The organism is Bacteroides sp. K03 (assembly GCF_019734355.1).
Taxonomy (GTDB): domain Bacteria; phylum Bacteroidota; class Bacteroidia; order Bacteroidales; family Bacteroidaceae; genus Bacteroides; species Bacteroides nordii.
This window is the reverse complement of the sequence record NZ_JAASHC010000003.1, coordinates 403,700-572,239: the sequence shown is the minus strand read 5'-3', so window position 1 is coordinate 572,239 and position 168,540 is coordinate 403,700. Positions and strand designations below refer to the sequence as shown.

Sequence of the window (168,540 nt, the reverse complement as noted above, 5' to 3'; positions counted from 1 at the left end):
ACTTGTTTTAACTACAAAGATAATATTTCAACCTCTATTTATTATGATGCAAATCTAAAGGATAAACGCAGATTTTCGCAAAGGGAAACAAATGTATGATAAAGAATTACAGTCTTTTAATCCGCGTTTTATCAGATAAATACCACTCTGTGGAACTCTGTGTTACTCTGTGGTGAAATACTATTTATTTTTTCCCCTTTGCGAAAATCTGCGTTTATCCGCGTTTCATCAAAGATCTAAAAAACTCTGTGTCCTCCGTGTCCTCCGTGGTGAAATACACTTGAAACTATTTCCACAGCCTGATATCCGCTTTTGCCTCTATGCTATCTTCCAGTTCATCGGGTAGCGGGGCAAAGAAGTCCATCCCCGTCAGCGTTTCGATGCTATCTACGCTTACGACGTAGGTGCCCAGAGGTTCTACCGAACGTTCATTGTCGAAAAGGAAGCCGATGGCCCGGGGATTGTCGACGAAAGGCGAGAGAATCACTTTGAAGAATTTCTGTGGCACAACCACCCGGTTTTTCCCTATTTTCTGTGCAGAATCCTCTACGATGGGGCCGCAGATGATAATGATGGCACTGTCGGCTATGGCCCAGTCGCGTATCTTTTCTTCGAGGTCTTTCCATTTCCGCCTGTTCAGTTCGGGGTGTTGCGGGCACATGTTGCTGAAGTAAAACGACTCCTTCATGGCCGTTACGCTCCATTTCATATCGGCAGCCGGGGCCATGTGCCCCTTGTCGTAGCCAGAGCGGGTGTAATCTGCATTGGTGGCGATGACCCCTTTCACCTGTGGGTCGGCAATGAAGCGGTCGGTTCTTTGGGCGTTGCCCTGCGTTTCCTGGTGGGTAAGTTCGTAAGCTACCCAGTTGGGCAGTCGCAGGTTTTCATTATAAGATACGGTATATCCGGTGTGACGGATGATCTGTCCCTTTCTGGGGGCGGTCATTACCGGGATTTCCAGTTCCTCGGCTGTGGGGATTTTCTGCTTCTGGCCGGTAGGAATTTCAGATTTCCGTCTGGTAAAGTCTTCCTGCTTTTTCAGGACGGGAATCGTTGTTTTTCCAACTGTCGGTGGCGGCGTGTTGCCCCCTCCATTGGGCGCTGTCTCTATCTGCTGTACGTAGAGATACAGCCCATAAAAAAGCGGTATCAAAATGATGAAGGCGATGATACAACCTATTCTGGAGCTGCTATGGGATTTGGTTTTCCTGGAAGATTTTTTTCGGCTCACAATATCTATGCACGGTTTAGGGTTATAAGAAATTGGTGAAAATTAAGAATTGAAAATTAACTGCACTATCACGCTGCATCGCCACTCCCCATTTCTCCATTTCCCCATTTCCACTTTCAATTTTCAACTTTCAACTTTCAACTCTCAAAGTCTCATCGTCCTCTCCACCACCTTCACCACGTTATAGAGTTCTGACACATCATTCAGGTTGATCGTGTAGTCGTTGAACAGCGGGTTTAGTGGGTGGCAAGTAATATTTCCGTACTCATCCTGGTCTACTATTTGTTTGATAGCGATTCCCTCTGTCCGGTGTACAATCACAAAATACCAGTCTTTATAGTGCAGTTTGGGCATCCACAAATCTCTTTTCACTTCCCTTGCCAGCACTTTGTCGCCGTCACAGATGGCAAGGCGGCTGTTGTCATCCATGCTATCGCCCTCGGCTTCAAAAAGCCGGTACTTGCCATGGTACGTTTTGTCGACGATAACCGGCATGGTGGGCAAACTATTGATATATTCCTCGTCTCCGTACCCGCAGAGGTATCCACATTGCGCGCGTACGTGTACTAATGGTACATTCATAAAACCTATGTTTTCTATTGTGTGTGCGTTGCTTGGATTGTGTGCTTCTAGAACTTCTATAAATGGATCTCCTTTTTCAGATAAAATCCACTCCATATTCCAATTCGGGAAAGCCTTTTTGATTTTCTCTATGGTTGGTTTTCTAAATGTATCACCTACTTTATCCAGATAGCCATTGCCTAATTCTGATTTTAGATAAAACTGATTAGGATTAAGTCCTTCTTTCTCAATGAGATAGAACATTCTTTCTTTTAGGGTCATATAGATATTCTAGTTTACAATGATAGAAAATCTAGCTAATTAATATTTATTAACTAGAAATTCTATGCTAGATATAGAACTTCTAGTATATTTGCATCATCAATCATTCAATGATGCAAAGAAACAAAGAATGTTTGAGTAAAGCAACAGTAATAGATAATTAAAACGCATGAAGTATGACAGATTGGGAGGCAAAACAGGAAGTGGCTGTGATAAACTCAATGAGTTTGGCAGCTGTGCAGGTGCTTTACAATGTAGACACCAGAGAAGAGGCCATTCGGGGTGTACTTGAATCTGTTGAGTTTGAATCTGGCTATGATTATACAGAAGCAGAGCTTGAGGAAGAGAGAAGATATCTATGTGCGTCGCAGGGGCTTTCGAGGTATTAGTTATTTACACTTAAATAGAGAGATGATTATGGAAAAGAAATTCAGACATGAAGTAATGATGATGGCGTATGAGATTTTCAGTTCGACAGGTGATAGTTGGTCGGTATGCCTGGCAAAGGCATGGCAGCTTTACAGATTGAAAGGGATGTTCAGGACGGGCGCTGTAAAATTTGCTTACGCAAAGACCGATGGCACACTCCGGAGGGCTACCGGCACATTGAAAGATGTACCCGCCGGACTGGTGAAAGGCACTGGTAAGAAGAATTTTAAGACAGTTTGCTACTTCGATGCAGATGCCGGAGCTTTCAGAAGTTTCAGGGTAGAAAGCCTGGTGACAATCTACTAAAAGCAAGCGCCCCAGGGCAGGCAGACGTAGTGAATATTCTGCTTGCTCACTAAAAAAAGAATCGCTCTTTGACGTATTGAAATTAATATTGAATTGTGAAATATCGCATAGCAGAGATGCCATGACTGCGATTGGGCACAATGAACGAATGAAATAGTCCGCAAAGAATCCTCTTCAGCAGTAAGCATACAGGTTAGGGGTCTGTACGCTATTCGTGTTATATAGCCCGTGGCAATGGCGAGAGGCTGCGTATCGGATACGCTCACGGGCGCTGAAATATTTTTGTGGTGAAATAAAAAAAAGAAAAATGCCTGCTCCAATGGTAGTCTTAGATCTACGCAACAGAGACCTACAACCCGGCCGGATGCAAGGCAAAACCGCGTAGGCGGGCGTTTTCTTTTTAAACTTAATTATTATAATCTTATGGCTAAAGAATCAGAAGAAAGAAAAAAGGTCAAGGAGCGGTTACAGAAAGGAGGTGACAAGGTGGCTTTCTCCCTTTCCACCTACCTGAAGGTGACCCGTATGCTTCACGACCTGAACCGGCTGGCAAAAATTGACGGTCTGGTAGAGAAAAACGATGTCCTCTACTCCGTGCAACAGGAAGGTGCACCGCACGGACGCTTCTATGTAGTAAGAAATTACTAACATGCATCACCCTTATTATTAAAACAATAACAATAGTAAATAATGAAAGATTTAAATAACTATGTGCCGGATGTGCCTCAGTTTGAGCTGCCGGAAAACATTCACTTCCCTGAAGTGATTTTTGCCGATTGTACCGATATGGAAGAAGTGAAAGCAAGGCTGGCCGAACACTTTATCACCGTTCAGCAGAAAGATGTGGTGGCAAACCACATTATGGACGACTTTGAGATATCCGCCCTACGGGCCAATTATGGCGAAATAGCCGAAGAGCAGTTGCCGGAACTCTACGAACAGATGGAGACGCTCAAAGCTGAATTCAGTGCAACGAAAAAGGAGTATGAAGCCCGGATTACGGCCCTCAATGTTCAGTTTAAAGACCTGGTGCACCTTACCAGAAAGGGTGTTAAAGATCATCCGCTCACCGTTGCCGATACTTTCCGTATCCCCGTGCAGGGGTATTACCTGTATTATTCGTGGCTGGGCGGGAGCTTCCGGCTGGCATTGGTACAAGAGATCCCAAAGCATGAATATGGCGATCTGTTCAATGCCGGTGGGTGCAACGAAGAGGCATTCCGTGCATTGGGCTATGAGCTTCCGGAAGTAGAAGATGTACGTATAAATGTACGTTTGATTCCGGATGTCGACGGAGGCCCAGAGACTGAGGTCTGGGAAGAGAACGGATGTGACGTCTGGTTAGAAAAACTGACAGAAGATGTGCTGGATGAAGATACGGGTGAAGTGATATCAACCGGGCGTTACGAGTGGTATAAAGTGCCCTTTGGCGAAAGCCCGTGGAGGAAAGACGATGGGCAGGCTGCAACACAAGCGGGGTAGGCCATCCAACTACCGGAAGCTGCTGAGCCACAACCCCTATTGGGAAGAGGTGAAGCGCGAGGTGCGTATTCGTGATGGACACTGCTGCCAGCAGTGTGGGAAAACGTACTGCCTGGAGATTCATCACAAGACGTATCGTGTGAATGGCGTGTCGATCGTGGGACGCGAACTCGACTTTCTGGATTGCCTGGTCACCCTTTGCGAAGATTGCCATGCCAGGGTGCATGGGAGAGGGTGAGAGGCCGTTTGGCTTCTCTCTCTCTTTCTTTTTTTTGATACGATAAACTTAAAGATATATGAACAACTATCAGCTTATTTCACGGTTGAGGAAAGTCAGGATCAACACATTTCTCACAGCTACGGATCAGGCACTTTACCACGAACTTGTTGCCATTTGTAATGCATGTGAGTGGGGAGCGGTTTTCAGTGCAACGAGCAAAGCCTTGTCGGGCTCTTTGAATACATCCGACAAAACGTTGCGAAAGTCAAGGGCCATTCTGGCAGAAGCCGGGCTTATCTCCTTCGAGTCGTGTAAAGATAAAAGAGTGGGGTGCTATTATTCTTTCACAAAGAAGCTCAGCAATGACAAGACAATGCCCTGCTTATCATCAGGAGATTTTCCTGATGATACTTCCCATGATCGCGATTTATCATCCGACTTATCATCTGGAAAATTTCCTGATGATACGCAATTTACACCTTATAAGGGAATTAAAACTATAAACAAAGGGAGTCTCGCGCCTACGCACGAGAGTACCCCCTCCTCCTCCGAGACGAATCGTGCTTCTTCCCGAAAAAGAGTGGGAGATGAAACGCCACTGTCGTATCCCTTCTCTTCGCCCCGTTTCATGTCGGCCTGGGAATCTCTGTGCCACACACCCAAGTGGAAGAAGAAACTCAACTATGCCCTCCAGCTCTCGCTCAACAAACTGGCCCGCTATGAAGAAGACTTTGCCATTGAGCAGATAGAACGCGCTATTGAATCCAACTGGACCGGAGTCGTCTTTCAGGGTACGGAAGGAAAATATCATGAATGGCTAAATTTGAAATATGAAAACAATCGGAAACTTAGTAAAACAGACAAAGCAAGAAGCCTGCTCGAAGAGTACCAGTCTATCACTTCGGGAGAGCAGCAAAGCCCTTCTGATGCAGAAGTACTCAACTTTTGAGCACCTTGCCGGGCGGTTTAATCCGGATGTACAAAGCCGGTTGCTGGGCAATGCAGATGTGGCGTATCTGTCTGACACACCCACCATCGGGCTGCTGGCAGAAGTGTATGGCTGGGACAATGCAGTGTTCTGGCTGAAAATGCAGATCGCATCTCTGGACCGCTACAACGGCAGTACGAAGGAGTGTGACCTGGCAGTGATTGGTGAAGTTGCCTTGCTGTTTGCCAGGCGGTATGCACGCGTTAAGCTCACGGAATTCATGCTATTCATAGGCCGTTTCAAGTTGGGCATCTACGGCAAATTTTATGGTGTTTTTGATCCCATATCGCTGGGAGAGGCTTTCAAACTTTTCCTGCGGCACCGTGAGAAGGAGATAGCGGAGATAGAGCGAACCCGCAATGAACCGGGAAGTACGTGGTTTATCCCCCCCGAAGGATATACCTCGCTGAGCTGGTATCAGGAAGTGAAACGCCGGGCAGCCGAAGGAGATGAAGAGGCGATGGCACTGCTCAGGCCACCAGGAAAACGGTTTTAGTTGAAAATTGAAAGTTGAAAATTGAAAATTGGCTGCGCTATCATGCTGCATAGTAATTTTCAATTTTCAACTTTCAATTTTCAACTCTCAACTAAACCGACGGGTCTTCTCCCTCTCCCTCGCCGCCACTTTCACCTTCGGACAGTAGATTCTGGGCCAGTTCGTTGATATGAACATACTCAACTCCCATGGTCAGTGCACGTGTGGTCGTAGTTCCATCCGGACGTTTATACTCCGGCGTGAAGCGGCAATTCAGCGTATTGATCTGGTTGGGGCTCACTTCCTTTTCCGTGGCCACGCCTTTGCCGTTGGCTTTGGCAATCATGGTAAACGTGCCCAGACCATCCAGACGCACCGTGCGGCTGTTGAGCAACTGCTCACGCATCACCTCCATGAGGTTGCGGATCACGTTGTGTACATCACCCGGAGTGAGCGACGCTTTGCGTGAAATCATCTCTCCAATGCGCTGTGTATCTACCACTTTAGGATATTTCACCAGGCGTGGGTAGAAAAGTTTCTCTCCTGTTTTTGTCTTCAATGAAGACTGATAAGCTTTGTAAATTAAAGGCATAATGTTGTTCCTTTCTTTGTTTTAAGTGAATAATAATAAAAATGATTACGTTGACAAAGGTACGAGCTTCCTCAAAATGCATGATACAAGAGATAATTCCATATTTCGATAGATGGTGATAAATAACAAAATGTGACAAAAACTAATAGCATATCAAACAAACAGCTATGAAAGAAGAGAAAGAAGAACATGCCTCCACCAGTGCTTGCAGCAAAAGCGAACTGGCACAGAGATACATGCCCAATGTGCAGCCGGCATCTGCCCGGCGGACCATGCGTAGCTGGATAGCCAGAAACCCTGCACTGAAAGCAGCACTCGAAGAAAGCGGATACACAGACAAAGCAGTCATTCTCACCCCGGCACAGATTCAGATTCATTATGACTTTTTGGGAGAACCGTGAGGGGAGGGGGAGGAAAAGAGATAGACTGAAAATGCTAAATATTCTTTCTGTTTTGAGAAATATGCGTGCACTTTTGTTATTAGTATCTTAATTTTATGTACATTTGATGCGATATATGAGAAATTTTCTCAAAAAAGAAAAAGTTGATATGGTAAATCTGATAGAGTTTACAGTAGGTAATTTCCTCTCATTTAATGAAAAAAAGACATTAAGCATGGAGGCTGCCAGCATTCGCGAACTGCCGGAAAATACTTTCGTAAAAGGCAATTGCAAGTTATTGAAATCTGCCGTTGTTTATGGAGCCAATTCCAGTGGAAAAAGCAACCTGATCAAGGCGCTGAAGTTTATGATAGAGACTATTCTAAACTCCTCTAAGTTCAATTCTAAAGATAAATTCAATGTATCTCCTTTTCTGCTGAATGAAGAAGCTGCCCAGTCTCCGTCTTATTTTGAAATATTATTCTATCATTTCGATGTTCGTTACAGATATGGGTTTGAGTTGGATGATGACCGGGTATATGCCGAATGGCTCTATACACTTCCTACCTCAGGTACGAAAAAAGAGCAATTGCTTTTTGCCCGCGATTTAGAGGGTATCGCTGTAAGTGAACTTTTTAATGGAGCTTCAGGATTGGAAGAACGTACCCGTGACAATGGGCTTTTCTTATCAGTCTGCGATCAGTTTAATGTGACATTGGCGGGCAGTCTGATTCGTGCAATAGATGATATCATTATTGTATCTGGCGTAGATCACAAAGATTTGGATTCGATGACTCGTGTATATATGAATACTGAAACACGACTCATAAAAGATTTCTTTAGAGAATTGCAATTGGGTTTTACTGATATCAGGACTAGTGGAGAAGATAAATGGTTGGATAAAGCTCTGACTACTCATAATGTATACGATGATCGAGGCAATGTGAAGGGGCAGCATCTTTTCAAAATCCTTGAAAGTGAATCTGCTGGAACTAATAAAATATATGACCTGGCAGGTTATCTGCTTTATGCACTGGAGTTTGGATTTACGATCGTTATCGACGAGCTGGATGCCAAACTTCATCCTTTGCTGACAAAAAAAATCATAGAAATGTTTCACTCTGAGGAAGTGAATCCCAAAGATGCGCAACTCATTTTCGCCACCCACGACACCAACCTGCTGGGATGCGATTGTTTCCGGCGTGACCAGATATGGTTTGCCGAAAAAAATAAAAAGGAGGAAACAGACCTCTACTCACTGGTAGAATTTCGCAACGCCGAAGGAACCAAAGTGCGGAACGACCGCAACTATGAGAAAGATTATATCGAAGGCCGTTACGGTGCCATTCCTTTTATTGGCAATTTTTCTAATCTGATGAAAGATGGCAAAGAAAAAAGAGATTAAGAGCTTTCAAAATCGCTTTGACCGCGACGAAACCAAACATCGCCGTGTAGTAGGGGCCCGCAACAAGCGCGTCTACTTCCTCATCGTGTGCGAAGGCACCAAGACCGAGCCTAACTATTTCTCTTCCTTTGAGCACAATCTGCCTCCCTATACACTGGACATAGAAACCCAGGGAAAAGGACTCGACCCTCTTGGCGTAGTAGAAGCTGCTATCGAACTGAAACGGCAGAGTAGTAAACCTTTGAGCAGAGTATGGGTGGTATTTGATAGAGACGACTTTCAGCCTGTCCGCTTTCACATGGCTATAGAAAAGGCTGAGGCGAACGGTATTCAGTGTGCATGGTCCAATGAAGCATTTGAGTTCTGGTATTTTCTCCACTTCCAGTATCGTGATGTTCCGATGTCCCGTGATGACTATCAGAAGTGCATCGAGAAGGAAATAAACAAGCGGATGCAGGAAAAGAACGGCAAATCCGGCAAAACAAAAAAATACACTTACCGCAAAAATGCCGAAGATATGCATTTTTTGTTGACTACTTATGGCAACGAAGAGCAGGCCATCCGCTGGGCTGAGAAACTAATAAACTTCCATGAAGGGAAAAAGCAGGTAGACTGCAATCCTTGTACCACCGTCCATCGTCTGGTGCAAGAGCTGAACCATCCGGAATGTTGTTGTGAAAGTCCTCGGAATTCATAATCCGATGGAACGCATACCAATGCGATTCGTATAGATGTAAAGAGTGGTTGTACACCTTCTTTTTACATCTTTTTTTTTGCGATAACCTGTGTTAATCTATATTTCTCAACTATATCTATCTTTTTTTTAATCTTTCCTGTCACTGGTACGTCTGCCCGATAAGCAACGACGTCCCCTGAAATTATCATATCTTTTTTTTATCCCTGAGATATGCCATTCTATTGCCTTACAAATCAAAAAAAACTCACCACCGAGTGACACCGGAGGCCTACCGGGAGTATTATTTATTGGATTTCCTGTAATGAAACTCTCTGCATTATCCTCTGAAACTTTGTAGTGAAATATATTCAATAACTTTTTTAAAATTATCATTATGAAAATTATTATTAATCAATCTTCAAATCTTGCAGAACTGCAAAACCAGTTCCGCTATTCAAATTGCGTTTATATCATCAAAGTAGAGCAGCAAACCTTTGGTACTGCCGATTCTCCTTTGGTGATACCAGAAAATTCAACTCTGATCTTTGACGGAGGAAAATTCACCGGTGGTCATGTTCGGTTAAACAATACCATACAAAATGATGTGTATTACACTGTTTGGGAGAATGTAGAAATCTCAGGTACTTTTGAACACTATGTGTGGAGAATATTTAAAAATGAGATGATACGGCCTGAATGGTTTGGAGCTGTTGGAGATGGAATAAATGATGATACCCAAGCTTTACAACAAGCTATTAAGATAGCCAGTGCTTGTGGTTCTGTTGTAAAACTGTCTGCAAGAAGATATCTTATTACAAAAACAGTTCACATATTCTCAGCTACACATATAGAAGGAACTTTACCAGGGAGTATAGACCGAAATATTCAAACCGGAACCTCTATTGAAGCTAAGCTTACGACCGATAATATCGCATTAGATGCAAATGCCAGTTATGAGAAGGATGGAGTAAAAGTAGATCCTTCGGGGTGTTATAAGTTTATTTTGAGAGATTTTAGCATTGTAAATGTAAATACCAACTCTGGTATAGGTCTTAGACTTTACAGTAAAGATGACACCTGCCCTCGTAACGGAGTTATTGAAAATGTATTTGTTTACAGTTTTGCTACAGGACTCGAACTAAACGCTTTCTCATATGTAAAAATGAGTTATATGTCTATAACTGATTGCCAAACAAGTATTCATATTGATCCAAAGGGAGGCTATGCTGAATTTATATGGTTTAGTAACATCTATATAAATACAAATGCACTTAATGCAGTTGGTATAAAAATAGAAAATGGTAATAATATCTATTTTAACGAAATCGATATAAATAGTTGTAAATATGGATTCTGGGCTAATGCTGTTAAAGCTATTTATAATTTGTTTGTGAATAAAATGAACGTAACCGGTTGCATTAATAGTGTTTGGTTTTATGCGAAAGACCAATATATTGCCCGTGTGAAAATGTCAGAAGTGAGTATTTATTCCTTCCCAAACAGTGAAGTCGGTATTTTATTTAGCAGAGTTGCTCCCTATTCTATTGAAGATAGTGTTTTTACAGATTTATTTGACTCTGTAACTACTGAAGCAGACTTTATAAGAATAGAAGATATAGGTATGAATTCGAGTGTTTTTGATGGAATAAGAACTAACAACAAGTTATCCGGCCTCTCACATGTAAGAAAAGTAGGTGTTTTGCCTATTCCTACTTGTGGTGAATTTATCGTTCCGGCAGGTACCATTGGGCAGTATAATCATATTGTATCTTCTTCATCACCATTTGATTATAATCCGGTAGTTACCGTTTCACCACAAAGAAATGTTGCTCTTAGTTCAACTTGTAGTAATGTTCAGATGGGAAATCTGACTATCAATGTATTGTTTGAAGAAGAGTTGCAACAAGATCTTCTTGTCCGTTACTCCTTCCCCCAATTCTGAAATAATTAGCATATACCGAATGTACAAGGAGTGTATATTCGGTATATAAATGAAGAAAATACGATATGAAATATGAAAAATGTTTATTCGTAGAATATGTAATTTTATTGTCTTTTTAAAAATTATCATTATGAAAATTATTATTAATCAATCTTCAAATTTTGCAGAACTGCAAAACCAGTTCCGCTATTCAAATTGCGTTTATATCATCAGAGTAGAGCAGCAAACCTTTGGTACTGCCGATTCTCCTTTGGTGATACCAGAAAATTCAACTCTGATCTTTGACGGAGGAAAATTCACCGGTGGTCATGTTCGGTTAAACAATACCATACAAAATGATGTGTACTACACTGTTTGGGAGAATGTAGAAATCTCAGGTACGCTCGAAAACCTTATCTGGAAAATATTCAGAAATGATACATTGCGTCCCGAGTGGTTCGGAGCAATTGGAAATGGAACACATGATGATACCCATGCTTTGCAACAATGTATAAAACTTGCCAGTGCAAATGGAGCTGTAGTGAAACTGTCGCCAAGAAGATATATAGCAACAGACACGATAAAAATCTTTTCTGGTACACACATTGAAGGTACACTTCCTGGGAGTAAAGATTATAATATAGTTGCTGTTCATAGAGGTTCTTCTATTGAAGCTCGTTTTAATTCGAGTAAAGTTTTGTTAGATGTAAATGCTGCTAATGATGACTCTGGATGTTATAATTTTATATTGAAGGATTTTGGATTATTGAAAGAAAATGATAAACAGACTGTTAGTGCGATAAGATTGTATAGCGAAGGATTTTTGTGTCCACGTAGCGGCCTTATAGAGAATCTTTTCATTTCAGGTTTTACAATCGGACTTGAGTTGAGAGCTTTCTCCTATGTGAAATTCTCAAGACTGAGTATTAATGATTGCAATATGAGTATTTATATTAATCAGAAAGGAGAATTTGTTGAATTTGCATGGTTCTATAATGTTTACTCTAATACAAATGTCAAGGATGCAATAGGTATTAAGATTGAAAATGGAAGTAATCTGCATTTCATTGAGACAGATATTAATGGGTGTAAATATGGATTTTGGATTAATGCGCTTGGTGCTATCTTTAATACCACTATTAGCAAAATGAATTTTGTAGGGTGCATGAGAAGTATTTGGTTTCATGCAGCAGAGCAATATATAACTCGTGTGAAGGTGTCCGAAATCACTATTTATGGATTTGAGGATTATTATGATTGTGACATATTATTCAGTGCCTCAAATCCTTACTGTATTGATGATTGTGTATTCACTGATCTGTTTGATTCGCTTCAATTTCCTTTGGGCAAAGAGAAAGATTTCATAAGAATTGAGGATATGAGTATGTGGTCATGTTCTTTTGATAGGATAAGAACTTACAATAAACTCTCTGGACTCTCACATGTGAAGAAAGCTGGTGTACTAGTTATCCCTAACCAGGGAGAATTCCTTGTTGACGGAAGTAAAGTGGTGAATAATTCTTTCACTTATCGTGTCTCAGATTCTTCTCCCTTCGATTACAATCCGACGGTGTTGGCTATGCCGCAAGATAATATTAAAATAACCTCTTCAACAACAAATACCCAGTTAGGAGATTTATTGATTAATATATATTTCCCCGAAGGCTTCGATACGGCTAAGAATCTTCTAGTCCGTTACTTCTTCCCCCAATTCTAATGAATGATGGTGTATTAATAAATAAGAGGAGAACTTGATTTTTTGAAACAAGTTCTCTGATTTTAGAATTAAATAATAATATAAATAATTATGAAACAAATTATAGATTTGTCGAGGCCTTCTTCTGTGATAAGGCAATCTGATTTTAATGTACCTAATGCTGTTTATAAGATCACACAAGATTTTGATTTAGAAGATAAAGTTATCTTGATACCCGAAGGGTGTGTGTTAAGTTTTGAAGGTGGAAGCTTAAATAATGGCAGTATAGAGGGAAATGATACCCTTATTAAAGATAACCAATTTAACGCTTTCTTTAAATCGGACCTTGAGTTGCTTGGTGATTTTTCTGTTATGAATATTGTGGCAAATTGGTTTGATGAGGTAGAAGATTGTAACATGTTTCAGCGGGCTTTTGATTTTGCACATACCATTTTTCAGGCAAAAAAGACGTATTATTCCGCTTCTTCTGTATCAGTGTCCTGTCTTTCTAAGTCATATACTATGTCCAAAGGTGTTTATATCCCTGTTGGAGTTTCATTTAATGGGAATAAAGCAAGTTTGTTTCCTGGGAAAAAATGGGATTCAAATGATTATATGTTCAAATTGAATATCCAGAGAGAAGAAGCCGATTGGGAAGTACCATACCCAGGAAATATCTATGATGAATTCTGCTTTGTGAATTTCTGTAATCCGGATCAGCTATTATGTCATTTTATTTTGGGAGCTGATTCCAGAAACATACATAATATACATGCTTTTCGTCCTGCCATATTTTATAAACAAGTATATCGATATGTTGATAATAAACATTTTCATGATATAATTATCTCTGGTAAGAATTCATCTTATCCATTTGATTTTTCTAATTCTGATACTTATAATATACAATGGTTTTTGGGAGATGGTTGTGAAATAAATCATATTTCAGATGATGCGACAATATATATAAGTGCTGGTGCGAATGCTGCTGTACGAAATGCTATTAACGTAACACTATGTAGCAATGGTTGTAGAAATATAAATCTCGAAAATTTTCATAATGAGTCCGGGAGTATTATAGTTTGTAACTCTTCTGTCATACTAAAGAATGCATATTTTTATGCCCATCAAGACGGTGATATAAAAATAGTTGGGCAGTATAATACAGGAAGTGAACTTTTTCTGGAAAATGTGTTTTTTGGAAATTTATTAGGTTTGAGTAACTTCAATCAGTATTATCCTATTGTCAACAATAGTCCTTTTGAGAATTCAAGAATCAGGATAAAAAATGTATATGGCTTGATTAATAATGGAGGTGGTGGGCATAATTCAGGAAATGCAATCTTGTTGAAGTATAAAAATAGCTATAATGGCAAGGTACATACCATAAATCCTAATGGTGAATTTATCAATACTGAACACGTAACAGATAGCCATAAATATTTTGATTCTAACTCAGTTTTTCCATTAGATTGGGTAGATGGTACCGGAAAGGAAAAAGCTTATATAAAAGTAATTTACATTGCAGATGAAGATAGAAAGTTGAAGTTATTAGGAGGTACGCTTACAGATGAAGAAGTTTGCGTGAATTCTGTAGACTCAACGCAGTCATATCGTGCTACAATGTATGATAGTGGATGTACTATACAGCAATTAACCAATCTGTTAATAAGAATATTTGTAGGACGTTCGAGTCATAATTATGACCGCTTTTATGATTTTGGAGTAGTAATGCAGAATAAAGAAACATTTCTTTTGATGGAAAATGGAGTTGATGGGTTGGTACATAAACAAACTGGTAATATTGATACTGATTATACTGCTTGTTCTGTTTACAAATCTGATAATTGCAATGTTTACGTAGAACTCTTAGACAATCAGTTACCCACTCAGGGAAATTGGAAATGTGGGGATACGATAATCTTGAATAATGGAGAGAAATATGTATACAATGGCAAACAGTGGGTATAACCTAAAAAATATTGAAACTTTTGGAATAATTAAATTCTGATAAAATCACTATACCAACACATGCCAGGTGCATACATCAGTATGCCCGAGCGTGTAAAAACAGAAAGACTACCGCGCTGATGTAAATCAACTTTGTATCGTAATCACAAATCATCCTAAAGTAAACGGTCTGATGAACTAACGATATCTGGCAGGAAGAAAAAGATTGTATTGTGTAACTTTTTATACCAGTTCCGGACTGGGTTTGTGATCTAAAAACAGAGGTCACGATTGCATCATTCAAATATTTCGCCTCTTCCTGTCAACTCTCTACTTTACAGTATGAATTTTTCAAAAACAAAGTTCATACTGTAAAGTAGAGAAAACAGATTCAAAAAAAATGCATAAAGATAGTATTAATTTAAAATAAGCAGATATGGAATGGATAATTAAAGAATTTTGGTTGGCAGTACTTGTGTATTGTATGTGCTTTTTACTTGTGTTTCTCGCTATTGTCGGAGACTTGATTTCTGGTGTGAGGAAGGCTGTAAAAGCAGGTAAAGATCGTATGAGCGTGGGTTATCGTCGGACGGTTGACAAGCTGTGTAAATACTATAACTCGCTATTCTCGGTAAGTATCGTTGACTGTTTCCTGATGATGATAGTATATATATTCCAAACAAAAGGCTGGCTCATAAGTTTTCCTGTTTTTCCTGTTACTACTGTTCTGATGGGAGCCTATTTAGCATTCGTAGAAGTGCGTAGTGTTTTTGAGAAGCTGGAAGATAAGGAGAAAGCGCGGGCTGAGAAAGATTTGTCGGTACTCATTAAAATACTCGATAAAGAGAATATAGATAAGGTAGTTACTATTTTAAAGGAGGTGAAGAAATGAATAAAATAGATTCTATCATTATTCACTGCTCGGCCACACGTGCCGGGCAGGACTTCCGTGCAAAAGACATTGACCGTATACACAAACAAAGAGGATTTGCCCAAATTGGATATAACTTCATAATTGATCTTGATGGTACTGTAGAGAACGGGCGTCCACTTTCTATTGACGGAGCTCATTGTAATACCAAAGGATTCTCCGAAGTATCATACAACAAACACAGTATTGGTATCTGTTATATCGGTGGACTGGATATAACAGGACAACCGGCGGATACCCGCACTGAAACACAAAAGAACGCCCTTCGTGATTTGATTGCAAAGTTATGCAAAGAGTATAACATCATTGAGCTACTCGGCCACCGGGATACATCTCTTGATCTTAATGGCAGTGGTGAGGTTGAACCGGCAGAGTATATCAAGGCTTGCCCGTGTTTCGATGTACGTAGTGAGTTTAGTAATTTCCTGCGTAATGCAGTAGTGAAACCATGAAGGACTTAGTTAATAAGATGTGTCTAATAGCTATAGTTAGCCTGTTGGCGGTGATAGTATGTTGCCTCATTACTTCTTGCCAGGCTTCTCGGAATATGGAGATTCAAAAGCAGATTGATTACTCCGGTGATTTTAATCAAATTCAAAGTGTTATTGAGTCAATGCGAGTGGATGTTAGTAGGCAAACGAAGATAACGAATGATCGGCTAAGTAATCTAAAGTTGGAAAACAAGACTGTTTATTTGTCTGCTCCGGATTCAACCGGTAAACAATATCCAGTTAAGGAAAGTACTACTACTACATCTAAACAGGAGCAGGAAAGAACAGAAGTGGATGAAACATTATCTGTTACTTTACAACAGCTTTCTAACAAGTTAGATACATTGAGTAACAAGGTTAATGCCATGTTGAATCAGAAGGAAAAAATAATAGAACTTTCGTGGTGGGATTTGCATAAAAGTGAGGTGTATTGCTGTATCTTTTGTTTGCTAATTATAGGCTGGCTGGTGTATAGATTGAGAAAAAATGATGTTTTTATTTTGTAAGTATAAATATAGGCCTCAGCTTTATAAAATGAGGCCTATACTTTTTTATATCAAGACAAGCATCTTAATTGAAATGATATTTACTCAAGTTTTTATTTTAATTTCATAATTGCGGAAAAGAATAATAGACTAAAAGGGGGCTTTCTAAGATGCCAGAGAAATCAATACCGATTGATAACTCTCCCATTTGTGTGTTATTACAAACGTAATTGAAATCAAAGCTTCTTTGTGTGGATATCATCAGTAATGGGGCATAATCTAACGGAGATAATGATGATACAACATATTTATAGTAGCCATTAGTTCCTTCAGGAATAACGAATGCGCCTGAATTGGGAATCCTAAGTAAGCCTACTTTTTTTACATTTGAAAATCCTGTTAGTTTATCATAGGTTCTAATTCCGTCAAAAGTACAGGTACTCATTCCTATCTCTTCAATTTTAATGAAGTTTTTATTATTAGATGAGGCATCGAATAAATCAGTAAAAACGCAGTCTTCAATATTATAAGGCATATTTCTACTAAATATAATACCGTCTTCATTATCAGGCATCCTATAAATGGCGACTTCTGATAATTTGATACGGGTTATATGTTGCGAATTGGCATGAACATGTATGCTATTTGTACAGTTTTCCATACTTAGTCTATTTGCGAATAAATTAAGAACCCCGCTTTTACTATTTATATATAAACCTTTTATACAGCCTGCTATATCAATTTCATCAAAATAAAGGTAACTACCATCCTCTATATTTATACCTATAGCATTAGGTGCATCTGTATTTATATATATATTGTCAAACCATATAAATTCAGTGTAAGTACCAGATTTTACTATATTAATGCCTATAGTGCAATGAGAGATATTAATTCTTTGTATTTTTACATATGAAAATGCATTTAAATCAAATCCTATATTAAAACCGTAAATAAAAACCCCTTCTATGAGTCCTTCTCGTGGGCATGAATCGGCAATACTATATAATCGTAATGCTGTAGTAGGAATATTGCTATTACCCATGACAATGCTGAAATTTCTTAAGATAAACTTATAACATCCAGAAATATCATTAGCCGAATTTATATCCAATGCAATATTATCAGTTGTTAGGTTTACCTCAATGGAAGTTCCAGTCTGGGTATATAGGTCAATACTTCCAGGTAAAGTACCCTCTATATGTGTGCCGGAAAAAATTTGAAGTGTTTCTGTTATAGTGTATCTTTTGGGAGATAATTTTACTATAGATCCGCAGGCACTGGCTAATTTGATGGATTGTTGGAGTGCTTTTGTATCATCATGTACACCATTTCCAATAGCTCCAAACCACTCAGGACGCAATGTATCATTCCTAAATATTTTCCACATATAATTGGGAGAGGTACCGGAAATTTCCACATTGTCCCAAACGGTATAAAACACATCATTCTGTACTGTGTCGTTTAACTGAACATACCCACCGATAAATTCTCCTCCGATAAATTCTAATGTTGAATTATCTGGTATCACCAGAGGAGAAGTAGCGGTACCGAAGGTTTGCTGTTCTATCCCTATAACATAAATGCAATTTGGAGAACTAAATTGACTTTGTAACTCAGTAAAATTTGAGGACTGACTAATAATAACTTTCATAATCTTAGTATTTAATATGTTAAACAATAAAGATGTGTATCAACAAAATGAGAGTAAGTTTATTCGTAAAAAGGAATTTTGCAATTTATAAAAAATATACCAGAATGTATTTAGGTAGCTAAATATATTTGTTATAAAAACATTTACCTCTATTGTTGGCCTCTTATTGCTTCATCTTAATATTAAGCTTCTGATATTACCAAAGTGCATTTCATGTAAATTTTATAATTCGTTATAACATTTTTCAATGGTAGTTGTTATAAACATGTAGAAGCTTATTTGTGGTGACAAGTGGCAGCTTCGGTTCTTCGGAATCGAGTTTTTTAATTTGATTATTTTAAAGAATGCTTTTTTAATATCCAAATAGTGATTATATTTGAAAACTGACAATATTATTCTTTATTGAACTATTGGATTTTAATTTATGGTTAAAATAAAAAGATATGTAAAATATTGGCTTGTTTGGGTAATTGTTATTTCTATATTGTTCATAATAGCTATTGTTTTTTTTTTTATTTTATTCAAACAGGTGGAAATTTTGAGGACAAAAAGACTAACTGGGGGGAGTTGGGAAGTTTATTAGGAGCGATTACCGGATTAATAGCTTTTGTTGGAGTTCTTTTTACGTTGAGACAGAATAAACAGCAATTTTTAAATAGTGAAGATAGGTCAGTTTTTTTTGAATTGCTTAGAATATTCATCTCATACCGGGATTCCTTAAGAGTGAGAAGACATAATTGGAAAATACGACGATAAACAATGTCAATGGAAGATGACTTCATGCAATGAAATTTGTACGAATGAAAAAACTTACTAGCAGATTTGTTTTGAGTTGCACCATACATTTTATGTGGAAATAAGAAGAGGGATTCCAAAGCATTTTTCCAAATATGAGTTCAAAAGGAGAATTGTTCCTCAAAGCATAACAATAGAACAATACCTATTGACGTATAGTAGTTTAGTTGTTGCTATCGATAATATTTATTCTGAATATAGTTGGAGCAAGCGTGGAGGAGCAAGCATTGTGAATCCAACACCTGCCAATGCTTATGATTACTTATGTCTGTGTACGATTAAAATTTATTTAGAACAGAGTAATCTCAAACCAATAGCTGAAGCCTGTACTAAAGCTGCCAATACTTGTTTTGCGCTATATAAAAATCAACTTGGTACATATTTTAGAAATGCTTACTACATCTTAGAAATGATATCGGAATTCAATTCACCTAAGAAGTATTCGGCGATCTTTCGGGCGCAACTGTCAAAACAGGAACTTATACTCTTGTTTTTCAATTCATTTAGTTCGCTATCAACTCCCAAGACACGAGAATTATACTTGAGTGCTGATCTATTCGATAACCTTGAATTAAAAGATGTGCGATTGCGGGAGGGGGTAAATGATGAGTCTGTATCCCGTATGGGGTATCTAAACTTTCCATCCATTTTGTCTCAAACTGTGGTTGAAAATGAATATGTTTCCTGTGACCTTCTAAAGAAACTATACAATTCGGTTCAGATAGAAAACAATTAGAATGTTATAAAGTAGATTTAAAGGGAGGACTGAACTTTCCCTTCATTATTACAAAAAATATGTCTCACACAGGCAATTTAATAGGGAAGTATAACAGAAGGTATTTTTTAGTTTATAAATGGTACATTGTGGATTGAGAATAAGATAATAGTAGAAGCTTACTTGTAGCGACAAGTGACATTCCCCGGTTCTTAATGGATCGGGGATTTTTATTATATTTGCCGGAAAATTAAAAATCATGGCACATAATTACGACCGCGAATCAGTACAAGAACTACTCTCTTGGGCAAAGAATATGCTTGAAAACAAGACATATCCTGAAGCTCCTTATCAGCTTAATAAATGTACAAAGATACTTGATTGTGCGCATTATCTCGATAGTGCAATAGCTACCATCTCGGCGCATTGGGAGAATCCCACTTTCCACCCATATATTGAATGTTTGTGGGAGTTTAAGGAAAAGATGGAAGGAAAGGCAGCCGAATAAGCTGCCTTTTTCTATAAATTTTGTTTTTGAAATCAGGTATTATCTGTAATTTTGCTCTACTTTTATTATCTTTTTGGAATGAAACTTTTGTGTAAATTTATATTATGGAGTGAATATGAAAATAATTAATTTTTTCTTTTTAAGTTTGTTATTCGTTTGGCTATACGCTTGTTCAAATGATCCATTGGCGGATTTGTCAGAAACTAATAGCGAAACCACGTGGTATAAAATATCAGAAGATCAACTCAACGGTTGGGACGAAGGTTACACTGATGATTCCGGCTTTTATATCACCTATGAAGCTGACTCGCTTCGTGGTTTGCAGTACGCTTATATTAATAAGAGTGGGAATACGGTAGAACAAGCCATTTGTTTTGTTTTTAACTGGGATTATGAGCCTTTGGCTGTACAGTTTGATTCGAAACTCTATTTGGTAGATACAGCATCCAAGAAACTCACGCTTGTCAAATCAACGAAAGAGAATACCCAGGAATGTTTACGTTTTTCTCTCAAACAAAATACGAAAGGGCGTGTAGTCGTTACTTCTCGTCCTAAACAAGTGGCAAGTGGTATAGGTACAGTGCTTTCGATACCTGATTTTCTTGATTTGGCACAAAATCTTGCTGAGCAAGATTTTGGTACTTTCTTTCAAAGTGTTGCGGCGATGGCTGTTGGCGCATTTGTTATTCCCGAGGAGATTAGTGCTGTGATCAGTATTGATGCTCTCAATGAACGTTTTTTCCTAATTCCATACTATATTGAATTGATTTATGGCGAAGCTTGTCCTGATGTCTATAAAATTACGCAAAATACTCACTCCAGTCAACACTGTACATTACAAGCTATGGTTGAAATATCCGGTATTGAGAGTATTCCGGATAACTATCTTGATGCTGGGAAGCACGATGTGTATGTAGGTGTGGTTGTGCTTGAAGGTCCACAGCTTCTACCTGAACCGCGCTTGGACTATTGTCACTATCGTGCGGATGAACGTCTCCTTCAAAAAGACTCGGAAGGTGGGTTTCAACAACAGTTTGAGAACTTTGATTTTCTTGTTAGTATAGGTAAATCATATTACTTCCGTCCTTATATTCGTTCCTCGCAAGTTGACAAGGAAGGACATTCGCTTCCGTTTATCCGATATGGAAAGACTTTGTATTACAGTACATTTAAATCAGGTATTACCGATTTTAAAGCCACTTCTGAAGGGTCTATGATCGATCTGGTTTATTTTCATGGTAATGTGACTGCGACAATGAGTAATTCGGAAGAAGTAAAAGAGTGGGGAGTGTATTGGATGGAAAACGGCTATCGTTCTTGTTACACAGCTCCGGAAGGTGCTTCTGCTTTCGTGCAGGAAATTTATGTAAAGTATGGGGTAAATGAAATGGATCTTTTCGACTGTACTAATCACATAGCTAAAAAACGTATACAGCTTGGTACATGGTTCCGCCGTAACATTATAGATGTGCAAAACGGATTGCCGGAGTATGAGTATAGCGCTCCGGAAGAATATGTGTTAGTATATGACCAACCTGTGTCAGTGAAGTTTGATAATTATGAAGTATTCCAAGGTCCTTATCCTGCTACGTCTTATGATCCTGAAACAGGTAAAAATGTTGTTGTTCCCGGTTCGGCGTGGTATGATTATTACCTTCACTTTACCATCACGGGTGCACCTTTTATAAATCAAGCTCTTTATCACATTGATCAATACGAATACGGACCGGTCGATAAGGGTTATGTCAATGGTTTGATATATTCTGGTGAGAGTCCGATGGTTATCAACGATGGTGATAATGTAATTGTGGTACGTCAACTCACTAGTACCATTCCTCGTGATGCTTATAGTGAAAGCTGGGAGTGGATTGTACTTGAAACGCAGTTTGGGAGAATCACAACTGATAGATCCTTACACTATTTCCATAATCGTGCTAAAGGGCTTAGTTTCACATCGAATATAGATGTGGAATAATGATATCTAAGCTATCAATTCAACGAAGAACGGGCAATGGTTGTAGCTTGTTCTTCGTTGTTTTTCTGTTTTTAGTAAATCAGATATCTCAGACTAAGATTAGGTGAGATATTTGATTTTGTTAAAATAAGGGTGGGGGAGGTTATCCTTTCATCATCATTATATCCGCCCTCATTTCTATGTAGTCCTTATATTTATCTGGATCGTTTACATAATCAATAACTCGGTTGATTGCTATTTCCGCCTGTTTTTGCTTGACTTTCGTGTAATACCTTATGATTCCTTTACTCTTGTCTGAATGTCCAAGGCAGTAATCTATCACACCGTCGGGAATTCCAAGTTCGGAAGCGAACTGAGCAAAAGTTTTGCGGGCTGAATAAAAACAAAGAGTTTGTTTAATTCCTAAATGCTCTTTTAACTCTCTCATGCAGAGGTTGATGTACTTCTGTAGGTTTGGGTAGGTGTAGGAATATCCTAAATCCAATACTCCTTTCTTACTTATATATTTTGTTATAATAGACTTCGCTTCCTCGTGTATCGGTATTGTAATATTTGATTTTCCGGTTTTTGCATGGATCGTCTTAGTTCTTTCAAAAGAGAGAATATTGCCTGATAGGTTTACTGATAGTAAGTCCTTCAAGTTTATACCACACAAATAAAAAGAGAGTAGTAGCATGTCTTTGCCTAATTGCATGCGCTTTCCTTCTACTACTGTATTTCGTATTTTCTGGAATTCTTCTATTGTCAGATCACACTCTTTAGGTTCGGCTGTTGGTATTTTAGTGTATGCAAATGGGTGCACATCTGTTTTCAGAACACCTGATTTGATTAGTTCGTTGATTCGGGCTTTCAAATGGGTAAGCCTTAATCCTATGTTACCATTAGCGTATCCTTTTTTTGTCATCCATTTCTTGAAGTGTTCAATTAACAAAGTATTGATTGCCTGAATGGGTATATCTCCTTCGGCGTTTGTAAACACCCGTACAGTCTCCTCATTCATCTTAGCATAACTTTCCCTGCCTTCCTCTCTGATCTCATTAATTCGCTTTCGCCAAAATTCCAGAAATGAAATGTGAGAAGGTTTTTCTTTGGAAGTGATAATTTGTTTGATCTGTAAAGCAGTGAGCCACTCTTTGTCTTCTATTGAATTATATTTTTCTTTATATTGTGAGAATACAAACTCTATCCGTTTGTTCATTATACTTGCATCTTTGCGATAAACGACTTTTCCGTTTTCGAATTCTGCAATATCATCTAACAGAAATTCTGTTTTGATGTAAGTACGATCTTTCTTTTGGGAGATGCAGACTAAGATTGGGAGCCTGCCATCATGTTCCTTAATGGAACTTAAAACTGTTAATCTGATTGTTGCCATAAGCTGAATAATCAAACACAATTCTACTATACAATTTTATGCAAATATATACGCAGATTTATGTTTTTTTTATTCAGAATTGAATTTTTAGAAAAGAAAAACGCTGATTAAATAGCTAATAATCAGCGTTTTATTTAAGAGCCGCTAGCCAGACTTGAACTGGCGACCTACGCGTTACGAATGCGTTGCTCTACCAACTGAGCTATAGCGGCAGGAATCGTTTACGGCGTGCAAAATTACAGCTTTATTTGAAAAAACAAAAAGAAAGCCAATCTTTTTTTGATAATAATTATTATAGTGTATTTGTAGTTACTATCAAAGTCTGGTTTCAGCGATTAGTTTTACATTTTCAATATTAATAAAATGTAGTCAGGTGGGAAGAAGCTAATGGAAAAATTTAGTATAAAGAGGACGATGTAGATAAAATAGAATTTACAATATTATGAAATATGGGAGAGCAATAAGACTAAATGTTAAATGTTAAAGAAAATATTTGTTTTGCTAACTCTGAAAAAAAAGCTGATATAAAAATAGCTTAAAGATAGTGATTATATGGAGGACTTGAGCTGTTTTATAGTTGTTTTGCTTTAATATAATATTGATTTTCTGTAGATTGATAGTTGGTAAAAAAGAATTTTTATCTTTGTGCACCGAGATATCATTATGTACTATTTTTGAACATATTTATTCGTTTTAGGTATTTTCTGAAACTTCGGAATGAAATAAATGTATATTATGAAAATAATGTATTATATTTGTGCCCGATTTAAGAAAGAAACTCAAAAAAGATTTATCAGAATATCTTATGCGTAGATTTATCACACTGTTCTTTTTGACGTTTACTTTGACTGGGGCAGTAATGGCACAAATGTCCGATGATCAAGTAATCCAGTATGTGAAAGATGGCCAGAAATCGGGAAAGAATCAAAAGCAGCTTATAACAGAATTGACTGCACGAGGCGTAACCAAACAACAGGCTGAGCGAATAAAAGAACGATACGAAGAGGGCCAAGGGGCCGATGTTGCCGTTGTAGATCAAAGTGTTGCATCACAACAAAGAGAAAGGAGGCAGGATGCTTCTAATGAAGTGACAGCCGGAACATTTGATGTTATCAGTACAGAAGTAAGTGACCCTACTACTAAAGGTACAGCTGCTGCAGCTCGTTTAGTCTTTGGTCGCAATATCTTTAATAGCCGGAATTTGACATTTGAACCTAATGTCAATATGGCTACTCCACCTAATTATCGTTTGGGTCCCGGTGATGAAGTTATTATAGATGTATGGGGAGCCAATGAAGCCAGTATGCGAAAGACCATTTCTCCGGAGGGAAATATAATGGTTAATCTGTTAGGTCCGGTTTATTTGAATGGCATGACCGTTGCAGAAGCAAACAGCTTTCTCAAAAAAGAATTCAGCAAGATTTATTCACAGGTATCAGGTACCAATCCGGAATCTGAAGTACGACTGACGTTAGGACAGATACGCTCCATTCAAATTAATGTAATGGGTGAAGTTGCTGTCCCGGGCACTTATATGCTATCCTCTTTATCTACGGTATTTCATGCGTTGTATCGTGCGGGAGGAGTCAACAATATCGGTAGTTTGCGTAGTATCAGAGTGATGCGTGGTAGTAACTGCATTGCCGACCTGGATGTATACGATTATATCTTAAGAGGAAAATTGTTAGATGATATTCGCTTGATGGAAGGGGATGTAATCATTGTTCCTCCTTATGAGAAGCTGGTTGATATATCGGGTAAGGTGAAACGTCCGATGTATTATGAAATGAAGAAGAACGAAACACTTGCTACTTTGATAAAGTATGCCGGTGGGTTCTCTGGTGATGCTTATACAAAAGGAGTCCGTCTGGTACGTCAGAGTGGACGTGAATACAAGCTGTTCAATATCGACGAAATGGATTATTCCGTATTCCATTTAGACGATGGCGACGCAGTGACTGTAGGTTCTATCCTGGATCGTTTTGAGAATCGTGTTGAAGTTCGCGGAGCTGTTTACCGTAGTGGTATGTATGAGTTAAGTGGCAATATGAATACGGTGAAACAGCTGATCCAGAAAGCAGAAGGTTTGAAAGGTGATGCCTTTTTGAATCGTGCACAATTATTCCGTGAGCATGAAGATTTGACATTAGAAGTTATACCTATTGATCTGAAAGGTATGATGAATGGTTCGGTGGCCGATATTCCTCTTATTAAGAATGATGTATTGGTAATCCCCAGTATCCATGAACTTCAGGAGCGTGGAGCATTTACGATTGGAGGACAGGTTGCACGTCCCGGTACATATCCTTATGCTGAAAATACCACATTAGAAGACCTTATCGTGCAAGCTGGTGGTTTGCTGGAAGCTGCATCTACTGTTAAAATAGATATCTCCCGTCGTTTGAAAGATCCCAAAGGTATGACGTCTACCAGCCGTTTGGGTGAGGTGTTTACTTTCTCTGTAAAAGATGGTTATGTTGTTGACGGAACTCCCGGATTTGTGTTGGAGCCTTATGACGAAGTTATAGTACGTCGTAGCCCTGCTTATCAGGTGCAGCGTAAAGTCAGCGTTTCGGGCGAAGTTGTTTTCGACGGTGGATATACCCTGTTGAAGAAGAGCGAACGTTTGTCTGATTTGGTTGCCCGTTCGGGTGGTTTGACCGCTGATGCGTATGCAAAAGGTGCCCGTCTTATCCGTCGGATGAATGATGAAGAGCGTGCTCTTCGTAGCGCTACTTTGCGTATGGCTATTCATAGTAGCGGTAAAGATTCTGTTGCTTTGGGAAGTCTTGCGTTGAGTGAACAATATACAGTGGGTATTGAACTGGATAAAGCATTACAGAATCCGGGTTCTGATTATGATATGGTACTACGTGAAGGAGATCAGTTGATCGTACCGGAATACTTGAGTACAGTTCGCATTAATGGTGAAGTGATGTATCCCAATACCGTATTATATAAGAAAGGAGCTAAGTTAGGACATTATATTGATCAGGCAGGTGGCTATGGAGCTCGTGCCAAGAAGAGTAAGGCTTATATTGTGTATATGAATGGTACAGTATCAAGGGTGAAACGTTTGCGTAAAGCGAAAATAGAGCCGGGGTGCGAAATCATTATTCCAACGAAGCGTGAGCGCAAGCGTGTGGATATTGCACAAATTATCGGTTTGACTACCTCGGCTGCTTCAATCGGTACAATGGCAGCTACGGTTGCAAATTTATTGAAGAAATAATATAAAAAAACCGTGGATAACATGAACGAAGAAACTGATAAAAATAAAATACCTCAGCCTGTTGAGGAGCAGGAAATAGATTTGATAGAGTTGGCCAAAAAGGTTTGGGCTAACCGTAAATTGGTTTTCAAAACTTGTGGGATTGCTGCAATAGTAGCACTTGTAGTTGCTTTTAGTATCCCTAAAGAGTATGCTACCAGTGTGACACTTGCTCCTGAGACAACAGGAAAATCAACAGGTGGGAGCATGGGAGCTTTGGCTGCTATGGCAGGTGTTAATTTAGGCAATTCCGGAGGAGATGATGCTCTTTTTCCTGATTTGTATCCGGATATTGTAAGTTCGACTCCTTTTCTGACGGAGTTGTTTGATGTAAAGGTAGAAGATCAAAAAGGTGAGTTAAAGACTCGGTTATACGACTATCTGGACGAACATCAAAGAAACCCGTGGTGGGGAACTATTATATCTGCACCATTTAAAGCTTTGGGATGGGTAGTTTCTTTATTTAAAGACGAACCTGTGGGACAGGGAGATGGTAAAGTTAATCCATTTATGCTAACTAAAGATGAGGCTGCTATTGCCGATGCTTTGAGTAAACGCATTTCTGTGTCTGTAGATAAAAAAACTGGGGTGACTACTTTGTCTGTTACTATGCAGGATCCATTGATATCAGCTGCATTGACTGATACTGTGATGCGTCGTTTGCAGAATTATATTACAGATTATCGTACCAATAAAGCCCGCCATGACCTGAAGTTTACTGAAAAATTATATGATGAAGCCAAGGCTAACTATTATGCAGCACAACAAAAGTATGCCCGGTATGCCGATGGTAATCAGAATATCGTTTTACACAGTGTCCGTACGGAACAAGAACGTTTGCAGAATGAGATGAGCCTTGCTTATGGGGTATACAATCAGGTTGCTCAGCAATTGCAGATGGCTAAGGCTAAAGTACAGGAGATTACTCCTGTATATACAGTAGTACAACCAGCGACGGTGCCTTTAAAGCCCGCTAAACCAAATAAAATCATGATTCTTATTGGCTTTGTATTTTTGGCAGGCGTTGGTAGTGTGGGATGGATTCTTTTTGTTAAAGACTTATTAAAGGGATGGAAACAACAAACAGAGAAATAGAAGGAAAAACTTCTTGCTGGTATGCTGTCTATACAGCTGGCAGAGCGGAAAAAAAAGTGAAAGAACGGCTCGATAAAGCTGGCATTGAAAGCTATTTGCCACTTCAGTCTGTAATTCGTTTGTGGAACAATCGTAAGAGAAAGGTAATGATTCCTGTTGTTCCGGGTTATATCTTTGTGCATCTGCCGGTGGGCGATGTTGCTAAGGTTAAAAGTGTAAAAGGGGGTTCTTTCCTGCTACGCGAAGAAGGGCGTTATGTCTCTATTCCGGAATGTCAGATGGAGGTCTTTCGTTCGATGGTAGAGAATGCCGGTGAATTTATTGAATTTGCTGAAGAACTGACTCCGGGAATAACAGTTCGGGTGACTCGGGGACAATTGGAAGGGGCGACCGGTGAGTTGCTTGATTGTCAGGGTAAGAATAAATTAATGCTTCGTATCGCGGGGTTGGGATGTGCATTGGTCACTGTTGCTTCGGATACTATTGAAAAAGTGAAGTAAGCGTTATGAAGTTAATTACTGAAGCTTTGCTGAACACGGTATCCGGACAGGCTAAGGAGAATCCGCGTCTGCGTATGAATTACAACTTCCATGAATCTATGGATGCACCGATTCATCGTATGTTGAATGCGTTGGAACCCGATACATATTTACCTCCGCATCGTCATAAGGATCCGGATAAAGAAGAAATATATCTTGTTCTCCGTGGTAGCCTGCTTGCTATTCTGTTTGATGAAGAAGGAAATGTGACAGAGAAGGTAAACCTGAATCCGGAAAAAGGTATGTATGGAATAGAGATTCCACCTTGTACATGGCACTGTATTGTAGTGCTTGAGCCTGGTACGGTGATATATGAAATAAAGCAGGGGCCTTATGCTCCGTTGACTCCTGAAAATATGGCTCCCTGGGCACCAGATGTGACCGATGGGGAAGGTATAAAAGCTTTTATGAAGCGGATGTCCGAGGGTTAATCCTCGAACATTCTGCTTCGTGCAAGCATGCAAGCTCCTACTATTCCGGCTTTGTCTTTCAGCTTTGAAGTGAGAATAACCGAATCTTTATTCACCAGGTTGAGAGAATATTTTCGAATCGCGGTTTTTATCGGTTGTGTGATATAATCTCCGGTAAGCGACAGAGTGCCTCCGATAATTACCAGTTCCGGATTGAAAATATTGATAAGTCCGGCAATCTGCTTTCCTAATTTTTGCCCGATTTCTTCCACTATTTCGATACAAAGAACATCTTCCTTATTGACAGCTGCAATGATCTCGTCCAGGGTGATAGGATCTTCTGACGAAATGCGGTCGGACAGGATGGAGTTTTCTCCGTTTTTAATACGCTCCAGTAATATGCGGTGCAGCGCCGAACCTGATGCTTCAGTCTCGATACATCCTTTTTTCCCACAGTGGCAAATGATTTCGTTTTCATAAGCACTTACGTGTCCGAACTCACCCGAGAATCCCGATTTTCCGGTGTATATTTTCCCGTCAATGATGATCCCTATACCCAGTCCCCAGCTGACATTGACGAATATAATATTCTTTTCTCCCTTTACGCATCCCTGCATATACTCTCCGTAAGTCATGGCGCGCGTATCATTGTCTATTGTTACTTTATAGCCAAGTTTTTCTGTCAAGACATCCGCCAGCGGGCGTTCTTCAAAATTGAACTGACTGAAACTATAACCCGATTCCGGATTTACCCGCCCTGATACATTTACATTGATATTTAATATTTTCTCTTTATTGATATTGAGTTTTTTTATAAAGTTTGCTATGAGTTTGCACAGTTCATTCAACCCTTCTATTGAATTTTCAAATTGATAGGGGATATTCATTTTGAGTTCCATCATATCTCCTTTAAAGTTGATAAGTCCGATATTGATGGCAAACTTCTTGATATCTACTCCGATGAAGTAGCCGGATTCCGGATTGAGTCCGTACAGATTGGGGTGTCGTCCACCACTTGTTTCCAGCTTACCATAGTCGTTGATATATCCGTCTTCACACATTTCATCTATGAATTTGGTAACGGTTGGCACACTCAAATCCATCTCTTTTGAGAGGTCGGTAATGGTTGAACTACCGTTGTATATATAATGTGTAATGATTCTTTTCTTTACAAGGGCATTTTTGGAGCCCATTTCTATTTCTTTAAGCAGATTATGTTTCATATATGCCATGTTAGTGATTAATGCTGAACAAATATACGGGTATTTTAAATATTTCGTTTCGTTTTAGCTCTTTAATTTATTAATATTCTTTCTTTATTGGTTTATATAAGAAGATATAATAAATAATATAACTTTTATATAGGTATAATAATAAAATAATTTAGAAATATACTTGCTGTTAATTAAGAAGTTTTTATATTTGCAACATGAATGTTTAAATAAATTGTTTGATATATGAAAACTGTATACTTATGGAAAAGATTATTGGATTGATTGATGCCCCTTTTACTCCTTTTTATGAGGATGGGGAAGTAAATTATGAGCCGATTGCAGCCTATGCCGTCATGTTAGCGAAGAATGGTTTGAAAGGTGTTTTTATCAACGGTTCTTCCGGCGAAGGCTATATGTTGACAGAAGAAGAGCGCATGAAGCTGGCCGAACGTTGGATCGAAGTAGCTCCCGAAGGTTTCAAAGTGATTGTTCATGTGGGCAGTACTTGTGTGAAGTCGAGCCGGCGTCTGGCAGAACATGCACAAAAGATAGGTGCATGGGGAATTGGTGCAATGGCTCCTCCTTTTCCTAAGGTAGGTCGCGTAGAAGAGTTGGTGAAATATTGTGAAGAGATTGCTTGTGGTGCACCCAATCTGCCTTTCTACTTTTATCATATTCCTGCTTTTAACGGCGCCTTTCTGTCTATGGTAGCTTTCCTTGAAGCGGTAGACGGACGTATCCCCAACTTTGCAGGTATTAAGTATACGTATGAAAGTTTGTATGAGTACAACCAATGTCGTCTTTACAAGAACGGCAAATTTGATATGTTGCATGGACAGGATGAAACGATTCTTCCTTGTCTGGCTATGGGAGGTGCTCAGGGAGGAATTGGTGGTACTACCAATTACAATGGTTGCAACCTGGTTGGTATTATCGACGCATGGAATGCAGGTGATTTGGAGAAAGCACGCGAACTTCAGAACTTCTCTCAGGAGGTTATCAATGTGATTTGTCACTATCGGGGCAATATTGTTGGTGGTAAAAGAATAATGAAATTGATAGGTCTGGATCTTGGCAAGAACCGTACTCCGTTCCAGAATATAACCGATGAAGAAGAAGCACGTTTGAAAGCTGAGTTAGAGGCCATTCACTTCTTTGAGCGTTGCAATAAATTTTAAATCTATTTTTATGAATGTAACCGAATACCTACAGACATGGTCGGCCTCGTACAAGGCTGACATGCTGGATAATATTATGCCTTTTTGGTTGAAGCATGGTCTGGACCGCCAGAATGGAGGTATATATACTTGTTTAAATCGTGACGGTTCGCTGATAGACACTACCAAATCCGTTTGGTTTCAGGGGCGTTTTGCTTTTACATGCAGTTATGCATACAATCATATTGAGCAGAACCCCGACTGGCTGGCTGCGGCAAAGAGCACACTTGATTTCATAGAACATCACTGTTTTGATTCGGATGGGCGTATGTTTTTTGAAGTTACAGCATCCGGAGAGCCTATTCGTAAACGCCGTTATGTATTCTCCGAAACCTTTGCAGCCATTGCGATGGCGGAGTATGCGATTGCTTCGGGCGAAAGGGCTTATGCAGAAAAGGCTTTAAACTTATTTAAAGACATTCAGCGCTTTCTCCAGACTCCCGGCATTTTGGAGCCAAAATACTGTGAAACGGTGCATACAAAGGGGCATTCGATTGTCATGATCCTTATAAATACAGCTTCGCGCATTCGGGCTGCCATAGCCGATCCCATACTCGACCAGCAAATTGATGACTCTATTGCTTTGCTGAAAAAGGACTTTATGCATCCGGAGTTTAAAGCATTACTGGAGACAGTGGGTGCTAATGGTGAATTTATTGATACCATAAATGGACGTATCATCAACCCGGGCCATTGTATTGAAACCTCCTGGTTTATCCTTGAAGAAGCCAAGTACCGTAACTGGGATAAACAGCTTACAGACATGGCTCTTACCATTCTCGACTGGTCTTGGGAGTGGGGATGGGATAAAGAACACGGTGGTATTATCAACTTCCGAGATTGTCGTAACCTGCCCCCACAGGATTATGCACATGATATGAAATTCTGGTGGCCGCAGACGGAAGCTATTATCGCTACACTCTACGCTTACCAGGCAACAAAAGATGAAAAATATCTTGCTATGCATCAGCAAATCAGTGATTGGACATACGCTCATTTTCCTGATAGTGATTTTGGCGAATGGTATGGATATCTTCATCGCAACGGAACAGTCTCACAACCGGCAAAAGGTAACATTTTCAAAGGTCCTTTCCACATCCCCCGGATGTTAACGAAGGGCTATGTACTTTGCCAGGAATTACTACCTTAAAACAACAATATATATATTTTGCCATACGAATTGTTTACGGTTTTTAATGGCATTGTCTATTAACATTATTAACGTAGATGTTAAAGATCGGATTCTTCCTTTGTAAAAGTACGTACTTTTGTAGCATGAAAGTGTACACTCTTGTATAGCAAAAGTGTACATTTAACACTCCATTAAATACGTACTTTTATAATATAAGGAATAGTACTTCTGAATGTGTTGACTATCAATAGATAAACTCACTGAATAGTGAGGTTTGAAAGAGAAAGTATATTCTTATATTTGCGGGTGATGAGAGAGATACTTGTTTTAGAGACAAGTATAAACCGTAGCAGGAAGTACGCAATAATAAATAAAAAGAACTGCATATTATGAAAAACTCAAGAATTTATCCATGGATTGTGGTAGCTCTTCTTTGGGGAGTGGCATTACTCAATTACATGGATCGTCAGATGCTCTCGACGATGAAAGACGCCATGCAACTGGATATTGCAGAGCTACAATCAGCTACTAATTTCGGCCGTTTGATGGCTGTGTTTCTTTGGATATACGGATTTATGAGCCCGGTAGCCGGTATGATTGCCGACAGGCTGAATAGAAAGTGGTTAATTGTAGGGAGTCTTTTCGTATGGTCTGTTGTCACTTTTGGCATGGGATATGCCGAAACGTTCAGTCAGGTATATTGGTTGCGCGCTTTGATGGGAGTTAGTGAAGCACTTTATATTCCCGCCGGGCTTTCACTGATTGCCGACTGGCATCAGGATAAATCCCGGTCATTGGCAGTAGGTATACACATGACGGGGCTTTACACAGGGCAGGCTATCGGTGGCTTCGGTGCTACGGTAGCAGCGGCATACTCCTGGCATACTGCTTTCCATTGGTTTGGTATTATCGGTATTATCTATGCTTTGATTCTGGTGTTGTTCTTACATGAGAATAAAGAGCATATTGAGATTGAACGTTTACGCAGAGAGGAGCCGAAGCAGAAATCATCTGTATTCAAAGGCCTTTCTTTGTTGTTCAGTAACATTGCATTTTGGGTAATATTGTTCTATTTTGCCGCACCGAGCCTTCCGGGATGGGCTACAAAGAACTGGCTGCCTACGCTGTTTGCCGAAAATTTGAATATTCCGATGGCCGAAGCGGGGCCAATGTCAACTATAACGATTGCCTTGTCTTCTTTCGTCGGTGTATTGCTTGGAGGTGTTCTTTCGGATAGATGGGTGTTGAAGAATATCCGTGGTAGAGTTTATACCAGTGCTATCGGATTGGGACTTACAATTCCGGCGCTGATGTTGTTGGGATTTGGCCACAATACAGCAGGCATCGTGGGAGCGGGGTTGTTGTTTGGTGTGGGCTATGGCATTTTCGATGCGAACAACATGCCTATTCTGTGCCAGTTTGTGTCAACTAAATATAGAGCCACGGCTTATGGTATAATGAATATGACTGGTGTATTTGCCGGAGCAGCGGTTACCAGTTTGTTGGGACGCTGGACCGATGGTGGCAATCTGGGATTGGGCTTTGCATGGCTTAGCGTTGTTGTTCTGATAGCATTGGCGTTGCAACTCTATTTTTTGCGGCCTAAAACTGATAATATGGAATAGACTTTATCTATGCTAAATAACTTAATTATCCTCCTATCCTGTAAAATGAAAAATAGTATCTTTGTCCTCAATAATATTCATACAATTTTAATCATTACCATGAAAAAGACCCCTCTTCTGTTTCTCCTTTTCTGCTTTTTATGTACCACACCTGTGCTTTATGCAGCAGATACTATATTCGTTAAGGAAGCGCGTATCCCTGTCTTGATCGAAAGACAAGACAACGTTCTGTTCTATCTGCGCCTGAATGCACAAGAGAGCAAAAAACTAAATAATGTGGTTTTGAAATTAGACAAAGGAACAAGGCTTTCAGATATTCAATCGGTGAAACTTTATTATAGCGGTACAGAGGCGTTGCAGAATAAGCATAAGAACCGTTTTGCACCAGTTGAATACATTTCCAGCCATGCTGTGGGAAATACGCTGGCTGCCAATCCGTCTTATTCAATCAAAAAAGCCGAAGTGAGTAATCCTAACGCCGAAGTTACATTGAAGGGCAGCCAAGATCTGTTTCCAGGTGTCAATTATTTCTGGGTCAGCTTGCAAATGAAGCCTTCCACTCCGCTGGCCGCTAAGGTTACGGCGAGTATCGCCTCTGTGACAGTGGATGGTAAACAAGCACTTATAGATATTGTATCTCCGAAAGAAACAGAACACCGCATGGGGGTAGGCGTGCGTCATGCCGGAGATGATCAGTCGGCCGCATTCCGTATTCCGGGATTGGTGACTACCAACAAAGGTACGCTGTTGGGAGTGTATGACGTGCGCTATAATAGCAGTGTTGATTTGCAGGAGCGCGTCGATGTAGGTTTAAGCCGGAGTACGGATGGTGGAAAGACATGGGAGAAAATGCGTTTGCCACTGGCATTTGGAGAGTATGGAGGACTGCCTGCTGCACAGAATGGGGTAGGAGATCCGTCTATTCTGGTAGATACAAAGACCAATACAATATGGATTGTTGCTGCATGGACGCACGGCATGGGCAATCAGCGGGCGTGGGTGAGTTCGCATCCGGGAATGGATATGAATCATACGGCGCAATTGATGATGACAAAGAGTACTGACGATGGAAAGACGTGGTCGGCTCCGATCAACATCACGGAGCAGGTGAAAGATCCTTCCTGGTATTTCCTGCTGCAAGGACCGGGGCGCGGTATCACCATGCAAGACGGTACGCTGGTGTTTCCTATTCAGTTTATTGATGCCACACGTATACCCAACGCCGGTATTATGTACAGTAAGGACCGGGGACAAACCTGGAAAATACATAACTATGCCCGTACCAATACCACCGAGGCACAAGTGGCGGAAGTAGAGCCTGGTGTATTGATGCTGAACATGCGCGATAACCGGGGTGGAAGTCGTGCAGTATCTATAACCAGGGATTTAGGCGAAACGTGGACAGAACATATTTCTTCGCGGAGTGCTTTGCGTGAGCCGGTGTGTATGGCAAGTCTGATAAAAGTAGAGGCAAAGGACAATGTGCTTGGCAGAGATCTTTTGTTCTTCTCCAATCCTGATACAACGAAGGGAAGAAACCATATCACTATAAAAGCCAGTCTGGATGGAGGCGTGACCTGGTTGCCTGAACATCAGTTGTTGATAGACGAGGCCGATGGTTGGGGATATTCCTGTCTTACGTTGGTGGACAATGAAACGATTGGCATTTTGTATGAGAGCAGTGTGGCGCATATGACATTTCAGCAGATTAAAATAAAAGATATAGTGAAATGAGGCACATTGTATATAGCGTTGCATTTCTCCTGTTGCTTTGTGCATTTCCTACAGTCCGGGCAGGTGAGATTCATTTCCTGCCAGAGCCGCAGCAAGTGAAACTGAGCGGTGAGCAGTTTGATATGAAGCGGGTGAGGCTCGTCTCTTCCGTACTTGTTCCGCAACTGGAAGCATGGGTGACCGAAGCGGGAGGGACTGCCGATGAGCGCGCCTCTTCTGTAATTGAAATCCGGTTGGTTGAGAAACTGGAGGGGATACCCTTGAATGAAAATGAAGCATATCGCCTGACGGTACATAGAAACAATATCAGGGTTGAGGCTATCACCGAACAAGGAGCTTATTGGGGATTACAAACATTGAACCAATTGTTGCAGCACCGGAGAGGAAAGACCTTTGTTCGGGGATGTGAGATTGTAGACTGGCCTGCTTTCCGGGTACGGGGATTCATGCAGGATGTAGGCAGAGGCTATATTTCTATGGACGAATTGAAACGGGAGATCGACATGCTTTCTCGTTATAAAATCAATGTGTTTCACTGGCATCTGACAGAGAACCAGGCATGGAGGCTTGAAAGTAAGCTCTTTCCGGTATTGAACGACAGTTGTAATGTGACGCGTATGCCGGGCAAGTTTTATACGCAGGAAGAAGCTAAAGAGTTGGTTCGGTACTGTAAACAGCGTCAGGTATTGCTGATACCGGAGTTTGATATGCCGGGGCATAGTGCCGCCTTTGTACGGGCCTTTCGGCACGATATGCAGAGCGAAGCGGGAATGAAAATTCTTAAACTGCTGATGGATGAGGTCTGTGAGGTTTTTGAGGTACCTTACCTGCATATCGGCACGGATGAGGTAGCCTTTACCAATCCGCAATTTGCGCCGGAGATGGTAGCCTATATCCGGGCAAAAGGCAAGAAAGTGATTTCCTGGAATCCGGGCTGGCACTACAAACCGGGAGAAATAGATATGACCCACCTCTGGAGCTACCGCGGAAAGGCGCAGGAAGGTATTCCTGCCATTGATTCAAGGTTCCACTACCTGAATCATTTTGACGTATTTGCCGATATAATAGCTTTGTATAATAGTCGCATTTACAATCAGCCTCAGGGTAGTGAGGATATAGCCGGGGCTATCATGGCAGTGTGGCAGGATAGGGTAGTAGTGCCCGAGGAGAATGTGATCAGGGAGAATGCCTTTTATCCTAACATGCTGGCTTTTGCCGAGCGTTCGTGGAGAGGGGGAGGCTCCGAATATTTTAACCGGAACGGTACGGTTCTTCCGGGTGAAGACTCGGAGGAGTTTAAGAGTTTTGCTGATTTTGAAGAAAGAATGTTGTGGCACAAAGAGCATCATTTCAAAGGATATCCCTTTGCTTATGTGAAGCAGACAAATGTGAAGTGGAACATTACGGATGCTTTTCCCAATGGAGGAAATCCGGAACAGGCATTTCCACCCGAAGCCGGACTCAAAGATCAGTATATATATGATGGCAAAGCGTATAATGTGCGGCAGGCTATCGGTGCGGGTATCTATCTGCGTCATGTATGGGGTACGCTGGTCCCCTCTTTCTATAAAGAGCCGGCAGAAAACCATACGGCATATGCCTATACATGGGTATATTCGCCCAAAGCACAGGATGTGGGGCTGTGGGCGGAGTTTCAGAACTACGGACGTTCGGAGAAAGACTTACCTCCTCCAGCCGGAAAGTGGGATTATAAAGGGAGCCGCATCTGGCTGAACGATAGTGAAATACTTCCTCCTGTGTGGACGGCTACCCACACAAAGCCGGATAATGAAACGCCTTTGGGTAATGAAAACTTTACAGCCCGCCCTCCTTTGAAGGTACACTTGAATAAGGGGTGGAATAAGGTGCTGCTGAAACTTCCGGTAGGGAAATTTACGACTCCTCAGGTTCGTCTGGTGAAGTGGATGTTTACAACTGTTTTTGTCACGCTTGATGGCGAACATGCAGTAGACGGGTTGATTTACTCGCCGGAGAAGAAACTAAAATGATTTTGTATCTATTGAATTCAGATAAAAAAGGATGACGATGAATAAAGAAATTGACTTGTCCGTATCATGCTACGGAAAAACGAGAGAGTTAGTTTATGATTTGGTACTGCTTCCCTGGGGAGCTACCGAACCGCACAATCTGCATCTGCCTTATTTGACAGATTGTATCCTGGCACACGCCATTGCCGTTGATGCGGCAGAGCGCAGTAAAGAATTGTATGGTGTGCGCTGTATGGTGATGCCTCCTGTAACTATGGGGTCACAAAATCCGGGACAGCGCGAGTTACCCTTCTGTATACATGCCCGGTATGAGACTCAGAGGGCAATCCTTACGGATATCGTGGCTTCACTCCATACACAGGGCATTCGCAAAATGGTGATTATCAATGGACATGGCGGGAATAATTTCAAGAATATGATTCGCGACTTATCTGTTGATTACCCGGACTTCCTGATAGCTTGCAGCGAGTGGTTTGCGGTGCTTCCGGCAAAGGAGTACTTCGATCGGCCAGGCGACCATGCCGACGAGGTGGAAACTTCTGTGATGATGCATTATCACCCGGAGTTAGTTAATCTGGAAGAAGCCGGTGAGGGTAAATACAAACCATTTGCCATAAGTTCACTGCAAGAAAAGGTTGCATGGATTCCGCGAAACTGGCAGAAAGTATCTGAGGATACAGGCATCGGAGATCCCCGGCTGGCTACGGCAGAAAAAGGTAAAAGATACGCCGGGGCTGTGGTAGAAAAGTATGCGCAGTTGTTGGGGGAATTGGCGAAAGGAGATATATACTGAGTTTCACCACAGAGTAGCACAGAGTTTTAAATCTTTATTGAAACGCGGATTAACGCGGATTAATGTAGATTAAAAGCCTGTAGTTCCTTATCATCTATTTGTTTCCCTTTGCGAAAATTTGCGTTTATCTGCGTTTCAATAAAGATTTAATTCAGTGTTACTCTGTGGTAAAATCTTCCATGATCTATATATTATGAAAAAGTCCTCTCTCATAGTCCTGTCACTGATCGCCACTGTAATCACGGGCGGTCTGCTCCCGGCATGTACCTCCTCTTCCGGGCAGAAGGCCGCCTCTTGTGCCATACGTATAGAGCATATCTCCGGTTTTCCGGATTATGAGCCCGGATACTCTCTGGGAGTGTCGGCATGCTATGCCGGTTTTATAAACGACGAACTAATCATTGCAGGCGGTTGTAATTTCCCTGGTATACCTGCTTCCGAGGGAGGTGAAAAACGTTTTTATAAAGGCATATATAGGGGCCTGCCCGCCAACGACTCTACATTGACATGGACCCAAATAGGTGAACTCCCCGTTGAGGCTGCCTATGGAGTAACGCTTTCACTGCCTCATAAACTAATCTTTGTAGGTGGCAATCATTCCGCAGGCGGGCTTTCTACCACCTACTCTTTGTCATTGAATGCCACAGGTGACGCTGCTATTCTTGACACATTGCCCGCGTTACCTTTTGCTTTAGATAATATGGCAGGCGCTGTTCTTGGGAATGTTCTTTATGTGTTCGGGGGTAACAAAGCAGGTGTTCCCTCTGCTTCTCTGTTCTCTTTGAGCATGGAGAATCCTGCTGAGGGCTGGAAGGAAGAGCCAGCCTTGCCCGGAGCTCCACGTGTGCAACCGGTTTGTACTGCTCAGGAGGATGCGCTCTACATTTGGGGAGGCTTTTCACCTTCCTTAGGAGAGAATCAGGAGGCCACGGTTGCTACGGATGGCTATCGGTATCTTCCGGCATCGAAAACATGGGAACCCGTATCGGCACCTGTGGTCCCGGCCACAGGCGAACTTCTTACTTTGACGGGAGGGGCCTCCATAGCCTGCTCGGACAGTCTTATTCTTTGTGTAGGCGGAGTGAACAAAGAGATTTTTCTGGATGCAATCAGCGGAAGTTATAGCCGGGTTACTAAAGAAAATTATCTGACGCAACCCGTAAGCTGGTATCGCTTTAACAACCGCTTGATGGTATATGATATCCACCGGAACGGCTGGGATGAATGGGGACAATCTTCCGGTCTGGCACGTGCCGGTGCTGCTTTGGCAGGAAGGCAACAAGAAGTCTTCGTTATAGGTGGTGAGACAAAGCCCGGCATTCGTACAGCACAAATTTGCAAGATCGTAATTGAATGAACATTAAGAAGGAATAATTTATGAAGAACAAGTGGATTTTTATTGTGCTATTGCTTGTATCTGTTGCAGGCAATGCCCAGGAGCGGAAGTACTCAACGTTTTATTATCAGCGGGCTACTTTGTTTGAAGAGTTACCCGTCACCTCGAAGGATATTATTTTTCTGGGAAACAGTATCACAAACGGAGCGGAGTGGGCCGAGTTGCTTGGCAATAAGCATGTCAAGAACAGAGGGATCAGCGGTGATGTCTGCATGGGAGTGTATGATCGCCTGGATGCGGTTCTGAAAGGGAAACCTGCGAAGATCTTTTTGCTGATCGGCATTAATGATGTAAGTCGGGGCACTCCGGCAGACACCATTGTACAGCGCATCGGCATGATTGCCTCTAAAATAAAGGCAGATTCGCCCCGAACGAAGTTATATCTGCAAAGTGTACTCCCGGTGACCGATCATTATGGACTGTTTAAGGGCCACACTTCCCGTTGGGAAGAAGTAGAGAAGATCAACAAAGGGATACTCCGGCTGGCTACGGAGAGGGGGCTTACGTATATCGACCTTTACGCTCATTTTGTCGATCCGGCAACGGGGAAAATGAATATGGATGATACGAATGACGGATTACACCTGTTGGGTAAAGGTTATCTGAAATGGGTGGAGATTGTTAAACCTTATGTTAACGGAAAATGAGAAAGATAGTACTGAGTTATTTGCTGGTTCTTTGTAGCCTGGTTGCTGTAGCGCAAACGCCGGTAAGGGTGGCTTGTGTGGGAAACAGCATTACGTATGGGGCCGGGATTGAAAACCGGGAACGGGATGCGTATCCTGCCCAACTGCAACGGATGTTGGGAGAGGGGTATGTGGTAGGAAATTTTGGTAAATCAGGGGCCACACTGCTGAATAAAGGGCATCGTCCCTATATCGGACAGAAGGAATTTCAGCGGGCATTGACCTTCGCGGGAGATGTTGTTGTGATTCATCTGGGTATCAATGATACCGATCCGCGCGACTGGCCCAATTATCGTGATTATTTCGTCAGAGACTATCTGGCGCTGATCGACTCTTTCCGTGTAGTCAATCCGAAGGTGCGTATCCTGGTGGCGCGAATGACTCCCATAACCAACCGCCACTCCCGTTTTGAGTCGGGCACGCGCGACTGGCACGAACAGATACAACATGCCATTGAAAGGGTGGCCGAGCTTGCCGGGGCACAACTGATAGACTTTCATACTCCCCTTTATCCTTATCCCTTTATGCTTCCGGATGCGGTACATCCCACTGCCGAAGGAGCAGGGATTCTGGCACAAACGGTTTGCTCGGCCATCACCGGTGATTATGGTGGCCTTCGTCTGCCGCAGGTATACAGTGATAACATGGTGTTACAGCGTGATTGTCCGTTGGAAGTGCGGGGTACTGCCAATGCCGGAGAAGAAGTAACGATAAGCATTGCCGGACAAAAGCAACGGGCTAAAACCGGATCGGACGGACAGTGGTGCGTGCGTCTGAAACCCATGCAGGCAGGAGGCCCTCATACACTTACTGTCTCTGCCGGAAAGACCCGGTTACACTTTTCCAACGTGTTGGTAGGAGAAGTATGGCTTTGTTCGGGGCAGTCCAATATGGAGTTTATGCTGAAAGAAGCCTCTACGGCCCGGATGGATATTCCTCAAAGTGGCAATAATAACATTCGTTTGCTGGATATGAAAGCCCGTTGGCGTACCAATCCTGTAGAGTGGGAGGTGTCCGTACTCGATTCTCTGAACCATTTGCAGTATTATAAAGATAGCCAATGGACGGTTTGTACGTCGGTCAGTGCTGCTGATTTTTCTGCTGTGGCATACTATTTCGGGAAGATGTTGCAGGATAGCCTGCATGTACCCGTTGGTTTGATTTGCAATGCGATTGGTGGTTCGCCCACAGAAGCATGGGTGAGCAGGCATGCATTGGAGTTTCACCTTCCTGTCATGTTTCGCAATTGGACGAAGAATGATCCGCAAAACTGGATACGCGCACGCGCTACATTGAATGTTAAGAAATCGACGAATAAGTTTCAGCGCCACCCCTATGAACCATGTTATCTGTATGAGTCCGGCATCCTCCCGTTGGATAAGTTTCCGGTGAAAGGAGTGATCTGGTATCAGGGAGAATCCAATGCTCCCGATTACGAGACGCACGAGAAGCTATTCCATCTGCTTGTAGATAGCTGGCGCAAGAATTGGGAAAATCCGGAACTTCCGTTTTACTACGTACAGCTCTCTTCCATGGACCGTCCTTCGTGGCCGTGGTTTCGCGATAGCCAGCGCAGGTTGCTGAAGGAGATACCTTATACGGGCATGGCTGTTTCGAGCGATCAGGGTGATTCGCTGGATGTACATCCTAAGAATAAGAAACCGGTGGGCGAGCGTCTGGCGCGTCAGGCATTGAACCGTACGTATGGCATGAAAGCGGTTGTACCTTCCGGACCCTTGTTCCGCAGTGCAGAGTTCCGCAAAGGGGCTGCTTATGTTTCGTTTGATTTTGCCGATGGAATGTCTTCTTCGGATGGCAAAGCGTTGCGGACTTTTGAAGTGGCAGAAACCGAAGGGCTCTTCTATCCGGCCAAAGCCGAGATCGTTGGCGACCAGATAAAAGTATATAGCAATCAGGTGAAGCATCCCCGTTATGTGCGTTATGGCTGGCAACCTTTCACCCGTGCCAATCTGGTGAATGCTCAGGGGTTGCCGGCTTCTACTTTCCGATCTTATTAAGAGCGAGCAAATACCTGCTGTATAACATCTCCGAATACCCTTTTACAGGCAACGCCTTGCCTGCATGTAGTCCACGCCTTTACTGCATGCAGGCAAGGCGTTGCCTATATGCAGCTCATATAGCGTCTTTTTGTTACTGATTTCATAGGCTCTGTTCCGTGACATTCCGGAAGCCGGAATAAAATTCATTGCTTCACGAACCCCTCTATCCTTTTTTTTGTTATAAATGTATATTGAAGATGTATATACCTTAAAAAAAGAGATAACATGAAGCAACACCACACTACACATTTGAGATTTTCTCTCCTATGCCTCTTTTCTCTGTTTCTTTTTTCGGATGTCGTGGCCCAGAAGTCCGGGCTAGTTCCGCTCGATTCTTTAATAACCGTAGGATATGCCACCGGAAGTATTAAAAATCTGTCCGGTTCCGTTGAGAAGATCACCGAGTTACAGATGAACCGGGATCAGATCACGAATCCTCTCGATGCAATCCGTGGCCGTGTGCCGGGGTTAACCATACAACGGGGAACAAACGGGCAGGCCGCCCTGGATGCCGTTCGCTTGCGGGGTACCACCTCCTTGACCAGTGGCAACGATCCGCTGATCATCGTCGACGGGGTATTTGGCGATTTGAATATGCTTGCCTCCATTTATCCCACTGACATCGAAAGTTTTACTATCCTGAAAGATGCCTCCGAAACTGCCCAGTACGGTTCTCGTGGGGCTTCCGGTGTCATAGAGGTGACTACCAAAAAGGGTATTAGCGGCAAAACCCGCGTCAGCTATAATGGTAGTTTCGGTATAACCTCCGTTTACAAGAATCTCAGCATGCTATCGGCAAACGGCTTTCGGCAGGTGGCCGGTGAGCGGGGACTTTCCATTCTGGATTTGGGAAACAATACCGATTTTCAGAAAGAAATAGAACAAACCGGATTTCAGCAGAATCATCATATCGCCTTTTATGGCGGTTCCGATGCCTCCAGCTACCGTGTCTCCCTGGGATATGTAGACCGGCAGGGGGTGATACAAAATCAGGATATGAAGAATTTTACATCCAACATGAATATGAGCCAGAACATTTTTGGCAACTTTATCCGTTGCGAGTTAGGCATGTTCGGCTCCGTGCAAAAGAACCATAACTTGTTCGATTACCAGAAGACATTTTACTCTGCGGCTACTTTCAATCCCACCTTTCCCAATCATAAGAATACGGAAACCGGTTCGTGGGATCAGATCACAAGTGCCAGCCAGATCACCAACCCGCTGGCATGGATGGAAGTGAAAGACCATGATGCTACTTCTCACATCAGCACACATGCCCGGCTGACGTTCAATCTGATGGATGATCTAAAGCTCGTCATGTTTGGTGCATACACCTACAATATTGTAGAGAACTCCCAGTATCTCCCCACATCGGTCTGGGCACACGGGCAGGCATACAAAGGGACGAAGAAGATGGAGTCTCTGCTTGGCAACCTGATGCTGAGCTATAAGAAGAACTGGCGGAAACACTTCTTTGATGTACTGGCACTTGCCGAACTTCAGAAGGAGACCTATACCGGATATTATACCACTGTCACAAATTTTAGTTCCGACCAGTTTGGATATGACAACCTTCAGGCAGGTGCAATCCGCCTTTGGGAAGGTACGAATTCTTATTATGAAGAGCCACATCTGGCTTCCTTCATGGGGCGCTTCAATTATACCTATGCCGACCGCTATATTCTTACCGTGAATGCCCGTACGGATGCTTCCTCCAAGTTCGGGAGCAATCATAAGTGGGGCTTTTTCCCTTCCGTATCCGCAGCATGGGCGGTGAGTGAAGAGGAGTTTATGAAACGTATCCCTCTGGTTGACAATCTGAAACTACGTGTAGGTTACGGATTGGCGGGAAATCAGAACGGGATAGATTCATACACCACCCTCGGTTTGGTGAGGCCCAACGGGGTAGTGCCTGTGGGCAATTCGGCAGTAGTTACCCTGGGAGAGATGCAGAATATAAACCCCGATTTGAAGTGGGAGGTGAAGCATACGTTTAATGCCGGGGCAGACTTAGGGATGTTTGGCAACCGCCTGCTACTCTCTGTCAATTACTACAACTCAAAGACCACCGATATGCTCTATCTTTATAACGTCAGTGTGCCTCCCTTTACCTACAACACGCTGCTGGCAAATATCGGTTCCATGCGTAACAGCGGTACCGAGATAGCCATTGGTATCACTCCACTCAAAACGCCGGATATGGAACTGAATATCAATGCCAATATTACCTTTCAGCGCAACAAACTACTCTCTTTGAGCGGTGTCTATAATGGCGAGAATATCTCGGCACCGGAGTATAAAAGCCTGGCAAGCCTTGACGGTGCAGGTTTTCATGGAGGATACAATCACATCGTCTATCAGATAGTGGGACAACCGCTCGGTGTTTTTTATCTTCCGCACAGCAACGGGCTTGTTTCCGATGGCGATGGCGGATATACCTATGGCATAGCCGATCTGAACGGAGGAGGCATCAGTCTTGAAGACGGTGAAGACCGCTATGTGGCAGGGCAGGCAGTGCCCAAAACTTTACTGGGGTCTAACATCAGTTTCCGTTACAAGCGTTTTGATATTTCGGTACAGATCAACGGAGCTTTCGGACACAAGGTCTACAACGGCACTTCGCTGACTTATATGAATATGAACATCTTCCCCGATTATAATGTGATGGAAGAGGCCCCCCGGCGAAATATAAAAGATCAGACCGCCACCGACTACTGGCTGGAAAAGGGAGATTACGTCAACTTCGATTATCTTACCATCGGCTGGAATGTCTCGTTAGCAAAGGCTCAGAAGTATATCCGGTCACTTCGTCTGGCATTTACGGTCAATAACCTGGCTACCATCAGCGGCTATTCCGGACTTTCTCCGATGATCAATAGTTCCACCGTCAACTCTACATTAGGAGTAGATGATAAACGTGGTTATCCGCTGGCGCGGACTTATACAGTAGGTTTGAGTATTAACTTTTAAAAAGGAGCTACGATGAAACGTTCATTTATATATATAGCATGTTTTCTGCTGTTATCACTGGCGCAACTATCCTGTGATGACTTTTTACGTGAGAAACCGAGAGACCGCATCTTTGAGGAAGAAGCATATAAAAACTTGTCCGACTTGTATCTCAATGCAGTCGCCTCATTGTACAACAATATTGGCGGATACAGTGACAGCCAGGGCTTGCAGGGCACCGGACGCGGTATCTACGATCTGAATACCTTCACTACCGATGAGGCTATAATGCCCACCCGGGGTGGCGACTGGTATGATGGTGGTTTCTGGCAGGGGCTTTATCTGCACAATTGGGGTGTCAATAATGATGCTATACAAGCCACCTGGGAATATTTGTATAAAGTGATAGGTTTAAGTAATAAATCGCTGGAAAGAATAGCGCAGTATGCCGGGACGCACAACGACAGGGAGTTAGTGGCCTATGAAGCAGAGGTGCGAGCATTACGTGCCCTGTATTACTATCATCTGGTAGATTTGTTTGGAAATGTTCCGTTGGTATTGTCTTCTTCTATGCCGGTGAAAGAAGTGAAACAGTCCACCCGACAGGAGGTTTATGATTTTGTTGTACGCGAGTTACAGCAGTCGGCTCCCGAACTGAACACTGCCCATAGCAATCTGCCCGGTACTTATTATGGACGCATTACCCGCCCCGTTGCCCATTTCCTGTTGGCTAAACTGGCTCTGAATGCAGAGGTATATACCGATAATGACTGGACGGACGGCATACGCCCGGATGGCAGAAACATCTATTTTAATGTAGGTGGCGAAGAGCTTAATGCCTGGCAGACCGTTGAGGCTTATTGTGATTCTGTCACGAAGTCCGGTTACCGGCTTGAAGAGGATTATACCACCAACTTTGCCGTATTCAACGAATCATCGGCCGAGAATATCTTTATTATACCGATGAATAAGAACCTGTACACCAACCAGATGCAATATCTTTTCCGTTCGCGTCACTACAACCATGCCAAGGCATATGGCTTGAGTGGAGAGAATGGTTCAAGTGCCACCATTGAGGTTCTGAAAACCTTTGCTTATGGCACTCCTCAGGTTGATCCCCGTTTTGACAAGTGCTACTTTGCCGGCATTGTTTATGACTTGAAAGGAAACGTCGTGAGGCTGGACGACGGTACGATACTTGAATACCTACCCTGGGAGGTGGCTTTGGATATATCCAATGAGCCTTATGAGAAGACAGCAGGAGCCCGTATGAAGAAGTACGAAGTAGATGATACGGGCACGAAAGACGGTAAACTGATGGAGAATGATATTGTGCTTTATCGCTATGCCGACGTGCTGCTGATGAAGAGTGAAGCAAAAGTCCGCAACGGAGAGAACGGTGATGAAGAGTTGAACCGGGTACGTTCCCGTGTGGCTGCTCCTTACCGGGAAGCTACCTTGAATACCCTTCTTGATGAGCGCCAACTGGAATTTGCCTGGGAAGGCTGGAGGCGACAGGATCTTGTGAGGTTTGGATTATTCACCCGTCCGTATAGCAGCCGGCCACAGTTGGCTGGCGAAGCGAGTGGGTATACTACGGTATTCCCCATACCAGATAAGGTGAGGCGTATGAATCCGAATCTGGTTCAGAATCCGGGGTATAAATAAGAGGGGGAGAGATACAAAAGAGGATGGCCAAAAGTAAAACTCACTATCGTTAAAACGCAGATTAACGCTAATTTGCGCAAAGATTAAATTAAATCTGCGATAATTAGCGTTAATCTGCGTTTATAAAGTTATGGATTGATAGCTTTCTCAGACTTTTGAGGCAATCTCTTAATCAAAGAAGCTCTTGAACTTCTTAAAGATCTTTTCCTTCACAGAAGTATTGGGCTTGAAATTATCAGAAGTATCCAGTTTTTCAAGTGTACTCTTTTCTTCTTTTGTTAATGCTTCGGGCACGTAGACACTTACATTTACCAGTAAATCTCCTGTACCATATCCATTAACACTTGGTAAGCCTTTGCCACGTAAACGAAGCACTTTACCCGGCTGTGTACCCGCATCAATCTTTACTTTTACCTTTCCGTCGATGGTAGGTATCTCAACAGCTCCTCCCAAGGCTGCTGCCGGGAAACTGAGAAGTAAGTTGTATACCAAATCATTTTCATCACGGAGCAGGCTTTCGTGTGGCTCTTCTTCAACCAGGATGAGTAAATCACCCGGTACACCGTTGTGTTTTCCGGCATTACCTTTTCCACTCATGGAGAGTTGCATGCCTTCTGCTACGCCGGCCGGAATCTTAACGGTTACCACTTCTTCTCCATATACGATACCGTCACCGCTACATTCCTTACACTTGTTCTTAATGATTTTACCTTCACCATTACAAGTGGGGCAGGTGGTGCGGGTCTGCATCGTACCCAAAATAGTCTGTTGGTTACGAATTACCGATCCGCTACCTTTACAGGTCGGACAAGTCTCAGAACCACCGTTACCTTCTGCACCCGTTCCATGACAGTGTGTACAAGGCACATACTTTTTCAGCTTGAACTTCTTTTCTACTCCGGTAGAGATTTCTTTCAGCGTCAGTTTTACTTTCACACGAAGATCAGAGCCACGATAGCGTCTCTGTTGCTGACTGCCTCCGCCTCCAAAACCACTGAAGCCTCCGAAACCGCCGCCTCCGCGACCTCCGAAGATATCGCCGAACATGGAGAAAATATCGTCCATAGACATACCTCCACCGAAGCCGCCAAACGGACCACCATTTCCGGCAGCACCACCCATACCTGCATGACCGAACTGATCATAACGGGCACGTTTGTCCTCGTTGCTCAGCACGTCATATGCTTCGGCTGCTTCTTTAAACTTTTCTTCCGCCTCCTTGTCGCCCGGGTTCTTGTCCGGGTGATACTGAATGGCTTTTTTACGATACGCTTTTTTTATTTCTTCTGCTGTTGCGGTTTTCGATACCTCCAGCACTTCATAGTAGTCTCTCTTTTCCATATATATATTTTATTCTCCAACTACCACTTTGGCGTGGCGCAGTACTTTATCGTTCAGTGTGTATCCGGTCTGTACACAATCCAGAATTTTTCCTTTCTGTTTTTCAGACGGTGCGGGAATCACTGCGATGGCTTCGTGGTAATCTGTATCCAGAGGCTTATCTTTGGTTTCGATTACTTTTACGCCATTTTGTCCTAATACAGAAATGAATTTGTTATAGATAAGTTCCACACCTTCTTTAACGGCTGCTACGTCTGTTGCTTTATCCATCATTTGGATAGCGCGTTCCAGATCGTCAACCACAGGCAGGATACTACTCAGGCTCTTTTCACCTCCATTCAAGATCAGTTCAGCTTTTTCTTTTACCGTACGTTTACGGTAATTGTCGAATTCGGCAGAGAGGCGCAGATATTTATCTTTCTGATCTTCAATGGTTGCATCAGCTTCTTTCAACTGCTTTTCCAGCTCTTCTTCTTTGGTCAGGGGAGCTGCTTCCTCCGTATTTTCTGTATCCTGCAACTGTTCGTCTGCAAGGTTTTCAGCGTTCAACTCTTGTTCTTTAGCTGTTTCTTTTTCTTTAGGATTCATATCTTTATCTTTTTTGTTCTTAATAAATGGATTCAATTTCATGTCAATAGGACGTTACAATGTAACTGCCTCCCAGCAAAAACTCTGCCAATCTGCTAAACATGTCAAAAAACGCTGCAAAGGTAATGCTTTTCTGTCAGATTGACACATGTTGCATAGCATGTAATTCATTAAAAATGTCTATCTTTGCAACCTGTTTGTGAATTACAGACATTTCAATCGTAAATTGTAAATAGTTAAAATCGTAAATATAAAAGATGATTACAGTTTCAAACGTTTCGGTACAGTTTGGTAAAAGAGTATTGTTTAATGATGTAAATTTGAAGTTTACAAGTGGGAATTGTTATGGTATTATTGGTGCCAATGGTGCAGGTAAGTCCACTTTCCTTCGCACAATTTATGGCGATCTTGATCCGACTACCGGAAATATAACATTAGGTCCGGGCGAACGTCTGTCAGTGTTGAGCCAGGACCACTTTAAGTGGGATGCTTTCACGGTAATGGATACTGTGATGATGGGACATACTGTGTTGTGGGACATCATGAAGCAACGTGAAGAGTTGTATGCCAAGGAAGACTTTACCGATGAAGACGGGTTGAAGGTTTCCGAACTGGAAGAGAAATTTGCTGAGCTTGACGGCTGGAATGCCGAGAGTGATGCTGCCATGTTGCTCAGTGGCCTGGGAGTTAAAGAAAACAAACATTATGTGTTGATGGGTGAGCTGAGTGGTAAAGAGAAGGTACGTGTGATGTTGGCGCAAGCACTTTACGGTAATCCGGACAACTTGCTACTGGACGAGCCTACCAATGACCTCGATATGGAGACAGTGACATGGCTTGAAGAATATCTGTCAAACTTTGAACATACCGTATTGGTGGTGAGTCATGACCGTCACTTCCTTGACTCAGTATGTACACACACGGTTGATATCGACTACGGAAAAATCAATATGTTTGCCGGTAACTATAGTTTCTGGTATGAATCCAGTCAGTTGGCTCTCCGTCAGCAACAGAACCAGAAAGCAAAGGCTGAGGAGAAGAAGAAAGAACTGGAAGAATTTATCCGCCGGTTTAGCGCCAATGTAGCTAAGAGCAAGCAGACTACCAGCCGTAAAAAGATGTTGGAGAAACTGAATGTAGAAGAGATTAAACCTTCTTCACGTAAGTATCCGGGTATCATCTTCACACCCGAACGTGAACCGGGCAATCAGATTCTTGAGGTTTCAGGTTTGAGTAAGAAGACCGAAGAGGGCGTAGTGCTGTTCAATGACGTGAACTTTAACGTTGAGAAGGGAGATAAGATCGTATTTATCTCACGTAATCCACGTGCTATGACGGCTTTCTTTGAAATAATCAATGGTAATATGAAGCCGGATGCCGGACACTTCAATTGGGGAGTGACGATTACTACCGCTTATTTGCCGTTGGATAATACGGATTTCTTTAACACTGACCTCAATCTGGTAGATTGGCTGGGGCAGTATGGTGAAGGGAATGAAGTATATATGAAAGGATTCCTGGGACGTATGCTTTTTTCTGGAGAAGAAGTTTTGAAAAAGGTAAGTGTACTTTCGGGTGGTGAAAAGATGCGTTGTATGATTGCGCGTATGCAGCTTCGCAATGCAAACTGTCTGATCTTAGATACGCCGACTAATCACCTCGATCTGGAATCGATTCAGGCATTCAACAACAACCTGAAAACATATAAAGGTAATATCCTGTTCTCTTCACATGACCACGAATTTATTCAGACTGTGGCAAATCGTGTGATCGAACTGACTCCGAACGGCATCATTGACAAGATGATGGAATATGATGAATATATTACTTCCGATCATATTAAAGAGTTGAGAGCTAAGATGTACGGCGATAAATAAAAAAAGATCCTTTTTATATTAGATGCAGGCAGTATAGGAGTTTATTTCTATACTGCCTTTTTTCATAATCATACCTTTCCTAAATTCTCGTTAATTCCCTCTTCTGTTTGCGAACTTTTCACAGAGGAGATACGTTCCTTGTATAAACAATACAAAAAGAGAATATTATGAATTTTATCTGGTATATTCTGATAGGAATTATTGCCGGCTATGTGGCTGGTAAAATAACAAGAGGAGGTGGCTTTGGGCTGCTGGTCAATCTTGTTTTAGGAATTATTGGCGGTGTACTCGGGGGCTGGGTCTTTGCTTTACTTGGATTGGCGGCAACGGGTATTATCGGTAGTTTGATAACTTCTGTTGTAGGTGCTGTTCTGTTTCTGTGGATTGCATCTTTGTTTAGTCATTCGCGACAGTAAGTTACCTTTGCAATGTATTTATTTTATTAACTAACATAAAATTATTTGATTATGGAATGTGGAAATGCTAAATTTCTGGTAGGTCTTGGATTAGGTTCTGCCATTGGTGCGTTGGTTTATCACTTTTCGCGCACAGCGAAAGCTAAGAAACTGAAAAATGATGTGTTTAATGCCCTTCATGAGATTGAGGCAGATGCCGAAGCTGCAATGGAAGATGCAAAAGTAAAAGCTGTGAAAACAGGTGCTAAGGTTGCAGGTAAAGTAGCGGATAAGGCCAATGAGGTAAAGGAAAAACTAAGTGAGGTAGGCCAATAAGCCTACCTTTTTATATATATGTTCTCCCCGGACACTGTTTTGTTCGGGGATTTTTTTTGTATATAAAAAACAAAATCCTGGCGAAATCACTTCGACAGGACACTGTTTCATTTTACTTAAATGTGGCTACGTAATAAAATTATGACTAATTAATTAAATTCTGATACTGCAAAGATAGGGTGTTTACCCCATAGCCACAATCCCTTAAATAAGGTATATTACGTAGTATTTCTCACTATATATAGTTACTTGACCTCTTTTTTCCATTCTTTGCTTGCCGGATCATAGCGTTTGATGATACGTGCAGGGCTTCCGGCACATATTGTATAAGCCGGAACAGAACGGCTTACAACGCTCCCGGCAGCTACAACACAATGTTTTCCAAGTGTCACTCCGGGTAGAATGACTGCATTGGCACCTACCCACACGTCGTCTTCTATTGTCACAGGGGCAGTACTTACTCCTTGTTCATCAATCGGCTTTTCGGCATTCGCATAATTGTGGTTTAATCCGGTTACAGTCACATTCTGTGCCAGGTTTACATGATTGCCTATCTGTACAGGACCTATGATCGTATTTCCTAATCCCACGCGGGTATAATCTCCGATAATCAAATCTCCCACGGCATTGTTGAGACACGAGAAATCTTCCACAACTGAGTATTTGCCGAGTGAAAAGCTACGGAACGGTGGAAGATCTTTGCGTACGCTACGATAAATAACCGAACCTTTCCCCCGTTTCAAATATGCAAAATAAAACAGACGTATCCACCAGTTGGGGCGTGTTTTTACCGGATGCATAATGAATCTGTGTACGGCATGTTTTAAGCCCGGGTGTTGCTTAATGTTATGTTTTAGCTTTCTGATGTCCATATATGTTTGTTGGGTTTGGGAGGTTACTTCTTTTTCTTCTTCTCTACCAGATAATCGGGGATAGCCAGGCAGAGAGTAAATAACAGGGCGAACAACAGGAACCACCAACTCAAAGAAGCTCTCCAGTCATAACAGGTAGCTATGATGCACCAGATGCTGCTGACAAGAAGAAGGATTCCCCATGAAGGCAAAAGCTGTCGGAATAATTTGTCTGCATAATCCCAGTTACCTTCCATTAGTACTACAGGAAGCTTTGAAACGGCCTTTTGCTTTGACATAGAATAGGGGCGGGGACGAGGAGTGTTACTATATACATGGATGTGGTCCATATATTCTATATAGATGTTCTGTTGTAATAATCTGCTTTCCAGATTGCTCTTCGGACTTCTCAGGTTTTGTTTCAGCCATTTGAAGTCTATGGCAATGTCCGTTTTTTCGAGTGCCGAAGAAAGTCCTGCCTGGACATGTCCTTGCCTGAATATTGAATTTCGGATTTCTTCACAAATTGCTTTCCAGCGGATTTTTCGGGTAGGACGGCATTCAATGACGTGGTGTAGTTGCATGGCCATTGTTCCCGATCCGTATGCATTATTGATTTCTTTCAGCAGGCACGGAGATACGTTGGTTGTTTCTCCCAAAATGATAGCTATGTCGTATAGCGACTCATCCAGTTCTTTTACACTCTGATACAGATTTTCGTAAGTGAGCAGGGTGTATAACTCTTCCGGATACTTTTGTTTACAGATTTCTGTTCCCGGAGGAACCAGAAGTATTAAACGATGCATATTTCCGGCAGCCGGATATTTCTCTGATCTTCTGAATAATGCTGCTAAAGCAAAAATAAACAGATAGATAGCAGCTATCGCTATGCAGAGAAAGAGTATACTGTCTGCTGTATAGAAAAGAGTGTTTGCCATATAAGCTGTATATATTATACGTTTTCTTTTTGTATAAATGCAGTAACAGTTTTCAGGATAATTCTCATGTCTATCCAAAAAGAGAATGTTTTGGCATATTTAATATCCAACTGTTTACGCTCATCTGCCGACATCTTTCCTGAGTCTCCCCGCTTTTCTACCTGCCAAAGTCCCGTCAATCCGGCCGGAGCCATAAAGCGGTCAATATATTCATCGCTGGTCAGTAGCTCTGCTTCGTATAAGGGCAAAGGGCGGTTACCTACTATTGACATGTCTCCTTTCAATATATTGATAAGCTGAGGTAATTCGTCAATACTGTATTTACGAATAAAACGTCCTACTCGTGTGATACGCGGATCGTTTTCGAGTTTGACAAATGCATTCTCCTGTTCGTGGCTTCTTTTGTTGATATACGCTTCTTCTGAAATGACAAAATCATCAGAGATTAGTACTATCCCGTCTTCATTTTCGCTAAGCTCGGGCATTTCTCCCCAGATGATATCTTCGGATGCCTCTTCTTCGGCTTGATATTGATTCAGAGAGTTGAAGTCCTTCAGATGTTTATCAGCATTCGTATACATAGAACGAAATTTCAGGAAATCAAATATTTCATAGTTGCTTCCTACGCGTTTTGATTTATAGATAATGGTTCCTTTGCTCTCCAGGCGGATAGCTATCGCGGTAATAATGAGTAAGGGAGACAAGCCCAGCAGCGCAGTACCCGAAAAAAGTATATCAAAACATCTTTTCCAGAGAGGAAGCCTGAATGTTTGTATATTCTCTCCTCTTTTTTGCAGGTCTTTTATCTTTTGTTGCTTTCTGCGTTTCTGAAAGCTTATCAGGCTGTCTATTGCATCCTGAGGGCTTTCAAACGGTATGGTATTGTTGATACCGGCTTTCAGATATTGCAGACTTTCTTGTTGTGTAAGTGAATCCATCACTAAAACCATATAGATGCCGGGATACTTTTTCCGCAAAGACTCAATATCTTTGATATCTGTCTGCATATTAGTCTGTTCGTATAATATGATTATATCAAACTTCTCCCGTATCTTATCTATTATTTTGATAGCCTTATCGCATGTAGCTACATTATAAAATTCCTCTTTGAGGAGTTTGGAAAAGCCTTTAATTGTCTTTTCGTATCTTCCAATATAGATAAGATGTAGCATAAAAGGCTTAGTCTATGATTTTTTTAATACGGATTTTGAGTTCAAGAGGATTGAACGGTTTTAGGATGTAATCGGCTGCTCCCTCTTCCAGAAGCCTGATTCTCTCTGTTGTGCTCTCTTCACTTGAAAGCATAATAATAGGTATGGATTTGAATAATTCGTTACGTTTCATGTAAAGCAAGAACTCATCTCCCATCATTTCAGGCATACGTATGTCCGAGATAATAAGATCAGGGACGTTCCCTTCATTCAGCCATTCAATGGCTTTAATAGGATTTTCATGATAGGTGAAATCGTAATCTTTTCCCAAATAAATGGAAACTACTTTTGCGATGGATGCCTTGTCATCAATGAGCAATATTTTTTTTCTCATGTCTATAATAAAACTTTTTACTTTGCTTGCTTTGTTGATACGCGATTGATGCCTTTCTTGTCTCAAACCGTGCAAATATATATAATATTTTTATAACTGTGTTCTTTTACGATAAAGTTATTTTCTGTTTTCAAATAAAGTCTGTTTCCCGTGTAAAATAAAAGCCGGATTCTCTTGTTTTCCGGCTTTTACTTTATTTTTAATTCTTATTGTTCTGGAAGGTGCCGTCGTTGTCGAAGGTGTTATACCATTTTCCGTTTTCTGTACCACCACTGGTTACCCAACCTTCAAATTCTTTGTATACATCTTTGATATTGCGATATTCCAGAGGCCATTTGAACGACTGCGGTATGATAATACCCCAGGCAAGATTCTCTTTGCTTATGTAGTACTTCGTGCCCGATGAACCATCATCATTTCCTCCGAACAGTTGAGTGTTGGCCAAATTGCTTGGCTGATGTCCCGGCATATGAATTTCTTTTCTCTGCTGAGCTCTGTCGGTGATGATGAAGAAATTCATGTTGTTGATGTTGAAGGCACTTTCTTCTATGCGATTGGTCAGGTTCACAGTGATTTCTATTTCGGGAAGATCACTGTTGCTTACATTATTGTCACTGCCTGACTGGGTATTGATGAACTCTCTTGTATTCTTTCCCATCAATTTGTGTGCATCGTCAAAGAGAGGTATCACAGCTTGGCTCTGACCTGCTTCAACTCCACTGTTTTGAAGATTGAATGTGGTAGGTTTATGGGCTTTGTATACAATGCTGCTTATACTGCTTGCCGGTACTTTGTCTAACATTACAGCGGCAGCGATAGCTTTGGTTGCTCCTACGGCACGAAGGGTAACAGTGAATGTTACTTTGCTCGTTTTGTTTTTACTGTCAAGTTCATACTTCAAACCTTTGAGCTGTATTACAATGTCATTCATGTCATAGTCACCGTAGAGAGGCCATTGGTCTTCAAATAGCAGCGTGTATTTATTGGCTGTTTCTACAATAATTGGGAATTCCGGTTCAGTCGGAGGAAGCGGATTGGTAACGGAACCTTCACTACATTCTGTTTTGGCGATTTCTACAGGATTGGTGGATTCACTTGCCCATTCGGCACCACCTGTCATTGTCCAGCGGGTATTCCACGGATCTCTCATTGCTTCGGGATGCTCGTTACATACAATCTGCATATTACCGGAATAGTGAATGATATCATTATTGTTGGGATTTGTAGCAATTGCTTTTTTTATTTTAAGAAGCGCTTTCTCGCTACCTGTACCCTTGAATCCTCTGGCAGTGGTATGATAATTGTATTCGGCCTGCTCTTCTACGACAAACATAGACTTGGCACCCAATTCTATTAATGTATTGTCCATATACAGGTTGCTGGTCTTAATAAATGCACCGGCGTCATTTATGATTTTAGCTTCGTGCAGATCTAATAACTGATTGACGATTAGTTTACATTTGTTGAGGCTATAATCATTCCAGCCTTCTATGTGCATGTTCGTGGTAGTCCATTCACCTTCATTTTCCCATGAGCCGTTTGTACAGTTGAGGTTAGTCAGTTGGGATACGGTTACTTTATTGATATTCTTTATATGACTATCACCTGTGATAGCTATATCGGTGGCAGTCGCTTCTCCTTCATTCAGCATGTTAGAGTTTCCGTTCGTGCCGGTCAGTTTACCGGAGATATTTATAATACCCTTTTCTCCATTATAGATGAAAGAACTGTTGGCATAAGTGACATTACGGGCGGTGAGAGTACCCTGGTTATACAACTTATAGTTACTATCCAGTTGCATATCGTTTTCTATCTTTAATGTTGCCCCTTTACCTACTGAAATCAGACAGTTGCTTTGGCCATTATTCTTTGATTGTGGCATTGTTACAGTCACATTGGGCAGTATGAATAGTTTGCAATTGGCAGCAAGGTATATTTCTTCGCTCAGCGTTATGTTTTCGGTAACATACAAACTAACCCCTGACGCCCAAATATTTATTTTGGTTGTCTTTGCAGTAACTTTATAACTGCCGTTGGCTTTAAAGTTGTTTTGATCGAATATTTCATTTGTGGGTGATGCTTCGGGGAATATACTTTTATCTTCACTGTCTGGTGCTGTCATTGTCGTGGATGCCCGTGTGCTCATGCTTCTGGTAGCTTGTGTAGTCACCGGAGTACTGAAATCACAATTAACGACACCGTTCTCTGTGCTGTACGCACGGATTGATGCCAATCCATCCGGAGCAGTCTGGCGAATGTAAAGCAGCGGAATCGAATTGGATACGGGCAATTCGGTAGTGAAGTCCTGACCCAATTTGGCAAATCCTTTGGTCAAGAGGGTTGCATCCGGAGATATTACAGGATTGTTGTCGAACACTTCTACTGTATAATGATATTGTCCGTTAAAAGTGTCGTTAACCTTCACATTGAGGTTTATCGAAGAGAATAATAACCAGTCAAAGCCATTAGGAGCACTTATGTTACCCATTGGATTTTGAGCACGGTAATTGGGATCATAGAAGTTCTTATCGCTATCTACACAACTGCTAAAAACAACTCCACTTACTATAAATGTAGCTGCCAGTGATTCCCGGAAGTTAATTTTCATACATTAAATATTGCTTATTTTGTCTACTGTAATTTACTATAACAACAAATAGCCTTTACTATTTATCACAAAGATATCTATTTATTGTATGATAACAACCTGTTAGGGGAGATAAAGTTTTGATTGTTAACATCTTTTTAGATATTATTGGATGGATATTGCAACTTTCTTTTGTTGCTCTTTCAATAACTTTTATTTCTCTGTTTATCAGTGGTATATGCTGTGCTTGTTTGTGTGTTGTAAAAGATGGTTGTAATAAAAGTTGTATATTCTGTTCATTGTTTATTATTGGATTTTCTTTACAAGCAGAGGAGTCATGGATTACAGTAACAGGTTATTGTTATCATGATGCTTATTTTGACTGTTTCTTCTTTCAATATATGATTGAGATGTCTGTATTTGGGGAGGATCAAGGTAAGTATATAGAAAAATATTTTTAGTTGATAATAGATATATTTATTGAATTTTTACTATTAAGAACTGTGTTTTCTCTGCTCCGGTTACTATTCAAGAAGATTAATGATTGTGTATTGGAACCCAACAGGATAAAAATATTCATCTGTAATCTATTATTTATTATTTAGGACTAATGCCTGATTTTTAGCTAAATACCGAAAATATTCCCTGGGACTCTATATCGGTTGATTGAAAACTTCGGAGTTAGGGAATATATTGTCTATTTCATTTTATCCTATTGACTTCGTTATTTCTCCCACCAGGCAAGAGTTCATTTTGTATCTGATTTCTTTGTTACTCAATCCGTGTCCAAGCAGGAACATCAGTTTGGTTACTGCACATTCCGGGGTGCTGTCATATCCACTGATCACACCTGCCTGCAATAGTTGTATTCCGGTTTCGTACCGTTCCATTTCTACCGCTCCCGAAGAGCATTGGGTAATGTTGACAATGATAATGCCTCGTTCTGTAGCCTCTTTTAGCTGTTGGATGAACCAGGGTTTCTGAGGGGCATTTCCCGAACCGAAAGTTTTCAATACCACCGCTTTCAATCCCTCCACGTGAAGCAGGGAGGTGACGATACTTTCCTGTATGCCGGGGAAAAGAGTTAATATCACCACATTGGAATCGAACAGATAATGTGGTTTCAGTGGTTTGGAGAAATCTGGTTTGCGGATTAAATTAGGTTCATATTTAATATGGATACCGACACGTGCCAATGCCGGATAGTTGAATGAGCGAAAGGCATTGAAGTTTTCGGCGTTGATTTTAGTGGTACGGTTGCCTCGCATCAGGTGATTTTCGAAGAAGATACATACTTCCGGTACTATAGCGGTACCGTCCGGATTTTTGGCTGCGGCTATTTCGATGGCGGTTATCAGATTTTCCTTTCCGTCTGTCCTCAGGGTTCCGATAGGAAGCTGTGAGCCGGTGAGGATGACTGGTTTGCTTAAATTCTCAAGCATGAAACTCAAAGCCGAAGCAGTATAGGCCATTGTGTCTGTGCCGTGCAAAATGACAAAGCCATCGAAGTTGTCATAATTATAGTTGATGATCTTTACGAGCTTTGCCCAGTAAAGAGGCTCCATATCAGAAGAGTCAATGGGAGGGTCGAATTGATAGGAGGAGATCCGGTAATTAAAACGTTTCAATTCGGGGACGTGTTTCAGCAGGTGGTCAAAGTTGAAATTTTCTAAGGCACCTGTTTCCGGGTTTTCTATCATTCCGATAGTTCCTCCAGTATATATTAACAAAACGGAAGGGCAATTTGCTATCATATCTGTGGCTCTTTTGTTAAATCGGCGACAAAGATATAAATTTATTATGATTTATGGATTATCGTTAGGTAAGTTTGTGAGTTGACAACTTGTCCCCCCTGTCAACTCACAAACTCATCAACTCATCAACTTACTCCCGAATTGCTTCCAGCAGTCGTAGGATTGCTTTTTCAGGATCTTTTTCTTCTTCCAGTAAAGTAACAAATCGACTGCCTATAATACCTCCCCGCGCATTGTCACAAGCTGCACGGAAGGTAGCTTTGTTCGAAATGCCAAAACCCACCATGCGCGGATTGCGCAGTTTCATTTCGTCTATCTTCTTGAAGTAAGCACGCTTTTGCACATCAAAATCCTGCTGGGCACCCGTAGTGGCAGCCGAAGATACCATATAAATAAACCCGTCTGTATGGGCATCTATTTCACGTATGCGTTCTTCGCTGGTTTCGGGAGTGATAAGCATAATTACTTTGATACCATAACGTTCGGCTATGGGGCGGTATTGTTCCTGATAGTCGCGAAAGGGAAGATCGGGAATAATAACCCCATCAATACCGCATTCAGTGCATTGGCGACAGAAGTTTTCAAACCCAAACTGCATGATAGGATTCAGATATCCCATAAATACAAGTGGAATTTTCACATCTTCACGGATGTCGTGAAGCTGTTCGAAAAGCCGTTTGAGCGACATGCCGTTGCGAAGTGCCCGTGTGGCTGCATTCTGAATCACAATGCCGTCTGCCATTGGATCACTGAACGGAATTCCGATTTCAATCATACTTACACCGTGCTTTTCGAGGGTGCGGATAACGTTGGCTGTTCCCTCCAATGTAGGAGTACCGGCACAAAAATAGATAGATAGCAGGTCTTTTTTATCGCTGCTGAAGAGTTGATTGATTCTATTCATGTTCTTATTCTTTCTTTATTGTTAGCGTAATTCGTTTAAAAACTGATGGATACGTTGCGCATCTTTTCTTCCCGGTTTTACTTCAAAGCGACTGTTGAGATCGTAGCCCACCAGTAGGGGATGCTGAAACTCTTTGAGTGCTTTGGCGCTATAAGGATTGATACCGCCACTCAGTATGAAGGGAGTACGTCCTTTATAGATATGCAGAATGCTCCAGTCGAATTGATTGCCCGATCCTCCGCGTTGTTCGCATTTTGTGTCAAAGAGAAAGTATTTGCAGAAATTGCTGTAATTGTGTACGTTTTGCAGATCCTTTCTGCTGGCTATAGGGAATGCCTTGATAAGTTTCAGCCCTGACAACTGGAGTGACCGGCAATATTCCGGCGATTCATTTCCGTGTAATTGAATGAAGTCCAGACTGAAACGGTCGGCAAACATTTCTATTGTCTGCTTATCTTCGTTAACAAAGACTCCGACACGGCGGGCATTGGCAGGCATATAATCGGGCATTTCGCATAAGTAACGTGGAGATTTGGGATAGAAGATGAACCCGATCATGTCGATGTCCGGTGATTCTACTTCACGGATATTTTCTCCTTCACACATGCCGCAAACTTTGATTAATTTGTTGTTTACCATTTTCTTGAGGGATTAAGAGTTATTATGTGGTTATTTTATCTATAAAATCTTTGAGTGTTTCACCCGGTTGCCCGGTTCGCATAAAGGTTTCGCCGATAAGAAAGCCTCTGAAACCGGCATCGCGTAACTGAGATACGGTTTCTGGTTGAGAAAGTCCGCTTTCGGATACGCGTATGATGTCTTCCGGCAAATGTTCTGCCAGACGGAAGGAGTTGGCAACATCTGTATGAAAGCTCCCGAGGTTACGGTTGTTGATACCTACCATATCTGTCTCCTTATTTATATAAGTAAGCTCGTCTGCACTATGAATTTCGAGCAGAACTTCAAGACCGAGTTCGTGAGCTTTGGCAGTCAGTGCATGGCATTCGTCCTGTTCGAGTGCAGCAGCAATAAGCAGCACTGCATCGGCGCCTACGATACGGGCCTGGTAGAGCTGATACTCGTCGATAATGAACTCTTTCCTCAGAATGGGCAGATCCACCAACGGGCGGGCGATACGGATATCACGTAATGTTCCGCCAAAGAATTTCTCATCTGTAAGGATAGATAGTGCAGAAGCACCAGCAGCGGCATAATCGGGAATGATCTCCTCCGGACTGGCTGTTTCCTTTATCCAGCCTTTGGAGGGAGAACGGCGTTTGAACTCGGCAATAATACCACTGGAAGAAGTAGCTAATGCCTGTTTCATAGAGCGGGTAGGAGGGGCGTCACTAACCCCTTCGTATAATTGTTCGATTGTAATGGATTGCTTCTGCAACTCCACCTCAATCCGCTTGTTAGCGATAATTTCTGATAATATATCGGGCATAGGAAAAATAGTGATTAATGATTAGTGATAAGTGATTAGTGATGAGCGATAAGTGATTAGTGGGCTGCGAGATCATCCGCATGGCACTAATCACTCATCACTAATCACTCACCACTATTTATAAATTTCTTAAGCGTATCCAGTGCCTTTCCGCTTTCCAGCGACTCGCGGGCAAGGGCAATACACTCTTCTATTGGCTTCTCCGGACAAATCACGTTGATGGCAAAGGCAGCATTGACAATTACTACATCTTTTTGTGCTTCGGTAGCTGTATTTGCCAGTACATTGTCGAATATCCTTGCGGCATCTTCCGGTGTGTTTCCACCATCCAGATCCATCTCTGTGTAACGAGAGAAACCGAGACTTTCGGGGGTGTAAATTTTTTCACTCTCGCTGGTAGCTACTTTGAATTCCTTTGTCAGGGATATTTCGTCATATCCGTCCAGGCTGTGGACTACTGCGAACTTAATATTGCTTGCCTGATAAGTGTAGCTATACAGACGAAGCAAAGGCAGATTGTAGACGCCCAACAGCTGGTAGCTCGGTAGTACCGGATTGACCAACGGACCAAGCATATTGAAGAACGTACGTACTGCCAGTGATTTGCGTACCGGAGCTACTGCTTTGAGTGCTGGGTTGAAGAGGGGAGCGTGCAGATAAGCGATGTTACACCTCTCCATAGAACGCCGTAACTTATCAACATCATTGGTGAATTTCACACCGTGTTGTTCCATTACATTGCTGGCACCACTAACGGAAGTTGCTCCGTAGTTTCCATGTTTCACAACCGGAAAACCGGCTCCGGCTACTGTGAAGCAGGCTGCTGTAGAAATATTGAAGGTGTTTTTTCCATCACCACCCGTACCTACAATGTCAATAGGAGAGAACTCACTCAGATCGACAGGGACCCGCATCTCGAGTAAAGCATCGCGGAAACCACATAATTCCTCTACGGAGATATTGCGCATCAGAAAAACGGTGATTAAAGATGCCACCTGTACATCATTGTATTTGCCCTGTGCTATGTTTTGCAGGATGATACGGGCTTCGTCCCGTCCCAGGTATTGGTGCTCGAAGAGCTTATATAAAATCTGTTTCATACATTTATGCATTTAAAAAGTTCTGAATGATAACTTTGCCCTGTGGTGTCAACACCGATTCGGGATGGAATTGAATGCCATGTACATCGTACATCCGATGGCGCAATGCCATGATTTGCCCTTCCTGGCTTTCGGCTGTAATTTCCAGACACTCCGGGAAGGCGTTGCGGCTTACTACCCATGAATGGTAGCGCCCTACAGGTATTTCGTGCTCCAGATTCTGAAACAAAATATCGTCTTTGATGACGTGAACCGGGGTTTGTACACCATGGTATACATCCGTAAGGTTTTCCAGTGTGGCACCGAATGCTTCGCCGATAGCCTGATGGCCCAGACAAACGCCGAGAATACTTTTGGTTGGGGCATATTGTTTGATGATGGGCAATAACAGACCGGCTTCTTCCGGTATACCGGGACCGGGTGAGAGGATGATCTTGTCAAAGCGTTCTATTTCACTGAGTGCAATCTGATCGTTGCGGAATACTTCTACATCTTTGATTCCCAATTCTTTCACTACATGCAGCAAATTATAAGTGAAAGAGTCGTAGTTATCTAAAAGTAATATCTTCATTGTCTTTAATTTTTAAGTGTTACTGCCAGGTCTATTGCTTTCTTCAATGCACCCAACTTGTTGTTTACTTCCTGCAATTCATATTCGTCCTGGCTACGGGCTACAATACCGCCTCCTGCCTGGAGCCACAGTTCATTGTTACGACTCACAAAGGTACGAATTGTAATGGCTTGGTTCAAGTCTCCGTTTAGTCCGATGAATCCGATGCAACCACCATAGGCGCCGCGGTTGTGCGGCTCTATCTCACTGATGAGTTGCATGGCGCGTACTTTGGGTGCACCGCTAAGAGTACCTGCCGGGAAAGTGTCGATAAACGTTTTCATGGAGCTGCTCTCTTGGTTGAGTACTCCGCTGACGCGGCTGACCAGATGGATCACATGACTGTAATACTGTGGTTCTTTGTAGAACACTACACGCACGTCATGGCAGTTGCGGCTGAGGTCATTTCGTGCCAGATCTACCAGCATGACATGCTCTGCATTCTCTTTCGGGTCTGCAAGCAGAGCCTCTGCGAGTTCTTTGTCTTTGATAGAGTCGCCTGTGCGGCGGGTAGTTCCTGCTATGGGATCAATACAGGCTTGTTTGCCTTCAATTTTGCAGTGTGTTTCGGGAGATGAACCGAAGATGCGGTAACCGCCAAAGTCGAAATAAAACAGATAAGGGGAAGGGTTAATGCTGCGCAGAGCACGGTATACTTTGAAATCATCACCGGCATAAGGCTGTACGAATCTTCTCGATAAAACAATCTGGAAAACATCGCCACGCAGACAGTGTGCGATACCTTTGCGAACATTTGCTTTGTGTTGCTCATCGGTGATGGGGCTTGTTACCGGACCGGTCACGGAGAAGTTATAAGATGCGTAATTACGGTTTTCGATGGTAGATTCCAGTTCCGGCAATCCGCTCTCTTCTCCTTCGCTGAGCATTTCTACAAGCGTAAGCTCGTTTTTGAAATGGTTGAAGATGATGATATACTTATATAAGATGTACAATATATCCGGTGCATCATTCATCTGGTCGTGGCTCTCTTTAATGGGGATATGTTCAAAGTATTTCACGGCATTGAAAGTGGTATAACCATAGAGTCCGCATACTTCCTTGTGTTCTCCCGATACATGGAAACAGTTAATGAAGCTGTTAATGGCATTTTCTACTGTGAAGGTTTCTGTCAGCGGCTTTTCTTCGCGGGTATTGTCCGGATAGGTAGTAGTGACAAGGTCGTTGTTGACACCTACGCTTGCCAGTGGGCAGAGAGCGATGTATGACATGGAATTCTCTCCGGCATGGAAGTCTGAGCTTTCCATGAGTACCGATTGCGGATACATATCGCGTACCTTAAGGTAGATACTTACCGGAGTATGCAGGTCGCCAAGTACCTGTTTGCTATTGGTCTTATAATTAAACATGGGGTTATTTACGATTAGACGATTTACAATTTACGATTTACAATTTACGATTGAAACTACTTTGATTTACGATTAGACAATTTACAATTTACTATTTACGATTGAAGTTACTTTATTTATGAATAAGGGCAATCCCAATCGTAAATAGTAAATCGTCAAATCGTAAATTCCAAATAGGTTTCAATATCCTTATCTCCTCTTCCCGACACTGTTAATACTACCACATCTTCCGGGTTGAACTTTAACTTTTTGAGGGCACCTAATGCATGGGCCGATTCGAGTGCCGGAATGATTCCTTCCAGTTTTGTCAGTTCGTAGGCGGCTTCTATGGCTTCGTCGTCATTTACGGCCAGTACTGTGGCGCGATGCTGCGATGCAAGGTTGGCATGTATCGGTCCGATGCCCGGATAGTCCAATCCGGCAGAGATCGAGTAGGGTTCTTCGATCTGCCCGTCCTCGTCTTGGATGACGAAGGTACGTGCTCCGTGAATGATACCCATTTTCCCGAGTTGGATAGTTGCTGCAGTCTGTCCGGTTTCTACGCCCTTTCCTCCGGCCTCTGCCAGAACGATGCGTACCCGTTCGTCATCCAGATAATGATAGATAGTACCTGCAGCATTACTTCCTCCACCTACACAGGCGATAAGATAATCGGGATAGTCGCGTCCCTCTTTTTCTGCAAGTTGTTTTTTTATCTCTTCACTGATCACCGACTGCAACCGTGCTACCATGTCCGGGTAAGGGTGAGGACCAACCGTAGAGCCGATGATGTAATACGTGTCTGCCGGATGACAACACCAATCGCGTATTGCTTCGTTGGTAGCATCTTTCAATGTCATATTTCCCGATGTTACCGGGATAACTGTTGCGCCGAGCATTTTCATCTTCTCTACGTTGATGTGCTGGCGTTCCACATCTGTCTTGCCCATGTAGACAATGCACTCCATATTCATCAGTGCACAAACGGTGGCTGTAGCTACCCCATGTTGTCCGGCACCTGTTTCGGCGATGATACGAGTCTTGCCCATTCGGCGAGCCAGCAATATCTGGCCGATGGTATTGTTTATTTTATGAGCACCGGTATGGTTGAGGTCTTCCCGTTTCAGGTACATCTTACATCCGTATTTCTCTGAAAGGCGGCGTGCCAGGTAGAGAGGGGAGGGACGTCCTACGTAGTCGCGCAGTAGTTGGTCGAACTCCTGTTTGAAACTCTCATCATTCAGTACGGTGAGGTATGTATTCTTTAATTCTTCTACACATTTGTGAAGTATTTCGGGGATATATGCTCCGCCAAATTCTCCATAATAACCATCTTTGTCAACTTGATAACTTTTCATATATTCTTCTTTTTATAATTAAACTCTGTTGTAATGCCGGCTGAGCCGGGTTCGATAAATGGGCGGAAATGAAAAGAGCCCTGTCGCAGGTTGCGACAGGGCTCTTTCAAATCTGTTATATCTTTAATGAGGTATATACATACGAGCACTGCTCCCTTACGACTGTCGGAGTTGTAACGGGCGCCACCACCAATATGTATTTACTAACATTGTTCTCATTGTCTTTTGATGTTTTACGGGGGCAAATATAAACACATTGTTTGAAACAGCAAACAAAATCTTTCTTTTTTTATTCTTTCCGTTTGAAGAAAGTACTAAATAAACATTTCCTTCTCTTGATTTGTTTAATTATACAATTAATATTTAAACAGAAACCAAATTATGAAACAAAGGAAAGTCCTTATTACAATCGCTGTCGTTATTTTAATCTTACTGTTATTATACTGGCTTTTTGTAGCCGAAGATATTAACGCATGGCTTCCGGTGAACTAATATGAATTGTTCGTTTTTGTATGGTATTTCACCACAGAGTAACACAGAGTTCCACGGAGCAGTATTTATCTGATAAAACGCGGATTAACACAGAATTCTAAGACCTGCACAAATATTTGCGCAGGTCTTAGAATTCTGTGTTTCAATAAAGATTTAAACTCTGTGTTACTCTGTGGTGAACTGCTTCATTCCTGTACAGTCTTGAATGAATCTCTTTTTATAAAAGATTCTTCCTATATCGCAGTAGGATTGTTATCTTTGCACTTATCATTATTAAAGAAGTAATAACCTATGAACAACTTTATTTTTCAGAATCCCGTCAAGCTCATTATGGGACGTGGGATGATTGCTCAATTGAGTAAGGAAATTCCGTCCGATAAACGAATTATGATAACTTTTGGTGGTGGAAGCGTTAAGAAAAACGGCGTGTACGACCAAGTGAAAGAAGCTCTCAAAGATTATTTTACAGTAGAATTCTGGGGCATTGAACCCAACCCTGCTATCGAAACGTTGCGTAAAGCCATTGCTCTTGGAAAAGAACATAAAGTTGACTATCTGTTGGCAGTAGGTGGTGGTTCCGTCATTGACGGAACAAAATTGATAGCCGCCGGATTACTTTATGATGGAGATGCCTGGGATCTTGTGGCTGCCGGACGTCCGGTGACAAATACCGTGCCTCTTTCTACCGTACTCACTTTGCCTGCCACAGGATCGGAAATGAATAACGGGGCTGTAATCTCCCGTCACGAAACAAAGGAGAAATATCCTTTTTATGCCAACTATCCGCTCTTTTCTATCCTTGATCCTGAGGTGACGTTTACTTTGCCTCCTCATCAGGTAGCCTGTGGTATTGCCGATACATTTGTGCACGTAGTAGAGCAATATATGACTACTCCCGGTCAAAGCCGCCTTATGGACCGTTGGGCAGAAGGTATTTTGCAAACCCTTGTAGAGATTGCTCCGCAGATTCGCGAGAACCAGCATGACTACCAGTTGATGGCAGATTTTATGCTTTCTGCTACCATGGGACTGAATGGTTTTATAGCCATGGGAGTATCGCAAGACTGGGCTACACATATGATTGGGCATGAACTGACAGCTCTTCACGGATTGACGCACGGGCATACATTGGCCATTGTTTATCCGGCTACCTTGCGCGTGCTTCGTCGGTTCAAAGGAGACAAGATCCTGCAATATGGTGAACGCGTGTGGGGAATAACGTCCGGTACGAGAGAAGAACGCATTGATGAGGCTATCCGCTGTACCGAAGAGTTTTTCCGTTCCTTGGGACTCACTACCCGTTTGAGTGAAGAGGGGATCGGCAAAGAAACGATTGAAGAAATAGAACGTCGTTTTAATGCCCGTGGAGTGAAGTATGGCGAGAACGGAAATGTAACAGGTGCAGTGGCAAAAGAGATATTGGAAAGTGCTATTTAAGAGGTAGTACTTATCAATGTTTTAAAACAATCGTTTTGTTATATAACAAAGTTACAACATAATAGGGCTTCATTGTTCGCAAGACAATGAAGCCCTATTATCTTAAATACGTACTTAGTACACTTTGTCATAACTTAGGGTGGCTCTTTAGTGTCTATAAATTTATTGTAGCAAAAGTACGGAAGCAGGATGTAAGAAAAGTTACATTTCTGCTATGAACTTATTACAAAACTGGTTTGTTGTTTTAATATGTAAACTGAAACACCTATATTCGCAAAAAAGATTGGGTTGTATCCCGTTAAAAATATATAGAAAAATATGAAAACAATGAATTATTCCCTTATCCGTACTGTCTGTGCATTGATTATTGGCCTGGTACTTGTTCTTTGGCCCGACGCTGCGGTACAGTATCTTGTTATTACTCTTGGTGTGTTATTCCTGATTCCCGGTTTTATTTCTATTATCAGTTATTTTGCAGCTAAACCAGAGGAAGGTGTTTCACGTCGTTTTCCGATTGAAGGAACGGGTAGTTTGCTTTTCGGTCTCTGGTTGGTGGTAATGCCGGGATTCTTTGCCGATGTATTGATGTTCCTGCTTGGCTTTATCCTTATATTAGGAGGTGTGCAGCAGATAGCTTCGCTTTCAATGGCTCGTCGCTGGACGGTAGTTCCCGGTGCGTTTTATGTGGTACCCTCTCTTATCCTGCTTGCAGGTATTGTGGCTCTTTTCAATCCGACAGGAGCACGCAATACAGCATTTATGATTATCGGAGTAAGTAGCCTTATATACGCGGTATCTGAATTGGTGAACTGGTTTAAGTTTACACGCAATAAACCCAGAAAACCGATATCAGATGATATTGAGGATGCGAAGATAATAGAGTAAAAAAAGAAGAGGCCTGCCTCACGGCAATCCTCCCCTGCAAACTTAAAACAACCAACAAAAGAAATATTTGAATAGTGATTAGTGGTTAGTGAATAGTGATTAATACTGTACTTATATGCCGCATGGCACTAATCACTCATCACTAATCACTCATCACTAATCACTCATCACTCATCGCTAAATCACTATTCACTATCTAATGAATAATAATTCTCGGTATTTGGGTAGCGTCCACATCTGGTTGTCAACGATGAGTTCCAGTTTGTCTATGTGGTAACGTATCTCTTCCAGGGCCGGTACTATGGTATCATGATAAGCGATGGCTTTTTCGCGTTCGCTTTCAATCTTGTTTGCCACTTTACGAGCTTCGATCATAGCATCTACATGCTCTTTTATGAAAGCTGTACGATCTGCTATTTCTTCGATAAGTTCCAGATTTTTAGCAGATAGTCTGGCGGCTTTCTCTTCCGGGAAGAGGGCGCGCATCTTATACACATTATCAATCAGATCCGTTTGATACTGCGTTGCAACCGGAATAATGTGGTTCATTGCCAGGTCACCCAAAACACGGGCTTCAATCTGGATTTTCTTGGTATAGGTTTCCCATTTCACTTCATTCCGGGCTTCCAGCTCTTTCTTTGTCATTACGCCTGTGGCTTCAAACATGGCAATGGTCTCCGGTTTCAGATAATTGTCGAAGATTAATGGAACGCTGGTTTCACAGTCCAATCCTCTTTTTTTAGCCTCTTCTTTCCACTCGTCACTATATCCGTTGCCGTCAAAGTGGATGGCTTTACACTCTTTGATGTATTTACGAATTACTTCCAGGATGGCCGAAACTTTGGGTTCACCTTTCTCTATCAGTGTATCTACATCTTTTTTGAACATCTTCAACTGAGCGGCAATAGCAGAGTTCAAGGCAATCATGGCACTGGCACAATTGGCTTCCGAGCCAACGGCACGAAACTCAAAACGGTTTCCGGTGAAGGCGAAAGGTGAGGTACGGTTACGGTCTGTATTGTCAATCAGTAATTCCGGGATCTGTGGAATGTCAAGTTTCATTCCTTGTTTGCCACTGAGGCTTACCAGATCATCTTTGGTACTCTCTTCAATGTGTTCCAGTACCTGAGACAATTGCTTGCCCAGGAAAGAAGAGATGATGGCAGGAGGTGCTTCGTTGGCTCCCAGTCGATGGGCATTTGTGGCACTTGAGATAGATGCTTTCAGTAAGCCGTTGTGGTGGTAAACAGCCATTAGTGTATTCACTACGAATGTCACAAAGCGCAGGTTGTCTTCCGGAGTCTTGCCCGGAGCCATTAACAGAATGCCCGTGTCTGTACCCAGTGACCAGTTGTTGTGTTTACCGCTACCATTTACTCCCTTGAATGGCTTTTCGTGTAATAATACCCGGAAACCGTGGCGGCGACTTATTTTGCGCATTAATGACATGATGAGCAGGTTGTGGTCATTTGCCAGATTGCATTCTTCAAAGATAGGAGCCAGTTCAAACTGGTTGGGTGCCACTTCGTTATGGCGTGTTTTTACGGGGATACCCAATTTAAGCGCTTCTATTTCGAGATCTTTCATAAAAGCCGCTACACGGGTAGGAATGGCACCGAAGTAGTGATCTTCCAGTTGCTGATTCTTAGCACTGTCATGCCCCATGAGTGTACGTCCTGTCATCAGCAAATCGGGGCGGGCGGCATAAAGACCTTCGTCTACCAGGAAATATTCCTGTTCCCATCCCAGATAGGCGATTACTTTCTTTACCTCCGGGTTGAAATAATGGCAAACGTCGACAGCTGCTTTATCTACGGCTCTCAGGGCTTTCAGCAGCGGAGCTTTATAGTCGAGTGCTTCGCCTGTATACGCTATGAATACAGTTGGGATGCACAATGTATCATCTACAATAAATGCAGGTGAGGAAGGATCCCAGGCTGAGTATCCACGGGCTTCGAAAGTATTACGGATTCCTCCGTTAGGGAAGGATGAGGCATCCGGCTCCTGCTGAACAAGTAACTTGCCGGAGAATTCTTCCATTACACCTCCTTTGCCATCGTGTTCAATAAAGGCATCATGTTTTTCGGCAGTACCTTCGTTCAGTGGAGCAAACCAGTGGGTATAGTGAGTGACTCCCATTTCGCTGGCCCACTTTTTCATTCCGGCAGCTACTTCATCGGCTATGCTGCGATCCAGTGGAGCACCATTGTCAATAACGTCAATCAATTTGTTGTATACCTTACTTGACAGGTATCTGAACATCTTTTCTTTGTTGAATACGTACTTTGCAAAGTACTCCGAAGGCCGTTCCGAAGGAGGAACCACTTCTACCGCTTTTTTCTTGAAAGCTGTTTCTACTACTCTGAATCTTAGTTTTGACATAATCTTTTGATTTATGATTGATGGAATTATGATAGATTAGTTATATGCTGATTCTCCGTGCTCGTAAATGTCGAGACCTTCTTCTTCGACACGTGCCGGAACACGTAATCCGTGAACTTTATCGAGCAGCTTGAAGATAACAAAACCCATGCCGGCTGCCCAGCAACCTACTATGACTGCTCCAAATACTTGTGCTCCAAAGAATCCGAAAGTACCTGTATAGAATACTCCTTCGCTTGTAGAGAACAATCCGGTGAGCAGTGTGCCTAAGAAACCACAAACACCATGTACGGAACTTGCACCTACGGGGTCGTCTATTTTCAGCACCTTGTCAATGAAGTCTACCGAGAATATCATTACAACCCCACAGATAGCACCAATCAGTACAGCCCCTGCTGCCGACACACAATCACATCCGGCTGTGATGCCTACCAATCCGGCAAGGATACCGTTCAATGTAAGTGATAAAGAGGGTTTTCCGTATTTCCACCAACTCACTACGAGGGCGAAGAAACCACCGGCACAAGCTGCCAGATTCGTAGTCAAAAATACATGGGAAATTGCTATCTGATCGGGGGTAGAAGCTGCTGCCAGTTGAGAACCGGGGTTAAAACCGAACCAACCGAACCACAGGACAAATACGCCCAATGCTGCAATCGTCAGGTTGTGTCCCGGAATGGCTTTTGATTTCCCGTCTTTTCCATATTTGCCAATACGTGGACCGAGAATAGCTGCACCTACCAATGCTATCCAGCCTCCGACAGAGTGAACTACGGTTGAACCGGCAAAATCGTGGAAGGTTGTACCGAACAGGTTCATCATAAATGAACCTTCTTCACCGTTCATGAGCCAGCCCCCTCCCCAGGTCCAGTGCCCTGAAATAGGGTAGACCAATACACTGATGCAGATGGTATAAACGATGTACATAGAGAATTTAGTACGCTCGGCCATAGCTCCTGAGACAATGGTGGCTGCTGTGGCACAAAATACAGTCTGGAATATCAGAAAGCCCTCTGAAGGGAGTCCGCCACCTTCATAGAACGACAAGTTGAAGAAGTGGGGCATACCGATGAATCCACCTGCGCCGAACATCAGTCCGAAACCGATGAACCAGTAGAGTAACGAACCGAACATGAAATCGACAAAGTTCTTCATTAGAATATTGGCGGTGTTCTTTACCCTTGTGAATCCGGCTTCTACCAGTGCAAACCCCGGTTGCATGAAGAATACCAGCATTGCCGCCAATAACATCCATACGGTGTTCAGTCCGTTAGCCAATTCTCCTATTGTATCCGGTGCAGTTTCCGTAACCGGAGTTTCTGTTGCCGTAGTGATTGTTTCCGTTACAGCAGTTGTTATTGTTGTAGCGTCTACAAGGGTTGTATCCTGAGCGAGTGTTTCTGTTGCGAAGCACAGTGCAAAAAGCATAGCACTGGCCAACCACAGCTTTGTAATGCTGTGCTTTCTATATGTATCCATAATTTTGATGTCTTTGAATTGTACTACTTTCTTTATTTTCTAATGGTCCGTATCAGGAATCCGGTCACGCCGTGCTATCGTTCCTGTTCGGCATTATAGAGAGCAATGTCGCCTCGCTCTCCTGTGCGGATGCGGATAGCATCTTCTATCGGAATAACAAAAATACGTCCGTCTCCGATCTCTCCGGTTTGTGCTGATCTGACAATCGCCTGAACGGTCTTTTCTGTATTCTTGTCACGTACTACAATCGAAATAAGAATTCGCTCAATAGAGCTTGTGTCATATACCACACCACGGTAAATACGTCCCTGGCGTGCTTTGCCTATACCTCTTACGTCATAGTAAGAGAACCACTCAATGTCTGCATCCAGAAGCGCATCTTTCACTTCCTCGAATTTGGTTTTACGGATAATAGCTTCAATCTTTTTCATATACCTTCTTGAATTAGTGTGTTTTGTATTTCTTTTAGAAACTCATGCCGAACACCAGATATGTCTTGTCCATAGCGGGTGATACGGTGGCCTGTACAAAGATTGGGATAGAAAAACTATCTGTTACTTTGATTGATCTGGCTGCCTTCAGCGAGATATCCGTGAGGCCGCTGATCTTCTCACCTGTGTATAAATAAGATTTAGTTGATACACCGATGGAGGGAGTCAATGTGATGTCTCCCGGACAGGTGATATCATACGAGGCATTGAAGTAAGTGGAGAAGTTCTGGTTGTCCTCCGGGTTCTTATCTGCTCCGGCAAACATGGTTGCTACGGACAGAGTCAGAGGGACTTTTTCTCCGAAATGGTAACTCAATGCACCTTCAAAATAATGGCTGTCTTTATAATAGCCATATTTACCGCTTTCGCCGGACCACCAGTAGTCTGTCACTGTAATACCCAATCCACCAATGCTGTAACCTAACGTGATGTCGAATTCTTTTGGTTCGAGATCTGTGATGCTGGTGCTTCCCCATGCCGACAGTGATACTCCTTTATAGGCCAGCCCTAAAGAAGGTTGAACAGAGGCACCGGAGCCTTGGTCGAAACCACGCCATACGTATTTGTTTACTACGTCGGCTCCCAGTGAAACCTCAAATTTGTCTTGTGCCATTGTGGTTGTTGGAATGAGCATTCCAACTATCGCTACTGCTACTCCCCCTAATTTTTTGTTAATCGTCGTTTTCATCGTCTTTTTACCTTTAAATTAGAAAAATTGTGGATGTACGGTCCAACTGTTATATAGTAGCGCGCTAATATTATCTTTGTAAATTAAAAATTATATATTGAAAATTAGAGTTACGGGGGTAGGGGATTGTTTTAATTTCTAATTTTCAATGACTTTACAGCCAGTTTTTTATTCTTCTCATAGCTTCGATACAATCATTGCGTTCACCAAATGCTGTGAGGCGGATATATCCTTCTCCGCTTGGGCCAAAACCTATACCCGGTGTACCTACTACGTTGGCTTCGTAGAGCAGCTGGTCGAAGAACTTCCACGAACTTGCTCCGTTCGGGGTTTTAACCCAAAGATAGGGAGCATTTACCCCTCCGTAAACTTTTAGTCCGGTGCTTTCAAGTCCCTCTTTCATGATATGGGCATTGGTCATATAATAATCTATGGTCTCTTGTATCTGCTTTTTTCCTTCCGGGGTGTAAATCGCTTCAGCAGCCCGTTGGGTGATATAAGAGGTACCGTTGAATTTTGTACATTGCCGGCGATTCCATAGGCGGTTCAGAGGGATGCGGTCTCCTCCGAGAGTGGCTGCCGTCAGTTCTTTGGGCACTACGGTATATCCGCAACGTACTCCGGTGAAGCCTGCCGTCTTTGAGAAGCTTCGGAATTCAATGGCGCATTTTTTGGCTCCTTTGATTTCGTAAATGGAGTGTGGGACGTCTGGTTCCCGGATATATGCTTCGTAGGCTGCATCAAACAATATCAGCGTATCATTGGCCAGTGCATAGTCCACCCATTTCTTCAGTTCTGCTTTGGTTAGCGTTGTCCCTGTCGGGTTGTTAGGGTAGCAGAGGTACACAATGTCGATACGTTTATCGGGTATCTCCGGGATGAAATTGTTTTCGCTTGTACAAGGCATGTACGTCACGTTACTCCATTTACCACTATCTTCTTCCAATACGCCTGCGCGTCCACACATCACATTGCTGTCTATGTATACCGGATAAATAGGGTCTGTAACTCCTACGCTGTTGTCATGGCGCAGAATATCCCCGATGTTTCCCGTATCACTTTTGGCTCCGTCACTGATGAATATTTCTGAGTTGGAAAAGTGAATTCCCCGGGATGCATAGTCATTTTTGATAACGGCTTCGATAAGGAAGTCGTATCCCTGTTCCGGACCATATCCATGGAAGGTTTCGGCATGAGCCAATTCTTCTACGGCTTTGTGCATTGCTTCGATACAGGCCGGAGGCAATGGACGGGTGACATCTCCGATACCCAGGCGGATAATGTCTTGCTTCGGGTGTGTGATCCTGAATGTATTTACCTTTTTCGCAATATCCGAGAATAAATAACTTCCCGGTAATTTCAGGAAATGTTCGTTTACAAGTGCCATATTGTTGTTGTTTTAAGTTTATCGTTTTATATACTCTCTCTCTTATTCTCTTTTATTCTTCTGTTTCTATTGTTCCGTCAAAAACCTTTGTTGCGGGACCAGTCATAAACACGTGATTCGTTTTCTCATCCCATTCGATGGTCAGCGTTCCGCCATCCATGATAATATCTGATTTTCGTCCGGCTTTACCTCTTATGACGGCAGCTACGGCAGTGGCACAAGCTCCTGTTCCACAGGCTTGGGTAATCCCCGAACCTCTTTCCCACACACGCATTCTTATTTTATGATCGTCTAATACCTGTGCAAATTCTACGTTGGTACGGTCGGGGAAAAGTGGGTTGTTTTCCAGCTCCGGACCAATCTTTTGGAGGTCTATTCCGTTAATATCCTCCACAAAAGTTACCAGATGCGGATTTCCCATAGATACTTTGGTAGAAACATATGAATATGTATCGCTGAAGTCAATGATTCCTGTCTCCGACGGTTCTCCCATATCTACTGTTACAGCCGTTACTGTTTCGTTTTCTACATTAAGTTTTAGTATTTTGATGCCTGAGAGCGTATCCAGAGTAATGGCCGTTCTGCTGGTCAATCCATATTCGAATAAGTATTTGCCTATACACCGGCTTGCATTGCCACACATCATTGCTTCCGAACCGTCTGCATTGAAAATGCGCATACTGAAATCTGCTTTATCAGAAGTGCCAATCAAAACAAGTCCGTCGCTTCCTATTCCCGTGTGGTATGCACTCCATTCAATGGCTTTCTTCTCCGGATTTGTGACCGGGTATCTGGTAGTATCTATATAGATATAATCATTGCCTGCTCCATGCATTTTAGTGAATTGAATTCTTTTTATCATTTTGCTCTTTATTTGTCAATTGATATATCCTTTTGTCTTAATACAATGCAAAGGTATGTCTTTTTGCTTTATATTTTGCTTAAATATATATCTAATATCTATTTATTTTATTGAGTCTTTCAATTTTGTTAAATAGGGGTGTTTATACTTGTAATTTGAAATATAAAAGAATGATATACTAATAAACTATTATAGAGGAGTTTTGTTTTGCATATTCTTCCGTTATATATGAGAGGTTTGAATACTTGATTTAGATCAATTGAGGTGTTTTGGGAACAAAAAGGGGTACTATGGAATTGACAAAATGAAAGGATATTACGCTGATTATTGTCTTAATGTGATTATAAATCGGGCTTATATTCGTTATAAAACCAGTTATAGTGAAACCTTTTCTTATTGCTTTTGTTAATGTGGGGTATAATTATAAAAAAACAATAAACAATGGATGATGTAACCAAACAATTAGAGGCAGCAGCTCAAACCAGTCACTTGGTTTTGATTTTCTTTTATGCCGACTGGGCTCCCCATTATAATTGGCTGGAACCGGCTATCAATGAGTATGAGAAAAGAGTAGTTGAACTTATTGAAGTAAATATTGAGACCGATAAAGCAGTGGCCGATTCTTATAATATAGGAACTGTGCCGGCATTCGTTTTACTGCATAGAGGTAAGGAGTTATGGAGGCAGATAGGCGAATTGACCGTTGATCAGCTCCGGCTGGTGTTATCGGAGTTCTGAGAAATAGGAGAAATTAGTGATTAGCGAAGGAGTGATTAGTGATTAGTGAAGGGTGATTAGTGATTAGTGAAGGGTGATTAGTGATTAGCGAAGGAGTGATTAGCGATTAGTGAAGGGTGATTAGTGATTAGTGAAGGAGTGATTAGCGATTAGTGAAGGGTGATTAGTGATTAGCGAAGGAGTGATTAGCGATTAGTGAAGGGTGATTAGTGATTAGCGAAGGAGTGATTAGCGATTAGTGAAGGAGTGATTAATGCAAATAATAGCGCAGCCCACTAATCACTAATCACTAATCACTAATTTCTCACCTTCTCCTGCAATAAAATCGGCTCGTTCGTAGTAATGAAATCTATATTCTTTTCGATGAGCCATTTCATATCTTTGGGTTTGTTTACTGTCCAGGCATTAACTTTCAGCCCCAGGTCATGACATTCTTTGATCCATTCGGGATGTCTCTGGAAAACACTCAGATGATAATCCGGTCCGGCACATCCCATTTCTTTTAATTCTTTCGGGGTTAATTTTCCATCCAGATAGAATACAGGCGTACCGGCAGGTGCCAACCGGATAAACTCTTTGGTGGCATGCAATGAAAAGGTAATGTACTCCATTCTCTTTTCCAATCCTAACTTCTTGACCATATTTACTATTTTTTCAACAGCCAGCGTTTCGCGTTCGGGTCTGCTATGCGCTTTTAGTTCGAGGATGAGTTGTGTTTTGGTTTTCTTGGCAGCTTTGAGATATTGTTCCAGTGTGGGGAGCTGTTCACCATTGTCCAGTTTGAGTGAGGTAAGTGTTGCAGCCGTGGAACGTTCCATGCTTTTTAGTTTGAAAATAGGATCATGATTCACCACCAGCTTATCATCAGCTGTGAGCCACACATCAAATTCGGAACCGTAGCAACCGATAGAATCAGCCTTCAGAAGGGCAGCGATACTGTTTTGTGCCGAACCATCTGTTTTCCAGTAACCACGATGGGCGATAACCTGGGTTTGAGCTATTGCACTGTAAGTTGAGAGAACCAGGGCGGAGGTAAGAAGGATTTTCTTTATTTTCATACTATATAATTCTGTGAGTTGGTAGAGTGAGACAAAGGTAAAGAAGATATTATGAATTGCAAGTTATGGATTGCGAATTTGTGTGAAAAGAGTGGATATAAATGGACTGATAGGGAGAATGGAATTACAGGAATATTACAATGCTCCTGAGGCATTTCCTATTCCGCATGGAAAGGTACGCCGTGTGATAGTTCATTGAAACGCAGATGAACGCAGATTTTCGCAAATGGAAAACAAGATGATAAAGAACTATAGTCTTTTAATCTGCGTTTATTTGCGCTAATCTGCGTTTCATCAGATAAATAGTACTCTGTGAAACTCTGTGGTGAGTTCAGTTCACTTCTGAATAACTTTGAACTGAATATCCAACTACTGATTCACATTATTAGTTAGTAAGCCTCTTCGTGCACATCTTTTACGGCTCGTCCGCTTGGTTCATTCTTGCCCTGGAAGGAAGCGTCCCATGCCAGTGCTTCTGCTGTGGAGCAAGCTACGCTTGGTACACTTGGTACACTTCTTGCCGCCGATGCACTGGGGAAGTGTTCTTCGAAGATGCTTCGGTAATAATATTCTTCTTTATTCTGCGGTGTGTTGACCGGGAAACGGTCTGCCGCCTTTGCCATTTGTTCATCACTTATAGCGGTGGCAGTGATTGCTTTCAATGTATCAATCCAACTGTAGCCTACTCCGTCACTGAACTGTTCTTTTTGTCTCCATGCTACACTTTCGGGCAACATATCTGCAAAGGCTTCACGCACAATTTTCTTTTCTATCACTTTGCCCGGAGCCATTTTAGCTTTCGGGTTGAGGCGCATGGCAACATCCAGAAACTCTTTATCGAGGAATGGAACGCGTCCTTCTACTCCCCAGGCCGACAAACTTTTGTTGGCACGCAGGCAATCATAAAGATACAGTTTGGAGAGTTTACGAACGGTTTCATCATGGAAGGCATGGGCGTCGGGTGCTTTGTGGAAGTAGAGATAACCGCCGAATATCTCATCTGCTCCTTCACCACTAAGTACCATTTTGATTCCCATTGATTTGATAACGCGTCCCAGCAGATACATTGGGGTAGAGGCACGAACGGTGGTAACGTCGTATGTTTCGATAAAGTAGATAACATCACGAAGTGCATCGAGACCTTCCTGAATGGTGTAATTTATTTCGTGATGTACGGTTCCGATATATTCGGCAACTTCGCGGGCTTTGATAAGATCGGGGGCTCCTTTCAGACCGATTGCAAAGGAGTGGAGCTGTGGCCACCAGGCATCACTGGCTCCATCGGTTTCGATACGTTTGGCAGCATATTTCTTGGCTATGGCTGAGATCACTGAAGAATCCAACCCTCCGCTCAGTAACACGCCATAAGGCACATCGCTCATTAATTGGCGGTGTACGGCTTCTTCAAGTGCATCGTGTAAGTCGGTTACAGAGGCAGGGTTGTTTTTTACTGCTTCATAGTCTGTCCAGTCGCGGGTGTACCATTGTTTCATTTTTCCCTCTTTACTATAAAAATAATGGCCGGGAAGGAATGGTTCGTATTCGTCACAGAAACCTTCAAGAGCTTTCAGTTCACTGGCTACGTAGATTGTTCCATCTGCATCATGTCCTATATAAAGAGGTATTACGCCGACAGGGTCACGGGCGATAAGGAATTCATCCCGTTCTTCATCGTAAAGAGCAAAAGCGAAGATGCCGTTCAACTCTTCGAGGAAATGAATGCCTTTGTCCTGGTAAAGTGCCAGAATGACTTCGCAGTCACTACCTGTCCGGAATTCATAGCATCCGGCATACCGGGTACGTATTTCACGGTGATTATAGATTTCGCCGTTAACGGCAAGAATTTGTTTACGATTGGGGGAGTAAAGGGGCTGTCCTCCACTTTGCGGATCTACAATGGAAAGGCGTTCGTGTGCAAGGATCGCACTGCCTCCGGTGTAAATACCACTCCAATCCGGACCACGATGACGAATTTTTTGTGCCATGCGTAACGCTTTGTTCCGCAACTCTTCTGATTGGCTCTTAATCTTGAATATACCTACTATTCCACACATAACTTTGATTTACGATTTTACGATTTACGATATACGATTGAAATTACTTTGATTTACGATTGGACGATTTACGATTGATGTTACTTTGATTTACGATTGATGATTTACGATTACTTGTAGTAACTTCAATCGTAAATCGTAAATTGTCCAATCGTAAATCAGATCGTTTTATCTATCTCAGCAGCAATTTTTCGTCCTCCCGCCATGGCACGTACAACAAGGCTTGCTCCGGTTGCTGCATCACCGGCGATGAATACATTCTTGGGGAATGTTGGCTGTTCCGGTTTGAGGAATCCCATTGCAAGCAATACTATATCGGCTTCGATAATCTCTTTCTTTCCGGTTGGTACCATCGTGGGGCGTCCTCCATCAGCAGAAGGTGTCCATTCCACTTGTTCAACTTCTACACCGGTTACTTTACCATTTTTGCCAATGAATTGGTTGGAAGTGAGCGACCAGCGGCGGATACAACCTTCTTCGTGTGAAGAAGTCGTTTTGAGTACTACCGGCCATTGCGGCCATGGAGTAGCGTCATTGTGCCCAACGGGTGGCTGTGGCATGATCTCTATCTGTGTCACACTGATAGCTCCCTGCCGTATACTGGTTCCGATACAGTCCGATCCGGTATCGCCACCACCGATAACAAGTACTTTTTTTCCTTTTGCACTTACCAGTTTGTCTTTAGAGAAAGTTTGTCCTTCCACAATCCGGTTCTGTTGCGAAAGCATTTCCAAGGCGAAATGTATACCTTTCAATTCACGACCCGGGATAAGAAGATCTCGTGGCGTCTCTGCTCCGGTACAGATGCAGTATGCGTCGAACCCTTCCGGCAGATGGGTGGGATCTATGGTTGTATTCATTTCAAAACGGATACCCTCTGCTTTAAGTAGTTTGATACGGCGGTCTATGATATTCTTGTTCAGTTTGAAGTTGGGGATACCGAAACGTAGCAGTCCTCCCGGAGCCTCTGCCTTGTCGAACAGAGTGACGGTGTACCCTTTCCGGTTTAGTTGGTTGGCTGCTGCCAGTCCGGCAGGGCCTGCACCAATCACAGCTACCTGTTTTCCATTGCGTTGTGGCATTACCGGCATGACATATCCTTCCCGGAAAGCAGCTTCTATGATAGCTGCCTCGTTCTCCCGGATAGTCACAGGTTCATCACAAGACAGTTTCAATACACAACTTTTCTCACAAAGTGCCGGACAGATACGCCCTGTAAACTCCGGAAAGTCACACGTGGCAGCCAGTATTTCATAAGCTTCCTTCCACTTTCCTTTGTAGAGGGCGTCTTGCCACTCAGGCTGTTTGTTACCCAGCGGGCATGCCCAGTGGCAGAAGGGTACACCACAGTCCATACAGCGTGATGCTTGTAGCTTACGGTCGTGGGTGTTAAGGGTTTGTTCTACTTCACTATAGTCAGTGATACGTTCATATACGGGGCGATATCCGGCCTCCTGACGGCGTATGGTTAAAAATGCTTTAGGATCTCCCATGATGATAATGAATTAGTGATTAGTGATAAGCGATAAGTGATTAGTGGTAAGTGATTAGCGATAAGTGGTAAGTGATTAGTGATAAGTGGCTGCGCTATTATACCGCATGGTACTAATCACTACTCACTAACCCACTTATCACTATTTAATAGTCTCTTTGCATATCCGCAATTTTCTGTTGTAGCTTTCGCATTTGTTCCTCCTGCAAAACCTTTTTGTATTCGATAGGTACTACTTGGATGAATTCGTCTGCATAGCGGTTCCAATCGTCGAGCATGATACGGGCTAATTTACTGCCGGTGTAGAGGTAGTGCTGGCGGATGAGTTCGTGTAATTCTTTGCGGTAGCTTGCTTCTTCGATAAGAGATAGTTCTACCATTTCCATGTTACAGAAGTAGTCAAAGTTACCCTCTTTGTTCCACACATAAGCCACACCGCCACTCATTCCGGCAGCAAAGTTCCGGCCCGTTTGTCCTAAAACTACCACACGTCCGCCTGTCATATATTCGCAACAATGATCGCCTACGCCTTCTACTACGGCTATGGCACCCGAGTTGCGGACAGCAAAGCGTTCTCCCACGCGGCCATTGATATAAACTTCTCCGCTGGTAGCTCCATATAATAAGGTGTTCCCGGCAATTGTATTCTTCTCTGCCTCGAAGTTACTTCGTACGGGCGGAAGCACAGCGATACGTCCGCCACTCAATCCTTTGCCAAGGTAATCATTTGCTTCGCCTTCCAGTTTAAAACTAACTCCTGGTGTAAGGAATGCGCCGAAAGATTGTCCGGCAGAACCTTTAAATTTAATGTTCAGTGTATGTTCCGGTAATCCTTTTGCACCATACCGTGAAGCAATGGCCCCCGAAAGCATAGCGCCCACCGCGCGATCTGTATTGGCAATGGTATACTCCAATGACACCTCTTTTTGATGTTCGATAGCCTCTTGTGCAGCACTCAAGATTGTTACGTCTTTTACGGCAGAGATACCATGATCCTGATCACTGACATGATGAATGGCTGCACTGCTCTCTATGCGTGTGAGCAGTTTGCTGAAATCAATGAGACGGTGCTTTTCGTTTCCGTTATCCGGTTTGCGTTCAATGAGGTCGGTGCGTCCAATGATATCATCGAGTCTTTCCACACCAATTTCTGCCAGATACTCTCGTACCTCTTGTGCCAGGAAGGTGAAGAAGTTGACCAGATATTCGCTTCGTCCGTGGAAGCGTTTGCGTAACTCTTCATTTTGTGTAGCAACTCCGACGGGACAGGTATTCATATGGCATTTGCGCATCATCACGCAGCCTAGTACAATCAGTGCGGAAGTTGCAAAACCAAACTCCTCTGCACCTAACATAGCCATTAGAACAATGTCACGTCCGGTTTTCAGTTGTCCGTCCACTTGCAGCATAACCTGTCCGCGAAGCCCGTTTAGCACCAGTGTCTGTTGCGTTTCGCTTAGTCCCAGTTCCGGAGAGATACCTGCATAACGAATAGATGAAGCAGGTGAAGCTCCTGTACCTCCTTCTGCACCAGAGATTACAATCAGGTCAGCCTTTGCCTTTGCTACCCCGGCAGCGATGGTTCCTACTCCGCTTTCGGCTACTAGTTTTACGCTGATTTTGGCTTTCGGGTTTACATTCTTCAAGTCGAAGATAAGCTGTGCCAGATCCTCGATGGAGTAGATGTCATGGTGAGGTGGGGGAGAGATTAGTGAGATGCCCGGTATGGAGTGGCGCGTTTTGGCAATTACCTGATCTACCTTGTAACCCGGCAATTGACCTCCTTCGCCCGGTTTAGCTCCCTGGGCTATCTTTATTTGTATTTCATCTGCGTTAACAAGATATTCGGCAGTTACACCAAAGCGTCCTGAAGCAACCTGTTTAATGGCACTACGCAAGTTGGTTCCATCCGGACGGGGAGTGAAACGTTCGGCATCTTCCCCGCCTTCGCCTGTGTTGCTTCGTCCGTGTATTTTGTTCATGGCTATAGCCATGGCTTCGTGTGCTTCGCGGCTGATGGAGCCATAACTCATAGCACCCGTTACGAATCGCCGCAGTATGTTTTCTACCGGTTCAACACGGTCTATACTGATCGGGTTACGTTTGAACGAAAGGAAGTCGCGAAGGAAGATGGGAGCTTCTTTTTCGTCCACCATGGTGGTAAACTCTTTGAATTTTTTATAGCTGCCCAGGCGTGTTGCCAATTGCAGGGTACTGATCGTTTCCGGGTTCCACGCATGTCTTTCTCCATCTTTGCGGAAAGTATAGATGCCACGATTCTTTAGTTGAGAGTTGCCAGTTGAGGGTTGAGAGTCGGCTGTACCACTATGCTGCATAGAACTTTCAGCTTTCAACTTTTCACTTTCAACTGCAATAGCATCCTGTGCTACTTCTTCCAGGCGGATACCGCCGATACGTGAACTTAACCCGCCAAAGTAGGCGTTGCTTAACTCTTCACTCAGACCTATGGCTTCAAATATTTTGGCTCCCCGATAAGAACGGATGGTACTGATACCCATTTTACTCATTACTTTGAACAATCCCTTGCAGATGGCTTTGATATAATTCTTCTCTGCTGTGGCATAGTCCAGTTGAATCTCTTTTTCCGCCACCAGTTTGTCGAGGATGGCAAATGCCATGTAGGGATTCAGTGCACTTGCTCCGAAACCAAGTAACAGAGCAGCATGCATCACTTCGCGTATTTCACCGCTCTCTACAATGAGGGCTGTCTGCACACGTTTTCCTACCGCTATAAGGTGATGGTGCACTGCACTCACTGCCAATAACGAGGGGATGGCTGCATGCGTCGCATTTACGTCACGGTCTGTCAGTACAATGTAGTTTACTCCGTTTGCCACTGACTCTTCCGCTTGTTTGCATAGATTGTTCAAGGCTTCCTGCAACCCCGCCTTACCACGTGATATTTCAAAAAGCATGGGCAGCTTTATTGTGTTGAAACCTTTGTAACGAATGTTGCACAGAATATCCAGTTGAGTATTATTCAAGATAGGGTGGTTCAGGCGTACCATTTTACAATGGCTTTCGCTTGGTGTTAGAATATTCATCCCTACTGCTCCGATATATTCAGTCAGCGACATTACCAGTTCTTCCCGGATAGGGTCGATGGGTGGATTGGTTACCTGGGCAAACTGTTGGCGGAAGTAGTTGTATAACAGTTGCGGCTTGTCCGAAAGGATAGCCAATGGAGTGTCATTACCCATTGAATGAATCGGTTCTGCCCCGGTGGTAGCCATCGGGCTGATAATCTTTTCTATATCCTCTTTCGAATAACCGAAAGTACGTAACATACAATCGTATCTCTCTATACTGTGAGGAACTTTGCGTCCGCTTTTCAGTTCATCCAGTTCAATGCGGTTGGCTGACAGCCAGTTCCGATAGGGTTTGGCATTTGCCAATTGTTGTTTCAGTTCGTCATCATAATATATTTCTCCCTTTTCGGTATCTACCAGTAAGATTTTACCAGGTTGCAGGCGTCCTTTTTCTTTGATATCTCCCGGTTCAAAGTCCATCACACCTACTTCGCTGGCTACTACCATCATATCGTTTTTAGTGATAAGATAGCGTGCCGGGCGCAACCCATTGCGGTCGAGCATTCCTCCTGCATAGCGTCCGTCACTAAAGAGTAGTGCGGCAGGGCCATCCCACGGTTCCATTAGAATGGAATGATATTCGTAGAAGGCTTTCAACTCCTCACTGATTGGATTCTTCTCGTTGAAAGATTCCGGTACGAGCATAGCCATGGCATGAGGCAGGCTGAGACCGGACATCACAAGAAACTCCAGCACATTATCCAGTGAGGCACTGTCACTCATCCCTGGCTGAATGATGGGACGTATCTCTTTAATATCCCCCAGGGTAGGAGATGAAAGAACACTTTCGCGTGCTTCCATCCACCCCCGATTACCACGGATCGTATTGATTTCACCATTGTGGGCAAGTAAGCGGAAAGGCTGTGCCAGTCCCCATGTTGGGAAAGTGTTTGTACTGAAACGTGAATGTACCAATGCCAATCCACTGGTGAAGTAGCTGTTTGTGAGGTCCGGGAAGTAGTTGCGTAGTTGCAGTGACGAAAGCATACCTTTGTAGATAATGCTTTTTGTTGATAGTGAAACGATATAGAAATCGTCCTTTGTGGCGATAGAAGAATTGCGTATCCTGTTTTCAATCTTCTTCCTTATTATATATAATTTGCGGTCGGCCGTTTCTGTTTCTGTAAACCCGGTGATAAAAATCTGTTTTATGTCCGGTTCTGCTGCCTGTGCGGCTTCTCCTAAAATTTCAGGACAGGTAGGCACATTGCGCAGGTGCATGAGTGTAAGCCCTTCCTTTTCAGTCTCTTCAATAATAATACTCAGAATGTCTGCCTGGTCTTTCGGCTCTTTTGGCAAAAAGATCAGTCCTGTACCGTAACGTCCTTTTTCGGGTACGGGAATACCTTGTAATAAAATGAATTCATGAGGAATCTGTAACATGATACCTGCACCATCTCCGGTTTTATTATCAGCTCCTTCAGCTCCGCGATGACGCATGTTTTCGAGTACTTTGAGTGCCGACTCTACAATGTCGTGCGATTTCTCTCCATGAATGTTTACCAGCATACCTACTCCGCAGGCATCGTGTTCGTTTGCTGCATCATACAAACCCTGTTGCTCAGGCTGTCGCTGGTAAGGCAGTTCTTTTGTTTCGTTGTTAAAAAGTTCTCTTTTCTTCATTCTATTTAGCTTTATTGTATGATAATACCTGTTTATGCTGTCTTTTTGTTCTGCAAAAGTATTAATTTAATTTCATTTTGATATATTTATTGGTGTTTATTGTGACATAAATTACATATACTTCATGTCGAAGTTATAAATTGGTAGTTCAGTGCCGGGTTTTTATATTAATGTGAAAGGTAGTGAAAGCCTTTTTATTAAGATTTGAAACTACTTTCTTTTTGAGAATAAAATAATAGAAAAATTAACGTTTTGACGTAAAAATAACTTTTTTCTATGCTTATGTCAAATATTTATAGTAAAAATAATCTTTATGTTATTATAATTGTATATCTTTGTACCCTGAAAACATAAAAATAGGATAATATGTGTGGAATTGTAGGCTACATTGGTAAAAAAGAAGCCTACCCCATCCTTGTCAAAGGGCTGAAACGGCTGGAGTATCGGGGATACGACAGCGCTGGGGTAGCACTAATCAGTAACAACCAACAGTTGAATGTGTATAAGACAAAAGGAAAAGTCTCCGAATTGGAAAATTTTGTCACACAGAAAGATATTTCCGGTAACATTGGTATTGCACATACACGTTGGGCTACTCACGGAGAACCTTGTTCAGTTAATGCCCATCCTCATTATTCCTCTTCCGAAACTCTCGCTCTCATCCATAACGGTATCATCGAAAATTACGCCGTTCTCAAAGAAAAACTCCAGGCCAAAGGCTATACATTCAAAAGCAGTACTGATACCGAGGTACTCGTACAATTAATAGAATATATGAAAGTGACTAATAACCTCGATTTGCTGACAGCCGTACAGCTGGCATTGCGTGAGGTGATTGGTGCGTATGCTATTGCCGTATTGGAGAAGGATCATCCCGATGAAATTATTGCAGCGCGTAAAAGTAGTCCGTTGGTGGTGGGCATTGGTGAAGATGAGTTTTTCCTGGCTTCGGATGCTACTCCTATTGTAGAATATACTGATAAGGTAGTATATCTGGAAGATGAAGAGATAGCAGTGATACACCGGGACAGGGAGTTGAAAGTGGTGAATCTGAACAATGTGGAGATGACTCCTGAAGTGACAAAGGTAGAGTTAAACTTAGGGCAACTGGAAAAGGGTGGTTATCCGCATTTTATGCTGAAAGAGATATTCGAACAGCCCGATTGCATCTATGATTGTATGCGTGGGCGTATCAATGTAGAGAGTAACAATGTTGTGCTTTCGGCCGTCATTGATTATAAGGAGAGACTTCTGAAAGCAAAGCGTTTTGTCATTGTAGCCTGCGGAACCTCCTGGCATGCCGGGTTGATAGGCAAACACTTAATTGAAAGTCTCTGCCGCATTCCGGTGGAGGTGGAATATGCATCCGAATTCCGTTACCGTGACCCGGTGATTGACGAAAGTGATGTTGTGATTGCTATCTCTCAGAGTGGTGAGACTGCCGATACACTGGCTGCCGTTGAGTTGGCAAAGAGCCGTGGTGCATTTATCTACGGCATTTGTAATGCTATCGGTTCGTCTATACCGCGTGCTACGCACACAGGTTCTTATATACATGTAGGTCCCGAAATAGGCGTAGCATCTACCAAGGCTTTCACCGGACAGGTTACGGTGCTCACTATGCTTGCACTGACATTGGCGCGGGAGAAGCAAACCATTGATGAGGCCCATTTCCTTAGTGTAGTACACGAATTGAGCCGCATCCCTGAAAAAATGAAAAAAGTACTGAAACTGAATGATAAAATCGCAGAATTATCTAAAATATTCACGTATGCGCATAATTTTATCTATCTTGGTCGCGGGTATTCGTATCCGGTAGCTCTGGAGGGAGCTTTGAAGCTGAAAGAAATCTCATATATTCATGCTGAAGGTTATCCGGCAGCAGAGATGAAGCATGGCCCTATTGCTTTGATTGATGCCGAAATGCCTGTGGTAGTTATTGCTACTCAAAATGGAATGTATGAAAAAGTACTCAGCAACATACAAGAGATAAAGGCCCGTAAGGGAAAAGTCATAGCTGTTGTCACCGAAGGAGACACAGTGATCAGCAAAGTAGCTGATTATTGTATCGAACTTCCCGAAACATTGGAGTGTCTTGATCCGCTTATTACCACAATGCCTTTACAATTGCTTGCCTATCATGTGGCGGTATGTAAAGGGATGGATGTGGATCAGCCAAGGAATCTGGCGAAGTCGGTAACGGTAGAATAAAGGGATTTACGATTAGACGATTTACTATTTACGATTGGGATTACTTCCCATTTATAGATTAAGGTAACTTCAATTGTAAATAGTAAATCGTCTAATTGTAAATCAAAATAGATTGTCAAATAGTAAATAAGTAAGGTGGAACAATTAAAGCATGAATGTGGCGTTGCCATGATACGCCTGCTCAAACCGTTGGAATATTACGAGAAGAAGTACGGAACGTGGATGTATGGATTGAATAAGCTCTACCTCCTGATGGAGAAGCAGCACAATCGTGGACAGGAAGGCGCCGGACTGGCTTGTGTGAAACTGGCAGCCAATCCGGGAGAAGAATATATGTTCCGTGAGCGTGCATTAGGATCGAGTGCCATTACTGAGATTTTTGAGACCGTACAAGGCAATTTTAAAGATCTGACCTCTGAACAGTTGCACGATGCTAATTTTGCCAAACGTACCTTGCCCTTTGCCGGTGAAGTGTATATGGGACATCTGCGATACTCTACCACCGGAAAATCCGGTATTTCCTATGTTCATCCGTTTCTGAGAAGGAACAACTGGCGTGCCAAGAACCTGGCCCTTTGCGGTAATTTCAATATGACGAATGTGGATGAGATTTTTACCCGCATTACAGCTATCGGACAGCATCCGCGCAAATATGCCGATACTTATATTATGCTCGAACAGGTAGGGCATCGTCTCGACCGGGAAGTAGAACGTCTCTTTAATCTTGCAGAAGCAGAAGGGCAGACGGGTATGGGTATCACCCGGTTTATTGAAGAGCATATCGATCTTGCCAATGTGCTGCGTTCTTCCAGTAAAGAGTGGGATGGGGGATATGTTATCTGCGGACTGACCGGAAGTGGTGAGTCTTTCGCTATTCGTGATCCGTGGGGGATCCGTCCTGCTTTCTGGTATCAGGATGATGAAATAGCTGTCCTGGCATCTGAACGTCCTGTGATTCAGACAGCACTCAATGTACCTGTTGAGGAAATTAAAGAATTGCAACCGGGACAAGCACTCTTTATCAACAAGACGGGGCAGATTCGTATTACTCAGATTAATAAACCCCGTGAGAAGAGAGCCTGTTCTTTTGAGCGTATTTATTTCTCTCGTGGTAGCGATGCAGACATTTATAAAGAGCGTAAGTTGTTGGGAGAGAAACTGATTCCCCGTATTCTGAAAGCGATAAACTCTGACCTTGATCATACGGTGTTCTCTTTTATTCCGAACACAGCCGAAGTAGCTTTCTACGGAATGCTCGAGGGATTGGACAATTATCTGAATGAAGAGAAAGTACAGCAGATAGCTGCTTTGGGACACAATCCTAATATGGAAGAACTTGAATGTATCCTTTCACGGCGCATTCGTAGTGAAAAAGTTGCTATCAAGGATATCAAGTTGCGTACTTTTATTGCCGAGGGCAATAGCCGTAACGACCTGGCTGCGCATGTATATGATATCACTTACGGCAGCCTCCGTGCCGGTATAGACAATCTGGTGATTATTGATGACAGTATTGTGCGCGGTACAACACTCCGGCAGAGCATTATCGGTATTCTCGATCGTCTGAATCCGAAGAAGATTGTTATTGTAAGCTCTTCGCCGCAAGTGCGTTATCCCGATTATTACGGCATTGACATGGCAAAGATGAGTGAGTTTATAGCCTTTAAAGCAGCTGTAGAACTCCTGAAAGAGCGTGATATGAAAGATGTGATTGCTGCTGCCTATCGTAAGTCGAAAGATCAGGTTGGCCTACCTAAAGAGCAGTTGGTGAATTACGTAAAGGACATCTATGCCCCATTCACCGATGAGGAGATTTCTGCCAAAATGGTGGAATTGCTCACTCCGAAAGGCACGAAGGCCAAAGTAGAGATTGTGTATCAACCGCTCAGTGGCTTACATGAGGCTTGTCCTCATCACACGGGTGACTGGTATTTCAGTGGCAACTATCCTACGCCGGGTGGTGTGAAGCTGCTCAATGAAGCGTTTATAAATTATATAGAACAAGTATACCAATTTTGAGATTTACGATTTTATGATTTACAATTTACGATTGAAGTTACTTTATTGGCAAATGGGAGTCATCCCAATCGTAAATTGTAAATCGTCTAATCGTCAATCTTTTCAATTGTCAAATAGTAAATAAATTGATGCGAAATGTAACTTTAATCCTTGACGACGGGAGCCGTTTCCATGGTAAGTCGTTTGGCTACGAGAAGCCGGTGGCGGGCGAAGTAGTATTCAATACCGCCATGACAGGCTATCCGGAGAGTCTGACCGATCCTTCATATGCCGGACAGTTGATGACGCTGACATACCCATTGGTGGGTAACTATGGTGTGCCTCCTTTCACTTTTGAATCTAATGGATTGGCTACTTTTATGGAAAGTGAGAGAATTCATGCCGAAGCTATCATTGTGAGTGACTATTCAGAAGAATACAGTCACTGGAATGCAGTGGAAAGCCTTGCCGACTGGCTGAAGCGTGAACAAGTGCCCGGTATTACAGGCATTGATACCCGTGAACTGACCAAAGTGTTGCGTGAACATGGGGTGATGATGGGTAAGATTGTATTTGACGGTGAGCAGTTGACAGTTGACAATGGACAGTGGACAATTGACAGTTATGAAAATATCAATTATGTCGATAGGGTTTCTTGCAAAGAGATTATCGTCTATGCGAACGGTGAAAGTCGCTCTTTTAGTATAGATCTCCCCATTGCGCAGCTCAACTGTCAATTGTCAACTGTCAATTGTCAACTAAAGCGGGTTGTTCTTGTAGATTGTGGAGTAAAAACAAACATCATCCGTTGTCTGCTCAGACGTAATGTTGAAGTCATTCGTGTCCCTTGGGATTATGATTTTAACGGATTACAGTTTGATGGTCTGTTTATATCCAATGGTCCGGGTGATCCTGATACCTGTGATGCTGCCGTACAGAATATCCGTAAAGCGATGCAGAATCCCCAACTTCCTATTTTTGGAATCTGTATGGGAAATCAGTTACTGTCAAAAGCGGGTGGTGCTAAGATATACAAGCTCAAATATGGTCATCGTAGCCACAACCAGCCGGTACGCATGGTGGGCACGGAACGTTGTTTCATTACCAGCCAGAATCATGGTTATGCCGTTGATAACAATACATTGGGTGCTGAGTGGGAGCCACTCTTCATTAATATGAATGATGGTTCTAATGAAGGTATTCGTCATAAAACAAACCCCTGGTTTTCGGCACAGTTCCATCCCGAAGCTGCCAGTGGCCCAACGGATACTGAATTCTTGTTTGACGAATTCGTAAAGCTATTGTAATTCAATATTTACCGCAGTGTAAGCGAGAGTACGGGAGAGGAGAGTCCCGTGTCCTCTGTGGTGCAACCAAAAATATGTAATCAATGAAAGAACAAAATATAAAGAAAGTATTGCTCCTCGGCTCCGGTGCTTTGAAAATCGGTGAAGCCGGAGAGTTTGACTATTCGGGTTCGCAAGCCCTGAAGGCTCTGAAAGAGGAAGGTATAGAAACCATTCTTATCAATCCCAACATTGCTACGGTGCAGACCAGTGAAGGGGTAGCCGATCAGATCTACTTCCTTCCTGTGACTCCTTACTTTGTAGAGAAAGTAATTCAGAAAGAAAAACCGGAAGGCATTATGCTTGCTTTCGGTGGGCAAACTGCGTTGAACTGTGGGGTGGCCCTTTACAGGGAAGGCACCCTTGAAAAATACAATGTAAAGGTACTCGGTACTCCCGTGCAGGCCATTATCGATACGGAAGATCGTGAGCTCTTTGTGGAGAAACTGAATCAGATTGATGTAAAGACCATCAAAAGTGAAGCCGTAGAAAATGCAGAAGATGCACGCCGAGCAGCCCGGGAGTTAGGTTATCCGGTGATTGTTCGTGCCGCTTATGCGCTTGGCGGACTTGGTTCCGGTTTTTGTGATAACGAAGAAGAACTGGATGTGCTTGTTGAGAAAGCCTTTGCTTTCTCTCCGCAGGTGCTTGTCGAAAAGTCACTAAGAGGATGGAAAGAAGTGGAGTATGAGGTAGTACGCGACCGCTTCGACAACTGTATCACCGTTTGTAACATGGAGAACTTCGATCCGCTGGGCATTCATACCGGGGAGTCTATTGTAATTGCTCCGTCACAAACATTGACCAATAAAGAATACCACAAACTGCGTGAACTCGCCATTCGTATCATTCGTCATATTGGCATCGTTGGTGAATGTAACGTGCAGTATGCCTTCGATCCTGAGTCGGAGGATTATCGCGTTATCGAGGTAAATGCCCGTCTTTCGCGTTCATCGGCATTGGCGTCCAAGGCAACCGGTTATCCGTTGGCTTTTGTTGCTGCCAAATTAGGACTCGGTTATGGTCTGTTCGATTTGAAGAACTCCGTCACTAAAACTACCAGTGCTTTTTTTGAACCTGCATTGGACTATGTGGTTTGTAAGATACCCCGTTGGGACTTAGGAAAATTCCATGGTGTAGACAAAGAGTTGGGTTCTTCTATGAAATCCGTAGGTGAGGTGATGGCTATCGGCCGTACCTTTGAAGAGGCTATCCAGAAAGGTCTCCGTATGATAGGCCAAGGCATGCACGGCTTTGTAGAAAACAAAGAACTCGTGATAGCCGATATTGATAAAGCCCTGCGTGAACCTACTGATAAACGTATCTTTGTCATTTCCAAAGCTTTCCGTGCCGGATATACGATTGACCAGGTACACGATCTGACCAAGATTGATAAATGGTTCCTTCAGAAACTGATGAATATCATGCGTACTTCCGAGGAGCTTAGGCAATTGACAGTAGACAGTGGACAATTGACAGTGAAAGATGCTGCTGCATTTTTTAATTCTCAATTGTCAAATCTCAGCCCACAACTGCTTCGCAAAGCGAAGGTACAGGGGTTCTCTGACTTCCAGATAGCTCGTGGTATCGGTTTTCAGGGGGATATGGAAGATGGTATCCTTTATGTGCGTAATTATCGGAAGAGTATAGGCATCCTGCCTGTAGTGAAGCAGATTGATACACTGGCGGCCGAATATCCTGCGCAGACCAATTATCTGTATCTCACTTACAGTGGTGTGGCCAATGATGTAACCTATCTGGGCGATCATAAATCCATTGTCGTACTTGGTTCCGGTGCTTATCGCATCGGGTCTTCCGTAGAGTTTGACTGGTGTGGTGTGCAGGCACTGAATACCATTCGTAAAGAGGGTTGGCGTAGCGTTATGATCAACTATAATCCGGAAACGGTATCTACAGACTATGACATGTGCGATCGTCTCTACTTTGACGAATTGACTTTTGAACGCGTAATGGATATTCTTGAACTGGAAAATCCGCATGGGGTCATTGTCTCCACCGGTGGTCAGATTCCGAATAACCTTGCTCTGCGTCTGGATGCACAGAAAGTCAATATCTTAGGTACTTCTGCCAAGAGCATAGATAATGCCGAAGACCGCGAGAAGTTCTCTGCCATGCTCGATCGTATTGGTGTAGATCAGCCTCGCTGGCGCGAGCTTACCTCTATGGACGATATTAATGAGTTTGTTGATGAGGTCGGTTTTCCGGTGCTTGTTCGCCCTTCCTATGTGCTTAGTGGTGCAGCCATGAACGTCTGTTCCAACCAGGAAGAGCTGGAACGTTTCCTTAAATTGGCAGCCAATGTTTCTAAAAAATATCCGGTAGTGGTAAGCCAGTTTATTGAACACGCCAAAGAGGTAGAAATGGATGCTGTGGCGCAGAATGGTGAGATCATCGCGTATGCTATCAGTGAGCATATCGAGTTTGCCGGTGTACATTCCGGAGATGCTACTATTCAGTTCCCTCCCCAGAAACTGTATGTAGAAACCGTCCGTCGTATCAAGCGTATCAGCCGTGAGATTGCGAAAGCATTGAATATCTCCGGTCCGTTCAATATCCAGTATCTTGCCCGTGAGAATGATATTAAGGTTATCGAGTGTAACCTGCGTGCTTCGCGTAGTTTTCCTTTCGTCAGCAAAGTGCTGAAGATTAACTTTATCGAGCTGGCAACTAAAGTAATGCTCGGCCTGCCTGTAGAAAAACCATCGAAGAATCTTTTTGAGCTTGATTATGTTGGTATTAAAGCATCACAGTTCTCCTTCAACCGTTTGCAGAAGGCCGATCCTGTGCTGGGCGTAGATATGGCTTCTACCGGTGAGGTTGGCTGTATTGGTTCTGATACCTCCTGTGCCATTCTGAAAGCCATGCTTTCTGTTGGCTATCGTATTCCTAAGAAGAACATTCTCCTTTCTACCGGTACACCCAAGCAAAAGATAGATATGATGGGGGCGGCCCGTATGCTGGTCAATAAGGGGTATAAACTGTATGCTACCGGTGGAACACACCGAACTCTTGCCGAGAATGGCATTGAGAGTACCCTGGTCTACTGGCCGAGTGAGTCAGACAAGCATCCGCAGGCGCTCGAAATGCTCCATAATAAAGAGATAGATATGGTAGTTAATATTCCGAAGAACCTCACTGCCGGTGAGCTCGACAACGGATATAAAATACGCCGTGCAGCTATCGATCTGAATGTACCTCTGATTACCAATGCCCGTTTGGCAAGTGCATTTATCAATGCCTTCTGTACAATGAGTGTTGATGATATTGCTATAAAGAGCTGGGAGGAATACAAGTAAAATAAAGACGTATAAAAAATGGTTCAAAGAAAAAGGCTGTAAAGGCTTCCCTTGGGATAGCGGTGATTCGATGGAATTGCCGCTATTCTTTTTTTTACTATAAATTACGAATATTAGAATTATATTTTGAATATCAGAATTCTATTTTTATCTTTGCTGCATGATAAATGAGTAACCATGAGAATATTCACTGAGCAATCACTGCAAGAATACGCAGATAGTCACCCTGATGCAAAGGTGGCTTTACAAGAGTGGACTACGATAGTAAAACAAAGCAAATGGACTTGTTTTGCTGATGTAAAGAATACGTTTAATAGTGTAGATAATGTGGGTAATCAGCGGTATGTTTTCAATATCAAAGGCAATAATTATCGCTTGGTTTATAAAGTTTACGATAAAGTTTATATATATTCGCTTTATAGGTACTCATAAAGAATATGATAGAATAGATTGTTCAACCATTTAAATATGAACTTATGACAAAGATAGAAAATCAAACTCAGTATGAATGGGCTGTGAAAAGAGTAGAGGAGCTTCTTCCATTGGTGGATGATAATACCTCATTGAGTGACCCTAATAGCATAGAGTTAGAGCTTCTTTCTAATCTCGTCGCTGATTATTCCGAAGAACATTTTTCTTTAGGAGTACCTTCACTTGTGGATGTTCTTAAGCTTCGTATGTATGAAATGGGGCTTAATCAGAAATCACTTTCACAGTTAATTGGAGTTAGCCCTTCACGGTTTAGTGACTATATTTCTGGAAAGTGTGAACCAACCTTGAAAGTTGCCCGTGAGATAAGCCGCAAGTTAAACATCGATGCTAATATAGTATTGGGGGTATAACTCTTTTTTATGAATTTAAGCCTTTAATAGTCTGATTTTAAACTTAGTATTTTAACATCGGCTTAAAATGCATATTAATAGTGTGTTAAGTACGTACTTTGGTATCCCAAAAATACGTACTTTTTTATTGCTTGATTTCCAGGTTTTTAAACCTGTTTTCTACTGTGAAGTCCTGAGTATTTTCAGGATATATTTTCCCGGTGCCTCAATCCTGCCCCAGTTTGTTTTTGCCAGTATTCTCCATATTTCCGTTCCCTTCCTGCCATAGTCCGACAATCTCAGTATCGCCTTAATCTCGGCTTTGTCCTTCACATTGTGCAGTCTCAGGCTCTCCAGCAGCCCGCTGTAATTGTGTGTTTTCTCATTGAGTGCGTATTCGGGTGGGGGAGGAAGCAAAGAAATATCCTCCTCTTCCTCCTTCTCCCCGTTGGGGGGATCAGAGGGGGGAAGTTCTTTACTCTTCTCTGCTTTACTTTGCTTTACTTTACTTTGTCTGAAATTGTCTGCATTTTCCAGGCTCAACTCCATTTGAGTCGGTAACTTGTCTACATTTTCTGTAGTTGAACTACCTGTTTTGCATACATTTTTTGAGTTCGCACCCTCTGTCAGCATGTAGGGCAGTTTGGTTAAGTCCTTCTTTCTCCGGCTTGTAGCCTCCAACCATACCTTTTGTATCTCCACAGAAGTCAGTACTCCATGTTTTTCATAGCTTTCTTTATCGAAAAATTCTTTTTCAATGAGTAGGTTTACGATCTCTTCCACTGTCTTTTTATCGTATTCCGGTCCTAACTTCCTTGCAAAAATCATACATTGGTCCTCTCCCCAATGAATGTAATACCCGTCAGTATATATCTTGCACAGTAACATGATCACCGCATGCGGCCCTTTCACTCCATGTATCGCCGTAATCAGTTCTATCGTATCGCAGTGAAAAAATCCCGTCAGTAGCGGGAAGTAGTTTATTCCATAGTATTCTGTAGCCATGTTTATTTAGTTGAAAATTGAAAATTGAAAGTTGAAAGTTGGCTGCGCTATGCGCTGCATAGTAACTTCTTATTTAATTGGAAGTTGAAAGTTGAAAATTGAAAATTACTATTCAGCATGATAGCGCAGCTAATTTTCAATTTTCAACTTTCAATTTTCCATTAAACAACCGGTCTCCATTCCATAAAGTTCTCCACCAGAAATGTCCTCCATCCCTGTTGCTCCACGTCCCAGTAAACGATGGCACCTTCCACTTTTGCGGGATCGTATGCTTTGTGAAACTCTGCTTCGTAATAGACCAGTGTCCCTTTCACAAACTTGAAATCTCCGTTCTGCTTGTGATAGACAATCATGGCATGTCCGTACAGCATGTGGTCCAACAATCTTTCCAGTCGTTCTGCCATCCATTGTGCGGTGCTCTCCGGGTAACTTTTTTCCATTACGATCCGTCTTTTCCATCTTGTTTTCATTGCTTCACTCTGTGACACCTGCCTCTTCAGCTTTTTCATACTATTAAATTTAAAATGATGAATAATTATTTTTTTTCAGGTTGATGCTGTATACAAAGAAAGTGCCGCATCCTGAGAAAGCGGCACTCCTACATCTTTCGCTTCAATCTGCTGCGAATATATGCTTATTATTCTAAAATGAATTTACAAAATAGGTGTCCTGTAATTTCCCTATCTCCTCATAACCGGATTAGTGTTATTCCTCTTCATTCCATATTTGGGATATGTAGGTTTTTATAGTGCTGTATTTTAGTTGTTTGTATTCCCCGTTGACTATATGAATGAGTGTGTTTCTTTCAAAAATAAATCGTGCTAAACTGGCTTGACATGTCTTTAAATCTTCTCCCATTGCTCCTTTTTTGCACAACAATATCATGTCTCTGATATATTCTTCGTGACAGGAAATAATACCGCACATTGGTTTCTCCTTTTTTCTTCCTTTTTTTGATTGAATTTCCTGTTTATTAGTTAGTAAAGACTTTTTGTTCTCGTTTTTTTTACTCTTTTACTATCCTCTTTCTGTTGTAGTTTTTGGTTCATAATTTGCGATTTTAATTTTGTTAATGATAAAAATGTTTAAAATCGCGAAAGTAGCTAATTAATTCATTTAGTATGGATTATTTATGGGGTAAAATGAAGAAAAATGCTTGTTTTATGTGTTTATTGTATTGTAAATCAATAAAATATCTATCGAATATAAAAGTGTTTCAATAAACGTTCGTTTAATTGAACGCAAAGATATGAGGTATTTTTATACTGGCAAAATGTTTAATAAAAAAAATGATATTATATTTGTTGAATTACCCTCAATGATCTGATTATTAGTAATATACGATATTAAATAAATTACTCTTTTATCTGTATGCTTTTATGAAAATCCCTTTTTATATGATGTGTAAAAAAAGTGTTCAATTAAACGAACGTCTATTGAAACACTTATTGCTTTCAGTCGGCTCGTTTATAATAAGTTGTGCATCCCGCTTTGTTTTCAATAAAAACAAGTCCTTACACACCTCATAAATCCCCTCTTTATGTTCGTTCCCTGTGATAGGGCCACTATTGAGGGCAAGTGTATAACTCATTGATAATCTCTACTTATACACGCTTAACCGGAAGGAGTTTTCACTACCCCGGTGTCCCTAAAGAATATCCAATTGTGAACAAATCCACTGACATACACTGGTATCCGCTTCGCGTCACTTACAGCCGCGAGCTTCTCCTAAAAGAGATTTTAGATGCCGAAAAGATTGAGAACTTCATCCCGATGCACTACGAGTATATTCGGAAAGGGGAGCGTAAAGTACGTAAATTGGTCCCTGTGGTACATAACCTTATCTTCGTCCGTTCCTCTTTGGAATGTATCGAACGTATCCGTCAGTCCATCGCCCTCTCTTTGGCTGTCCGTTACATCTTCAATCAGGAGCTTCGTCGTCCGATCACCATTCCGGATTCCCAGATGTGTAGCTTCATTGCCGTTTCGGGCAATTACGAAGAGCAGATTGTCTACCTCGATCCCATCGCCACCGCCTTACAGAAAGGCGATCGTGTTCGTGTCACCGGTGGTATCTTCGAGGGTGTGGAAGGAGTTATCATTCGTGTCAAGGGAGATCGCCGCGTGTCGGTTTGTATTCAGGGAGTCATGGCAGTAGCTACCGCCTATATCCATCCTTCCTTGATAGAACGCATTTCCGACTCCTCATTATAATTGCTTGTAAATCATCTAATTGATAATTGTATCATTTTTCAATCGTAAATTGTAAATCGCAAAATTGTAAATAAATTCATGTTTCTACAATCCCAAATCGATGCCCTGTGCCATATCACGCACGAGCTTCTCAACTTAGGTTTCGATGGTACCCCCCTTTATTCCGACCGTTTCTGCGAACTCAATCTCGAGGTATACCGTCAGTCCGAAGATCTCTACATCCGTCGTAGTTCTGGTGTTGAAGAAGAAGCCCGGCTCTGTTATACCCTTCTGAGTGGTTTCCATGCCACCATTTATGACAATGGCAATAAAAACAAAAAGATCCAGGCGCTTCTTGACCGTAGTTGGAAGGTACTTGATAAACTCCCTGCTTCACTATTGAAGTGTCAGCTTTTAGTAGCTTGTTACGCAGAAACTTTTGATGATGAGTTGGCGAAAGAAGCCCATACAATAGTCAATGGTTGGGAAGGTCGTGATTTGATTTTGGCAGAACGGGAGGTTTTTGACTATTTGGAGAGTCTGGAGGCTAATCCGTATCCGAATTGGGAAGAGGTGGAATAACAGTCTACAAGATTTTGAGAAACTTCCGCAGTACTCATGCTGCCGTTGATATGTTGCTAAAATTGGTATTCAATTTCTTACTATACTTGAGAATTTGATTTATCGTGATACGGTTCACTTGTTTGAATTGAAGTTCAAAGTTTCCCGTCAGACCATCTTGAATTGGATGGAACTTAGTGCCGTGTGAAGATGTATGGATGGCAAGAAAATCGTTGTGATTTTGACTGAATGGTTACCACGCATAGAGAGTAGGGGGCAAATAACTAACGTCTAAACAAAACGTTTACATCTAAAAAGTGATAAATAACTCAGAGAATAATAAGCGAATTGCGAAGAATACAATGATGCTTTATATTCGTATGTTACTAACGATGGGAGTTAGTCTTTATACGAGTCGTGTTGTTCTAAATACTTTAGGTATTGAGGATTTTGGTATCTATAATGTAGTGGCCGGAGTTGTTGTATTGTTCTCTTTCTTAAATGGAGCTTTAACGCAAGCGACTCAACGTTTTCTAACGTATGAACTGGGGAAACAAAACTTATTGAAATTCAAACAAGTATTTAGTATTAGTTTACTTGTCTATTTGGGATTATCTCTTATCATCATTATCTTAGGCGAGAGTATTGGTTTGTGGTTTCTTAACACACAGCTTAATATAGCAGAAGAGCGGATGGTTGCTGCAAATTGGACTTATCAATTTACATTAGTTACTTTTTTCTTAAATATGATGTGTACTCCTTATAATGCAGCGATTGTCGCTCATGAGAAGATGTCATTTTATGCTTATATTTCGATAGTAGAAGTAATATTGAAATTGTTAATTGTTTATTTACTGATGTGGGTGAATTTTGATAAATTAATAAGCTATAGCATTTTAACTTCTGTCGTTTCTTTTGTTGTTTTATTGTTATATGTATATTTTTGTCTTAATCAATTTAGTGCATGCCGCTTTTTCTATTATTGGAATAAAAAGTTGTTTTATAAGTTAGTGAGTTTTTCTGGTTGGAGTATATTTGGAAGTCTTTCGGTAGTAGCTACTAATCAAGGTGTAAATATGCTCTTAAATATTTTTTTTGGTGTTGTTGTTAATGCTGCTATGGGGGTTACTAATCAAATAAGTAATGCAGTAAATCAGTTCGTTCTGAATTTTCAAGTTGCATTTAATCCTCAAATAACAAAATCCTATGCTTCCGGAGATAAACCCTATTTAGAGTCATTAATATTTAGATCAGCAAAAATTTCTTATCTGTTATTGTTTTTAATTTCTTTGCCAATTTTAATAAAGACAGAAGCAATTTTGCAAATTTGGTTAGGAAGTATACCACAATATACTGTTTTATTCTGTCGATTTACAATTATCTCTTTATTAATCGATACATTATCAGGCCCCTTGTGGATGATAATCCAAGCAAAAGGGAAAATTCGGAATTATCAATTAATTATCAGTTCCATATTCTGGCTAAATTTAATTTCATCATTTATACTGTTTTCATTAGGCTATAGTCCCGTTTTTGCCTTGATAGTTCGATGTGTGGTTAGTGTGGTTTTATTGTTTACAAGGCTTATTTTATTTGTATCAATGCTTAATTTTCCCTCAAAGTTGTTTTGTAGAAAAGTGATACTTAATGTTGTTTGTATAACCTTTGTTGTTATTCCCTTCCCATTATTAATTGGTAAATATACTGATGGCATGATAAGTTTAATACTTACTGTAATTGTTTCTTTTTTATTCACGATATTATTCTCTTATCTTTTAGGATTAAATGCGGAGGAAAAGAAAAAAGTAAAAATATATATACTAAATAGAATAAATAAATGAACTTAAATCGATTTGTAAGAAGTGCGTATGGAATTGTCAGAAATAAATATGATCTTTATTGGGATGAAAAAAAAATAATAAATATTATATCATTATCTAAAAACAGGAAAACAGTTTTTATATTTGGGTCCCCGGGACATAGTAATATGGGAGATCAAGCGCAAATGTACTGTATACAAAAATGGATAAATCAAAATTTTGAAGAGTATGAATGCGTTTTTTTTACTTTAAGAACTTCGACAGATAAGGTTATTCGTCATTTGAGAAAGCAGATTAATTCAGACGATCTTTTGATGTTTCATAGTGGCTATCATTTAACAGATTTATATAGAGAAAAAGATGTATATTGTAAAATAGCGCAACTGTTTCCTGATTTTAAAATATTCATCTTTCCTCAGACAATTAACTTTAAAGATAAAGATGAAGAAAAAAAAATAGCAACTATTTTTAACAAGCATGGTAAAATTACATTGTGCTGTAGAGATGAACTCTCTTATCAAAATGCTCAAAAAATATTTGTAAATTGCAGATTGTTATTGTACCCTGATATTGTCACTTCACTAATTGGTTCAAAGCATTATACTAATAATCGTCAAGGAATTTTGTTTTGTATGAGAAATGATATAGAAGCTTTTTATAAAGTAGAAACAATACAAAAATTACGTGATAAATTTGAAAATATAACAACTGAAATGACCGATACGACTATTTCAATCCCTTATTCAATAATAAATGAAGGATCGAATAGAGAAAAATTATTAATTGAAATATTCGAGCAATTTTCTAAATATAAATTGGTTATCACAGATCGTTATCATGGGACTATTTTTTCACTAATAGCAGGTACTCCTGTTATAGTAGTTTCATCTACAGATCATAAGTTGAGTTCTGGAGTTAAATGGTTCCCAGTGGAGTTCGAAAATTATGTAAAATTTGCTCCTGATTTAGAAGATGTACCTCAATTAGTTCATGATATTTTATCAAATGAGAATTTGACTTATCATTTGATGCCTTATTTTGAAGAAAATTATTACTCAGTATTAAAATCCAAGCTGTAACATGAAACTTTGTGAATCATCAGTGTGTACAGGTTGTCTTGCTTGTGTTAATTCTTGCCCTAAGATGGCTTTGAGTATATCTAAGGATGATGAGGGCTTTTATGTGCCTTCTCTGTTGGTGGAAAAGTGTATTGAATGTGGCACCTGTGAAAGGAGTTGCCCTATATTGAATGTGATAGAGAAGAAAAGAGTAAAACAATATGGATACGCTATTTGGAGTCGAAATAAGATACTAAGGAAGGAGAGCTCTTCCGGCGGTATATTCTCTGAATTGGCACTTTATATTTTAAAAAGCGGTGGCGTTGTTTTTGGGGCAGCGTTTACTTCTAATTTTACTGTATCTCACATAATGATTGATAAAGAAGATGATTTAGCAAAATTGAGAGGCTCAAAGTATTTGCAAAGTAATATTCATGAGTCATATAAAGCTGTTCGTTCGGTTCTGAAGGAGGGGAGGATGGTCTTGTTTAGTGGGGCACCTTGTCAGGTAGCTGGTCTTTATGGGTATTTACAACGTGATTATAGCAATTTAGTGACATGTGATTTTGTTTGTCATGGAGTTCCATCTCCTAATGTTTTTTTTAAATATAAAGAATGGTTGGAAAATTGTTATAAATCATCACTTATCTCTTATACTTTTAGAGATAAAAGGAATAGTTGGAGTTGGTTTAACACTAAAGCTATATTTGAATCTGGAGAGGTTTATTTTGGTAATTGGTTTAAAGATCCTTTTATGCGACTATTTCTGAGGGATAATATATTAAGAAAGTCTTGTTATCAATGTCGCTTCGCCAATATGGAACGTGTTAGTGATATAACTTTAGCTGATTTTTGGGGTTATGTAGCTACTTGTAAAGAAGAAAAAAACACAGATGAGGGTATTTCGATGTTGTTGATAAATACTTCTAAAGGGAGAAATCTTGTTGATTTAGTGAAAAATCAGACTATTTGTTTTGAAAGAGATTCTATTGTAATTTCCAAAAGTCAGAAAAGTCTTTCTTCTGCTTGGAATGAACCTGTTACGAGATCTGAGTTTTGGTTGGATTTCCAAAACATGAACTTTGATGAAATTATAGCAAAATGGGGATATCCAGAGAGAAGAAATTTCCCTCAATATTTAATTTCTGAATATGGAAGTAATACGGTTGTTAAAAGTTTGTGCTGGGTATATTACAGGATTAATATTGTTTTCTTTAAATTGATTAGTTTTTTTAATAGGCGTTTTACTTAGAGTCTGTTTAAATTTTGCTCGCCACTGTTTTGAGATTTGTTTTCGAGGATATTTTTCAGTTTTTATAAGGAGCATAGCGGGCTATGTGACGAATAAAAACTGAAAAATAGACCGAAAAGAAAATCAAAACAGGTCGATAAAGCCTATATAAAAATTATTTCAGGAATATTTAAACAGACTCTTAATTCTTGAGATTATTTCTGGATAATGTTATGGATATAAAAGTTTCAATTATTGTTCCTGTTTATAATGTCTCTTTGTATATAGAAAGAGTCTTAAAATCAATATTGAATCAAACATATAGAAATATTGAATGTATATTAATTAATGACTGCACGCCTGATGATAGTATGAAGAAAGTATCTGATTTTCTGAATAATAATCAGTGTGATATTGATTTTAGAATAATTAATCATGAGAAAAATAGAGGATTGTCTGCAGCCCGCAATACAGGAATAAAATTTTCTACGGGAGATTATTTGTATTTTTTAGATAGCGATGATGACATTTCATTAGATTGTATTTCTTTATTGGTGTCTTCGTTAAAATCAAATTATGACGTTGTTGTTGGAGCGTATGAAGTAAATGCGAAATTTCCAATATATTGCTTTGATAATAAATTATATGAATCGAATAGTGCTATTGTTGAGGCGCTTTATAATAATGAATGGTACGTGATGGCTTGGAATAAACTAGTCAATAAATCATTTATAATTCAATACAATTTATTTTTCGAAGAAGGTTTATTGCATGAAGATGTTTTGTGGAGTTTTCAATTGGCTACATTCGCCAAATCATTGTTTTTATGTGATGCAATTACTTATAAATATGTCATAAGAGATAATACAATTAGTACAGATACTAATCAAAAAAAACATTTAGTTCATTACTTTAATGTTATTAATAAGATGATTTCGTTTGTTAGTGATAATAATGTTTCTAATCCATATAATTATTTTATTTTGGAAAGTTATCGGTATTCTTATTTCTCAGTAGCTATGACAGTGCTTACTGATTTAGAACTTTGGACTTATTATAAACATATAGTAAATCGAGTACCTTTATCTAATCGTTTTGTTTATTTATGTAAAGCAAGTAATCGGTTGGGAGTATTTATCAGGAATATTCATTTTATCTTGCCTCTTAGAATTGGTTTCTACTATTATAAAATGATATGTATGTTATATGATAAAATACACAGATTTTCAAAATGTTAAATTTGATGAAGTTACATGCGGTCAACCGATCTACATTGTTTTTATTTGGCTGCTTATTATATTTTGGGGGATCTGCAATACTTAATAGTGATACTTCTCCTATATTAATAATTCGTTTTTTACAATTGACAGGTTTGTCGTTTATTTTTTATAATTTCTTTTTTCTTGTAAAGAAGCAAAATAGTCGTTTAACTTCTTTTTGTGTTTGCTTTTTTGTTATACTGGGGGTTTTTATAATGATTCGGGGAAATTATCTGACTGTGATGTCTGTGTTAAATAAGGTGTACGACAGAATGGGGCTTATGTTGTATTTAACGCCTTTGATCTATTTTATATTGTCTGAAAATGTGTTAAAAAAAATGTTCTCTTTATTTTTTTTGATGTCATTACTTTTTGTAGCGCTTATTTTATTATCTTATAGAGCATTATTTACAGAGTTCGGTTTTGTAGTAATCTCCCAGTTAACTGCCTTTTTGGGGTCGACTTCAATTATTTTATTCTATTTTATTCGCTCTTTTGGTTTAAAGTATAAGATTGTCATTTTCATCTCTCTTGGACTTCTTTTTATCTTTGCTACATTAATGGCTAGGCGTGGATTAGTTTTAGATATATTTATTGCATTTTTTCTAAATATCGTAGGAGTTGTAATCTTTGGTGATAATAACAGTAAACAAAAAATCAAGATCTTGTTTTTTATTTTTTTTCTATCGTTAATAGCTTGGAGGGGGTATGGTTATTTGTCGACTACGCTATTTTCGAATTTGATAGAGAAAGGGATGACTGATACAAGGTCTCAAGTGGAATTTATGTTTATTGATGATGTGTTTAGTAATGTAAGTGATGTGTTTTGGGGACGTGGTATTGATGGCGTATATTATGCTCCTGGAATAGAGTCATCAGGTGAGGAGTATCGTAATTTGATTGAAACAGGTTTTTTACACATTATATTGAAGGGTGGAATCCTATTTCTTATACCCTTTCTTGTTTTTCTAATTTGTGCAATTTGTAAAGGATTTGCTTCAAAATCTTATTTTTCTCATCAGTCAGCTCTTTTTTTAGTACATTTTATAGTGTCTTTGTATCCAGGAAGCCTTTTTGTTTTTTGTCCTAAATATTTATTTGTGTGGGTGGCTGTTTGGAGTATCTATACTAATCAAAAAAATAATATTTTTAGATGAATATTGCTTTTTATGATCATCCTTTTCATATAAAGACAAGGAGTAGTCAATTTTTTATTGAAATTTTGCAAACTCTTGATAAAGTAGATGTTCTATATTCTTTTTTTGATTCAAATAATGATGTCATAAAAGAAGGATATGACTTGTATGTTTTTTGGCAAATTATACCATCTCTTGACATATTATCTTCTGTAGATCCTAAAAGAGTAATTATTATTCCAATGTATGATGCTTGTTCAACATGGAACCACTTTACTTGGTATAAGTATCGTAAGTTTCGTTTTATCTCTTTTAGTACTACTATTCATAAGATTCTTCTTGATTTAAGAATTGATAGTTTACTCGTGCGATATGTTCCTCCTGTAAGGAAAAATACAACTCTTGATTTGACTAAGTTATCAGCATTTATTTGGAGAAGAACAAATAATATGAATATTCAAAAATTATTGAATTCCTTAGAAAGTATGGGAGTAAATAGGGTTTTGATTCATGATTCTCCCGATTCTACTACTTGTTCAAAAATCAATAAGAATATTTTGAGTATGAATAAAATGGAGATTAACTATACTGATGGCTGGTTTGATACTCATGAAGATTATTTAAATGCACTTAGTAAATGCAATATATTTATTGCTCCCCGAAAGTTGGAAGGAATTGGTATGGGATTTTTGGAGGCGATGGGATTAGGTTTATGCGTATTATCACCTAATAGTCCTACGATGAGTGAATATATTGTTGATGGAGATAATGGAGTTTTATTTGATAAGTTTGAAAACTTATCAAATAAAACGATAAATATAAGATTACTATCAAAGCGCTCTTTAGAAACTTATGAATACTACGCACAGCGTTGGGACTTAGAAAAAATGTCGATTTTATCTTTTTGTACTAAAACCCCGAAGGATAGCAGCGAAGGATACAATCACCCGATAAGATACAGCGCATGTGATTTAAAGTTGTTTGTTGGTAGAACTATGGATTATTTAAAAACAAGATTATTTAAATCAGATTATTAATTATGGAATACGCTCTTTCAGTAGTATTAGGTTCCAAAAACCGGAAGAATTTATTAAAGGCTACAATTAATAGTATAAGAACAAATGGGTTCAATGGAAATGTTGAAATCATTGTAATAGATGGTGGCTCTACTGATGGCACATGCGATTGGTTAGCTAAACAAAGGGATATTTTTACAATGATTCAGCCGAACTATAAGGTAACTGATTCACAAGGTATACGTGTATTGGCTCATTCATGGGGAGAATTTATGAATATTGCTTTTAAATATGCTTCGGCTCCTTATATCGTAATGGTGAGCGATGATTTAATATTGGAAAAAGGGTGTTTACAGAAAGGGTATGATGAAATGGAAAGGCGAAGAATAAATGGGGAAAAAATAGGTGCTGGTGCTTTCTTTTTTAGAGAATTTCCTAGACATAATTATTATCGTGTGGGGCTTTTACCCAAAGGATATGTTACTTTAAATCATGGATTCTATGTGCGAGAGGCATTAGAGGCGATTGGCTTTTTAGAGGAGAAGGATTATAACTTTTATTTTGCTGATAGTGATGTTGTTATGCGCCTGAATTTACAAGGATGGAGTACAATAGCTTTAGATAATTGTTTTGCAGAGCATTTATGTCATAAACCAATCTTTAATAAAAAGAAAAATTACTCTATATCTCATTTACGCGATATGGACATGTTTAATCAGAAATATCCATATCCTATAGGGGATACTATGATACAAAAGAAATTATTTGTTGATATAAATACATATCCATTTTATAGATATGCTGTTAAGAATGTTTTTTATGGTTATCTATTAAGACTTTATGATGGGTATAGAAAAAACTAATATGGTCATAGTTCGTCTCTGGGGAGGGATTGGAAATCAATTATTTCAGTATTCTTTTGGTGAGTTTTTAAGAGAGAAGTACCAAGTAGATGTGATATATGATATTGCTTCTTTTGGAAAATCTGATAAATTAAGAAAATTGGAGTTATCCGTGGTTGTTCCTGGTATACCTGTTACCACTGATATTTCTTTCTCTAAATATGTAGGTACAAAGAATCGGTTATTGAGATTTATTTATGGTTTGAAAAATAGTTTTATTGAGGAGAAGTATTTTTCAGATGAACAGTTATTCAAATATTTGAGTAAGAGAGGGGATGTTTATTTGCAGGGCTATTGGCAGAAAACTATTTATGCTGAAACTTTGAGAAGAAAGGGCTCTTTTTTTCTTTCCCAAGAAGAACCGATAGTCTTGCATACTATAAAAGCAAAGATACAAGAAGCTGAGGGGTCTATAGCATTACATGTAAGAAGAGGCGATTACTTCTCGTCTAAGCATATTAATACTTTTGGAGTTTGTGATGCTCACTATTATGAAAAAGCAGTGGATATTATGCGCGGAAGAGTTTCTAATGCTATGATTTTTGTTTTTTCTGATGATTTAGACTGGGTAAGAAGGTATGTCAATCTACCAACAAATGTAATTTATGTTCCTAATTATGATATTCCTCAATATTGGTACATTTATCTAATGTCTTTGTGTAGACATAACATTATCTCTAACAGCTCTTTTTCGTGGTGGGGGGCTTTTTTAAACATGAACACAAATAAAATCGTTGTTTCCCCTTCTAAATGGACTTTAAATTCAGATAAGACTATTGCTTTAGATGAATGGTTTAAGATTTGAATCTGATATTACTTGTAGATATAAATATTCCAATCATTTGTTTGAACATCCTTTTTAATGATGCATTTACCTCTTGTCAGTGTAGTAATTCCTACGTACAATTCTTCCGAAACAATCTTGTCTTGTATTAACTCTGTATTTTCTCAAACCTACAATAATATTGAAATTATTGTTGTTGATGATGGGTCTACTGATACAACGATTAAACTTTTATCTGATTTGATAATAGGTCATGAAGAAAAGATTAAACTTGTGACACAAGTAAATGCTGGTCCTTCCTGTGCCAGAAACAATGGGATATCTCATGCGAAAGGAGAGTACATCGCTTTTTTAGACTCTGATGATGAATGGTATCCGAATAAAATAGAAAAGCAAGTTCAGCTTTTTGCGGAAAATAAGGATCTGGTACTTGCTGGTAGTTTATACAGTGTAGGTGATAAATGTTATTTTTCAAAATCATTTTCTTTTATCCGAAAGATCTCTTTAACTGGGTTAATGCTGAAAAACAGTTTCGTGACTTCTACAGTAATGTGCCCTCGTAGCATATTACAAAAATATAAATTTGATGAAAGCAAAAAGTATTCTGAAGATTATAAGTTATGGCTTCAGTTAGCTACTTTGGGTAAGCTTTGTATATTGCAGGGGGAAGTGTTGACAAAAATGAATGATAAACCACTTTGGGGAGCCAAAGGGCTTTCCTCTAAATTGTGGATGATGGAAAAAGGAGAATTGGATAATTTTAAATTCATGTATAAACATTCATATGTCTCATATCCTCTTTTCTTGGTTTCATCTTCTTTCTCTCTATTTAAATATCTAAGGCGAATGTTTTTACAAAAACTTAAATGAATATTCTTCACGTTGTTAATATCTATTTCGTAATACCCTATTTTTTAGGCGATCAGCTTCTTTATTTTAAAAAGAGAGGATATCAGGAATATATTATTTGTAGTCCTTCTGACGAAATAAAGCAATATTCGGAATCACATTGTTTTGGCTATAAGGAAATACCTATTGAGAGGAAAATTTCTTTGTGGAAAGATATAAAAGCTATAGTTGCTACATGTAAATACGTACATGAAAAAAGGATTTCAATAGTGACTGGACATACTCCTAAAGGAGCATTGATAGCTATGATTGCTGGTTTCTTTATGCGGGTTCCTATTCGTATTTACTTTCGGCACGGGCTTGTGTATGAGACCTCTATGGGCTTTAAAAGGAAGTTACTTATATGGATGGACAGATTGGCGGCAAAATTATCGACCAAAATCGTTTGTGTGAGTCCATCAATTTGTAACAAGAGTTTAGAAGATAAATTGAATCCTTCCTATAAGCAGATATTACTTTCAAAAGGAACCTGTAATGGGATTGATATCTTTCGATTTAATAAAGAAAATATTGATAATGTACAGCTGAATATATTGAAGCGAAGATTGGGGCTTGATAAATATAGCTTTGCAATAGGTTTTACAGGACGGTTGGTTAGAGATAAGGGTATTATAGAACTAATACAGGCATTTGATATTCTTCAAAAAAAGAGCAATGATATAGCTGTCTTGTTGGTGGGAATGCTGGAGACGAGAGATGCTTTACCACAAAATATAGTAGAAAATATAGAGACAAATCCAGCTATTGTTAGTACTGGTTATGTGGAGAATTCGATGATTGAATACTATTATGGGCTGATGGATATTTTTGTGTTGCCATCCTATCGGGAAGGCTTCCCAACCTCTGTTTTAGAAGCCTCTTCTATGGAATTACCTATTGTAACAACTAAAGCGACAGGCTGTATTGACTCTATTGTTGAAAAAGAAACGGGATTATTTGTCGGGCATAATGCTGGCGAGTTGGCAGAAGCTATCTGGTTGTTAAGGCAAGATGGTGACATAAGAAATAAGTATGGAAAAGCTGGGAGAGAATTTGTAAAGAATAATTTTGAACAGCATGTGATTTGGCAGGAGATAGAGAAGTTATATGTGTAGTTTGTGTGTCTATTGTGTGGCTCTTACAAGAAATATTTTTGTAAATCAGAAATTAACAAGACTTGTCTTAATTTACTTTCTGTGATAGGGGGTTCTTCATCCGTTTCTGTTACTCCGATTATCTTTCCTAAACCTTTTGTTTGGATGTTTACAAACTGGAATAATTAATGAATATACTTATTACGGGTATCCACGGTTTTGTGGGCTCCAATCTTGTAGTATCTTTAAAAGGGCGGCATACCCTTTATGGCTTGGATATTGTGACTCCTGAAAAAGAAGGGGTAATAAAGACCTTCTTATGGGAGGATATACAGCTATATTCTTTTGCTTATCAGAATCTTCCGGAGTTTGATGCCATTATTCATCTTGCCGGGAAAGCTCATGACACTAAAAATCAATCTGCTGCCCAGTCTTATTTTGATATCAACACAGGTTTGACTCAAAAGATTTTTGATTTCTTTCTTCAATCTTCTACCAAGAAATTCATTTTCTTCAGTTCTGTAAAAGCTGCTGCCGATAGCGTAGTAGGGGATATACTCACTGAAGATGTAATCCCGGCTCCGATTGGTCCTTATGGAGAAAGTAAGATCAAGGCGGAAGAGTACATTCTTAATAAATTGACAGTTGACAGTGGACAATTGACAGTTGCTATGCAGCATGATAGCGCAGCTAATTGTCAATTGTCCACTGTCAACTGTCAATTAAACAAGCAGGTTTATATATTAAGACCTTGCATGATACATGGGCCGGGAAATAAAGGGAATTTGAATTTGTTGTATAATGTGGTGAAGAAAGGTATTCCGTGGCCTTTGGGGGCTTTTGAAAATCATCGTTCGTTTACTTCGATAGATAATCTTTGCTATGTGATAGAAGGGTTGTTGACGAAGGATATTCCGGGTGGCATCTATCATATGGGAGATGATGAAGCGATGTCTACTAATGAGTTGATAGCTACTATGTGTGAGGTGATGGGAAAAAAAATGCATATTTGGAAGGTGAATAAAGGTTTGATGGAAGGTTGTGCTGAGCTTGGTACCTTGTTTCACTTACCTTTAAATACAGAACGTCTTCGGAAGCTAACAGAGAATTATGTAGTAAGTAACGCAAAGATAAAAGCAGCTTTGGGGATAGATCAAATGCCTATAACTGCAAAAGAAGGACTGATAAAGACAGTAAAGTCCTTTGAATGATTTACAATTGAAGATATCTTAAATATAAAACCATGTATTATTTAATAATCTTAGTTCTGCTCTTCTCAGCAGAACTTTTTTATTTTCGTCTCGCTGATAAATATAACATCATTGATAAACCCAATGAACGCAGTTCGCATACGCGGATCACTTTACGGGGTGGGGGAGTTATCTTCTACTTTGGAGCATTAGCTTATTTCCTTACGAATCATTTTGAATATCCCTGGTTCATGCTTGCCCTGACACTGATCACCTTTATCAGCTTTATAGATGATATCCGCTCTACCTCTCAGGCATTACGATTAGTGTTTCATTTCTCCGCTATGGCTTTGATGTTCTATCAATGGGGATTATTCTCTCTTCCCTGGTGGACAATCTTTGTAGCGTTAATCATTTGTACGGGTATTATCAATGCTTACAACTTTATGGATGGCATTAATGGTATCACGGGGGGATACTCTTTGATTATTTTAGTAGCTCTTGCTTATATAAATAAGGAGATTGTTCTTTTTGTAGAACAGGATTTGATTCTTACTATCCTTTGTTCTGTACTGGTTTTTAATTTCTTTAATTTCCGAAAGCGTGCGAAATGCTTTGCCGGTGATGTAGGTTCTGTGAGTATAGCATTTATTGTTTTGTTCCTTATCGGTAAGCTGATAATCAAGACGGAGGATTTCAGTTGGATTATACTATTAGTTGTGTATGGTGTGGACAGTGTTTTGACTATCATCCATCGTTTGATGCTTCATGAAAATATAGGATTGCCGCATCGGAAACACTTGTATCAGATTATGGCAAATGAGCTAAAAGTACCTCATATGGTAGTCTCTTTTGTATATATGGTGATACAGGCATTGGTAATAGTGGGTTATTTCTATTTCCAGGTGTATGGCTACTGGTATTTATTGAGCAGTATTTTGGTATTAAGTATTCTATATGTCTTGTTTATGCATAAATACTTTTACCTGCATTTTTCTTCCAACTAACTGATAATTATCCCTCTACAAACTTTCTGAGAGAAACAGCTTTACCTCCCTCTTTTTCGTTTGCCACCCGATAATAAACTCTCATCTTTGCAATGTTGATCAACGAAACGTGTGAATGAAAAAAACGATTAGTAACATTAAAAAGAGGAGGTAATTATGCCTTTATTTTACAGAGCGGTGCAATCACCGATGGCCAACAAAGCGGGAGCTAAGTTATGGCATCTTAATCTGGTTAAAACCGGAGCAGCAGTAACTACTCAGCAATTGGCTGAGGTAATAGCTGAGAAATCATCCCTTACCCCGGGTGATGTACAGAATGTGGTACGTAACCTGATGTCGGCGATGCGGGAACAACTTCTGAACAGCCGTACGGTACGTTTGGATGGCTTGGGAACATTTACAATGAAAGCCCGTACGCAGGGCCGGGGAGTAGAGAGTGCCGATAAGGTAAACCCGAATCAGATAACAGCTTTGAAGTGCCAGTTTACGGCTGAGTATACTCGCCCGGCAGCTATTGGTACCACACGTGCCCTGTTGCAAGGTGTACAGTTTGTACATGCTGATTTGCTGAAGAGCATGACCGAGGGAGGAAACCCTGGTGGTGAGGGTGAGGGGGAAGATCCTTCTATTTAGTTGAAAGCTTAGAGAGTTGAAAGTTGAAAATTGAGAGTTGAAAGTTGGCTGCGCGGCACTGGATACGTTATTAAAATGGGAGGAAAATGAAAAAGACGATTTGGAATACGATTTTGAAAGTGGTTATAGCTGTGGCAAGTGCCTTGGCTGGTGTATTTGGCGGACAGGCTATGATGGCTTAGCGGACAAATAGATATAAATAAGAGATCGCCCGGTTCATTCTTAGGAGTGAATCGGGCGATTTTTGTTTTAAGATAATCAAGATATTTGCGTTAGCTTTGCTCTACACCAATCATTGTTAATTGTATGCGTTTTCGCTCATTATCTACGCTCATAACTTTCACCATAACTTGCTGATGAATAGATACTACTTCTGTGGGATCGGAAATGAAGCGTTCGGCTAATTGCGAGAGGTGCACCAGTCCGTTCTCTTTGATACCTATATCTACAAAAGCGCCAAAGTTGGTAATATTACCAACAATTCCCGGAAGTATCATTCCTTCACGGAGGTCATTGATGGTACGTACATTCTTATCAAATTCAAAGGCTTTGATCGTCTGGCGTGGATCACGTCCCGGCTTTTCAAGCTCCTGCATGATGTCCTGCAGAGTAGGCATACCCACTGTTGGAGTGACGTAAGCTGATACATTGATTTTGCTGCGTAACTCTTTATTGGTAATCAATTCAGCAACACTGCATTTCATATCTTTAGCCATTTGCTCTACGATGCAATAACTTTCGGGATGTACGGCTGTATTGTCCAAAGGATTCTTGGCTTGTGGAATACGGAGGAAGCCGGCACATTGTTCAAATGCTTTTGCACCCATGCGGGGAACTTTCATTAATGCTTTACGTGAATCGAAAGCACCGTTTTCGGCACGATAGTTCACTATATTTTGTGCCAACTGTGGTCCTAATCCGGAGATATAGGTCAACAGATGACTACTGGCTGTATTGAGATTAACGCCTACCAGGTTTACACAATTCTCTACTGTCTGATCAAGTGCTTTTTTTAGTTTGGTTTGGTCTACATCGTGCTGATACTGTCCCACACCGATGGATTTCGGATCAATTTTTACCAGTTCGGCAAGCGGATCCATTAATCGGCGTCCTATTGAAACGGCACCACGTACGGTTACGTCATATTCGGGGAACTCATCACGGGCTATTTTAGAAGCTGAATAGATGGAAGCACCTTGCTCACTGACAACAAATACCTGTAAAGGACGGTCGAACTGCTGGGTGGTAACAAAGAATTCCGTTTCCCGGCTGGCTGTACCGTTTCCGATGGCGATGGCATCTATTTGATAGGCTTCTACCATTTTACGTAGCTTGGCTGCCGCCTCTTTCTTCTTATCTACCGGTGGATGAGGATAGATATTTTCATTATGCAGCAGATTGCCCTGTGCATCCATACATACTACCTTACATCCTGTACGGAATCCGGGATCTATACCCAATACCCGTTTCTGCCCCAATGGCGGGGCAAGGAGCAATTGGCGAAGATTCTCGGCAAATACGCGAATCGCTTCTTCGTCGGCTTTCTCCTTTGTCATGGCGGCAAATTCGGTTTCGATGGAGGGCTTTAGCAGTCGTTTGTAAGAGTCTTGTACCGCTTCTGCTACTTGTCGGGCGCATTCGTTATTGCTACGAACGAACTGGCGTTCGAGCCTCTCGATGCATTCCTCGTCATCCGGGGTAATAGATACCTTTAGCAAACCTTCTGCTTCGGCACGGCGGATGGCTAATAACCGATGCGAAGTGCAACGTTTTAATGGTTCGGAAAAATCAAAGTAGTCGCGGTATTTTGCAGCTTCCTCTTCTTTGCCTTTCACCACTTTGGCACTGATTATAGCCTGACGATTGAATTGGTTACGTATAGCATTACGGGCACGTTCGTCTTCATTAACCTGCTCGGCTATAATATCGCGCGCACCTTTCAAGGCATCTTCCACGTCTTTCACGTCTCCTTTTACAAAGGCGGCAGCTTTAGCATCAAGATTATTTTCGCGTTGTAGCATCAATACCATTGCGAGGGGTTCAAGCCCTTTTTGGCGGGCGGCTTCCGCTCTGGTTTTACGTTTGGGCTTATAGGGGAGGTAGATGTCTTCCAATTCGGTAGTATCCCAGGTGCCTTCAATACGTTTTTGCAGTTCGGCAGTCAGTTTGCCCTGTTCGTTGATAGTGGTAAGAATGGTTTCTTTACGTTTGACTATCTCACAGAGTTTGTCGTACTGGGTTTTTATGTTTTCTACCTGTACCTCATCCAGGCCTCCTGTAGCTTCTTTACGATAACGGCTGATAAAAGGAATGGTAGCGCCGTCTTTTAGTAGATTCAAAGTGTTACTGACCTGCTTCTCTGATATATTCAAAGCAGCAGAAATCATCTTGTGAAATAATTCCATAAATGTTTTTATAATGATTCGCTGACAAATGTACATATTAATCTCCTATTAATTGCCAACTTTTAGTATATTTGCGGCAACAAAAAAAACGCGTATATATAAATATGTTGCCATATATCCGATATGTCTTTTCCTTCCTCCTTCCCATTGTTTTTCTTTGGCCAGTGGTGGGCTATGCAGCTCAGGATACCCGGTCTATTCTGATTATTTGCTCTTATAATCCGGCCGCTCATCAGACTTCGGTAACCATCTCCGATTTCATGGATGAATATACAAAATGCGGTGGCAAGTACAATATTGAGATTGAGAATATGAACTGTAAAAGTTTCTCGGAGGCTCCTCAGTGGAAGGGAATGATGCATCAGATACTTTCTAAATATACGGGTATTCAACGGCCGGAGCTTATTATCTTATTGGGGCAGGAGGCATGGGCGTCTTATTTATCACAGGAAGACTCATTGGTGGCACAAATACCGGCTATGTGTAGTTTGACCAGCCGTAATGCAGTGATTTTGCCGGAAGATACAATCAACCTGAAAGAATGGATGCCGGAGTCTGTAGATTTCTTTTCCGATGATCTTGGACACCATAAAGTGAAGGCGGGATTTGTTTACGAATATGATATTGAAGGTAATATTCAATTACTTAAACACTTCTATCCCAATACACGTCATATCGCTTTCATATCCGATAATACGTATGGAGGAGTTGCCATGCAGGCACTTGTGAGAGAAAAAATGAAGAAGTTCCCGGAGATGGATTTGATATTGTTGGACGGGCGTTCCAATACAATTTATACGATACTGGATCAGTTTCAGAAGTTACCTGAAAATACGGCGGTCATGGTGGGTACCTGGCGTGTGGATATGAATGAGAGCTATTTTATGCGTAATGCCACTTATATGATGATGGAGGCTAATCCTACGGTACCTGCTTTTACTCCGGCTTCCATTGGACTGGGGTATTGGGCTGTAGGCGGGGTAATTCCTGCTTATCGCTCTTTTGGTCGTGAAATGGCTCGTGAAGCTATTCGTATGCTTGACAATCCGAAAGATACGGTCAGTCATGTAGAGATAGTAGGCAGTAAAGCTGTGCTTGACTATAAAAAAGTGAAGGATTTGAAACTGGATATAAAATCTCTTCCTTTTCGTGTTGAAATAGTTGGTAGGCCTGTATCATTCTATCAGGAATATATGTATCAGATATGGGCGGCAATCAGCATATTTGTAATATTGGCAGGAGGACTGATCATTTCACTCTTTTTCTATTTCAGAACAAAGCGTTTGAAGGACGACTTGCAAAGATCGGAAGTAGATTTGCGTGAAGCCAAAGATCGTGCCGAAGAATCCAATCGGCTGAAGAGTGCCTTCTTGGCCAATATGAGCCATGAGATACGTACTCCGCTGAATGCTATTGTGGGCTTTTCGGATGTGTTGACCGCCGAAGGAAGTTCTGACGAAGATAGAAAGGGGTATTCGGAAATTATTAAATCCAATTCAGACCTGTTGCTTCGATTAATAAATGATATACTTGATCTCTCCCGGCTCGATGCAGACAGGGTGAGGATGACGAAAGAACCTTGTGATGTAGTTCAGTTGTGCCGGCAGGTATTGACTTCAGTAAATTTTTCCCGTAAATCCAATAATAAGTTTGTGTTCACCAGTAAGTATGAGGATTTTGTAATCAATACGGACGTACAGCGGTTGCAGCAAGTTATTATTAATCTGCTTTCCAATTCTGCTAAATTTACACAAGATGGTGTTATTACTTTGGACTTTTCGGTGGATGAAGGGCGGAAGTTAGCCTTTTTCTCTGTGACTGATACTGGTTGCGGCATTCCAAAGGAGAAACAAAAGTTAGTATTTGAACGCTTTGAAAAATTAGACGAATATGCACAAGGGACAGGATTGGGATTGTCCATCTGTAAACTTACTGTTGAGAAATGGGGTGGTGAGATATGGGTGGATCCGGACTATACCGAAGGAGCCCGTTTTGTATTTTCAATGCCGGTAGAATGAGTTTGTAAAATAACTCTATTTCCTTATTACATTAAATAGACATTATGAAAAGATTTATTTCTATTTGTACCTTGCTGTTATGCTTTATGTTGGCGTTGCCGGCACAAGAGCGTGAGGTGAAATTGAAAATTGTACAGACCAGTGATGTACATGGTAATTATTATCCCTATAATTTCATTACTCAGAAAGAATGGGGAGGAAGTCTGGCGTGTATTTATGCATTGGTGCAGAAGGAGCGTGAGACTTACAAAGATAATCTTATTCTGCTTGATAACGGTGATATATTGCAAGGCCAGCCTACCGCTTATTATTATAATTATATAGATACGGTTTCTCCTCATCTCTGTGCCGAAATGATGAACTATATGAAGTATGATGCCGGTAATATGGGAAATCATGATGTAGAAACCGGTCGTGGCGTTTTTGATCGTTGGATTGGCGAATGCAATTTTCCTGTGCTTGGTGCAAACATTATTGATACTGCCACTGGTGAAACTCATCTGAAACCTTATAAAGTATTAGAACGGGACGGAGTTAAAATAGTAGTATTGGGCATGATTACCCCTGCTATTCCTGCATGGCTTTCTGAAAATCTGTGGCAGGGACTTCGCTTCGATGATATGGAGCAAACGGCACAGAAATGGATGAAGATTATCCGTGAGAAAGAGAATCCGGATATTGTAGTCGGGCTTTTCCATGCCGGGCAGGATGCTTTTCGTATGTCTGGCAAGTACAATGAGAATGCATCACTGAATGTGGCAAAAAATGTTCCCGGTTTTGATATTGTATTGATGGGGCATGATCATGCCCGTGAGTGTAAAAAGATTATGAACGTTGCGGGGGATTCTGTGTTGGTTATTGATCCGGCCAGTAATGGAATTGTAGTTTCCAATGTGGATGTGACGGTAAAACTGAAAGATGGTAAAGTGCAGAGCAAGCAGATTGAAGGAGTGCTTACTCCCACAGAAGACTATGGTATCAGTGAGGATTTTATAAAAGAATTTGCTCCTCAGTATAATGCAGTAGAGCAGTTTGTATCAAAAAAAATAGGTACTTTTACTGAAGATATATCTACCCGTCCGGCCTATTTTGGTCCTTCGGCTTTTATTGATTTTATTCATTCCCTGCAACTTGATATATCTGGTGCTGATATTTCTTTTACTGCTCCGCTGTCATTTGATGCCGAGATTAAAAAAGGTGATATTCATGTCAGCGATATGTTCAATTTATATAAGTATGAGAATATGCTTTATGTGATGACACTTTCCGGCAGGGAGATAAAAGACGTTCTTGAAGCTTCTTATTATATGTGGACTAATCAGATGAAATCTCCCAATGATCATCTGTTGTGGTTTAAGAAGAAACGTCGTGAAGGAGCAGAAGATCGTGCTTCGTTTCAGAACTTCAGCTTTAATTTTGATTCTGCTGCGGGCATCATTTATACAGTAGATGTTACGAAACCTCAAGGGGAAAAAGTGATGATTATCAGTATGGCAGACGGTACTCCTTTCAGCATGGATAAGATTTATAAGGTTGCTCTCAACTCTTATCGTGGCAATGGGGGAGGTGAACTGCTGACAAAAGGTGCAGGTATCCCTCAGAATGAGTTGAAAGACCGTATTATCTTTTCCACAGATAAAGATTTACGCTACTATCTGATGAATTACATTGAGAAGAAAGGTACGCTCGATCCTCGTGCTTTGAATCAGTGGAAGTTTATTCCAGAAGATTGGACGGTGCCGGCTGCAGAGAGAGATTATAAAAAACTGTTTAAATAGTGATAAGTGATAAGTGATTAGTTCCATGCGGACTATAGTGTAGTTGTTAATCACTAATCACTACTCACTAATTATTCTTGTTGTGTCTGAAAATTTAATTCTTATATCCGGTAGTAAAGAAGAGCAATATTCTTCTTTGTTGCCACAAATAAAGTCTCTTGTTGAAGGAGAGACCGATTTAATAGCCAACTTGGCTAATGTTACTGCTGCTTTGAAGGAGGCGTTTCACTTCTTCTGGGTTGGGTTTTATCTGGTGAAGGAGAATGAGTTGGTGCTTGCTCCTTTTCAGGGACCTATTGCTTGTACACGCATTCGTAAGGGGAGAGGGGTTTGTGGTACTGCCTGGCAGGAGAAGCAGACACTGATTGTACCTGATGTAGATGCTTTTCCGGGACATATAGCCTGTAGCTCTCTGTCTCGTTCGGAAATTGTAGTGCCGTTGCTAAAAGATGGTGAGGTGTGGGGAGTACTTGATATTGATAGTGAGCAACTGAGTACTTTTGATGAAACGGATAGGAAGTATCTCGAAGAACTTTGTACCTATTTGTAGATGATTTGTTAAATACATCCCCTTTTTATTTAAAAGTCTTTGAGATAATGCTTATCTTTGCACCTCAATTTTAAAATAAAGAGACTATAACAGGTGAGACGTGTAAAAAGAGTTCTATCATCCCTTCTGTTGCTGACGCTATTTACCGTGTATCAGGCAGGCATTACGATGTTTACCCATGTACACTACGTCAATGGTGTCATGATAGTTCACTCTCACCCCAGTCATGGCAAACACACCCACACTAAAACCGAGATTGTTGTAATTAACCGTTTATCTTCTTTCCATTCACTGGAAGCTGATATACCGGTCAATGTAATAGATCCTGTACGTCCGTTACTTTTCTACGTGGAAGTACAGCGGGAGATTCCTGTTGTGTCAGGAATGCATTTGCGGGTACTTTCTCTTCGTGCTCCGCCTGTAATCCGGGCTTGAAAATGATAATTTAATAGTTTGCTGTAGAAGATACGTTCAGTGTATCTTTGTTGCTGATTATTAAATTATTACTCTTTTTTTTCTTTATTCATTATATATAATATTGTAATTTCAGAATGAAAAAAAATATCATCCTGCTTATGCTTCTATGCCTGAGCATGATTACTTATGCCGTCAATCCTATCAAGGAAGGCAATATGATTTCCGGTCACGTTATTGTGAAAGGAACCGAAGAGAATGTTCCTTATGCCACTGTACGTGTGGTTAGTTATAATGGTGGTACTGTTCCCGAAAAGCTTCGTACATCCGGTGCTGTCTCTAATGATGAAGGGCAGTTTGAGTTTCGTAACCTTGCTCCGGGTAAATATACACTGCGGGTACAAGCTATGGGCTATAAAAGTCAGGAGAAGACAGTGGCTGTGAGTAAAGACTTTACGGCTGTTCTTCATTTCCAATTGGAAGAAGAGAGTTTCATGACTGATGAAGTAGTGGTTTCTGCTAATCGTAATGAGGTTAGCCGCCGGGAAGCTCCTGTAGTAGTTAATGTGATGAGTGCAAAGCTATTTGAAACGGTAAACTCTACTGATCTTGCTAAGTCGCTGAATTATCAGTCGGGACTTCGTGTGGAGAATAACTGTCAGAATTGTGGCTTTCCACAAGTACGTATCAATGGTTTGGAAGGTCCGTACTCCCAGATTTTGATAAACAGTCGTCCGGTCATTAGTGCTCTCTCCGGGGTATACGGGTTGGAACAGATTCCAGTGAATATGGTAGAACGTGTAGAGATAGTGCGTGGTGGTGGATCGGCTTTATTTGGTGCCAATGCCGTAGGAGGTACTATCAATATTATCACGAAAGACCCTGTCAGTAACTCTTTCCAGGTATCCAGCATGATGTCAAATATGAATGGTAAATCCTGGGAACAATATATGGGTGGCAATGTTTCTCTTGTTGCCAAAGATAATACGTATGGCATTGCTTTGTATGAGACGTATCGTAACCGTAACCCTTATGATGCCGATGGTGACGGATTTTCCGAATTGGGCAAACTGAATATGAATACTTTTGGACTCCGTGCTTACTATCGTCCTTCGTACAATAGCCGTATCAATATTGAATATCACACTACCAATGAGTTTCGCCGTGGCGGAAACAAATTTAATCTTCAACCACATGAAACCGATATAACTGAACAGACCAAACATATTATTAATAGTGGTGGATTGAGCTATGATCACTATTGGAATGAAGCAAAACATAAAATGTCTTTATACGGTTCTATCCAGCACACTGATCGTAACAGCTATTATGGTGCTCAGAAGAATCTCAATGCGTATGGTAAAACAGATGATCTTACCTGGGTACTGGGTGGCATGTATGTGGGGCAGATGAATAATTGCCTTTTCGCTCCGGCCACTTTTACCGGTGGTTTTGAATATCAGGATAATGCTTTACATGATGTCATGACTGGGTATCACCGAGATATGAAACAAAATGTGCGCATAGCCGGTACTTTTATTCAGAATGAATGGCGTATGAGACAGCTCACGATGCTCGTTGGCTTGCGTATGGATAAGCACAACCTGATTGATAAACTGATTTTCAGTCCCCGTGTCAATCTGCTTTATAAGCCGATGGATAATCTTCAGGCGCGCCTCACATATTCTACCGGTTTCCGTGCTCCACAGGCTTATGACGAAGATCTCCATGTGACGGCCGTAGGAGGTGAAGGTATTCAGATCAAACTGGCAGATAATTTGCGTGAAGAACGTTCTAATAGTTACAGCGGCTCTGTGGACTGGACATTGCCTATTGGGCATTGGCAGGCAAATATATTGTTGGAAGGCTTCTACACCGATCTGCGTCATGTGTTTACACTGGCAGATATTGGTGAAGATGAAAACGGAGATATGATAAAAGAACGTCGTAATGCTCATGGTGCACGTGTTTATGGTGCAAATCTTGATGCGAAGATTGCTCATGGGCGTGAAGCTCAATTCCAGTTAGGCTTTACGGCACAACGTAGCCGTTATACTCATGATGTGGTATGGCGTGACGCAGTAGAAGAAGAGGGGGTGCCTGCACTGACTACCCGGCGTATGCCCCGTACTCCCGATTATTACGGATACTTTACTTTTACCTCTGCACCTACCAAGCACTTTGACTTTTCTCTGTCAGGTACTTATACCGGAAAGATGATTGTACCCCATATGGCAGGTTATATCCCCGAAGATCGTATGGAACACACTCCTCAATTCTTCGATCTTAATCTGAAACTGAACTATACTTTTATACTACACGACCATATTAAACTGCAACTGAATGGTGGTGTACAAAACATATTCAATAGCTTTCAAAAAGATCTTGATAAAGGAGAACTTCGTGATTCGGGTTATTTCTATGGCCCTACACAGCCCAGAACCTATTTTATCGGTATTAAGATCATGAACTGATTATACAGTCTGTAAATGCAGAATGAATGCCATGCGAAATAAAAACGTATGGCATTTTTTGATTTATAATTGTTCTATTTTTCGCTTTATTCGATATATAGACTAATATGAATGGAAATAATATATATATTTGCGAAAAAGATACGATAAAATGGAGAATGAAGTAATTCCACAAGTGAATATATCCTCTGTGCAGGGATTACGGAGGATTGATTTTATAGATAATGATTTTGCCATATTCGATGATGTTTCGGATGTTCCTATGGATGAGTTTCCTAACCGTATTAATGCTGCTGTGATAGCCGTTTGCCTTACCGGGTCGGGAAAGGTAGGAGTTAACCTGAGAGAGTTTGAAGTAACTGCCGGAACTTTGCTAATGACTCTTCCTGAACAAATAATTCAAAGCTTGGGTGTCAGTGACGATTTCAGTGCTATTTATATCGCTGTTTCCCCTCAGTTTATAGACAGGACTTTTACGCAGATGAAAGAGTTGCTTTCTTTTATGTTTTATATCAAAGAGCATCCCTGTATACCTTTGAGCAAGACCGAGCAGGACTGCATGTTGGAGTATCACTCTTTCTTATGGAAGAAGGTGAAAATGAAAGATAATATATTCCGTAAGGAGATAGCCAAAGGTATCCTTTCGGCTATGTTTTATGATCTTTATAACTTCTGCCGCAAGCATATGCCTATTGATGAGATTCGTCCCAAGACACGTAAGGAAGAACTCTTTGAGAAATTTATGCGTGAAGTGTCTGCCTGTTACAAAATGGAGCGTTCCGTAATATTCTATGCCAATAAGTTGTGCCTTACTCCTAAACATCTTTCCGGAGTAGTGAAAGAAGTGAGTGGCAAAACGGCAGGTGAATGGATTGATAATTTTGTGATTCTTGAAGCACGCGCTTTGCTTAAATCCTCAGAAATGAGTATACAGGAGATAGCCGAATATCTTCATTTTGCCAATCAGTCTTTCTTTGGCAAGTATTTTAAGCACTACGTTGGGATGTCTCCCAAAGAGTACAGACGAAGTTGAGGGAGGATTTTTATAATACTCCCGACCGTACCCGGCTTAGTGTCTCGGGGGTCATTAATAAATAAGAGGCTATGTGCGATAGTGGTGCCCGTTTGATAATTTCCGGATGATGCTCGAGTAGCAGGTTATAGCGTTCACGTGCTGTTTCAAAGCGCCAGGAATCTGCCTTTACCTGTGAAACGATAAGGGAATATTCCAGTATCTTTCGATAGAACATATTGATTTCCGGTGATGTTTCTACCAATCTTTGCAACGCATTGTAGGGAAAGAGGAAGAGGATAGATTGTTCCAGTGCCTCTACTATCAGTCGGGTAGGTTCTTGTTTAAGCAGACTCTCAATACACATCACGATACAGCCTTCGTACGAAAAATGCTCAGTAACATCTTTTCCGTTTTTGTAATAGAACTGGCGAAGCATCCCTTTTCCGACGAAGATTAAATCATGAGAAACTTGCCCTTCATTTAGCACAATTGTCCCCTTATTACTTTCTTTGCGTATCAGGACTTCTGCCAACAGTTCGCGCCCCTCTTTACTCATTTCCGGAAATCGGGAATTTACAACAGCATCTACTGTTTCTTTTAATAGATCCATAACGTGTTCTGATAAGTAGTAATTGATAATATTTGCAAAAATACAAAATCAGTTGACATAAATCAATGAATCGGGTGGAAAAGATAGTTTGTTTTATTGAAGTGCCCCCATTAAGTTGAATCCGCTAACAATCATATCGCTTGTATTACTTAGTGGGGACATTTCGATGAATGTACATAAAAATGTATTATTTAATACGTTCGAAATAAGGCAGACGTTCTAATGGAACTTCTATTTCAATTGTTTTCGGACCTTTGAACTTCTTACCCATATCATCACGCCATTCACCCTTAGGTAGTTTTACAGTCCTATGAGTTCCTTTTGTTACCATAGGGGCTACCATATATTTATCGCCTAACATGAACTGATCATGACAATCGGCAAATCCCTGATGCGGAAATGCATATTCCAGATGTTGCACAATGGGTTCGCCTGTCTGAGAAGCATGTATAGCTACTTGCAAAATATAACTTCCCATCTGTTCATGGAATTGAGCAAATTTACGACATATATCCAAATGTCTCTTGTCAAGAATGCGCCAGGGAGCTACTGAGAACTGCATCATTGGCATGAATGCATGAATCTGACAAGAACGCACAATCAGTTCCTGATCGAATTTATCGGTATCAATATTCAAAAATGAACCGAACTCTCCACCACCGATCATATCAGGACAGGTATAAGCATGCCCTAATAAGCCAGCCGCTATCATATCAGGAATTAACAACGAGGAAGCATGCCAGGAATAAGATTTGTCACCCAAACGCTGTACAATTGCCTGACCACCCAACTTGAATGAAGTACGGAATTCATTATACGGAAACTTTAATCCCAGTTCTGCCCACTTTTGAGAAAAAGTACATGCATTGGCAGTCGGATCATGAAAGGCATATTCGCCTGTAAAATGGTTTACATCACCTGCATCAAATTTATAACCGTCAATTCCGTATTTTCTTTGAGCAGTAAGCAACTGTTCTTCCAGATAAGAAGCTGCCTCCGGATTTGTCATATCATAACAAGCACTTACGCCATTCCACCAATGTATCATAGCCGGTGTGATACCGTCTTTTTCCTTTACCAAATACCCTTTTTTTGCCAACAAACGATACTCGGGACTATCTGCAGAGAGAAAGGGCGCTATCCATAACATTACCTTGAATCCCTGTTTATGCAGACGGTCGATCATTCCTGCTGCATCCGGAAACTTTTCTGGCTTAAATTCAAAATTACCATAATATTTCTGCCAGTTATCATCTATCATAAAGATACCTGTTGGAAAGTCATTAGCCAATATATCTTGGGCATATTTTTCTATGTCAATCTGATTCTGGTTGTACATCAACTCAATCCATGTATTATACTGCGGTTTGGAGAAGAATATTTCTTCCGGTATTTTCTGGGAAGGTGGAAAGTGTTGAGCCGAAGCACTCAGATAAGCATCCTTTAGTGTCTTTCCGGCAGAAACAGCATTTAGTTTTTCATAATCAGAACTAAGAAGTAGTGTGTCATTTTGCAATCGGAAGCGGAAAGGCTGTTCGCTCCAGATATAACGGCCCTCGGAAGATAATATCAGCGGAACAATCTGGTTGTTCAGGTTCTTTTTACTCAAATCGTACCATTCTGTTGTTGAAGTAAAAGGCATATGACTACCCAGCGCAACCAAACCACCCCACCATTTTTCACCTTTCAATGGTGCTACGGCTGTTTCATACTGCTGTGCTATGACAGAAACAGCAGAACATAAGATCAAAATACTAATAAATGCTTTCTTCATAATATTATGTTAATTATTTAAGTTGGGATATATTTTGAAATGACTTTTCTTTTCGTGCTTTGGCCTCTTATTTTTATAAAGAGACGGTTGATGGTTAGAATACTCATTGCAATATTAAGAATAATATGATAATTAACAATTGAAGAGTCTGGTTGAATTTTTCAAATATAAGATTGTCAGCTTATACCTGATTTGGTTTCTATCTTCTCATAGATACCCAACCTGAATATTTTATGCTTTATAACATAAAAAACGAATGAGTATTTTTTCCTCCGATTGCCTCTTTGTATAATATAAACGAGATTTCATAAAACCTTAGTTAAACAATTAAAATCTTACGCGTATGAAAAGAGCACGAAAGGGGCATCTTATGACAGCGAGCCTCATACGAAGACTCTGTTTAAGCCTTTTACTTCTATTTGGTGGGTGGGTATCTTTACCTGTGTACGCCCAAAAAGCAATTACTCTGGATTTAATCAACCAGCCTTTCTCTACTTTTATTAAACAAGTGGAACAACAAACGGATTACAAATTTTTCTTTGAAGAACAAAGTGTGGATGTGAACCGGCTTGTAAATGTGAGAGTACAGAGTCAGGATGTAAGAGTAGTACTGAACAAGGTATTGAGTGGTACAAATATTACCTATACAATTGCCAATAAAAAGATTCTTTTAAAGAAACAAGAAAACCCAAAGCTTCAAAGGGGGAAGGCACTTCCGAAAGAAATCACAGGAAGTGTAGTGGGAGAAGATGGAACCCAGTTGATAGGGGTCAGTATTCAGGTAAAAGGAAAAGCGGTTGGTACAATAACCAACGGTGATGGTAATTATCGGTTGGTACTACCAGACAACAGTGATGCTATCGTTGTAACGTACGTCGGTTACATTCCTCAGGAGATCTCTTTAAAGAATAACAATTGGCAGAGGATAGTTCTTAAAGAAGATATAAATATGCTTGACGATGTAGTTGTTGTAGGCTATGGTACTGTTAAGAAGAGAGATTTGACAGGAGCTATTTCTACAATAAAAGCAGACGAGATGGGGCTGGCAGGTATTTCTTCTATCGGTCATGCCCTGGAAGGAAAAGCGGCAGGTTTGTATGTCCGCCAAAACAGTGCACAGCCGGGTGGGGGGCTCGACATTCTTGTACGTGGAGCCGGTTCTATCAATGCAAACAATGATCCGTTGTATATCGTGGATGGATTTCCAATTGCAAAGTTAGACCAGATTGCTTCTTCAGACCGTAAAATGGACCCGGGAACACAAGGTGTACTCAACTTCTTGAATCCTAATGATGTAGAATCTATTGAAGTATTGAAAGATGCCAGTGCTACGTCTATCTACGGTGCTCGTGCAGCCAACGGTGTAGTAATCATCACAACCAAACGTGGAAAAGAAGGAAAAACGAAAGTTAGCTATTCTTATAATTACTCTTATCAGAAATATTCGGATACTTATGACTTACTTTCTCTACCGGAATGGATGGAAGAGAAAAACAAAACAAGTTGGGAATTGTGGATCTGGAATAATAAGGTAGCTCCTTGGGGTACAAAAACGTTGGAGGAAGCGTTAATGTCTCCCGTCAATGGTATCAGATATAACCGTCCGTACACAGAACAAGAAATAGCCAATGCGGGAGCGGGTACAGACTGGTTGGATTTGGTAACACGAAACGGTTTGATTCAGGAACACAACATCAACTTACAAGGTGGAAATAAGGGAACTCAATATATGTTGTCATTCAACTATTTCAACCATGAAGGTATTATACGCAACTCCGGAATGACCCGTTACACGATGAAGGCCAATATCGACCAGGAATTTTTGAATATATTCAAAGCCGGGTTAAACCTGACCATGACCCGTATTATTAATGACAATACACAACTCGGTTCGGATAAATGGGAAAATTCAGGCCTTATCCGTTCGGCCGTCGAAATGGGTCCGCAAATACAGGCTTATGATCCTGAAACAGGCAAATACCCTACCAATCCATTGGTTGGTACCCGTCCGAATCCTTATTCTTTATTGAATAACGTGGACCGTGGCAATACGGACCGTGTATTGGGTAATATCTTTGTCGAAGCACGTCCTTTGGACGGACTGACATTGCGTGTAAATGCAGGTATAGACCGTGCTGCCCAAAGTAGAAAAACATATCAGCCTAAAAGTACTTTAAATGGATACAACCTGCAGGGAGTAGCCAGCGTATACAGTATGGATAACAACCAGTACTTGCTTGAGGCTACGGCAACCTATCTGAAGACTTTTGCAAAAATTCACAAAATAAATCTGTTGGCAGGAACTTCTTACGAACAATTCAATTATGAAGGAGTGAATGCAGGAAACAATAATTTCCTGACGGACGGATTTATTTATAACAATCTGGGAGCCGGTGGAGGAAACAAGATAGTAGGTTCCGGCAGTTCAGAAAATAAGATGCTTTCTTATTTTTTTCGCGCCAACTATATCTTAAAAGACCGCTATTTATTGACAGCTACTCTACGTTCTGACGGTGCCAGTGTATTTGCCCGAAACCATAAATGGGGATATTTTCCTTCTGTTGCTTTAGGGTGGACCATTAGTGAGGAAAATTTTATGGCGAAAGCTTCTGACTGGTTGAGTATGTTAAAACTGAGACTAAGCTGGGGGCAAACCGGTAATGCTGATATCAGCACCAATGCATTTGCAAGTTACTATGCTCAGGAAGCCTATAATAAAGAAGATAAATCTAAGCAAATAGGTGTGTTTCAAGGACGTCTGGAAAACCCTGACCTGAAATGGGAAACAACAACCGAATGGAATGCGGGACTTGATTTCGGCTTCTTTAATGGACGCATCAGTGGTTCTGTGGAATATTACTATAAGGTTATTTCAGATCTTTTGAACTATAAACCCTTAAATTCTTATCAGACTATAACGCAGGTGATTGCGAACATTGGAAAAACAAAGAGTACTGGTATTGAAGTAACTCTGAATACCAAAAATATTGTGACTAAAGACTTTTTTTGGTCTACCGACCTTACTTTTACAAAGTACAAAGACCGTTGGAAGGAGCGTACCCCAGACTGGAAACCAGCCGTATATGAAAAATATGACGCACCTATCAGAGCCATTTACTCCCGTCGTGCCGATCATATTCTGCAAATTGGTGAGAAAGTGCCCGATGCACAACCTTTATTGCTTCCGGGACAATTGGTAATCAAAGATATCAACGGATATGTACGCGATGCAAATGGTGACCCGGTGGTTGACGAAAACGGACGTTTCCAGTTGTTGGGCCATCCGGACAACATTATTGATGATGCTGATATGGAATTAATAGGAACCAGTGATCCGGGTTGGCTGGCAGGAATGACGAATACTTTCAAGTACAAAGACTTTGATCTTAGCTTCCATCTCAATGGGATGTTTGACCGTATCATGGAAGATCCTACTGCAATGGAGTATGGAATTTCCGGCGACGGTATTGCACGGTATGGCTTGAATGCTCTCCGATCGGTTAAAGATCGCTGGACTTGGGATAATCCGTCTACAACCAATCCCAGTACATTCCAGGGATGGGAAAATACGTATAGTTCCGGTGATTTTTATTACCAGAAAGCATGGTTTATCCGTATGCAGAATATTACTTTAGGATATACATTGCCCAAACACTTGTTGGCAAAAACTAAAGTGATTTCCAACCTTCGCGTACATGCCAGCATAAACAACGCCTTTATTATCACTCCTTATGACGGTTTGGATCCTGAAACGGACTATTATACCGCTTCATATCCTAATGCGAGAACATTCAGCTTCGGAGTTGATATCTCATTCTGATATTTTTAACGCTAAAATCAAGTATAATGAAACGATACATTAAAACATATCTGGCAGCCATTGTATTTATAGGTACCTGCCTAAGTAGCTGTATTGATCTTGATCCTGTAGATTATTCAGAGATCAATCCTTCAAATTTCCCCAAAAGTGAGGAAGACCTGAAAGCCCTGGTTCTTTCCTGTTATTATCCACTTCGTGGTAACTGGTGGGATGGAATACATTCTCCTTCTGAACGGGGAGTGATGTTTGTAAATGATGCAACCACTGAAATTCTGACCCAAACGTGGGGGCCGGCATACGACTGTTCGTTACTCAATTTCTTTCCGGAAACAGAAGGAGTGACTTTCTTTTATTATGAAAATAAAGAACCTTACGGATATGCCAATAAAATTAGCCGCTGTACGCTCGTATTGGATTACATTGAAAAAAGTTCATTATCAGACGATTTGAAAGCCCGCTATAGTGCAGAAGTCAGATGTGCACGCGGTATGCTTTCTTATATTTTATTTGATATGTATGGACCTTTGGTTGTGGCTCCGATTGAGGTCTTACTAAATCCTCTGGAAGAAGTTCCTTTGCCACGACTGTCGCATGAAGAAATGGTGAAGTTCATTGAAGATGATCTTATATTTGCCTCTGAACACCTTCCTTATCCGGGAGCTGCGGAGTATGGTAAATTCAGCAGAGGGCTGGCTAAAATGTTGCTTATCCGTCTCTATTTGCATGAAACGGTGAATAACAAAGATTACTATACTAAGGTAGAAACTTTAGCTCGCGAACTAATGGACTCCAAATATGGATACCGACTGATGAGTGACTATCCTGCTATGTTCGAACTTGGTGGGCAAGGGAGTGCCAATAAAGAGATTATTTGGGCTATCCCTTCTTCTGGCGAAGGTCCGAGTATGAATCAATGGCATATGGGAGCACTTCCTACTGATTTTAACCAGAATGGTATGGGAGCCGGTTGGGGTATATGTACCAGTACCTGGTGGTTCTATGATACATTTGAGTCTGCTGATACCCGAAAGACTTATTTACTCAGCTATTACACAAATGCAGCCGGAGAAGTAGTGGATCGCAATACTCCCGGCTCACCTTTGGCAACAGGTCCTATTCCGTTGAAGATCGGATATGATCCTGCGGTATTAGGTTCGGGTGGCTATTCTGATATTGATGTGATCATTTATCGTTATGCAGATGTGTACCTTTCATTGGCAGAAGCGCTTATTATGAAACCGGAAGCAACTTCAAATGATTACGCCGAAGCCTTGGGGTATGTCAACAAAATACGTGAACGCGCTAAACTGAAAGCTTTAAAATTGGAAGATGTCAATACTCAAGAGAAGTTTATTGATCAGATTCTGACAGAAAGAAGCCATGAATTCTGGTGTGAGAATGGTCAATACCGTGCAGACTTAATCCGTCATGATAAATTTGTACAGCGTGCTATTGACGTAGCTCAAACTCCTTATGCGAATAAATATAAAGAATTATATCCGTTGCCTCTTTCTGTCATAACAGACGGTAAAGGACAAGTAAAACAAAATCCAGGTTATGATAAATAGAATGTTTAAAAGAAGCAGTTTAATGGCCTTATTACCTTTCTTGTTTATTTTGGGTATTATGGCATGTGGTGGTGATAATCAGTCGAATACTGACGACGAGGGTTCTAATGAAACGGTAACAGGCCCGATAAAAACGGTGAATTATATCTCAACGAACGACCTGTTCCCTAACCCTGAACGTGGTTTCTACAAATATACAGACAGCAAGGGCACACCCGCACTTTCGGAACAAACATTGCGTAGTTACCGGCAAAAGCAGATTTCCCTTATCTATCGTCTGTATTATCTGAAAGATTTCAAGAATGCACCGATTAGCGATGCATTCCTCTCACAGATTAAACAAGACATGGAGGTAGCCCGTAAGGCAGGTATAAAAATGATTCTGCGTTTTGCCTATTCTCTGGCTATGGATGAACCGGATGCACCACTCGCGGTCATCCTGCAACATCTGGATCAAATCAAACCTATACTCCAGGAAGATAAAGATGTGATTGCTGTATTGCAGGCGGGTTTTATCGGCTCATGGGGAGAATGGTACTATACGACCAATAATCTGAATAATGATGCAGCCCGTAAAGCGATACTGGATAAAATTCTGGAAGTTTTGCCGACAGACCGTACCGTGCAAGTGAGGACCCCCAATTACAAACGCAATTATATAGGAGTGAAGACCGCTATCAAAGCAGAGGATGCATTCAGTGGTAAAGTTGTTGCCCGAATAGGACATCATAACGATTGCTTCATGGCCAGTGTTGATGATTATGGTACTTATACAGACGCAGCCGTTGATAAAAGTTATTTGAATGCGGAGGGACTTTATCTGCCGATAGGTGGCGAAACTTGTCCGCCGGATGGGGTAGATCCTGCTGATTGTGACAAAGCACAAGCAGAGATGCGTAATCTTCGTTGGTCTTATTTGAATGAAGATTATTACAAAGGGGTAAACGATACCTGGATCACAGGTGGATGTATGGACAGAATTATCCGTGAAATGGGGTATAGGATTGTCTTGCAAAAAGGGGAATTTTCTGAAAAACATGCTCCGGGTAGTGAGCTTTATGCGGCTATCACCTTGCAGAATTTAGGCTATGCTCCTCCGTTCAATGCGAGAAAAGTTGAATTGATTTTACGTTCAAAAGATGGAAAGACTACTTATGTAGCCTCCTTGCCGGATGATCCACGGAAATGGCAGCCCTATAAAGTTGAGACTATAAATGCAAAGGTTGCATTGCCCACTGATTTGGCGGTAGGGGATTACACATTGTATTTGTATCTGCCGGATCCGGTGAGTACTATACATGACCGACCGGAATATGCTATTCGGTTGGGTAATAAAGATTGTTGGGAAGCAGCAACCGGATACAATGACCTGGGCATAGACATTCAGGTAAGTGAATCTTCAGATTTGCCCGCGAGCCAATCATCCATTAGATTTACTTTAAAGAAATAACTTATGGCAACTGCTAATAAACGTTTGGCTTCCTTGGACCTGTTAAGGGGCTTTGACCTGTTCTGCTTGTTGATGCTTCAACCCATCCTTATGACCTGGCTGGAAATAGAGAATAATCCGTCATTGGATCCTATTGCCAACCAATTCACTCATGTAGAATGGCAGGGTGTTGCATTCTGGGATTTGATAATGCCACTGTTTATGTTTATGTCCGGCATCACCATCCCGTTTGCCATGTCAAAATACAAACAAGGAGAAAAGATAGACCGTCATTTCTATTTCCGGCTTTTTAAGCGTTTCTTTGTCTTGTTCTTTTTGGGCTGGGTAGTGCAAGGAAACTTATTAGCATTAGACATCAGGCAATTTCACATTTTTGCAAATACACTCCAGGCGATTGCTGTGGGGTATGTGGTAGCAGCTCTGCTTTACGTATGGTGCCCATTTCGTACGCAAATTGGTTTTACGGTTCTATGTTTCATAGCTTATTTATTGGTTTTCGCTACAGTAGGTAACATGAATTATGAACCGGGAACTAATATTGCAGAGGAGATAGACCGTTGTGTGTTGGGCTCTTTGCGTGATGGAGTTACCTGGACAAACGGAACATGGAGCTTCGATTCGTCTTACCACTACACATGGATATTAAGTAGTTTGAACTTCATTGTCACTGTAATGCTCGGCAGTTTTGCCGGTCATATCCTCCGGCTTCGGAAAGAGCCTGTTCAACGGTTGAAAGTGCTACTGCTGACGGGTGGCTTCCTTGTGGCCACAGCCTTGTTGATGGATCCCTTTTTCCCAATTATCAAACACATATGGAGCAGCTCGATGACCCTCTTTTATGGCGGTGTCTGCTTCTTACTCATGGGTATCTTCTATTATCTGATTGATATAAAAGGATGGAAGTCGGGAGCAGTAAATTGGCTCAATTATTATGGAATGAATTCCATAGCTGCATACTGTTTATTTGAAGTGGTGAACTTCCGCAGTATATCAGACTCTCTGTTTTTCGGGCTGGAACAGTGGTTCGGAGTGTATTATCCTTTGGTTGGCATTTGCTTTCAATCAGCTATCGTACTGTTGATTGTCAAGTGGATGTATGACCACAAAATATTCCTTAAAGCTTAACCCTTTAAAAAATATAATTATGTCCTTAAAAAGATTTTTTATATTACTATCAGCTATACTACCGTTACTTTTTTGCGGTTGTGATGACGATGAACCTGCAAATGCAGGTAACGCCCCCAAGCCGGAGATGAACATTATTGTATCTCCGCAAAGTGGACTTTTCTATGGAGATAAGGTCTCCGTAACGGGTACATTAACAGACGAAAAGAATCTTAAAATGTATACCATTCTTTTGAAAGACGGAAATGATACAGAACTCTATCGCAAAGAGCAGATGTTATTGGGACAGAGTTTTCAAATGAATGAAACATTCTCTATCCCTCTTCCGAAAAATGCAGAAGAAGGAACTTTTAAAGTGGAGGTGATTCTGGAAAACAGCCGGAATGGAGAGGCGGTGCAAAGTTTTGATTTAACATCCTTACAAGTACCAACCTTCAATAGGTTATACCTCTTGTTGGGCAATAAGTCTGTAGTCGAATTATATCCGAACGGAGATGTATTTGAAGCTGATGAGACTTTTCCTGCCAACATAAAAGGTATTATTTCTCCAACTCCTACCAATACAGGATTATATTGGGGAACCACCAATGGAGAGATCCAGACAATGGCTAAAGACTCCATTGTTATTGGTGGTGATATTGAAGCCTCTTGCAAAATCACATTCAATCCTAAAACTTTTGAACTGACTTTTGGAGAAAGACATGGCTGGACATCTCTTCCATCTATAGATAGTTATTATATTCTCGGTACTATTTCCGGTCACTGGCAAGATGGAGAAATAAAAGAAGAGAAAGCGAAGATGCGTATGCAAGGATATGAAAGCGGTGATTTACGTTACTATACCTGGTTCCCACCCGAAGGAGATAATGTAGAAACTGGAATGTGGGGTTCTATTGCTGCAGGAACCTTCCAGTTGAAGAAGGCCGGAGAAGATTCATTTATATTATGGAACGGTACTCAGCTCACGACTGGTTCGGCATATGATATAAGTAAGAGCTTCCCGGTTACTGCAGGTGGTGCTTTTGAAATCCGTGTATATTTTGAAGGAGATGAATGTACCAAAGTTTCTGTTATAGGTAGTGAACGTACTCTTGAATTTGCAAGTGAACAAGTAAAGGCAAATGGTGTAACTCTGGGTAATGGAATTGATTTTGCCGGCACTCAACTGCAATTAAAGAGTGGCACAAGCTATATCTATGAAGGTGAAGTTGAACTAACAAAAGGAGAGACGATTAGTTCCAATACTGTAGATTTATCGCTTTGCACTCCAAATAAAGATTTGTTCACGGGTGGTGGCAACGCAAACTGGACCTTAACAAGCTCTACCGGCAAATATTTTATTCAGATAGATGCTTTCAGTGGTAGCTCTTATGCCCGTCCGACAAGTGGATATCCGGATGCAATCTATATGTATGGATGGAGTTGGGCACATTCGCAAACGGGTACAGCTCAGAACTGGCAGGCAGATAGCGCACTCCCGTTAGTACGCGTAGGAAACAGTTTTGTTTACGAAGGTACATGTTACGTGTTCAGTTGGGGAGGAGATATAGCATTTATACTGACAAATCCTTCTGGTGAAACAAAAATAGAATTACCGAATGCAAATTTCGATGCAAATTCTAATATACTAAACGGCAATGCAACTCATTTCACACTACCGACTGTTGAAGGATATTATAAGGTAAGTGTCGATTTGAAAGATGGAATTACTATATCAGAAGGTAATCCTGCCACAGTTACTCCTAATGGTAGCGGTAATTTTACGTTGAGATACACGCTTCAATAGGTAGCTTAATTTTTGAATAACGCTACTAATAAAGGTCCGTCGGAAACGACGGACCTTTTTAATTTTTGAAACAGTTTAGAATAAAGATTCTTTTATTATTGAAAGTAAATTGTTTTCCGCTCAGCAATTGAAGCTTTTGACCACGGAGAAACGGAAGTCCACAAAGCAAGATCGTTGAGAGTAGCCGGATAGACGAGTTTTCCTTGTAAATCAGCTTCTAATGCTTTCAACATAATATAATCCATGCCTTGATGATGCGCATCCCGCAATAGAGCATCTTCACCCCACTGTTGCCAATATAAACTTTCGTAACGTTCAATGTAGGAGAGATCAGGTTCCCAGGTTTCATCCGGACTGACACCTTCCACATAGATACGGCTATTATCTCCCTGCCATATACCTTTTGTTCCCTGTACTTCAAAATCCAAACTACGAGGACGAGGTAACGTGGTATCATGAATTAGCGAGATAAGAATTCCTTTCTCAGTTTCTATTTGAGTAGAAACAATATCTCCCATCTTGATTTCTACATTTGTATCTCCACCTAAGTCTTTTATTCGTTGCAATAAACCAGCCGACTTAGAAGCGAGCGAGGTCAAAGATTTGAAGTGATCCGTCCGATTGATACCGGCAATCATGCAAAGAGGAGCTAATCCGTGTGTCGGATAAAGATCGCCGTTTTCGCTCTGGTAGAATTTGCTTCGCCATACACTTTCTGTTTTACCACGATGACCGATGTTACCGGAATCATCTAACAATAAAGAACGTAAGTCATGCCGGTATCCACCGCGCATATATATAATTTCTCCGAATACACCGGCATCCACCATATTGCATAAAGCCAAAATATCCCGTCGGAAAAGCGTATTCTCTAAAGGAAAAACACGACAACTTTTTTGTTCTGCCAAATCAATCAAAGGTTGATACTCGTTTAAATAAAGCCCGCCTTTTATCTCTAAAGCAACATGACACCGCCTCTCCACACACTGTATTGCATGGTGAACATGACACTGCCAGGGAGAGGTAATGAACACCAACTCCGGTTTATACTGGTCAAGCATATTTAAATAATCTTCTTCGCCATTGTTGTAGCAAACAATTTCGGGTATATCGGTTTCTTCAATATACGGATCGGCAACTGCCATTACTTCAAAAAAAGAAGAGTTTTGTAGAAATTTTAGCAATTGTTTTCCTCGGTATCCTGCACCTATCAAAGTAGTCTTTATCTTTTCCATACGTTTATTTTCTCACTTTGACTATTTTTCGGTTTACATCAATATGGTAAGACATCTGTGGAGTAATACTATCCAATGCCGCAAGAAATTCGTTCAGACTTTCGTCGCGAAGTGTAGCTTTATAACTCATTTTCTGTAATTCCGGAGCTACCTCAAACTTATATCCGAAATGTCTTGAAAGCTCTTCTTTCTTTTCCTCCAGCGTATGCCCTTCAAAGATAATCTCTTTGCGTTCCCAGGCATAGACATGCTTTAGCGAACGTTGTTCTATCCGATAAGTTCCGGCTTGGTTGTCATATACAAAACTTTCTCCCGGCTGAAGAAACATATTCTTATTACTGCCCGCTATGCCAATCTCTACCTTACCATGTTTTAATGTAACAACTCCTTCCGGATCATTTCCATATGCCATTACATTAAAATTAGTGCCTAATACGCGGACACAATAGTTATGGGTATGCACGTAAAAAGGCTTATCTTCTTTGTGTACTACATCAAAGATTGCCTCACCTTCCAAACGTACGTTGCGTGTATTATTCCAGCCTTCCAGAGAATAGGTCAGTTTGGAGCAAGCATTCAGAAGCACTGTTGTGCCGTCCGGTAATACTGTTTTTGCTTGTTGTCCTACTTCTGTCTCTAAAGTCACCAGCCCTTGCGGCATCTTCAGCCCTGTGTAAATAGTTCCGGCTATCCAGCCACTTAGAATACACAACAGGATGATAGCTGCAGAGAACCAAACATGTTTCAAGGATAAATACTTGCCGGAAGGAGCTGATTTAGGAGTAAGACCGGTTCTTTCTGAGAATTTCTTCCACTCATGTTCAGTATCGGCTTCTTTCTTATCTTTTTCATAATTTAGATACAGATAAGAATCTTTCAATGAAAAAAGAAACTTCTGATTCTCTTTGTTATCACGCAGCCATGCTACTAATTGGCGTGTCTCATCTTCAGTAAGTTCATTCTTGAGATATTTCATAAAATAATCTTCATTGATACTAATCATCACAATATTATTTTAAAAAGTTCTTAATTAATAAGATAGTCAATAAAGGAAGATATTCCTGCATTGACTTCTTAATTTGTTTTAGTCCTTTATACAATTGATTTTCAACAGTACGAACTGACAAGTTCAGTGCTGCGGCAATCTCTTCACTTCTCATACCTTCATTCCGGTTCATTCGAAAAATGTTCTGGCACTGTTTGGGCAACTTATCAAGTGCTTCTTGATATTGTTCATTCAGATCTTTGAAATACAAATCATTTAGAATATTGCATTCCGGGGTGTAATAAGAAAGTTCCAGTTCCCTCAGTGCCACTTCATTTATATTAGAGAAATTGTTGAGTAATGAATCCCGCCGAATTTGTTTTAGGCAAAGATGCTTCATGATGCGGAATAAATAGACGCTTATTGCTTCTGGTGCATTAATCTGAGTACGATGTTCCCAAAAGGCAATGAAACATTCTTGAACAAGATCTTTTGTTTTATCCTCGTCGTGTAGAAACCCTTTGCAGAACATATACATTTTGGGATGATACTTCTTATATAACCATTCAAAAGATGCTGTGTCCCCTTGCTGTATCTTAGAGAAAAGCATGCGTTCTTCCATACTTGCCTCCTTTCAGAAATAATAGTTTTATAATAGACATACCTGAATTATTTAAGTTCATAAAAGAATAGAACCTAAGCATTAAAAAGAAGTCTTCAAATATAGATAATTCTACATTGTCTACCAAGAAAAAGAACGAATTTATAGCCTACTCACATCATTTTGAAAGCCTTTTGAAGACTCATATAAGCCAAAGTGTTAATTAATATTTTATTTTTATATTCCTGTGAGTATTTTAATTACTCAATAGCTCTTTTAAAATATAAACCTTAGAGCATAAAAGAAGAAAAGAAGTATTAATTATCAATCTCCCAATTTTATTATCATGAAAAAATACATTCCGTTGACTATTATACTTGTAGTTGTTTGCATAGCGGCAGGTTTGTTTCTCACTGCAAATATGCAAAAAGAGGGAAAGGATGTCAAGTCTCTTGTTATATTTACTCCTGAACGCCCTTTCGGGCAGCAAGATGTTATTGGGTTAACTTGTCCTCCTATTAAAACTGTACGTATTGGATTTATCGGATTAGGTTCACGAGGTAGTGAAGCCATCCGGCGTTTTACTTACCAAAAAGGAATCGAAATAAAAGCACTATGTGATCTACATCAATCGAAAGTAGATAGTTGCCAACAAATGCTTCATCAGGCCGATATGCCTGAAGCAACTGAATACTATGGTAGTGAGGATGCCTGGAAACAAATGTGCGAAAGACCGGATATCGACCTTATTTATATAGCTACTGATTGGCTGCATCATACCTCCATGATGGTTTATGCTATGGAGCATGACAAGCACGTAGCTTGCGAAGTGCCTGCAGCCATGAGTTTGGAAGAGATATGGGAAGTCGTAAATACAGCAGAACGTACTCGAAAGCACTGTATGATGTTGGAGAACTGTGTATATGATTTCTTTGAGATTACAACTCTGAACATGGCACAACAAGGACTATTTGGAGATATTACCCATGTAAAAGGTGCTTATAATCATTGTTTGCAAGATTACTGGGGAGACTACAATGCAGACTGGCGTATGCAATACAATCTCAATAATAGGGGAGATGTGTATCCCACACATGGTATGGGCCCAGCTTGTCAGCTACTCGATATTCATCGTGGTGATCGGATGAAATATTTGGTGGCAATGGATAGTGATCCTCTCTCTTTACCTCAGTATTTGAAAGAACATGGAAATAGTGAAGATGCACAAAAGGTGAAAAATGGAGAAGTCACGCTTACCTTAATACGTACGGAAAAAGGAAAGACAATTCAGATTGAGCACAATGTAGCTTCGCCACGTCCTTACAGTCGCTTATACCAACTCACAGGTACTAAAGGATTTGCCAATAAATATCCGGTGGAAGGCTATGCATTGAATAGCGGTGATTTGCCTTCGGATATTACAAACGGGCAAAATTTTACTGCTCATGAGTATATGCCCGAAGAAATAAAGAACCGGTTAATGAATCAGTATAAAGATCCTATTGTCAAAACCATGGAAGCACAGGCTAAAGAAGTAGGTGGACACGGTGGTATGGACTTCATCATGGATTCGAGATTAATCTATTGTCTGCATCACGGATTACCATTAGATATGGATGTTTATGATCTTGCAGAATGGTGTTCACTAATTCCTTTGACTAAACTTTCGATAGAGAACGGATCTGTCCCTGTAGAGATACCGGATTTTACAAGAGGGAACTGGAATAAAATACAAGGATATCGGCATGCATTTATAAATTACAAATAAGAATCATTTATGTGAATTATTTTCTAAATAGAGCTATAACGTGTTCTGATAAGCAGTAATTGATACTGTTTGCAAAAGCATGAAGTTAGTTGACGTAAATCAATGAATCGGGTGGAAAAGGCATTCCCCCCCTTTCCTAATAATCATTATTTTATGAGTAAATCTATTTGCCGCTAAAAAGATAAACAAATATTCCTATTAATAGGATAGCTAAAGCTACCCAACTTTGCCACGTGAATTTTCCTGGGTTATCTTTTATTATATCTTCTACTTGTGCTTCTGTTTCTTTGTTTTTCTGTAGTTCGGGATATTTTGTTCGTAAATCATACTTCATCATTTCTTTTATGTCTTTGATATCTGAGGACATCTGAAAGAATTTAATAACCATTACTAACTGGGCTATTATTGCTATAAGCCATATGATCCAAAAAATCCATATTGTTTGTTCCATAGTATTATGATTTTATCATTTTTAATTCTGTAGATATTTTCTTACTAAATAATTACTACAAATTTAGTTAATACTTTTTGAAAACTGCTATTAAATGGGAATTAAAAAATAAATATAATAAAAAAAGCAGCTACAATGAATTGTAACTGCTTTATCATTAGTTAGTAGTGGGTACGAGAATCGAACTCGTATTACATGCGTGAGAGGCATGTGTCCTAACCGTTAGACGAACCCACCGATTTTAGATTTAAAAAGAGCCAAGTCTTAATAACTTAGCTCTTTTTTTGTTGAGATTAAGCGGAAGCTGCGAGATTCGAACTCGCGGTACGGTTACCCGTACGTCAGTTTAGCAAACTGGTGGTTTCAGCCACTCACCCAAACTTCCTTGAACCCGCATTCTCTCTCAAATGCGGTGCAAAGATAGAAGGAAGTTTTGAACTATGCAAACCTTTCTGCAAGATTTTTTTCTACTTTTTCTTCCACATATCGTTAATTGGCTATGTTTCAAATGTTAAACGCGAAAACTTTTTTAGTCCGGTTTTTGTAATGGATAAAGAGGTTTACCAGTTTCGTCTACTTCGGTCCAACCTAATACTTCAACATTAGGAAATGAAACAGAATTTCCATCAATCACTGCACTGAATACGTAAGAATCTCCTCCTGCCAACTCTCCGTTGGGTAAAAGAACGTTTACGTTATAGGTACGTGGAGTATTTTCGCCATCTGCCTGTATTTGCAGGGTCAGCGGCATCGCTGTATTGGTTTTTAGTGGAAGCATGATATATTGAGCTGTGAAACCATTGATTCCCATATTGGCTGTTTCGGTACTGTACGTTGTAGACGGAGTTATTTCTCCGGTAATCATATCCATAGTAGCACCCGGGGTTGTTGGAGTGATGGAAGCTGATACCAGTTTGTCTAGTTTTATTCCGCTACCGGCAGAGATGTTGAATACTATCTGGGTGGCACAGTGTTGAAAAAGAACAGGCATGCTCACTTGTGTACTCGTAACGTCCTGTAATTTGTTACTTGCCCACAAATAATCTACTCCGTTGGTCAAAGGCTCTGAACGCTCGTTGATGAATTTAGCAGAAGTCGTAGAAGCGTTGTTAGAGATGGCGTAGAAATAATAAACGCCATTGGGCAGATACATTTTATATCCTTCTACCCCGGTTAGTACGCCTACAGTAGCAGTGGTATAGATACCCTCGGCAGAAGGAGTTTCAAGTGAAGTAACTGGTGATTTGAATGCGTATATGGAACTTGTTATTCCTTTACGCATCGGTGAAAGAGAGCGTGTCATATTTCTACTCTCTATAGAAGCATGAAAAGTGATTAATGCTTTTTGATCCGGAGTTCCTGTTCCGTTATCAGATTGGCCTTCTTCTGTCCCATTTTCGCCAATATTGATATTGATTGAGTCTTTGGAACATGCGGTGAAAAATAAAGTAGTGCATGTAAGTATTGTCCATGCAGCAGCTTTTACAAAATAGATTTTCATAATTAAGTGTTTTAGAATGAATGATTTTCCTATATACACTTAAAAGGAGATTTTGTTCAGAACAGGAGGGAAGAGGATAGCAATTAAAATAAGAGCATAAAAAAAGGCTATCTATCCCAGACAGCCAATCTTTTTGTTAACCTTAAATCTAATACTATGAAAAACACAGTACAAAGATACATGCTTCTGGGAAAATAGCAAACTTTTGAGGCTTAATAGCTTGATTTATAACATGAATTAAGAAGTTTGGTGTCGATGTTAACGTTTGGTAGTAAAAAGGTGAGATTTCCCTCTAAGGATTAGGCTATTCCCTTATTGAATGTAGGATTTTTCTTTTGGGCTCAATCAAACGTTTGCCTACTTTTGTTTTATGCAAAAACACATAAAAGAAAGGAAAAAGATTATGAAAACGAAAGCTTTTAAATATTTGAAACTGGTATTGCTGACCTTTGCTATGGTTAATCTAACAGCCTGTGAGATTGAAATAGATGGTTTTTATGATGATGACGATATTGGCGGTAGCTATTATAATAAGTCACGTGATCTGTGCAGTCGTACCTGGGTGAGAACTTACTATAATATGGATGGTTATTACTGCCGGCAGGAGATTGATTTTTATCTGGATAGGAGGGGAGTGGATTACATTCGTATACAGTATCCTGATGGAAGAATACGGGAGGATGAATATCGTTTCAATTGGAACTGGGAAAATGCAGTACAGTCATCTCTTCGCATGGTATATGGCCCGAATGATGTGTCTTATCTCGATGAAGTAAATCTTTGGGGGAATCGCCTTGAAGGATATCTGGATGGATGGGATGACTATGTAGTCTATAAAGGCAGGCTCTAACTTATTTGATATAAATCAACTCTCGGTTTCGTTAAAATTGAATACCTTTGCACCCCGAAATTCAGACGAGGTAAAAAGTGACACACAAAATTCAGCAGGAGAGTATTAAGAAGAGGCTGGCCAAGCTGGCTGCTCCTATCTTTATAGAAACGCTGCTTATCATGATGCTTGGTGCAGTAGACACTATCATGTTAAGCCGTCATTCCGATAACAGTGTTGCTGCCGTAGGGGTAGTCAATCAAATTATAATGCTGACGTTCCTGGTATTTGAGGTAATCAATCTGGGAACGTCCGTTTTATGTTCACAATATTTAGGTGCAAAGCTCGAAAAAAAAGTGGTACAGGTTGTTGGAGTATCACTGTTAGTGAATCTGGTTGTAGGAGGAATAATCAGTCTTTTCCTTTATTCAATGAATACAACCATACTCGGTTGGATGGGGCTTGGTCCGGAACTAATGGCAGATGGTGCAGAGTATATGCGTATTGTTGGCTCGTTTGCTTTCTTTCAGGCTATATCTCTCACCTTATCGGCATCGCTTCGTAGTGCTAATAAAGCTATTTATCCGATGTTGGTCACAGTGGTTGTCAACATTATCAACATCATTGGGAACTATTCATTGATTTTCGGTAAGTTTGGTTTTCCGGAATTAGGTGTGGAAGGAGCTGCTATCTCTACGGCATTCAGCCGGGGAGTAGCAATGGTAATTCTGTTCATAATTCTTTTCCGCAAACATATTCATCGTTTTCCGCTTGTCTATTTCCGTCCTTTTCCCTGGATAGAACTGAAAAATCTGATGAAAGTAGGTTTACCTTCGGCGGGTGAACAGTTATCTTACAGCTCTTCGCAGGTAGTCATTACATTCTTTATTAATATGCTGGGAGTAGAAGCGTTGGCAACGCGAACTTATTGTGTTAATATCATCATGTTTGTATATCTTTTCAGTATATCAATGGCACAGGGAGGAGCTATCTGTATCGGTCACCTGATAGGAGAAAAGAAACCTCATGCTGCTTTTCTGTTAGGAAAGTATGTGATGAAAAAATCGGTGATGATCACTTTTATTCTTTCTTGTATCCTTGCTGCTTTCGGGCATACTATTTTGGGGTGGCTAACGACCAATCCGGAGATTATTCGTATGGGAGTTATCGTGCTGGTTATAGATACCGTACTGGAAATAGGGCGTCCTATCAATATTTTTGCTACCAATGCTTTGCGTGCAGCAGGCGATGTGAACTATCCTTTTTACGTCGGTTTGGTTGTAATGTGGACTGTGGCAGTAGGCGGAGGCTATCTGTTTGGAGTTCATTGGGGTTGGGGTTTGTGTGGTATGTGGGTGGCCTTTTTGCTGGACGAAAACATTCGGGGTATCATCTTTGTTCGCCGTTGGTACAGTATGAAATGGATACACAAAAGTTTTGTACGCGCATAAATAGTTTCTATCTTTGCAAAAATTAATGTGCCAGTATGCAAATGTATCAGTATGCCAATTACCATGTGGCATGTTACAATGCAGTTAATTAGCACATTAGCATGTTGGCACATTGAATAATTATATTTATGGAATGGTTATATAGTCTCTTCATTGAGCATTCAGCCTTGCAGGCCGTAGTTGTTATCTCACTTATATCTGCCATCGGGTTGGGATTAGGCAAAATACACATCTGCGGTATATCCCTTGGAGTGACTTTCGTGTTTTTTGCGGGTATCTTTGCCGGACATTTCGGATTATCAGTTGATCCGCAGATGTTGAATTATGCCGAGAGTTTCGGACTTATCATCTTTGTTTATGCATTGGGCCTTCAGGTGGGCCCCGGTTTTTTCAGTTCTTTTCGTAAAGGTGGTATCACTCTGAATATGCTGGCCCTTGCCGTAGTGCTTTTGGGTACCCTTCTTACGGTGTTATGCAGTTATACAACAGGTGTTTCCTTGCCTAATATGGTTGGTATTCTTTGCGGGGCTACCACTAATACTCCTGCTTTGGGAGCAGCACAACAAACCTTAAAACAGATGGGGTTGGAGAGTAGTACTCCTGCTTTGGGGTGCGCGGTTGCTTATCCATTGGGGGTAATAGGAGTGATTCTTGCAGTGTTACTTATCCGGAAAGTATTAGTGCGCAAGGAGGATCTCACCATTAAAGAAAAAGACGATACTAACAAAACTTATATTGCTGCTTTTCAGGTACACAATCCTGCTGTTTTCAATAAAAGTGTCAAGGATATAGCCCATATGAGCTATCCTAAATTTGTTATATCTCGTTTGTGGAGAGACGGCAATGTGAGTATCCCTACCTCTGAAAAGATTCTGAAAGAGGGTGACCGTCTGTTAGTTATAACTTCTGAAAAAGATGTATTGGCTCTGACTGTGTTGTTTGGGGAACAGGAAAACACAGACTGGAATAAAGAAGATATTGACTGGAATGCTATTGACAGCCAGCTTATTTCGCAGCGTATTGTGGTGACCCGCCCCGAACTGAACGGTAAGAAACTTGGTTCACTTCGTTTGAGAAACCACTATGGAATTAATATCAGCCGTGTTTACCGTTCGGGTGTACAGCTACTTGCTACTTCAGAGCTTACTTTACAACTTGGTGACCGCCTGACAGTAGTAGGCGAGGCGGCTGCCATTCAGAATGTAGAAAAAGTATTGGGAAATGCCGTAAAAAGCTTGAAAGAACCCAATCTGGTGGCTGTGTTTATCGGCATTATATTAGGATTGGCTCTTGGGGCTATTCCTATTTCTATTCCTGGTATTAGTGCTCCTGTGAGACTGGGATTGGCAGGTGGACCTATCATTGTTGGTATTCTGATTGGTACGTTCGGCCCGCGTATGCACATGATCACTTATACTACCCGTAGTGCCAATCTGATGCTTCGTGCATTAGGACTTTCCATGTATCTGGCTTGCCTGGGGCTTGATGCCGGTGCGCATTTCTTCGATACGGTATTCCGTCCTGAAGGATTGTTGTGGATAGGTCTGGGTGCCGGGTTAACTATTATTCCTACCGTAATTGTTGGAATGTTTGCTTTCAAGATAATGAAAATTGATTTTGGCTCAGTCTCTGGTATGTTATGCGGAAGTATGGCAAATCCAATGGCATTGAACTATGCGAATGATACTATTCCGGGTGATAATCCGTCTGTAGCTTATGCCACGGTATATCCGTTGTGTATGTTTCTGCGTGTCATTATTGCTCAGATATTACTCATGTTTTTGCTGAGTTGAAAATCTTATTTAGTTGAAAATTGAAAATTGGCTGCGCTGTGAAGTTTGTATATAGGCTTTAAAATAAACAAATAAGTAATTTAAATCGTAAAATTGTAAATTGTCAACGTACCTATGTGTTATAGATTAATAATGGTCATGACCGTAGGGAATAAATTGTAAATATCATGACTGCCCAAAGTAATATAACCCCTGAAAGTATTGTGAGCGACCTGCGTTATTTGCAGTTGTTGTCACGTAGTTTTCCTACTATTGCCGACGCTAGTACGGAGATAATAAATCTGGAAGCCATTCTGAATCTACCTAAAGGTACAGAACACTTTCTGACAGATATTCATGGTGAATATGAGGCTTTTCAACATGTATTGAAAAATGCATCGGGTGCGGTGAAGCGAAAAGTAAATGAGATTTTTGGTAATACCTTGCGTGAATCAGAGAAGAAGGAGATCAGTACACTGATTTATTACCCTGAAGAGAAACTGCAACTGGTCAAGGCTCGTGAGAAAGATCTTGATGATTGGTATTTGATCACTCTTAACCAATTGGTAAAAGTGTGTCAGAATGTATCTTCCAAGTATACCCGCTCCAAAGTGCGTAAGTCTCTACCTAAAGAATTTTCTTATATCATTCAGGAGTTATTGCACGAATCGAGCATTGAACCCAATAAACATGCCTATATCAATGTCATTATCAGTACTATTATATCTACCAAACGTGCCGATGATTTTATTATAGCTATGTGCAATCTGATTCAGCGTTTAACTATCGATTCGTTGCATATCGTCGGTGATATTTACGATCGTGGTCCGGGCGCACATATCATTATGGATACATTGTGTAATTATCATAATTTTGACATTCAGTGGGGTAACCATGATATTCTCTGGATAGGGGCTGCATCGGGTAATACGAGCTGTATGGCAAATGTGATTCGTATGTCCATGCGTTATGGCAATCTGGGTACACTTGAGGATGGATATGGCATTAATCTCTTGCCACTGGCAACTTTTGCTATGGATACTTATGCCGATGATCCCTGTACTATTTTTGCACCGAAAATGAATTTTGCTGATTCGGCTTACAATGAGAAGACATTGCGTCTTATCACGCAGATGCATAAGGCCATTACAATTATACAGTTTAAGCTGGAAGCGGATATTATTAATCGCCGTCCGGAGTTTGGTATGGAGAACCGGAAGCTGCTGGAAAAGATTGATTTCGAGCGGGGAGTATTTGTCTATGAAGGTGTGGAGTATGAGATGCGTGATACTAATTTCCCAACCATAGATCCCAAAGATCCATATCGCCTGACCGATGAAGAAAGGGAACTGGTAGATAAGCTGCATTATTCGTTTATGAATAGCGAGAAGTTGAAGAAACATATGCGTTGCCTGTTTACGTATGGGGGAATGTATTTAGTTTGTAATTCCAATCTTCTGTATCATGCTTCTGTTCCTCTAAATGAAGATGGTAGCTTCAAGCATGTAACTATTCGCGGGAAAGAATACTGGGGCAAGAATCTGATGGATAAGATTGATCAGTTAATCCGTACGGCCTATTTTGACGAAGACGAGGATGGTGACAGGCTTTTTGCGATGGATTACATCTGGTATATGTGGTGTGGCCCCGATGCTCCTTCGTTCGATAAAGATAAGATGGCTACTTTTGAACGTTATTTTATAGCTGACAAAAAGTTGCATAAGGAAAAGAAAGGGTATTACTATACTTTGCGTGATAATGAGAAGATATGTAACCAGATACTTGAAGAATTTGGTGTGACAGGCGTGCATACACATATCATTAACGGACACGTACCGGTGAAAACCATTAAAGGCGAACAACCAATGAAAGCCGGAGGAAAGTTACTTGTGATTGATGGAGGCTTCTCAAAAGCCTATCAGCCGGAAACTGGTATTGCCGGATATACATTGGTATATCACTCTCATGGTTTACAGCTGGTGCAACACGAGCCCTTTCAGTCTACACAAAAAGCCATAGAAGAAGGACAGGATATCAAATCAACCACTTTTGTAATTGAATTCAATTCTCAGCGTATGATGGTAAAAGATACGGATAAAGGGAAGGAATTGGTTACGCAGATTCAGGATCTGAAAAAACTGTTGGTGGCGTATAGGACGGGGTTGATTAAGGAAAAGCAATAAATAGTGATAAGTGATTTAGTGATAAGTGATTAGTGGGCTGCGCTGTATCAACGATTGCGCAGCCCACTAATCACTTATCACTAATCACTTATCACTTAAAACAATACGATTCCTGCTTCTGCAATCACCCCTTTGTCATATGTGATGTCTTTATTGTAGTAACGGCTGCCACCATAACCACCGGAGGCAAATATGCCGAATTTCTTTGTAATCTGATATTCCAGATTTAAACGGGCCTGTAGTCCGTAGAGGCGTGCCGGAATACCGTAATCTTTGTTTTTGAATGTTTCAATGTGTTGATATCCTAAGTCGCCGCTAATTGTCAAGTCTTTGCAGAGAGGTAACCAAATACCACCCCGATAGAATAATGCTGCAGAGAATTTATCACTGAAATCCAGATAATACGTTCCGGCACCTATAATGGTATAAAACAGTTTATTTTTGAATCGGGCACCTATATTGACCTTCGTTGCGTTACCTCCAAAGATCAGCATTTGTACTTTTGTGTCCGGATTGGCATTGACAAGTCCCAATTGGAATCCCTTCATTTCATTTTTATAGTAATTCACTAATCCAATCTGTACCCCTTTGGCTTTGGTTGCGTAATTTCCCAATCCAATCTGTACACCGTTCATTCGTGATGCCACTATGTTGGCGAGTCCGGATATTTGTACGCCATTCAGGTGTTCACCTATCACATTCAGTAAACCTCCTGCTGTTACTCCGCTGAAAGTAGCGCCTGTGATATTGGCAAGTCCTGCCAGGTGTACACCACTTGCTCCGTCTCCCGATATATTCATAATACCGCTTGCCATCACGCCGGATGTATTGTCTCCACTGATGTTCGTCATTCCGGATAGCATGACACCTTTCGATTGATTACCTGCAATGTTGACAAGACCAGTGGCGGATAATCCCATCATATTGTTTCCGTTGATGTTACTAATACCCGATAATTGTATGCCGCGCATACTTCCGCCTACCATATTGGCAAGTCCGGAGAATTGTATACCGTTCATATTACCACCAATGACACTGCCAAATGCATTAAATCCTACTCCGTTCAACCTATTCATGGTGGAAAGGATCCCCAGGTTAAAATAGGTTGTCTGTGCACTGTCAGCCGGTTGGGTGCTGATCCCTTTCCATACAGACAAATTAATGCCTGCACTTTTGTTTTGAGCGGAGGCTATGCCTGTGACTATGAAAAGTAGTGAAAGAGGTAGAAAAAATATTCTTTTATTCATCTGTTTGTCTACTAATTTTAAGGGTGAATACATCTTATTTTACTTCATCCGGCCAAGGTGCCAATTGTTGAGTTTTACGTAATACGGGGCGTTGTGCATCAACAGAACGGAGGTAGTTGCTTAATTTCTCTGCCAACTGTTTCGTGATGCATGGCTCTTTTGCTGCCAGATCCTGTTTTTCACTAATGTCATTGGCTATATTGAATAACTCCCGTTTACCGGAGTCAAAATAGTAGACCAGCTTCCAGTCTCCCGAACGAATGGCACACGTTGCCCCGATTCCCGGTCCCGAAGGTCCCCAGCTGTGTGGATAATGCCAATAGATATCCCTATCCTGCACTTTGCCTTTTTCAGTAAGAAGAGGTACAAAGCTGATACCATCCCGTTGCTGTATCGTCTTATAGTCCGATACACCAGCTATTTCCAATATGGATGGAAAGAAGTCTTCGATCATCAGGTAGTGATTACATTTACTTCCGGGTTTAACTTTACCGGGCCAACTGACAATCATTGGTTCACGAACCCCTCCTTCATAAGCAGAGCCTTTACCACTGTTGAGTGGATAGTTCTGCACATGGAGTTGCCCTGCGCGTGTATGCGCAGCCAGTCCGCCATTGTCTGACATAAAAAGAATAACGGTATTTTCTTTCAGATTGTTCTTTTCCAGATAGTCCATCAGGTCACCGAGGCTTTTATCCATCCCTTCTATAAGAGTAGCATAGGCAGCTTCTACCGGAGGCAATCCCTTATCGAGATACTTCTGATAGAAACGCAGATCAGGTTGTATAGGCGTGTGTACGGCATAATGAGCCATATACAGGAAAAATGGCTTGTCACTCTTCTGTGCATTATCCAGAGCTTTTTCTGCTTCTAGTGTGAGTGCTTCGCTCAGAAATGTATCTGTACCGTGATATTTTTCCAGACCTGGTACGGCAGCCAACGGGCTTTTATCATCGGGCTTGTTTCCAAAGTTCTCTTTACCGTAATAACTTGCAGGGGAACCTGCGGCATGTCCGGCTATATTCACTTCAAATCCCATTTTCAGCGGATCTTCACCCGGAGTATCATTTGCTCCGAAATGAGCTTTCCCACAGTGAATAGTGTGATAACCGTTGTCTTTCAGAACTTGCGCCAGCGTGGTGACTTGAGTTGTTCGTTCTATTCCCGGTTCTTGGCAAATGCCATTTACATTCCATTCCGGATATATCATAACGGAGTCCGGTTGCTCATGCGTTGTGTTTTTGCGCAGTGTCCAACTGGTTACCCGGTGATGTGCTGCATTCATACCTGTAAACAAACTGACACGGCTTGGAGAGCTGATACTGCAAGCGTAGGCCTGTGTAAACATCATACCCTGTGCCGCCAAACGCTCCATATTGGGCGTTTCATAAATATTATTATAATGTGTACGCTGTGTCCAAAAGGGAAGAGAGGTGTCCTGCCATCCCATGTCATCTACCAGAAACATAATAATATTAGGATGTTTCTGATTTTGTGCTGCATGAACATCGCTACTAATGCTTAACGCCGGGAGTATGGCTGCGGATAGTAATAGTTTGTTTCTCATAATGCTGACAATCTTAAATTAAGGAACGATTAGGAGATTTACTATTAGACGATTTAGTATTTACGATTGAAGTTACACTATGCAAACTAATTTCAATCGTAAATAGTAAATCGTCTAATAGTAAATCTCCTAATCGTTCAATCGTAAATCTTTTTTTTCTTATCCTTTTGCTTCCTGATACAGGAATCTCTTGATTGATTTCTTCGGAGTTTTCTCGAACTCTTCCGGATATATTTTCATTTTTGAAATCTGGCTATATGCCGGCAACATGGCATTCAGTGCAACGCGGTTTTCTTCCATTACGCGTTCCATATCTTCATTTTTCAAGCCATGTGCAAAAGCTTCGTCGAAGTCGGGATATACCAGACCCACTAATTTCTCATTTTGCTGCACGATGATACTTTCCGATACGTAAGGCAGATTGTTCAACTTGTCTTCAATCTCCTCAGGATAGATATTTTGTCCGTTTGGACCTAATAGCATATTCTTACTGCGACCTTTGATCGTGATATTTCCTTCGGCATCTTCCAAAGCAAGATCACCGGTATGCAACCAGCCATCCTTATCAATTACTTGTTCGGTAGCTTCTTCATTTTTGTAATATCCCAGCATTACATTGGGACCTTTGCAAACAATTTCTCCCGGTATGTTTTCAGGATCCGATGAAAGAATTCTCACATCCATACGGGGCGCAGCTTTTCCACATGAACCCGGTTTGAAATATTTCCAATCCTCGTAACAGATGATCGGACCACATTCTGTCATTCCATAGCCCACTGTGTAGGGGAACTCAATCATCTTGAGAAATTGCTCCACTTCCTGATTGAAAGCGGCACCACCCACAATCACAGCTTCAAAGTTGCCCCCAAAGGCCTGTATCATCTGTTCGCGTACTGTTGCCTTGATCTTATCATTAATAACAGGTACTTTCAGCAATAGCTTCATGGTGGGAGTTTCCAGTTTAGGCAAGATATTCTTCTTTATAATCTTTTCGATGATAAGTGGTACAGCTACTACCAGATTGGGTTTCACCTCTGCAAATGCCTGGAAGATAATTTTGGGACTTGGCATCCGGGTAAGGAAGTAGATTTGGCAACCTACGGAAAATTCATACAGGAACTCAAATGCCAGCCCGTACATATGCGCCATTGGCAGCATAGATACAATCTTGTCACCCGGTTTTAACGTTAGCACTTCAAAACCGAATTTGGTATTTGACCACAGGCTACGGTAGGGGAGCATTACCCCCTTCGAATAACTTGTTGTTCCGGATGTATAGTTGATAACCGCCAGCTCTTCGGGCTGGTCTTTGTGATATTCTACATGTTCTTTTCGGAAGTTCTTCGGGTATTTCTTGCCGAATAATTCGTTCAGATGTTCGCGGGCGTATGTCAGTTTTTCACTGCGTGTTACCAGCAGGGTGAAGTCTGTCATCATCAGGATACCTTCGAGTAGTGGCATAGCCGATTCATTGAGGTTTTCCCATACCATATCGCCAACGAAAAGGAGTTTGGCTTCAGAGTGATTGACTATGTTGTGTACATTGTCTGCTTTGAATTCGTGCAGAATCGGTACAATTACTGCACCGTAGGTTAATGTAGCAAGAAAAGTGACTCCCCAGTGAGAGCTGTTTCGTCCGCAGACGGCTATCTTGTCTCCTTTTTGAATACCGCTTTCTTCAAAGATGATATGCAGCTTTTCAATCTTGCGGGCTACGTCTTTATACTGTAGGGTGGCTCCCTTATAATCTGTTAGGGCATCCAGGTCCCAGTTATTCTTGATACTGTTTTCAATGTAAGCTATAAAACTTTGTTCCATTGTTTTTTGCACATTTGGTATTAAATTGTGCAAATATAGGTATTTAATTGAGAACAGAAAACTTCTTTAATTGAAAGTTGAAAACTTATAGAGTTGAAAGCTGAAAATTGAAAGCTGAAAGTTGCTATGCAGCATGTTTGCGCAGCTAATTTTCAACTTTCAATTTTCAACTTTCAATTAAAGAAGTTTTCAACTAAGGTACCAGTCGTACATTTTTCGTACTCCTTCCTCTATCTCGATTTTGTGATGCCATCCTAATCCGTGTAGTTTGGAAGGATCTGTTAACTTGCGCATCGTACCGTCCGGCTTGGTACTGTCAAAAGTTAGTTTACCTTTATAACCAACTGTTTCTACAATCAGTTCGGCGAGCTGGCGGATAGATATTTCTTTGCCTGTACCAATGTTGATGTGGCAATTGCGAATATCTTTGCTACCTTCTTTATAGGTATCCTTGAAATCTACATGTTCCATCACGAATACGCTGGCATCGGCCATTTCTTCACTCCATAAGAATTCGCGTAACGGTGTTCCGGTGCCCCAAAGCAATACTTCCGTATCACTGATACCATATTTTTTCAGGATATTCAGAATATCTTCTTGGGGGCTATTACCGTCGATTCCTTCTACCGGACGGGCATTCATATCTTTGCGTACTGCTTCCCAGTTTCCTTCTTTCAGGCAGTGTGCCAGATGTACTTTGCGTATCATGGCTGGTAATACATGGCTACGTTCCAGATCGAAGTTATCATTCGGTCCATATAGGTTGGTAGGCATTACAGCGATATAATTTGTTCCATATTGCAAATTGAAACTTTCGCACATTTTCAATCCTGCAATTTTGGCGATGGCATAGGGCTCATTGGTGTATTCCAACGGGGAAGTCAGCAGTACCTCCTCTTTCATTGGCTGCTCGGCGTCCCGCGGATAGATACAGGTGCTGCCCAGGAATAACAGTTTCTTCACATGGTGACGAAAACTTTCGCCGATAACATTCTGCTGTATTTGTAGATTCTTGTAAATAAAGTCAGCGCGATAAATACTGTTGGCCATGATGCCACCCACGAATGCAGCAGCTAAGAATACATATTCCGGTTGTTCTTCATCAAAAAAGTTGCGAACGGCAACACCATCCAGCAAATCGAGCTCTTTGTGTGTACGTCCTACAAGATGGGTGTATCCTTTTTCCTGCAAGTTTTTCCAGATAGCAGAACCCACGAGTCCGTGGTGTCCTGCTACATATATCTTTGCATTTTTATCCATTGATCTTACTCCTGTTTGGTTGCAATCATTTTTTGTACTTTTCTCATATCATGGCGTACCATGATCTTTACTAATTCGGGGAATGGAGTGGCACACGGATTCCAGCCTAATACAGTTTTAGCCTTCGTAGGATTACCCAGTAGCTGTTCTACTTCAGCCGGACGGAAATATTTCGGATCAACCTCTACCAATACTTTTCCGGTAACGGTGTCGATACCTTTTTCATCTATTCCTTCGCCTTCCCAACGCAGGTTGATTCCTGCTTCGGCAAAAGCAAGTGTACAGAACTCGCGTACGGTGTGCATTTCTCCGGTAGCAATCACAAAGTCTTCCGGAACATCATGTTGCAGGATAAGCCACATGCATTCTACGTAATCTTTCGCATATCCCCAGTCACGGCGTGCATCCAGGTTTCCCAAGTACAATTTGTCTTGTTCACCTTGTACAATACGTGCTGCTGCCAGTGTTATTTTACGGGTTACGAATGTTTCTCCGCGACGTTCACTCTCATGGTTAAAGAGGATACCGTTTACAGCAAACATACCGTAACTTTCGCGGTAGTTCTTTGTAATCCAGAAGCCATATTGCTTGGCCACTGCATACGGACTACGTGGATAGAACGGAGTTGTTTCACTCTGAGGCACTTCCTGTACCTTGCCATAAAGCTCTGAGGTAGAAGCCTGATAAATGCGTGTTTTCTTTTCCAGTCCCAGGATACGTACTGCTTCGAGCATACGTAGTGTACCGATAGCATCTGCTTCCGCAGTGTATTCGGGTACATCAAAAGATACCTTAACATGGCTTTGTGCAGCTAAGTTGTATATTTCGTCGGGTTGTACCATTTGGATGACACGTATCAATGAACTTGAATCAGTCATGTCGGCATAATGCAGGTTGATAGTACGTTTCTGTTTCATGTCGCGCACCCATTCGTCAAAATAAAGATGTTCGATGCGTCCGGTGTTGAAAGAAGAAGAACGACGGAGTATACCGTGTACTTCATAACCTTTTTGCAATAAAAATTCGGCAAGGAATGAACCGTCTTGCCCTGTGATCCCAGAAATAAGAGCTTTCTTCATATTATAAATAATTAATTTGGTAGTTGATAGTTGGTAGTTAGAAGCTAATAGTTAGTAGTTAGAATCCCTTCGGCATAAAAATAATCACGCTGTATAGATTCTAACTACTGACTTCTAACTCTGGCTTCTAATATCGTTGCAATATTCGGTATTTTCTTTCGGATAAGAGCTATATATAAGGATGGAATTTTTTAGTTTAAACAGAAAATATTTATATTTGCCGAATATTATTCAAGTATAAATGAAAATTATATTGTTTAGTTTATAAATATCATTTTTATTTGAATTTTTTAATTGTAGTATTAATATATTCGGATATGAATGATTGTTTTAATGAATTAAGTCTCTCTAACTATTGGAACGGACGGTTGCCGGAAGCCGGATTCATTCGTAAGAGTTATACCAATCGTATTTTTGGCTATATCGGTAATAAACTGATAAAGTTACTGATAGGCCAACGTGGGGCAGGGAAATCATATCTGCTTCGGCAGATTATGCTTCATTTACTTGATGAGGGAGTATCGGCACGGAATATATTGTATATAAATCGTTCATTCACCGATTCTGGTTTCATATCCGGACGTGAAGGACTTGAAGAACTTTTATCTACTTATCGGGAACGAATTCATCCGGTAGGAAAAATCTATCTATTTATTGAAGAGATACAGAACATCATAGGTTGGGAAGAGTTTGTATATTCTCATTCGCAGGATTATGTCAACAGTAGTGAGCTGTTTATCAGTGGGTCCGGTAGAGAGATACTTCCTTGCGATGCGGAAGGGATGCCGGACCGGCATTATGTGAGTTTTGAGGTTTTTCCTTTTAGTTATGCAGAGTATAGAGAACATGTGCGGGAAGAAGCTTCCGGTAAGAGCTATGCTGCATATATGGAAGGGTGTTCCTTGCCCCGGCTTTCTGTTTTATCAACGGAAGATGCAAAATGGAATTATGTCTCCTCTATTAAAGATACCGCACTGTTTCGTGATATTGTGCAACAGTATCGTGTGAAAGATCCCCGGCTTTTTGAAGATGTACTTATCTATTTAGCAACACATCTGTCCGAATTGGTATCTGTTACTAATCTGGTTACTCATTTTAATTCGCAGCAGCGAAAGACGAGTTATGATACGATTGCCAATTATATCAGTTACCTCGAGAATACTTTCCTGATTCATCGTGTAGAGCGCTGTCAGGTTCGTAGTAAAGAAGTAGTGCTGGGCAGTTGTCGTTATTATATTAATGATTGGGCTTTCATGCGTTTTCTTTATCCATTCTTTGTCCGCGAACAGGACGCAAAGTTCAAAAATCATGTTTATCTTGAATTACGACGTGCCGGATATGCTGTTTATGTAGGTGTACATCGTAATAAAGTGATTGACTTTCTTGCACGGAAAGGAGACCGGATTATCTACATTCAGTGTGTGTGTGCTTTGGATAATGAGTTGACGATGCAGTCTTTGTATGCTTCGTTGGAGGCAATACAGGATAATTATGAAAAGTGGATAGTATCTCTTGATAATGTAGCATTGCCGTCAAAGGAAGGCATACGGCATATACAGGTGTGGAAATTGGCAGAAATGTTGTAACATTTATTATTATCTGCCACAACTCTTTAATCTCTTGTTTGCAAACTTAGTATTTTAACGGTGACTTAAAATGCATATTAATAGTGATTTAAATACGTACTTTTGTACCCCAAAAGTACGTACTTTTTTATTGCTTGGTTTTCAGTGTTTTATAGTCTGTTTCTACCATTGTATCAAATAACTTCACTGTAAAGTGATAAACTCTTTAGATAAAACAATCTGTTAGTTGTTTATGGGGTGGATAATGTGCTTATATCATCCATCACTTGATACTTCATGAGAATATCGGTTTGTCGCATCGGAAATACCAGTATTCCATTTCTGTTTATGAAGAAATATTTTTCTCCTTTACCATCTTGTTAATAAGTCTCTTTTTGAGATGATATGTAATAAAAGTCTCTCAATACGTAAAAACTATTGAGAGATTTTTTGTTTGCAACAATTCTTTTTTATCTGTTTTTCTGATATAAAAAATAGATTGGAGGAGGAGTCTGTTTTTGTCTTTTTGTAATTTTGAAATACATATTACATAATCATTAATTTAAGAGGAGTAGCTTGCTTATGTGTTCATTATGAGATACTTTTGTGATACCTGTATGGGCGGTGAGATATGAAAACCGGTTGAAGAGGAGAAAATCCTTATGTCATTGTATAACAGAGTTAGTGACATATTTAAACTTCCTGAGAATAAGTGTGATATGAATTGAGAGGGACAAAGTGATATAATCTTTGGACAAGATGGTATATACTGAAGATTGATTTTGTTGGAAAGCATCTGGCTTGCAATTAATTTTGTATGCAGATATCTGGGCGAGATGCGTACTATGCATAGACGCGTCTGTTTTGTTTAAAGCATGTATTAATAACAAGTAAAACTGTTAACTTATGATTAAGTGGTTTGGTCGTTTTTTATTCTCGAGTAGACGAATGGTTTATATCAAGGTGGCATCTCAATTTAAAACTGCTCCATGGCGGGTTTATGAGCTGGCACATGGTTCTAAGGCCCGTAGTAACAAAGAAAGCAAAATATTACAGGAATTGAAAGAACAGGGTATCATCTCTATTGTTCGCCTTTTTTAGTGTTTTGATATCATTGGGAAGGAAGGCTGTTTCTATACTTTTCATTTTAAGTATTGATGGGCTCTCCTTGTTTGTTTAACTTATTCACTGCTTACTTTTTCCCATGATTTTGTCTATAATTAGCGCAATTGCCCCATCACCTGTAACATTACATGCTGTACCGAAACTGTCCATTGCAATGTACAACGCTATCATTAATGCTTGTGCTGATTCGTCAAAGCCCAACATGGATTGTAAAATACCTAAAGATGCCATAATAGCTCCTCCGGGAACACCAGGTGCGGCTATCATGGTGATGCCTAACATAAAAATGAATCCTGCGAAAAGAGAGAAATCGAATGGCATACCTTGCATCATCATTAAAGCCAAAGCACAGGCTACAATCTTTAGTGTACTGCCCGAAAGATGGATCGTGGCGCAGAGTGGAATGACAAAACCGGCAATATCAGCTGATACTCCATTCTTTTTTGTCTGCTCTAAGGTGACAGGGATGGTAGCAGCAGATGATTGAGTTCCTAATGCGGTGAAGTAGGCTGGTAACATCCGTCCTAATAATTTGAAAGGATTGCGTTGAACAAACAGTGCGGCAATAGAGTATTGAAAAATCAATAAGAAAATGTGCAAAGCGAAAATAACTCCAATGATTTTGATGAATACCATTAGGATGGAGAATACTTGTCCGGAGTGTGTCATGTTGAGAAATATACCGAAGATGTAGAGCGGTAGCAAAGGCAGAATGACAGCACTGATCATGCGGACAATAATCTCCTGGAAATCTCTTGCCACATTCTTTAGGGCATCACTGCGTAGTGTGGCCAATCCTAATCCCAGTGTGAAAGCGAGAACCAAAGATGTCATTACATTCATTAGCGGTGGGATGGCAACGGAGAAGAAAGGAAGTATGCCTTGTGCTTCACTCACTTCTTCGAGTGGTCTTCCGGGCTCTATCAAGGATGGGAATAAAGTAGCACCGGTAAAGTAGGAGAGGAAACCCGAAAACAATGTCGCTCCGTAGGCAATCAGTGCAGTTACAATCAGCATTTTGCCGGCTCCTTTTCCGATATCGGCAATGGCAATTGTGACCAGTCCGAGAATGATGAGCGGAATAGAAAAATTTAGAAATTCACTAAAGATACCATTGAATGTTACAAATATGCGAACTAACGAGGCCGGAAAGAAGTGTCCAACTGCAATTCCTAACAAAATGGCAATAATAATGCGGGGTAACAGGCCGATATGGATTTTCTTCATGGTCGAAACTTTATTTAATTGCTACAAAAGTAGCATTTTTTCTGTAAATAGCCGAACAAAATTTTATTGTATATGTTATAGTAAATAAGTAAATTAATAAAGAATAAACAACTAATTAGATAAAACTTACAATTATGTCAATACAGAATAAAACAGATGTTGGGCTGATTGGTTTGGCTGTAATGGGCGAAAATTTAGCTTTGAATATGGCAAGTAAAGGATGGAATGTATCGGTATACAACCGTACAGTGCCCGGAGTAGAAGAAGGAGTGGTAGAACGATTTCTCAATGGGCGGGCTAAAGGTCTAAACATCGAAGGTTTTACTGATATTGCTGCATTTGTAGATTCAATAGCCTTGCCTCGAAAGATAATGATGATGGTTCGTGCAGGTAGTGCTGTAGATGAATTGATGGAACAACTTTTCCCTTTACTTTCTCCGGGTGATATTTTGATTGATGGTGGTAACTCCAATTATGAGGATACCAATCGTCGTGTGGAATTGGCTGAGTCGAAGGGATTTCTTTTCGTCGGTGCAGGTGTGTCTGGTGGTGAAGAGGGAGCCTTGAATGGTGCTTCCATTATGCCAGGCGGTTCAGTAGCAGCCTGGTCGGAGGTGAAACCTATTCTGCAAAGTATTGCAGCAAAAGCATCAGACGGTACGCCTTGTTGCGACTGGATTGGGCCGGCAGGTTCCGGACATTTTGTGAAGATGATACACAATGGCATAGAGTATGGCGATATGCAACTTATTGCTGAGGCGTACTGGGTAATGAAGAATCTGCTTGACCTGGAGAATGAAGAGATGGCAAATGTCTTTTCTCATTGGAATGAAGGGAAACTTCGTAGTTATTTGATTGAAATTACAGCAAATATTTTGCGGCATACAGATAAGTCGGGAGGGTATTTGTTGGATAAAATTCTGGATACTGCAGGACAGAAGGGTACGGGGAAATGGTCCGTTATTAATGCCATGGAGCTGGGTATGCCTTTGGGACTGATTGCTACTGCGGTATTTGAACGTAGTTTGTCGGCTCAGAAAGAGTTGCGCGAGACAGCTTCACGGCAATTTCAGTGCAAACGTACACAAGCTGTTTATAATAAACCGGAATTGGTGAAGGAAATTTATGCTGCATTATATGCATCCAAGCTGGTTTCTTATGCTCAGGGGTTCGCTGTACTTCAGCGTGCTTCTGATACTTTTGGCTGGAAACTCGATCTGGCTTCTATTGCACGTATGTGGCGTGGCGGTTGTATCATTCGTAGTATCTTCTTAAATGACATTGCTGCTGCTTTCGAGGCAAAGGATAAACCGAAAAATCTTTTGTTGGCACCTTATTTCCGGGATGAAATAAAGGAGCTGTTATCCGGATGGAAAACGCTCGTAGTACAGGCTATGCATGAGGAGCTTCCTGTTCCCGCTTTTTCTTCGGCATTGAATTATTTCTATTCATTGGTATCCGCCAATTTGCCTGCTAATATGATACAGGCGCAACGCGATTACTTTGGTGCACATACTTTTGAACGAAAAGATGAACTCCGCGGACAGTTCTTCCATGAGAACTGGACAGGACATGGTGGTGATACGAAATCAGGAATATACAATAATTAGTGAAAAGTGATAAGTGATTAGTGCCATCCGGCATAATAGCGCAGCCACTAATCACTAATCACTAATCACTAACCACTAACGACTAATCACTAAGATGATGGATAAATTTGTAATGATAATCTTTGGCGCTTCGGGTGACCTTACTAAACGTAAGCTGATGCCTGCCTTGTACTCTTTGTATAGAGATAAGCGTCTCACAGGGGAGTTTTCTGTGATAGGTGTGGGACGTACTGTGTACTCGGATACTGACTATCGTGCTTACATATATACAGAACTTGAACAATTTGTGAAACCCGAAGAACAGGATAAAGAGTTGATGGATAGCTTTACACAACATCTTTATTATCTGGCTATTGATCCTGCTATAGAGGCTGGCTATGTCCGCCTTCGTCAGCGTATTGAAGAACTTGCCGGAGAGAAGGAACCGGATAATCTGTTGTTCTATCTGGCTACACCTCCTTCTTTATATGGAGTGATTCCGTTGCACCTTAAAAAAGCGCATCTTAATCGCGGAAGGGCACGTATTATCGTAGAGAAGCCATTTGGATACGATCTTCAGTCTGCTGAAGAGTTGAATCGTATTTATGCTTCTGTTTTCGATGAACATCAGATTTACCGTATTGACCATTTTTTGGGTAAGGAAACTGCTCAAAACCTGCTTGCTTTCCGTTTTGCTAACGGGATATTTGAACCTCTGTGGAATCGTAATTATATCGATTATATAGAGGTGACGGCTGTTGAAAATCTGGGTATTGAGCAGCGTGGTGGTTTCTATGATACTGCCGGGGCCTTACGTGATATGGTGCAGAATCATCTCATACAACTTGTGGCACTTACGGCAATGGAACCACCTGCCATCTTTAATGCTGATACATTCCGTAATGAAGTGGTGAAAGTGTATGAATCTCTGACTCCATTGACCGAAGAGGATTTTGAAGAACATATTGTTCGGGGGCAATACACCGCTTCTGGTAATAAGAAGGGATATCGTGAAGAGAAAAATGTAAATCCCGATTCACGGACGGAGACGTATATTGCTATGAAACTGGGAATTAGTAACTGGCGTTGGAGTGGTGTTCCATTCTACATCCGTACCGGAAAGCAAATGCCTACCAAGGTTACGGAAATAGTGGTACACTTCCGTGAAACACCACATCAGATGTTTCATTGTGCGGGAGGTAATTGTCCTCGTGCCAATAAACTAATCCTTCGCCTTCAACCCAATGAAGGTATTGTTCTGAAAATAGGTATGAAAGTACCTGGTGCAGGATTTGAAGTGAAACAAGTAACAATGGATTTCAGTTATAACCAGCTTGGTGGCGTACCTGGTGGCGATGCTTATGCCCGTTTGATTGATGACTGTATCCAGGGTGATCCTACGCTCTTTACACGAAGTGACGCAGTGGAGGCGTCCTGGCGGTTCTTTGATCCAATTCTCCACTATTGGAAAGAACATCCCGATGCACCGCTTTATGGTTATCCGGCCGGTACATGGGGTCCTCTCGAAAGTGAAGCTATGATGCACGAACATAGTGCTGAATGGACTAATCCTTGTAAAAATTTGACAAACACAGACCAATATTGTGAACTATGAAACCTTTTATTTATCCTTCGTCCATTGAGACGGCACGCGCACTGATTCTTCATCTGATAAAGATTATGATAGATGAACCCGGCAAGACTTTCAATATTGCTTTAAGTGGTGGAAGTACTCCTGCATTGATGTTTGACTTGTGGGCAAACGAATATAGCGATATTACTCCGTGGACGCGGATGAAAGTTTTTTTTGTAGACGAACGCTGTGTTCCACCCGAGAACTCAGATAGCAATTATGGAATGGTACGTTCATTGTTGGTGGGCGTGGTTCCTATTGATTATGAAAATGTGTTTCGTATCAGAGGAGAGGATAGACCGGATAAGGAAGCGGTCCGGTATTCCCGGGTAGTAGAAAGCCAGGTTCCTTTGCAGGATGGTTGGCCTGTATTTGATATAATATTGTTAGGAGCAGGTGGAGATGGGCATACTTCATCAATTTTTCCCGGACAAGAGAAACTATTGTCTGCTGACCGGGTTTATGAAGTAAGTTATAACCCGAATAATGGCCAGAAACGTGTTGCGATGACGGGGTGTCCTATTATTAATGCCCGTCGGGTAATCTTCTTGATCACAGGCAGAAGTAAAGCTGAAGTGGTGGAGGAGATTTGTACTTCTGGTGACACAGGACCTGCTGCATATATTGCCCATCATGCTAAGAATGTAGAGCTCTTTCTTGATGATTATGCGGCTGCGAAAATAAATAGAGAAGAAATACCGGATTGATCGGTTAACAAGTTGATTGTAGTATCTTCTGAAATATCTATATAAGAAAGTTGTTTCAATACGATAAGAAACGGCTTTCTTTTCGTATTGAAACCTGTGATAAGAATGGCTTTGTATAATTCATTCTTATCTGTTTTTTAATCGGGTACTTCTTTTATTTTCTCAATAAGGTATTCTTCTTTTTCATTTCTATGACAGTAGCAAATATAGTAGTTAGGGTCGTTTACTATATCTTTAAAGCTCTGTGGTAATTCAATTTCTTTTGTCTCTCTGTTGATAGCAACCAAAGCTATCATAATTCCTTCTTCTTTGCATTTGTCAATCAGGAGGCCATTTAGCATTAATTCTTCTTCGTTCATCTCATCTGTTTTAACGGGTACAAAGATAATGCTATAATAATAAAATTGTACTATTTGTGATATATTATTTTTTTACTAAGTCGCTTTTTAAATAATAAATGAATAGAAATAAAATATTACGGCTTGCTGTCTTCACAGATGGCCTGCCGTATAAAAAGTTTAAGTTTTAAATCAAAACAGATATTTGGTTAAAAAGGTTCTGTATTTAGCTTAATTCTTAGTCCTGTTTAACGAATTATTAAGTATGATAGCTATATAAACAAAAATCCGCCCTACCTTCACAGGCTGGGCGGACAAGAAATCTCTTACATAGAGATTTATCAAATCTTATGCTATAATTTAAAAAAGTATATATACAGACTTTCACAAGCCTGACTAATATATTAATCAGAATTTCAAATAGTGATATATTATTGTTGTTTGATAAGTAAATAGAGGTGCCCAAAAAATAGAAAGAGACAACCTTATAAGCCAACACGAAGTTGTTTTATGGCTTTTATATGCGCAAAGATAATATAAATAATTGAATAATGAAAAAATATGATGAGGGGATTTAAGATTTGTATGCTTTAGGCTGCAATAATACCCCATTATCATCCTTTTATAAGGCTTGTTTAGAGGTTATACCTTACCTGCATGTAGACTACGCCTACTCTGTAAACAGCTGATATGATTTTTATTTGTGGCTAATAAATGCTATGAGAAATAAATAAGAGAGGATTGTGATTTGTGATGTTCATGCTATTAGGGTTGAGGATAACTGTAGGAGTGAGGCACTTTACGATGAGTTATGTGTGAGTCACATGATAAGTGAAGCATTTTAAGCAGGTTTCGTTTCTTCAGAATCAAGGTTTATTTTTTATGAATACTCTAATAAACTAACACTATCTGCCTATTTTTTCTACAATCTCATTTTGTAGCATAAAAATAAATCTTGAATTGTCCGGGTTCTTTTTTTTGTGAAACGTATATGATATTGATATACAGATTTTTATTATGATGTATAAACATTGTAATTGTCCGGGTAGCTTTTTAGGATATTTTGATCTTTTTCTTTATTTTTGTCTAAAGTCATTTCTCCTTTACTTCGAAATCATTCTTTTTGATAATATACAATCCACTATAAATATTTTATTGATTGAGATAAATCCTTATTAGTGTTAACATTTTAATTTTATTATTATGAAGAAGAGTTTTTATCCATTAGTTGTGCTTATTCTTTTTTTATTGGCAATGAATGCCAGTGCGCAAACTGCAACATCCTTAGAAGTTAATGATACAAGGGATGTAAGTGAATCACCTAATAGTTATGGGGAAAAAGTAATTAGAGCAGACTTGAAGTTCTTAACGACTTCAGGAATAAGTACTGCATATGGATTTACCACGAATCTGACGATTTCTCCTGGATTTAACGGAACGGCTGGATATATAAGTCAATTAAGTTTTAATAATAATGGTGTTTTTTATAGAAATGGTGATTTTTTCTCTTCTTCTTGGAATGGATGGAATAAAATATTGATGAGTGATCTGTTCGGGAATGTTAATTTGGAGAAGTTAAAAGTAACTGACTCATTTGAATTTGGAAATGAGTTGGATAATACAAATTCCACATTCATTATTCAAGGTCCTAATTCTCCTACAGGTGAAGCAGGGAAGCGAGATATTATTTTTAATTTTAAGTATGCAGGGCAAAGTGGTATAAGAGCGTTTAGAGGTGATGAATGGGGTACTTTTTTACAGTTAATGACTAGCCAGCCTGGGGATGCTACAGGAATGCCGAGGGTGAGAATGCATATTGATCAATATGGAAAAATAGGTGTTGGTACAGTTAATCCATCCAGTGAGTTTGATGTAAATGGTACTATTAGTTCGCATAATTTGCTGACGAGTGGGAGTATTGGAATCGGTACTGTTAACACAGAAGGTTACAAATTAGCCGTTAATGGTATTATTCGTGCAAAAGAGATCAAAGTAGACTCTGATTGGGCTGACTTCGTTTTTAAGAAAGATTATAAGCTTCCTACTCTGAAAGAAGTTGAGACCCATATCAATGAAAATGGAACTTTGCCTGGTATACCAAGTGAGGCGGAGGTTAAAGCCAACGGAGTAAACCTGGCTGAAACAAATGCTTTGCTACTTCAAAAAATAGAGGAACTGACTCTTTACATCATTCAACAAGAAAAACGAATGGAGAGTATGGAAGCCGAAATAAAAAGCATTAGATCAAATTAATATTAACGCTTAAAAATATTATTATGAAAACAAAGATTATTGCTGTATTGCTATTATTAAACTCATCAATGATGTTTGCACAAATTGATCAAAAAAATGATAGTGTAAGTGCTGTTTCCATTCGATCTTCTATGACTAATACTTTGACTTCATCCGATGATAGAATGTTTCATCGCTTAGGTCTTGGTGACATTGATGATCCTACTGCCATGTTTTCAGCTTTCCAGGGAGAACCTTTGCAGAAAGCCAAAGGAGATTATATTACTTTATACTCATTCATCACTAATTGTTTTTATAATGTAGCTTACAATCGACTTTTTCTTGTAAGAGATGCCGCTGGTGATGAATGGACTACTGCCAGATTTCATGAAGGTATTTCTATTGATGACTCTTTTTCAAAGCCAGGAGAAACTAGAACGTGGTGGGAGCGAGATCCTTATGATAAAATTCAGTCATGGGGTGACGGAGCAGAAACGTATATGACCATTAATAGAGGTAATGTAGGTATTGGTACACTGGATCCACAAGGATATAAATTAGCTGTTAATGGTACTATTCGTGCAAAAGAAATAAAAGTAGACTCTGATTGGGCTGACTTCGTTTTTAAGAAGGATTACAAACTTCCTACATTGGAGGAAGTAGAGCAACACATCGGTGAAAAAGGTACCTTGCCGGGTGTACCTTCGGAAGAAGAAGTAAAAGCCAATGGAGTGAATTTAGCTGAAACCAATGCTTTGCTACTTCAAAAGATAGAAGAATTAACTTTATACATAATTGAAATGAAGAAAGAAATCAATGAGTTAAAAAAGAGATAATAGCTATTAATTTACTAACTTTTAAATTTATAGGTTATGAAAAAGATTCTACTGCTTTTTGTGTCACTATTTAGTGTGGGATTGGGCTTTGCTCAACAAATAGGGGATGGTTATGCACAAACTATTAATAGTTTTAATAGTATATTAAATACAGGTATTTATGATTCAGACAAAATTCAAACAAACTATCCTTATGAAATTCCCCAATGGCCTTGGAAATATTTATTTGTTATGCGTCATAATGATTCAAACCTTAATTATCAATTTCAAATTTCCACAACTTTTGAACATGACGACCGAATATTTTTTAGAAAACTGGCCCACTTGAAAACGGATACTGAGTATAATAACAATTGGCAGGAGTTTGCCACCAGAGGAGTAAATACTTTTAATGGGGTTCAAACAATTAATGGAGATCAGTATGTTAATGGAAATATACATGTAAACAAATACTTGTTTATTCCTTCTAATAGAGAATTGATTTTTGGTAATACTTCTGATAGAGATCATAGTTTACGAATATCATATAATGGGAATGATAATAATGGTTCCTGTTATATTAATTATTCTGGAGACTTAAGATATCGTAATGGGTCTATGACCGATGATGTTCCAGTTGTCTTATTTTCAAAAGATAATAATGTTGGTATTGGTACACTGGACCCACAAGGATATAAATTAGCTGTTAATGGTACTATTCGTGCAAAAGAGATAAAAGTAGACTCTGATTGGGCCGACTTTGTTTTTAAGAAGGATTATAAACTTCCAACATTAGGAGAGGTAAAGAAGCATATTACAGAAAAAGGTA

At 40.8% G+C, this 168,540-nt stretch carries 133 protein-coding genes, 3 tRNA genes and 1 pseudogene (1 of these 137 running past the window's edge); 86 read left to right on the top strand and 51 right to left on the bottom strand.

Translation table 11 applies throughout. The annotated features are described in order from the left end of the window. Positions 1-286 precede the first annotated feature (286 nt). On the bottom strand, positions 287-1,234 hold the full coding sequence (locus tag HCG69_RS04805; protein ID WP_370634117.1) for a DNA/RNA non-specific endonuclease: 948 nt from the start codon (positions 1,232-1,234) through the stop codon (positions 287-289). A gap of 141 nt (positions 1,235-1,375) precedes the next feature. After that, on the bottom strand, positions 1,376-2,074 hold the full coding sequence (locus HCG69_RS04800; RefSeq protein ID WP_221649078.1) for a peptidase S24: 699 nt from the start codon (positions 2,072-2,074) through the stop codon (positions 1,376-1,378). Between the two features lie 176 nt (positions 2,075-2,250). On the opposite strand from HCG69_RS04800, the gene HCG69_RS04795 reads away from it, so the two are divergent. The 7 genes from HCG69_RS04795 to HCG69_RS04765 all read left to right on the top strand — a co-directional run bounded on the left by HCG69_RS04795 (position 2,251) and on the right by HCG69_RS04765 (position 5,995). Continuing rightward, entirely contained in the window at positions 2,251-2,463 is a 213-nt protein-coding gene (locus HCG69_RS04795) for a hypothetical protein (RefSeq protein WP_221649077.1), read from the top strand. 28 nt (positions 2,464-2,491) lie between these two features. Then, positions 2,492-2,809: an SH3 beta-barrel fold-containing protein gene (locus HCG69_RS04790; RefSeq protein WP_255585424.1), complete on the top strand. Its 318-nt coding sequence runs from the start codon at positions 2,492-2,494 to the stop codon at positions 2,807-2,809. A 423-nt stretch (positions 2,810-3,232) separates the two neighbouring features. Beyond that, positions 3,233-3,457, top strand: a complete 225-nt coding sequence (locus HCG69_RS04785) for a hypothetical protein (protein ID WP_221649075.1) — start codon at positions 3,233-3,235, stop codon at positions 3,455-3,457. A 42-nt stretch (positions 3,458-3,499) separates the two neighbouring features. Beyond that, positions 3,500-4,291 (top strand): hypothetical protein, encoded by a 792-nt coding sequence (locus HCG69_RS04780; protein ID WP_221649074.1) that lies wholly within the window; start codon positions 3,500-3,502, stop codon positions 4,289-4,291. Beyond that, entirely contained in the window at positions 4,263-4,529 is a 267-nt protein-coding gene (locus tag HCG69_RS04775) for an HNH endonuclease (protein WP_221649073.1), read from the top strand. Before HCG69_RS04780 ends, HCG69_RS04775 begins: the two co-directional genes overlap by 29 nt. Positions 4,530-4,587: 58 nt before the next feature. Further along, positions 4,588-5,460 (top strand): hypothetical protein, encoded by an 873-nt coding sequence (locus HCG69_RS04770; protein ID WP_221649072.1) that lies wholly within the window; start codon positions 4,588-4,590, stop codon positions 5,458-5,460. A 139-nt stretch (positions 5,461-5,599) separates the two neighbouring features. Continuing rightward, on the top strand, positions 5,600-5,995 hold the full coding sequence (locus HCG69_RS04765; RefSeq protein WP_221649071.1) for a DUF6633 family protein: 396 nt from the start codon (positions 5,600-5,602) through the stop codon (positions 5,993-5,995). Between the two features lie 91 nt (positions 5,996-6,086). Here the strand turns inward: HCG69_RS04765 and HCG69_RS04760 are convergent, their stop codons facing one another. Beyond that, positions 6,087-6,566, bottom strand: a complete 480-nt coding sequence (locus HCG69_RS04760) for an HU family DNA-binding protein (RefSeq protein WP_221649070.1) — start codon at positions 6,564-6,566, stop codon at positions 6,087-6,089. A gap of 167 nt (positions 6,567-6,733) precedes the next feature. On the opposite strand from HCG69_RS04760, the gene HCG69_RS04755 reads away from it, so the two are divergent. The 9 genes from HCG69_RS04755 to HCG69_RS04715 all read left to right on the top strand — a co-directional run bounded on the left by HCG69_RS04755 (position 6,734) and on the right by HCG69_RS04715 (position 16,522). Beyond that, entirely contained in the window at positions 6,734-6,967 is a 234-nt protein-coding gene (locus HCG69_RS04755) for a DUF4248 domain-containing protein (RefSeq protein WP_221649069.1), read from the top strand. 148 nt (positions 6,968-7,115) lie between these two features. After that, positions 7,116-8,351: an ATP/GTP-binding protein gene (locus tag HCG69_RS04750; protein ID WP_221649068.1), complete on the top strand. Its 1,236-nt coding sequence runs from the start codon at positions 7,116-7,118 to the stop codon at positions 8,349-8,351. Next, complete coding sequence (locus HCG69_RS04745; protein WP_221649067.1) at positions 8,329-9,048, top strand: RloB family protein; 720 nt, start codon at positions 8,329-8,331, stop codon at positions 9,046-9,048. The genes HCG69_RS04750 and HCG69_RS04745 overlap by 23 nt, the downstream gene beginning before the upstream one ends. 373 nt (positions 9,049-9,421) lie before the next feature. Beyond that, positions 9,422-10,969: a glycoside hydrolase family 55 protein gene (locus tag HCG69_RS04740; protein ID WP_221649066.1), complete on the top strand. Its 1,548-nt coding sequence runs from the start codon at positions 9,422-9,424 to the stop codon at positions 10,967-10,969. Positions 10,970-11,099: 130 nt separating this feature from the next. After that, positions 11,100-12,665 carry a glycoside hydrolase family 55 protein gene (locus HCG69_RS04735; protein WP_221649065.1) on the top strand — a complete coding sequence of 522 codons (1,566 nt, stop codon included), beginning with the start codon at positions 11,100-11,102 and terminating at the stop codon, positions 12,663-12,665. 90 nt (positions 12,666-12,755) lie between these two features. Beyond that, entirely contained in the window at positions 12,756-14,615 is a 1,860-nt protein-coding gene (locus HCG69_RS04730) for a hypothetical protein (protein ID WP_221649064.1), read from the top strand. Between the two features lie 415 nt (positions 14,616-15,030). Then, positions 15,031-15,486, top strand: a complete 456-nt coding sequence (locus HCG69_RS04725) for a hypothetical protein (RefSeq protein WP_221649063.1) — start codon at positions 15,031-15,033, stop codon at positions 15,484-15,486. Continuing rightward, positions 15,483-15,977, top strand: coding sequence for an N-acetylmuramoyl-L-alanine amidase (locus tag HCG69_RS04720; RefSeq protein ID WP_221649062.1), 495 nt, complete (start codon positions 15,483-15,485; stop codon positions 15,975-15,977). The genes HCG69_RS04725 and HCG69_RS04720 overlap by 4 nt, the downstream gene beginning before the upstream one ends. Beyond that, positions 15,974-16,522: a histidine kinase gene (locus tag HCG69_RS04715; RefSeq protein ID WP_255585423.1), complete on the top strand. Its 549-nt coding sequence runs from the start codon at positions 15,974-15,976 to the stop codon at positions 16,520-16,522. Before HCG69_RS04720 ends, HCG69_RS04715 begins: the two co-directional genes overlap by 4 nt. A gap of 103 nt (positions 16,523-16,625) precedes the next feature. On the opposite strand, the gene HCG69_RS04710 is transcribed toward HCG69_RS04715, so the two are convergent. Further along, positions 16,626-18,155 (bottom strand): glycoside hydrolase family 55 protein, encoded by a 1,530-nt coding sequence (locus HCG69_RS04710; protein WP_221649061.1) that lies wholly within the window; start codon positions 18,153-18,155, stop codon positions 16,626-16,628. Between the two features lie 850 nt (positions 18,156-19,005). Between HCG69_RS04710 and HCG69_RS20615 the strand changes: the two genes are divergently transcribed. The 3 genes from HCG69_RS20615 to HCG69_RS04695 all read left to right on the top strand — a co-directional run bounded on the left by HCG69_RS20615 (position 19,006) and on the right by HCG69_RS04695 (position 22,148). Next, the gene (locus HCG69_RS20615; RefSeq protein WP_370634113.1) at positions 19,006-19,686 is read left to right on the top strand and encodes a putative phage abortive infection protein; all 681 of its coding nucleotides are present in this window, start codon (positions 19,006-19,008) and stop codon (positions 19,684-19,686) included. Positions 19,687-19,924: 238 nt separating this feature from the next. After that, a complete protein-coding gene (locus tag HCG69_RS04700) occupies positions 19,925-20,173 on the top strand; it encodes a hypothetical protein (RefSeq protein WP_255585422.1) in 249 nt (82 codons plus the stop codon). A gap of 115 nt (positions 20,174-20,288) precedes the next feature. After that, complete coding sequence (locus HCG69_RS04695; RefSeq protein ID WP_221649060.1) at positions 20,289-22,148, top strand: hypothetical protein; 1,860 nt, start codon at positions 20,289-20,291, stop codon at positions 22,146-22,148. A 142-nt stretch (positions 22,149-22,290) separates the two neighbouring features. On the opposite strand, the gene HCG69_RS04690 is transcribed toward HCG69_RS04695, so the two are convergent. Then, positions 22,291-23,523: a phage integrase SAM-like domain-containing protein gene (locus HCG69_RS04690; RefSeq protein WP_221649059.1), complete on the bottom strand. Its 1,233-nt coding sequence runs from the start codon at positions 23,521-23,523 to the stop codon at positions 22,291-22,293. Between the two features lie 139 nt (positions 23,524-23,662). Beyond that, positions 23,663-23,735: transfer RNA gene (locus HCG69_RS04685), tRNA-Thr, on the bottom strand. A gap of 593 nt (positions 23,736-24,328) precedes the next feature. Between HCG69_RS04685 and HCG69_RS04680 the strand changes: the two genes are divergently transcribed. Genes HCG69_RS04680 through HCG69_RS04665 form a run of 4 tightly spaced genes read left to right on the top strand, consistent with a single transcriptional unit; the run spans position 24,329 to position 28,859 of the window. After that, a complete protein-coding gene (locus HCG69_RS04680; protein WP_221649058.1) occupies positions 24,329-26,755 on the top strand; it encodes an SLBB domain-containing protein in 2,427 nt (808 codons plus the stop codon). A gap of 21 nt (positions 26,756-26,776) precedes the next feature. Then, positions 26,777-27,889: a Wzz/FepE/Etk N-terminal domain-containing protein gene (locus HCG69_RS04675; RefSeq protein WP_221649057.1), complete on the top strand. Its 1,113-nt coding sequence runs from the start codon at positions 26,777-26,779 to the stop codon at positions 27,887-27,889. Further along, on the top strand, positions 27,865-28,389 hold the full coding sequence (locus HCG69_RS04670) for a UpxY family transcription antiterminator (RefSeq protein ID WP_221649056.1): 525 nt from the start codon (positions 27,865-27,867) through the stop codon (positions 28,387-28,389). The genes HCG69_RS04675 and HCG69_RS04670 overlap by 25 nt, the downstream gene beginning before the upstream one ends. Positions 28,390-28,394: 5 nt before the next feature. Beyond that, positions 28,395-28,859 (top strand): WbuC family cupin fold metalloprotein, encoded by a 465-nt coding sequence (locus tag HCG69_RS04665; protein ID WP_221649055.1) that lies wholly within the window; start codon positions 28,395-28,397, stop codon positions 28,857-28,859. Here the strand turns inward: HCG69_RS04665 and HCG69_RS04660 are convergent. Next, positions 28,856-30,061, bottom strand: coding sequence for an ROK family transcriptional regulator (locus tag HCG69_RS04660; protein ID WP_221649054.1), 1,206 nt, complete (start codon positions 30,059-30,061; stop codon positions 28,856-28,858). The genes HCG69_RS04665 and HCG69_RS04660 overlap by 4 nt on opposite strands. Before the next feature lie 251 nt (positions 30,062-30,312). Between HCG69_RS04660 and HCG69_RS04655 the strand changes: the two genes are divergently transcribed. The 11 genes from HCG69_RS04655 to HCG69_RS04605 all read left to right on the top strand — a co-directional run bounded on the left by HCG69_RS04655 (position 30,313) and on the right by HCG69_RS04605 (position 47,321). Next, complete coding sequence (locus HCG69_RS04655) at positions 30,313-31,230, top strand: dihydrodipicolinate synthase family protein (RefSeq protein WP_221649053.1); 918 nt, start codon at positions 30,313-30,315, stop codon at positions 31,228-31,230. 10 nt (positions 31,231-31,240) lie between these two features. After that, positions 31,241-32,419, top strand: a complete 1,179-nt coding sequence (locus HCG69_RS04650; protein ID WP_221649052.1) for an AGE family epimerase/isomerase — start codon at positions 31,241-31,243, stop codon at positions 32,417-32,419. A 371-nt stretch (positions 32,420-32,790) separates the two neighbouring features. Next, entirely contained in the window at positions 32,791-34,026 is a 1,236-nt protein-coding gene (locus tag HCG69_RS04645; protein ID WP_221649051.1) for an MFS transporter, read from the top strand. 99 nt (positions 34,027-34,125) lie between these two features. Further along, positions 34,126-35,760, top strand: coding sequence for a sialidase family protein (locus tag HCG69_RS04640; protein WP_221649050.1), 1,635 nt, complete (start codon positions 34,126-34,128; stop codon positions 35,758-35,760). Then, entirely contained in the window at positions 35,757-37,769 is a 2,013-nt protein-coding gene (locus HCG69_RS04635) for a family 20 glycosylhydrolase (protein ID WP_221649049.1), read from the top strand. Before HCG69_RS04640 ends, HCG69_RS04635 begins: the two co-directional genes overlap by 4 nt. A gap of 37 nt (positions 37,770-37,806) precedes the next feature. Continuing rightward, positions 37,807-38,562, top strand: a complete 756-nt coding sequence (locus HCG69_RS04630) for a creatininase family protein (protein ID WP_221649048.1) — start codon at positions 37,807-37,809, stop codon at positions 38,560-38,562. A gap of 193 nt (positions 38,563-38,755) precedes the next feature. Beyond that, on the top strand, positions 38,756-39,919 hold the full coding sequence (locus HCG69_RS04625; RefSeq protein WP_255585421.1) for a cyclically-permuted mutarotase family protein: 1,164 nt from the start codon (positions 38,756-38,758) through the stop codon (positions 39,917-39,919). A gap of 20 nt (positions 39,920-39,939) precedes the next feature. Continuing rightward, the gene (locus HCG69_RS04620) at positions 39,940-40,605 is read left to right on the top strand and encodes an SGNH/GDSL hydrolase family protein (RefSeq protein ID WP_221649046.1); all 666 of its coding nucleotides are present in this window, start codon (positions 39,940-39,942) and stop codon (positions 40,603-40,605) included. Beyond that, positions 40,602-42,662, top strand: a complete 2,061-nt coding sequence (locus HCG69_RS04615; protein ID WP_221649045.1) for a GDSL-type esterase/lipase family protein — start codon at positions 40,602-40,604, stop codon at positions 42,660-42,662. The genes HCG69_RS04620 and HCG69_RS04615 overlap by 4 nt, the downstream gene beginning before the upstream one ends. Positions 42,663-42,929: 267 nt before the next feature. Beyond that, a complete protein-coding gene (locus tag HCG69_RS04610) occupies positions 42,930-45,674 on the top strand; it encodes a SusC/RagA family TonB-linked outer membrane protein (RefSeq protein ID WP_221649044.1) in 2,745 nt (914 codons plus the stop codon). Between the two features lie 12 nt (positions 45,675-45,686). Then, the gene (locus HCG69_RS04605) at positions 45,687-47,321 is read left to right on the top strand and encodes a RagB/SusD family nutrient uptake outer membrane protein (RefSeq protein ID WP_221649043.1); all 1,635 of its coding nucleotides are present in this window, start codon (positions 45,687-45,689) and stop codon (positions 47,319-47,321) included. 168 nt (positions 47,322-47,489) lie between these two features. Here the strand turns inward: HCG69_RS04605 and dnaJ are convergent, their stop codons facing one another. Together dnaJ and HCG69_RS04595 are read right to left on the bottom strand one after the other, a co-directional pair. Further along, on the bottom strand, positions 47,490-48,662 hold the full coding sequence (gene dnaJ, locus HCG69_RS04600; RefSeq protein WP_221649042.1) for a molecular chaperone DnaJ: 1,173 nt from the start codon (positions 48,660-48,662) through the stop codon (positions 47,490-47,492). Positions 48,663-48,671: 9 nt separating this feature from the next. Then, positions 48,672-49,250 carry a nucleotide exchange factor GrpE gene (locus HCG69_RS04595; protein WP_085929647.1) on the bottom strand — a complete coding sequence of 193 codons (579 nt, stop codon included), beginning with the start codon at positions 49,248-49,250 and terminating at the stop codon, positions 48,672-48,674. Positions 49,251-49,507: 257 nt separating this feature from the next. Between HCG69_RS04595 and HCG69_RS04590 the strand changes: the two genes are divergently transcribed. From HCG69_RS04590 to HCG69_RS04580, 3 genes are all read left to right on the top strand, one after another. Beyond that, the gene (locus HCG69_RS04590) at positions 49,508-51,127 is read left to right on the top strand and encodes an ABC-F family ATP-binding cassette domain-containing protein (protein ID WP_221649041.1); all 1,620 of its coding nucleotides are present in this window, start codon (positions 49,508-49,510) and stop codon (positions 51,125-51,127) included. Positions 51,128-51,294: 167 nt separating this feature from the next. Then, complete coding sequence (locus tag HCG69_RS04585; protein ID WP_002560852.1) at positions 51,295-51,543, top strand: GlsB/YeaQ/YmgE family stress response membrane protein; 249 nt, start codon at positions 51,295-51,297, stop codon at positions 51,541-51,543. A 51-nt stretch (positions 51,544-51,594) separates the two neighbouring features. After that, a complete protein-coding gene (locus tag HCG69_RS04580; RefSeq protein WP_221649040.1) occupies positions 51,595-51,858 on the top strand; it encodes a YtxH domain-containing protein in 264 nt (87 codons plus the stop codon). A 245-nt stretch (positions 51,859-52,103) separates the two neighbouring features. Here the strand turns inward: HCG69_RS04580 and HCG69_RS04575 are convergent, their stop codons facing one another. From HCG69_RS04575 to trpB, 13 genes are all read right to left on the bottom strand, one after another. Continuing rightward, positions 52,104-52,730 carry a DapH/DapD/GlmU-related protein gene (locus tag HCG69_RS04575; RefSeq protein WP_221649039.1) on the bottom strand — a complete coding sequence of 209 codons (627 nt, stop codon included), beginning with the start codon at positions 52,728-52,730 and terminating at the stop codon, positions 52,104-52,106. Positions 52,731-52,753: 23 nt separating this feature from the next. After that, positions 52,754-53,647 (bottom strand): hypothetical protein, encoded by an 894-nt coding sequence (locus HCG69_RS04570; RefSeq protein WP_221649038.1) that lies wholly within the window; start codon positions 53,645-53,647, stop codon positions 52,754-52,756. Between the two features lie 14 nt (positions 53,648-53,661). Further along, positions 53,662-54,819, bottom strand: a complete 1,158-nt coding sequence (locus HCG69_RS04565; RefSeq protein ID WP_221649037.1) for a sugar transferase — start codon at positions 54,817-54,819, stop codon at positions 53,662-53,664. Between the two features lie 7 nt (positions 54,820-54,826). Then, positions 54,827-55,192 carry a PleD family two-component system response regulator gene (locus HCG69_RS04560; RefSeq protein WP_221649036.1) on the bottom strand — a complete coding sequence of 122 codons (366 nt, stop codon included), beginning with the start codon at positions 55,190-55,192 and terminating at the stop codon, positions 54,827-54,829. Between the two features lie 199 nt (positions 55,193-55,391). Beyond that, the gene (locus HCG69_RS04555; protein ID WP_221649035.1) at positions 55,392-57,800 is read right to left on the bottom strand and encodes an LruC domain-containing protein; all 2,409 of its coding nucleotides are present in this window, start codon (positions 57,798-57,800) and stop codon (positions 55,392-55,394) included. Positions 57,801-58,486: 686 nt separating this feature from the next. After that, a complete protein-coding gene (locus HCG69_RS04550; protein ID WP_002560845.1) occupies positions 58,487-59,533 on the bottom strand; it encodes an asparaginase in 1,047 nt (348 codons plus the stop codon). 130 nt (positions 59,534-59,663) lie between these two features. Next, the gene (gene trpA / locus HCG69_RS04545; protein WP_221649034.1) at positions 59,664-60,437 is read right to left on the bottom strand and encodes a tryptophan synthase subunit alpha; all 774 of its coding nucleotides are present in this window, start codon (positions 60,435-60,437) and stop codon (positions 59,664-59,666) included. A gap of 21 nt (positions 60,438-60,458) precedes the next feature. Next, the gene (locus HCG69_RS04540; RefSeq protein WP_221649033.1) at positions 60,459-61,076 is read right to left on the bottom strand and encodes a phosphoribosylanthranilate isomerase; all 618 of its coding nucleotides are present in this window, start codon (positions 61,074-61,076) and stop codon (positions 60,459-60,461) included. Positions 61,077-61,098: 22 nt separating this feature from the next. Then, entirely contained in the window at positions 61,099-61,884 is a 786-nt protein-coding gene (trpC, locus tag HCG69_RS04535) for an indole-3-glycerol phosphate synthase TrpC (RefSeq protein WP_221649032.1), read from the bottom strand. Between the two features lie 104 nt (positions 61,885-61,988). After that, complete coding sequence (gene trpD / locus HCG69_RS04530; RefSeq protein WP_221649031.1) at positions 61,989-62,984, bottom strand: anthranilate phosphoribosyltransferase; 996 nt, start codon at positions 62,982-62,984, stop codon at positions 61,989-61,991. Between the two features lie 4 nt (positions 62,985-62,988). Beyond that, a complete protein-coding gene (locus HCG69_RS04525; RefSeq protein WP_221649030.1) occupies positions 62,989-63,555 on the bottom strand; it encodes an aminodeoxychorismate/anthranilate synthase component II in 567 nt (188 codons plus the stop codon). A 5-nt stretch (positions 63,556-63,560) separates the two neighbouring features. Beyond that, positions 63,561-64,961: an anthranilate synthase component I family protein gene (locus HCG69_RS04520; RefSeq protein WP_007485072.1), complete on the bottom strand. Its 1,401-nt coding sequence runs from the start codon at positions 64,959-64,961 to the stop codon at positions 63,561-63,563. Positions 64,962-65,116: 155 nt separating this feature from the next. Then, complete coding sequence (trpB, locus tag HCG69_RS04515) at positions 65,117-66,298, bottom strand: tryptophan synthase subunit beta (RefSeq protein ID WP_221649029.1); 1,182 nt, start codon at positions 66,296-66,298, stop codon at positions 65,117-65,119. Between the two features lie 783 nt (positions 66,299-67,081). Here trpB and HCG69_RS04510 point away from each other — a divergent pair. Both HCG69_RS04510 and HCG69_RS04505 read left to right on the top strand, forming a co-directional pair. After that, the gene (locus HCG69_RS04510; RefSeq protein WP_221649028.1) at positions 67,082-68,227 is read left to right on the top strand and encodes an iron-containing alcohol dehydrogenase; all 1,146 of its coding nucleotides are present in this window, start codon (positions 67,082-67,084) and stop codon (positions 68,225-68,227) included. Positions 68,228-68,545: 318 nt separating this feature from the next. Next, entirely contained in the window at positions 68,546-69,112 is a 567-nt protein-coding gene (locus tag HCG69_RS04505; protein ID WP_221649027.1) for an HdeD family acid-resistance protein, read from the top strand. Between the two features lie 192 nt (positions 69,113-69,304). On the opposite strand, the gene HCG69_RS04500 is transcribed toward HCG69_RS04505, so the two are convergent. The 6 genes from HCG69_RS04500 to dapF form a co-directional block, all read right to left on the bottom strand. Further along, positions 69,305-71,494 carry a glutamine synthetase III gene (locus tag HCG69_RS04500; protein ID WP_221649026.1) on the bottom strand — a complete coding sequence of 730 codons (2,190 nt, stop codon included), beginning with the start codon at positions 71,492-71,494 and terminating at the stop codon, positions 69,305-69,307. A 36-nt stretch (positions 71,495-71,530) separates the two neighbouring features. Continuing rightward, complete coding sequence (locus tag HCG69_RS04495; protein WP_221649025.1) at positions 71,531-72,973, bottom strand: ammonium transporter; 1,443 nt, start codon at positions 72,971-72,973, stop codon at positions 71,531-71,533. Between the two features lie 74 nt (positions 72,974-73,047). Then, complete coding sequence (locus HCG69_RS04490) at positions 73,048-73,404, bottom strand: P-II family nitrogen regulator (RefSeq protein ID WP_221649024.1); 357 nt, start codon at positions 73,402-73,404, stop codon at positions 73,048-73,050. Positions 73,405-73,438: 34 nt separating this feature from the next. Continuing rightward, entirely contained in the window at positions 73,439-74,152 is a 714-nt protein-coding gene (locus HCG69_RS04485) for a hypothetical protein (protein WP_221649023.1), read from the bottom strand. 154 nt (positions 74,153-74,306) lie between these two features. After that, positions 74,307-75,539: an LL-diaminopimelate aminotransferase gene (locus HCG69_RS04480; protein WP_221649022.1), complete on the bottom strand. Its 1,233-nt coding sequence runs from the start codon at positions 75,537-75,539 to the stop codon at positions 74,307-74,309. 52 nt (positions 75,540-75,591) lie between these two features. Then, on the bottom strand, positions 75,592-76,401 hold the full coding sequence (gene dapF / locus HCG69_RS04475) for a diaminopimelate epimerase (RefSeq protein ID WP_221649021.1): 810 nt from the start codon (positions 76,399-76,401) through the stop codon (positions 75,592-75,594). A 441-nt stretch (positions 76,402-76,842) separates the two neighbouring features. On the opposite strand from dapF, the gene HCG69_RS04470 reads away from it, so the two are divergent. Further along, the gene (locus HCG69_RS04470; RefSeq protein WP_002560828.1) at positions 76,843-77,139 is read left to right on the top strand and encodes a thioredoxin family protein; all 297 of its coding nucleotides are present in this window, start codon (positions 76,843-76,845) and stop codon (positions 77,137-77,139) included. A gap of 296 nt (positions 77,140-77,435) precedes the next feature. Here the strand turns inward: HCG69_RS04470 and HCG69_RS04465 are convergent, their stop codons facing one another. From HCG69_RS04465 to gltB, 4 genes are all read right to left on the bottom strand, one after another. Next, positions 77,436-78,197, bottom strand: coding sequence for a glycerophosphodiester phosphodiesterase family protein (locus HCG69_RS04465; RefSeq protein ID WP_195348982.1), 762 nt, complete (start codon positions 78,195-78,197; stop codon positions 77,436-77,438). Positions 78,198-78,586: 389 nt separating this feature from the next. After that, positions 78,587-80,251, bottom strand: coding sequence for an asparagine synthase B (asnB, locus tag HCG69_RS04460; RefSeq protein ID WP_221649020.1), 1,665 nt, complete (start codon positions 80,249-80,251; stop codon positions 78,587-78,589). A gap of 158 nt (positions 80,252-80,409) precedes the next feature. Continuing rightward, positions 80,410-81,744: a glutamate synthase subunit beta gene (locus HCG69_RS04455; protein ID WP_221649019.1), complete on the bottom strand. Its 1,335-nt coding sequence runs from the start codon at positions 81,742-81,744 to the stop codon at positions 80,410-80,412. A gap of 145 nt (positions 81,745-81,889) precedes the next feature. Further along, positions 81,890-86,476: a glutamate synthase large subunit gene (gene gltB, locus HCG69_RS04450; RefSeq protein WP_221649018.1), complete on the bottom strand. Its 4,587-nt coding sequence runs from the start codon at positions 86,474-86,476 to the stop codon at positions 81,890-81,892. A gap of 366 nt (positions 86,477-86,842) precedes the next feature. Between gltB and glmS the strand changes: the two genes are divergently transcribed. The 6 genes and pseudogenes from glmS to HCG69_RS04420 all read left to right on the top strand — a co-directional run bounded on the left by glmS (position 86,843) and on the right by HCG69_RS04420 (position 96,190). Further along, on the top strand, positions 86,843-88,687 hold the full coding sequence (gene glmS / locus HCG69_RS04445; protein ID WP_221649017.1) for a glutamine--fructose-6-phosphate transaminase (isomerizing): 1,845 nt from the start codon (positions 86,843-86,845) through the stop codon (positions 88,685-88,687). Positions 88,688-88,822: 135 nt separating this feature from the next. After that, positions 88,823-90,706 carry an amidophosphoribosyltransferase gene (locus tag HCG69_RS04440; protein ID WP_221649016.1) on the top strand — a complete coding sequence of 628 codons (1,884 nt, stop codon included), beginning with the start codon at positions 88,823-88,825 and terminating at the stop codon, positions 90,704-90,706. A 128-nt stretch (positions 90,707-90,834) separates the two neighbouring features. Next, the gene (carA, locus tag HCG69_RS04435) at positions 90,835-91,992 is read left to right on the top strand and encodes a glutamine-hydrolyzing carbamoyl-phosphate synthase small subunit (protein WP_221649015.1); all 1,158 of its coding nucleotides are present in this window, start codon (positions 90,835-90,837) and stop codon (positions 91,990-91,992) included. Between the two features lie 83 nt (positions 91,993-92,075). Beyond that, positions 92,076-95,348 (top strand): carbamoyl-phosphate synthase (glutamine-hydrolyzing) large subunit, encoded by a 3,273-nt coding sequence (gene carB, locus HCG69_RS04430; RefSeq protein WP_221649014.1) that lies wholly within the window; start codon positions 92,076-92,078, stop codon positions 95,346-95,348. A gap of 177 nt (positions 95,349-95,525) precedes the next feature. Then, positions 95,526-95,814 (top strand): annotated as a pseudogene (locus HCG69_RS04425) (type II toxin-antitoxin system HigB family toxin). Positions 95,815-95,824: 10 nt separating this feature from the next. Further along, positions 95,825-96,190, top strand: a complete 366-nt coding sequence (locus HCG69_RS04420; protein WP_221649013.1) for a type II toxin-antitoxin system HigA family antitoxin — start codon at positions 95,825-95,827, stop codon at positions 96,188-96,190. Positions 96,191-96,349: 159 nt separating this feature from the next. Here HCG69_RS04420 and HCG69_RS04415 read toward each other — a convergent pair whose 3' ends face one another. Then, a complete protein-coding gene (locus tag HCG69_RS04415) occupies positions 96,350-97,174 on the bottom strand; it encodes a DUF4373 domain-containing protein (protein WP_221649012.1) in 825 nt (274 codons plus the stop codon). 161 nt (positions 97,175-97,335) lie between these two features. Beyond that, positions 97,336-97,683 carry an SH3 beta-barrel fold-containing protein gene (locus HCG69_RS04410; RefSeq protein ID WP_221649011.1) on the bottom strand — a complete coding sequence of 116 codons (348 nt, stop codon included), beginning with the start codon at positions 97,681-97,683 and terminating at the stop codon, positions 97,336-97,338. Positions 97,684-98,839: 1,156 nt separating this feature from the next. On the opposite strand from HCG69_RS04410, the gene HCG69_RS04405 reads away from it, so the two are divergent. The 16 genes from HCG69_RS04405 to HCG69_RS04330 all read left to right on the top strand — a co-directional run bounded on the left by HCG69_RS04405 (position 98,840) and on the right by HCG69_RS04330 (position 114,128). Beyond that, positions 98,840-99,388, top strand: coding sequence for a UpxY family transcription antiterminator (locus tag HCG69_RS04405; RefSeq protein WP_221649010.1), 549 nt, complete (start codon positions 98,840-98,842; stop codon positions 99,386-99,388). Positions 99,389-99,466: 78 nt separating this feature from the next. Beyond that, positions 99,467-99,949 (top strand): UpxZ family transcription anti-terminator antagonist, encoded by a 483-nt coding sequence (locus tag HCG69_RS04400; protein WP_221649009.1) that lies wholly within the window; start codon positions 99,467-99,469, stop codon positions 99,947-99,949. Positions 99,950-100,290: 341 nt separating this feature from the next. Next, positions 100,291-101,769 carry a lipopolysaccharide biosynthesis protein gene (locus HCG69_RS04395; RefSeq protein WP_195349309.1) on the top strand — a complete coding sequence of 493 codons (1,479 nt, stop codon included), beginning with the start codon at positions 100,291-100,293 and terminating at the stop codon, positions 101,767-101,769. After that, complete coding sequence (locus tag HCG69_RS04390) at positions 101,766-102,827, top strand: polysaccharide pyruvyl transferase family protein (protein WP_221649008.1); 1,062 nt, start codon at positions 101,766-101,768, stop codon at positions 102,825-102,827. Before HCG69_RS04395 ends, HCG69_RS04390 begins: the two co-directional genes overlap by 4 nt. A gap of 1 nt (position 102,828) precedes the next feature. Beyond that, on the top strand, positions 102,829-104,058 hold the full coding sequence (locus HCG69_RS04385) for a Coenzyme F420 hydrogenase/dehydrogenase, beta subunit C-terminal domain (RefSeq protein WP_221649007.1): 1,230 nt from the start codon (positions 102,829-102,831) through the stop codon (positions 104,056-104,058). Positions 104,059-104,270: 212 nt separating this feature from the next. After that, positions 104,271-105,275 (top strand): glycosyltransferase family 2 protein, encoded by a 1,005-nt coding sequence (locus tag HCG69_RS04380; protein ID WP_255585419.1) that lies wholly within the window; start codon positions 104,271-104,273, stop codon positions 105,273-105,275. A 5-nt stretch (positions 105,276-105,280) separates the two neighbouring features. Beyond that, complete coding sequence (locus tag HCG69_RS04375) at positions 105,281-106,453, top strand: hypothetical protein (protein WP_221649005.1); 1,173 nt, start codon at positions 105,281-105,283, stop codon at positions 106,451-106,453. Continuing rightward, positions 106,450-107,469: a glycosyltransferase gene (locus tag HCG69_RS04370; RefSeq protein WP_002560803.1), complete on the top strand. Its 1,020-nt coding sequence runs from the start codon at positions 106,450-106,452 to the stop codon at positions 107,467-107,469. The genes HCG69_RS04375 and HCG69_RS04370 overlap by 4 nt, the downstream gene beginning before the upstream one ends. 2 nt (positions 107,470-107,471) lie before the next feature. Next, complete coding sequence (locus HCG69_RS04365) at positions 107,472-108,311, top strand: glycosyltransferase family 2 protein (protein ID WP_002560802.1); 840 nt, start codon at positions 107,472-107,474, stop codon at positions 108,309-108,311. Next, positions 108,289-109,155 (top strand): alpha-1,2-fucosyltransferase, encoded by an 867-nt coding sequence (locus HCG69_RS04360; RefSeq protein WP_255585418.1) that lies wholly within the window; start codon positions 108,289-108,291, stop codon positions 109,153-109,155. Before HCG69_RS04365 ends, HCG69_RS04360 begins: the two co-directional genes overlap by 23 nt. A 57-nt stretch (positions 109,156-109,212) precedes the next feature. Further along, the gene (locus HCG69_RS04355) at positions 109,213-110,004 is read left to right on the top strand and encodes a glycosyltransferase family 2 protein (protein WP_195351043.1); all 792 of its coding nucleotides are present in this window, start codon (positions 109,213-109,215) and stop codon (positions 110,002-110,004) included. Next, positions 110,001-111,137 (top strand): glycosyltransferase family 4 protein, encoded by a 1,137-nt coding sequence (locus HCG69_RS04350; protein ID WP_221649004.1) that lies wholly within the window; start codon positions 110,001-110,003, stop codon positions 111,135-111,137. The genes HCG69_RS04355 and HCG69_RS04350 overlap by 4 nt, the downstream gene beginning before the upstream one ends. Positions 111,138-111,304: 167 nt before the next feature. Next, the gene (locus HCG69_RS04345) at positions 111,305-112,327 is read left to right on the top strand and encodes an NAD-dependent epimerase/dehydratase family protein (RefSeq protein ID WP_221649003.1); all 1,023 of its coding nucleotides are present in this window, start codon (positions 111,305-111,307) and stop codon (positions 112,325-112,327) included. Positions 112,328-112,359: 32 nt separating this feature from the next. Continuing rightward, complete coding sequence (locus HCG69_RS04340) at positions 112,360-113,313, top strand: glycosyltransferase family 4 protein (protein ID WP_221649002.1); 954 nt, start codon at positions 112,360-112,362, stop codon at positions 113,311-113,313. A gap of 156 nt (positions 113,314-113,469) precedes the next feature. Beyond that, positions 113,470-113,946 carry an HU family DNA-binding protein gene (locus tag HCG69_RS04335; protein WP_221649001.1) on the top strand — a complete coding sequence of 159 codons (477 nt, stop codon included), beginning with the start codon at positions 113,470-113,472 and terminating at the stop codon, positions 113,944-113,946. 86 nt (positions 113,947-114,032) lie between these two features. Next, positions 114,033-114,128, top strand: coding sequence for a smalltalk protein (locus HCG69_RS04330; RefSeq protein WP_002560793.1), 96 nt, complete (start codon positions 114,033-114,035; stop codon positions 114,126-114,128). A 90-nt stretch (positions 114,129-114,218) separates the two neighbouring features. Here HCG69_RS04330 and HCG69_RS04325 read toward each other — a convergent pair whose 3' ends face one another. Continuing rightward, positions 114,219-116,351: a Tex family protein gene (locus tag HCG69_RS04325; protein WP_221649000.1), complete on the bottom strand. Its 2,133-nt coding sequence runs from the start codon at positions 116,349-116,351 to the stop codon at positions 114,219-114,221. Between the two features lie 104 nt (positions 116,352-116,455). Between HCG69_RS04325 and HCG69_RS04320 the strand changes: the two genes are divergently transcribed. The 6 genes from HCG69_RS04320 (at position 116,456) to HCG69_RS04295 (ending at position 124,618) form a co-directional block, all read left to right on the top strand. Further along, positions 116,456-118,369: a HAMP domain-containing sensor histidine kinase gene (locus HCG69_RS04320; RefSeq protein ID WP_221648999.1), complete on the top strand. Its 1,914-nt coding sequence runs from the start codon at positions 116,456-116,458 to the stop codon at positions 118,367-118,369. Between the two features lie 44 nt (positions 118,370-118,413). Next, positions 118,414-120,147 carry a bifunctional UDP-sugar hydrolase/5'-nucleotidase gene (locus HCG69_RS04315; RefSeq protein WP_221648998.1) on the top strand — a complete coding sequence of 578 codons (1,734 nt, stop codon included), beginning with the start codon at positions 118,414-118,416 and terminating at the stop codon, positions 120,145-120,147. An 82-nt stretch (positions 120,148-120,229) separates the two neighbouring features. Continuing rightward, positions 120,230-120,697: a GAF domain-containing protein gene (locus tag HCG69_RS04310; RefSeq protein WP_002560789.1), complete on the top strand. Its 468-nt coding sequence runs from the start codon at positions 120,230-120,232 to the stop codon at positions 120,695-120,697. A gap of 93 nt (positions 120,698-120,790) precedes the next feature. Beyond that, positions 120,791-121,132 carry a hypothetical protein gene (locus HCG69_RS04305; protein ID WP_221648997.1) on the top strand — a complete coding sequence of 114 codons (342 nt, stop codon included), beginning with the start codon at positions 120,791-120,793 and terminating at the stop codon, positions 121,130-121,132. A gap of 116 nt (positions 121,133-121,248) precedes the next feature. Continuing rightward, the gene (locus HCG69_RS04300) at positions 121,249-123,585 is read left to right on the top strand and encodes a TonB-dependent receptor (protein ID WP_221648996.1); all 2,337 of its coding nucleotides are present in this window, start codon (positions 121,249-121,251) and stop codon (positions 123,583-123,585) included. Positions 123,586-123,736: 151 nt separating this feature from the next. Further along, complete coding sequence (locus HCG69_RS04295) at positions 123,737-124,618, top strand: AraC family transcriptional regulator (protein WP_221648995.1); 882 nt, start codon at positions 123,737-123,739, stop codon at positions 124,616-124,618. A 10-nt stretch (positions 124,619-124,628) separates the two neighbouring features. Here the strand turns inward: HCG69_RS04295 and HCG69_RS04290 are convergent, their stop codons facing one another. Next, positions 124,629-125,210 (bottom strand): Crp/Fnr family transcriptional regulator, encoded by a 582-nt coding sequence (locus HCG69_RS04290; RefSeq protein WP_221648994.1) that lies wholly within the window; start codon positions 125,208-125,210, stop codon positions 124,629-124,631. A gap of 187 nt (positions 125,211-125,397) precedes the next feature. Then, positions 125,398-126,984: a glycoside hydrolase family 31 protein gene (locus tag HCG69_RS04285; RefSeq protein WP_221648993.1), complete on the bottom strand. Its 1,587-nt coding sequence runs from the start codon at positions 126,982-126,984 to the stop codon at positions 125,398-125,400. A 343-nt stretch (positions 126,985-127,327) separates the two neighbouring features. Here HCG69_RS04285 and HCG69_RS04280 point away from each other — a divergent pair, with 343 nt between their 5' ends. The 5 genes from HCG69_RS04280 to HCG69_RS04260 are packed head-to-tail and all read left to right on the top strand — an operon-like array spanning position 127,328 to position 136,733. After that, positions 127,328-130,804 (top strand): TonB-dependent receptor, encoded by a 3,477-nt coding sequence (locus tag HCG69_RS04280; RefSeq protein ID WP_221648992.1) that lies wholly within the window; start codon positions 127,328-127,330, stop codon positions 130,802-130,804. Between the two features lie 26 nt (positions 130,805-130,830). Beyond that, positions 130,831-132,372 carry a RagB/SusD family nutrient uptake outer membrane protein gene (locus tag HCG69_RS04275; protein WP_221648991.1) on the top strand — a complete coding sequence of 514 codons (1,542 nt, stop codon included), beginning with the start codon at positions 130,831-130,833 and terminating at the stop codon, positions 132,370-132,372. 1 nt (position 132,373) lies between these two features. Next, positions 132,374-133,822: a DUF4832 domain-containing protein gene (locus HCG69_RS04270; protein ID WP_255585416.1), complete on the top strand. Its 1,449-nt coding sequence runs from the start codon at positions 132,374-132,376 to the stop codon at positions 133,820-133,822. A 3-nt stretch (positions 133,823-133,825) separates the two neighbouring features. Further along, positions 133,826-134,947, top strand: a complete 1,122-nt coding sequence (locus tag HCG69_RS04265; RefSeq protein ID WP_221648990.1) for an acyltransferase family protein — start codon at positions 133,826-133,828, stop codon at positions 134,945-134,947. A 19-nt stretch (positions 134,948-134,966) separates the two neighbouring features. Continuing rightward, positions 134,967-136,733 carry a hypothetical protein gene (locus HCG69_RS04260; RefSeq protein ID WP_221648989.1) on the top strand — a complete coding sequence of 589 codons (1,767 nt, stop codon included), beginning with the start codon at positions 134,967-134,969 and terminating at the stop codon, positions 136,731-136,733. A 95-nt stretch (positions 136,734-136,828) separates the two neighbouring features. Here HCG69_RS04260 and HCG69_RS04255 read toward each other — a convergent pair whose 3' ends face one another. Genes HCG69_RS04255 through HCG69_RS04245 form a run of 3 tightly spaced genes read right to left on the bottom strand, consistent with a single transcriptional unit; the run spans position 136,829 to position 139,575 of the window. Then, positions 136,829-137,968 (bottom strand): Gfo/Idh/MocA family protein, encoded by a 1,140-nt coding sequence (locus HCG69_RS04255; RefSeq protein WP_221648988.1) that lies wholly within the window; start codon positions 137,966-137,968, stop codon positions 136,829-136,831. A 4-nt stretch (positions 137,969-137,972) separates the two neighbouring features. Then, entirely contained in the window at positions 137,973-138,944 is a 972-nt protein-coding gene (locus HCG69_RS04250) for a FecR family protein (protein WP_255585415.1), read from the bottom strand. A gap of 34 nt (positions 138,945-138,978) precedes the next feature. Continuing rightward, entirely contained in the window at positions 138,979-139,575 is a 597-nt protein-coding gene (locus HCG69_RS04245; protein ID WP_221648986.1) for an RNA polymerase sigma-70 factor, read from the bottom strand. Between the two features lie 325 nt (positions 139,576-139,900). On the opposite strand from HCG69_RS04245, the gene HCG69_RS04240 reads away from it, so the two are divergent. After that, the gene (locus HCG69_RS04240) at positions 139,901-141,322 is read left to right on the top strand and encodes a Gfo/Idh/MocA family protein (protein WP_221648985.1); all 1,422 of its coding nucleotides are present in this window, start codon (positions 139,901-139,903) and stop codon (positions 141,320-141,322) included. 163 nt (positions 141,323-141,485) lie between these two features. Here HCG69_RS04240 and HCG69_RS04235 read toward each other — a convergent pair whose 3' ends face one another. The 4 genes from HCG69_RS04235 to HCG69_RS04220 all read right to left on the bottom strand — a co-directional run bounded on the left by HCG69_RS04235 (position 141,486) and on the right by HCG69_RS04220 (position 143,274). Beyond that, positions 141,486-141,773: a hypothetical protein gene (locus HCG69_RS04235; protein ID WP_221648984.1), complete on the bottom strand. Its 288-nt coding sequence runs from the start codon at positions 141,771-141,773 to the stop codon at positions 141,486-141,488. A gap of 165 nt (positions 141,774-141,938) precedes the next feature. Continuing rightward, positions 141,939-142,010 (bottom strand) — tRNA-Glu (locus HCG69_RS04230). Between the two features lie 61 nt (positions 142,011-142,071). After that, positions 142,072-142,158, bottom strand: a tRNA-Ser gene (locus HCG69_RS04225). Positions 142,159-142,302: 144 nt separating this feature from the next. Next, positions 142,303-143,274 (bottom strand): fimbrillin family protein, encoded by a 972-nt coding sequence (locus HCG69_RS04220; RefSeq protein WP_221648983.1) that lies wholly within the window; start codon positions 143,272-143,274, stop codon positions 142,303-142,305. Between the two features lie 403 nt (positions 143,275-143,677). Here HCG69_RS04220 and HCG69_RS04215 point away from each other — a divergent pair, with 403 nt between their 5' ends. From HCG69_RS04215 to HCG69_RS04200, 4 genes are all read left to right on the top strand, one after another. Then, positions 143,678-144,124, top strand: a complete 447-nt coding sequence (locus tag HCG69_RS04215; protein ID WP_221648982.1) for a hypothetical protein — start codon at positions 143,678-143,680, stop codon at positions 144,122-144,124. A 77-nt stretch (positions 144,125-144,201) separates the two neighbouring features. Continuing rightward, positions 144,202-145,554 (top strand): MATE family efflux transporter, encoded by a 1,353-nt coding sequence (locus HCG69_RS04210; protein WP_221648981.1) that lies wholly within the window; start codon positions 144,202-144,204, stop codon positions 145,552-145,554. 128 nt (positions 145,555-145,682) lie between these two features. Then, on the top strand, positions 145,683-147,347 hold the full coding sequence (locus tag HCG69_RS04205; protein ID WP_221648980.1) for a putative transporter: 1,665 nt from the start codon (positions 145,683-145,685) through the stop codon (positions 147,345-147,347). A 167-nt stretch (positions 147,348-147,514) separates the two neighbouring features. Then, positions 147,515-149,509 carry a fructose-1,6-bisphosphatase gene (locus HCG69_RS04200; protein WP_221648979.1) on the top strand — a complete coding sequence of 665 codons (1,995 nt, stop codon included), beginning with the start codon at positions 147,515-147,517 and terminating at the stop codon, positions 149,507-149,509. Between the two features lie 95 nt (positions 149,510-149,604). Here the strand turns inward: HCG69_RS04200 and HCG69_RS04195 are convergent, their stop codons facing one another. The 5 genes from HCG69_RS04195 to gmd form a co-directional block, all read right to left on the bottom strand. After that, positions 149,605-150,756, bottom strand: coding sequence for an LA_2272 family surface repeat-containing protein (locus HCG69_RS04195; protein ID WP_255585414.1), 1,152 nt, complete (start codon positions 150,754-150,756; stop codon positions 149,605-149,607). A gap of 34 nt (positions 150,757-150,790) precedes the next feature. Continuing rightward, positions 150,791-152,323 carry a sulfatase gene (locus HCG69_RS04190; RefSeq protein ID WP_221648978.1) on the bottom strand — a complete coding sequence of 511 codons (1,533 nt, stop codon included), beginning with the start codon at positions 152,321-152,323 and terminating at the stop codon, positions 150,791-150,793. 159 nt (positions 152,324-152,482) lie between these two features. Continuing rightward, a complete protein-coding gene (locus tag HCG69_RS04185; RefSeq protein ID WP_221648977.1) occupies positions 152,483-154,141 on the bottom strand; it encodes an AMP-binding protein in 1,659 nt (552 codons plus the stop codon). A 189-nt stretch (positions 154,142-154,330) separates the two neighbouring features. Then, positions 154,331-155,401 carry a GDP-L-fucose synthase gene (locus tag HCG69_RS04180; protein ID WP_221648976.1) on the bottom strand — a complete coding sequence of 357 codons (1,071 nt, stop codon included), beginning with the start codon at positions 155,399-155,401 and terminating at the stop codon, positions 154,331-154,333. Between the two features lie 5 nt (positions 155,402-155,406). Continuing rightward, positions 155,407-156,480: a GDP-mannose 4,6-dehydratase gene (gmd, locus tag HCG69_RS04175; protein WP_002560711.1), complete on the bottom strand. Its 1,074-nt coding sequence runs from the start codon at positions 156,478-156,480 to the stop codon at positions 155,407-155,409. Positions 156,481-156,797: 317 nt separating this feature from the next. Here gmd and HCG69_RS04170 point away from each other — a divergent pair, with 317 nt between their 5' ends. Both HCG69_RS04170 and HCG69_RS04165 read left to right on the top strand, forming a co-directional pair. Further along, positions 156,798-158,066 (top strand): ATP-binding protein, encoded by a 1,269-nt coding sequence (locus tag HCG69_RS04170; protein ID WP_221648975.1) that lies wholly within the window; start codon positions 156,798-156,800, stop codon positions 158,064-158,066. Between the two features lie 885 nt (positions 158,067-158,951). Then, a complete protein-coding gene (locus HCG69_RS04165) occupies positions 158,952-159,146 on the top strand; it encodes a hypothetical protein (RefSeq protein WP_221648974.1) in 195 nt (64 codons plus the stop codon). Between the two features lie 84 nt (positions 159,147-159,230). Here HCG69_RS04165 and HCG69_RS04160 read toward each other — a convergent pair whose 3' ends face one another. Beyond that, positions 159,231-160,397 (bottom strand): dicarboxylate/amino acid:cation symporter, encoded by a 1,167-nt coding sequence (locus tag HCG69_RS04160; RefSeq protein ID WP_221648973.1) that lies wholly within the window; start codon positions 160,395-160,397, stop codon positions 159,231-159,233. A 134-nt stretch (positions 160,398-160,531) separates the two neighbouring features. Here HCG69_RS04160 and gnd point away from each other — a divergent pair, with 134 nt between their 5' ends. From gnd to pgl, 3 genes are all read left to right on the top strand, one after another. Continuing rightward, positions 160,532-162,007 (top strand): decarboxylating NADP(+)-dependent phosphogluconate dehydrogenase, encoded by a 1,476-nt coding sequence (gene gnd / locus HCG69_RS04155; RefSeq protein WP_221648972.1) that lies wholly within the window; start codon positions 160,532-160,534, stop codon positions 162,005-162,007. Positions 162,008-162,104: 97 nt separating this feature from the next. Next, positions 162,105-163,601, top strand: coding sequence for a glucose-6-phosphate dehydrogenase (gene zwf, locus HCG69_RS04150; RefSeq protein ID WP_221649087.1), 1,497 nt, complete (start codon positions 162,105-162,107; stop codon positions 163,599-163,601). Next, on the top strand, positions 163,598-164,326 hold the full coding sequence (gene pgl / locus HCG69_RS04145) for a 6-phosphogluconolactonase (protein WP_221648971.1): 729 nt from the start codon (positions 163,598-163,600) through the stop codon (positions 164,324-164,326). Before zwf ends, pgl begins: the two co-directional genes overlap by 4 nt. 137 nt (positions 164,327-164,463) lie before the next feature. Here pgl and HCG69_RS04140 read toward each other — a convergent pair whose 3' ends face one another. Beyond that, entirely contained in the window at positions 164,464-164,685 is a 222-nt protein-coding gene (locus tag HCG69_RS04140) for a hypothetical protein (RefSeq protein WP_221648970.1), read from the bottom strand. A 1,182-nt stretch (positions 164,686-165,867) separates the two neighbouring features. Between HCG69_RS04140 and HCG69_RS04135 the strand changes: the two genes are divergently transcribed. The 3 genes in view from HCG69_RS04135 to HCG69_RS04125 are tightly spaced (at most 36 nt apart) and all read left to right on the top strand, a layout consistent with a single transcriptional unit that may run on beyond the window. Next, positions 165,868-166,917 carry a hypothetical protein gene (locus HCG69_RS04135; protein ID WP_221648969.1) on the top strand — a complete coding sequence of 350 codons (1,050 nt, stop codon included), beginning with the start codon at positions 165,868-165,870 and terminating at the stop codon, positions 166,915-166,917. 23 nt (positions 166,918-166,940) lie between these two features. Beyond that, positions 166,941-167,732, top strand: coding sequence for a hypothetical protein (locus HCG69_RS20610; protein WP_255585413.1), 792 nt, complete (start codon positions 166,941-166,943; stop codon positions 167,730-167,732). Between the two features lie 36 nt (positions 167,733-167,768). Next, positions 167,769-168,540, top strand: the 5' portion of a protein-coding gene (locus HCG69_RS04125; RefSeq protein ID WP_221648968.1) for a hypothetical protein. Its footprint extends 158 nt past the window's final position; only the first 772 of its 930 coding nucleotides appear in the window; the start codon lies at positions 167,769-167,771; its stop codon lies beyond the right edge, outside the window.

What these genes read in the sequence shown, in the direction of transcription:
- HCG69_RS04235 (WP_221648984.1), bottom strand. Translation starts at nt 141,773, where the DNA reads ATGGAACAAACAATATGGATTTTTTGGATCATATGGCTTATAGCAATA.
- HCG69_RS04245 (WP_221648986.1), bottom strand. Translation starts at nt 139,575, where the DNA reads ATGGAAGAACGCATGCTTTTCTCTAAGATACAGCAAGGGGACACAGCA.
- HCG69_RS04315 (WP_221648998.1), top strand. Translation starts at nt 118,414, where the DNA reads ATGAAAAGATTTATTTCTATTTGTACCTTGCTGTTATGCTTTATGTTG.
- HCG69_RS04200 (WP_221648979.1), top strand. Translation starts at nt 147,515, where the DNA reads ATGACTGCCCAAAGTAATATAACCCCTGAAAGTATTGTGAGCGACCTG.
- HCG69_RS04595 (WP_085929647.1), bottom strand. Translation starts at nt 49,250, where the DNA reads ATGAATCCTAAAGAAAAAGAAACAGCTAAAGAACAAGAGTTGAACGCT.
- HCG69_RS04745 (WP_221649067.1), top strand. Translation starts at nt 8,329, where the DNA reads ATGGCAAAGAAAAAAGAGATTAAGAGCTTTCAAAATCGCTTTGACCGC.
- HCG69_RS04480 (WP_221649022.1), bottom strand. Translation starts at nt 75,539, where the DNA reads ATGGCACTTGTAAACGAACATTTCCTGAAATTACCGGGAAGTTATTTA.
- HCG69_RS04485 (WP_221649023.1), bottom strand. Translation starts at nt 74,152, where the DNA reads ATGAAAACGACGATTAACAAAAAATTAGGGGGAGTAGCAGTAGCGATA.
- HCG69_RS04770 (WP_221649072.1), top strand. Translation starts at nt 4,588, where the DNA reads ATGAACAACTATCAGCTTATTTCACGGTTGAGGAAAGTCAGGATCAAC.
- HCG69_RS04575 (WP_221649039.1), bottom strand. Translation starts at nt 52,730, where the DNA reads ATGGACATCAGAAAGCTAAAACATAACATTAAGCAACACCCGGGCTTA.
- HCG69_RS04465 (WP_195348982.1), bottom strand. Translation starts at nt 78,197, where the DNA reads ATGAAAATAAAGAAAATCCTTCTTACCTCCGCCCTGGTTCTCTCAACT.
- HCG69_RS04275 (WP_221648991.1), top strand. Translation starts at nt 130,831, where the DNA reads ATGAAACGATACATTAAAACATATCTGGCAGCCATTGTATTTATAGGT.
- HCG69_RS04380 (WP_255585419.1), top strand. Translation starts at nt 104,271, where the DNA reads ATGGATATAAAAGTTTCAATTATTGTTCCTGTTTATAATGTCTCTTTG.
- HCG69_RS04160 (WP_221648973.1), bottom strand. Translation starts at nt 160,397, where the DNA reads ATGAAGAAAATCCATATCGGCCTGTTACCCCGCATTATTATTGCCATT.
- HCG69_RS04260 (WP_221648989.1), top strand. Translation starts at nt 134,967, where the DNA reads ATGTCCTTAAAAAGATTTTTTATATTACTATCAGCTATACTACCGTTA.
- HCG69_RS04170 (WP_221648975.1), top strand. Translation starts at nt 156,798, where the DNA reads ATGAATGATTGTTTTAATGAATTAAGTCTCTCTAACTATTGGAACGGA.
- HCG69_RS04510 (WP_221649028.1), top strand. Translation starts at nt 67,082, where the DNA reads ATGAACAACTTTATTTTTCAGAATCCCGTCAAGCTCATTATGGGACGT.
- HCG69_RS04495 (WP_221649025.1), bottom strand. Translation starts at nt 72,973, where the DNA reads ATGGATACATATAGAAAGCACAGCATTACAAAGCTGTGGTTGGCCAGT.
- HCG69_RS04525 (WP_221649030.1), bottom strand. Translation starts at nt 63,555, where the DNA reads ATGAAGATATTACTTTTAGATAACTACGACTCTTTCACTTATAATTTG.
- trpC (WP_221649032.1), bottom strand. Translation starts at nt 61,884, where the DNA reads ATGCCCGATATATTATCAGAAATTATCGCTAACAAGCGGATTGAGGTG.
- HCG69_RS04165 (WP_221648974.1), top strand. Translation starts at nt 158,952, where the DNA reads ATGATTAAGTGGTTTGGTCGTTTTTTATTCTCGAGTAGACGAATGGTT.
- HCG69_RS04760 (WP_221649070.1), bottom strand. Translation starts at nt 6,566, where the DNA reads ATGCCTTTAATTTACAAAGCTTATCAGTCTTCATTGAAGACAAAAACA.
- HCG69_RS04795 (WP_221649077.1), top strand. Translation starts at nt 2,251, where the DNA reads ATGACAGATTGGGAGGCAAAACAGGAAGTGGCTGTGATAAACTCAATG.
- HCG69_RS04285 (WP_221648993.1), bottom strand. Translation starts at nt 126,984, where the DNA reads ATGAAGAAAGCATTTATTAGTATTTTGATCTTATGTTCTGCTGTTTCT.
- HCG69_RS20610 (WP_255585413.1), top strand. Translation starts at nt 166,941, where the DNA reads ATGAAAACAAAGATTATTGCTGTATTGCTATTATTAAACTCATCAATG.
- dapF (WP_221649021.1), bottom strand. Translation starts at nt 76,401, where the DNA reads ATGATAAAAAGAATTCAATTCACTAAAATGCATGGAGCAGGCAATGAT.
- HCG69_RS04715 (WP_255585423.1), top strand. Translation starts at nt 15,974, where the DNA reads ATGAAGGACTTAGTTAATAAGATGTGTCTAATAGCTATAGTTAGCCTG.
- HCG69_RS04645 (WP_221649051.1), top strand. Translation starts at nt 32,791, where the DNA reads ATGAAAAACTCAAGAATTTATCCATGGATTGTGGTAGCTCTTCTTTGG.
- HCG69_RS04280 (WP_221648992.1), top strand. Translation starts at nt 127,328, where the DNA reads ATGAAAAGAGCACGAAAGGGGCATCTTATGACAGCGAGCCTCATACGA.
- gltB (WP_221649018.1), bottom strand. Translation starts at nt 86,476, where the DNA reads ATGAAGAAAAGAGAACTTTTTAACAACGAAACAAAAGAACTGCCTTAC.
- HCG69_RS04690 (WP_221649059.1), bottom strand. Translation starts at nt 23,523, where the DNA reads ATGGCAACAATCAGATTAACAGTTTTAAGTTCCATTAAGGAACATGAT.
- HCG69_RS04520 (WP_007485072.1), bottom strand. Translation starts at nt 64,961, where the DNA reads ATGTTTAATTATAAGACCAATAGCAAACAGGTACTTGGCGACCTGCAT.
- HCG69_RS04375 (WP_221649005.1), top strand. Translation starts at nt 105,281, where the DNA reads ATGAAGTTACATGCGGTCAACCGATCTACATTGTTTTTATTTGGCTGC.
- HCG69_RS04675 (WP_221649057.1), top strand. Translation starts at nt 26,777, where the DNA reads ATGAACGAAGAAACTGATAAAAATAAAATACCTCAGCCTGTTGAGGAG.
- HCG69_RS04555 (WP_221649035.1), bottom strand. Translation starts at nt 57,800, where the DNA reads ATGAAAATTAACTTCCGGGAATCACTGGCAGCTACATTTATAGTAAGT.
- HCG69_RS04185 (WP_221648977.1), bottom strand. Translation starts at nt 154,141, where the DNA reads ATGGAACAAAGTTTTATAGCTTACATTGAAAACAGTATCAAGAATAAC.
- HCG69_RS04330 (WP_002560793.1), top strand. Translation starts at nt 114,033, where the DNA reads ATGAAAAAGACGATTTGGAATACGATTTTGAAAGTGGTTATAGCTGTG.
- HCG69_RS04415 (WP_221649012.1), bottom strand. Translation starts at nt 97,174, where the DNA reads ATGGCTACAGAATACTATGGAATAAACTACTTCCCGCTACTGACGGGA.
- HCG69_RS04505 (WP_221649027.1), top strand. Translation starts at nt 68,546, where the DNA reads ATGAAAACAATGAATTATTCCCTTATCCGTACTGTCTGTGCATTGATT.
- HCG69_RS04670 (WP_221649056.1), top strand. Translation starts at nt 27,865, where the DNA reads ATGGAAACAACAAACAGAGAAATAGAAGGAAAAACTTCTTGCTGGTAT.
- HCG69_RS04340 (WP_221649002.1), top strand. Translation starts at nt 112,360, where the DNA reads ATGTATTATTTAATAATCTTAGTTCTGCTCTTCTCAGCAGAACTTTTT.
- HCG69_RS04470 (WP_002560828.1), top strand. Translation starts at nt 76,843, where the DNA reads ATGGATGATGTAACCAAACAATTAGAGGCAGCAGCTCAAACCAGTCAC.
- HCG69_RS04325 (WP_221649000.1), bottom strand. Translation starts at nt 116,351, where the DNA reads ATGGAATTATTTCACAAGATGATTTCTGCTGCTTTGAATATATCAGAG.
- HCG69_RS04650 (WP_221649052.1), top strand. Translation starts at nt 31,241, where the DNA reads ATGAATGTAACCGAATACCTACAGACATGGTCGGCCTCGTACAAGGCT.
- HCG69_RS04580 (WP_221649040.1), top strand. Translation starts at nt 51,595, where the DNA reads ATGGAATGTGGAAATGCTAAATTTCTGGTAGGTCTTGGATTAGGTTCT.
- HCG69_RS04410 (WP_221649011.1), bottom strand. Translation starts at nt 97,683, where the DNA reads ATGAAAAAGCTGAAGAGGCAGGTGTCACAGAGTGAAGCAATGAAAACA.
- HCG69_RS04300 (WP_221648996.1), top strand. Translation starts at nt 121,249, where the DNA reads ATGAAAAAAAATATCATCCTGCTTATGCTTCTATGCCTGAGCATGATT.
- HCG69_RS04700 (WP_255585422.1), top strand. Translation starts at nt 19,925, where the DNA reads ATGGCACATAATTACGACCGCGAATCAGTACAAGAACTACTCTCTTGG.
- HCG69_RS04265 (WP_221648990.1), top strand. Translation starts at nt 133,826, where the DNA reads ATGGCAACTGCTAATAAACGTTTGGCTTCCTTGGACCTGTTAAGGGGC.
- HCG69_RS04335 (WP_221649001.1), top strand. Translation starts at nt 113,470, where the DNA reads ATGCCTTTATTTTACAGAGCGGTGCAATCACCGATGGCCAACAAAGCG.
- HCG69_RS04385 (WP_221649007.1), top strand. Translation starts at nt 102,829, where the DNA reads ATGAAACTTTGTGAATCATCAGTGTGTACAGGTTGTCTTGCTTGTGTT.
- HCG69_RS04270 (WP_255585416.1), top strand. Translation starts at nt 132,374, where the DNA reads ATGTTTAAAAGAAGCAGTTTAATGGCCTTATTACCTTTCTTGTTTATT.
- HCG69_RS04390 (WP_221649008.1), top strand. Translation starts at nt 101,766, where the DNA reads ATGAACTTAAATCGATTTGTAAGAAGTGCGTATGGAATTGTCAGAAAT.
- HCG69_RS04620 (WP_221649046.1), top strand. Translation starts at nt 39,940, where the DNA reads ATGAAGAACAAGTGGATTTTTATTGTGCTATTGCTTGTATCTGTTGCA.
- trpD (WP_221649031.1), bottom strand. Translation starts at nt 62,984, where the DNA reads ATGAAACAGATTTTATATAAGCTCTTCGAGCACCAATACCTGGGACGG.
- HCG69_RS04775 (WP_221649073.1), top strand. Translation starts at nt 4,263, where the DNA reads ATGGGCAGGCTGCAACACAAGCGGGGTAGGCCATCCAACTACCGGAAG.
- HCG69_RS04790 (WP_255585424.1), top strand. Translation starts at nt 2,492, where the DNA reads ATGGAAAAGAAATTCAGACATGAAGTAATGATGATGGCGTATGAGATT.
- HCG69_RS04730 (WP_221649064.1), top strand. Translation starts at nt 12,756, where the DNA reads ATGAAACAAATTATAGATTTGTCGAGGCCTTCTTCTGTGATAAGGCAA.
- HCG69_RS04320 (WP_221648999.1), top strand. Translation starts at nt 116,456, where the DNA reads ATGTTGCCATATATCCGATATGTCTTTTCCTTCCTCCTTCCCATTGTT.
- carA (WP_221649015.1), top strand. Translation starts at nt 90,835, where the DNA reads ATGCGAAATGTAACTTTAATCCTTGACGACGGGAGCCGTTTCCATGGT.
- HCG69_RS04755 (WP_221649069.1), top strand. Translation starts at nt 6,734, where the DNA reads ATGAAAGAAGAGAAAGAAGAACATGCCTCCACCAGTGCTTGCAGCAAA.
- trpB (WP_221649029.1), bottom strand. Translation starts at nt 66,298, where the DNA reads ATGAAAAGTTATCAAGTTGACAAAGATGGTTATTATGGAGAATTTGGC.
- HCG69_RS04605 (WP_221649043.1), top strand. Translation starts at nt 45,687, where the DNA reads ATGAAACGTTCATTTATATATATAGCATGTTTTCTGCTGTTATCACTG.
- HCG69_RS04740 (WP_221649066.1), top strand. Translation starts at nt 9,422, where the DNA reads ATGAAAATTATTATTAATCAATCTTCAAATCTTGCAGAACTGCAAAAC.
- HCG69_RS04290 (WP_221648994.1), bottom strand. Translation starts at nt 125,210, where the DNA reads ATGGATCTATTAAAAGAAACAGTAGATGCTGTTGTAAATTCCCGATTT.
- glmS (WP_221649017.1), top strand. Translation starts at nt 86,843, where the DNA reads ATGTGTGGAATTGTAGGCTACATTGGTAAAAAAGAAGCCTACCCCATC.
- HCG69_RS04695 (WP_221649060.1), top strand. Translation starts at nt 20,289, where the DNA reads ATGAAAATAATTAATTTTTTCTTTTTAAGTTTGTTATTCGTTTGGCTA.
- carB (WP_221649014.1), top strand. Translation starts at nt 92,076, where the DNA reads ATGAAAGAACAAAATATAAAGAAAGTATTGCTCCTCGGCTCCGGTGCT.
- HCG69_RS04365 (WP_002560802.1), top strand. Translation starts at nt 107,472, where the DNA reads ATGGAATACGCTCTTTCAGTAGTATTAGGTTCCAAAAACCGGAAGAAT.
- asnB (WP_221649020.1), bottom strand. Translation starts at nt 80,251, where the DNA reads ATGTGTGGAATAGTAGGTATATTCAAGATTAAGAGCCAATCAGAAGAG.
- zwf (WP_221649087.1), top strand. Translation starts at nt 162,105, where the DNA reads ATGGATAAATTTGTAATGATAATCTTTGGCGCTTCGGGTGACCTTACT.
- HCG69_RS04655 (WP_221649053.1), top strand. Translation starts at nt 30,313, where the DNA reads ATGGAAAAGATTATTGGATTGATTGATGCCCCTTTTACTCCTTTTTAT.
- HCG69_RS04735 (WP_221649065.1), top strand. Translation starts at nt 11,100, where the DNA reads ATGAAAATTATTATTAATCAATCTTCAAATTTTGCAGAACTGCAAAAC.
- trpA (WP_221649034.1), bottom strand. Translation starts at nt 60,437, where the DNA reads ATGAATAGAATCAATCAACTCTTCAGCAGCGATAAAAAAGACCTGCTA.
- HCG69_RS04205 (WP_221648980.1), top strand. Translation starts at nt 145,683, where the DNA reads ATGGAATGGTTATATAGTCTCTTCATTGAGCATTCAGCCTTGCAGGCC.
- HCG69_RS04135 (WP_221648969.1), top strand. Translation starts at nt 165,868, where the DNA reads ATGAAGAAGAGTTTTTATCCATTAGTTGTGCTTATTCTTTTTTTATTG.
- HCG69_RS04220 (WP_221648983.1), bottom strand. Translation starts at nt 143,274, where the DNA reads ATGAAAATCTATTTTGTAAAAGCTGCTGCATGGACAATACTTACATGC.
- HCG69_RS04400 (WP_221649009.1), top strand. Translation starts at nt 99,467, where the DNA reads ATGTTTCTACAATCCCAAATCGATGCCCTGTGCCATATCACGCACGAG.
- HCG69_RS04800 (WP_221649078.1), bottom strand. Translation starts at nt 2,074, where the DNA reads ATGACCCTAAAAGAAAGAATGTTCTATCTCATTGAGAAAGAAGGACTT.
- HCG69_RS04370 (WP_002560803.1), top strand. Translation starts at nt 106,450, where the DNA reads ATGAATATTGCTTTTTATGATCATCCTTTTCATATAAAGACAAGGAGT.
- HCG69_RS04140 (WP_221648970.1), bottom strand. Translation starts at nt 164,685, where the DNA reads ATGAACGAAGAAGAATTAATGCTAAATGGCCTCCTGATTGACAAATGC.
- HCG69_RS04680 (WP_221649058.1), top strand. Translation starts at nt 24,329, where the DNA reads ATGCGTAGATTTATCACACTGTTCTTTTTGACGTTTACTTTGACTGGG.
- HCG69_RS04550 (WP_002560845.1), bottom strand. Translation starts at nt 59,533, where the DNA reads ATGATAGCAAATTGCCCTTCCGTTTTGTTAATATATACTGGAGGAACT.
- HCG69_RS04725 (WP_221649063.1), top strand. Translation starts at nt 15,031, where the DNA reads ATGGAATGGATAATTAAAGAATTTTGGTTGGCAGTACTTGTGTATTGT.
- HCG69_RS04710 (WP_221649061.1), bottom strand. Translation starts at nt 18,155, where the DNA reads ATGAAAGTTATTATTAGTCAGTCCTCAAATTTTACTGAGTTACAAAGT.
- HCG69_RS04215 (WP_221648982.1), top strand. Translation starts at nt 143,678, where the DNA reads ATGAAAACGAAAGCTTTTAAATATTTGAAACTGGTATTGCTGACCTTT.
- HCG69_RS04455 (WP_221649019.1), bottom strand. Translation starts at nt 81,744, where the DNA reads ATGGGAGATCCTAAAGCATTTTTAACCATACGCCGTCAGGAGGCCGGA.
- HCG69_RS04625 (WP_255585421.1), top strand. Translation starts at nt 38,756, where the DNA reads ATGAAAAAGTCCTCTCTCATAGTCCTGTCACTGATCGCCACTGTAATC.
- HCG69_RS04660 (WP_221649054.1), bottom strand. Translation starts at nt 30,061, where the DNA reads ATGAAACATAATCTGCTTAAAGAAATAGAAATGGGCTCCAAAAATGCC.
- HCG69_RS04180 (WP_221648976.1), bottom strand. Translation starts at nt 155,401, where the DNA reads ATGGATAAAAATGCAAAGATATATGTAGCAGGACACCACGGACTCGTG.
- HCG69_RS04560 (WP_221649036.1), bottom strand. Translation starts at nt 55,192, where the DNA reads ATGAGAAAAAAAATATTGCTCATTGATGACAAGGCATCCATCGCAAAA.
- gnd (WP_221648972.1), top strand. Translation starts at nt 160,532, where the DNA reads ATGTCAATACAGAATAAAACAGATGTTGGGCTGATTGGTTTGGCTGTA.
- HCG69_RS04750 (WP_221649068.1), top strand. Translation starts at nt 7,116, where the DNA reads ATGGTAAATCTGATAGAGTTTACAGTAGGTAATTTCCTCTCATTTAAT.
- HCG69_RS04565 (WP_221649037.1), bottom strand. Translation starts at nt 54,819, where the DNA reads ATGCTACATCTTATCTATATTGGAAGATACGAAAAGACAATTAAAGGC.
- HCG69_RS04635 (WP_221649049.1), top strand. Translation starts at nt 35,757, where the DNA reads ATGAGGCACATTGTATATAGCGTTGCATTTCTCCTGTTGCTTTGTGCA.
- HCG69_RS04590 (WP_221649041.1), top strand. Translation starts at nt 49,508, where the DNA reads ATGATTACAGTTTCAAACGTTTCGGTACAGTTTGGTAAAAGAGTATTG.
- pgl (WP_221648971.1), top strand. Translation starts at nt 163,598, where the DNA reads ATGAAACCTTTTATTTATCCTTCGTCCATTGAGACGGCACGCGCACTG.
- HCG69_RS04780 (WP_221649074.1), top strand. Translation starts at nt 3,500, where the DNA reads ATGAAAGATTTAAATAACTATGTGCCGGATGTGCCTCAGTTTGAGCTG.
- HCG69_RS04345 (WP_221649003.1), top strand. Translation starts at nt 111,305, where the DNA reads ATGAATATACTTATTACGGGTATCCACGGTTTTGTGGGCTCCAATCTT.
- HCG69_RS04355 (WP_195351043.1), top strand. Translation starts at nt 109,213, where the DNA reads ATGATGCATTTACCTCTTGTCAGTGTAGTAATTCCTACGTACAATTCT.
- HCG69_RS04295 (WP_221648995.1), top strand. Translation starts at nt 123,737, where the DNA reads ATGGAGAATGAAGTAATTCCACAAGTGAATATATCCTCTGTGCAGGGA.
- HCG69_RS04765 (WP_221649071.1), top strand. Translation starts at nt 5,600, where the DNA reads ATGCAGATCGCATCTCTGGACCGCTACAACGGCAGTACGAAGGAGTGT.
- HCG69_RS04490 (WP_221649024.1), bottom strand. Translation starts at nt 73,404, where the DNA reads ATGAAAAAGATTGAAGCTATTATCCGTAAAACCAAATTCGAGGAAGTG.
- HCG69_RS04420 (WP_221649013.1), top strand. Translation starts at nt 95,825, where the DNA reads ATGACAAAGATAGAAAATCAAACTCAGTATGAATGGGCTGTGAAAAGA.
- HCG69_RS04350 (WP_221649004.1), top strand. Translation starts at nt 110,001, where the DNA reads ATGAATATTCTTCACGTTGTTAATATCTATTTCGTAATACCCTATTTT.
- HCG69_RS04785 (WP_221649075.1), top strand. Translation starts at nt 3,233, where the DNA reads ATGGCTAAAGAATCAGAAGAAAGAAAAAAGGTCAAGGAGCGGTTACAG.
- HCG69_RS04570 (WP_221649038.1), bottom strand. Translation starts at nt 53,647, where the DNA reads ATGGCAAACACTCTTTTCTATACAGCAGACAGTATACTCTTTCTCTGC.
- HCG69_RS04610 (WP_221649044.1), top strand. Translation starts at nt 42,930, where the DNA reads ATGAAGCAACACCACACTACACATTTGAGATTTTCTCTCCTATGCCTC.
- HCG69_RS04255 (WP_221648988.1), bottom strand. Translation starts at nt 137,968, where the DNA reads ATGGAAAAGATAAAGACTACTTTGATAGGTGCAGGATACCGAGGAAAA.
- HCG69_RS04360 (WP_255585418.1), top strand. Translation starts at nt 108,289, where the DNA reads ATGATGGGTATAGAAAAAACTAATATGGTCATAGTTCGTCTCTGGGGA.
- HCG69_RS04500 (WP_221649026.1), bottom strand. Translation starts at nt 71,494, where the DNA reads ATGTCAAAACTAAGATTCAGAGTAGTAGAAACAGCTTTCAAGAAAAAA.
- HCG69_RS04640 (WP_221649050.1), top strand. Translation starts at nt 34,126, where the DNA reads ATGAAAAAGACCCCTCTTCTGTTTCTCCTTTTCTGCTTTTTATGTACC.
- HCG69_RS04195 (WP_255585414.1), bottom strand. Translation starts at nt 150,756, where the DNA reads ATGAATAAAAGAATATTTTTTCTACCTCTTTCACTACTTTTCATAGTC.
- HCG69_RS04665 (WP_221649055.1), top strand. Translation starts at nt 28,395, where the DNA reads ATGAAGTTAATTACTGAAGCTTTGCTGAACACGGTATCCGGACAGGCT.
- HCG69_RS04540 (WP_221649033.1), bottom strand. Translation starts at nt 61,076, where the DNA reads ATGGTAAACAACAAATTAATCAAAGTTTGCGGCATGTGTGAAGGAGAA.
- HCG69_RS04395 (WP_195349309.1), top strand. Translation starts at nt 100,291, where the DNA reads ATGATGCTTTATATTCGTATGTTACTAACGATGGGAGTTAGTCTTTAT.
- HCG69_RS04720 (WP_221649062.1), top strand. Translation starts at nt 15,483, where the DNA reads ATGAATAAAATAGATTCTATCATTATTCACTGCTCGGCCACACGTGCC.
- HCG69_RS04190 (WP_221648978.1), bottom strand. Translation starts at nt 152,323, where the DNA reads ATGAGAAACAAACTATTACTATCCGCAGCCATACTCCCGGCGTTAAGC.
- dnaJ (WP_221649042.1), bottom strand. Translation starts at nt 48,662, where the DNA reads ATGGAAAAGAGAGACTACTATGAAGTGCTGGAGGTATCGAAAACCGCA.
- HCG69_RS04615 (WP_221649045.1), top strand. Translation starts at nt 40,602, where the DNA reads ATGAGAAAGATAGTACTGAGTTATTTGCTGGTTCTTTGTAGCCTGGTT.
- gmd (WP_002560711.1), bottom strand. Translation starts at nt 156,480, where the DNA reads ATGAAGAAAGCTCTTATTTCTGGGATCACAGGGCAAGACGGTTCATTC.
- HCG69_RS04630 (WP_221649048.1), top strand. Translation starts at nt 37,807, where the DNA reads ATGAATAAAGAAATTGACTTGTCCGTATCATGCTACGGAAAAACGAGA.
- HCG69_RS04250 (WP_255585415.1), bottom strand. Translation starts at nt 138,944, where the DNA reads ATGAAATATCTCAAGAATGAACTTACTGAAGATGAGACACGCCAATTA.
- HCG69_RS04240 (WP_221648985.1), top strand. Translation starts at nt 139,901, where the DNA reads ATGAAAAAATACATTCCGTTGACTATTATACTTGTAGTTGTTTGCATA.
- HCG69_RS04585 (WP_002560852.1), top strand. Translation starts at nt 51,295, where the DNA reads ATGAATTTTATCTGGTATATTCTGATAGGAATTATTGCCGGCTATGTG.